Below are 229369 nucleotides of genomic sequence, written 5' to 3' on the forward strand. Positions count from 1 at the left end.
GCCCCTGGCAGCAGCAGTACGCGGCGGCGGTCGCGTGGCAGGCCGGTGATCCGACGCACCGCTGGCTGTTCGTGCAGGAGCCGGCGATGGGCCATTGCGTGCGCCGCGACCGCGCGATCGACCTGGGCCTGGCCAACCGCCGCGAGTGGTGGATGTTCAAGGCTGATGCCGTGATCGCCGGATGCCTGCCCGATCCGTCCGCCGAAGCGGCCGATGCGAGCGTGCCCGAATGAGCGCGCGCAGCCAGGACCTGCCAGTGTTGCAACGCGAGCCCGGCCACCCGGCCTCGCATGCATGGCTGACCTGGGCGCTGTCGGCGCTGCTGGCCGTGATGCCGTTGTCATTCTCGATCGAACCGGGGATCAAGGCCATGCCGGTGGCGCTCCTGTTCATCGGCGGCGTGGCCTCGCTGTGGCGCGCGCCGCTTCGCCGCAGCTATCGGGCGGCGGCGCCTGTGACAGCCGGCGCACTGGTGCTGGCCGCGCTCGATGTCGGCAACGTGCTATGGCACCGGCTGGGCGTGCGTCCGCTGGACCATGCAGCGCACGTGCTGTTGTACGTGGTGGTGGCGGCGGTGTTCGCCCGGCCGTTGCGCATGACGCTGGTGTGGGCGGGCTTCAGCTTCACCGCGATCGGCCTGGGGTCGGTCTGTCTGGTGCAGCACTATGGCCTGGGCATCGCGCGCGCCTATGGCCTCAACGGCGGTGATTCCAGTGCGATCGAGTGCGCCACTGTGTTGCTCGGGCTGGCGCTGCTGGCGCTGGTGCAGGTGCTGCACGCGCGCGCCGGCAGCAAACGCTGGTGGCTGCACGTCGCGGCGATGGTGTTCGGCATATACGGCGCGTTGCTCACGCAGAGCCGCGGGCCGCTGTTGGCGTTCGTGCCGGCGTTCCTGCTCGTATTGCTGGTGCACGCTCGGCGCAGCGGCCGCTGGCGGGGAGTCCTGGCCGTGGGCGCTGCGGTCTGCATGGGCGGCGCGCTCGCCGTCATGACGCTGCATGGCGCCATGCTCGGGCGGTTCGACAGCATCCACCAGGAGGTCGCCGGCTTCGATCGAGGTGATCCGGACGGCTCGGTCGGCCAGCGACTGGAGATGTGGCGCACGGCGCTGCGTGCGTTTGCCGAGCACCCGCTGGCCGGGATCGGCATCGGCCGGTTCGACAAGTACGTGCAGCAAGAGATCGCGGCCGGGCGCGCCGATCCGTCCATCGCCCGCTACAACCAGCCGCATAACGAGTACCTGCGCGCGCTGGCGACCGGAGGCGTGCCGCAGCTGCTCGCATTGCTGGCCGTGTTCGGGCTGCCGCTGGCCTGGTTCGGCAGGCGCCTGCGCGATCCGGACGCGACGGTGGCGGCCACTGCCAGCGCGGGGCTGGCGATCGTGGTGCTATACCTGCTGTGCGCCCTCGGCGAGAGCGTGTTCTACCGCGTGATGTCGCAATCGTTCTTCTTCTTCCTGGTGCTCGGCCTGGCCGTGCGCGTCGGCCAGCGCACGAGCTGTCGGCTGCGCGGCACGCAGCCGGCACCCTAGAATGCCCGCATGGCTACCTTGCCCCTGACCCTCGTCGTCATTACCCACAACGAGGCCGAAAACATCGCGCGCTGCCTGGACAGCGTGTCCTTCGCGGCGGAAAAGCTCGTCGTCGATTCAGGCAGCGACGACGCCACGGTGGCGGTCGCGCAGGCGCATGGCGCGCGGGTGGTCCACCAGGACTGGCTCGGCTTCGGGCCGCAACGCAACTTCGCCACCACCCAATGCGCGCACGACTGGATCCTGGCGCTGGACGCGGACGAATTCCTCTCGCCCGAACTTGCTGCCGAAATGGAACGCCGCCTGCCTGCGCTGATGGCGGGCGACGCGTCGGCCGCCTGGCTGCGCCGGCGCACCGTCTACATGGGCCGGCCGATGCGCTGGTACCGCCCGGCGGTGGGCGAGAAGATGGCCCGTCTGTACCACCGCGCCCGTGCGCGCTGGACCGATGCGCGCGTGCACGAATCGCTGCGCTTCGAGGGCAGCGCGCCCACCCTCGACGCGCCGTTCGACCACGTCAACAATCCCACCCTGGTGCACAAGCAGCTCAAGGTGCTGCGCTACGCCGAGCTCAAGTGCCGCGACTGGCTCGACAAGGGCAAGCCGGCGCGCATGTGGCAGGCGCCGTTCGTGTACGTGCTCGCCTTCGTGAAGGATTACCTGTTCCGGCTCGCCTTCCTCGACGGCTGGCGCGGCTTCATGATCGCGCAGACGGCGGCGAGCTACGCGCTGTACAAGCGCATGCGCTACTACGAGATGGTGCACAACCGCGCTTCGGTCGAGCGCGCCGGCGCGGCGCTCGCGCGGCACGGGCTGGGCCGCTGACCGCGCCGCAAGGCCCTCACCCGAGACTGCGATACCTCCATGCAAACGTCCTCCACGCGGCACTACCTGCTCTACGGTTCCGAACGCTACGCGCTGGCCATCCTGCGCCCGCTGCAGGCGGCGATCCGCGCGCGCGGCGACGAGGCGGCGTGGTTCTTCGACGGACCGGGCGCGGAGGACCTGGCCGCCGACGAGCGCCTGCTGAGCGTGCAGGAGGTGCGCCGCTGGAAGCCGGTGGCGGTGCTCACGCCCGGCAATCACCTGCCGCACTTCTTCCCCGGCGTGAAGGTGGAGGTCTTCCACGGCTTCGACGCGGGCAAGCCGCGGCACATCTACATCCGCGGCTTCTTCGACCTGTATTGCACCACCGGTCCGCGCGACACCGCGCAGTTCCAGGCGCTGGCCGACCGGCTGGGCCACTTCAGCGTGGCCGAGACCGGTTGGCCCAAGCTCGATCCGTTCCTCAAGCAGATCGCAGGTCCCGTGCCGCCGGTGCGCACGCCGCCGGTGATCCTCTACCACTCCACCTTCTCGCCTTCCTGGAGCGCGGCGGAGACTTTGTACGACGAGGTCAAGCGGCTTTCGCGCGACGGACGCTGGCGCTGGATCGTCACCTTCCACCCGAAGATGAATCCGGAGACCGTGGCCAAGTACAGGGCGCTCGAGAACGAGTACCTGAGCTTCGCGGAGAACGACAACATCCTCGAGCTGTTCCCGCAGGTGGACATGATGTGCTCGGACACCTCCTCGGCGCTCAATGAATTCCTGCTCACCGGCAAGCCGGTGGTCACGTTCAAGAACCGCCGCCCGGGGGCGCAACTGATCGACATCGACGACCCGGCGCAATTCGAACCGGCGATCGAGCGTGCGCTGGCGCGGCCGCCCGAGCTGATGGCGGCGATCCGCAACTATGCCGACGCGATCCATCCTTATCGCGACGGCCATGCGAGCGAGCGCGTACTCGCCGCCATCGACGCCTTCGTCGCCGCAGGCGGGCGCAACCGCCGCGCCAAGCCGCTCAACCTCTGGCGCAAGCTCAAGCTGCGCCGGCGCATCGGCTACTGGGGCCCGGCGTGGCTGCCGCGCTAGCGCCGGCTCCGTCGCACCGCTCGGGCTAGAATCGGGGTCTTCCCAGCCACGAGCCTCTCCGTGCAGCCCAACGCCTACCGTCGTTCCGAACACTTGCGCGCCCTGTGGCCGTGGCTGCCGCTGTGGGCGGCGGCGGCGTTGCTGGCGATCTTCTCGCACGGCCCGATGCCGCTGTATTCGACGCGCACGCTGGCGGTGGCCTGGGAGATGTGGGCGCACGGCCACTGGCTGGTGCCCTACAACAACGGTGTGCCGTACAGCGAGAAGGCGCCGCTGTTGTTCTGGATGATCCAGGCCGGCTGGTTCGCCTTCGGCGTGAACGACGTCTGGCCGCGCGTGCTGGAGGTGGTCTTCGGCGGCAGCCAGCTGGTGCTGCTGGCGGCGCTGGCGCGGCGGTTGTTCCCCGATCGGCCGTGGGTGGCCAGGGCGTCGCCGTGGATGCTGCTGGCGCTGTCCTACGCCTTCCTGTTCGGCCTGCAGGTGATGTACGACGTACTGCTGGCGGTGTGGGTGCTGGCGGCGCTGCTGTGCCTGACGCGCACGCCCTCGCGGGAGGAGCCGCGCTGGTGGCTGTTCGGCATCTGCCTGGGGCTGGGCCTGCTGACCAAGGGTCCGGTGATGGCCCTGCACGTGGTGTTCCCGTGGCTGCTCGGTCCGTTGTGGAACGATTGGGCGAACCGGAACCGCGCGCGCTGGTATGGCGGCGGCCTGCTCGCCTTCCTGCTCGGCTTCGCGATGTTGCTGGCCTGGGCGCTGCCGGCCGGCTTCAGTGGCGGCGAGGCCTACCGCCAGCGGCTGTTCTTCACCCAGACCGCCGGCCGCGTGGTGAACGCCTTCGACCATGCCCGCCCGGTGTGGTGGTACCTGGTGGCGCTGCCGCTGCTGCTGTTCCCCTTCAGCGGCTGGCCGCGAGCCTGGGTGGCGCTGGCGCTGCTGCGGCGGCCACTCGATGCGGGCGTGCGTTTCGCGCTGTGCTGGGTAATGCCGGTGTTCCTCACCTTCTCGTTGATCAGCGGCAAGCAGCTGTACTACCCGCTGCCGGAGTTCGCCGGCGCGGTGCTGCTGGTGGCCGGGGCGGTCGCATTGCTGCGCGAGCGGCGTCCGCCGCTGGCCTACAACGGCTGGCTGGGCACCTGGCCGCTGGCGCTGGGCGGCATCGCCTTCGCGGTGTTCCTGTTCGTGCTGCCCTGGCTGGTGCGCGCCGGGCGCCTGCACGGCGACTGGTTCGAGACCACCGCTCCCTACAGCCGCTTCTTCAGCGTGGTATTCCTGCTGCTGGGTGGCTTGCTGCTGCTGCGTGGCCGCGGCGAGATGCGCCGGCTGGCGTTCGCCGGACTGCTCGGCACGCTGGCGGTCAACACGCTGTTCACCCTGACGCTGTGGCCGCGCTACGACCTCACGCCGGCCACCCGCCTGCTGCACGCGGCCGACGCGCAGAACCGCGCGATCGGCTTCACGGGCGTGTACGAGGGCCAGTTCCACTTCGCCGGCCGGCTGGAGAATCCGATCACCGAGCTGCAGGGTGACGCGGCGGTCGAGGCCTTCGCCCGCACCCATCCGGACGGCCTGATCGTGACGCATCCGGGCAAGCTCGATGCCGACGCGCTGCGTTATCCGCTGCTGGTGCAGCCGTTCCGCTCCTCCTGGCTGGTGGTCTGGCCGGCTGCCACGCTGGCCGATCTGCGCATGGGCCAGCGCCCGCCGGAACCGGCCCAGCCCACGCGCATCTATCCCGGCACCGACGGCCGTTACCGGCCGCTGCCGTGAACGTCGCGCTGATCGCCGGCCTGCGCGCGCAATGCGGTGGGCCGCGCGACGGGGCGTTGCTCAGGTTCTCGCTCGGCAACGCCCTGCTCGGTGAAGGCCAGCCGGCCGAGGCCGCGGCCGAACTGCGCCGTGCGCTCGACTTCGACGCCGGCTACTCGGCGGCGTGGAAGCTGCTCGGCAAGGCCTGCCTGGCGATGGACGACCACGAGGCCGCGGCCGCGGCCTGGCGCCAGGGCATCGCGGTGGCCAGCCAGCGCGGGGACAAGCAGGCGGAGAAGGAGATGTCCGTGTTCCTGCGGCGGCTGGAGCGGGAATAGGGCGGGACGAACGGCCTCGGCTTTTCCCTCGGGATCCTTCCCCGCGGACGCCGGGGAAGGATCATCCGCGTCCGTCGTACGGATTGGGCAGGCCGTGGGCCGACCAGCGCCGGTAATGCCATTGGTATTGCGCGAACGCGACCTCGACGCAGGCCTCCACGCCACGGTTCAATGCCGCGCAGGCCTGCCGCGGATCGGCATCGTCCAGCCCCGCGGGCGCCGGCAGCAGGTGGATGCGGAAGCCCGCGCCGTGCGGCAACCGCTCGGCGAAGGCGAACAGCACGGCGGCTCCGGTGCGCGACGCCAGCCGCGGCAGCAGCACCATGGTCAGGGCGTCGCGGCCGAAGAACGGCGCGAACTCGCCTTCGCCGGCGCGCGGCTTCTGGTCGGGCAGAATGCCCACCGCGCCGCCGGCGGCGAGCCGCTTGTACAGCGCGCGCACGCCGGCGCCCTCGGCCCGCACCTGCTCCGGCGCCAGCGCGCCGCGCACCTTGCGCAGCAGCTGCTCCACCGCTGGGAACCGCGGCGGGCGGTAGAGGATCGCCATCGGCGTGCGGCTGCACAGCCAGTAGTTGAGCAGCTCCCAGCAGCCCAGGTGCGGCGCGGCGATGATCACGCCGCGGCCCTCGGCCAGCGCCGCATCCAGCAGGTCGCCGCCACGTACCTCGCGCACCAGCCCCAGCGCCCTTTCGGCGCCGGCGCCCCAGACCTTGACGATCTCCGCGCCCGACTTGCCGCCCTCGGCCATCACCTCGCGGAGCAGCGCCGCCCGGGCCGCAGGCGCAAGTCCCGGCCGCGCGATCGACAGGTTGACCGCGGTGACGTGCGCCGTGCGGCCCCGCCGCCATCGCAACAGACGGCCAAAAAGCGCACCCGCGCCCTGCAGCCACCGCAACGGCAGCAGGCCCAGCAGGCGTAGTGCGAGATAGAGCAAGTAGACGTCGGGGCGCATCGTCGGCGTGGGGTCCGGGCCGCTCTCTGCGGCGATCAAGGGAACGGCGGGCCTGCCGCTAAGGACGGACCATCCCGTATTCTTGCAGGGACGCCCTGCGGACGTTACCCCCGGCATGATCAGCCTCATCCAGCGCGTGCAGTCCGCCAGCGTGGTGGTCGAGGATCAGTGCGTGGGCGCGATCGGCCCGGGGCTGCTGGCGCTGGTGGCGGTGCAGCCCGCCGACGGCGAGGCGCAGGCCAGGCGGATGCTGGAACGCCTGCTCGGCTACCGTGTGTTCGCCGACGAAGCCGGGCGCATGAACCGCTCGCTGGCCGACACCGGCGGCGGCCTGCTGCTGGTCAGTCAGTTCACGCTGGCCGCCGATACCCGCTCGGGCATGCGGCCGAGCTTCACCTCCGCCGCCCCGCCAGAGCACGGACGGCGCTGGTTCGAGCGCCTGGTGGAACTGGCTCGGGCAACGCACGCCGGAGGGGTGGAAACCGGGCGCTTCGGCGCCCATATGGAAGTTCGGCTAGTCAACGACGGCCCCGTCACCTTCTGGCTCGACGTGCCATGAGCAGCACAAGCGCCCTCCACGAACAAGCTGGCCCACTGCGCAAACGCCCATCTGGCGCGATTTTTGCGTAGGCGGCCGATGAATTTTTTCACTCCCGAACTGGTCAAAAAAGCGCCACATCGCTATACTGATCGGTTCCTGCATCCCGGCGGTAGGTATGAACAACAAAGCTCCCGAGCAACAGTCTGAAATCAAGGCGCTCATCTCCAAGGGCCTGGAACAGGGTTACCTGACGTACGCCGAGATCAACGACCACTTGCCCGACGACATTGTCGATCCGGAGCAGATCGAAGACATCATGGCGGTGCTCAAGGGCGTCGGCATCGAGGTGCACGACGCCGCGCCGGACGCCGACCCGCTGGCCGACAACGCCCCCGGTTCGGGCACCGACGACGAGGCGGCCGCCGAGGAAGCGGTCGCGCTGCTCTCGGCCGTCGACGCCGAAGTGGGCCGCACCACCGATCCGGTGCGCATGTACATGCGCGAGATGGGTACGGTGGAGCTGCTCACCCGCGAAGGCGAGATCGCCATCGCCAAGCGCATCGAGGAGGGTCTGGCGCAGGTGCAGACCGCGCTGGCCAGCTTCCCGCTGACCATCGAGCTCTTGCTGGAGGAGTACGACCAGCACCTGGACGGCAAGCGCCGCCTGTCCGAGATCCTGGCCGGCTTCGCCGACCTGGAGCAGGCCGCCGACGCCGCCCTGGCCGAAGCCGAGGAAGCGGCGGCCAATGCGGTCGACAGCGAGGCCGACGAGGAAGAGGAAGAGGAAGTCGAGGCCGCCGAGGAAGAGGAGGCCGGCCCGACCGGTCCGGATCCGGAGGAGGTCAAGCGCCGCATGGAGCTCCTGCGCGACTACTACGCCAAGTTCCAGAAGGCCGCGCCCAAGGCCACCGGCATCACCGACAAGAAGATCGTCAAGCTGCGCGACCAGATGGCCGAGGAGTTCCTGAAGCTCAAGCTGCCGTCCGCGCTGATCGACAGCTTCGTACGCAAGCTGCGCGAAGTGGTGGGCGACATTCGCCACCACGAGCGTGTGCTGATGGACATCTTCGTCAAGCAGGTGAAGATGCCCAAGGCCGAGTTCCTGAAGACCTTCCCGAGCAACGAAGGCAATGCCGAGTGGGCCGCCGAGCTCTCGCGCAAGCGCCAGAAGTGGTCGCCCAACATCAAGACGCACCGCGAGTCGATCGACGCCGAGCAGGACAAGCTCGCCGCGATCGAGAAGAAGCTGTTCCTGCCGCTGACCGACATCAAGGAAATCAACCGCGCCATGTCGATCGGCGAGGCCAAGGCCCGCCGCGCCAAGAAGGAAATGGTCGAGGCGAACCTGCGCCTGGTGATCTCCATCGCCAAGAAGTACACCAACCGCGGGCTGCAGTTCCTGGACCTGATCCAGGAGGGCAACATTGGCCTGATGAAGGCGGTGGACAAGTTCGAATACCGCCGCGGCTACAAGTTCTCGACCTACGCCACCTGGTGGATCCGCCAGGCGATCACCCGCTCGATCGCCGACCAGGCGCGCACCATCCGCATCCCGGTGCACATGATCGAGACGATCAACAAGTTGAACCGCATCTCCCGCCAGATGCTCCAGCAGTTCGGCCGCGAGCCGACGCCGGAGGAGCTGGCCAAGGAGATGGAGATGCCCGAGGACAAGATCCGCAAGGTGCTCAAGATCGCCAAGGAGCCGATCTCCATGGAGACCCCGATCGGCGACGACGAGGACTCGCACCTGGGCGACTTCATCGAGGACACCAACGCCTCCTCGCCGATCGAGTCGGCGACCGAGACGGGCCTGATGGAGACCGTGCGGGACGTGCTGGCCGGCCTAACCCCGCGGGAAGCGAAGGTGCTGCGCATGCGCTTCGGCATCGACATGAACACCGACCACACCCTCGAGGAAGTAGGCAAGCAGTTCGACGTCACCCGCGAGCGCATCCGCCAGATCGAGGCCAAGGCGCTGCGCAAGCTGCGCCACCCGAGCCGCTCGGAGCAGCTGCGCTCGTTCCTCGACCTCGAGTAAGCGCGATCCTAAGCACCGCCACGACGCCCGCCCCGCGCGGGCGTCGTCGTTTGTTCCCTCGGAGAACGAAGGTTCCGGGCGAAGTTTTTCAGGCTTACCGCGAGCCGAACCGCCGTCCCCCGCCTACCCATCCCCACCCCACCCCAAGTACCATCGCCACCACGGGCCTATAGCTCAATGGTTAGAGCAGGGGACTCATCGAAAGGTGCCGCCGCGCCGTAATGCGCGGACGGGAACGGGATGAATTCAGGGAAACCTCAGCGGCATGGCCGGTGGCAACCCTGAGCCAAGCCGGCGGTACACCGCCGGAAGGTGCAGAGACTACCTGGGGGCTATGAAGTGCCCTTGATCACAGGCTAGAGCGTCCCGCGCCCCACCCGTCCATGCCACCGGCTGGACGGAGGGCGAAGAGATAGTCCGCGCCGGCGGGAAACCTCCGGGCCACGCGAATCCCTTGGTTCCAGGTTCGAGTCCTGGTGGGCCCACATTCCGAGAGCGTCCGATTCCGCGCATGCCGCGCACCGCTCTTGTCCGTTCCCGCCGGCCGCCTGGAGCGGCGCGGCTCCACGCCTGCGAGAGGTCCCGAAGTGTCCGATAGCCCGAAGATCATCTACACGCTGACCGACGAAGCGCCCTTCCTTGCGACCCAGTCGCTGCTGCCGATCGTGCAGGCGTTCGCGCATACGGCGGGCATCGAGGTTCAGACGCGCGACATCTCGCTGGCCGGGCGCATCCTGTCGCAGTTTCCCGAGTACCTGAGGGACGACCAGAAGATCGCCGACGACCTGGCCGAGCTCGGCCAGCTGGCCACCACGCCAGAGGCCAACATCATCAAGCTGCCCAACATCAGCGCTTCGGTGCCGCAGCTCAAGGCCGCGATCAAGGAGCTGCAGGCGCAGGGCTACGCGCTGCCGGACTACCCGGACGAGCCGCACGGCGACGTGGAGAAGTACAACGTCAAGGCGCGCTACGACAAGGTCAAGGGCAGCGCGGTCAACCCGGTGCTGCGCGAGGGCAATTCGGACCGCCGTGCGCCGGCCTCGGTGAAGAACTACGCGCGCAAGCACCCGCACAAGATGGGCCCGTGGAGCGCCGACTCGAAGACGCGCGTGGCGCACATGGACGGCGGCGACTTCTACGGCAGCGAGCAGTCCGCCACGATGGACAAGGCCGGCAGCCTGAAGATCGAGCTGCTCGCGAAGGACGGTACGGCCGCCGTGCTCAAGGAGAAGGTCGCCGTGCAGGCGGGCGAGATCGTCGACGCAGCGGTCATGAGCCGCGCCGCGCTGGCGCGTTTCATCGGCGCCGAGATCGCGCGCGCCAAGGCCGACGGCGTGCTGTTCTCGCTGCATCTGAAGGCCACCATGATGAAGGTCTCCGACCCGATCATGTTCGGCGTGGTGGTGGGCGAGTTCTACAAGGACGTGCTCGACAAGCACGCGGCCGAGCTCAAGCAGATCGGCTTCGACGCCAACAATGGCATCGGCGACCTCTACGCGCGCCTGGCCCAGCTGCCGGAAGACAAGCAGGCGGCGATCAAGGCCGACATCCAGGCCGAGTACGCAAAGCGCCCGGCCGTGGCGATGGTCAACTCGGACAAGGGCATCACCAACCTGCACGTCCCCTCCGACGTGATCGTCGACGCCTCGATGCCGGCGATGATCCGCGACTCGGGGAAAATGTGGAACGCGCAAGGCCAGCTGCAGGACACCGCGGCGCTGATCCCCGACCGCTGCTACGCCGGCATCTACCAGGCGGTGATCGAGGACTGCAAGGCGCACGGCGCGTTCGACCCGGCCACCATGGGCTCGGTGCCCAACGTGGGCCTGATGGCGCAGAAGGCCGAGGAGTACGGCTCGCACGACAAGACCTTCCAGGTCGCTGCCGCCGGCACGGTGCGCGTGACCGACCAGGACGGCCGCGCGCTGTTCGAGCACGCGGTCGAGGCCGGCGACATCTGGCGCATGTGCAATACCCGCGACGCGGCGATCCGCGACTGGGTCAAGCTCGCCGTCAGCCGCGCGCGCCTGAGCTCCACGCCCGCCGTGTTCTGGCTGGATCCCCAGCGCGCGCACGACGCGCAGCTGATCGCCAAGATCGAGCGCTACCTCAAGGAGCATGACACCGCGGGCCTGGACATCCGCATCCTGCCACCGGTCGAGGCGATGGCCTTTTCGCTTGAGCGCATCCGCAAGGGCCAGGACACCATCTCGGTGACCGGCAACGTGCTGCGCGACTACCTCACGGACCTGTTCCCGATCATGGAGCTGGGCACCAGCGCCAAGATGCTTTCGATCGTGCCGCTGATGGCCGGTGGCGGCCTGTTCGAGACCGGCGCCGGCGGCTCGGCGCCCAAGCACGTGCAGCAGTTCCTGGACGAGGACTACCTGCGCTGGGACTCGCTGGGCGAGTTCCTCGCACTGGCCGCCTCCTTCGAGCATCTGGCCGAGCGCTACGGCAACCGGCGCGCCGCCGTTCTGGCCAAGGCGCTGGACCAGGCCAACGGCAAGATCCTGGACAACAACAAGTCGCCCGCGCGCAAGGTCGGGGAGCTGGACAATCGCGGCAGCCATTTCTACCTGGCGCTGTACTGGGCGCAGGCGCTGGCCGCGCAGGACGAGGACACGCAGCTTGCGGCCACCTTCGCGCCGCTGGCGAAAGCGCTGGCCGACAACGAAGCAACCATCGTGGCCGAGTTGAACGGCGCGCAGGGCAAGCGCGTGGACATCGGCGGCTACTACCACCCGGACCTTGCGCGCACCGGCGCCGCGATGCGGCCCAGCGCGAGCTTCAACGCCGCGCTCGCCAAGCTGGACAAGTAGCGCATGCGGGGCCACTGGCTGGCGCTGGGGTTGATGCTGGCGCTGGCCGGCGGTGCGTCGTTGCACGCGCAGTCGGTGCCGGCCGCTGCGTCCACCGTGCATGCGGTGGACCTGCCGGCGGTCTCGGTCAGCGGCGTGCAGCCCGGGCCTGGCCTGTGGAAGGTCAGCCGTAACGGTCACGTGATGTGGGTGCTGGGCCTGGTGCCGGCGATGCCCGCCCAGGTGCAGTGGCGCTCGGACGAGGTAGCCGCGGCGATCGCCGGCTCGCAGGAGCTGCTCGAGCCGCCGCACGCCGATTTCGAGGTCAAGGCGGGTTTCTTCGCCAAGCTGTTCCTGCTGCCCTCCGCCTATGCGGCGCGCAAGAACGAGGATGGCCGGCGCCTGGAAGAGGTGCTGCCCGCGCCGCTGTACCAGCGCTGGCAGGCGCTCAAGGCGCGCTTCATCGGCCACGACAACGGCATCGAGCGCTGGCGGCCCATGTTCGCCGCGATGGAGCTGGAGAAGCGCGCCCGCAAGGCCTACGGCCTCACCGGCGATGCGGGCGTGCGCAACGCGGTCGATGCGCTGGCCGAACAACACGGCGTGCCGCGCATCCACGCCGACTACAAGGTGGTGATCGAGCATCCGCGCGACGCGCTCAAGGCCTTCCGCAAGGCCGGGCCGCAGGACGTGGAGTGCTTCGCGCGCACGCTCGACAGCGTCGAGCACGACCTGCCGACGATGAGCGCGCGCGCCGATGCCTGGGCCATCGGCGACATCGAGGCGCTGCGGGGCATGCCCGACAGCCAGGCGCGCGATGCCTGCGTGCAGGCGCTCTCGGCGGCCGGGTTCGCCCGCCAGCTGGGCGTGGCCGACGTGCCGGCGAAAGTCGTCGCCACCTGGGTCGCCGCCGCGCGTGAGGCGCTCGCTAACCACCAGCAGACCTTCGCCCTGCTGCCGATCGACGAGTTGCTGCGGCCGGGCCCCTACCTGCAGGCGCTGCGGGCGGACGGCGCCACGATCGAGGCGCCGGACGACGTAGGGCCGGATGCGGGCGAAGCGTCACCCGCCAAGCCCGCATCCGGCGGCTGAAGACTCAGGCTTCCGCGCTGGCCAGGTCCAGCTGCGCGATCTCATCCGGCGCCAGCGAGAGCCGCACCGCGCCCAGCAGCTCGTGCAACTGCGCCACGCTGGTGGCGCTGGCGATCGGCGCGGTGAGGCCGGGGCGGGCGATCAGCCAGGCCAGCGCCACCTGCGCGGGCGAGGCATGGTGCGCAGCGGCGACCCCGTCCAGCGCGGCGAGCCCGCGCAAGCCTTGCGGGTTGAGGAAGCGCTTGGCCGCGCCGCCGCGTGCGCTGCTCTTGGCCAGGTCCGCCTCGCTGCGGTACTTGCCGGAGAGGAAGCCGCTGGCCAGCGCGTAGTAGCTGATCACGCCGACCTGCTCGCGGCGCACCAACGGCTCCAGCTCGCGCTCGTAGCCGGCGCGCCGCAGCAGGTTGTACTCGGGCTGCAGCGACTCGTAGCGCGGCAGGCCGTGCTGGGCCGACATCCGCAGCGCCTCGGCGAAGCGGTCGGCGGTGTAGTTCGAGGCGCCGATCGCGCGCACCTTGCCCTGCTCGATCAGCCGCCCGAACGCGCCGAGTGTCTCGGCCAGTGGCACCGAGGCGTCGTCCTCGTGGGCCTGGTAGAGGTCGATGCAGTCGATCTGCAGGCGCCTGAGCGAGCCTTCCACCGCCTGCTGGATGTTGACCGGCGACAGGCCCGGCTGCTCGGCCCACTTGGCCACCTTGGTGGCGATCACCACCTTGTCGCGCTTGCCGCTGGCCTTGAGCCAACGGCCGATGATCGCCTCCGACTCGCCGCCCCGGTTGCCTGGCACCCAGGCCGGATAGACGTCCGCCGTATCGATGAGGTTGAAACCGGCATCGACGAAGGCGTCGAGCAGTTCGAAGGCGCGCGGTTGGTCCACGCTCCAGCCGAACACGTTGCCGCCGAAGGCGAGCGGGGCGATGGAGAGCGGCGAGCGGCCTAGCGGACGCAGTTGCATGGGGATTCCTGTCGCAGCGGGGATCCTTACGCAGATGGAGCGGCGCCGCAGGGAATCAAGCGTTGCCCTGGTGCGTGACTCACCAGGGCAACGTCCCGGACTGCGTGGGATTAGCCGATCAGCGCGGCGCGCACCACCGCGCGCCAGCGCAGCATCGGCGCTACCGGCTTGGCGGTGGGTGCACGGCGGCCGCGCGTTGCCGGCGCATCTTCGCGCCAGCGCAGTTCCGTGGCAGGGAGGGCGTGGCCGTGCAGGTACAGCAACTGCTTCCAGAGCGGTTTCATGGATGGACTCCGGTGGGGGTGTTGCCTTGGGGTGCGCTCAAGGTACGCCGTGGGCTAGCGGCCAAAAAGCGATATATTCGCAAGTCAGCCTTGACCGGAATTCAAGGGTAAGGGTGTTGAACCGAGCTGCCGCCGCGCTGTGGCAGGCCACCTACCTGGCGAGGAGGAGCACTGATGAAAGGCATCCGCTGGAGGGCGCCGCGCCGCGCCCCTTTCACCCCGAGCCGGTTTCTCTTGGGCCTGTTCACCCTCGGCCTGATGGCCACCGCCGCCGCCGCGGCATCGCCGGCCCCGACCGGCCCGTCCACCTCCCCCGACGCCGGTGCGCACGCCCTGCTCGGCCAGATGACGCAGGCGGAGAAATTCCAGCTCATCCGCAGCGCGTTCGGCGAGCCCGACCCGGCGCATGGCCTGGCCAAACCGGCCGGTGCCCTCGGCTCGGCCGGCTACGTCGCCGGCATCCCGCGGCTGGGTATCCCCGCGCAGCAGTTGAGCGATGCCGGCCTGGGCGTGGCCAACCCGATCAACGTGCGCCCGGGCGATGGCGCCACCTCGCTCCCCGCAGGATTGGCCACCGCGGCCAGCTGGGACCCGCAGGTGGCCTATGCCGGCGGCGCGATGATCGGCAACGAGGCCTGGCGCAAGGGCTTCAACGTGCTGCTGGCCGGCGGCATGGATCTGCAGCGCGATCCGCGCAACGGGCGCAACTTCGAGTACGCGGGCGAGGACCCGCTGCTGGCCGGCACGATGGTCGGCGCCGCGGTGCGAGGCATCCAGGACCAGCACGTGCTTGCCACCGTCAAGCACTTCGCGCTCAACGACCAGGAAACCGCGCGCAACACCATCGACGCGCGCATCGGCGAGCAGGCCATGCGCGAGTCGGACCTGCTCGCCTTCGAACTGGCCATCGAGCGGGGCAAGCCCGGCTCGGTGATGTGTTCCTACAACAAGGTCAACGGCGACTGGGCCTGCGAGAACCGCTTCCTGCTCGAACAGGTGCTCAAGCATGACTGGGCCTTTCCCGGCTACGTGATGTCCGACTGGGGCGCCGTGCACAGCGCGGCAAAGGCCGCCAATGCCGGGCTCGACCAGGAATCGGCCGCCGAGGCGTTCGACAAGGAGGTCTATTTCGGCAAGCCGCTCGAACAGGCAGTCGCGCGCGGCGAGGTGAGCCAGGCGCGGCTGGACGACATGGTCGAGCGCATCCTGCGCAGCATGTTCGCGGTAGGCCTGATGGACCATCCCCCGCAGCCGGGCCCGATCGACCGGCAGGCCCACCTGGCGGTGGCGCAGCACACGCTGGAGGCCGGCGCGGTGCTGCTGCGCAACCAGGATGCGTTGCTGCCGCTGGCAAGCGACCTGAAGTCCGTCGCCGTGATCGGCGGCCATGCCGACAAGGGCGTGATGGCCGGTGGCGGCTCCTCGATGGTGACGCCGTATGGCGGCAATGCGGTGCCGGGCCTGGAGCCGGCGACCTGGCCGGGGCCGGTGACGTTCGATCCGTCCGCACCGCTGGCCGCGATCCAGGCCCTCGCCGGCGGAGCGAAGGTGGACTTCGCCAGCGGCGACGACGTGGCCGCTGCAGCGGCACTGGCCGCGCACGCGCAGGTGGCGGTGGTGTTCGTCACGCAGTGGGCGGCCGAGTCCTTTGACGCGGCCGACCTCAGGCTGCCGGGGAACCAGGATGCGCTGGTGGATGCGGTCGCCCGGGCCAACCCGCATACGGTGGTGGTACTGGAGACCAACAGCCCGGTGGCGATGCCATGGCTCGATCGCGTGGGCGCCGTGCTGCAGGCCTGGTATCCGGGCAGCGCCGGCGGCGTGGCCATCGCGAACCTGCTGTTCGGCAAGGTCGACCCGTCCGGCCGGTTGCCGATCACCTGGCCGCGCGCACTGGACCAGTTGCCGCGGCCACAGTTGCCGGGCGCCACGGCAGGCACCTCCGCAGCGACCAGCGTCGACTACGGCATCGAAGGCGCCGACGTCGGTTACCGCTGGTTCCAGCGCACGCACCGCGAGCCGCTGTTCCCGTTCGGCTTCGGCCTTTCCTACACGCGCTTCGCCCATGGCGAGCCGGTGGTGGAGATGCATGACGGCCGGCCCCGCGCGCGCGTGACCGTGCGCAATACGGGCAAGCGCGACGGTGCGGACGTGGTGCAGATCTACGTGCAGGTGCCCGGCTCGCCGGTGCGGCGGCTGGCCGGCTTCGGCAAGGTGGTGCTGGCGCCGGGGCAGTCGCGTGAGGTAAGCGTCGAACTGGAGCCGCGTCTGCTGGCCGGGTTCGACACCGCGACGCAGCGCTGGGTGATCCACGCGGGCCGCTACGCGGTCTACGCCGGCCGCTCGGCAGCCGACCTTTCCGCGCCGCGTTACGTGCAGTTGCCGCAACGCCGCCTGTAGCGCCGGAGCGCCCGATGAGCCAGATCCCGCTGGGCCTGCTGCAGCAATTCGTGCGGGTCGCCCGCCTGGGCAACCTCTCTCGCGCGGCGGCGCAGGCCAACCTCACCGTCAGCGCGCTGAGCCACCAGATCCGCCAGTTGGAGGACCGCCTGGGCCGGCGCCTGTTCGAGCGCGGGCCTCGCGGCGTCACGCTGACGGTGGAAGGATGCAGCCTGCTCGAAGCGGTAGCCGGGCATTTCGACGGCATCGAGCATGCGCTTTCGCGCTACCGCGAGCGGCGGCACGACTCGCTCACGCTGAGCGCGAGCTCCGGGATCATGTCCAGTTGGCTGTTGCCGCGCCTGCCGCACCTGGTGGCGGCGCACCCGGAGCTCGAACTGAACCTGCAATCGAGTTCAACGCTGGTCGATTTCGATCGCGAGCCGGTGGACGTGGGCCTGCGCTACGGTCGCGGTCAGTGGGAGGGCCTGCGCTGCGAAAGGCTGTTCGGCGAATGGCTGGCGCCCGTGGCCACGCCCGAACTGGTCGCGCGCATGGCGGGCACCGACCCGAACGATCTGCTGGCCTGGCCGCTGCTGGGCGATCCCTCCAACCGCTGGCGCGACTGGTTTGCGTTCGTCGGTGGCGAGCTGCCCCGGCGCTATGTGGCGCAGTTCGACAGCACCGACGCGCTGCGCCATGCGGCACTGGAAGGGCTGGGCGTTGCGCTGGGCCGCATGGTCACCTCCAGCTCGCTGATCCACGCGGGGCGGCTGGTGGTGCTGGGCGAGCGTTTCATGCCGACCGAGGAAGCCTACTGGCTGGTCTATCCGCCGCGCTCGGAGGAGCACGGGGGACTGGCGGTGTTCCGCCAATGGGTGATGGCCGAAGCCGAACGCTACTGCAATGAAAACCTGGCCTGTGCGCAGCCGGGATGTCCGCCGGACCTTCCGTTGCGCGCACGCGAGGGCGCATCATCGCCGTTCCCCCGGCTGCCGGAATCCACATCATGAAGTCCCGCTCCGCCGTCGCCTGGGAGGCAGGCAAGCCGCTGTCGATCGAGGAAGTGGACGTGGCCGGTCCCAAGACCGGCGAAGTGCTGGTGCGCATCGTCGCCACCGGTGTCTGCCACACCGACGCATTCACCCTTTCCGGCGCCGATCCGGAAGGCCTGTTCCCGGCGATCCTGGGCCACGAGGGCGGCGGCATCGTCGAGGAGGTCGGCGAGGGCGTGACCACGCTGGCCGTGGGCGATCACGTCATTCCGCTGTACACGCCCGAGTGCGGCACCTGCGAATACTGCCGCTCGGGCAAGACCAATCTGTGCCAGCGCATCCGCGCCACCCAGGGCCAGGGCCTGATGCCCGACGGCACCTCGCGGTTTTCCAAGGACGGCCGGACGATCCGCCACTACATGGGCACCAGCACCTTCAGCGAGTACACCGTGCTGCCGGAGATCGCGCTGGCGAAGATCGACCGGGCCGCGCCGCTGGAGAAGGTCTGCCTGCTCGGCTGTGGCATCACTACCGGCATCGGCGCGGTGCTCAACACGGCGAAAGTCGAGCCGGGCGCCAGCGTGGCGGTGTTCGGGCTGGGCGGCATCGGCCTGTCGGTGGTGCAGGGCGCGGTGATGGCCAAGGCCGGGCGCATCGTGGTGGTGGACACCAATCCGTCCAAGTTCGAGATGGCGCGCATGCTCGGCGCGACCGACTTCGTCAACCCGAAGGACCATCCGGACACGCCCATCCAGCAGGTGATCGTCGAGCTCACCGGCGGCGGCGTGGACTATTCGTTCGAGTGCATCGGCAACGTGGAGGTGATGCGCTCGGCGCTGGAGTGCTGCCACAAGGGCTGGGGCGAGTCGATCATCATCGGCGTGGCCGGCGCGGGGCAGGAGATCCGCACGCGGCCGTTCCACCTGGTGACCGGGCGCGTGTGGCGCGGCTCGGCCTTCGGCGGCGTCAAGGGCCGCTCGCAGCTGCCCGGCTACGTGGATCGCTACCTGGCCGGCGAGATCCGCATCGACGAGATGGTCAGCCAGGAGCTGCCGCTGGAGCGCATCAACGAAGCGTTCGACGCGATGCATGCGGGCACGGTCATCCGCTCGGTGATCCGCTACTAGATCCTTCACCCGCGCTCGGAGGAAGGACCGGTACGCGGCGCTGCGGCCCTGATCCTTTCCCGCGTTCGCCGAAAGGATTCGGGCGCAAGCCGTCCGCTAGAATGCGCGCGCTTCGGCATCCTGAAGGAATTCCATGCAACGCACCGCCATCCTGGTCGACGGCGCCTTTTTCCTTGCCCGTTATCGCAAGGTATGGGGCGAGCGCGACGCCAGCGACGCGCGCACGGTGGCCAAGACCATGTTCGGCATGGCGCTGGAGCACCTGAAGGCGCTGGACCGCCCCCGCGAGGCGCTCTACCGCATCTTCTTCTACGACTGCCCGCCGCTGGAGAAGGTGCTGGTACGCCCGCTCAGCGGCGAGGCGGTCGACTTTTCGCGCACGGGCGCAGCGGCGTTCCGCCGCGAACTGCACGACCAGCTGCGCCGCCAGCGCAAGCTGGCCCTCAGGCTGGGCCGGCTGGCCGAGCGCGGCGAGTGGAAGCTCAGGTTCCATGCCTACCAGCAGCTGCGCGAGGGCACGCTGGCATGGGCCGACCTCGGCGACGAGCATTTCGAACCGGACATGCGCCAGACCCAGGTCGACATGAAGATCGGCATCGACATCGCCGCGCTCGCCTACAAGAGGCTGGTCGACCAGATCGTGCTGGTCGCCGGCGATGCCGATTTCATTCCCGCCGCCAAGCTCGCCCGCCACGAGGGAATCGACTTCATACTCGACCCGATGTGGCAGGGTATCGCCCCAGACCTGCACGAGCACATCGACGGCTTGCAGTCGGTCTGCCCGCGGCCTTTCTGAAATTCCAAGCGCTCCCACGCGCGGCCCACAAGGAGATCACCATGAAGACGCTGCTGCTTTCAGCCTTCTGCACCGCCGCGCTGCTGGCCGGCCCGGCACGCGCACAGGACCAGCCCGACGACGCCCTGGTGCCGCCGACCAGTGCCAGCGACTACACCGCGGCCCAGCTTGACCAGGTGATCGCCGGCGACTGGCGGCCGGCCGCCCACCGCGCGCGCGACGTTTACCGGCATCCGAAAGCCACGCTGGAATTCTTCGAGGTGCGCCCGGACCAGACGCTGATCGAGATCACTCCCGCCGGCGGCTGGTATGCGGAGATCCTCGCGCCGCTGCTGCGCGACAACGGCCGCTACATCGCGGCGGAAACCCGCCCGAGCGCCGATGCGGAGGCGCGCAACGACGACAACACGCTGCGCAAGCTCTTCGCCGCGCATTCCGCGCAGTTCGATCATGCCTCGATCGTCGCCTTCGATCCGAAGGCGCCGGTGCTCGGTCCGCCCGCCTCGGCCGACCGCGTGCTGACCTTCCGCAACGTGCACAACTGGGCGATGGCCGGCAACGCGCCGGCGATGTTCAATGCCTTCTTCACCGTGCTCAAGCCCGGCGGCGTGCTCGGCGTGGTCGACCATCGCGCCGATGAGGGCGCCACGCTGGAGCAGGTCAAGGGCAGCGGCTACCTGCCCGTGGATTACGTCGTCAAGCTGGCCACCGACGCGGGCTTCGTGCTGGACGGCAGCAGCGAGATCAATGCCAATCCCAAGGACGATCACGACCATCCCAAGGGCGTGTGGACACTGCCGCCCACGTTCGCGCTGGGGAGCCAGGACAAGGCCGACTACCAGGCGATCGGCGAGTCCGACCGCATGACCTTGCGCTTCGTCAAGCCGGCCGCGCCTGCGCACGCGGGATCGTCCCAGTAGGTCCGTGCTGATCGCGCTCAACAAGCCCTACGGGGTGCTCTGCCAGTTCTCCGGCGACGGCGGCCGTCCCACGCTGGCCGGCTACGTGCGCGAAAAGGACGTCTATCCGGCGGGACGGCTGGACCACGACAGCGAAGGTTTGTTGCTGCTCACCGACGAGGGCGCGCTGGCGCACCGGCTGACCGATCCGAAGCACAAGATGCCCAAGACCTATCTGGTGCAGGTGGACGGCGCGATCACCGACGAAGCGCTGGCCGCCCTGCGCCGAGGCGTCGTGCTCAGCGACGGGCCGACGCTGCCGGCGGGCGCCGAACATGCGGCCGAACCGGACTGGCTGTGGCCGCGCGATCCGCCGGTGCGGTTCCGCAAAGCGATTCCCACCAGTTGGGCCAGCGTCACCCTGCGCGAGGGACGCAACCGCCAGGTGCGGCGGATGACGGCGGCGGTCGGCTTTCCCACCCTGCGGCTGATCCGCGTGCGGGTGGGCGACTATGCCCTGGACGGCCTGCCGCCCGGCCAGACCCGTCGCCTGCTCTAGGTTGGGCAGGGGGTGTCCGGGCCTGCGCGATAATGCGTATCCCGCCCCCGACCCAATGCCCATGTCCATCTTCAAGGACCACTTTTCCGGCCACGCGGCGCTTTACCGCGATGCGCGCCCGCTGCCGCCCGACGACTGGTTCGCCTGGCTGGCCGGCCAGGCGCCGGATTGCGCGCTGGCCTGGGACGCCGGCTGCGGCAACGGCCAGGCCAGCCGGGGGCTGGCGGCGCATTTCGAGCGCGTGGTGGCGACCGACCCCAGCGCCACGCAGGTCGCGCAGGCGACGGCCCATCCGGCCATCGACTACCGCGTGGAGCCGGCCGAGCACAGCAGCCTGGCGACGGGCAGCGTGAGCCTGGTCAGCGTGTCGCAGGCGCTGCACTGGTTCGACCTGGACGCCTTCCACGCGGAGGTGCGCCGGGTCGCCCGGCCGGGTGCGCTGCTGGCGGTTTGCGGCTACGGCAACTGCAGCGTGGACCGTGCGGTGGATGCGGCGGAACGGGCGCTCTATGCCGATACGCTGGGCGGGGACTGGCCGCCCGAGCGCGCGCTGGTGGACAGCGGCTACCGCGAGCTGCCTTTTCCGTTCGAGCCGGTCGACACGCCCAGCTTCGGCATGCGCGCGGACTGGAACCTGGCCCAGTTCCTGGCCTATCTCGGTTCCTGGTCGGCCACGCAGCGCTACCTCGGGCGCACCGGCGTCGACCCGGTGGCCGCGGCGGCGCCGGCGCTGGCGCAAGCCTGGGGCGATCCAGACCGGCTGCGCACGGTGCGGTGGCCGTTCTTCACCCGCGTCGGCCGCATCGTCTGATCCTCCTTGAGCCGGCTCCCTCTCCCCTTCGGGGTTGGGATGAGGGGCCGGGGCCTTGCGGGGAGGTTGGCGAGCATTCTGCCGCTTTAGAGCTTCCGATCGCCTTCGGCGCTCGGGTCACTTTCTTTGCTGGCCCAAAGAAAGTAACCAAAGAAACGACCTGGCTCAGCCCGGGGAGGGATAAGAGCTTGGCGCCGTTTCGCCTTGTCGGGTGGGTCTCTTGCCCTTAGAGGAGCTGCAGCCGCTATACCGCGGTCGCTCGGGAGTTGAGGCTGGAGAGGCATGCGGTAGCTTGGAAGGCGTCGGCTTTAGCAACCTTTAGCAATCTCTTCGTTACGTGACGTAATTCGGCAACGCGGATGGAGAGAGGGCGTGCTAAAGCCCGAAGAACGTGGCGGCTGCCGCCGTGCTGTTCGCTGCGGTCACCTCTGGCGGTTCGCCGCGATCGCGCGCGACTTCTTCGCAGATGTGCTTCAGGTACATCGGCTCGTTGCGCCGGTGGCTCGGCTGCGGGCGCACGGTGCGCGGCAGCAGGTAGGGCGCGTCGGTTTCCAGCAGCAGGCGGTCGGCGGGGATCTCGCGCACGAACTGCTTGAGGTGGGTGCCGCGGCGCTCGTCGCAGATCCAGCCGGTGATGCCGATATGGCAATCCAGCGCGAGGTAGTCGTGCAGCGCCTCGCGGGTGTCGGTGAAGCAGTGCACCACCGCCGCCGGCACGCGGCCGCGGTAGCGCCTGAGCAGGGCGAGGAAATCCGCGTGCGCGTCGCGCTGGTGCAGGAACAGCGGCTTGCCCATCTGCGCGGCGATCGTGAGTTGCTGCTCGAATACGCGAAGCTGCACCTCGCGCGGGGAATAGTTGCGGTGGTAGTCCAGCCCGGTCTCGCCCACGGCGCGCACCTGCGGCAGCAGGGCCAGTTCGCGCAGGCGCGCGTCGGTGGCCTCGTCGTAGTCGATCGCGTGGTGCGGATGCACGCCCGCCGTGGCCCACAGCACGCCCGGGTGGCCCTGCGCCAGCGCCAACGCCTGCTCGCTGCCCTCGCGCGAGGCGCCGGTCACCACCATCCGCGTGACGCCCTGCTCCGCGGCACGCGCAAGGACTTGCGCGAAGTCGTGCCCGAAGGACTCGTGGGTGAGGTTGGCGCCGATGTCGATCAGCTGCATGGCCGGCCTGCAAAAGCAGGCATTGTTGCAAAGCGGTTTGGTTTGGCAAGCCACCGACTGCGTGGCGGACTCCGCCGCCATCAGCCGCCGGCACGACCACCGGTACGGTGGCGTTGGACCAGCATGCGACCGCCGCGGCCGGCGCTCCGCGGTGTACCCGCCGCTTCACATTTCGGTGAACTCGACGGCGGGATGGTAGTCCGACCTTCCGCGGCGTCCCGCCCCCGTGCTCGCGCCCGGGCCGCGGGATGTGCTACCAATGGGTTTTCTCGTCGACGCAGGGGGTGTTGACGGGTTGGCGTGACTGGCGGGAGACACTGCATGTCGGCAGTTCCAACGCCGGCGGCTACCTGGGCGCTCACCGTGGACGACCGCGAAGCGGCTGTCTGCGCACTCCTGGTGTCGCGCGGCAACCTCAAGGACAGCGACCTCCATCGCGCGCGCCGCCTCCACGAGGAGGCGCCGGAGGGCACCCTGACTGCGCTGATGGCGCGGCTGGGGCTGGTGTCCGAGCGCGACCTGGCCGAGGCCTGGTCCGAATTGCTGGGCGTGCCGCTGCTCGTCGCGCGCGATGCCCCGGAAATGCCGCCGGCCGAGCCGGAGCTGTCCCTGCGCTTCCTCAAGCAGCAGCACGTGGTGCCGGTGCGCGAGGGCGAGGACGACCTGGCGCTGGTGGTGGCCGATCCGGCCGATCCCTATCCTTTGCAGGCCGTCGAGCTGGCCGCCGGACGGCCGGTGGCGCTGCGCATCGGCCTGCGCTCGGAGATCGACGACCTGATCGAGCGCTACTACGGCACCGGCCGCTCGGCGATGGGCACGATCGTGGAGAACCTCGCCGGCGAGGCCAGCGAGGAGGACGACGTCGAGCACCTGCGCGACCTGGCCTCCGAGGCGCCGGTGATCCGCCTGGTCAACCTGATCCTGCAGCGCGCGGTGGAGCAGCGCGCCTCCGATGTGCACATCGAGCCGTTCGAGAACCGCCTCAAGGTGCGCTACCGCATCGACGGCGTGCTGCATGAGGTCGAGGCGCCGCCGTCCTCGTCCACGGCGGCGGTGATCAGCCGCGTCAAGATCATGGCCAAGCTCAACATCGCCGAGCGCCGGCTGCCGCAGGACGGACGCATCCAGCTGCGCGTGCAGGGCAAGGAGCTGGACCTGCGCGTGTCGACCGTGCCGACCGCCTACGGCGAGTCGGTGGTGATGCGCATCCTCGACCGCGAGTCGGTGGTGTTCGATTTCGCCTCGCTCGGCTTTACGCCCGAGTTCGAGAAACGCTTCGTCGAGGTGCTGGAGCGGCCCAACGGCATCCTGCTGGTGACCGGCCCGACCGGTTCGGGCAAGACCACCACGCTCTATACGGCGCTGTCGCGGATCAACACGCCGGACGTCAAGATCATCACCGTCGAAGACCCGGTCGAGTACCAGCTCGAAGGCATCAACCAGATCCAGGTCAAGCCGCAGATCGGGCTGGACTTCGCCAATGCGCTGCGCTCGATCATGCGCCAGGATCCGGACGTGATCATGATCGGCGAGATGCGCGACCTGGAGACCTGCCGCATCGCGATCCAGTCCGCGCTCACCGGCCACCTGGTGCTCTCCACCCTGCACACCAACTCGGCCGCTGGCGGCGTCACGCGCTTGCTGGACATGGGCGTGGAGGATTACCTGCTCGGCTCGACCGTCAACGCGATCCTGGCCCAGCGCCTGGTGCGCCGGCTGGACCCGGAAACGGCGATCCCCTACGAGCCCACGCCCGAGGTGATCGCCGAATTCGAGCTGGACAAGTACACCGACGAGCGCCCCATCCGCCTGTGGAAACCCGGCAGCAGCGCCGCCAACCCCACCGGTTACCGCGGCCGCCGCGCCATCGTCGAGTTCCTGGTGATGAGCGAGCCGCTGCGCCGGCTGGTGATGCGGCGCGCCGACGCCAGCGAGATCGAGCGGCAAGCCCGCGCCGAGGGCATGCGCACCATGTACGAGGATGGCATCGCCAAGGCCGTCGCCGGCGTCACCACCCTCGAGGAGGTGCTGCGTGTCACGCAGGAAGGCTGATGCCGCGCGAGCCGATGCCCTTGCGCCCTCCCCCCCGTGGAGGGATGGCTGGGATGAAGGGTGGGGGCTCGCCCGATCCCTTCACGGAGCCGCTCTTGCGCTGATGAACACAAGCATGGCCCGCTTCGCCTACGCCTTTCTGCAAGCCTTTGATCCTCACCCCAGCCCTCTGTCCGCAAGGGAGAGGGAGCAGCGCGCGCGGGGTCTTTGACATGGCGCAATTCCGCTACCGCGCCGTCAGTGCCGCCGGCGAGGCGCTCGAGGGGCAGATCGAGGCGCCGAGTTTGGAGGAGGCGATCGGTCGCCTGCAGGACCAGGGCCATACGCCGCTGGACGCGCGACCCGCCGACGCAATCGGCGAGGGCTCCGCACTTGCCGCGTTGCTCAAGCGCGGGCCCTTCACCGGGGACCAACTGGCGCAGTTCACCCATCAGTTGGCCACCCTGCTCGGTGCCGGCCAGCCGTTGGACCGCGCACTCGGCATCCTGATGGAGCTGCCCGAAGGCGAGCGTGCCAAGCGGCTGGTCGAACGCGTGCGCGACCGCGTGCGCGGTGGCACCACGCTGTCGCAGGCGCTGGACGAGGAGCACGGCGTCTTTCCCAAGTTGTACATATCGCTGGTGCGCGCGGGCGAGGCGGGCGGTTCGCTGGAGGACACGCTGCGACGCCTGGCCGAGTATCTGGAGCGCGCACAGCTGCTGCGCGGCTCGATCGTCAACGCGCTGATCTATCCGGCCTTCCTGCTGATCGGCGTGCTCGGCTCGCTGGTGCTGCTGCTGGCCTACGTGGTGCCCCAGTTCGTTCCGATCTTCGAAGACATGCAGGTGCCGATCCCGTGGATCACGCGGGCGGTGCTGTTCATCGGCAGTGTGCTGCAATCCTGGTGGTGGTTGATCCTGTTGGTACTGGTGGGCGGGACGCTGGTGTGGCGCGCTCGCCTGCGCGATCCGGCGCAGCGTATGGCCTGGCACGCGAGGCTGCTGACCCTGCGCGTGGTCGGTCCGCTGCTGCTGAAGGTCGAGACCGCGCGCATCGCGCGCACGCTGGGCACGCTGCTCAAGAACGGCGTGCCGCTGCTCGCCGCGCTGGGGATCGCCCGCCAGGTCACCGGCAACACCGCGCTGGACGATGCGCTGGCGCAGGCCGCCGAGCAGGTCAAGGGCGGCGGGGGCCTGAGCGCCGCGCTGGCGCGCTCGCAGCGCTTCCCACGGCTGGCCCTGCAGATGGTTCAGGTGGGCGAGGAGGCCGGGCAACTGGACGCCATGCTGCTTAAGGTCGCCGACACCTTCGACATCGAATCCAGGCGCGCGATCGACCGCCTGCTCGCCGCGCTGGTGCCGGCGCTGACCATCGTGATGACGGTGCTGGTGGCGATCATCATGGCGGCGATCCTGCTGCCGCTCCTGAGCCTGACCTCGAACATTCAGTAACACCTGGAGATGCGTATGACTTATCACAGTAGCGAACAGGCGATGGGCAACAGGAAACCGGCGGTATCGGCGCAAGCACGATTTCCCCGGTCCGCTTCCCGTTCCGCGCGCGCGCGGCGTGCCCGCGGTTTCACGCTGCTGGAAATGCTCGCCGTGATCGTGCTGATCGGCATCATCGGTGCGGTGGTGGTGACCCAGGTCGGCAAGAACGTGGACAAGGGCAAGTACGGTGCCGGCAAGGCGCAGCTGACCACACTCAGCCAGAAGATCGAGAACTACGCGCTGGACAATGGCTCGCCGCCCGCGCAGCTGAAGGACCTGGCGGTCAAGCCGGCCAACGCGCCGAACTGGCAGGGGCCGTATGCCAAGGCCTCCGACCTGGTCGACCCATGGGGTCATGCCTTCGGCTACAAGTATCCCGGTGAACACGGCAGCTTCGACCTGATCTTCTACGGCCAGGACGGCCAGCCCGGCGGCGACGGTTACAGCAAGGATGTCGGGAACTGGCAATGAAGCCGGGAATCGGCAATCGCGAATCGGGAATCGGCAGGGCGCGCGAGGGCCAACTGCGTGCTTCTGCGATGCGCGATGCGCGATTGCCGATCGACCGGCGCCCGCGGCGCACCCGCGGCTTCACCTTGCTGGAGATGCTGGCCGTGATCCTGTTGATCGGCATCGCCGCAGCGGCGGTGTCGGTTTCGGTGAGCCAGGGCCTGGCCAGCGCGCGTGTGCGTGCGGCCAGTATCGAGCTCGCCGCCGCGCTGCGCGCCACGCGCGCGCGGGCCATCGTCAAGGGCCAGGACCAGACCTTCGACGTGGACGCCAGGGCCGCCAGCTACCGCGCCGCCGGCGGCAAGCCGGTGGCGCTGCCCAAGGGCATGCGCCTGTCCATCACCAGCGCGCGCGAGGACCAGCCCGACGGCCACACCGGCCGCATCCGCTTCTTCCCCGACGGCAGTTCCACCGGCGGCCACATCCTCCTGCAGCGCGGCGCGCGCCGCTGGCAGGTCAACGTGGCGTGGCTCACCGGGGCGGTGAGCGTGGTGACGTCGTGAGGACTTCGCGCGCCCGCGGCTTCAGCCTGCTCGAAGTGGTCGCCGCGGTGCTTCTGCTGGCGATCACCTTCGCCTCGCTGATGCGCGTTGCCGGCAGCTCGCTCAACCTCACCGCGCGCTCGGCCGAACGCAGCCAGGCGGCGATGTGGGCGCACAGCCTGCTCGACAGCGCTTTCGTGCTGGAGCCGATTCGTGCCGGCCGCAGCAGCGGCCGCTTCGACCAGCGCTATCGCTGGCAACTCAACGTGCAGCCCTTCCAACCTGTAACGACAGCGCCCGTCGCCGGGCCGCGGCCGCAGTCGCCGGCCTCGCCGCTGAAGCTCTACCGGCTCGACCTGGACGTGCTGTGGACCAGCGCCGGCCACCACTACAGCGCGCGCTTCAGCACGCTGCGCGTGGGTGGCCCGCAGCCGGTGGCGGGGAGCGGGGCATGAGCGCATCGCGCATCCGCGGCTTCAGCCTGATGGAAGTGCTTGCCGCGCTGGTGCTGTTGGCGCTGCTGCTGGTCGGGGTGTATTCGGGCATCCGCACCGCCTCGCACAGCGTGCGCGCGGGCAGCGCGACGGTGGAACGGCTCGATGCGGTGCGCTCGGCGCAGGATTTCCTGCGCCGGGAGCTGGCCCAGGCGATGACCCAACAACTGGCCAAGAATCCCGACAACGACGAAGCGATCTTTTTCAAGGGCGACGCCCGCTCGATGAGCTTCGTGGCGCCGCTGCCGGGCTATCTCGGCAAGCTCGGTCCGCAGGCGCAGACACTCGAGCTGGTGGACAACGGCAAGGGCGGGCAGCGCCTGCAAATCCGTTTCGCGCTGCTGCCGCCGGGTGGGCAGCCGTTGCCGCCCGGCCCGCCGCAGGTGCTGCTGGAAGACGTGCGCGATGGCGGCTTCCAGTACCGAGGACTCGACGCGCAGGGACGCGTGGGTTCGTGGAGCGCCAGCTGGCCGCAGGGCGATCACCTGCCGCAGCTGGTACGCATCGACTTGCGCCTGGCCGGCACCGGCTACTGGCCGCAGCTGACCGTGCCGCTGCGCGTGGATGCCTCGGCCAACCAGCGTGCCTTCGCGATGCTCGGGCGCGACGGCCCGGTGTTCGCCTGGAGCCGGCCGTGAACGCGCGCAGCCTCCATACCCAGCGCGGCGTCGCCTTGCTGGTGGTTCTGTGGGCTTGCACGCTGCTGGCGATCATGCTCGGCGGCTACGCCATGCTGGCGCGCTCCGAAGGCCTGCAGGCGCGCTACCAGTTTGCCCAGACGCAGGCGCAGTACGACGCCGAGGCCGGCCTGGCGCGGGCCATCTACGGCCTGCAGGACACCCAGCTGCCGCAGCGCTGGCTGGCCGACGGGCGGCCGTACACCTTCCCGTTCGGTGGCGCCACGGTGCGGGTGAGCGTGGTCGACGAAGGCGGCAAGGTGGATTTGAACAGCGCCTCGCCGGCCGTGCTTCAAGGGCTGTTCCGCGCCGCCGGCATGAACCCGGACGCGGCGCAGAAGCTGGCCGCCGCGGTGGTCGACTGGCGCGGCGCCGATCTCGGGACGAAGGTGGGCCTGGACGTCTATACGGCCAACGGGTACAAGCCGCGCCATTCGCCCTTCCTCAGCATCGAGGAATTGCAGCAGGTGGCAGGCATGACCCCGGCGCTGTATCGCGCGGTGGCCGGCGCCATCACGATCTGGTCCGGTCGCGAGAGTCCCGATCCCAACACCGCCCAGTCGCTGGCGCTGGCGGCGATCCCCGGCATGACGCCCGCGCGCGTAGCGCAGGTGACCGCCGCGCGGCAGGCGACCCGCCCGGGCGTGGCGGGCCTGTTCGCCGGCAATGGGGTGACGCATAGTATCCGCTCGGAGGCCACGATGGCCGACGGCACGCGCGCCGTGCTGCATGCCACCGTTCGCCTGCAGGGCGTGCGTGCGGGTGCGCAGCCCTACGCGGTGCTGCACTGGCGGGAGGGTGACCGCGAATGACGACCGCAACGCAATCGCTGCGTCCGCAGCTGGACCGCCTGCGCCGTGGCTGGCGCGCCTCGCCGCTGCCGCGCTTCTTCGCTTGGTGGGGCGGCGAACTGGCGGCGCTGTTGCCGGCGTCCTGGCGCAGGCTGTTCGGCGGCGGCGCCCAGTGGTACTTGCTGCAGCGCACCGACGGCCGCTGGGAACTGCGCCGCGCAGGCGAGCCGGAGGTGCGCGCACAATGGCCGCGCGGCACCGAGGCGGCGATCGAACAGGCTGCGTTGTCGGCGGCCGTCCGCGAGGTCGATCGCGAGGACCTGCGGCTGGCGCTGCTGCTGCCGGCCGCCGCGGCGCTGCGCCGGCGCCTGCTGCTGCCGCGCGCGGCAGCGGACAACCTGCAGCAGGTGGGCGCCTTCGAGATGGACCGGCAGACGCCTTTCCGCGTCGAGCAGGTGTACTACGCGCTGATCGAGCTGGACACGCCGGCGCCCGCGGGCCGCTTCTTCGCCGAACTGGTGGCGGTGCCGCGCGACGCGCTCGACCCCCTGCTGGCCGAGCTGGAAGGTGCCGGCATCCGGGTCGACGCGGTGGACGTCGCGCAAGGCGCCGACCGGCTCGGCATCAACCTGTTGCCGCCGGCACGGGTGCCGCGCCGCGCCAACCCGCGCCAGCGGCTCAACCTGGCCCTCGGCGCAGCCGCCGTGTTGCTGCTGGTGCTGGTGCTGGCGCAGTGGCTGGGCAACCGCACCCAGGCGCTCGCCGCCATGCAGGCGCAGGTCGAGGACATGCAGGCCGAGGCGCAGCAGGTCGGTGCGCTGCGCCAGGAACTGCAGGACAACGCCGGCGCGGCCAGCTTCCTGGTTCGGCGCAAGCAGACCCGCGTCACCATGCTCGACCTGCTGCTCGACCTCACCCGCCGGCTGCCGCAGAACGCCTGGCTGGAGCGGCTAAGTGTCGACCCCAGCGGCCAGGTCGGCTTCCAGGGGCAGGCGCCGCAGGCGGCGGCGCTGATCGACGCGTTGAAGGATTCGACGACCATGCGCGACCCCAATTTCCAGGGCAGCATCCAGCCCGACCCGCAGACCGGCAAGGAGCGCTTCTACATGGTCGCGCAACTGCGCCAGGCCGGCACGACCGCCAAGGCCGCGCCGGCCCGGACCGCCTCGGAGGCGCAGCCATGAGGCAGCTCGTGCTCAAGCCGCGCGACAGCCGCATCGCCGCCGTGCTGCTGCTCCTGCTGGCGCTGGCGCTGGTGTACTTCCTGTTCATCCACTGGTGGTTCGTGGCGCCGCTGCGCCAGGTCGACGCGCAGATGGCGGAGTTGCGCGACACGCAAAGCCGCTATGCAGCGGCGATCGCCGAGAAGCCGCAATTGCAGCGGCGCATCGCCGAGCTCGGCGCCGGCCAGGCGGCCAGCGCCGCGTTCCTGCCGGAGGCCGACCCCAGCGCCGCATCGGCCGGCTTGATGCAGCGCGTGGTCGACGCGGTAGGCACGCATACCGCCGGCGGCGGCTGCGAGGTCACCCAGAAGATGCCGCTGCCCAATCCGCCGGAGGACGACAACAGCCCCTACCGCAAGGCGGCGGTGAGCATCAGCCTGCGCTGCGACATGGAACCGCTGGTGGCGGTGCTCAATGCGCTGGAGCAGGGCACGCCATACCTGTTCGTCGACGACTTGAGCCTCTACCGCAACCCGGTCGCCGCGCAGCAGGGCAACCAGCCGTCGCTGGAGGTGCAGTTCACGCTCTCCGGCTACGTGCGCCCGGCGCGCACCCCGGTGGCCGCACCGCCGGCGCCGGACAACGGCGCCGACAACGGGGAGGCGCCATGAACGCCGCCGCGCAACGCCGCCTCACCGCACCGCTGGCGGCGGCGGTGCTGCTGCTGGGCATGCTGTTCCTGGCCCTGCTCGCAGGCATCGGCCGCGGCGTGCACTGGGCGCCGCCGCGCGCGAGCGCGCCGCTGCCGGCACAGCACGCCGCCACGCTGCCCCCGCCGGTGCCGCTGGAGCACTATGCGCCGGTGTGGCAACAGCCGCTGTTCAATCCGGACCGCAAGCCGGTGGCGCACGCCGCCAGCGGCGGCGGCCAGCTGGGCGACATGCAGCTGACCGGCATCATCGTGACGCCCACACTGCGCATGGCCCTGTTGCACAACAAGCGAGAGGGCGACAACGGCCAGGAACTGCGGGTGCGCGAAGGCACCCGCCTGCCCGACGGCAGCTGGACCCTGGTCGAGGTACGTCCGCGTTCGGCGGTGTTCGACTCCGCCAGCGGCCGCGTCGAGTTGCAACTGCCGGTCGGCGCGCCAATCGAACAGCTGCACGGCGGCCAGGAACCGGCCGGGCGTCCGGCCGAGGCCTCATCGGTGCCTAACGAATTGCCCGAGGGCCCCGGCCAGCGACCTGCGCTCGAGCCCGAGCCGGCCAAGACCGAAGATCAGCCCGGCGCCATTCCGGCCGCCCCGCAAAGCAGCGGCGGGGACCAAGGCGGAGCGCCCTCCGGCGGCGCCACCCTCTCCGCCCTGCGCGGCGGTCCAGCCAACGTGGACGTGAGCAGCGACGAGCGCCAGGCCGCGCGCGTGCGCCAGCTCAAGGCCGCCATCGAAAAGCGCCGCGCCGAACAGGCCGCCGCGCGAGCAAATCAAGGAGAACGCTGAATCATGTCCACCCTAGCCCTGCACCGTCTGTTCCGGATCGGCGCGATCGCGCTGATGGTCTGGCTTGCCGGCTGCTCCAGCATGCCGCAGCCGCGCGATGACTATGCCCTGCAGCGGGAGGCCGTGGCCGGCACCGAGAAGCCCGCGCCGGCGCCGCTGCCGCTCAACAACGCCGCCAATCCCGCCGAGGAAGGCAACCCGGCGCCGCAGGTCAACAATGGCACCGGCCAGTTCATACGTCCGCAAGCACTGGCCCGGCCGCGCCCGCCGGCGCACGGCGAAAACGCGGTGACCTTCAACTTCGAGAACCAGCCGGTGCAGGCGGTGGTCAAGGCGATCCTGGGCGACTTCCTGAAGAAGAACTACACCATCGTGCCCGGCGTGCAGGGCAACATCTCCTTCTCCACCTCCGAGCCGATCGACGCCAGCCAGGCGCTGCCGGTGCTGGAGACGCTCTTGTCCTGGACCGGCAACGCGCTGGTGCGGCAGAACGGCAGCTACGTGGTGCTGCCGGCCAAGAACGCGGTGGCCGGGAGCCTGGTGCCGAGCCTGGGCGCGGTGGCGCCACAGGGCGGCATGCAGGCGCGGCTGTTTCCGCTGCACTACATCTCCGCCTCGCAGATGCAGAAGCTGATCAAGCCGTTCGCGCGGCCCGACGCGATCCTGCTGGTCGACCCGTCACGCAACCTGCTGGTGCTGGCGGGCACGCCCTCCGAGCTGGACAACTACGCACGCACCGTGCGCACCTTCGACGTGGACTGGTTGAAGGGCATGTCGGTGGGCGTGTTCAGCCTGCAGCGCGCCAACGTCACCGACCTGATGCCCAAGCTCGATGCGATGTTCGGCAAACAGGGCGACACCCCGCTTGCCGGCATGCTGCGCTTCATCCCGATCGAGCGCACCAACGCGCTGGTGGTGATCAGCGCGCAGCCGGACTACCTGCAGGAAGTGGGTGACTGGATCGCGCGGATCGACCGCGGCGGTGGCAACGAGCCGCAGCTCTATGTCTACGACGTGCGCAACATCAAGGCGTCGGACCTGGCCAAGTACCTGGCGCAGATCTACGCCAACGCGGCTGCCGGCGGCAGCGGCGGCGGGCAGGTCGGGCCCGGCCTTTCCTCCGGCACGCTGGGTAGCGCCGAGAACGCCAACGGCACCGGGATGGGCAGCACCGCCGGCAGCTTCGGCAGCAGCGGCGGGCTCGCCGGCGGCGAAGGCGCCTTAAAGGGCGGCATCGGCGGCCTTGGCGGCACGGGCGGCCTGACGGGCAACGGCGCCTACGGCAGCAACAGCGGCCCGGGCGGTATCGGCAGCGGCGGCTTCGGCAACAACAGCGGCCTGGCCAATGCGAGCAGCAGCGCCAACGATCAGCAGTACAGCTCCGCCGACGGCTCGATCAAGATCAGCTCGGTGGACGCGAACAACCAGTTGCTGGTGCGTGCGCGCCCATCGCAGTGGTCGGAGATCGAGGCGGCGATCAAGCGGCTGGATGCCGTGCCGCTGCAGGTGCAGATCGAGACGCGCATCCTGGAAGTGCAGCTCACCGGCGCGCTGCAGTTCGGCGTGCAGTGGTACCTGGAAGGCCTGATCGGCGGCACGCCCAACAGCAGCGGCGGCATCACGCCGGGCCAGCCCGGCAACCAGCAGCAGTGGGCGCTGGGCAAGGGCGGCATGATCTACAACCCCACCGGTGACTCGTTCTTCTACTCCTTCCTCAACCACGACCTGCAGGTCGCGCTGCACGCGCAGGAAACCAACGGCAACGTCAAGACCCTCTCCGCGCCCTCGCTGGTGGTGCTGAACAACCAGGTCGCGCACATCCAGGCCGGCGACCAGATCCCGGTCAACCAGACCTACTTCACCACCGGCCTGGGCACGGTCGACACCAGCGGCAACCCCACCACCATCGGCCAGGTGCAATACATCAGCACCGGCGTGATCCTGGACGTGCAACCTCGCATCAATCCCGGTGGCCTGGTCTACCTCAACATCAAGCAGCAGGTGAGCGTGCCCTCGACCAAGGACACCAACGGCAACTACACCATCCAGCAGCGCGAGATCGCCACCCAGGTCGGCGTGCAGAGTGGGCAGACCGTGCTGCTTGGCGGCCTGATCCGCCAGGACGAGGGCAACACCGACACCGGCATTCCGGGCCTCAACCGCGTGCCGATCGTGGGTCGGCTGTTCGGCTCCACCGACCGCCATCGCAACCGCTCGGAACTGATCGTGCTCATCACCCCGCGCGTGATCGGCTCCAGCGACGATGCCAGGCGTATCACCGACGAATACCAGGCCAAGTTCGAATCGCTCGCTCCATTGCGTGCCGAGCGCGCCAAGGAGCCGCCGCCGCCCGCCGCCTCGCCGGCCGACGTGCCACTGCCCACGCCGCCGGCCACGCCCGAGCAGCTGAACCAGCAGGCCGAGGACGCGCTCAGGCAGACCGACTACGGCGCCGCGCAGCGCCTGGCGCTGGAGTCCTGGCGCAACGGCCCGCAGCACGGCGAGCTGTGCGCGCGCAACTGGCAGGTCATTGCCAGCGTGCGCACGCACCTGGGGGACACCGCGGGCGTCGCGACCGCGCGCAAGTGGATGGCACAGTGCATGGCGGGGAAGTAGGGCGAAGGCGGTTGGCCTCTGCCGCATCCGCCAGGGAGGGCTGCTGCGGCTCTTGAGCCTCCGCTCGCATTCGCGGGGAAGGACTCCCGAGCGGATGCCGCGTTCTGATCCCCCGTGTTGAAGGGGAAGGTGCCCGCGGCGGATGGGGGAGCCTTTCCCCAGCCCTTATCATCCGCGCCAATGAAGCAAGCCGATTTCCCCATCACGCCGCTGCTACCCGAGCTGCGTGCTTCGCTCGACGCCCATCCGCGCCTGGTCCTCGAGGCCCCGCCCGGTGCCGGCAAGACCACCCAGGTGCCGCCGGCGCTGCTCGACGCTCCGTGGCTGGCCGGCCGCCGCATCGTGATGCTGGAGCCGCGCCGCATCGCCGCGCGCGCCGCGGCGCAGTTCATGGCCGCGCAGCGCGGCGAGGAGGTCGGCCAGACGGTCGGCTACCGCATCCGCTTCGAATCGAAAGTGAGCCAGGCCACCCGCATCGAGGTGGTCACCGAGGGCATCCTCACGCGGCTGATCCAGGACGACCCCGAGCTCGAAGGCATCGGCGCGATCCTGTTCGACGAGTTCCACGAACGCCACCTGGCCGGCGACCTGGGCCTCGCGCTCGCGCTCGAGGTGCAGGCCACCTTGCGTCCTGACCTGCGCCTGCTGGTGATGTCCGCCACGCTCGATGGCGAGCGCATCGCGCGCTGGCTCGACGCGCCGCGGCTGTCCAGCCCGGGCCGCAGCTTTCCCGTGCGCATCGAGCATCCGCCCTCGCGCGCGCAGGAAACCCCCGAGCACCAGCTCGCCCGCGTCGTGCGCCTGGCGCTGGAGGAGAACGAGGGCGACGTGCTGGTGTTCCTGCCCGGCCGCCGCGAGATCGGTCGCGCGCAGGCGTTGCTGGACAAGGCGCTTCCCGCATCCATCGGGAAGGGTGCGACCGGCGCGGCCGACCGCGCTGCGCCCACGGGTCACGAGAGAGGCGGATTCGAGCTCGAGATCGTCGCGCTGCACGGCGAGCTGTCGCTCGCCGAACAGCAAGCCGCGCTGGCGCCGGCCGAGCCCGGCACGCGCCGCGTGGTGCTGGCCACCAACGTGGCAGAGTCGAGCGTGACCCTGCCGGGCATCCGCGCGGTGGTCGATTCGGGCCTGGCGCGCGAGCCGCGCTTCGATCCCAACTCCGGCTTCTCCCGGCTGGACACGGTAGCCATCTCGCAGGCCTCGGCCGACCAGCGCGCCGGCCGCGCCGGCCGCGTGGCCGAAGGCACGGCCTATCGCCTGTGGCCGCAGAGCCGCCGGCTGGAGGCCGCGCGCACACCGGAGATCGCCCAGGCGGAACTCTCCGGCCTCGCGCTGGAGCTGGCCGCCTGGGGCGTCGCCGGCGACGAAGGCCTGCGCTGGCTCGACCCGCCGCCGCCCGGCGCACTGGCGCAGGCGCGCGAGCTGCTCGCCACGCTGGGCGCGCTCGATGCCCGCGGGCGCATCACGCCGCTGGGCCGGCGCATGCTCGAATTGGGCGCCACGCCGCGGCTGGCCGCCGCGGCGCTGCGCGCGCCGGCCGAATGGGGCCCCCTGGCGGCCGATCTGCTGGCGCTGGTGGAAGCTCGCTCGCCGCTGCGCGGCGAGCAGGCGCGAAGCGACGATTTCCGTGCGCGCGTGGACGCCCTGCACGCCTGGCGCGACCGCCGCGCTGCGGCGCCTTCGTCGGCGGCGCGGGCCGGCGTCGACCACGGCGCGCTGGCTGCCATCGAGCAGGCGGCCAAAGGCTGGCGACGACGGCTGGACACGCGCACCGCCGCCAGCGGCGTGCCCGACAGCCACGCCGTGGGCGACCTGCTGATGCACGCCTGGCCCGACCGCATCGCCCGCCAGGACGCCGCCAACCCACGCCGCTACACGCTGGCCAACGGCCGCGGCGCGGTATTGCACGAAACCACCGCGCTGCTCGGCGAGCCGTGGCTGGTGGTGCTCGACCTCAAGCGCGAGGCGCGCGACAGCCAGATCCTCGCCGCCGCGCCGTTCGACCCGCGCCGGCTGGAGCAGGAGTTCCCGCAGCGTTTCCAGCGCGAGCGCACGCTGGGCTGGAACGAATCGCGCGGCGCCGTGGAGGCGTTCGAGGAACAGCGCTTCGGTGCCATCGTGCTCGAGCGGCGCAGCGTACCGGTCCAGCCCGGGGACGCGCTGCCCGCCCTGCTCGCCGCGGTGCGCAGCCGCGGTCTGGATGCCTTGCCCTGGAGCGAGCCTGCGCGCCGCCTGCGCGCCCGCATGCAGGCGCTGGCCGGCTGGATGCCCGAGCTCGGGTTGCCGGACGTGTCCGACCCGGCGCTGCTCGCTACGTTGGAGGACTGGCTGGCGCCCTACCTCGCCGGCAAGCGCAAGCTCGATGCGCTGGGCGCCGACGAGCTCTCGCAGGCGCTCGCCGCACAACTGGACTACGAGCAACGCCGCCAGCTCGACGCGCACGCGCCCGATAGCCTGGCCGTGCCCAGCGGCCAGACGCGCAAGCTCGACTACGCGGACGGTCCGCCCGTGCTCGCGGTGAAGCTGCAGGAACTGTTCGGCCTGGCCGACACGCCTCGCATCGCCGGCGGACGCGTCCCGGTGACCCTGCACCTGCTCTCGCCGGCCGGGCGCCCGATCCAGGTGACGCAGGACCTCAAGGGTTTCTGGGAGCGCACCTACCCGGAAGTGAAGAAGGAACTGAAGGGTCGTTATCCCCGCCACCCCTGGCCGGACGATCCGTGGTCGGCCACGCCCACGCATCGGGCCAAGCCGCGGGGGACGTGACTTCGTCGCAAGGCCACCCCCCATCCGCCTGTCGGCACCCTCCGTAAACGGAGGAAGGCTCGCTTAGGAGGGGGTGACAACGTTCCTTCCACGCGAAGCCGGGAAGTGCCCGAACGGCGGATAGGGGCAACCTTGCCTAAAACCGGACGCTTCGCCAACCAGCGAACCGTCCCCGCCACCGCCGGCACTAGACTCCCGCCATGACCCAGGCCTCGCTCACCCCGCACCAGTTGGCCGAGTTCGGCAGCCTGCTCGCCGAGCCGGCGCGCGCGGCGATGCTGCTCGCGCTGGTCGACGGCACCGCGCGGCCGGCCGGCGAACTCGCGCAGGCCGCAGGCATCGGCGCGCCCACCGCCAGCGCGCACCTGAAGCGCCTGCTCGAGGGCGGCCTGCTCGCTGTGCAGGCCCAGGGGCGCCACCGCTACTACCGACTGGCGAGCGACGAGGTAGCCGGCTGGCTGGAGGCACTGGCGCTGCCGCGCCGAAACGTGGCGCTGCCGACCGGCGATGCAGCCTTGCGTCGCGCACGCAGCTGCTATCGCCATCTCGCCGGCCAGCTCGGCGTGGCCCTCTGCGCCGGGCTGCTCGAACGCGGCCACCTGACTACGACCAGCGATGGGCTGGTGCTGGCTCCCGCCGCTGCCGATGCGCTTGCGGCGGCCGGCCTGGACCCGGCCGCCACGCGCCGCCTGCCGGACCTGCGCGGCCGAGGTTGCCTGGACTGGACCGAACGCCGCCTGCACCTGGGCGGCCCGCTGGGCGTGGCGCTCACCGGCGCCCTGCTCGAGGCAGGCTGGCTGCGCCGTGCGTCGCACGGCCGCGCGTTGCTGCCGAGCGCAGAGGGACTGCGCCGCTTCAGCCTGCTTGGCGTGCGATTGCCCGGCTGAATCCGTCGGTGCCGCTCGCTCTTCTCCAGATGCGAGCGCGTACTGCGAGGGGGCGTCCGCTCCGGCACGTTTGAGCGATGCGCGCACGCACCATGCTCCTTCCCTTGCCTCAACTCCCGAGCGCCCGCGGCAAAGCGGCTGCAGCTCCTCTAAGAGCAAGAGACCCACCCGACAAGGCGAAACGGCGCCAAGCTCTTATCCCTCCCCGGGCTGAGCCAGGCCGTTTCTTTGGTTACTTTCTTTGGGCCAGCAAAGAAAGTGACCCGAGCGCCGACAGGCGATCGGAAGCCCGCCGCAGGCGAGCCAAATCGCGGGAGAGCCCTCACAAGCGCGACAGCAAAGCGATGCTCATGCAGGAGCACCCCCGCGAGTCCCGACCCCCTCACCCCAGCCCTCTCTCCGGAGGGGAGGGGAGCAAGGGCGGGCGCTACCGCCCCAGCACGAAGCCGGTCAGCACCTGCGCGGTGGCCTCGGGCTTCTCCATCATCGGCATGTGATTGCAGCCGCTGAGCAGGCTGGAGCTGATCGAGGCGGCCTGAGTGAGGCCGTCGCGCAGGCTGTCCAGCGCGGAGGGGTCGACGATGCGGTCCTCGCGGCACCACAGGCCCAGCACCGGCATGGTCAGCCGGCCGAGGTCGTTCTGCAGCGAGAGGTAGTTTGCGGGCTGGCGCAGCTCGGCCAGGGTACGATCGATGAACGCACGGTCCTGGCGGTTGCGCGCGACGAACACGTCCTCGATGCGGCCGGGCATCTCGGGCGGCTGCAGAAACGCCAGCTTCATCGAGGCCTCGAAGCCGGCGCGGTCGTCGTAGACGAACGGATCCTGGCCGGCCAGCACCTTGCGGTCGAAGTCGTTAAGGCGGGACTTCAGGCCGTAGGAATCCATCAGCGCGAGCGCGGCCACGCCTTGCGGATGGTCGGCTGCATACACGCCGGCGATCGCGCCGCCCATCGAGTGGCCGACCAGCACCACGCGCTGCAGGTTCAATGCCGCCAGGAAAGCCTGCAGGCGCCGCGCCTGCGCCTGCACGCCGTAGCTCGCGCCCGCGTTGCGCGAGGATTCGCCCCAGCCCGGCAGGTCGGGAATCACCACGTGGAAGTGCGCGGTGAGCTGCTCGGCCAGCGGCAGCCAGATCGTCTTGTCCGCCGCGAAGCCGTGCAGCAGCACCAGGGTGGGGCCGTTGCCGCCTTCGTAGTAGCTCCATGTGGTGTCGCCGGCCCGCAGCGCGTGCTTCTCCACGTGCGCGGCCATCGCCTCGCGCGTCTGCTGCGCGCGCAGCAGCCACTGCGGCGCGAAGAGGTAGCTGCCGCCGAGCACCACCACGACCAGTGCCGCCAGCACACCCAGGAACTTCAGGCGACGCACCAGCATGCGCTTCCACAGCGGCCGAGCGTCCGGGGTTCGATTCATCGGTGGCGTCCTGCTACTTCGACGATGCCTTGGCCAGGATCGACTCGATCGCGCCCTGGGTCATCGGGTGGTAGCCATCCTTCGCCCGCGCGTAGGCGGCCTTGGCAAAGGCCAGGCCCTCCGGCGTGGCGGCGAAGGCCTTGTACACCGGCAGGGTGAGGTACATGCGGCCGATCCGCGTCATGTGCTCCCGCGCGTCCTCCCACACCGCCTTGTCGCCGGCGGCGATGGCGTGGCTGTACCAGCGCATGCCGATCTCCGCGTTGGGCGTGCCGGTGAGGTGCCAGGCAGCATCGAGCTGCCTCAGCTTGGAAAGCGGCGGCGCGTCGGGCAGTCGGTCGAGGAAGTACATCCATTCCTGCGTGTTCCAGCCCTTGGCATCCAGTTCACTGGCATCCAGCGTGCCGGCGAGGAAGGCCGCGCGTTCCCGGTCGATGGCGTCGAAGCGCGCCGAGGTCGGCAGCGGGGCGTCGGCGGGGATGCCGCCCTGGTAGACCCAGGCCTTGGCCTGCTCCCAATCCATCTTGCCCGGATGGGCATCGAACAGGTTGGCCTTCATGTCGTCGAGCATCTGCTCGGTGGTGATGGAGGTGAAGGCGTGGCGATGGAAGTAGGCCTTCAGCCAGGTATCGAACGTCTCGCGGCCGAAGCGCAGCTCCAGCGTGCGAAGGAACCAGGAACCCTTGTCGTAGGCCACGTCCGAAAGCGAGTCGTCGGCACCCACGCCGCGCGGGTCGGGCGCGAGCTTCTGCGAGTTGGTGGGCATCTGCCCGATCGACTTCTGCAGCGCGCGTGCCGAAAGCAGCGCCTCCTCGTCGGCCAGCACCTTGCCGTAGACCGCCTCGGTGATGCGGCCCTGCACGTAAGTGGTGAAGCCCTCGTTGAGCCAGATGTCACGCCAGCTCGCGGCGGTCACCAGGTTGCCGGACCAGGAGTGCGCCAGTTCGTGCGAGACCAGCGAGACCAGGCTCTTGTCGCCGACCAGCACGGTCGGCGTGGCGAAGGTCATGTTCGGATTTTCCATGCCGCCGTAGGGGAACGAGGGCGGCAGCACCAGGATGTCGTAGCGGCCCCAGGCGTAGGGCCCGTAGAGCTTCTCGGTGGCCTCGATCAGCTTCTCGGTGTCCTCGAACTCGTGTGCCGCCTTGCCGGCCACCGAAGGTTCGGCGTAGACGGCCGAGCGCGGGCCGGTCTCCTTCACCGCGATGTCACCGGCGGCGATCGCCAGCAGGTAGGAGGGAATCGGGTGCGGCTGGTCGAAGCGGAAGTCGCCATCGAGCGGGTGCCTGGCGTCATTGAGCGCGCTCATCACCACGCGCACGTCCTTCGGCGCGGTCACGTGCGCGCTGTAGGTGAAGCGGATCGCCGGCGAATCCTGCAGCGGCACCCACGAGCGGGCGTGGATGGATTCGGACTGCGAGAACATGAAGGGCAGCTTCTTGTCCGCCGTCTGTGCCGGCGTGAGCCACTGCAGGCCGGAGGCGGTCGGCACGGTCGCGTAGGCGATGCGCACCTTCGCCGGGTGCCTGGGCGCTTCGATGGTGAGCTTGCTGCCCAGTTCCTTGTCGCGCGGCGCTAGCGCGAACTTCAGCGCAGTGGCGCGGCCGGCGGCGTCCAGGCCTTCGACCTTGGCGATCTTCAGGTCGCGCGTATCCAGCACCAGCGACGGCGCCTTGGGGTTCTTCCAGTCCAGCGTGAGCGTGGCTCGGCCCTCGAGCGCCTTGTGCGGGAAATCGACCGCCAGTTCCAGGTCCAGGTGGGTCACGCGTACCTGGCCCGGCTGCGCATAGGAGTGCGGGTCGGCGGCCAGGGCGGACAGCGGCAGCACGAGCGCGCCGAGGGCGAGGGCTGGAATCACACGCATGCGAGGTTCTCGGTTGGGGAAGCGTCGAGTATGCCATCGGGCCGTCCGCGGGCGCCCGTGACACAAGGCCTGCTTCGTGCGCGCTCCCCGGCCTGGCGCGGCAGGAGCGGCGCGCCTCCGGTTTCCTTGCATCCACGCCCGTCGATCCGTTAACGCCCGCTGCATGCCGGCATAGAGGACGAGCGGTTGCGGATTTTATTTCATAAATGTAATATAGCCAAAGCAGTAAACATCCCATGAGCAGCTTCCTACCCACCGAACAGCGTCTCGCCCTCACCCGTCGGCGCCATCCGGCTTTTCCGCGCGGCCCGGCCGTGCTGGTGCGCCTGGTCAAGCACCTGCACAAGCGCATCCACGACGATGCCAACACCGCGCTCAAGGCGTTCGGCCTGAACCATCCGCAGTACAACCTGCTGATGATGCTGTACGGCACCGCGGACCATGCGCTCCATCCCTCGCAGCTGGCCGAGGCCGCGGGCGAGAAGGCGGCCAACATCACGCGGCTTACCAATGAGCTGTGCGAGAAGGGCCTCATCGCGCGTGCCGCCAGCGAGGGCGACCGCCGCAAGCTGGTGCTGACCCTGACGCCCGCCGGGCTCGAACTGATCGGGCAACTGTTGCCCTCGATCTGCGACCTGCTGGAGGAGCAGACCCGGGGCATGAGCGCGCGCGAGCAGGCCGAGCTGGAGCGCCTGCTGAAGAAGTTCCTCGACGGCTTCGACCGCCGCGGCTGAAGGTTTTCCCGAGATGTCCGTCCCCACAACCGCGAACTTGCCGCGCTGGCCCTGGCTGGGCGCGTTCGTCGCCGAGGAAGCGGGCGCCTGGCTGTTCGTCGCCAAGTCGCTGCTGGCGATGTACACGGCTGCCTGGCTGGCGATGTGGCTGCAGCTGGAGCAGCCCTCGACCACGATGATCACGGTTTCCATCGTGATGCATCCGCACAGCGGCATGGTGCTGGCCAAGAGTTTCTACCGGGCGCTCGGTACGCTGGCCGGCAGCCTGTTCGGGCTGGCGCTGATGGCGCTGTTTCCCCAGCAGCGGGAGCTGTTCTTCCTCACCCTTTCGCTGTGGCTGGCGCTGTGCGCCGGCGGCGCGACGCTGTACCGCAACTTCATGGCCTACGGCTTCGTGCTGGCCGGCTACACCGCGGCCATCGTCACGTTGCCGGCATTGGGCAATCCCTTGAACAGCTTCGACTCGGCGGTGATGCGCGTGAGCGAGGTGCTGCTGGGCGTCCTGGTCGCCGCGCTGTTCAGCGACCTGCTGCTGCCTCAGCGGCTGCGCGTGGTGCTGCGCCAGAGCGCGCGCACACAGTTCGCGCACTTCGTCGACTTCGTGCGCGAGAGCACCGGCGGCGCACTGCCGCGCGCGAAGATGGAACAGGCGCACCTGGAATTCGTTCGCGCCGCCGTCCACCTGGAAGACCTGCGCGCCTCGGTGATCTTCGAGGACCCGGAGGTGCGCACGCGCAGCGCGCGCATGCGCCTGCTCAATCAGCGCTACATGGCCGCGGCGACCAGCTTCCAGTCGCTGCACCACCTGATCAACCGGCTCACGCGACGCGGTCGCGATACGGTGGCGCAAGCCTTGATCGCGTCGTACCGGCCGATCGGCGAGGCGCTGTCCACGCCGCCGGGCGAGCGCCATGACCCGGCCGTGCTGACCCGGCGCCTGCGTGCCTGCCTGGCGGCACTGCCGGCACGGGTCGCCGCATTGCGCTCGCCGTTGGAGGAACCGGCGGCGCGGCTGGAGTTCGATACCGGTGCGGCGCTGGTGCTGCGCTTCGCCGAAGAGCTGGCCGACTTCACCGCGGTGGAGGCCGCGCTGCGCGCGGGCAAGCTTCGCGGCAGCGTGGAACGCGTGCATTTCCGCCGCGGCAACGACCTGGCCGGCGCGGCGGTGGCGGTGCTGCGCACCTTCCTCACCATGCTGGTGCTCGCCGCCTTCTGGCTGGCCAGCGGCTGGGCCTTCGGCGGCAGCGCGATGCTGCTGGCGACGATCTTCGCAGGGCTCCTGGCCGCCTCGCCCAACCCGATCGCCTCGGCCGCGCACACGCTGTACGGCTACGCCGCCGGCATGGCGGCGGGTTTCGTCGCGGTGTTCGTGCTGCTGCCAGGCAGCGACGGCTTCGCCATGCTGGTCTGCGCCACCGCCGGGCTGCTGCTGATCGGTCCCTACCTGAGCACCCGCGACACGCTGCCGGGCGTCGGCGCCGGCTACACGCTCGGCTTCGTCTACATCCTGGCGCTGAAGAACCCGATGGTCTACGACCCCTCGCACTTCCTCAACGACGCCATCGCGCAGGTCGCCGGGCTGGGGCTCTCCGGCGTCGCCTTCATGGTGCTGCCCGGCGTCACCGGCACGCGGTGGCAGCGCCGTCGCCAGCTGCGGTTGTTGCGCGAGCAGGTCGCGCTGGCGGCCAACGCGCCGCTGGAAGGCCTGGCATGGCGCTTCGAAAGCGTCGTCCGCGATCTGCTGCAGCAGGTGGTGGCGCACACGCGGCCGGACAGCGAGGAATCGCGCCACCTGCTGGGCTGGTCCATCGCGGTGCAGGAGAGCGGCCGCGCCGTGATCGAACTGCGCCAGGACCTGTCCGGCAAGGAGCTGCCCGCTGTTGCCAGCGATGCCGCGCTGCGCGCGCTGGACGCGGTGGCGCGGCTCTACCGCGCGCCCGATGCCGCGCGCTGGCAGGCGGCCGATGCGGCGGTGCTGGAGGCCATCCATGCCGCGCCGCGCGGGGCGGCCGTGTGCCGCCACCTGTACCAACTGCGCAGCGCGCTGCGCGACGAGGAATCGCCGCTGGCCCCCTACCTGAGCGCGCCGGAGGTGGCCGATGCCGCCTGAAATCGAATTCTACGGCGTGCTGCTGCCGGGCCTGCTGCCGGTGTTCCTGCTGAGCCTCGTGCTGATGGTGCTGCTGGACCTGGCGATCGGCCGGCTCGGCCTGTACCGGCGGTTCTGGCATCCCTCGCTGCTGCGCTTCGCCCTGTTCGTCTGCCTGTTCGGCGCTGCCGGACTGCTTTTGATCCACTGACCTCCATGCCCATGAAAGCCGCTTCGTCGTTGAGATTCCTGATTACTGCCACCGTGGTGGTGCTGGCTGTGCTGCTCGGCCATGCGCTGTGGAAGCGCTACCTGTACGCGCCGTGGACGCGCGACGGCCGCGTGCGCGCCGAGGTGGTGCGGGTGGCGCCGGACGTGTCCGGGCTGGTCGACCGCGTGGCGGTGCTCGACAACCAGTTCGTGCACAAGGGCGATGTGCTGTTCGTGATCGACCAGGCGCGCTTCCGCAATGCGCAGGCACAGGCGCAGGCCAACCTGGCCGCCGCCGAGGCCAGCGCGCGCGCCGCCGGCGCCAGCATCAGCGCGGCGCTGGCCAGCGCCCAGGCCCGGCAGGCGGAGTACCAGATGTATGCCGAGCAGGCCGCGCGGCGCCAGCAGATCGGCAACGTGATCTCGCAGGAGGCGCGCAACGACGCCGCCGCCACCGCCAGCGCCGCGCGCGCCAGCTGGCAGCAGGCGCAGGCCGGCGGCCACCAGGCCAGCGCCGCGCGCGAGCAGGCCGCGGCGGCGGTGGCGCAGGCGCAGGTGGCGCTGGACCGCGCCAGTCTCGACCTGGCCCGTACCGAGGTACGCGCCCCGGTCGACGGCTATGTCACCAACCTGGACGTGCGCGTGGGCGACTACGCCGCCACGGGCGCGGCGCGGCTGGCGCTGATCGACGCGCACGGCTACTACCTCTACGGCTACTTCGAGGAAACCAAGCTGCCGCAGCTGCGCGTGGGCGACCCGGTCGACGTGCGGCTGATGGCCGGCGGCGTGCGGCTGAAGGGCACCATCACCGGCATCGCCCATGGCATCACCGACCGCGACAACCCGGCGGGCGCGGACCTGCTGGCCGACGTAAACCCCACCTTCAACTGGGTGCGGCTGGCGCAGCGCGTGCCGGTGCGTATCGCGATCGACCCGGCCTCGGTGCCGCAGGGGATGGTGCTGGCGGCGGGGATGACGGCGACCATCGAGGTGCACCCGCGCTAGCGCGGGTAACGTCCCGGAACGCCCACCGAGGTCGTTCAGCCGGCCAGCCGCGCCAGCCGCAGCTCCAGCCAGCGCGACACGTCCGGCCACTCCCGCTGGAGCACCGAATAGCACACCGTATCGCGCAGGCTGCCGTCGGGTCGGCGCTTGTGCGCGCGCAACACGCCTTCGCGCGTGGCGCCCAGCCGCTCGATGGCGCGCTGCGAATCGAGGTTGCGCCCGTCGGTGTGCAGCTCCACCGCCACGCAGCCGAGCCGCTCGAACGCATGCGCCAGCAGCAGCCGCTTGCAGGCGGTATTGACGTGGCTCTTCTGCCAGCGCCGGGCGTACCAGGTGTAGCCGATCGCCACGCGCGGCGGATCGCTGACAATGTCGTAGTAGCGCGTGCTGCCGACCAGCTCGCCGGTGCGCTTCTCGCGGATCGCGAACGGCAGCATGCGGCCCTCGCGCTGGCCGGCCAGCGCCTTCTCCACGTAGGTCGTCATCTGCCCCGGCGCGGGCACCGAGGTGAACCACAGCTTCCACAGCTCGCCGTCGGCCGCGGCCGCTTCCAGCGCGGGGACGTGTTCGGGGTGCAGCGGCTCGAGGGCGACATAGGCGTCCTCCAGCGTCGGTGGCATGGGCATCGGTTCAGGCGTCCAGGTCGGGGATCAGCTTGCTTTCGAGCCGGGCGATGGCGTCCTTGAGCAGCAGCTTGCGCTTCTTCAGCCGGGTCAGCTGCAGCTCGTCGCGCGCCGGGTGCGTAGCCATGTGGCCGATCGCTGCGTCCAGGTCGCGGTGTTCCTGGCGCAGTTCGGCCAGGCGGCGGGCGATCTGGATGGGGTCCTGTACCTGCATGGCGGACGAGGGCGGACGGAACGGGCGGCCAGTGTACGCCGCGGGGCTGCGCTAGTGGGCAAGGTACAATGTCGCAATGTCCTCCCCCGTTCGTCCCGAACCCCGCGTCGACCGCAAGCGGGCCCATGAGGCCGCGCGGCTGGCCAAGCGGTTGCGCCACCAGGTTGGCCAGGCGATCGCCGACTACCAGATGATCGAAGAGGGTGACCGCGTGATGGTCTGCCTCTCCGGCGGCAAGGATTCCTACACCCTGCTGGACATCCTGCTCTCGCTGCAGGCCAAGGCGCCGGTGCGCTTCGAGCTGATCGCGGTGAACCTGGACCAGAAGCAGCCGGGCTTCCCGGAACACGTGCTGCCCGATTACCTCGGCGCGCGCGGCGTGCCGTTCCACGTCATCGAGCAGGACACCTATTCCACCGTCGTGCGGGTGGTGCCCGAAGGCAGGACGATGTGCAGCCTGTGCTCGCGGCTGCGCCGTGGCGCGCTGTACCGCTGGGCGGCGGAAAACGGCATCACGCGCATCGCGCTGGGTCATCATCGTGACGACATCCTGGCGACGTTCTTCCTCAACCTGTTCCACGGCGCGAACCTCAAGGCGATGCCGCCCAAGCTGCTTTCTGACGACGGCCGCCACGTGGTGATACGGCCGCTGGCCTATTGCCGCGAGAGCGACATCGCCGCCTATGCGCAGGAACGGGCCTTCCCGATCATCCCGTGCAACCTCTGCGGTTCGCAGGAGAACCTGCAGCGCAAGGCGATCGGCCGTATGCTTGCCGACTGGGATGCGCAGCATCCGGGTCGTTGCGAGAGCATCTTCCGTGCACTGGGCAACGTGGCGCCCTCGCAGCTGGCCGACCGCAAGCTGTTCGACTTCGCCGCGCTGGGTGCGCGCACCGGTGCGGCGCGCGCCGACGCCCGCGGTTGGCTCGCCGGCGAGCCGGCAAGCGATGTCGGCCCCTAGACGTCCATCCTTCACTTTCATCTCCAGAGCGAGCCCAAGTCGTGTCCCACTTCGCTTCCGTTGAAATGGCCCCGGGTGATCCGATCCTCGGACTGACCGAGGCCTACCTGGCCGATCCGCGTCCGCACAAGGTGAACCTGGGCGTGGGCATCTATGTCGACGAGCAGGGCCGCATCCCGCTGCTCAAGGCGGTGCGCCAGGTCGAGCAGGCGCTGGCCGCCGAGGCCAAGCCGCGCGGCTACCTGCCCATCGACGGGCTGCCGGCGTACGACACGCTTTCGCAGCAGTTGCTGTTCGGCGTCGATTCCCCGCTGCTGGCCGCCGGCCGCGTGGCCACGGCGCAGACCATCGGCGGCAGCGGTGCGCTGCGCGTGGGCGCAGACCTGCTGAAGAAGGTGCTGCCTGCATCGCGCATCGCGATCAGCAGCCCGAGCTGGGAAAACCACCGCGTCGTGTTCGGCAATGCCGGCTTCGAGATCATCGACTATCGCTATTACGACCCGGCCACGCACGGCCTGGACTTCGCGGGCATGCTGGAAGACCTCGGCAGGCTCGAGCCCGGCACCGTGGTGCTGCTGCACGCCTGCTGCCACAACCCCACCGGCGTCGACCTGGACGCCCAGCAGTGGCAGCAGGTGGTGGACCTGGTGCGCGAGCGCAGGCTGCTGCCCTTCATCGACATCGCCTACCAGGGCTTCGACGAGGGCATCGACGCCGACGCGACGGCGATCCGGCTGTTCGGCGCCTCCGGCATCGAGGCTTTCGTGGTGGCGAGTTCGTACTCGAAGTCGTTCTCGCTATACGGCGAGCGCGTGGGCGCACTGTCGCTGGTCGGCGCCGACCGCGACGAGGCCGCGCGTTTGCGCTCGAAGGTCAAGCAGACCATCCGCGCCAACTATTCCAGCCCTGCCACGCATGGCGGCGCGCTGGTCGCCGGCGTGCTCGGCAGTGCCGAGTTGCGCGCGCTGTGGGAGGCCGAGCTGGCCGAGATGCGCGAGCGCATCCATGCGATGCGCGCCGGGCTGGTCGAGAAGCTGGCCGCGCACGGCGCGCCGGGGTTCGGCTTCGTGCAGCAGCAGGCCGGCATGTTTTCCTATTCCGGCCTGTCGCGTGCCCAGGTCGAGCGGCTGCGCCAGGAGTACGGCATCTACGCGCTTTCCACTGGCCGCATCTGCGTGGCCGCGCTCAACCGCGGGAACCTCGAAACCGTGGCCGCGGCCGTGGCTGCGGTGAGCCGTTAATTACCCACATCTCGCGAGCGCTTCGACTTCGCTGCGCTTCGGCCCCGCGCCAACGGCTATCGGATAACCTCGACCGCTCGAACCGAGCGCAGGCCCGCGGGGCCGACGTCGAAGGGTCGCTCGATCGAAGCGCAAGCCCCCAATCGGATCTTTCATGTTCTTCCGCAACCTCACGCTGTTCCGTTTCTCTCCCGCCGTCGCCGCCGACCTCGAACGCCTGGACGATGCCCTCGGCGAGCATCGCCTGCGCCCCTGCGGCCCGCTGGAGCTGTTCACCAAGGGCTTCGTGCCGCCGATCGGCCGCGGCGAGGACGCCGCGCTCACCCACGCGGTCAAGCACTGCACCTGGGTCTCCGTGGGCGGTGAGGACAAGCTGCTGCCGGCCGCCGTGGTCAATGACGAGCTGCACCGCCGCGTGCAGAAGATCGCCGAGGAAGAGGGCCGCAAGGTCGGCGGGCGCGAACGCAAGCGGATGAAAGAGGACCTGCTCAACGAACTGCTGCCGCGCGCTTTCGTGCGCAGTTCGCGCATGTCCGCCTACGTCGACCGCCAGCACGGCTGGCTGGTGCTGGACACCGCCAGCCGCAAGTCGGCCGAGAACGCGCTGACGCAGATCCGCGAGGCGCTGGGCAGTTTTCCCGCCGTGCCGCTGGCGCCGGAGGAAGGCCCGCGCGTGCTGATGACCGACTGGCTCGCCAACGGCACCCTGCCGGCCGGCCTCGCCCTCGGCGACGAGGTCGAGCTGCGCGACCCAGGCAGCAATACGGGCGCGATCGCCCGCTGCCGCCGGCAGGATTTGGAAAGCGAAGAGATCAAGGAACACCTGCGCAACGGCAAGCAGGTGTTCCAGCTGGGCCTCGTGTTCGACGACCGCCTGAGCTTCGTGTTGGGCGAGGACCTGGTGCTGCGCAAGCTCAAGCTGCTGGACGTGGTGCTGGACGAGCTTTCCGACAGCGCCCCCGACGCCGCCGCCGAGCTCGACGCCCGCTTCGCCCTGTTCACGCTGGAAGTCGAGCGACTGCTGGGCAAGCTGGAGGAATGGTTCGGCCTGCCGCGGCCCAAGGACGCCTGATCCGGCGGGATGCGAGTTCCCCTTGTTCGCGGAGCAAGGACCCGGCCAAAGGTGCGTCTCATGCGGCGTGAAACCAGCCGCGCCGGGGCCTGAGCCCGCCTCCAACCCTTTCCTCACACCCCCCGTTGCAAGGTTATGCTCTACCCACGGGCGCGGATCATGGCAGCACAACTCCAAGGCGACTGGCTGGAACTGGCAACGGCGAGCGGCAGCACCATTCGGGTGCTCAAGGCCGCCCACCCACGTGCACGGCGGCTGCGCCTGACGGTCACGCCCAAGGGCGCCCGGGTTTCCTATCCCGACGGCACCCATCCCTCGCAGGTCAGTGCCTTCCTGCGCAGCCACGCCGACTGGCTGGAAAAGAAGCTCGACGAGCTCAACCTCATCGTCAAGCCGCTGCCGCCGCTGCGAGTGGGGCATGCCACCGAGATCCCGCTGCGCGGCGATACCACGCTGCTGGACTGGGCCGAGGGTCCGTATCCGCGGGTGGAATCGTTCGACGGTGGGCTCACGCTGGTGATTCCGCGGCCGCACACGCGCGCCCTGCCGGTGGCGCGTGGTCTGCTGGCTTCGCATTTCGAGGCGCAGATGCGCCGCGACGTCTCGCGCTGGATGGCCGGGTACGTGCCGCAGCTGGGTCTGGCGCCGACTTCGTTGCGCATCCGCCCCATGAAGAGCCTGTGGGGCAGCCTGGATACGCGCGACCGCATCAACCTCGATCTCGCCCTGGCCCTGGCGCCGCCGGCCGCGCTGCGATACGTGCTGGCGCACGAGCTGTGCCACCTGAAGGTGCGCAGCCATGCCCCACGCTTCTGGGCGCTGGTCGCCACGCTGTTCCCCAACTGGCGCGAGCAGCGTGACTGGCTGCGCGTCAACGGCGCCTCGCTCAAGGCCGAGCTGGACCGCCTGGTGGCCGACGTCGCCGACTGAGAGGCGGCAGCGCCGTTCCGCTATCGGGCCGATCGGCCGATAATGCCGGCCTTGCGCCACTCCCCCGCACCGGCCAGCGTGCGGCGGGGCCCTGAGGAGACGGCATGATTCCGGTAATTCTTTCTGGCGGCTCGGGCACGCGCCTGTGGCCGCTCTCGCGCGAGGCCTATCCGAAGCAGTTCCTGCCGCTGGTGGGCAAGGACACGATGCTGCAGGCGACCTGGCAGCGCATCGCGCCGCTGGCCTCCTCCGCACCGATGGTGGTGGCCAACGAGGAGCATCGCTTCATGGTGGCCGAGCAACTGCGCCAGGTCGGCTGCGTGCCCTCGGCGATCCTGCTCGAGCCGGTCGGGCGCAACACCGCGCCGGCGATCGCGGTGGCCGCGCTGCAGTCGATGCGCGCGGGGGCCGATCCCTTGCTGCTGGTGCTGCCCTCGGATCACGTGATCACCGACGCGCCGGCGTTCCAGGCCGCGGTGCGGCAGGCCGAACCGGCGGCGAGCCGGGGCCGGCTGGTCACCTTCGGCATCGTCCCGTCCGGGCCGGAAACCGGCTACGGCTATATCCGCGCCGGGGCGGCGCTGGCCGATGGTGTGCGCGCGGTGGCAGAGTTCGTGGAAAAACCCGACGAGGCTACCGCCAAAGGCTACGTGGATTCGGGCGAATACTTCTGGAACAGCGGCATGTTCCTGTTCCGCGCCTCGGTGTTCCTGGCCGAGCTGGAACGCCAGCAGAGCGCGATGCTGGCCGCCTGCCGCGCCGCGCTCGAGGGTGCCTCGCGCGATGCCGACTTCGTTCGGCTGGACAAGGCGGCCTTCGCCGCCTGTCCGTCCGACTCGATCGACTATGCGGTGATGGAGCACACCGACGCAGCCGCCGTGCTGCCCATCGAGGTGGGCTGGAACGACCTCGGCAGCTGGTCCGCACTATGGGAAGTGGCAGAGCAGGACGGCAATGGCAACGCCCACCACGGCGACGTGCTGGCGCAGGACTGCCGCAACACGCTCGCCTGGGGCGACGGCCGGCTGCTCGCCTTGCTGGGGCTGGAAAACGTGGTGGTGGTCGATACCGCCGACGCCGTGCTGGTCGCGCACAAGGACCGCGTGCAGGACGTCAAGGGCATCGTCGGGCGGCTCAAGGCGGAGGGGCGCAGCGAGCCGACCAGCCATCGCAAGGTCTACCGGCCGTGGGGCAGCTACGATTCGATCGACGTCGGCGGGCGCTTCCAGGTCAAGCGCATCACGGTCAAGCCGGGGGCTTCGCTGAGCCTGCAGATGCACCATCACCGCGCCGAGCACTGGATCATCGTCTCGGGTACCGGGCGCATCACCCGCGGCGAGGAGGTATTCACCCTCGCCGAGAACCAGAGCACCTACATCCCGCTGGGCGTCAAGCACCGGCTGGAGAACCCCGGCCGGCTGCCGCTGGAGCTGATCGAGGTGCAGTCGGGCAGCTATCTGGGCGAAGACGACATCGTGCGCTTCGAGGACGTCTACGGGCGTGGTTGAAGTGCTTGCTTCCTTCCCGCGATGCGGGAGGAAGTGCCCGCAGGGCGGATGGGGCGCTCCTCGTGCAACCCGTCAGTGCGCCTCTGGCGAACGCTCGAAACTCCCCGCGTCGCCCGGAAACACCACCGGGCTTTCGTAGCCGTCTGCCGATACCGACGATACGCCGAAGAACCAGTCGTCGATCACCACGTCCTGCAGCACCGTGTGGTCTACGTCGCCGACCGCGCGCGCGTGCTGCCACTGCGGCGCTGTGGTGTCGCGCCAGTGCACGCGGTACCCGGCGGCGCCTGGCACCTTGTGCCACATCACCGTGGTGTCGGTAGCCAGCGCGCCCTTGACGTCCACACCGGTGGGCGGCGCGGGCGCGCGGCTCAAGCTCGCCAGGGTGATGGCGTTGAGCGCGGTGACCCGGGCGAGGTAGCGGAAATCGATGCCGTCGACGGTGTCGCCGTAGCCCGGGCGCAGGTCCTGGTGCTGGCGGGTGTAGTCCTCGTGGCCTTCGGTGACGCGCACCGCGGGAAAACCGGCCCTCAGGAAGGGCACCTGGTCGCCGCCGCGGCCGTAGCGGTCGGTGCGGTAGATCATCCGTACGCGAAAGTCGGGCAGGTAGCGGTCGGCCAGGTGCTCCATGAAACGGGCCAGGTTGCGCGAGGGCGAGTCCACCTCGCCGCCGTGGTAGCGGCGGTAGCTGGCCTGCTCGAGCGTCTCGTTGCTCTTGGTGCCTTCGGAGAACACGCGCACCACGGTGTTGTCACGCACGCCGTTCTGGCCACGGCTGTTGCCGACGATGTCGTTGTTGAGCTGGGCCTCCACGCGCCAGCCGTGCGCCACCGCGTAGTCGGCCAGCACCTTGCCGCCGTACAGGCCCTGCTCCTCGCCCGAGAGCGCGGCGAAGACCAGGGTGGCGCGGTTGTCCTGCTTCGAGAGCAGGCGCGCCGCCTCGATCAACGCGGCCACGCCGGAGGCGTCGTCGTTGGCGCCGGGCGCATCGTGGGTGGCGTCCTGGACGTCGCTGGCACGCGAATCCAGGTGTCCGGTGATCACGATCACCCGGTCCGGATCGCCGTTGCCGCGCTTGATCGCGACCACGTCCATGACCTCGACGGGCTTGGGAGCACGCTCGCCGGTGAACGTCTGCGAGGGTGTGACGATTTCCAGGCAGCCGCCGCAGTCGCGCCCGATCCGCTCGAAGCGTGACTTGACCCAGCGGCGCGCGGCACCGATTCCGCGTTTGTCCGAGCGGGTGTCCGAGAGCGTGTGGCGGGTGCCGAAGCCGACCAGCGCGGTGATCGTGCCGCGCAGTTCCTGTTCGCTGGGCGCACTGGCCAACGCGTGCAATTCGGGATGCTCGGCGGGCTGGACGGGCACTTCGGCGGCCAGGGCCGCACCGCTGGAGGCAAGCAGGACGAGCGCAGTCAGGAGGCGGCAGAACGGCATGGGCGGATGTCCGGTGGAGAAGCCTCTACCTTAGCGCGCCTGCCAGCCACGCAAGGCGCAACCACTCGAAAGGGCCTCCCCCCATTCACCCAGCGGACCCTTCCCCCATAAGCGGGGGAGCATCCACGCCCGAGCGCTCGGACCCGAGTCCTTCCTGCCGCGAACGCGGGCGATGGTAACGAAGGCGGATGGGCGCCTTCGATCGAGGCGTCAGACTGGCCATAGCAGGCTTTACACATACATCCATTGCGCGTAAACGGAAGCCTCCCAGACTGGCACGGGTCGCAGCCGCGACGCCCTCTGGAGACCCGCCATGAAGACATCCACCTGCCTGCTCGCCCTGGTCCTCGCCTGCGCCTTCACCGGCGTGGCGCCTGCCATGCAGATGCCATCCACTGCCCAGCTATCCTCGGCGGCCTCCGCCGTGCCGGCCGCACCCAAACTTGATTCCGCCCTGCGTTCGCTGTGGCATGGCCACGTCGTGCACACGCGCGACTACGCGCTGGCCGTGCACGCCCACGACGCGGCCCAGGCCAAGGCTGCGGCCGAGGCGGTGGTCACCAATGCCAAGCAGATCGCCGACGCGGTCGGCGGCTTCTACGGCAAGGCCGCCGGCGCACGCATGCTCGACCTGCTCGCCGGCCACTGGGGTGGCGTCAAGGCGCTGACGGACGCGCGCGCCGCGAACGACAAGGCGGCCGAAAACAAGGCAATGGCCACGCTGCAATCCAACGCCAGCGAGATCGCCAAGTTCCTCGCCGGCGCCAACCCGAATCTGCCCGAGGGCGCCCTGCAGGGCCTGCTGGCCACCCACGTGGCGCACCATGCCACGCAGATCCAGCAGATCATGGCGGGCGACATGAAGGGGGAGGCGGCCACCTGGCAGGCCATGCAGGCGCACATGGACACGATTTCCGACGCGCTGGCGGCCGGCATCGCAAAGCAGTTCCCGGCCAAGGCCAGCTGAGCATGGGAGCGCTCGCCCGGCTCGGTTCCACCCAGCAGCGCCTGCTGCGCCAGTTGCTGATGGCGCCGGAGGGCTGCTCGGTGGAGGAGCTGTGCGAGCGTTTGCGCATCAGCCACAACGCGGTGCGCCAGCACCTCAGCGCCTTGCTCGCGCGCGGCCACGTCGAGCGCGGGCAGGCGCGGCCAAGCGGCGGTCGGCCGCAGGCGCGCTTCCGCCTCACCGAAGGTGGGCGGGCGTTGTTCCCCCGCAACTACGGCCTGCTCAGCACCGCCCTGTTGTCCCAGCTGCGCGAGCGCTACGGCACCGCCGAGCTGGAGACGCTGCTGCAGGAGCTGGGGCGCACGCTGGGCAGCCACGAGGTGGCGCTGCCACCCGAGGCCAGCGCCGACGAGGTGGCGCAGCAGCTGGCCGGCCAGCTCGACGCGCTGGGCTACGAGGCGGTGGTGGCGCGGCATGGCCAGGAGCAGCACGTGGAGGCCTTCAACTGCGTCTTCCACGCGCTGGCACGCAGCGTGCCGCAGGTATGCAAGTTCGACCTGGCCTACATGGAAGCGGCCAGCGGACGGCGCATCCACCACATGGAATGCATCATCCGCGGCGGCCACGTGTGCCGCTTCCGCGTGGGCGAACCGCGGCACGAGGCGTCGGCCGCGGAAGCCAAGGACTGTTCGTCGGCCTAGCCGGGTGCTCAGCCCAGCGGACGTACGCGGAAGTTGCGCCCCTTGATGCGCCCGGCGCGCAGGCGCTCCAGCGCCTTGTTCGCCTGCGCGCGGCTGATCGCGACGTAGGCGCGCGTGGCGAACACGTCGATCTTGCCGATCTCGCTGGCGGCGAGCCCGGCCTCGCCGGTGAGCGCGCCGAGGATGTCGCCCGGGCGCAGCTTGTCCTGCCGGCCGGCGTCGATCACCAGGGTCTTCATCGGCGCCAGCTTCAGCGTCTTGCCGCGCGAAGGCGCGAGTTTGAGCGGCTGCCACGGCAGCGGCGTACCGCTGGCCTGCCCGATGTTCTCCGCCTTGGGCCGCTCGCGCGGCGTGCACAGCGTGATCGCCAGGCCGTTCTGGCCCGCGCGCCCGGTGCGGCCGATACGGTGCGTGTGCGTGTCCGGGTCGTGCGCGACGTCGTAGCTGACTACCAGCGGCAGCGCGGCGATGTCCAGCCCGCGCGCGGCCACGTCGGTGGCCACCAGCACGGTGCAGCTACGGTTGGCGAAGCGCACAAGCACCTCGTCGCGGTCGCGCTGCTCCATGTCGCCATGCAGCGCGAGGGCGGAGAAGCCGCGGCGGTCGAGCTCCTGCGCCACCGCGTCCACGTCCTTGCGCATGTTGCAGAACACCAGCGCGCCTTCGTGACTTTCGCCAACAGCCGGGCGACGCGCGTCGCCCAGCACCTGGGCCAGTGCGTCGAGCTTGTGGGCCGGTTCGACTTCGTGGAAGCGCTGCTCGATCGCTGCCGGCGCGTGGGCGGCGGCTTCCACCGTCACGTTGACGGGGTCGCGCTGCAGCCGTCCGCTGACCGCGCGGATCTCTTCCGGAAAAGTTGCCGACAGCAGCAGCGTCTGGTGATGCTTGGCGATGCGCTTGACGATGTCGTCGATCGCCTCGGCGAAGCCCATGTCGAGCATGCGGTCGGCCTCGTCCAGCACCAGCACCTTGATGCCGCCGCCGTGCAGGCTGCCGCGCTTCAGATGCTCCTGGACGCGTCCGGGCGTGCCGACCACGATGTGCGGATCATGCGTGAGCGAGGCCAGCTGCGGCCCCAGCGGCATGCCGCCGCACAGGGTCAGCAGCTTGACGTTGGGAATGGCCGCGGCCAGCTTGCGGAGCACCTTGCTGACCTGGTCGGCCAGTTCGCGCGTGGGACAGAGCACCAGCGCCTGCAGCCGGATCGTCTCCACCTCGATCGCCTGCAGCAGCGCCAGCCCGAACGCGGCGGTCTTGCCGCTGCCGGTCTGCGCCTGCACCGTCACGTCGCGCCCTTCGAGCATCGGCGGCAGGCTTTGCGCCTGCACCGGCGTCATCGTGGCGTAGCCGAGTGTGTCGACGCTGGCGAGCAGGGCGGGCTTGAGCGGGAGCGTATTGAACGAGGTCATGCGGCATGATCGCACGCGCACGGGCCCGCCCGGCGCCTGCTCGTGCGCGGATCACCACTGCGTGCGGCCGGGCAGCAGGCCCTTGAGTTCGGCGTCGGTGAGGTTGCGCCACTGGCCGGGCTTCAGATGCCCGAGCCTGACGTTGACGATGCGCACGCGGCGCAACTGGGTGACGCGGTAGCCGAAGGCGGCCGCCATCAGTCGGATCTGCCGGTTGAGTCCTTGCGTGAGCACGATGGCGAAGCCGAACCTGGCGATCCGGCGCACCTTGCAGGGCAGGGTCATCTGGCCGTGGATGCGCACGCCGCGCGCCATGCCGGCGAGGAACTCCTCGGTCACCGGCTTGTTCACCGCCACCAGGTATTCCTTCTCGTGGCGGTTCTCCGCGCGCAGGATCTCGTTGACGATGTCGCCGTTGCTGGTGAGCAGGATCAGCCCTTCGGAGTCCTTGTCCAGTCGGCCGATCGGAAAGATCCGCTGCGCGTGGTCGACGAAGTCGACGATGTTTCCCGCGACCCCTTGGTCGGTCGTACAGGTGACGCCGACCGGCTTGTTCAGCGCGATGTAGGTGGCTCGCTTGGCCGCCGGCGTGGCAGCCAGGATGCGCGCCTTGACGATCTCGCCGTCGACGCGCACTTCGTCGCCCTCCAGCGCCTTGGCGCCCGTGCCCACCACCTCGCCGTTGATGGTCACGCGCCCGGCCACCAGCAGCTCGTCCGCCTCGCGGCGCGAGCACAGACCGGCTTCGCTGATGTACTTGTTGACGCGCATCGGCTCGCCTCAGGAACGCAGGCCGATTCCGCGCTTGAGCAACTGCAGCGCCACGATGGAGAGCCCCGCGACGAACGCCAGCATCACCAGGAAGGCCACGCCCACGTTGACGTCGCTGATGCCCAGCACGCCGAAGCGGAAGGCGTTGACCATGTACAGGATCGGATTGGCGCGCGAGATCGCCTGCCACGGTTCGGCGAGCATGTTGACCGAGTAGAACACGCCGCCCAGGTAGGTCAGCGGCGTGAGCACGAAGGTCGGCACCAGCGCGATGTCGTCGAACTTTTTGGCGTAGACCGCGTTGACGAAGCCGGCCAGCGAGAAGATCGCCGAGCCCAGCAGCACCGAGCCCAGGGTCACCAGCGGGTGCGCCACGTGCAGCGAGGTGAAGAACAGCGCGATCAGCAGCACCAGCACACCCACCACCAGGCCGCGGGTCACCGCACCCGTGACATAGCCGAGCAGGATCACCCAGTTGGGCATGGGCGAGACCAGCATTTCCTCCACCGCGCGGCTGAACTTGGCGCCGAAGAAGGAGCTGGAGATGTTGCCGTAGCTGTTGGTGATGATGCTCATCATCACCAGTCCCGGCACGATGTACTGCATATAGGTGAAGCCGCCCTGGATCGTGCCGATGCGGCTGCCGATCAGCTTGCCGAAGATGACGAAGTAGAGCGTCATGGTGATCGCCGGCGGGATCAGCGTCTGCGTCCAGATGCGCATGATGCGCACGATCTCGCGGCGCACGATGGTGTGGAGGGCGACCAGGTTGGTGGTGGTGTTGCTCATGCTTTTTTTGCCCTTGTTTCTTCTTCCTGGCGATGCCGGGAGAGAGAATTTGTTTTGTCCTCTGCCCCAGGCGGCGCGGAGGGGAAAGGGAGCTTTCAGGCTGCGTGCGCGCGCCCGCCCTCGACCAGCCGCACGAACAGCTCCTCCAGCCGGTTGGTCTTGTTGCGCATCGACTTGACGGTGATGCCGTGCGTGGAGAGCGCGGCGAACAGCGAGTTGAGGTCGTGCTCGCGCGACATCTCCGCTTCCAGCGTGTAGTCGTCCACGCGGCGCAGGCCCACGCCCGGCATCGCAGGCAGCGTGCCAGGCACGCCGGCCACGTCGAACACGAAGGTCTCCACGTCCAGCGTCGCCAGCAGCCGCTTCATGGTGGTGTTCTCCACGATGGTGCCGTGGTCGATGATGGCGATGTTGCGGCACAGCTGCTCGGCTTCCTCCAGGTAATGCGTGGTGAGGATCACCGTGGTGCCGGCCGCGTTGATGGCGCTGACGAACTGCCACATCGAGCGACGGATCTCGATGTCCACGCCGGCGGTGGGCTCGTCCAGGATCAAGAGCTTGGGCTCGTTCATCATCGCGCGGGCGATCATCAGGCGGCGCTTCATGCCGCCGGAAAGCATGCGTGCCTGGTGCTGCGCCTTGTCCCACAGACGCAGCTCCTTCAGGTACTTCTCCGCACGCCGCGCCGCGATCTTGCGCGGTATGCCGTAGAAGCCCGCCTCGTTGACGCAGATGTCGAAAGGTTTCTCGAACTGGTTGAAGTTGATCTCCTGCGGCACCAGACCGATCAGCTTCATCGCCTCGTTGCGCTGATGGTTGACCGACACGCCGAAGATGCGCGCGTCGCCGCCGGTGGAATTGACCAGCGAGGAGAGGATGCCGATGAGCGTGGACTTTCCGGCACCGTTGGGACCGAGTAGCGCGAAGAAGTCGCCTTGCTGCACGGTCAGCGAGATGCCCTTCAGGGCTTCGACGCCGTTGCCGTAGGTCTTGCGCAGGTTGTCGACGACGAGGGCGGGAACAGGGGACATGGGCGGCCTTGGCAAGGGAGGGGCGGCACGAAGCCCGCTATGTGCGGGCGCGACGGCGGGGGATCAAGCGCCCAAGCGGTGCGACACCGCGGGCGGCCCGTCGTTGCTCAACGCTTCGGCCAGCCCATTATTATATGGGGCCGTTTCATGCCGCCCGCGCACACCGGGCGTGCGCCTCCCTCCGGAATCCTCATGGCCGACCACTTCACGCTCCGTCTCGTCGACAGCTTCATGCTCGCGCCCTCGGTGCGCCACCTGGTGTTCGAGCGCGTCGACGGCCAGCCTCTCGCGTTCCAGCCCGGCCAGTTCCTGCAGGTGCACTTCCACTACGACGACGGCACCGCGACCAAGCGCAGCTATTCGGTGGCCACCGTCGGCGACGGCAGTTCGCCGACCATGCGCATCGAGATCGCGGTGAGCTACGTCGAGGGCGGCGCCGCCACCAAGCTGCTGGGCAACCTGCAACCGGGCGAAACCATCGAGGCGAGCGGTCCGTACGGGCGCTTCTGCCTGAACCCGGGCGACACCCACCCGCGCTACCTGCTGCTCGCCACCGGCACGGGCGTCACCCCCTATCGCGCCATGCTGCCGCAGATCCGCCAGCTGCTCGCCCAGGGCGGGCGCGAAGTGGTCCTGCTCTATGGCGCACGCAGCGAGGCGGAACTGCTCTACGGCGAGGAGTTCGAAGCCTTCGCCCGCGAAAACCCCGGCTTCACTTTCCACGGCTGCCTGAGCCGCCAGCCCCGCGCCGAACCCCGCCCGCACGACCGCCAGGGGCACGTGCAAACCGTCCTGGCCGAGCTTGGCCCCCATCCCGACCGCGACATCGCCTACCTGTGCGGCAACCCCAACATGGTCGATGCCGCTTTTACCGCACTGAAGGACTACGGCCTGCCGGTGGCGCAGATCCGTCGGGAGAAGTACATCAGCTCGCGCTGATACCTTTCGCGGCCGAACAAAGGTCGCAAGCGCGCCTCCGAGGCCGCTGCGCGCCCATGACCGGTCCCGGCGGCCCGGCTTCAAGTTTGTTTCCACCACGTCGATAAGTACCCGGGCAGCGCACGCACGCTGCTCACCGACCATGCGCTAAACCGTCTCCGAAAGCGGAACCCGTCAAAAGTGTGACGGTGTTCGCGTTTTCGGACGGAAGTCCGTCGCACGCCATTAAGACCACGCGGACGCCGCCGAAAGCACCTTCAGGCAGGCGCGTTTTCGTGTGCCGAGAGGATTGGCTATGCATGGTGGGCAGCGTTGGTTGGCTTGCGCCCTTAGCATCCTGGCGATGCTCGGCGCCCAGGGGGCGCGCGCCGGCAGTGGCCGGATAACCTTCAGCGGCGCCATCGTGATGCCAACCTGCACCGCACCGGTCGATGTGGCGCAAGCCGATGGCGAAGCCATCGCCAACCGTCCGTATGCGTGTGGCGGCCGATCGCAAGCGACAGGCCATTCCGATGTCTCGATGTACCAGCTTTCGGTGGTGCGTCTTGACGAGGCTACGGCTGCCGGCAGCCCGCTGTTGCGATACTTCGTTGGCTATCGCGCCTCCATGTCCGCAGCCGATGCGCGCATGGTGACGCAGACGTACGAATAGCTACTGGTAGTTCAGTGTGTAGGTGGCGATGCCCTTCACCGTGCCGGCCGATACGGTCGCGCCCGTCTGGTAGTAGCGGGCGTACAGGTTGATGACGTAGCTGCCGGACGAGGTGGTGCCCGTGCCGAAGGGGGTGTCGAAGGTGACGGCCGTGGTTCCGTCGGCCTTGAGGATCTGCACACCGACGCCGCCCGCATAGCCCGACCCCGTTGTGGGCGCAATCACGCCGGTAGCGCTGGGCTGCGGATTGGCGGTGCTGAGCGTGACGAAGACGCCCAGGTTGGTGGGGCAGTTGGTCAATTGCAGGCTGAAGGGCGTGCTGCCTGCGGTCGTGCCCTGCCCGGAGAGCTGCACGGCGTTGATACTGGGCAGGGCGACTACCTTGTTCACCGAGCCCGGATCGACGTTGCAGGTGGGAACCTGGATGACAATGTTGGCGTTGATGTTGAAGGTTTCCACTGCCTGGGGCGACACGGAACCGTTACAGCCGAAATAGTAATACCCGAAAATAAGTGGACTGCTGCAGACGTCGATCTTCCACTGCGACAGCTGCCCGGTCAGGGTGGCGTTGCTGGGCGGCAGGTAAGGTCCGGTGTAGACCAGCTGCAGGTTGGACGACACGTTGAAGGTGCCGCTGCTGGTCGGGTAGTTGGGATACAGCGCCAGCAAGGTGCTGGCATCCGGATGCAGCAGGCGGTAGGAAATGCCTGGGATGCCGGTGGGAATCAGCGTGTTGTCCCCATTGACCGGGGTCGATGCGGCAATGGTGTTGACGATGCCACCATTGGTATTTCCATCGCACGCCAGCACCGGTGGATTGGCGGGAGCGGCCGTATTCGACGTCCATAGAACCGTGTTGAGCTGAGTGCTGGGCGTGAGCGTGATGGTGCCGGCGTTGAAGGTGACGGTAGTCGCGGCCCCGCTGGCAAACCCGCACGTTGCGTGCGCCATTCCCGGCACGATGGCCATGCCGAACAACAGGCATGCGAAGACCAAGTCGAACAGCCGACGCATGGTTGCCCATGACTCGCGCTGCGACGCAAATGGGACGGTCAGGTGCATGTCGTGAGCTCGCGAATCGTGGCGCAGTGGGGCGGTTGCCTGCACGCCGGCCGCCCGGCATGTGGTGCGAAGGAACCGGTCACGGCGCGCTCCCGCTGCGTTTTGAGATAGATGGCTCGTTGGTGTCGCAGGTGGCATTGATCACGGCCTGGCCATGTGCAGACCGGTTCGATGCGTTGACCGCGTAGGCGAACGAGCAGGCCTGCGCAGCGCCTTCAGCCTCCTGCCACTGTGCGACGAGCCGCCCGGATTTGCTGCCCACACGCAACAGGGTCAGCCCGCCCTGCCCCACCGTGCCGATGACTTGGCCCTTGGCGTCCCGAACCTCGGTGCCGAACGGCAGCGCCTTGCGGTCCGCCGTGTGGATGCGTGCGATCAGCGCGCGGCCGTAGCGGCTCTTGAAATCGACCCTCACCACGGCACCGGCATAAGGAGCGACGGTTGCGCTGGTAGCATCCAGCTGCACGTCCAGCGGCAAGCCCTGCGGGTCGATCTGAATGGTGTCTAGCTGATAGGGCGCGAGATAGGGCAGCAAGGCATAGCCGGAACGCCCCACGCGAAGTCCCGGGGTATTGACGACGTGCGCGCCGGCCGCGCCGGGCACATGCACGATGGCCACGGTATCGCCTGTCGGCTGGCCGAAGGTGATGCCGCCCTGATGCGCAACGACCGCGCCGCCGGCGCTGAAAGAAGCCTGCGAATAACCGCTGCCGTGGCCGACGCTGGCGTTGAGCGTGGCATATGGACCGTTGTAGCCGGCATTCACGCTGACGGCATTGCCAATGCCCTCGTCAGCGTGCGAGGCGGACGCGCCATAGGTGTACTGGTTCCACTGGCCCAGCGTGCCGTTGAGCGTGGCTTGCTCCTGCGAACCGGTGTTGTCGCCGTGGGTGAGGTTGAACGAGAGGCTCGGGGCGTGCGAGCCGTCGCCCAGCGGCAGGCTGGCGTTGAAGAACACCTGGTTGTCGTAGCCGCCGAACTGCGTGCGCCCACGGCTGACGGACACGCCCCAAGCCAGCCTGCGGTAGTGACTGTTGTAGCCCAACTGGAACTGGGTGTCGCGCCCTCTGTGGTTCCAGTAGTCGCTGGCCGCGGCGTTGGCGTACAGCGAGCTTCCGCTTCGTCCCAATTGCTGGCTGAGCGTCAGGGTGAAGCGGTTGCGCTGCTGCAGCAGGCCGCGCGAGGTGTAGAGTCTGTTGGCGCCGTTGGCTGCCCCGGTCAAGGTCGCGATCTGGGCCGGCGTGAGCAGGCTTTGCATGGGCACGCCATCGATCGTCGGCACGCCGGACGGCAGGTATTGCAGTGCATCGAGGCCGCGGCGTGCGTAGTCGCGCGCGTACGCCGCGTCGTTGAGGCTCAGGAAGCCGCTGGTCGAATAGCGGTAGGCCGCTACGCTGAGCGAGGTGTCCGTCTCGGGGACGATCTTGCTGTAGGTGATGCGATAGCTTCGGCCGTTGTAGCTGCCGTTGCCCGGAATGGACGCATGGGACTGGGTGACGTCCAGCGCCAACGCGCCCAGGCGAGTGTTGAGTGCGCCGCCGACCAGCGCCGCAGCATAGCCCGCCGAGCCCTGCACGCCGGCGTAGCCGGTGAAGCGGTTGCTGAAACCGTGCTGCAACGCGACCTGGACCACGCCTGGCTTGTCATGCATGGCGGTATCGCGCAGCTGGCCCGCGGCGACGTCGAAGCGGGTGATGCCGGGGCGCATGAGTTGCGACACCGAGGCATAGGGCACCTTGAAGCTGTGCGCGCGGCCGTCGGCTTCGGTCACCGTGACGACCAGGTCGCCGCCGTAGCCGGTGGGGTACAGGTCGTCGATGACGAACGAGCCCGGCGCCACGGTGGTCTGGTAGATCTGCATGCCGTTCTGGCTCACCGTGACCTTGGCGCTGGTGTCGGCCACGCCGCGCACCACCGGCGCGTAGCCGCGCAATGACTGCGGCAGCATGCGATCGTCCGTGCCCAGCCGGACGCCGCGCAGGCCGTAGCTGTCGAATACGGCTCCGTCGGTGAAGGTGTCGCCCAGGCTCAGCGCCGCGCGCCACCGGGGCAGCGCGCGTTGCGCATAGGTGTCGATGTTCTGCCAGCGGCGCTGGGTGCGCTGGCCGGCGCTTCCCGATTGCCAGGTGACGGTGCTGTCCTGCCGCAGTTGCCAAAGGCCGACATTCAGGCCCGCACGAAGTCCCAGATAAGTGCTGGTCAGGCCCTGGCCGTGGCTGGTGGAGCGGTAACTGTTGAGGTTGTAGTTGAGCAGGAACGCCGGCATGCCGGCGTTCCACGAGGCCGGGTTGACCCAGCCGCGCGGCATCTGGTTCATGTAGGCCTGCGGCACGCTGGCATCCAGGCGCAGGTTGGGCATGTCCACGATCAGCCGGGCGCCTGGAATCAGTTCGGCCAGGTCCACGCAGGCGCCAGCCGACTGCAGCCGCGCAGCGGCCGCGGCGGCGGACTTGACCGGCGCCAGCCCCATACGGTCGAGCAGTTCGGCACTGACGCAGGGCACGGCACTGGCATCGGGCGAGGGCGCCGCGAAGCGCACGTCCATCCGGCCTACCCAGTTGCCGTCGAGATAGACGTCCAGGTTGTAGGTGCCGGGAAATACCAGGTTGCCGCGCTCGAAGCGCGTGAGGTCCGTACTGCCGCCCGCGCCGGCCAGCAGGCTGCGGTCGAAGTCGGCCACGCCGCCCGCTGCGGTGGCTCCGTCGGGGGTCGCACTTGCGGCGGCGGCAAAGGCCGCGCCGGATGCGCCCAGGCCAGCGGCCAGCGCCACGCCACAGGCCACCGCGAGCGCGGTGAGGCGCGCCGGTGGGTAGCTCGAGCGGGCGCGCCGCGGACCCATTACGGCACCACGGCGCCCTTGTGGGTATCTGCCGCGCCGAAGTCGTTGATGGTGACGAACGCGACCGGCATACCGACGCCAGGCGATCGAGCCGAGCCTTTCAGGAGCAGTCGCAGGTCGCCGAAGGGCGCGACCATGCCATTGACGTCGGCGGCAGGCTTGCTGTCGACGCCGACGGACAGGCTGCTGATCGTGACGTAATAGGGCGTGGGGTTGTGCACTTCCAGTGCCGGCTCGTGGCCGGCAGCGGCCTTGAAGACCAGCTTGTCAGGCGCCTTCAGCGCATCACCCGGCAGATCGGCCGGGCGATAGAACAGCTTCAGCCGCGAGCGGATCGCGAACTGCAGATAGTTGCGATCGGCTTTCTGGGGGCCAGTGGGCTTGGGTGGAATTTCCAGCACGTTCAACCAGAAAACCGACTCGCGGTCTGCCGGCAATGGCTGGGCGCCCTGCGTGGCGAGGATGCGCAGGCTCTGGTCCTTGTGCGGTTCCATGCGGAACAGCGGGGGCGTGATCAGGAACGGGGTGCTGACGCTGTCCGGCGTGGAGTCCTGGTTGCCGGTGTCGATCCAGGCCTCGACCAACGCCGGCTGCTCGCCTTCGTTGGACAGGCGCACGGTGACCTCGCCCTGCTGGGCGGGGAACACCACGCGGGTGCCGCCGACGACGATGCCGGCGTGGGCCACCGGCATCCACAGGCACACAGCAACTATCGCCGCGCCAAGTGCACGGGTCAGGGTGTTCATGGGCGCCTCTTGCGGTGTGGCCGGTTGCAGCCGGCTGCCGCATCCTGGCGAATGCGGCAGCCGGATGTTCGCTTAGTTGTAGGTAAGCGTGTAGGTGACCGACGCGGTCACCGTGCCGGCGGTTACCGCCGTGGACGTCGGCTGGTAGTACTGGGCCTGGTAGGCCAACGTGGCCGTGCCGCCGGCCGAAATGGTGGCATTGACCGGGTTGGGGTTGGTGTTCAGGTTGAAAGGCGTGGTGCCGGCCGCGTTGGTCAGCTGCACCTCCACGTTGGAGTTGCCAGCGCCGGTCGCGTTCTTGATGGCGCCGGTCGTCGTATCGATGCTGGAACCAGAGAACGCGGCACCGACGACCACGCCCGACGGCGTGGTCGGGCAGCCGGTCAGGTTCAGCGAGAACGGCGTAATGCCCGCGACCGAGCCCAGCGCGGAAAAGCTGCTGACGGGTACGGCGGGGAGGGTGACCGCCACGTTGCCGCCGGAAGCGTTGCTCACGGTGCAGGTGGACGAAAGGATCTTGCCGTTGAAGGTAACGGTGCCGTCCGCAGCGAGAGCAGCCTGCGGAGCAAACGCGGCGAGGCCGAGAACGGCAGCCAGTGCGGTGGAAAGAAGACGCTTGGACATCGCAGATTTCCTCTGAAGTTTTTGTGGTGCGGCTGACTACAAGTGTTCCCTGATGCGGTGCAGGCACTGCAGAAGCTTTCGGGCTGCCGTCCGCGCATGGCTGGCAGACCCGAGTGGATTCAGGCCTTGCCTGTGATCCGGTTCGCAAATCCTGTGCCAATGGGTGCGCAGCTCCGCCAAAAGATTGGCAGGCAAGGGGTTGCGTCAAAAAACGCGCCTGGAGCAGGCGGCGTGGCTTCCTTTCCCCGTGGACACCCCTGTCACGGGCTGGCCCCTGTGCGTCACTTGTTTCACATTGTGATCACAATCACAGTTTGCGCACTTCAGACGATCAAGGCAAGGCCGATATTCGCCGGTTTGTAAAGGATGCTTGACAGGTGTGCAAGTCGCGCCTAATCTGGGTGTCAAGCACACTTGACACGGACGGGAGTAGATCATGCGCAACAAGCTCAACCGCTTCATCATCACGGCCTGCAGCCTGGCTCTGGTGGGCCTGGCGACGCAGCCGGCCCGGGCCGCCGAGGCGGGCACCCTGCAGGTCGGCACTCTTTCGGCGCAGAAGCACGGCAGCCATGGGCAGCCGGTGATCCTGATCCCCGGCCTGAGCAGCGGCGCGTGGGCCTGGGCGCAGACTGTCCCCGGCCTGGCGAAGAACCACGTGGTCTACACGGTCACCCTGGCCGGCTTCGACGGCACCCCGGCGCCCGGTGGCGGCGATTACCTTGCGCAGGCCGAACGCTCGCTCGTCCGCCTGATCGGCGAGCAGCACTTGGTCAAGCCCGTGCTGGTCGGCCACAGCCTCGGCGGCACGCTGGCGCTCAAGCTGGCGAGCGAGCAGCCGCAGCTGCTCGGTGCGGTGGTCGCGGTCGACGGCCTGCCGGTGCTGCCGATGACCGAGAACCTGCCCGCCGCCCAACGCGTCGCGATGGCGCAGGCGATGAAGGCGCAGCTCGCCGCGGCCACGCCCGCGGCGTTCCAGGCGCAGCAGCTGGGCTACATGCGTTCGATCGGCACCATCGATCCGGCGCGCGCCGCGCAATACGCCGCGCTCAGCAGCCGCAGTGACCCCAAGGCGGTGGCCGAGTACGCAGCCGAGGATCTCGCGCTCGACTTCCGCGCGCAGATGAAGAACGCCACCGTGCCGATCCTGGAGATCTCGCCTTACTACGCCGCCGACGGCAAGGCCGCTGCGCAGCCCTATACCGAGGCGCAGAAGACGGCCTACTGGAAAAGCCTGCTCGGCGCGGCGCCGCATGCCGCGGTGGCCTCGATCAGTCCCTCGCGCCACTTCGCCATGCTCGACCAGCCGGCACAATTCCAGCAGACGCTGGATGGCTTCCTCAACTCGCTCTGAGCCCCCAGTCATGGCCCGCCTCAATCCGCGGCAATACCAGCGCCGGGTCGCCGTCGCGATGGTGCTTTATGTCGGCTTGATGCTGCTGGCCTGGCCGACCGTGCGCACCGCCGTCGACATGCCGCTGAAGGTGCTGCTGGCGCTGGCACCGCTGGGTCCCATGTTCTACATGATCGGCCTGATGGCGCGGCGCATCTTCCAGAGCGACGAACTGGAGCAGCGCACGCACTTGGTCGCGCTGGGCGTGGCGACAGCCGTGGTGGGTGCCCTGAGCCTGGCGGGTGGGTTCCTCGCCGCGGCCAAGGTGCTCCAGACCGACGGCTCGATCCTGATCTGGGTGTTTCCCGTGATGACCATTTGCTACGGCATCACCCGGTGGTGGGTCGGACGGCGCTATGGCATGACCGTAACCTGCGAGGACAGCCGCGGCACGTCGCCACTGCGCTTCCTGCTGGGCGCCATGACGTCGGCGGCAGTGGCCTGGTTAGGCCGCGGCTCTCTGAGCGAGCTGCAACTGGGCGTGCTGTGCGGCATGAGTGGCGGCTTCCTGCTGGTTGGCCTCGGCTTCTTCGTCGCCCGCCGGCTCGACCGGCGCGCGCCGCCGCGGGAGGACTGAGCGATGCGGCCCGTGCACAAGCGCTACCTGCGCCGGTTCCTGCCGGCGATGGGCGGCTACGTCGCATTGATCGGGCTGTACGGCTGGCTGGTACCGCGCACCGAAAGCGTGGCCCTGCGCGCCCTGCTGGCGATGTTGCCGATGCTGCCCGTGTTGCTGGCGATTCGTGCGGTCGCGCTGGTGATCCGCGAGCAGGACGAGCTGGAACGCCAGACCGACCTGCAGGCGCTCGCTATGGCGGCGGTGCTGATCTCGTGTGGTTTCCTCAGCTTCGGGTTGCTGCTCAGTGCCGGCGTGGTGCGGGGAGTGCCGGCCGAATGGGTCGCGCTGCTGGTGCTGCCGTGCTTTTTCTGGGTGTTCGGGCTGACCAAGCTCGTGCTGGTCCTGCGGCTGCGCGTCCGATGAAGAACCAGGTGCGCGACTTGCGCGGCGAGCACGGCTGGTCGCAGGCCGACCTGGCCGAGCGGTTGGACGTATCGCGCCAGACGGTCAACGCGATCGAGACTGGCAAGTACGACCCCAGCCTGCCGCTGGCGTTCAAGATCGCGCGGCTGTTTGGGCGGTCGATCGAGGTGATCTTCGAGCCGGACTGACGCACGAACCAAGGAGTGAAGGTATGGCCAAGTTGCTCGACCGCTACGCCCGCCACAGGGCCGCCGACCACGGTGATGGCGATTTCCGCGCCGCTGGTCGCCCTGTCGCCAATACAGGGAAGGGTCGCGGTGGTGCCCATCGCGACGCCGCCGCGGGTATGGGTGGGTTGCTGCGTGGCGGCGCAGCCGTGGGCGTCGCTGGAATATCGCTGCTGGTCGCTTTGGGAGCTGGGCCATGGAGCCGTCGAACCGTGTTCATCGCTGCAGCGCTGCTTGTGCTGGTCGGTGCGCGGATGCCCGCCTGGCGCGATGCCGCCATCGCGGACGCAGCGACGATGCATGCACCGTCCCTAGGGGGAGGCGCGCAGGAATGGAGCGGCGCACGCGCCGCATGGCAATGGGCGCCGGCGCTGCGGCGACGGCTGGGACTGGTCCTCACTTGGGAAGGGAGTTGAAGACATGGCTTTGAAACCGCGCACCGTGTTGCGCATCATGCTGGTAGCGCTCGCGTTGGGGCTGCTGGCGTGGAACCAGTTCCGCCCGCCCGCGCCGGCCACGGCCGCTACTACGGAGGCCACCGCGCCGAGCACGCCCCAGGCTGCGGTCAAGCCGCGTAGCTGGAGGGTCGGCCAGCTCACCCTGACCGCCTGCGAACTGGGCCGACCGGACAGCGGCCTGACCACGGCCGCCTGGTGCGCACCGTTCGAGGTGCCGGAGAACCGCGCCGACCCGCATAGCCGAAAGATCACCCTGAAGCTGGCGGTGATCCGCTCCGAGGCGCAGGTGCCGGCCAAGGACATGCTGGTCTTCCTGGCCGGCGGCCCCGGCCAGGCGGCCACCGAAACCTGGCCGATGGTCGCGCCGGCGCTCGCGCCGCTGCTGGCGCATCGCGACGTGTTGCTGATCGACCAGCGCGGCACCGGCGGCTCCAACCCGCTGGATTGCAAGGCGACCGAGAAGGCCGCGGCGGACGCCGAGTCGGCGGGGTTCGACGCGCAACGGCTGCGCACGCAGACCGCCCAATGCCTCTCGGAGATCCAGGCCAAGGCCGATCCGCGCTTCTACACCACCACGGTCGCGGTGCAGGACCTTGAGGACGCGCGCCGAGCGCTCGGCTCGCCCAGCTTCGACCTGGTCGGTGTGTCCTACGGCACCCGCGTGGCGCAGCAGTACGCCATGCACCATGCGGACGCCGTGCGCAGCGTGCTGCTCGACGGCGTGGTGCCCAACGAGCTGGTGCTGGGCGAGGACTTCGCCCGCAACCTGGACGATGCGCTCAAGGCGCAGTTCGCGCGCTGCACCGCCGAGCCCGAATGCAAGGCGCGCTTCGGCAACCCGTACCAGACGCTCTACCAGCTGCGCGACGCGCTGCGCGCCAACCCGCACAAGGTGAGCTTCCGCGATCCGCAGAGCTTCCAGAGCGTCGAGCGCACGCTCAGCGATGACGCGCTGGTCAGCGTGGTGCGCCTGTTCGCCTATTCGCCGGTGACCGCCGCCTTGCTGCCGCTGTCCATCGACGAGGCCGCCCACGGCGACGTCGGCCCCCTGCTGGGTCAGGCCAAGCTGATCAGTGGCGACCTGGGCGACAGCATGAACGGCGGCATGCAGTCCTCGGTGATCTGCAGCGAGGACGCCGATCTGCTCGCGCCACGCCCGCAGGACGCCAACACGATGCTGGGCACGCGCATGATCGACTCGCTGCAGGCGGTTTGCGCGGTGTGGCCGCGCGGCACGCGTCCGGCCGATTTCCACCAGCCGTTTCGCAGCGCCATCCCCACGCTGCTGCTGTCGGGACAGTACGACCCGGTGACGCCGCCGCGCTACGGCGAGGAGGTGCTCGCGGGCCTGTCCAATGCGCGGCATCTCGTGCTCCCGGGGCAGGGCCACAACGTGATCGGCGCCGGCTGTGCGCCCAAGCTGGTGCAGCACTTCATCGAGAACCTCGACCCCAAGACGCTCGACGCCCGTTGCCTGGAGCGGCTGCAGCCGACCCCGCTGTTCATTGATTTCAATGGAGCCACGCCATGACACGGCAGCAGCAAATCCTCGTCCAAGCCACCCTGTGGGCCGCCGCGATCATCGCGGCAGCCGCCTTGGCCGCCCCGGCCTTCCTCTCGCTGATCCTGCTTCCGTCGCTGGCGGCCGCATCGCTGCCGACCCAGCCGGACGCCTGCCTCAACCGGAGCACCAACCCATGATCGAGGTAAGGGATCTGCACAAGGCGTTCGGCGCGGTCAAGGCCGTCGACGGCGTCAGCTTCGCCGCCCGCGACGGCCAGATCACCGGCCTGCTCGGCCCCAACGGCGCCGGCAAGACCACCACGCTGCGCATGCTCTACACGCTGATGACGCCCGATAGCGGGCAGGTGCTGGTCGACGGCATCGACGCGGCCACCGACGCGGTGGCCGTGCGCCGCCGGCTCGGCGTGCTGCCCGATGCGCGCGGGCTCTACAAGCGCCTGACCGCGCGCGAGAACATCGACTACTTCGCGCGCCTGCAGGGGCTGCCCGAGGAGGAGCTGCGCACGCGCCGCGAGGCGCTGATCGACGCGCTGGAGATGGGCGACATCGCCGAGCGCCGGACCGAAGGCTTCTCGCAGGGCCAGCGAGTGAAGACCGCGATCGCGCGCGCGCTCATCCACGACCCGCGCAATGTGATCCTGGACGAGCCCACCAACGGGCTGGACGTGATGGCCACCCGCGCGCTGCGCCAGTTCATGTTGAAGCTCAAGGCGGAGGGCCGCTGCGTGCTGTTCTCCAGCCACATCATGCAGGAGGTGGCTGCGCTGTGCGACCGCATCGTGGTGATCGCGCACGGGCGCGTGGTCGCCGACGAGACGCCCGATGCGCTGCGCGCGCAGACCGGCGAGGCGAACCTGGAGGAAGCCTTCGTGAAACTGATCGGCAGCGAAGAGGGACTGGCCGCATGAACAGGATGGACAATCAACCGCTGCGCCGCAGCCGAGCCTTCATCACCGTCTTCCTCAAGGAGGTGCGCGAGAACCTGCGCGACCGTCGCACGCTTACCAGTGCGTTCCTGACCGGACCGCTGATGACGCCCCTGCTGTTCATGATGCTGATCAGCTTCACCGTCAACCGCGAGCTGGACAAGGCCGAGCAACCGCTCAAGGTGCCGGTGATCGGCGCGCAGTACGCGCCCAACCTGGTCGGCGCGCTGAAGGCCGGCGGCGTGGTGCCGCAGCCTGCGCTCGCCAACCCCGAGCAGGCCGTGCGCGATCAGGAGGCCGACCTGGTCCTGCGCATCGCGCCGGGCTATGCCAAGGCATGGCGCAAGGGCGAACCGGTGCAGGTGGAGCTGATCTACGATTCCTCCCAGCGCGATGCCAACACGCCCGTGGAGCGGGTCACCAAGCTGGTGGAGGACTACGCGCGCCAGCAGGGCGCGATGCGCCTGGTCTCGCGCGGCCTGGCGCCGGGCGTTGCGGTGCCGGTGGTGGTGGCCAAGCGCGACCAGGCCACGGCGCAGTCGCGTGCGGTGCTGATGTTCAACATGCTGCCCTACCTGTTCGTGCTGACCATCTTCATCGGTGGCATGTACCTGGCGATCGACCTGACCGCCGGCGAGCGCGAGCGGCAGTCGCTGGAACCGCTGTTCGCCAACCCGGTGCCGCGCTGGAAGGTGTTCCTGGGCAAGCTGGCGGCGATCTGCGCCTTTTCCACCGCCAGCCTGGTGATCTGCCTGATCGCCTTCGCCGTGGTCGGCCGCTTCATTCCGACCGCGAAGCTGGGCATGGAGATCAACCTGGGACCGGCCTTCGCGCTGCACGTGCTGCTGCTGCAGTTGCCGCTGATCGTGCTGCTGGCCGGGCTGCAGTCGCTGGTGGCCGCCTTCGCCAAGAGCTACCGCGAGGCGCAGACCTACCTCTCGCTGCTGATGCTGTTGCCGATCCTGCCGAGCATCGCGCTGATGGTGATGCCGATCAAACCGCAGCACTGGATGTACGCCGTGCCGCTCTTGGGTCAGCACCTGGGCATCCTGGACCTGGTCCGCGGCGAGGGCATCGGTGCTGTGCCGCTGGCGCTGTGCCTGGGCGGCAGCGCGGCGGCGGCGCTGGTGGTGGCGCTGGTCACCATGCAGTTGTACCGCTCGGAGCGGTTGGCCATTTCAGGCTGAGGAGCGGGCCCGAGAGCGCCACTGTCCGTCCTCCGGGCCTTCCCCGCGTTCGCGGGGGAAGGCCCGACGAATGAAGCCTCACTCCGATCTTCACCCGCTTGCGGGGCAGGCCTCGCCAGGGCTCGCCCTCAGTGCGCCGCCGCACTCCCTGCCACCGCCGGCTGCACCGGCGTGCTGTCTTCCGGTCGCCGGACCAGCTTGCCTTCCTTGAACAGCTCCGCCGCCACCTGGTAGTACGCCGTGGCGTCGTCGGCATCGGCCGCGTTGCGCTCCCTCGCCGGCACGGCGTCGCCGCTGGCGAAGTCCGGGTGGAACTGCTCGACCTTCTTCTGCGGCTCCAGGATCGTCAGCAGATCTCCGCGGAGGTAGCCGAGCTTCTCGTAGGTGGCCGGGAAGGCGCGCTCGCGCCCGGACTGGAGCTGGAAAATGTCGTAGCCGAAGAAGCGACTGCGATAACTGAAGTTGAGCAGACCGAGCAAAGTGGGCGGAATATCGATCTGGCTCATGAAGCGGTCCACTCGCCGCGGCGCTATGTGCTTGGGTGCGTAGATCCACAGCGGGATATGGTAGCGGTTGATCGGGATGCGGGCCTTGCCGGCGCTGGACGCGTCGTGGTCGGCGGTGATCACGAACACGGTGTCGTCGAAGTAGGGCTTGCCGCGGGCGCGCTTGATGAAGTCCGCGATCGACCAGTCGGTATAGGCCACCGCGCCAGCTCGCGAGCCTTGCGGGAAATCGACGCGGCCGGCCGGGAAGGTGTAGGGCCGGTGGTTGGAGGTCGTCATGATGTGCAGGAAGAACGGCTTGCCCTCACCGTGGATCTTGTCCATCTGGCCCAGCGCCAGCGTGTAGAGATCCTCGTCCGCCACGCCCCAGACGTTCTCGTGGTGGATGGTCGCGTCCTTGGGGATGTCCTTGCGGTCCACCGCGACATAGCCGTTGTGGCCGAAGAAGTAATTCATGTTGTCGAAGTAGCCGTAGCCGCCGTAGACGAACTCCGACACGTAGCCGCGATCGTTGAAGATGTCCGCCAGAGAGAACAGGTTCTCGTTGTGCTTCATCTTGAGCACCGAGTCGCCGGGCGTGGGCGGGATCGACAGCGACAGCGCTTCCAGCCCACGCACGGTGCGCGTGCCGTTGGCGTAGAGCTTGTCGAAGAACAGGCTCTGGTCGGCCAGCGCATCCAGGTTCGGAGTGAGCTTCTGGGTGTTGCCGAAACGGCCCAGGTAGTCGGCCGACAGGCTCTCCACGCTGATCAGCACCACGTTGAGATGTTTCTCCGGCCCGGCGTGCACGATGGCGCGGGTGAGGTCGGTAGGATCGTCGCTCAGGTAGTGCGCCTCGGGCGTGGCCAGGTCCGCCCGCACGCGCGCGAAGGCATCCGCATCGGGCAGCGTGCGGTAGAAGCGCGCGTAGTCCAGGTGGTTGCTGCGGAACGCGGCAAAGAACTGGTAGACGCCGTTGCCAGCCAGCTCGTTGACGTAGGTGTTGCCGGTGCGGTCCTTCAGCGCACCGTTGACGCCGATCACCGAGGCCACGGTCAGCACCAGCCAGCCCAGCGCCACCGCGCTGCGGCCGCCGAAGCGGCTGCCGCTGTCGCGCGCGCGCAGGCCGCGTACGCTCAGCCACAGGATAGCCAGCGCCAGTGCGCCGATCAGCGCTATCCACAGGCCCACCGGATAAGACTCGCGGATATTGCCGATCACCTCGGTGGTGTAGACCAGGTAATCCACTGCGATGAAGTTGAAGCGCACGCCGAATTCGTTCCAGAACACCAGCTCCGAGGCGGCCACGAACAGCAGGCCGAAGATCGTCGCCAGGTACAGCACGTACAACGCGACGCGCCCGCTGGCGCGGTTGTAGGCGAGCGCGGGCAGCGGCAGCAGGTAGAGGAACAGGAGCGCCAGCGGCCGGATGTCCGAAGCGCTCACGCGCCACAGCGCATGCAGCCCCAGCCAGCACAGGCCATAGGCCGCCACCAGCATCAGCAGCCAGCCCAGCCAGCGCAGCGGCGTGCGGACCCAGGCCCGGTCGGTCGGCGCAATCCACAGGAACAGCAGCAGCGGCCAGGCGACGTAGAGCAGGGTCACCAGGTCGTAGCAGGCGCCGATGCCGAACGCATAAAGCCAGTACAGCGGGTTGAGCGGCACGCCGCTGCCGCTCATCGCCAGCAGCACGATGCGCGTGGCCACGCCGAGCAGCAGGTAGGTCGCGCCCAGCCACCACAGCGGTCGGAAGCGCTGGCGCAGCGGTCGGTCGGGCGTGGCGGACAAGAACATGGCAACCCTTTGGAAAGACAAGATGCAGCCTGCCTTTATACATGGCGGCGCTTGGCCGCGGCTTAGAAACCTGGCGCCCCGCGCGGCGGAGTTCAGCCCCGCGCCGGTCGTGGCAATGCGGCGATCGCCGCGGTGCGCGCTTTCTCCATCGCCGCTCCGATGGCCGGGCCGGTCAGGCCGCGTGCCAGGAACTCGGCGGCACCCACGCGTGCCGCGACGTCCCGCGCTGCGCGCAGGAAGGCGGCCTGCGGATACGCCGCTTCGGCGCATCCCAGGCGGCCGCGCTTGTCCGCCTCGCACACGGCCAGGAACGAATCCAGGCGCCGCGGACGGCGCAGCGCGTCCAGCGTCGTCAGCAGCCGCAGGACGGTGGCCGGCCGCAGCTCGAGCGCGCGGTGCGCATTGAGGTGTTCGCGGCAAGCCAGTTCGGCCAGCGCCGCATGCTCGGCCGGCACCTTCAGGCGCGTGGCGAGCGCACGCAGCGGCGCCACGCCGGCATGCTCGTGGCCGATATGGCCGGGCAGCACGTCGGTCGGGGTGAGCGCCTTGCCCAGGTCGTGGCAGAGCGCACCGAAGCCGACCAGGTCGTCGCCGGGGGCCAGCCGGGCGGCCATGTCCAGCACCAGCTCGAGGTGCGTGCCGGTATCGATCTCCGGATGGAATTCGGCGCGCTGCGGCACGCCGTAAAGTGCGTCGATCTCGGGGAACAGCACCGCCAACGCACCGGCCTCGCGCAGCACGCGCAGGAACGCCGAGGGCTGTGCCTCGCCCAGCGCGCGGCGGGTCTCGGCCCACACGCGCTCGGGCACAAGGTGGTCGACCTCGCCGTTGGCGACCATGGCGCGCATCAGCGCCATGGTTTCATCGGCCACGGCGAAACCCAGCGGCTCGAAGCGCGCGGCGAAGCGCGCCACCCGCAGCAGACGTACCGGGTCCTCGACGAAGGCGGGCGAGACGTGCCGCAGCGCGCGGCGCTCGATGTCGCGCTGGCCGTGGAACGGATCGACCAGCGCGCCGTGTTCGTCCTGCGCGATGGCGTTGATGGTGAGGTCGCGCCGGGCCAGGTCTTCTTCCAGCGTCACGCCCGGATCGGCGTGGAAGGCGAAGCCGTGGTAGCCGTGGCCGGTCTTGCGCTCGGTGCGCGCCAGCGCGTATTCCTCGCCGCTGTCTGGGTGCAGGAACACCGGGAAATCCTTGCCTACCGGCCGGAAGCCCCGCGCCAGCATTTCCTGCGGCGTGGCGCCCACCACCACGTGGTCGTGGTCCACCACTGGCCGGCCCAGCAACCGGTCGCGCACCGCGCCGCCCACCAGGTAGCTGCGCATGTTCAGCGCACCGTGCCCGTGCCGGCGACCGCGCTGGACGCTGCGGCGGGTGCCGGCGTGGCGGGGCAGGCCACGTCCTTGCGTGGCGTATGGATGTCCGGAAGGCTGTACGGCTGGCCGATCGGCGGCATCCGCGAGGCCAGCGGCAAGGCCTTGCCGGACAGACGCCAGTCGTAGATCACCGAGAAGGCCATCACGCGCGCCACGTAGTCGCGGGTCTCGCGGTAAGGGATGGTCGCCACGAACAGGTCCGGCGGCAGCGTGCCGCGCGCGTCCAGCCACTGGTCGACCTTGTTTGGCCCGGCGTTGTAGGCGGCGCTGGCAAGCCACGGCGCGCCGTTGAAGCGAGCGGCCATCTGCGCCAGGTAGCGGGTGCCGAGCATGATGTTGACCACCGGGTCATACAGCGAATCGCCGCCGCTCCAGCCGAGCCCGTACTGCTTGGCCACCCGTGCGGCGGTGGCCGGGACCAGCTGCATCAGGCCGCGCGCGTCGGCGCCCGAGCGCGCGTCGCTCACCCACGCGCTCTCGGCGCGGGCGATGGCGTAGGCCCAGGACGGGTCGATGCCGGCCTGCTGGGCTTGCGGCACCACGCCGTCGGGGCTGGCCAGCGGGAAGCGCTGGTCGTAGTAGCGCAGCGCGATGCCGCTGGAGAAGGTGAATACGGCGCGGTCGTACCAGCCTTGTGCATAGGCCAGTCTCGCGGCGGCGCGCAGGGTCGCCGCGTCCGCGCCGTCCAGCGCGCGCGACCACTCGCGGCGCGCCAGCCTGGGCAGGTCGACTGCGTACAGTTCGAACGCGCGCTGCAGGCCTGGATCGGCCTGCAGCACCTGCTCGCGCTGCGTATCGTCGGGCGGGCTGGCCGCGCAGATCGCATAGTCGCCCTGTGTGCGGTCGGCGGCGAGGAAACCGTAGTAGGTTGGTTCGCGCGCGAGCTCGGCATACAGCGCTTCCGCGGCGGCATCCTGGCCTGTCGCCGCCATTGCGCGGGCGCGGAAATAGCGCCACTCGTCCTGGCCCTGCTGGCTCGCGGGCATCGCGTCGATGGCGGCCAGCACGGCGCTCCAGTCCTGCCGGGCCAGCGCCACGCGGGCGCGCCATTCACGGCTGGCCTCGGTCTGCGCGGCGGCAGGCAGGGCGGCCAGGCGATCGAGTGCGTGCTCGTCGAAATCGGTGGCGTGATAGAGCGCCAGCGCGTACATCACCCCGTCGCGCTGCGACGGCATGAAGGCGAAACGCGCCTGCAACCGCTGCCATGCGGTATCGGCTGCGGAGGTATCACGGCGCGCAAGGCGCTGCAGCGCAAGCGCTGCAGCCTGGCGCTGGCGGGGCGTATCGGGCCAGTTCACCGCATCGGCCACCGCCGCGGCCGGATCGCGCAGCGCCTGCGCCAGGCGCGCGGCGGCCTTGCCTTCCTCCGCCGGCAGCCATGCGGCCAGCGCCGCGACGGTGCCGCCCTGGCCGGCATCGACCGCACGGTCGATGCGCGTCCACAGGCGCGCATCGGTGAGCAGGCCGGCCGCGTGCGCGGCGTCGATCACCGGGTCGCAGGCGTCGGGCAGGCTGGGCTTGGCCCACAGCGTGGCGAGGTCGCGCTGGAAGTCGAGCGTGCCGCCCTGCGCCAGCTTCGCCTGCAGCGCGTCGCAGGCGAGCGTGTCGCCCAGGCCGCTCTGGTAGAGCGCCAGGAAGTCGTCCCAGTGCTGCTGGCGCGCCTGTTCCAGCAGCCAGGCGCGGCGCAGGTCGGCGGCCGGCAGCAGGTCGGGGTAGCGCTTGAGGAAGGCGGCGACGGTTGCGCGGTCGAGCGTGGCCGCGTCGTGCTCGAGCGCGGCTTCTTCCAGATAGGGATACAGCGGATAGCCGGCCAGCTTGCCGGCCCATGCGCGCCAGCCGTCGCCACCCTGCTGGGCGACCGCCCAGGCCTGCTTGAAGGCGATGCGCTGTTCGGCCAGCGAGGGCGCGGCGCTCGCCGTCGCCGCGAGGCCGAGCCAGGCGGTGAGCAGGGCAAACAGGAGATACGGCAACGGACGCCGCGCGCGCGCGGCCTGAAAGGTGTTCGAGATCATTGCGGCAAGTGTAGTAAGCGCGACCCGGACGTGCGTTAACCGGCGCTGCTGCTAAGCTCGCCGGTTTCGCTGCCGCGCCAGGAAGGGCATGTCGATCACGCCGTCGCTCCGCTCCCGTCCGCATTGGCCCGTTTGGGCCGTGCTCGCGCTGGCGGCAATCGCCGGGCTGGCGGGCTGGTGGTGGATGGGCCGGCCGGTGGCCTTGCCGGATGCGCCCTCCTCGCGGATCGCCTGCGTGTCCTATGCACCGTACCGCCGGCCGGGCGAGACGCCCTACGACGCAGCCACCTTCATCAGCCCCGAGCGTATCGACGCCGATCTGGGCGCGCTGTCGCAGCGCTTCGATTGCGTGCGGACCTACGCGCAAGGACAGGGCTTGGCTGCCGTGCCGGCCATCGCACAGCGCCATGGCATGCAGGTGCTGATGGGCATCTGGCTCGGCCGCGACCTCGAGGCCAACGCGCGCGAGGTCGCGATGGGCATCGCCACGGCGAAGGCGCATCCGCAGGCGCTGCGCGGGGTGATCGTGGGCAACGAGGTGCTGCTGCGCGGAGAGCTTTCGCCGCAGGCACTGGCCAGCTACGTGCGGCAGGTGCGCGCGGCGGTCCCGGCGTCGGTGCCGGTGAGCTATGCGGACGTGTGGGAGTTCTGGCTGCGCTACCCGCAGATGGCCGAAGCGGTCGATTACCTGACCATCCACATCCTGCCCTACTGGGAGGACGAGCCGGTGCCGCCGGAGCACGCCGTGCGTCACGTGGCCGAGGTCTATGCGCGCATGCAGCAGGCGTTTCCCGGCAAGCGGGTGATGGTCGGCGAGACCGGCTGGCCCAGTGCCGGCCGCCCGCGCCGCGCGGCGCGGGCCACGCTGGTGAACGAGGCGCGCTACCTGCGCCAGTTCCTGGCCTACGCCGTAACCGTGCAGATGCCCTACAACGTGATCGAGGCCTTCGACCAGCCATGGAAGCGCATGCAGGAAGGCACCGTGGGGGGCTACTGGGGCATCTTTGACGTGGGCGCGCGGCCGAAATTTCCGATGACCGGCCCGGTGGTGGAGGAACCCCGCTGGTGGTGGGGCTGGCTGGCCGGAGCGCTGGGCGCGGTGGCGTTCGCCATGGCCGCGCGCGAGCGCGGACGCGGCCTGTATGCGTCGCTGCTGGCCGGCTTCGCCACGGGCGCGGCGCTGGCCTGGCAGGGACGGCAGATGGCCTACGCCTGCCGCGACCTGTTCGAATGGAGCGTTTCGGTTGCCGCCTGCCTGGCCGCGCTCGCCACCGCGGCGTGGCTGGCGCGCGGCATCGCGCGCCGCCTGGCCGGCATGGACGAGGGCGTCTCGCCGCCGGCGTGGTTGCGGTTGGGCTGGCTGTTCGGGCTGGCCTGGTACGGCCTGCTGATGGTGTTCGATGGGCGCTACCGCGACTTCCCGCTGGGCTTGTTCGCGCTGCCCTGCGTGGGCTACGCGCTGTCCGGCTGGTTGTCCGCGGCGCCGGCGATGCCGCCGGCGGAGCACCGCCTGCTGGCCTGCACCCTGCCCGTGCTCGGCACGCTGGTGGTGGTGCAGGAGGCGGGGCTGAACCTCACCGCCTGGTTATGGCTGGGGTTGAACCTCGCCCTCGCCCTGCCGGTGCTGCTCGCCTGGCGTGAAGTCGCCGGCCTGCGCACGCAGCAGGCGTAATGCGCCGACCAGCAGCGCGAACGCGCCGGCCTCGAAGCAGTACAGCACCAGCGCGGCGAAGCCCAGCGCGGCGGCCAGCCAGGCCGCCAGCGGATGGCGCGCGACCAGCGCGACGAAGGCTGCAGTGAGCGCCGCGTAGCCGTAGCCGTAGCTCAGGAAACCCAGCACCGCCCACTGCCGCCAGGCGCACCAGCCCGGGCCGCCGTCGGCGCCGCACAGGTGCGCCACCGATGCCGGCTCGATCACTCCGTAGCGCAGCGTGGCGGCCGCCAGCGCGACCAGCGCGATGGCGAACCAGGGCAGGGTCAGACGCAGCGTGCGGCTCATCGGCGCAACCGTTGGGCGCGTGGCGCCAGTGTGGCCGGCAGGCGGATCTCGGCCGCCAGCGGCAAGTGGTCGGAGAACGCCTGCGGCAGCGCCCACACGCGTTCGAGCTGCAGCGATTCGGAAAGCAGGATGTGGTCCAGCGCCCGGCGCGGCTTCCAGCTGGGAAAGGTCGGCGTGGGCTGCGTCGGCGGCTGCAGCGCGCAGCGCGCGAACAGGTGGCGCATCTCGGCGCTGCTCGCCTCGGTGTTGAGGTCGCCCATCAGCACCACGTTGGGGTATTCGTGCAGCACTTCGGCGATGAAGGCGAGCTGGCGCGCGCGCGCCTGCGCCGAGAGCGAGAGGTGGGCGATCATCACGGTCAGAGCCTCGGCTTCGGCGCCGTAGCGCACCAGCAGCGCGCCGCGGCCGGGAATGCGGCTGGGCAGCGGGTAGTCGTAGACGCTGTGCGGTTCCATCCGGCTGATAAGGCCGTTGGCCGAGTGCGCCAGGCGCGCCATCGGCCGGTTCGGCTGGTGGCTCCAGAACGGCAGGCCGGAGGCCTCAGCCAGATAGCGGGTCTGGTTGAGGAAGCCCGAGCGCAGGCTGCCGGCATCGGCTTCCTGCAGGCCGATCACGTCGAACTGGGGCAGTACCTCGGCCAGGCGGTCGAGGTTGTCCAGCTTGCTGCGTCCGGGCAGCACCGCGTTGATGCTGCGGGTGACGTATTCGCTGTAGCGCTGCACGCTGGCGCCGGCCAGGATGTTGCAGCTGAGCAGGCGCAGGCGGCGTTCGGAGGCGGCTGGGTCGGTGGCGGCTCGGGTCATCGAGGTGCGGCGGTCGGAACCTTGGGCGGCGATGCGCGGAGCATCGCCTGCCGTGCGTGAACGCGAGGCTGCGAGGCCGTGGCCTACTTGCCCGCCAGCTCGCGCTTGGCCAGCCACTGGGTGAGGTCCACCAGTTCCTGCAGGGACTTCACGTGCGAGGTCGTGCGGTACTTGCCGTCGACCACCAAGGTCGGGGTGCCGTCGATCTGCCATTTCTGCAGCAGCGCGAAATCCTTCTTCAGCTGCTCGGTGGCCTCGGGCGAGGTGGCGATGCGCATGAACTGGGCGCGGTCCACGCCGTGACTGGCGTAGAAGTCGGCCAACTCGTCCAGCGTGTTGATCGGGTAGTGCTGGTCGAACTTGGCCTGGAACAGCTGCAGGTGCGTACGCTCGACCACGCCCAGCTTGTCGGCGGCGTAGTAGGCGCGCGCGTACGGCAGCCATTCCTCGTTGAAGGGCGCCGGCATCAGCTTGAACACCACGCCCTTGGGCAGCGACTTGCGCAGCTGCTCGGCCAGCGGCGCGAAGTGCGCGCAGTGGATGCAGCCGTAGGAGAACACCTCGACCACCTCGACCTTGCCCTCGGGGCTGTAGCGCTCGTGCGGCGCGGGCAGGGTCACGTACTGGTCGCCCTCGGTGAACGGCGCCGGCGTCCCGGGCGCGGCGGTGCAGGCGCTGGCCAGCAGCAGGCCGCCGAGCACGGACAGCAGGCGCAGGCGGGCAAAGGGCTTGATCATGGGATTCTCCCTGAGGTGGATGTCGCCGGGCGGGGAGCGCGCCGCCCGTGTGCATGGCGTACCGGTGCCGCCATTGAACCACCAGCGGTCATGCGCCGTGATGCACGGGTCCCGGAAATCGCGCGTTGGACCACGCGAAGAAAGCCAAGTTTCCCAACGCCCGCCGCGTACTGCGAGCGGCTTGCCGGACTACTTGCCCGCCGCTTCCTTGGCCACCAGCCAGTTGGCCAGTTCGATCGCCTGCGGGTAGCCGCCGGCGCTGCTGACGTCGAAGCGGTACTTGCCGTCGACCACGATGGTCGGCGTGCCGGTGACGCCGTAGGCCTTGATCAGGTCGTCGGCGCGCTTCATCTGCGTGTTGATGCTGAAGGAGTTGGCGACCGCGACGAATTCCTTGGGGTCGGCGCCGTACTTGGCGTAGACCTTGGCGGCGTCCTCGATCGTGGGCAGCGCCTCGTGCGGCTTGAGGCCCGTGCCGGTGGGGTTCATCGCCGACAGTTCGCCGCTCTTCCACACCGCGTCGTACATCGCATCGTTGCCCTTGTCGGCCACGCCCAGGGCCTTGGCCGCGAAGTAGGCGCGCTGCAGCATCGGCCAGTTCTCCTGCGGGATGAACGAGGCCGGCAGGTAGGCCATCACCGCGTTGGCAGGGAGGCTCGCGGCGAGCTTCGCCACGATCGGGTGGAACTGGTTGCAGGCCGGGCAGCCGTAGGAGAACACCTCGGTCACCTCGATCTTGTCGGTGGAGGTGGCCTTGGGCTGGGCCGGCTCGATGCGGAAGTAGTTCTTGCCTTCCACCCACTTGCCGTCGTCGACGAATGGCTGTGCCGGCGGCGCGGCCGGTGCCGGCGACGCGGCAGCCGAGCTGCCGGCGCTGGCCGGCGCGCTGGCCGCGCCAGCCGGAGCCGCGCTGCCCGCGGCGCTGGCCGTGGGTGCCGGGGTGGTGGCGGGCGCCGTCGCGGCCGTGCTGCTGGCGGTCGGCGCCGTCGGCGCGCTGCCGTTGTCGCTGCCGTGGCTGCAGGCGGCTAGCGCGAGCAGGGCGGCACACAGGATCGGCAGGCGCTTGAACATGGCGGACCTCGGGCTGGGCAGTGGCTTCAAGACGGACACGCCGGCTTGTGGGCCGGCGTGTGGGGAGCGATCAGGGCGTGGCCGGCTTGGCGGCCGCGTCGTCGGCCGTGTGCAGGCCCTCGACGTAGCTGGCCAGCGCGGCGATGTCCTTGTCGTCCAGCTTCTTGGCGATCGACGGCATGATCTTGGCCTGCGCGTCGTCGCCCCAGGTGGTGCCGTCGTGCCAGGACTTGAGCGTCTTCTCGACGTACTGCGCGTGCTGGCTGGTCAGCTGCGGATAGGCCGCGCCCGGATTGCCGCGGCCGTCGATGCTGTGGCACGCCATGCAGGCGGGGATGCCGCGGTCGGTGTCACCCTGCCGGAACAGCTTCTCGCCCTGCTCGACCAGCGCGGCGTCGGCCACGCCCGGCAGCGACCGCTTGCTGGCGAAATAGGCGCCCAGGTCGTGCATGTCCTGCTCCGAGAGCGGCGCGGCCATGCCCATCATGATCGGGTTCTGCCGCTGGGCCGCCTTGAAGTGGGTCAGCTGGCGGACGATGTAGGCCTCGTTCTGGCCGGCCAGCTTGGGGTACTGCGCGTCGGAGGAGTTGCCGTCCATGCCGTGGCAGGCGCCGCAGGCGGCGGCCTTGCCCTGGCCGGCGGCGGCGTCACCGGCCTTCACCGCGGCGGTGGCTTCGGCCGGCGCGGCCGGCTGCGCGGCGGAGGCGGCCGCGGTCGGCGTGGCGGCGGCCTGCTGGCCGTTGTTGGCCGGCGCCGGTGCGGTGCTGCTGACGGCCGGCGTGCCGGCGGGGCTGCTCTGCTTGGCACCGGCCGCGGTGGCGGGCGCGCGCGTCGCAGGCTTGGCCTCCTGCGCCACGACCACGCTCACCGAAAGCGCGAACACGAGGGCGACCATGCCCTTCAAGGCAGCAGGCCGGAAACCGGCGGACCGAAAACTCATACACTTGTCTCCCGAAAGACCGCTCACATCCGCCGCGAACCGCTGCCAACATGGCCCGCGGCAGGCAGAAACCGCGGGATTATCCCCGCGCCCACGCATCCGGGTCAAACCGTTCCATGTCCAATCCCCTCAACGGCGCACAGTTCTTGCTGGCCGCCCATCGCATCAGCCAGCTGCCGGCCGACCGCGGCGCGGAGGTGGCCTTCGCCGGCCGCTCCAACGCCGGCAAGTCCAGCGCGCTCAATACGCTGACCGGGCACAAGGGGCTGGCGCGCACCTCCAAGACGCCGGGCCGCACCCAGCAGATGGTCGCCTTTTCGCTGCCGCCGCTGGCGCAGGGCGAGGACGAGGCGCCGCTGGAAGCACGGCTGATCGACCTGCCCGGCTACGGCTACGCCAAGGTGCCCGAGGAACTGCGCGAACACTGGAAACAGGAGATCGACGCCTACCTGCACCGCCGCCAGAGCCTGCGCGGCGTGGTGCTGATCGCCGACATCCGCCACGAGCTGAAGGAATTCGACCGCCTGATGCTCCGCTTCTGCTTCGAGACCGGATTGCCCTGCCATCTGTTGATGACCAAGGCGGACAAGCTCTCGCGCAGCCAGGCGATGCAGGCGCTCACCGCGGTGCGCAAAGGTTTCGCCGACGGCATGCAGGCGACCGCGCAGGTGTTTTCCTCGGCCGACGGCACCGGCGTGGAGCCGGCGCGCGAAGCGGTGCTCAGGCTGCTGCGCACACCGCGCGGCTGACCTTCCGCCCGCGGCAATGGCCGGGACGCGGGCGGTTCAACCCAGCGATGCCATGAACACCGCGCACAGGGCCGCCATGCCGGCACGATCGTCTTCGTCGAAGCGGCCCACGCGCGGGCTGTCCACGTCCCACACGCCCAGCAGCGAGCCGTCGGCCTTCACCAGCGGCACCACGATTTCCGACTGTGAATCCGCATCGCAGGCGATGTGGCCATCGAATGCGTTGACGTCGTACACCAACTGGATCTGGCGCGTCTGCGCCGCGGTGCCGCACACGCCGCGGCCCAGCGCGATGCGCACGCAGGCCGGCTTGCCCTGGAACGGTCCCACGACCAACTCGGTGCCATCGAACAGGTAGAAGCCGGCCCAGTTGAGATCGGGCAGGCTGTGGAACACCAGCGCGCTGAAGTTGGCCGCGTTGGCGATCAGGTCGCACTCGCCCGCGAGCAGGCCGCGCGCCTGGCTGGCGAGCTCCGCGTAGTGTTCGCGCTTGCTGGCGAAGGTGCTCGTAGGCAGATGGAACATGGCACGGCTTCCGGCGGCAAAGCCCTTATTATGCGCCGCAATAACAAGGGGGCGGAGAGGAAGCATGAGCCTGACCGAACAGCGCGAAGGGAGCGAAGCCGGCCGGCTGGACATGCTGGGGACGCGTGGGGCCTGCCGGGCATGCTCTACAGCCTTATGTTCCTGATCGGGCCGCTTACCGCGCGCTTTCGCCGGCGCCAGGCACGCGCATGAGCAGGGGACTGTTTGTCGCCGGCACCGATACCGGCATCGGCAAGACCCACGCGGCCTGCACGCTGATCCACGCACTGCGCGCGCACTATCCGCGCGTGTGCGGCATGAAGCCGGTGGCGAGCGGCTGCCTGCAGACGCCCGAGGGCCTGCGCAACGAGGACGCACTCGCGCTGCAGGCGGCCGGCAGCAGCGCGCTGCCGTACGCGGCGATCAACCCGGTGGCGCTGCGCGAGCCGCTCTCGCCGCACCTGGCGGCGCGACTGGAGGGTGTCACCATCGAACTGGCGCCGTTGCGCGCGGCGTTCGATGCGCTGCGCGCGAGCCACGACGCCGTGGTGGTCGAAGGCGTCGGCGGCTGGATGGTGCCGCTTTCACCGGGCCTGCTGGCCTCGGCCATTCCGCAGCAATGGGACCTGCCGGTGGTGCTGGTGGTGGGCCTGCGACTGGGCTGCCTAAACCACGCCCTGCTGAGCGCGCGGGCGATCCTGGCCGACGGCTGCCGCCTGGCCGGCTGGATCGGCAACCGCATCGATCCGGCGATGGCGGCGGTGCAGGACAACCTGGAAACCCTGCGCGAGTCGTTGCCGGCGCCCTGCCTGGGTGTGCTGCCGCATGGCGCGGATCCGGCGCAGGCGGCCGCGCGGCTCGATCTGACGCCGCTGTTCCAGCATTCTTCCGGCTGAGCGGCTCTGGCATGGCGAGGCCGTCCGCATGGCAGCGGCTTCACGCGCCGCATGCTTCGATCCACCATTGGGTCACTCCAGGACTACGCATGAGCAACCGCAACCACTACTACCTGTCCATCGACGACATCCGGCATGCGCGCGGTGCCGACCCGGCCCTCGCCTGGCAGGGTGCCAACCCTGCCGATCTGGCCGCTGCGCTGCAGGAGGCCCTGCGTGGCACCGGCCTGTTCGAGCGCTGGCGCGCGCAGCAGCCGGATCCGGACGCGGTCGACATGAGCCAGGCCGCCACCGATCCGCAGGCGCATGCCAGCGCCAAGGTGTCCGATCTGCACGTCGACCTGGACCTGGTCACCGACCTGCCTATGCGCGTGGTGCGCCAGCGGCTGGAATGGCTGATCGGCTCGGGCTGGAAGCTGCGCGACATGCGTGCGGCCTGAGCAGGCGTGGGTGTGGTTCGACTTCCAGCCCTTGGAAGTCCCGCCCCAGTGTGGTTAGAGTCGATCGCTTGACTCATCCGTTCCGCACCGCGGACCACTCTTGGGAAACCCGATGCCCCGTCTTCGCTTGCTCGTGATCGCCACTTCGATCGCCATGGCCGCCTGTTCGCATTCGTCCAACCAAGCCAACCCGTCCACGCCCGCCCCCGCCGCGAGTACGCCGGCCGCCGGCGCCAGCACCGCCGAGGCGAACACCGCCAACCCGTTCTTCGCCGTCAGCACGCTGCCGTTCCAGGCGCCGCCGTTTGACAAGATCAAGGAAGGCGACTACCAGCCGGCGATCGAGGAGGGCATGCGCCAGCACCTGGCCGAGATCGAGAAGATCGCCGACAACCCCGAGGCGCCGACCTTCGAGAACACCTTCGTTGCGATGGAGAAGGCCGGCGCGCTGCTCAAGCGCGCGATGCTCGCCTTCGATGCGGTGACCGGCGCCAACACCTCCGACGCACTGCAGAAGGTGCAGGAAGAGGAGGCGCCCAAGCTCGCCGCGCACCAGGACGCGATCTACCTCAATCCCAAGCTGTTCCAGCGCATCCAGGCGATCTACGACCAGCGCGACAAGCTGGGCCTGGATGCCGAATCGCTGCGCCTGGTCGAGGTCACCTACAAGGACTTCGTGCACAACGGCGCCAAGCTGTCCGATGCGGACAAGGCCAAGCTGAAGGACCTCAACAAGGAAGAGTCCACCCTCAGCACGCAGTTCACCAACAAGCTGCTGGCCGCGACCAAGAACGGCGCGCTGGTGGTCGATGACAAGGCCAAGCTCGCCGGCCTTTCCGATGGCGCACTCGCCGCCGCGGCCAAGGATGCCCAGGGCCGCCATCTCGACGGCAAGTGGCTCGTGCCGCTGCAGAACACCACCCAGCAGCCGGCGCTGCAGGACCTCAGCGATCGCGGCACCCGCGAGGCGCTGTTCAAGGCCTCGTGGGACCGCGCCGAAAAGGGCGACGCCAACGACACCCGCGCCACCATCGAGCGCCTCGCGCAGATCCGCGCGACCCAGGCCAAGCTGCTGGGCTACCCGACCTACGCGGCCTGGAAGCTCGAGGACCAGATGGCCAAGACGCCGGACACGGCGATCTCCTTCATGCAGGACCTGGTGCCCGCCGCCACCGGCCGCGCCCAGCGCGAGGCCAAGGACATCCAGGACGTGATCGACGCCCAGCACGGCGGCTTCAAGCTCGCCGCGTGGGACTGGCAGCACTACGCCGAGCAGGTGCGCAAGGCCAAGTACGACCTGGACGAAAACCAGATCAAGCCCTATTTCGAGCTGGACAACGTGCTGCAGAACGGCGTGTTCTATGCGGCCAACCGGCTCTACGGGCTGACCTTCAAGGAGCGCCACGACATCCCGGTCTACCAGCCGGACGTGCGCGTGTTCGAGGTGTTCGACAAGGACGGCACCTCGATGGCGCTGTTCTACTGCGACTACTTCAAGCGCGACAACAAGAACGGCGGCGCCTGGATGAGCAACCTGGTCGAGCAGTCCACGCTGCTGGGCACCAAGCCGGTGGTCTACAACGTGGCCAACTTCACCAAGCCGGCGCCGGGGCAGCCCGCGCTGCTGTCCTTCGACGACGTGACCACGATGTTCCACGAGTTCGGCCACGCGCTGCACGGCATGTTCGCGGACACCAAGTACCCCTCGCTGTCCGGCGCCAACACCGCGCGCGACTTCGTCGAGTTCCCCTCGCAGTTCAACGAGCACTGGGCGACCGATCCGAAGGTGTTCGCGCACTACGCGATCAACTACAAGACGCACGAGCCCATGCCGCAGGCGCTGGTCGACAAGATCAAGCAGGCGCGCAACTTCAACAAGGGCTACGACATGACCGAGCTGGTCGCCGCCGCGCTCCTGGACATGGGTTGGCACACCCTGCCGGCCGATGCCCCCAAGCAGGACGCCGACCAGTTCGAGAAGGACACGCTGACCAGGGACAAGATCAACCTGCCCTACGTGCCGCCGCGCTACCGCTCCAGCTACTTCCAGCACATCTGGGGCAACGGCTACGCCGCCGGCTACTACGCCTACCTGTGGACGCAGATGCTGGCCGACGACGGCTTCGAGTGGTTCAAGGAGCACGGTGGCCTGACCCGCGCCAACGGCGACCGCTTCCGCCAGATGGTGCTCTCGCGTGGCAACACCGAGGACCTGGCCAGGATGTACAAGGACTGGCGCGGCAAGGATCCGAGCGTCGAGCCGATGCTGATCGACCGCGGGCTCAAGGAAGCGCCCAAGGGCAACGAGAAGTGAGCGAAAGGGCCGGCGCAAGCCGGCCCTCTTGTTTTGGGCTCCCTCCGAGGAGGAGGGAGCAGAGCCTCAGTACGCGAACTCGCGGAACAGCGGATCCACGCTGCCGTTCCAGGGACCATGGAACAATTCCAGCTTGCGTTCGGCCGGAGTCTGGTTGGCTTCGACGATCTCGATCATCGGTTCGAGGAAGATGCCTTCGTCGGCACCGTTCTTGTTGAGCCGTGCGCGGCGCTTGAGCCCGTGGGAGGCGATCTTCAAGGTTTCGCGGGCCAGGTCGCGTACCGACCCGCGGCGGAACGGCAGCTTCAGCGCCTGCCTGGGCACGCCATCGCGCAATGCGTGGCGCTCCTGCATCGAGAAGTCCTTGACCAGGTCCCAGGCCGCATCCAGCGCCTCGTCGTCGTAGAGCAGACCGACCCACAGCGCGGGCAGGGCGCACAGGCGGTTCCACGGGCCGCCGTCGGCGCCGCGCATTTCCAGGTACTGCTTTAGGCGCACCTCGGGGAAGGCGGTGGTCAGGTGGTCGGCCCAATCCTTCATCGTGGCGCGGGTGCCGGGTACGGCTTCCAGCCGGCCGTCCAGGAAGCGCCGGAAATCCTGGCCGGACAGGTCGATGTAGCGCCCGCCCTGGTAGCTGAAGTACATCGGCACGCCGAGGATGTAGTCGACGTAGCGCTCGTAGCCGAAGCCCTCGTCGAACACGAAGTCGAGCATGCCGGTACGGTGCGGATCGGTGTCCGTCCACACCTGCGAGCGGTAGGAGAGGAAGCCGTTGGGCTGCCCTTCGGTGAACGGCGAATCGGCGAACAGCGCGGTGGCGATCGGCTGCAAGGCGAGGCTCGCGCGGAACTTCTTGACCATGTCGGCTTCACTGGAGAAATCCAGATTCACCTGCACGGTGCAGGTGCGCGTCATCATGTCCAGGCCCAGGTTGCCGACCTTGGGCATGTACTCGCGCATGATCTTGTAGCGGCCCTTGGGCATCCATGGCATCTCGTCGCGGCGCCATTTGGGCTGGAAGCCCATGCCGAGGAAGCCCAGGCCCAGGCCGTCGGCGATCGAGCGGACCTCCTCCAGATGCGCGTTCACCTCGCAACAGGTCTGGTGGATGGTCTCCAGCGGCGCGCCGGAAAGCTCCAGTTGCCCGGCCGGCTCCAGCGTGATGTTGGCCTTGCCGCGGGTCAGCGCCACCGGCGTCTCGCCCTCGCGGGCGATCTCCCAGCCGTAACGCGCCGCAATCCCTTCCAGCAGCGCGCGGATGCCGCGCTCGCCTTCGTATGTGGGCGGCCGAAGGTCATCCGTGCGGAAGCCGAATTTCTCGTGCTCGGTGCCGATGCGCCAGGCCTCGCGCGGCTTTTCGCCGGCGGCGAGATAGTCGACCAGTTGCTGGCGGCTTTCGATCGGCGTGCTCTTTACGGCACTGGGTATGGACACAGGTGGTGCCTTGCTGGGAGGGGAGCGGCCACTATGGGGTCGCACAGGGCCACGAAAAGGGGGCCGGCCGAAATAGTGTACGCCGGGGTTCTGGATGGCGTCCGTGAAATGTCGAGTCCGCTGTGGCGGACACGCTGCTGGACGGCCCCGCTACTCAGCGGGACAGCGCAAGCGCACCGCCAGCCGGTCAGGCAGCCCGGCGCGCTTGCCCAGCACGGCCAGCGATCGAGCCTGACCGTGGAGGTGGGCGCGCTGGTCGAAGTGGCACGAGGTCGCGCCGTGATCCAGTAGCAGCGCCACCATAGCGGCGTTGCCTTGAAGGGTGGCGTCGGTCAGCAGGTCGACCACGTTTGGCGCTGTCGGTTGCATGAGTGCGTCGGCGCCCTGCCTGAGGAGCATGCCGACCATGGCCTGATCGCCGCAGCTCACCGCGGCCACCAGCGCCGGGCCGGAGGTTTGCGCATGCTCGCCCGGGTCATGTTGCTGGTGGGCGAGGGCCTGCAACTGCGGCGACAGCGCATCCGTGAGGAAGGCGCTCCGGTAGGCGGGGAGCCAGGCGGTCTGATTGATGGCCGCACCATCGCGCAGCAGCGCTGAAGCTTCGGCTTGCCGACCGGCATACACTGCGGTAAGCATCGCCGCCTGTCGCCATCGCGGCTGGTCGGCCGCGGGCAGCCGGCGCAGGCTCGACCGTACCCTGGACAAGCGGCCATCGATGGCGTCGACCAGCAGTTGTGCGATCTGCGGCGATACATCCATTGCGCCGTGCAGATACGCCTGGCGTCCCGCCTGGGTTGCCTCGCGGCAAGGCTCGGGTGCCACGGGCAGGTCGGCTGCATGCAGCAGGGGAGCAGCCAGCAATCCCAGGACCAGCAAGACGGCGCGACCGGGCATCCGTGCGTCTCCGTTGAGAGAGGTCGATTCCAACGGAAGTTCGATCGAGCCGCAAGCGCCCATGAAAAAAGCCGGCACAGGGCCGGCCTTTTTCACGGGCGTCGCGCATTCAGCGCTTCATCGAGTTGAAGAACTCGTCGTTGGTCTTGGTGTTCTTCATCTTGTCGAGCATGAACTCCATCGCCGCCAGCTCGTCCATCGGGTGCAGCAGCTTGCGCAGGATCCAGATTTTCGCGAGGAGATCAGGATCGATCAGCAGGTCTTCGCGGCGGGTGCCGGAACGGTTGATGTCGATCGCCGGGTAGACGCGCTTCTCGGAGATGCGGCGGGACAGGTGCACTTCCATGTTGCCGGTGCCCTTGAACTCCTCGTAGATCACCTCGTCCATCTTGCTGCCGGTGTCGGTCAGCGCGGTGGCGATGATGGTCAGCGAGCCGCCTTCCTCGACGTTGCGCGCGGCGCCGAAGAAGCGCTTGGGCCGCTGCAGCGCGTTGGCGTCGACGCCGCCGGTCAGGACCTTGCCGGAGCTCGGCACCACCGTGTTGTAGGCGCGCGCCAGGCGGGTGATCGAGTCGAGCAGGATCACCACGTCGCGCTTGTGCTCGACCAGGCGCTTGGCCCGCTCGATCACCATCTCGGCGACTTGCACGTGGCGGACAGCGGGCTCGTCGAACGTGGAGCTGATGACCTCGGCGCGCACCGTGCGGGCGATCTCGGTCACCTCCTCCGGGCGCTCGTCGATCAGCAGCATGATCAGGTGCACGTCGGGGTGGTTGTACTGGATCGACTGGGCGATGTTCTGCAGCATCATCGTCTTGCCGGACTTGGGCTGCGAGACGATCAGGCCGCGCTGGCCGCGGCCGATCGGCGCGACCAGGTCCAGGATGCGGCCGGTGATGTCCTCGGTCGAACCGTTGCCGCGCTCGAGATGGAACGCCTTGCGCGGGAACAGCGGCGTCAGGTTCTCGAACAGCATCTTGTTCTTCGACGCCTCCGGCGGGTCGCCGTTGATGTCGTCGACCTTGAGCATCGCGAAGTAGCGCTCGCCTTCCTTCGGATGGCGCACGCGCCCGGTGATGTAGTCACCGGTGCGCAGGTTGAAGCGGCGGATCTGGCTGGGACTTACGTAGATGTCGTCCGGGCCGGCCAGGTAGGACTCGTCCGCCGAACGCAGGAAACCGAAACCGTCCTGCAGGATCTCCAGCACGCCCTCGGCCCAGATGCCGCCGCCTGAGCGGGCGTGGGCCTTGAGGATGTTGAAGACCACGTCCTGCTTGCGGGCGCGCGCCACGCCTTCCTGCACGCCCAGCGATTCGGCGAACTCCAGCAACTGGATCGCGTTCTTGCGCTTGAGCTCGGTGAGGTTGATCAGGCGGTCGCTGCTGCCGGCGTCGGCGTTCTCGTCGTCCTCGGGCAGGCCGCGCGGGTTGTTGCGGTTGGGCTGCCCCTGGTTGCCGCCGCCCTGGCCACCGCCTTGTCCCCCTTGGGGGCGCTGGCCACGCTCGTGGCGGCGCCGGCGGCCACGGCCGTCGCGCTCGTTGCGGTCATTGCGGCGCTCGTTGCCGGCATTGCCTTGCTGGCCGTTGCCGCCCTGGCCGCCCTCGCGCGATTCCTGCCCGGCCCGCTGGCCATGGTCGCCCGGTTCGATCGGCAGGTTGGCCTGCGCGGGTGCGGCGGACGGCGATGGAGCAGGGGCCGGAGCGGACGCCGCGGGCGGGGCCACTGGAGCGGGTGCGGGCGCAGGTGGTGCGGCAGCGACCGGCGCCGGGCTGGGTCCCGTGGCGGCGGCCTTGTCGGCGGCGGTTTTGCGCGGCGCGCGTGCGCGCGGCGCATCCGCGCTCTTGGGCTCGGCGCGCTTGGCGTCGGACGGGTCTTGGGTTTCGATATCGGACACGGGCAAACCTCGTTGGGGGCGCCGTTGAGGAAACAGGAGGGAGGACGAGCGTCGCGCGGTACGCGCGGGAGGGGCGAAGCGGACCGCCCCTTTCGGTCGTTCGGGGAATCTAGCACCCGCCGCGCGGCGCCGTAAAGCGCGCGCGGCAGGGGGAGGGAAGCTTCAGAGCGCCTTGTCGATCATCTGGGCGAGCTGGCCCTTGCTGACGGCGCCGATCTGGGTCGCCTCGACCTTGCCGTGCTTGAACACCATCAGCGTGGGAATGCCGCGCACGCCGTAGGTGCGGGGGGTCTTCTGGTTTTCGTCGATGTTCAGCTTGACGATGCGCAGCTTGCCCTCGTACTGCTTGGCCAGTTCGTCCAGCATGGGCGCGATGGCCTTGCACGGGCCGCACCACTCGGCCCAGAAATCGAGCAGGACAGGGGTGTCGGACTCGAGCACTTCCTTCTGGAAGGCATCGTCGTTGACGTGGGTGATCAGGTCGCTCACCAGGAACTCCGTGGGTTGCGTGGAAGGGGGCCGGGACCGTGCAACCGGCATCGGCTACGTGCATCGGCTACACTGAGGCGCCCATGTTGCGCGGGCTCCAACCGGAAGACTGCGGGGAATTGCCGTTGCGGCAGGCCTCCATTCCAGCGTAACTCGGGTCGCGATTCAAGCGATTCAAGGGCGGCGACGGAGGGTTCCGTTGTCATAGGCGAGCGGATCGGCCGCGCCGGCCCGTTCGCCTATGCCAGCGGGACCGTCGGTCGCGAGCCTTCACCGGCGGAGTTGAGCGACGGTGCGCGCGCCGGACCGGTCCCCATGAAGGATCGGCAGGGCGCACGCGCGGTCGGCCGCCCCGCAACCTTCAACCGTTCCGCGCCTGCCTGGCCGCGGAGCCGGGCCCGCTTCGTGGTCCGCACCCCACTTCGATGACTCCATGTCCCAAACCGTACTGACCGACACCTTCTTCACCAACTTCGACCTCCACCCGCTGCTGCAGCAAGGCCTCGCCGAGGCGGGCTTCACCCGCTGCACGCCGATCCAGGCGCTGACCCTGCCGGTGGCGCTGACCGGCCGCGACGTCGCCGGCCAGGCGCAGACCGGCACCGGCAAGACCTGCGCCTTCCTGGTCTCGCTGATGAACCGTCTGCTGACCCAGCCGGCGGTGGCCGAGCGCAAGGACTCCGACCCGCGCGCGCTGATCATCGCGCCCACCCGCGAGCTGGCCATCCAGATCGACAAGGACGCTCGCAACATCGGCCGCTACACGGGCCTGAAGACCGCCCTGATCTACGGCGGCGTCGACTACGACAAGCAGCGCCAGCAGCTCAAGGACGGCTGCGACATCATCATCGCCACGCCCGGCCGCCTGCTCGACTACTACAAGCAGCAGGTTTTCGGTTTCAACGGCGTCGAAGTGATGGTGGTCGACGAGGCCGACCGCATGTTCGACTTAGGCTTCATCAAGGACGTGCGCTTCATCTTCCGCCGCCTGCCGGCGCGCGAGCAGCGCCAGGTGCTGCTGTACTCGGCCACGCTCAGCCACCGCGTGCTGGAGCTCGCCTACGAGCACATGCACGAGGCCGAGAAGCTGGTGGTGGAAACCGACAACGTCACCGCCGACAAGGTGCGCCAGGTCGTCTACTTCCCGGCCAAGGAAGAGAAGATGCCGCTGCTGCTCAACCTGCTCGAGCGCGAAAAGCCCAGCCGAAGCATCGTCTTCGTCAACACCAAGGCCGCCGCCGAGCGCATCACCGAGCGGGTCAAGCGCCAGGGCTACCGCGTCGGCGCGCTGTCCGGCGACGTGCCGCAGCTCAAGCGCCAGAAGCTGCTGCAGCGTTTCCAGGACGGCCAGCTCGACATGCTGGTCTGCACCGACGTCGCCGCGCGCGGCCTGCACATCCCGGCGGTCAGCCACGTCTTCAACTACGACTTGCCGCAGGACGCCGAGGACTACGTCCACCGCATCGGCCGCACCGCGCGCCTGGGCGCCGAGGGCGACGCGGTGAGCTTCGCCTGCGACCTGTACGCGATGAGCCTGCCGGAGATCGAGGCCTACATCGGGCAGAAGATCCCGGTTGCGACGGTCGAGCCGGACATGCTGATCATGCCCAAGCCGCGCGAGGTCGACCCGCAATTCGCGGCGCAGGCGGCCGCCGACAGCGAGCAGTTCGGCGACAAGGTCGAGCCGCGCGGTGATGAGCGCAAGGGCCCACGCAGCGGTTCACGCCGGGGTGGGCGTGATGGCGAACGTGGTTCGCGCGAAGGCCGCGCGCCACGCCCGCCGCGTGCGGAGGGCGAAATCGCCGTGGCCGTGGCGATCGAGACGCAACCGGACGCGGTGGCCGCCGGTGCCGCCGCGCCGGCCGCTGGATCGGCGCGGGAAGGTGGCGAAGGCACGAACAAGCGTCGCCGTCGCCGTGGCGGCCGCGGTCGTCGCCGCGAGGGCGGCGAGAATGCAACGCCGCAGGTACAGGCCCCGACGGAAAACCGCACGCCGCACGGTGAGCGCAAGCCGCCGCGCGAACGCGCCGCGGTCGCACCGTCGCGGCCCTCGCGCCAGGTGGCGGTGCAGTCGGGCGTGAACGAACCGGCCAAGAAGCCGGGCTTTTTCCGCCGCCTCACGCGCCTGTTCACCGGCCGCTGAGCGCCTGGGTCCTGCTCCTTGGCCGGAGCGAAGGTGTCTCCGAAGGGCGCCTGAGGCAGTCGCGGTGAGCTCGATCCGAGCCACGCCTGGATGCGGCTTTGTCGCCAGAGCGGCCCTCATCCCACCCGATAGGGGTGAGGGCGCTTGCGCTATTCCGTGCAGGCGGAATCCGCTGTTCTTGGCCGCAAGCGCACAACCACCGCGGGCATCCCGTATCCTTACCGCTGGTGCGGGATAAGGGGCCAGATGCGGTGATCCGCTTCGACCAGGTGAGCAAACGCTACGAGGGCGGCCACGAGGCGCTCTCGCAATTGTCCTTCGAGGTGGCGGCCGGCGAGATGGCCTTCGTCACCGGCCACTCCGGCGCCGGCAAGAGCACCCTGCTCAAGCTGATTGCCCTGATCGAGCGGCCCTCGCATGGACAGATCGTGGTCGACGGGCAGGCCTTGGCCAAGGTCGGGCGCGGCGGCATCCCGAAGCTGCGCCGCCGCCTGGGCATGGTGTTCCAGGACCATCGCCTGCTTATGGACCGCACGGTATTCGCCAATGTCGAGCTGCCGCTGATGATCGGCGGGATCGCGCCGGCCGAGCGCAGCCGCCGCGTGCGCGCGGCGCTGGAGAAGGTCGATCTGTTGTCTTACGAGCGCCAGTTGCCCGGATCGCTCTCCACCGGCGAGCAGCAGCGCGTGGGCATCGCGCGCGCCATCGTGGCGCGCCCGGCGGTGCTGATCGCCGACGAACCGACCGGCAACCTCGATCCACAGCTGGCGGTCGAGATCATGGGGCTGTTCGCCGAGTTCCAGGAACTGGGTACCACCGTGCTGGTGGCCAGCCACGATCTGCCGCTGATCAAGCGCATGCACAAGCGCGTGGTGGTGCTCGACCACGGCCGGCTGGTCGCCGACATCGCGGCCGAGGAGGTGCTGTGAACGCGCCGGCCGTGACGGACAAGACCGCGCCGCGCAGCGAGCGCAGCCAGGCGCGCCGTTTCGGCGGCTGGCGCGAACACCACGGCTGGAGCGCGGTGGCGAGCCTGCGCCGGCTCGGTGCCCGCCCGCTCGGGACGCTGATGACCGTGGCCGTGCTGGGCCTTGCGCTGGCCTTGCCGCTGGCCTTCTACCTGCTGCTGGCCAATGTGCAGTCGATGGGCAACGCGCTGGGCCGCAATCCGGCGATCAGTGTATTCCTCAAGGCCGACCAGGCGGGCGCGCAGGCCAATCTGCTCGCCGGCGAGCTGCGCGGTCGCAGCGGTGTGGCCGCGGTGACCATCAAGACGCCGCAACAGGGTCTGGACGAGCTGGCCGCTCTGCAGGGCTTCTCCGGCGCGGTGCACGCGCTGGACGACGCCAATCCGTTGCCCTGGGTGCTGGTGGTGCAGCCCCAGGCCGGGCTGGATGCGGCGGCGGTCGACACGCTGGTCGAATCGCTGCGCAGCGAACATGCGGTCGACCAGGTGCAGGACAGCAGCCAGTGGCGGCAGCGGCTCGATGCGCTGCTGGGCGTGGGCCACCGCGTGGTGCTGGTGCTCGCCGGCCTGCTCGCGCTGGCGGCCTTGCTGGTGGTGGGCAACACCGTGCGTACCGACATCGCCAGCCGCAGCGAGGAGGTCGGAGTGCTGCTGCTGGTCGGCGCCAGCCGCGCCTTCGTGCGGCGACCCTATCTCTATGCCGGCATCTGGTACGGCCTGATCGGCGGCGTGCTGGCCTCGTTGCTGGCTTTGGCGATCGAACTGGTGCTGGCAGGCCCCGCCGCCGAGCTCGATCGTGCCTACGGCGGCGCGTTGAGGCTGGGCGCGCTGCCCTGGTGGCTGCTGCTGGCCGCGCCGCTGGCGGCGGCCGCGCTCGGCTGGCTCGGCGCCCGGCTGGTAAGTGCCTGGCAGCTACGCCAAGCGGCCTGATGGATCGTTGCGCGGGTGACCGCCTTCGCAACCGGCGCCGGCACGATGATGCAAGATAGCGCCGGCGTGCGCGCGGGGCGCACGATGGGGTATTCGATGTGGATGGGTGGGGCATGAATGCAGGCATCGGCGGCCGCAGCGCCGGCACCGCTCCGCGGGTGCTGGTGGTCGATGGCTCCAAGGTGGTGCGCCAGTTGATCGCCCGCGTGCTGCAGGCCGAATTGCCGGAAGCCGAACTGGTCGGTTGCGGCAGCGGCGCCGAGGCGCGCGAGCTGCTCGGCCAGGGCCCGTTCGACTTCATCACCATCGCTCTGCGCCTGCCCGACATGGACGGACTCGAGCTGGCCTGTCACGTGCGCGAGTCCGCGCAGGCCTACGTGCCCATCGTGGTCGTTTCCGGTGATGTCGATACCCGCCTGCACAAGCGTACCCTGGGCGAGCACGTCACCGACTATTTCGACAAGGCGCTGGGCTTCCAGGCCCTGGCCGACTTCATTCGCGGCTACGTGCAGCCGGAGGCCACCGCCGAGGGCACCGTGCTGTACGTGGAAGACAGCCGCGTGGTCGCGCTGGCCACGCGCCGCATGCTGGAGAAGATCGGTCTGACCGTGCGCCACGTGGTCAGCGTGGAGGACGCCCTGGCCATGCTGGAAACCGACCGCGCGCAGGGCCGGATCGGCGCCGACGTTGTGCTCACCGATGTCAGCCTGAAGGGCGAGCTCACCGGCGGCGACCTGCTTGAGCGCATCCGCACCCAGTTCGGCTACGGCAAGGGCCAGCTGCCGGTGCTGGTGATGACCGGTGACGAGAATCCGGCCAACCAGGCTGCGCTGCTGCGCGCCGGGGCGAACGACCTGGTCGAGAAGCCGGTGGAGGAGAAGCTGCTGGTGACCAAGCTGCTGTTCCAGCTGCGCGTGGCCAAGCACCTGCGCACGCGCAACCAGGACGCATCGTGAGCGAACTTGCCGAGGCCGAGAGGATCCGCCTTGAGCCCTCGTGGAAGGAGCGCCTGGGTGGATATCTGGAACGGCCCCAGATGCGCGCGCTGGCGGAATTCCTGCGCAACGAAAAACGTGCCGGCAAGGTGATCTATCCGCCCGGGCCCGAAATCTTCAACGCCTTCGAACACACGCCGTTCGACAAGGTTCGCGTGGTGATCCTGGGCCAGGATCCCTACCACGGCCCCGGCCAGGCGCACGGCCTGTGTTTCTCGGTGCGACCGGGCGTGCCGGTGCCGCCGTCGCTGCAGAACATCTTTGCCGAGATCGAGCGCGACCTGGGCCTTCCACGCCCCGACCACGGCTGCCTGACGTCCTGGGCCGACCAGGGCGTCCTGCTGCTCAACAGCGTCATGACGGTCGAGCAGGGCCGTGCCGGTGCACACCAGAACAAGGGCTGGGAGGGCTTTACCGACGCCGCCATCGAGGCGCTCAACCGCGAGCGCGAGGGGCTGGTCTTCATGCTCTGGGGCGCCTATGCGCAGCGCAAGGGCAAGCTGGTCGACCCGCACCGCCACCTCGTGCTGAGTTCGGTTCATCCATCGCCGTTGTCGGCGCACCGCGGCTTCATCGGCAATGGGCATTTTTCCGCCGCCAACCGCTACCTGGAAAGCCGCGGGCAGCCGCCGATCGACTGGTCCCTGCCGCCGCGCGCAACGTTGCAGGGCTGATGCGCCCCGGGCGCTAGATCTCCGTCCACATGCGCAGCAGGTTCGCATGGGACTTGCTGATGGCATCGAAGGTGGCGCTCTTGCCCTCGCGGCCGAAGACGTGCCGCTTGGCGTTGTCCAGGTCCCACAGCACTTCGCGCCGGGCGGGGTCGCGTACCTGGCTTTGCACCCAGATGATCGCGGCATGCCGCGTTCCCTGGGTGACCGGTGCCACGTGATGCAGGGTATTGGCCGGGTAGGCGATGGCGGCGCCCGCTTCGAGCTTGAACTCGCCGCCCATGCCCAAGGTGTGCACCACGAGCTCGCCGCCGGTGTACGAGCGCGGGTCGGAAAGGAAAACGGTGATCGCCACGTCGCTGCGTACGGCGTTTCCCATGCCGCCCATGACCGGGGCATCGACATGGGGACCGTATTGCATGCCCACGTCGTACCGGTTGAACAGCACCTGCGACATCGCCGCCGGCAACAGTGCCGTCTGCAGCATGCCGTTACGCAGGAAGGCATTGCGCACGATGTCCTGTATCGCGGGCAGCCTGTTGCTGTCGAGGTTGACCTGTAGGTTCTTCTTCACCTCGCGCGCCGACCAACCGGCCGTCGTGGCGCCATCGACGAACGCAGCGCCCTTGAGCTCGGCTTGCAGCGTCTGCAGCTCATCCGCGGCCAGGACGTTCGGAATACACAAAATCAAGGCGATGTCCCCTGGGGGTCGGAAGGTCGTGTGGCTGAAAAGCGGCCGTGCATTCCGCTGAGTATAGTGAGCGGCATGGGCCCATACGCATGATTGGCGTTGCCGCGGGGCCCAGCTGTCCGGGCGGCTGCAGGCGTCGCAAGCCTGCTCGACAGGTGTGGCCCGCCCGGTTCACGGTCGATAGATCGCCGATATGAACAATGGGCGCATGGCCGAACAGCGGGGCTGGCAATGCCGCCCATATTGCTGTACGATTCGGTACAATAAATCCCGCGGCTGAACTTCTCGCCCCTTTAGCACTCTCAACAGGGGAGTGCTAAGCTGCGATTTACTTACCGGAGGTTCCACATGTCCCAAGCCCTGGTGACCGCCAACCTGCCGATCCCGAGCGTCGTCGGCAGCCTGGATGCCTACATCTCCGCGGTGCACCGCATTCCGGTGCTGAGCCACGACGAGGAGCAGGCGCTGGCGCGCCGCTTCAACGAAGAAAACGATCTCAACTCGGCCAAGAAGCTGGTGATGTCGCACCTGCGTTTCGTGGTGCACGTGGCCCGCGGCTATTCGGGCTACGGCCTGCAACTGGGCGACCTCATCCAGGAAGGCAACATCGGCCTGATGAAGGCGGTCAAGCGCTTCGATCCCGACCAGGGCGTTCGCCTGGTCAGTTTCGCGGTGCACTGGATCCGCGCCGAGATGCACGAATTCATCTTGCGCAACTGGCGCATCGTGAAGGTCGCCACCACCAAGGCGCAGCGCAAGCTGTTCTTCAACCTGCGCAAGAGCAAGAAGCGCCTGGGCTGGATGAATGCCGAGGAAGTGCGCGTGGTGGCCAAGGACCTCGGCGTGCCGGAGGCGACCGTGCGCGAGATGGAATCGCGCCTGTCCGGCCGCGACATCGGCTTCGAGGCGCCTGCCGACGCCGATGACGACGCCAAGCCCGCACCCGAGGCGTTCCTGGTCGACGATGGCGCCGATCCGTACGAGAACGTGGCCGATGCCGACCAGGCCGACAACCAGATGGACACACTCTCCACGGCGCTGGCCAGGCTTGACGAACGCTCGCGCGACATCATCCAGCGGCGTTGGCTCAACGAGAACAAGGCTACGCTGCAGGACCTGGCCGACGAGTACGGCGTATCGGCCGAACGCATCCGCCAGGTCGAGGCCAACGCGATGAAAAAGATGCGCGCCCTGTTCTAGAGCGCACACGCGTCATGTAACGAACAGCGGCCCCCTCGTGGGGCCGCTTGCTTTCCACCTCCGCTCCCTTTCCCCTCGGAGCAACGCTCAGAGCCGCTCGGCCAGCAGCTTCTCCAGCTGCCGCTGGTCGGCGGCGAACTTGCGGATGCCCTCGGACAGCTTGTCGCTGGCCATCGCGTCCTCGTTCATGCCCCAGCGGAAACGCGCCTCGTCCATCGCCGGGGGGCGTTCGGTGCGGGTGCCGTCCGCCGCAAGGCGGCGTGGCAGGTCCTCGCTGGAGGCTTCCAGTTCCTTGAGCAGGTCGGGGCTGATGGTCAGCCGATCGCAACCGGCCAGGGCCTGGATCTGGCCCACGTTGCGGAAGCTCGCACCCATCACCACGGTCTTGTAGCCGTGGGTCTTGTAGTACTGGTAGATCCGGCGCACCGACTGCACGCCCGGGTCCTCGTCGGGCGCGTACTGCTTCACGCCGGTGTTGGCGACGTACCAATCCATGATGCGGCCGACGAAGGGAGAAATCAGGAACACGCCAGCCTCGGCGCTGGCGACCGCCTGCTCGAAGGCGAACAGCAGGGTCATGTTGCACTGGATGCCGCGCCGTTCCAGCTCGCGCGCGGCGCGCACGCCCTCCCACGTGGTGGCCAGCTTGATCAGCACGCGGTCGCGCTTGACGCCGGCATCCTCGTACAGGCCGATGAGCCGCTCGGCCTTGGCGATGCTGGCGTCGGTGTCGAACGACAGCCGCGCGTCCACCTCGGTGGAGACCCGCCCGGGGACCAATTCCAGGATCTTGCGCCCGACCGCTACCGCCAGATGGTCGCCGGCGTCCACCAGCTGCTGTTCGCGCGAACGGCTGCGCGAGCGCGCCCAGTCGAGCGTTTCCTCGAGCAGCGGCGCGTACGCGCTCTGCGTGACGACCTTGAGCAGCAGCGAGGGGTTGGTGGTGGCGTCGACCGGCTTGTAGCGGGCGATCGCCTCGATGTCGCCGGTATCGGCGACCACGGTGGTGTACTGACGCAGTTGTTCGAGTTGGGAAGGCACGATTGGTTCCGGCAGCTTGGGGAATGTCAGGGTGATCGTCCGTGGGCGGCGCCAACGGCATCGGTGCCGGTGACGATGCGGGCGTGGCGCTGGCAGGTCCAGTAGGCCAGGCCCAGTCCAGCAGCACTACCAGCCGGTTGCGGAAGCCGATCAGGAAGTAGATGTGGGCGACCAGCCATACCCACCACGCGGGCGGGCCGGACAGCCGTATCTGGCCGAATTGTGCCACCGCGGCCATGCGGCCGATGGTGGCGAGCGCGCCCTGGTCGCGGTAGTGGAACGGAGCGGGCGTCGAATCGGCGTCGATGCGTGCGCGGATACGCCCGGCGGCATGGCGTCCCATCTGCTTGGCGGCCGGCGCGACGCCCGGCACCAGCATGCTGTCGGCGCGCTCGACGCAGGCGAGGTCGTCGATCACGAACACTTCCGGGTGTGCCGGCAAGCTGAGGTCGGCGCGCCACGCGTACGCGCCCGGCCCGGTCCTGGGGAAGCGCCGGTCCAGCATCCATGGGCTGCCTCGTGTGGGAAGGAGCGCCACGCATTGGCCCACTAGTAGAGGTCGATCGGGTCGACGTCCAGCGACCAGCGCACCCGGCGTGCCGAGGGCAGATCGGCCAGCGCCTGCTGCCATGGACGGAGCGCCGCGTGCAGCGGACCGCGCGCGTCCGCCTCCAGCAGCAGCTGGCCGCGATGGCGGCCGGCGCGCAGCGGCATCGGCGCCGGCATCGGGCCGGCCACGCGCAGCGCGGGATCGGCCGGCAGCGCGGCATGCGCCTCGGCGAGGAAGGCATCCACCGCGGCGTGCTGGTGGGCTTCCACGCGCAGCAGCGCCTGGTGGCTGTAGGGCGGCAGCATGGCCTGGCGGCGCTCGGCCAGCAGGCCCCTCGCCGCGGCGGCATAGCCGTGCGCGAGCAGGCCGCGCAGCAAGGGATGGTCCGGGTGATGGGTCTGCAGCAGCACGCGGCCGGGCTTGCGCGCGCGGCCGGCGCGGCCGGCCACCTGCACGACCAGCTGCGCCAGCCGTTCGCCGGCGCGGAACTCCACGCTGAGCAGGCCCTCGTCCACGCCCACGATGGCCACCAGGGTGAGGTTGGGCAGGTCGTGCCCCTTGGCCAGCATCTGCGTGCCGACCAGGATCGCAGGCTGCCCATCGTCGAGGCCGCCGAGCAGCTGCTCGAAGGCGTCGCGGCGGCGCGTGGTTTCGCGATCGATGCGCAGCACCGGCACGTTCGGGACATGCGCGGCGAGGGCCTCTTCCAACCTTTCGGTGCCCTGGCCCTGCGGTTTGAGGTCGGCGGCGGCGCAGGCCGGGCACGCCGGAGGAACGGCGGCGTGCCGGTCGCAGTGGTGGCAGACCAGGACGCGGCGTCGCGCGTGCAGCGTGAGGGGACGCTCGCAGCGCGGGCATTCGGCATGCCAGCCGCAGGCGTGGCACAGCAGCACCGGCGCGTAGCCACGGCGATTCTTGAACACCAGCGCCTGCTCGCCGCGCCCGACCGTTTCGGCCACCGCCGCGAGCAGGGCCGGCGAGAGGCCGTGGTCGAGCCGCTGCGCGCGCATGTCGATGATCTGTACCTGTGGCGGATGGGCCGCGGCGGGCCGCGCCCGCAGGTGTAATGGCCGGTAGCGGCCGGCTTCGACGTTGGCCAGCGTCTCCAGCGACGGCGTCGCCGAGCCCAGCAGCACCGGCACGCCGAGGGTGCGGCCGCGCACCAGCGCCAGGTCGCGGGCGTGGTAGCGGAAACCTTCCTGCTGCTTGTAGGCGCCGTCGTGCTCCTCGTCGACGACGATCAGGCCGGCCTGGGGCAGCGGCGTGAACACCGCCGAGCGGGTGCCCAGTACCACGCGTGCCTCGCCGCTGCGTGCGCGCAGCCAGGCCCGCGCTCGCTCGCCTTCGGCGAGGTTGGAGTGGATCACCTCCACCGGCACGCCCAGGCGCTCGCGCAGGCGGCGGACGGTCTGCGGCGCCAGCCCGATCTCCGGCACCAGCAGCAGGCTCTGCCGACCCGCGGCGAGCGCCTGGGCAATCAGCGCCAGATAGACCTCGGTCTTGCCGCTGCCGGTGACGCCATTGAGCAGGAACGGCTGGAAGCGGCCGAAAGCGTCCGCCACGGCAGCGACCGCCGCGGCCTGTTCGCCGCCCAGCACCGGCGCGGGCAGCACCGGCGTTACGTCCGCGGCGGCCGCGCGGCGTTCGATCAGTGCCGCCTCCCGCAGCCGGCGCGCGGCGGCGCGCCAACCGGGCAGGACGAGGTCGAGCTGGCCGCCGTCCCGTGGCGCCACGGCTAGGACCTGGAGCAGCGCCCGGCTGGTGCCGCGCCGGCTGCCGGCGTCAAGCGCGCTCTGCCCGGCTGCGGTGAGCCCATAGAGGGGCTCGGTCGTCTCCGGCAGCGGCCGTGGCTCGCGCAATGCCAGTGGCAGGGCGTTGGCGTAGGCCTCGCCGGGTGCGGCCAGCCAGTAGTCGGCGGCCCAGGCCAGGGTGTGCATCAGCTCGCCGTCGAGCAGGGGGCCTTCGTCCAGCGCGCGCAGCACGCTGCGCAGGCGCGTGCCTGCCACGGTAGCTTCGACCCCGGCGGCCACCACCACCCCGACCATCTTCTTGCGTCCGAACGGCACCAGCACACGGCTGCCGACGCCCAAGCCGCCTGCGGGCGGCAGGTAATCGAACAGGCGGGGGAGCGGAACCGGCAGGGCGACGCGGACGACGGCGGGCATGGCGACCTCGGGGGCGGGTCAGTGTAGCGGGTCATGCACTGTGCCTCGTGGGATGGCGCGCGCCTGCTTCCCTGCCATCTAGGAATCGAGCCTAAGTGGCTCTGGCCCGGCGGAAATTTCCTTTATCCACAAATGCTGTGGATAAGTCTGTGGACGGGCCGGGGAGAGCACGGTCAAAGCCCCGTCATGATGGCCTCGGGCACGCGCTGGGCAAAAAATAGCCAGCAAATTTAGGATCTGGAAATCAAGGACTTGCATGACTGCGCGTGATGACGTTCACGTCACGGTCATGCGCCACTGGACGGCCTTGACAGGCTCATGACGCTGTGCACAACCGCCGCGACAGCCATGCCGGACCCCCATCGTTCAGTGGCCTGCACCCATGACCGCGGCCACGGTCAGTACGACGACCAGAAGCCAGAAGTAGCACCAGCCCACGCACCAGTACTTGAGCAGGGTCATCGCCCAACCCTGGCGGTAAACGCGCTTCTGCATCACCAGCAGATAGGCGGGCATCCACAACACTACGGCCGCCTGCAGGAAACCCAAGCCGTGGCCGGCCCAGGCCGCGTGCGGGCGCAGCCAGGTCGACAGCATGCCGAGCAGGGTGACCAGCAGGAGGGCGAGGAAAAGGAACGCATGGCTGTGCAGGGCGACGATCAGGTGCTCCATGTAGAGCCGGCGCTTGAACAGGTAGAACAGCTTCAGCAGCAATGCGAAGATCGGGATCATCACGACCATGGCTTGCGGCAGTACCGAAAAGACGCCGGTGACCAGGTGATCGCGTGCGGCTTGCCTTGCTGCCGGGTCAGGATTCTTGAGGCCGCGGACGTTCGCCAGCATGCGCTGGAGATAGGTGTTCACGCGCTCGTTCATGAATTGCGGCAGCCAGTCCGATTCGAACTTCTTGCCATCCAGCTTGCTGCTGCCATGACCTGGGCCCTCCGCCTCGGTGCCAATGCCCTGCGGGGTCGGGGCGCTCGCTCCGGTCGCCGGTATCGCGCCCGGCGCGAGCGGGGGCGCTCCCAATGCGGCCAGCCGCTTGTCCGCGAGAACGCGGAGCTGGCGCTCGCTCGCATCGAGTGCGGGGTGGGCCACGGCCGGAGTGGTGCCCCGGGCGATTGCCAACCCGCGCAACTGGTCGGCCAGCTCTTTGCGGACCTCCTGCGGCGTGTCGGCGTCGGCGAACGTGTCCTTGTCCACGTGCTGCCCCGTGGTCAGGTCGATGCCGCGGCCCTCCAACTGCACATCCACCGCGATGTGCATGGCGAAGAACGCCAGCAGGCAGAGCACGAACATCAGCCGGAACGGGGCGACATAGCGTTGCCGCCGCCCGGAGAAGTACTCCATGGTGAGGAACCCGGGCTTGGTCAGCAGCGGCGGGACCGAGTGGAAGATGCGCCCGTCCACGTGCAGGAACATGTCCATGCCGTCTTCCAGCATGTGGTGCACGGGCTTGAGCACGCTGTGCACGGACTGGCCGCAGTGGTGGCAGAACTCGCCTTCCAGCGACGTGGCGCAATTGGCGCAGTACAGTTTCTCGGCGTCGGTCAGCTCGTTCATCGGAAGGCCGCCCCCTGTGAAAGCGTGCGATCTTGGCACAGCAGGCCGCGCGGGGCAGCCCTGCCGACTCGGCTAGAATGGCGCGCCCTCCCGGATGCAAGAGCTCATGAAGACGATCGACCGCGCGCGTGTCGTGCACGAGGTCGGCGCCACCGTGCGCCTGGCCCTGCCGTTGGTGCTCGCGCAGCTGGCGGCGGTCGGCACCAACGTGGTCGACGCACTGCTGTCCGGCCACTTCAGCGCACACGTGCTCGGCGCGGTGGCGGTGGGCACCAGCGTATGGTCGCTGGCGATCGTCAGCGGCATCGGCGTGATGATGGCGGTGCCCCCTTCGGTGGCGCAGCTGGACGGCGCGGGGCGCCGGGCGGAGGTGGGCGCGGTGTTCCGCCAGGCGTTGTGGCTGGGGGCCGTGCTGGGCACGCTGCTGTGGTTCGGGGTGCGCCATGCCGAGCCGCTGGTCAACCTGATCGGCGTGACGCCGAGCCTGCGCCAGGACGTCAACGAATTCCTGCACGCGATCAGTTGGGGCGCCCCGGCGCTGGCGTGCTACTTCGCGCTGCGCGGGCTGTCCGAAGGGCTTTCGCTGACCCGGCCGTCGATGATCTTCAGTCTCGGCGGGCTGGCCGTGCTGGCGCCGCTGGGCTACGTCTTCATGTTCGGCAAGCTGGGCCTGCCGCCGCAGGGCGCGCGTGGTTGCGGCATCGCCACCGCCACGGTGCTGTGGCTGGAAATGACGGGCCTGCTGATCTACATCCTGAGCCACCGCAACTACCGCGGGCTGAACCTGTTCGAGCGCTTCGAGTGGCCGCACTGGAGGCGCATCGCCGCGCTGCTGCACATCGGCTTGCCGATGGCGGTGACGCTGCTGGCCGAAGCGGGGCTGTTCGTCGCCACGGCGCTCTTGATCGGCACCATGGGCGAGGACATCGTGGCCAGCCACCAGGTGGCGATCAACGTCGCTTCGCTGTTCTTCATGATTCCGCTGGGGCTGGCGATGGCGATCACCGTGCGGGTCGGCAACGCGGTCGGCCGCAATGACGCGCGGGGCGTGCGCTACGCGGGCTTCTGCGGCATCGGCCTGGCGCTACTCACCCAGCTGCTCTCAGCCGGGATGATGCTGGGCCTGCCGCGTGCGATCGCCTCGCTCTACACCCACAACGCCAGCGTGATCGCCCTGGCGGCCCAGCTGCTCGTGCTGGCCGGATTGTTCCAGTTCTCCGACGGCATCCAGGTCGCCTCCAACGGCGCGCTCCGGGGCCTGAAGGACACCCGCGTGCCGATGGCGATCACCCTGTTCGCCTACTGGGGCGTGGGCATGCCGGTGGGCTGGTGGCTGGCGTTCCATCGCGGCCTTGGCGCGCGCGGCATGTGGATGGGTTTGATTGCGGGCCTGAGCGTGGCCGCGGTGCTGCTGTTCACCCGGTTCTGGCGCAGCGCCTGGCGCCATCGCTGGGTGGCCGTACCCCCGGCGGACGACATGACGGTGCGTTCGCAAGCGGTTACGCTGAACGATCACCTGTGAGGAACGACCGATGAGCACCCCGCCGCCGCTGCGCCGCCCGAACGGGTTCTGGGCCTTCCTGCGCGTGCTCGGCCGCGGCTTCAACGTGGTGCGGCTGGTCATCCTCAACCTGGTCTTCTTCTTGCTGTTGTCCATCGTGCTGCTGCTGATCATCGGCGGCGTGGCCACCAACCGGGTGGCGCACACGGTCAAGGACGGCAGCGTGCTGGTGATCCAGCCCAAGGGTGAGCTGGTCGAGCAGTACAGCATCGAGCCGCTGCAGCGCGCGCTGCACAGCCTCTCGGGCGAACCGCCCAGGCAGGTGCAGCTGCGCGACCTGACCGGCGCCATCAATGCCGCCGCGCACGATGCGCGGATCAGCCGCATCCTGTTGCTTCCGGACCAGTTGCAAGGCGGCGGCTTTGCGGCCCTGCGCGAGGCCGGCGCCGCGCTGGACCGCTTCCGCGCTGCCGGCAAGCCGGTGATCGCGTGGGGCGTGAACTTCGACCAGGGCCAGTATTACCTGGCCGCACACGCCGACCGCATCCTGCTCGACCCGCAGGGCGGCGTGATGATCACCGGGCTGGCCAACTACCGGCTGTTCTACAAGGACCTGCTCGACAAGCTCGGCGTGGACGTGCACCTGTTCCGCGTCGGCCGCTACAAGAGCGCCGCCGAGCCCTACATCCTCGACCACGCCTCGGACGACTCCAAGGCGGCCGACAGCTACTGGATGGACGGGCTGTGGGGAGAGTACATCGACGAGGTCGCCGGGCTGCGCAGGCTCGATCCGGCCGCCGTACGCGCAGACATCGACCAGTTGCCGCAAGCCATCGACCGCACCGGCGGCGACCTGGCGAAGCTGGCCCAGGACGAGCGCCTGGTCGACGGCCTCGCCACGCGCGAGCAACTGGACGCGATGCTGCGCAAGGCCGGCGTGCCGGCCGGCGACAAGCCGCAGGAGGGTTTCCGCCAGATCGGCCTGGAGCGCTACGTCGCCAACCTCGACAGGGATGAGGCCTTCGGCCCGGGCGTTGCCGTGGTCGTGGCCGAAGGCGAAATCGTCGGCGGCAAGCAACCGCAGGGCAGCGTGGGCGGCGAGTCCACTGCCGCGCTGATCCGCGCAGCACGCCACGATCGCCGGACCAAGGCGCTGGTGCTGCGGATCGACTCGCCCGGCGGCGAGGTCTACGCCGCCGAGCAGATCCGCCGCGAGGTGGAGCTCACCCGCAAGGCCGGCATTCCGGTGGTCGTTTCGATGGGCAACGTGGCCGCCAGCGGCGGCTACTGGATCGCCATGAACGCCGACCGCATCTACGCCGACCCCAACACGATCACCGGCTCGATCGGCATCTTCGGCATGTATTACGCGGTGCCGGGCGCGCTGGACAGGATCGGCATCCACAGCGACGGTGTCGGTACCGGTCCGATGGCCGGCGCCTTCGACATCACCCGACCGCTCGACCCGAAGGCAGGGCAGGTGATCCAGGCGATCATCAACAAGGGCTACCGCGATTTCGTCGGAAAGGTGGCGCAGGCGCGCGGCAAGAGCTTCGAGGCGATCGACGCGATCGCGCAGGGGCGCGTGTGGACCGGACGGCAGGCGCTCGAGCGTGGCCTGGTCGACCAGCTGGGTGGCCTGGACGCCGCCCTCGACCAGGCCGCCGCGCTGGCCCGGCTCGGCAAGGGCTATCGGGTGCGCTACGTCGAGGAACCGCTCGGCGGCCTGCAACAGTTCCTGCTCGGCGTGAACCAGAGCGCGATGGTGCAGGCGGTGCAGGGCTATGGCCTGCGCCTGCCGGACTGGCTGGCGGAGCTGCCGCGCCTGGCGCCGGAACTCAAGCTGCTGCGCACCGCGCAGGCCGGCCGGCCCAACGTCTACGCCTACTGCTTCTGCGCACCGCGCTGAAGCACGTTCGATTCTCGGGCCACCTCCCCGCGTGCTCGGGGAGGTGGCCTAAAGGCAGATGGGAGGCCTTGCGAAGCCTGGAATACCTATGCCTGCCGGCGCTATTGCTCGGCCTGCTCCAGCGCCTTCTGCTGCTGCTTGGCCTGGTCGTCGACCAGCTTTTGCACGTCCTTGGCGCGCTGCTCGTCCTTCTTCATGTCGTCCCACGGCGTGGCGGTCCGCTGGGGCGTGGCAGCGGCCTGCGGCGCGGGCGCCTTGTGGGAGCAGCCGGCCAGTGCCAGCAGCAAGGCGATGGGCAAGATGGCTTTCATGTGGTTCCCCTCCGTCGGCATGGCCGCAGTCTCCCGCCGCGGCGCGGTTGCGGCAAGCCGCATCGGCTAAGCTTCCTGCCCCATGAGCCTACGCACCGACGCCTGGCAGCTCCACGGCCACACCGCGCTGATCACCGGCGCCAGCAAGGGCATCGGCCTGGCCTGCGCACGCGAACTCGGCGGGCTGGGCGCCGACCTGCTGCTGGTGGCGCGCGATGAGGTTCACCTGGAGCAGGTGCGCGCGGATCTGGCCGAGGAGCTGCCCGGGCGCGAAGTGCTCGCCTTCGGCGCGGATCTGGCCGAGCAGGAGGAGCGCCTGGCGGTCTTCGACTGGGTGGCCGACCTCGACGCGCCGGTGTCGCTGCTCATCAACAACGCCGGCGGCAACCGGCCGGCCCCCACGCTTGCCTATGACGGCGAAGGCTACCGGGCGATCTTCGAGCAGAACCTGTTCAGCGCCTTCGAGATGTGCCGGCTGGCGCATCCGCGCCTGGCCGAGCACGGCAATGCCGCGATCGTGAACGTCGGTTCGGTGTCCGGTTCCGTGCACGTGCGAACCGGCTCGCCCTACGGCATGACCAAGGCGGCGCTGCATCAGCTCACCCGCAACCTGGCGGTGGAATGGGCGGTCGACGGCATCCGCGTGAATGCGGTGGCGCCCTGGTACATCCGCACGCAACGCTCGGAGGCCGCGTTGGCCGATCCGGACTATCTGGAGGAGGTGCTCGAGCGTACGCCACTCAAGCGCATCGGCGAACCGGAGGAGGTCGCCGCCGCGGTGGCTTTCCTGTGCCTGCCGGCGGCCGGCTACATCACCGGCCAGGTGCTGGCGGTGGACGGCGGTTTCCTCGCCCTGGGTTTTTGACGCCGGCGTCAGTCGCCGCAACTGGCCAGTTGCGCGCGCAGCTCGGCGTCGCGCCGTACCAGCGGTGGACGCTGGCTCTGGAACGCATTGCGCAGCTTGTGCGCGTTGTCCGCGTAGGCGTGCTGCAGCGCCTGGCAGGTCTCGTCCGGATCGAGCCGGCGGCACTGGTCCTGCACCCACACGTAGTTGCCCGCCACCAGGCCGCGAGTGACCCGCCCGCGGTTGGATTCGGGCGCGGAGTTGCCGGCCGCGCCGCGGTCCGGCGCATACACGTCCGACAGCGGCTGCTGCTCGGCGCCGAGCATGCCGTAGGGCGCCTGGTACGGCGCGGGGTCGCCGTTGGCGCTCAGGTAGGTCTTGCCGTCGGTGGCGCGCACGCAGGCATACATCACCGGCAGCGGCGCGGCTGGCGCGGGCTGCGCCGCCGGTGGTGGGCTCTCCGCCGGGGCTGCGGGTGCGGGCACCGTGGCCGCCGAGGGCCGGATCGAAGGCACATCGTGCACCTGCAGCGACTGCTGTCGCTGGCCCGGGCGGCAGGGCGTGTCCTGGTACACCTTGCGACCGTCCGCACCCACGCATTCGTAGATCCGGGTGGCCGCGGCAGAGCGCCAGGCCAGCCCGGCGGCCAGCAACAGGCAGCTTGACAGTAACAGGAAGGAGGACCGGCGCATGCGCTCGATTTTAGGTGCGCACGGGTGAACGCGCGACGCTCAGAACTCGGCTTCGTGTTCCTCGGCGGCGAAGCCGAGCGTGACTGCGCCTTCGCCCACGTTGACCATGCCGGTGATGCTCATCGGCGCCTCGAGCAGGGTCACACCGGCCTCCTCGCAAGCCTGGCGCAAGCCTTCGTACCCGGGCAGCCGGGCCAGTTCGGCCAGGTCGCCGCCGTAGCTGACGCACACCACCGGCACCAGCAAGCCGGCGCGTACACGGCGGGTGGCATAGCCGAACAGGGTTTCGGCGCCGTGCTCGAACCCGCGCACCTTGCCCACCGGACCGGTTTCTCCGCGGAAGCAGCGCAGCAGCGGCTTGATGTCCAGCGCTGTGCCGACCACCGCGCTGAACAGGCTGACGCTGCGGTCGCCCTTCTTCTTGGTGCGGTTGCGCAGATGGTGCAGGTCGCGCGGCAGCATGTAGGCGTAGGTCTGGTTGGCCACCGCGCCCAGCCGTTCGCGGATGATGGGCGGCGCCTCGCCGGCCTGGATCAGCCTTGCCGCCTCGAATACCGCCGGTCCTTCGCCGGCGAACACGTTGCGCGTGTCGACCACCCGCATGAGGAACGGACCGACGATGCCGGCCCGTTCGCGCACGTCGCGATACTGCTTGAGGATGGCGAAGCTGGCCTTAACCACGTGGTCGTGGATCGGGCTGCGCGTGGCGGTGATGGTCAGGCAGAACACGCAATCGCGTTCCAGCACCAGCCGGTCCAGGAACAGCCGCTGCACGTCTTCCACCGAGCAGGGCTCGGTCTCCGCGGCGTGGGTGCCGGCCAGCTTCATGGCCAGGAAGCGCTCGATTTCCTGCGGGTCACGCTGGTCCTTGAAGACCGTGCCGTCCAGCTTCACGGCGATCGGCATTACCGCGATGCCGTGCTCCTCGAGGAACGCCTGCGGCAGATCGCAGGACGCGTCGATCGCCAACCCCATCCGCATGTTGTCATCCCCCTGGCCAATGACGTGTCGACCATATCACGCGCGTCGATGTCGTGAGCCACGTCTTGCCTGGAGCTTCCCGTGACGCTGTCCTGCGTGACGGCCGCGGGCCGGCGCACGTAGAATGACGTCGGCTCGAGAATGGTTCCTGCCGGCGTGGCGTCGCCGGCGCTGCGCGCCGCGACCGTGGCGCGTTCCCGAGATACCTCCATGAAAGACAAGCGAGAGATCGTCTCCAACTGGCTGCCGCGCTATACCGGCACGCCGCTGGAGCAGTTCGGCCAGCACGTGTTGCTGACCAATTTCGGCCTTTACGTAGACCTGTTCGCGCAATGGCACGGCGTGGAGGTCCGCGGCCGCGACCGGCCCATGCCCAACGCCACTGCCGACGGCATCACGCTGATCAATTTCGGCATGGGCAGCCCCAACGCCGCCACGGTGATGGACCTGCTGAGCGCGGTGCAGCCCAACGCGGCGCTGTTCCTGGGCAAGTGCGGAGGGCTCAAGAAGAAGAACCAGCTTGGCGACCTGGTGCTGCCGATCGCGGCTATCCGTGGCGAAGGTACTTCCAGTGACTACCTGTTGCCGGAGGTGCCGGCGCTGCCGGCATTCCAGCTGCAGCGCGCGGTATCCACCATGATCCGCGACCTCGGCCACGACTACTGGACCGGCACTGTCTACACCACCAACCGGCGCGTGTGGGAGCACGACGAGGCGTTCAAGGACTACCTGCGCCGCACCCGCTGCATGGCGGTGGACATGGAGACGGCGACGATCTTCGCCGCGGGTTTCGCCAACAAGATCCCGTGCGGCGCGCTGTTGCTGGTGTCCGACCAGCCGATGGTCCCCGAAGGCGTCAAGACCGAGGCAAGTGACCGCAGCGTGACCGAGCGCTATGTGGAGGCGCACATCCGCATCGGCATCGAGGCGCTCAAGCTGGTGCGTCGCAACGGGCGCAGCGTGAAGCACCTGCGCTTCGAGGACGAGTTGGAAGGCGAGTGAGCGTGCATGCCCTCCCCGCGATGAAGGGGCGTCGGGGTCGCAGAAACATGCGTCGGGCATTGCGTCCGCATCGCATCGCTTTCACCCGGGCATGACCGCGGGCACGGCAAGGTAACGGGGTCCGATCCCCAGCGCGTGTCGGCCCGGCGACCCCGCCGCATTGCCGATCCTTGCCAGATCCCGCAGCTCTGACAGGCACGCGCGTCCAGCGCGAGGCGAGCCCTTGCGCCCCGTCCGCGCCCGCCTGCCAGGAGCCAAGAACCCATGAGTGAAACCGTCGGCGATTTCATACTGCAGCGCCTCACCGACTGGGGCATCCGGCGCATCTTCGGTTTCCCGGGCGACGGCATCAACGGGATCATGGGCGCGATGGGCCGCGCCTCCGACCGCTTCGACTACGTACGCGTGCGCCATGAGGAAATGGCCGCCTTCATGGCCGGTGGGCATGCCAAGTTCACCGGCGAGATCGGCGTGTGCATGGCCACCTCCGGACCGGGTGCCATCCACCTGCTGAACGGCCTGTACGACGCGCAGATGGACCACATGCCGGTGCTGGCGATCGTCGGCCAGTCCGCGCGGAGCGCCATCGGCAGCGACTTCCAGCAGGAGGTCGACCTGCAGGTGCTGTTCCAGGACGTCTGCGGCTATGTCCAGACCATTCTCTCGCCGGTGCAGGTGCGCCAGGTGGTCGACCGCGCGATCCGCATCGCCGCGGCGCGCCGCACTGTCGCCTGCGTCATCGTGCCGAACGACATCCAGGAACTGCCGGCGGTGAGGCATCCGCCGCGCAAGCACAACGACGTCTACACCGGCGTCGGCTACGCCAATCCATGCCCGGCGCCCAGCGACGAGGACATCAAGCGCGCCGCCGACGTGCTCAACGACGGCCGCAAGGTGGCGATCCTGATCGGCGCCGGTGCCATGCAGGCCGGCGACCAGGTGGTGGCGGTCGCCGACAGGCTCGATGCGGGCATCGCCAAGGCGCTGCTCGGCAAGGCCGCGCTGCCGGACGACCTGCCGTTCGTCACCGGCTCGATCGGCCTGCTCGGCACCAAGCCGAGCTGGGACATGATGAATGACTGCGACACTCTGCTGATGGTCGGCACCACGTTCCCGTACTCGGAGTTCCTGCCCGAGGAAGGGCAGGCACGCGCGGTGCAGATCGACATCGATCCGCGCAACGTGTCGATGCGCTACGCGACCGAGGTCAACCTGATCGGCGACAGCGCGCAGGTGCTCGAGCGCCTGCTGCCGCACCTGCGCCCGAAGGACAACCCGGACTGGCGCGAGCGCATCGAATTGAACGTGCGCAAGTGGTGGCGCGAGCTGGAGGCCAAGGCCATGGAGCCGGCCAACCCGATCAATCCACAGCGCATTTTCTGGGAGCTTTCCCCGCGCCTGCCGGACAACACCATTATCTGCGGGGACTGCGGCTCCCACACCAATTGGTATGCGCGCGACGTAAAGATCCGCAAAGGCATGATGGCCTCGCTCTCGGGCAAGCTCGCCACCATGGGTAGCGGCATGCCTTACGCCATCGCAGCCAAGTTCGCCCATCCCGGGCGGCCGGTGCTGGCGATTGTTGGCGACGGCGCCATGCAGATGAACGGCAACGCCGAGCTGATCACGGTCAAGCAGTACTGGAAGCAATGGTCCAATCCCTGCTTCGTGGTGATGGTGCTGCACAACGACGACCTCAACCAGGTGACCTGGGAGCAGCGCGCGCTGGGCGGCGATCCGAAGTTCACCCAGGCTCAGTACGTCGAGGAGTTCTCCTACGCCAGGTACGCCGAGATGCTCGGCTTCAAGGCCATCCGCGTCGACCGCCCGGAGGACCTGGGCAGCGCCTGGGAGCAGGCCTTTGCCGCGGATCGCCCGGTGCTGCTGGACATCATCGCCGACCCCGACGTGCCGCCGTTGCCGCCGCACATCACCTGGAAACAGGCCAAGGACTACATGACCGCGCTGGCCAAGGGCGACCCGGACGAGGGCGGCATCATCAAGCAAAGCCTGCGCCAGGTGCTCGCCGGCATCCTGCCGCACAGCCAGCGATGAACACCGCGCGGCCCCCGCACGCCGCGACCGTTCCTGCAACGCGCCGCATAGCCCGCATCGAGGTGGAGGCCTACCGCATCCCCACCGACGCGCCGGAAGCCGATGGCACCATCGCCTGGGACGCCACCACCATGGTTCTGGCGCGGGTCTGTGCCGGAGGCCACAGCGGCCTGGGCTGGACATACGCCCATGCCGCCGCAGGTGCGGTGATCGCCGACCCGCTTCGCGACGTGCTGCTCGGCCATGACGTGGACGACATCCCCGGCGCCTGGCACGCGATGAACCGCAGCCTGCGCAACATCGGCCGGCCCGGTGTCGGGCTGATGGCCATCGGCGCGCTCGACGTCGCGTTGTGGGATCTGAAGGCACGCCTGCACGGCACCTCGGTGGTACGCCTGATGGGCCGCGCGCGCGAAGTGGTGCCGGTGTACGGCAGCGGCGGTTTCACTTCCTATCCGGTCGGGCGCCTGCAGCGGCAGCTGGCCGGCTGGGTGGAGCAGGGCATGGCGCGGGTGAAGATGAAGGTGGGTACGCACCCGCTCGAGGACCCGGCGCGCGTGCGTGCGGCGCGCGAGGCGATCGGCGCGGCGCCCGAGTTGATGGTCGACGCCAACGGCGCCTATACCGCCAAGCAGGCGCTGGCACTGGCCGGCTGCTACGCGCAGGAGGGCGTGGGCTGGTTCGAGGAGCCGGTGTCCTCCGACGACCTGGAAGGGCTGCGCCTGCTGCGCGACCGCGCGCCGGCGGGCATGGACATCGCCGCCGGCGAGTACGGCTGGGACAGCTGGTACTTCCGCCGCATGCTCGAGGCCGAAGCGGTCGACGTGCTGCAGATCGACGGCACCCGCTGCGGCGGCTTCAGCGGCTTCCTGCAGGCGGCCGCGCTCGCGCACGGCTTCGGCATCCCGGTCTCGGCGCACTGCGCGCCGCACCTGCACGCGCACGTGTGCAGTGCGGTGGGGCACCTCGAACACGTGGAGTACTTCCACGACCACGCGCGCATCGAATCGATGTTCTTCGACGGCCTGCCCGAGCTGCGCGACGGCGCGCTGATCGTCGACGCGGACGCGGCGGGACTGGGACTCACCCTCAAGGCATCCGACGCGGAGCGTTACCGCGTCGAGGAAGGTTGGCAGGCATGACCAAGCAGAGAGAGCACGGCTCCGTCCCCTCATTCCCCCGCACGCCTCGGTCCCAGGGTGCCGAGGCCGCGGCCTCCTCCACCGACGGCCGCGACCGCCAGGAACACTACCGCGACGCCGCGGTGCTGCCGCTGGCGCCGCCGCGCGTGCGCCATTCGCACAGCAACCGCTTCGCCTTCTCCAGCGCGGCCGCGACCGTACTGGCGCAGGACCTGGCCGCGGCGCTGGAGGGCGAGGTCTGCTTCGACGACGGCAGTCGCGCGCTGTACGCCACCGACGGCTCGATCTATCGCCAGGTGCCGATCGGCGTGGTCAAGCCGCGCCATGCGAAGGACGTCATCGAAATTCTGCGCATCTGCCGCGAACACGACGCCCCGGTGCTCTCGCGCGGCGGCGGCACCAGCCTGGCCGGGCAGTGCTGCAACACCGCGGTGGTGATGGACTTTTCCTATCACCTGAACCAGATCATCGGGATCGACGTGCAGAGCCGCCGCGCGCGCATCGAGCCTGGCTGCGTGTTGGACGATCTGCGCGATGCGGCGGAGAAGCACCACCTTACCTTCGGTCCCGACCCTTCCACCCACGCGCACAACACGCTGGGCGGCATGATCGGCAACAACTCCTGCGGCGTGCACTCGGTGATGGCAGGACGCACCGCCGACAACGTGCATGCGCTGGAGATCGTCACCTACGACGGCCTGCGCATGCGCGTAGGCCCCACCAGCGAGCAGGAGCTGGAAGCGATCATCCGCGAGGGCGGCCGCCGCGGGGAAATCTACGCTGGACTCAAGTCCATCCGCGACCGCTACGCCGATCTCATTCGCCGGCGTTATCCAAAAATTCCGCGCCGCGTATCCGGCTACAACCTGGACGAGCTGCTGCCCGAGAACGGCTTCAACGTGGCGCGTGCCCTGGTCGGAACCGAAGGCACCTGCGTGACCATCCTGGAAGCCGAGGTGCGCCTGGTACCCAGCCCGCCGGTGCGCTCGCTGCTGGTGCTGGGCTACCCCGACGTGTTCCAGGCGGGCGACCACGTGCCGCAGATCCTTTCGTTCGGCCCGGTCGGCCTGGAAGGCATCGACGATGCGCTCATCGCCGACATGAAGCGCAAGGACATGCATCCGAAGGACCGTGCCCTGCTGCCCCCGGGCGGCGGCTGGCTGATGGTCGAGTTCGGCGGCGACACCAAGGAGGACGCCGACGGCAAGGCGCGCAAGCTGATGGCCGCGCTCAAGCAGGGCGACAACCCGCCGAGCATGAAGCTGTTCGACGACAAGGCCGAGGAGGGCATGCTTTGGACCATCCGCGAGTCGGGTCTGGGCGCCACGGCGCGCGTGCCCGGCCAGCCGGACGGCCATCCTGGTTGGGAGGATGCCGCCGTGCCGCCGGACCAGGTCGGTCCGTACCTGCGCGACTTCCGCAAGCTGCTGGCCAAGTACGCCTACACCTGCGCGCTGTACGGCCACTTCGGCGACGGCTGCATTCACTGCCGCATCGACTTCGACCTGTCCACGCCCGAAGCGGTGGCGCAGTGGCGCGCCTTCATGGACGAGGCGTCCGACCTGGTGCTGTCCTACGGCGGCTCGCTGTCCGGCGAGCACGGCGACGGCCAGGTACGCGCTTCGTTCCTGCCCAAGATGTTCGGCGACGAACTGGTCCAGGCGTTCGGCGAGTTCAAGGCGCTATGGGACCCCCGCGGCCGGATGAACCCAGGCAAGGTCGTCGACCCCAACCCGATGGATGCCGACCTGCGCGACGGCCCAGGTTACCAGCCGCCGAAGCTCAAAACCGCGTTCGCCTATCCGGCTGACGGCATGAGCTTCGCCCAGGCCGCGCGCCGCTGCGTCGGCGTTGGCAACTGCCGCAACAAGCACAAGAACGTGATGTGCCCCAGCTACCGCGCCACCCACGAGGAGAAGTGGAGCACGCGCGGTCGCTCGCACCTGTTGTTCGAGATGCTCGAGGGCGACCCGCTCAAGGACGGCTGGCGTAGCGAGGCGGTGCGCGATGCGCTGGACATGTGCCTGGCCTGCAAGGGCTGCAAGAGCGATTGCCCGGTCAACGTGGACATGGCCACCTATAAGGCCGAGTTCATGTACCACCATTACAAGGGCCGCCTGCGCCCGCGCGCGGCGTATGCGATGGGGCGCATCTTCGACGTGGCGCGCGTGGCCTCGCACGTACCGTGGCTGGCCAACGCGATCCTGCAGCTGCCCGGCCTGTCGCGGCTCGCCAAGGCGATCGGCGGCATCGCGCAGCGGCGCGCCATGCCGCGCTTCGCCGGCGAGACCTTCCGCGACTGGTTTTCGGCGCGCGCGCGGTCGGACGCGCGCGGGCCGGAGGTGCTGCTGTGGCCCGATACCTTCAACAACTACCTGCATCCGCAGCCGCTCAAGGATGCCGTCGGGGTGCTGGAAGCGGCCGGCTACCGCGTGGTGGTGCCGCAGGCGGCGCTGTGCTGCGGACGCCCGCTGTACGCCGAGGGCATGCTGGACAAGGCGCGTGCCCAGCTGGGCGACATCCTGGACACGCTCGCGCCGCACATCGACCGCAATGTGCCGGTAGTAGGCCTGGAGCCGTCCTGCGTGGCCGCCTTCCGCGACGAGCTGCCCAATCTCTTTCCCGGGGACGAGCGTGCGCATTGGCTTTCGCGCAACACCTTCATGTTAAGCGAGTACCTGGACCGCGTCGGCTACGCGCCGCCGCAGTTGAGGCGCAAGGCGCTGGTGCACGCGCACTGCCACCACCACGCGGTGATCGGCACCGATGCGGAAAAGCGGCTGCTCGCCAAGGCCGGGCTGGACTTCCGGTTCCTCGACGCCGGCTGCTGCGGCATGGCCGGCTCGTTCGGCTTCGACGCCAAGAAGGTCGATGTGTCCGTGGCCATTGGCGAGCTGGAACTGCTGCCGGCGATCCGCGCGGCCGATCCGGACACGCTGATCATCACCAACGGCTTTTCCTGCCGCCAGCAGATCGAGCAGTGCACCGGGCGCACGGCGCTGGACGTCTCGCAGGTGCTGGCCATGGCGCTGGCGCAGGGCCCGTCCAACCTCGACGGAATCCCTTCGCGCGAGCGCAAAGCGTCGTTGCCGTCGGCACGGCCGGAACCCGGCCGTGGCGGCGAAGCCTGGGGCGGGACACGGCAATGAACGCGATCGCCGCCACCATTGCAATCATCCCTCCAAGTCTCTCTTCCCATGGGAGAGGGAAACCCGGCAGGAGCATCCCCCGCCCATGCACTACCAATTGATCGATCAGCGCGAGAACAGGACCTGGGCCGTCGTGCTCGACACCAGCGACGAGGCCAATGCGTGCTTGCTCGCCTTCGCTAAAGCCCAGCGGCTCTCGGCGGCGCATTTCACCGCCATCGGCGCCTTCGAACGCGCGGTACTGGGCTACTTCGACTGGAGCACCAAGGACTACAAGCGCAACGCCGTCGACGAGCAAGTCGAGGTCGTCTCGCTGATCGGCGACGTGGCGCTCGATGGCGAGGAGCCCAGGCTGCACATGCACGCGGTGCTCGGCCAGTCCGACGGCCGCGCACTGGGCGGCCACCTGCTCGAAGGCCATGTGCGGCCCACGCTGGAGGTGATCGTCACGCAATCGCCTGTGCGCCTGCGCCGTCGTAGCGATCCGGTGTCCGGGCTCGCGCTGATCCACCTCGACAAGGAGCTGCCATGAGTACGCCAGAACCGATCGGCGAGTGTCGCTGGGCCATCGCCGAGGGCTACATCCCGCCCGGCGGCACGCATGCCGACGACCCACGCTTCGAGAGCCACGAGACCGCCTGCCTGCTCAACACCAACCCGCAGGACGCGCACGTGACCCTCACCATCTACTTCAAGGACCGCGAGCCGGCGGGGCCCTACCGCATCACCGTGCCGGCCCGGCGCACGCTGCACCTTCGCTTCAACGACCTGGAAGATCCCGAATCGATTCCGCGCGACACCGACTATTCCAGCGTGTTCGAGTCGGACCTTCCCATCGTGGTCCAGCACACGCGCCTGGACTCGCGCCAGGCCGCGCTCGCGCTGCTCAGCACCATCGCCTACAGCGCCTGAGCCTAGGCCCCCTCTCCCGGGCTCCGTCGGGGGGTGGGGAAAGGGGGCCTGTCTTTTTTCTCTTGCCCCGAGGAGTCCGCCACATGAACAACAAGAAACCCGAAGTCGTCGTCATTACCGGCGCTTCCGCCGGCGTCGGTCGCGCCACCGCGCACCGCTTCGCCCGCGACGGTGCGCGCATCGCGCTGCTGGCGCGCGGCAGTGAGCAACTGGAGGCCGCGGCCGAGGAAGTGCGCAAGCTCGGCGGGGAGGCGCTGACCCTCTCCGTCGACGTCGCCGATGCCGACGCGGTGGAGGCGGCCGCCGAACGCGTGGAGCAGGAACTGGGGCCTATCGACATCTGGATCAACGACGCCATGGCGACGATCTTCGCACCCGTCCACGAAATCAGCCCGGAGGAGTTTCGCCGTTCCACCGAAGTGACCTACCTGGGCACCGTGTATGGCACGATGGCGGCGCTCAAGCGCATGCGTGAGCGCAACCGCGGCACCATCGTGCAGGTGGGCTCGGCGCTCGCCTACCGGGCGATCCCGCTGCAGGCGCCCTACTGCGGCGCGAAGTTCGCCATCCGCGGCTTCACCGATGCGTTGCGCGTGGAGCTGATGCACGACAGGAGCGACATCCACGTCACGATGGTGCAGCTGTCGGCCTTCAATACGCCGCAGTTCCAGTGGGGGCGCGCCAAGCTGCCGCGCCGGCCGCAGCCTGTGCCGCCGATCTTCCAGCCGGAGGTGGCCGCCAAGGGCATCCACTGGGCCGCGCACCATCGCCGGCGCGAGCTCAACGTGGGCTTCCCGGCGGTCAAGGCGATCATCGGCAACAAGCTGTTCCCGAAGCTCGCCGACCGCAAGCTGGTCAAGCTCGGCTACGCCGGCCAGATGGGCAAGCGTCCGCTGCCGGCGGATCGGCCGGACAATCTGTATGAGGCGGTGCCGGAGGACTACGGCACGCACGGGCGCTTCGATGCGCGTTCGAAGGGCTACAGCCTGCAGCTATGGGTGACCACGCATCGCGGCCTGGTGGCGGCGGGGGCGCTTGCGGCGGGTGCCTTGCTGTGGGCGGGCAGTCGCGGAATGCGCCGCTTCTAGGCTCCCTCTCCCCCGGGCTGCGCCCGGGGGAGAGGGAGCCTAGAAGCTCAGTAACGCGGCACCGTCGGATCGACCTCGCGCGCCCACGCGTCCATGCCGCCCTCGACGTTGAAGACGTTGGTGAAGCCGTGCCCCGCGAAGCGCTCGGCCATGGCGCGGCTGGAATTGCCGTGGTGGCAGATGAAGGCGATCGCGGTGTCCTTCGGCAGCGCCGCGAGCGTGTCGTAGCCTTCCTCCTCCAGCACGCGGGCCAGCGCCAGCGGCGCGGCCTGGGCGCGGCCGGCGGCCGGCCGCACGTCGACCAGCATGACGCTGCCGTCGGCCAGGCGGGCCTTCAGTTCCTGCACGCCGAGCGACTTGATTTCCTGCGCGCCGGGAAACTTCAGGCTCAGCCCTTCGCCCTGCACCGTGGAGACCCAGTCGATCACGATGCCGCGGGCACGCTGCGCGCTGCCCGGGTCGAAGTGCACCTCGATGCCGTTGGCGCTCACCACGATGTCGTGGTCGCCCGCCGGCGCGAGCTGGAAACCGGCGCTGTGGTCCGGACCGATCTCCAGGTGCAGCGCCAGGCCTTGCGCATTGGCGATGCCGTTGCGGATGGCTTCGGCGGCCTTGTCGGTAATCGTGATCTCCGGCGGCGTGCGGTCCGGCGGCGACGCGCCGAACAACGCGTGCAGCTCGCCGCTGGCGTACATCTGCCGGATGATGTCGGCGCCGCCGACCAGCTCGCCCTCGACGTACAGCTGCGGGATGGTCGGCCAGTCGCCGAACACCTTGATGCCCTCGCGGATCTCCGGGTCCTCCAGCACGTTGACCGTGTGGTACTCGGGCACCAGCTCGTTGAGCGTGTTGGTGGCCGCGGCGGAGAAGCCGCACATCGGCTGGCGGCGGTCGCCCTTCATGAACAGCACCACGCGGTGCTCCTTGAGCAGGGTTTCGATGCGTTCGCGGGTGGCAGGGTCGAGGGACATGGGAAAGCTCCGGCAAAGAGGATCGATGATACGCCTGGCAGGTTGGGGCGGCACGGGCGAACCCAAGCGGCGCGCTATTTCACCGCAGCGGCGGCCACCGGCAGGATCGCTTCGGTCCACAGCGCGTACTGCTGCGCGCTCGGGTGCAGCCCGTCCTCGGCGACCAGCTCTGGGTGTCGCCGCGAGATGGGCGTGATGTCCACCCAACGCGCGCCGGCGCGGCCGGCCTCGTCGCGTGCGATGGCGTTGTAGGCGTCCAGCGCCTCGGCGATCTGCGCGCCGTCGCGGGCCTGCTCGTGGGCGAAACGGGTGACGCCCCAGTCAGGGATCGAAACGACCACCACGCGCGATGCGTGGCCGGCCAGGCCGATCGCGCGCCGGAGCAGCCGGGCGAAGTCGTCGCGGTATTCGCCTGCATCGCGGCCGCGGTACTGGTTGTTCACGCCGATCAGCAGGGTGACCAGGCCGTAGGGCGGGTCGAAGCTCGCCGCGTCCATGGCCGACGACAGCTCGTCGGTGGTCCAGCCGGTGACGGCGACGATCTGCGGGTCGTCGACGGCCACGCCACCCTCGCGCAGCCGTGCGACCAGTTGCGCCGGCCAGCGACCGGCGGCAGGGACTGCTTCGCCGATAGTGTAGGAATCGCCGAGGGCGAGGTAGTGCAGGGACATGACCGACTCCGCGTGGATGAGATCCTGCGACTCCGGCGCTGCGCGCCTGCCCTCAGGACGAACGGACGTGTGGAATCCCTTCGCGCTGAGCGTGGCTGCACGTGAAGTCGAAGCGTTGCCTCAACTGCCATGCCCGAACCCCGTTGCTCGGGAAAAGGGTGCCGACAGGTGGTTGATGGCCTGGGCTGAGCCAGCGATCGCGCTGGCCGAACCCTCACCCCGGCGGGCGAGGGACTCTTCATCAGGCCACGGCCGATTGGCGCGCCTGCTCCTGCGCCATCCGCGAAAGCACGCGCTCGACCCGTGAGAAGACCTCTGCCAGCTGCGCCGGCGGCGGCAGCAGGGTCAGGCGCAGGTGGCGGCTGTGCGGCACGTTGAAGCTGGAGCCGGGCACCAGCAGCACCGCCTCCTCCTCGAGCAGGCGCAGCGCGAAGGCGTTGTCGTCGAAACGCGGCAGGCGCTCGGCGCGCACCTGCGGGAAGGCATACAGAGCGCCGGCGGGCGCGACCAGATCGAGATAATCGCTTGCCGCCACGCCTTCCAGCACCGCGCGGCGCGCCTCGTGCAGGCGACCGCCCGGTGCGGTGAGCGTGCCGATGGTCGGCCGCTCGACCAGCGCCGGAACCACCGCCCACTGCGCAGGCGCATTGGCGCACAGGCGCAACGCTGCGAGCAGCTGCAGCGCGTCGCGGTAGGCGGCGGTGCGCGCCGGATCGCCGGAGAGGCTCAGCCAGCCCACGCGGTAGCCGCAGGCCCGGTGCACCTTGGACAGCCCGCCGAAGCTGAGGCAGGGATGCATGTCGGCTACCTCGGCCAGCGGCTGGAACGGCGCCTGGTCGAAGAGGATCTCGTCGTAGATCTCGTCGGCCAGCAGCAACAAGCCGTGGCGGGCGGCGATCGCCACCAGCCGTTCGAGCAGGGCGCGCGGGTAGACCGCGCCGGTGGGGTTGTTCGGGTTGATCAGCACCAGCGCGCGCGTGCGCGGCGTGACCAGCGCCTCGACCTCGTCCGGATCGGGCAGGTGGCCATGCTGCGCCAGGCATCGGTAGTAGCGCGGCCGGCCGCCGTTCAAGATGGTGGCGGCGCTCCACAGCGGGTAGTCAGGGCTGGGCAGCAATACCTCGTCACCGGGCTGCAGCAGCGCACGCAGCGACAGGTCGATCAGCTCGCTGACCCCGTTGCCGATGAAGATGCGCTCGACCGCGACATCCGCCGCGCCCCGTGCGCGCTGCTGCGCAGCGATCGCCTCGCGGGCCTCTTCCAGCCCCTGCTCGTGGCCGTAGCCCTCGCTGTCGGCCAGGTGCTCGGCGATCGCCCGGCGAAGGTGCGCGGGTGTCTCGAAACCGTAGCGCGCCGGGTTGCCGATGTTGAGCTTGATGATCCGGTGCCCGGCCGCTTCCAGTTCGCGCGCGCGGCGTGTGAGCGCGCCGCGGATCTCGTAGCGCACGCCGGCCAGGTGCGCACTGGGCAAGATGGGAACCGGCACGGGCGTCCTCGGGGCAGGTGAAAGCGCCGATGCTAGCAGCGCTCGGCCCATGCAGTTCCGGCTGCCGTCGGGCGCGCGGGGGTGCGTGCGACGGGCGCGGTGCGGGAAACGGGCATAATCGTCGGCCATGAGCGACGAGGCCACCCTCCAACGCCTGCGCCACATCGGCTGGCGCGGCGAGCTGCCGTCCGGTGGCCGGCGCATCGCGCGCGTGGTCGCGCAGCACCGGGCCGGCTACGAGTTGCACGATGGTGAAGCCGTGTTCGGCGCGCAGCCGGCGGGGCATTTCCTCAAGCGCGCGCTGGATCCGTCCCAGCGGCCGGCGGTGGGCGACTTCGTCGAAGTGGAGCAGGGCCGTCCACCGCACATCCTGAACGTGCTGCCGCGCCGCAGCGTGCTCTCTCGCGCCGCCGCGGGCGAACGCTACGAGCGCCAGCTGATCGCCACGAACATCGATTACGTCCTGGTCCTCACCGGGCTGGACAACGATTTCAGCCCGGCACGCATCGAGCGCTATCTCTCGCTGATCGAGGACTCCGGCGCGCAGCCGGTCGTGCTGCTGAGCAAGCTCGACCTGCACGCGGACGGCGAAGCGCGCCTTGCCGCCCTGCGCGAACGCCTGCCGGCGCCCACGCCGGTCCACGCCGTCAACGGCAAAGACCCGGCCAGCGCGCAACTGCTGGCCCGCTACCTGCAGCCCGGCGACAGCGCGGTGCTGGTGGGCTCCTCCGGCGCCGGCAAGTCCACCCTCACCAACACCTTGCTGGGCGATGAGCGCATGGCCACCGGCGCGGTGCGCGCGCACGACAGCCGCGGGCGCCACACCACCACGCACCGCGCGCTGCTGATGCTGCCCTCGGGCGGCTGCCTGATCGACACCCCCGGCATGCGCGAACTCAAGCTCACCGGTGAGGAAAACCTCGATCTGTTCGCCGACATCGAGGGGCTGGCCGAAACCTGCCGCTTCGCCGACTGCGGTCACGGCAGCGAGCCTGGATGTGCGGTGCAATCGGCGCTGGATTCGGGCGAGCTGGCCGGCGAGCGCTGGCGCAACTACCTCAAGCTGCGCGACGAGCGCGAGGAACAGGCCGCCACGCTGGAGGCACGGCTGCGCCGGCAGCGCGGCGGTCGTCCGGCGGAGCGGCCGCACGGACACCGCGGGCGGCGCGAGCGGGAATGAACCATCTGAATTCGGGATAGCGGCATGCATCGAGCCCTTGCATTTGCGATTCACCGGCGCGGCGCGCCGCTTCGGCGGCCCGCGTGATGAGCGCGGTCCCGACCGATCAGCAGCACTACGCCGAGCTGGATCGGCGCATGCTCGCCGCCGCCCGGTCGATCAACATCCTGCCTACGGTGGCGTGGCCGGCGTCGCTGGAGCAGCGCATGATCGCGGCCTACGACCAGGGCCGCTACGCGCTGCCGGAAGTGCAGTACGTGCGGCCGGACCTCGGCCTGGTGCGCGCCGAGCTGGTGGCGGTCGAGCACGAGGCCCAGGCCTCGCTGGGCGGCGATCCGATCGGCGACTACCTCTGCCGCACCGCCGCCTCCTGGCGTATCGCCGCGGAGATGCTGGAGGCGGTCGGCAGCAGCGGCTTCACGGCGCCGTCCATCGCGCTCTACGGTCGGCCGGGCGATGCGATCCCTGGCAGCCAGAAAAGCAACTTGGACGCGGCGCGCTATTTCGTCGAGCTGTCCGACGAGCTGGGTGCCGACCTGCTCGCCGACGACGTGTGCATGGACATCTCCGCCGAAACGCTGCGCGTGGATCTGGGCCGGACGCTGGACGAATTCTTCGGGCCGGGCCGCATCGTGGTCGAGGTGGACCCGGAACTGACCGCCAAGGCCGCCGCCGGCGCCACCCGCATCCGTCTGCGCGGCGGCGCCAGCTTCAGCGAGTACGACCGCCACCAGTTGCTAGCGCACGAGGCCTTCGTGCACTCGCTGACCGCGCTCAACGGCCGCGAGCAGCCGCTGCTGGCCTCGTTGGCGCGCACCTCGCCGCGGGTCACGGCTACGCAGGAGGGCCTGGCCGTGTTCGCCGAGCTGATGTCCGGCGCCATCGACATCGCGCGCCTGAAGCGCATCAGTCTGCGCATCCTGGCCATCGACATGGCGCTCAACGGCGCCGACTTCGTCGAGGTCTACAAATACTTCCGTCACTGCGGGCAGGGCTCGGCGGACAGCTTCCACTCGGCACAGCGGGTGTTCCGCGGCGTGCCGCTGACCGGCGGCGCGGCCTTCGCCAAGGACAACGTCTACCTGTCCGGCCTGCTCACCGTGCACACGTTCTTCCGCTGGGCGTTCAAGCAGCAGCGCATGGACCTGCTGCGCCACCTGTTCGCCGGCAAGCTCGCGCTGCACGACGTGGTCACCCTGCAGCCGCACTTCGAGGCCGGCACGCTGAAGCCGCCGCGCTGGCTGCCGCCGTGGATGCAGCACGTGCACGGGTTGGCCGGCAAGCTGGCCTTCTCGTTGTTCGTCAACGGCATCCATATGGGGCAGGTGCAGGCGGACGAACTGAGCTTGCGGCTGTAGCTGCGCGGCGCGGGGTACACCCGGCCCCTGCGAGGGATCGCACTGCTACCATGTAAGGCCGCTTCCCCTCGCACAAGCCGCCACCCATGGCCCATTCCGACGACCTGCGCCACGCCGCGCTCGAGTACCACCGCCATCCTCGCCCCGGCAAGATCAAGGTCACCGCGACCAAGGCGATGGTGACCCAGCGCGAGCTGTCGCTGGCCTACTCGCCGGGCGTGGCCTACGCCTGCGAGGCGATCGTGGAGAACCCGCAGGCGGCCAGCGAGATGACCGCGCGCGGCAATCTGGTGGCGGTGATCACTAACGGCACTGCGGTGCTGGGCCTGGGCGATATCGGCCCGCTCGCCGGCAAGCCGGTGATGGAAGGCAAGGGTGTGCTGTTCCAGAAGTTCGCCGGCATCGACGTGTTCGACATCGAGTTGAACGAGCGCGACCCGGACAAGCTGGTGGACATCATCGCCGCGATGGAGCCCACCTTCGGCGGCATCAATCTGGAAGACATCAAGGCGCCGGAGTGCTTCATCGTCGAGCGCAAGCTGCGCGAGCGCATGAACATCCCGGTGTTCCACGACGACCAGCACGGCACCGCGATCATCGTCGGCGCTGCGGTGCTGAACGCGCTGGAAGTGGTCGGCAAGAAGATCGGGGACATCAGGCTCGCCACCACCGGCGCCGGTGCCGCCGGCATCGCCTGCCTGGACATGCTGGTGGCGCTCGGCGTCAGGCCCGAGAACATCCTGGCGTTCGACCGCGAGGGCGTGATCCACACCGGCCGCGAGGGGCTGGACCCCGACAAGGCGCGCTACGCCCGCGACACCGACAAGCGTTCGCTGGCCGACATCGTGGCCGGGGCCGACGTGTTCCTGGGCCTTTCCGCCGGCGGCATCCTCAAGCCCGAGATGGTCGCCACCATGGCCGACAGGCCGATCATCCTGGCGCTGGCCAATCCCAATCCCGAGATCCTGCCGGAGGACGCCAAGCGCGTGCGGCCGGATTGCATCGTCGCCACCGGCCGTTCGGACTACCCGAACCAGGTCAACAACGCGCTGTGCTTCCCGTACATTTTCCGCGGCGCGCTGGACGTTGGCGCGACGGGCATCAACGAGGCGATGAAGCTGGCCTGCGTGCGCGCCATCGCGGCGCTGGCCCGCATGGAGGCCTCGGACCTGGCCGGCGCCTACGGCGGCGAGGTGCCTTCGTTCGGCGCCGACTACCTGATCCCGCGGCCGTTTGACCCGCGCCTGCTGGTGATGCTGGCGCCGGCGGTGGCGCAGGCGGCGATGGATTCGGGCGTGGCCAGCCGGCCGATCGAGGACATGGACGCCTATCGCGAGAAGCTCGCCCAGTTCATCTACCGCACCAGCCTGCTGATGAAGCCGGTGTACGAGCGCGCCCGCGCCGACTTGAAGCGGGTGGTCTACGCCGAGGGCGAAGAGGAGAACGTGCTGCGCGCCGTGCAGACGGTGATCGACGAGAAGCTCGCCTTCCCGATCCTGATCGGCCGCCCGGACGTGATCGCCACGCGCATCGAGCGCCTGGGCCTGCGCATGCGCGAGGGCGTGGATTTCGAGCTGACAAACATCAACGACGATCCGCGCTTCAACGATTACTGGCAGCAGTACCACGCGTTGACCGAGCGCCGCGGCGTCACCCCGGCGGCGGCCAAGAATCTCATGCGCTCACGCCCGACGCTGATCGCCGCCATCATGGTCGAGCGCGGCGAGGCCGATGCGATGATCTGCGGCCTGGTCGGGCGCTACCACAAGAAGCTCGGCTACCTGCGATCGGTGTTCGGGCTGGACCCGGGCGTGCAGTGCACCTCGGCCATGACCGGCGTGATCAACGACCTGGGCGCCTGGTTCTTCGTCGACACCCACGTGCAGGTCGACCCCACTGCCGAGCAGATCGCCGAGGCCACGCTGCAGGCGAGCTACCGGCTCAAGCTCTTCGGCATCGAGCCCAAGGTGGCGCTGCTCTCGCACTCCAACTTCGGCAGCCACGACAATGCCAGCGCGGCCAAGATGCGCCGCGCCTACCAGCTGATCCGCGAGCGCGCGCCCAAGCTGGAAGTGGACGGCGAGATGCAGGCCGATACCGCCTGGGACGGCGTGCTGCGCCAGCGCATCTTCCCCAACACCACGCTGTCCGGCCGTGCCAACCTGTTCGTGCTGCCCAACCTGGACGCGGCCAACATCGTCTACAACATGGTGCGCGTGATGACCAGCGGCGTGGCGATCGGCCCGATCCTGATGGGCGTGGACAAGAGCGCGCACATCCTCACGCCGGCCTCGACCGTGCGGCGGGTCGTCAACATGACGGCGATCGCGGCGGTGGATGCGCAGATCCGGGTCGCCGCGCGGGAGGCCGGCGCCGGTGTGCTGCGCAGCATGCGTTGAGTGCGATACCGGCGTATGCTGGGTGTGAAAACCGGGGGGGTTCACCATGGCTGAGCCAAGGGATGCCCGCACAAGGATGAGCAGGCTTCCATCCTGTACCGTGCTGCTGATCGCGTACCGCATGCAGCACACCATCGCCGAATCCTTGCGCTCCGTGCTTGCGCAGGATGTGCCGTGCGAGATCATCGTCTCGGACGATTGTTCAGGCGACGAGTCGCTCTCCGTCGCGCGCGACGTCATGCAGGGCTACTCCGGACCGCACCGGGTCACCATCCGCAGTACGGCGCAGAACCTAGGTCTGTGCGCACACCTGAACGAACTGGCCGGGATCGCCACGGGCGAGATGCTGGTGTTCCAGGCCGGCGACGACGTGGCCCGTCCGGACCGGGTGGCGCGCCTGCTGGAAGAATTCGCGGCGCACCCGCAAGCGCAGGTGGTCGGTTCGGCCGTCGACGACATCGACGAGCGCGGCCGCCTGCTCGCCGAATCCGTGCGCGGGATGCCCCGGCGGCTGGATCAGCGCGCCTTCCTGCGCCGCGGCCGGATGCAGACGGTGCTGGGCGCCTCCATGGCGGTGCGCCGCGAACTGATCACCGAGCTGCCCCCGCTGCACGGCTTCGTGGAAGACAACATGCTCAGCCTGCGCGCGGCGCTGGTTGGCGAATGCCGTTGCCTGCCGCAGGCGCTGTTGGGTTACCGCCGCCACGGCGGCAACCTCAACGACTGGATGTTCGACCGCAGCGACCACGACTATTCGACCTACGAGCGGCGCAACCGTCGCGTGCTGACCATGTACCGGCAGATCGCCGCCGACCAGGAGCGATGCGCGGAGGCCCGTCCCGATCTGCCGGCCGAACGGCGCCGGCTGGCGCTGGCGCTGGCGGCGATGTATCGGCTGGAGGCGGACATGCGCGAGGCGCTGCTCGACCGCCCGCGCCACCAATGGGTGCGGTTGCTGTGGCGCGGGCTGCGCCATCCCGGCCTGCACCGCAAGAGTGCCGAGCGCGGTCTCAAGCTGCTGCTGCCGCGCCGCTGGTTCGGCCGCGGTGCGCAAATACGCGGCTACCTGGGTTCCTAGCCCGCAGCCTCGCGGCGCGCGCGCGCCAACTTGCGCAGCATTCGCATCTGCAGGCGCACCGCCGTCTGCCACGCCGGCCGGCCCGGTTCGGCCAATGCCATGCGCTCGCGCCAGATCGCCCGCAGCAGCGGTGCGTGGGAGCGCTTGTCGATGGCCAGTTCCAGCGCCTCGGACATGCGCCGCGCGCGGCCGGCTGCGTCGAAACGGCTGCCGGCCAGCGCCCGTAGCAGGGCGACCCGATCCGTTATCCAGCCGCGGTAGCGGTCCGGCTTGCGGGCAACGCCTTCGCGGCCCAGCGAGGAATAAGCCTGGGTGTGCCGGCGGAACTGCACCAGCGGCCGATGGACGTACACCACGCCGCCGCGCGCCGCCGCGAACATGGCCAGCACCCAGTCGTAGAACAACTCCGGTGGCAGCGGGCGTGCGCTTTCGAACAGGTCCCGCCGCACCAGCAGCGCATGGCCGGACACGGAATTGGCGAAAGCGAACCGCAACGGCTCGCATCCGGCCAGCATCTGCGTGTCGTCCGAGATCCGGCGCCCGCTGGGCTGCCCTTCGGGGTCGATATAGGCGGAGTCGCAGTAGGCGAGGTCCGCCTGGCCGATGGCGGCGAGCAGGGTGGCGAGCTTGTTCGGCGCCCACAGGTCGTCCTGGTCGCTGGGGGCGATGAACTCGCCCCGGCACAACGACATCGCCCGCTCGAAGCTGCGCGTGGGGCCGAGATTGGCCGGGTTCGGGTGCACGCGTACGCGCTCGTCGCGGCGAGCGTAGTCCTGCAGCAGGGCCACGCTGGCGTCGCGGGAGCCGTCGTCCACCGCGATGATTTCCAGCTGCACGTCGCGCTGCGCCAGGATCGAATCCAGTTGCGCCCTAAGGAAACGCTCGCCGTTGTACGCGCTAAGGGCGACCGAGATCAGCGGCGAAGGCGTGGTGGGCGTGGGCATGGTCGGGTCGGCAGAGGTGCTGGCGCATGGTAAGCGATGCCCACCGTGTGGCGGCACACCCCCCGCAAAGCTAGAATCGGGGGCTCCCCACACGTCAAATACAAGAGGCGCCAGGTGCGCCGCGGAGAATTTCCATGGATCAGCTCGATGACATCCTGGATCAGGATCTCGACCCCGCCGAAACCCGCGAGTGGGTCGAATCGCTCGATGCGGTCATCCAGCACGACGGCACCGAGCGCGCGCACTTCCTGCTCGAGCGCATGGTCGATTCCACCCGGCGCTCCGGCGGCTACCTGCCCTTCGACCCGACCACCGAGTACGTCAACACCATCGCGCCGGCGAACGAGGCCAAGAGCCCAGGCGACGCGGCGATGGAGTGGCGCATCCGCTCGATCATCCGCTGGAACGCCATGGCGATGGTGGTGCGCGCCAACCGCAAGCCGGGTGAGCTCGGCGGGCACATCGCCAGTTTCGCTTCCTCGGCGACGCTCTACGACGTCGGCTTCAACCATTTCTGGCGCGCGCCCAGCGCCGAGCATCCGGGCGACCTGGTGTTCCACCAGGGCCACTCCAGCCCCGGCGTTTACGCCCGCTCGTTCCTCGAGGGGCGCATCAGCGAGGAGCAGCTGGATCTGTTCCGCATGGAGGTGGTCGGCAAGGGCCGCGCGCTGTCCTCCTACCCGCACCCCTGGCTGATGCCCGACTACTGGCAGGTGCCGACCGTATCGATGGGCTTGGGTCCCATCCAGGCGATCTACCAGGCGCAGTTCTGGAAGTACCTCGAGCACCGCGGGCTGATCCCCAAGACCGACCGCAAGGTGTGGTGCTTCATGGGCGACGGCGAGTGCGACGAGCCCGAATCGCTGGGCGCGATCTCGCTGGCCGGCCGCGAAGGGCTGGACAACCTCGTCTTCGTGATCAACTGCAACCTGCAGCGGCTGGACGGCCCGGTGCGCGGCAACGGCAAGATCATCCAGGAGCTGGAGGGCGTCTTCCGCGGCGCTGGCTGGAACGCGATCAAGGTGATCTGGGGTTCCTACTGGGATCCGCTTCTGGCGCGCGACAAGGACGGCGTGCTGCGCAAGCTCATGATGGAAACGCTCGACGGCGAGTACCAGGCCTGCAAGGCCTTCGGGGGCGCCTACACGCGCGAGCATTTCTTCGGCAAATACCCGCAGACCCGCGAGATGGTCGCCAACCTCTCCGACGACGACATCTGGCGTCTGAACCGCGGCGGACATGACCCTCACAAGGTCTACGCCGCCTATCACGCGGCGGTTAACACCAAGGGCATGCCCACCGTGATCCTGGCCAAGACGGTCAAGGGCTACGGCATGGGCTTAGGATCGGGCGAATCGCAGAATCCGACCCACCAGCAGAAGAAGCTCGACACCGACTCGGTGCGCGCCTTCCGCGACCGCTTCAATATCCCGGTGGCGGACGACAAGCTGGCCGAGGTGCCGTACTACCACCCGGGCAAGGAATCGCCGGAAGTCGAATACATGCTCGAGCGCCGCCGCGCGCTCGGCGGCTTCCTGCCGCAGCGCCGGCGCAAGACCGACGTGCAGCTGAAGGCGCCGGACCTGTCCGCCTTCGCGCAGATCACCGCCGGCACCGGCGAGCGCGAGATCTCCACCACCATGGCGCTGGTGCGCGGCATGAACCTCTTGCTGCGCGACAAGGCGATCGGCCCGCGCGTGGTGCCGATCGTCGCCGACGAGGCGCGCACCTTCGGCATGGAGGGCATGTTCCGCCAGATTGGCATCTACGCCCCGTTCGGGCAGAAGTACCGCCCGCAGGACTCGGACCAGCTGCTCTACTACCGCGAGGACCAGAAGGGCCAGGTGCTGCAGCAGGGCATCAGCGAGGCCGGCGGCATGGCCTCGTGGATGGCGGCGGCCAGCAGCTACTCGATCAGCAACCAGCCGATGCTGCCGTTCTTCATCTACTACTCGATGTTCGGCTTCCAGCGCATCGGCGACCTGGCCTGGGCCGCCGGCGACATGCGCGCGCGCGGCTTCCTGGTCGGCGGCACCTCCGGCCGCACCACCTTGAACGGCGAGGGCCTGCAGCACGAGGACGGCCAGTCGCACCTGATGGCCGGCGTGATCCCTAACGTGAAGGCCTACGACCCGACCTTCTCCTACGAGGTCGGCGTGATCCTGCAGGACGGTACGCGCCGCATGCTGCAGGAACAGGAGGACGTGTACTACTACGTCACCGTGATGAACGAGAACTACGAGCACCCGGAACTGCCGAAGGGTTGCGAGGAGGGCGTCATCAAGGGGATGTACCTGTTCCGGGATTCGGGAGTCGGCCAGGGCAACGGCAAGGGCAAGTCCAAGGCCAAGGCGCCATGCGTGCAATTGCTGGGCTCGGGCACCATCCTGCGCGAGGTGATCGCCGCGGCCGAGCTGCTGGAAAAGGATTTCGGCGTCGCTGCCGACATCTGGTCCTGCCCCAGCTTCAGCGAGCTGCGCCGGGACGGTTTCGATGCCGAGCGCTGGAATCGCCTGCATCCGGAGGGCGAGCAGCGCGTGCCGTACGTCACCGGGCTGCTGCAGGGCCGATCCGGGCCTGCCATCGCCGCGACCGACTACGTGCGCGAGTATGCCGACCAGATCCGTGCCTTCATGCCCGAGGGCATGCGCTACACCGTGCTGGGCACCGACGGCTACGGCCGTTCGGACACCCGCGCGCACCTGCGCGATTTCTTCGAGGTCGACCGCTACTGGATCGCGCATGCCGCACTCGCGGCGCTGGCGAAGGACGGCCTGGTCAATGCCAAGGACGTGGCGCGCGCGATCAAGGAATACAAGCTCGACCCCGACAAGCCCAATCCGCTGACGGTCTGATCGCCCGTTGGCGCCCTCTCCCCTCCGGGGAGAGGGCTGGGGTGAAGGTCAGGGCTCGCGGGAACGGTTGTTGTGCTGGCGCTGCCTTTGTGTGTCGTTCTTGCGGGGTACTTCCGCGATTTGGCGGGTTTGCGATCGGAAGCTCTTACCGCACAAGCGCGGATAGGCGTGCAACCGCGGCAAAGCATCCCTACGCCGGTTCGCACTGCGTCAACGCTCGGTAGCGCGAACGAACAAACCACTCGCCACCGAACGCGGCTGTGGAGCGACGGATGTTGCCGTAATCCTATTCGGACAACGCCTGCTGGATCGCCTCCAGCCCGTGGCCGCGCGTCTCGATCCCGCGCCGCGCCAGCATCCATGCCGCCAGCCCCATCGGCAGCGCGATCAGCAATGCCGACAGCATGAAGTGCTCGAACAGTCCGAGTACGCCCAGCAGCGCACCCAGGATTCCGCCCAGCTTGGAACCGCCGGCGATCAGCCCGGAGCCCGTGCTGCGCAAGTGCACAGGATAGATCTCTGCCGCATACGGGATCAGCGTGGCGATCACGCCGCTGATGCTGAGCAGCAGCGCGACCGTCGCCGTGGTGGTCAGCGCTTCGGAACGCAATCCCATCCAGCCGATAGCGAGGAACAGCAGCAGCGATGCCGCCGTCGACGCGATGAACAGCACCAGCGTGCGGATGCTGCTCCAGCGCTGGTAGCACGCCACCACGACGGCGATGCCCGGCAACGCGAGCACCGCCGAACGTGCCAGTAGCGCGGCACTGGCGTGCGCGTCTATGCCGAGCTGGACCAGGTTGGCCGGCAGCCACAGCAGGAAGCCGAAATTCGCCAGACCCCAGGCCACTGCGCAGACCATCAGGCCCCAGGTGATCGCCGCATGGCGCCCGCGCAACAGCTCGCGCATGCCGATCTGGGCGTGCGTCAGCGCGGCGGGTGCCGCCTCGTACGCCGGCAGCGTGTTGCCGGAGAATTTCAGCAGCACCGCGCGTGCCTGTTCCTCCAGTCCGGCCAGCGCCAGGAAGCGCGGCGACTCGGGAATGTAGCGGTTGAGCAGTACGATCAGCGCGCCCGTGGGCAGGTTGAGCAGCCACAGCGAGCGCCAGCTGTAGGCCGGCTCGAACAGCGTGGCCGCACCCGAGGCCAGCAGGTATCCGGCCGAGGTACCGACGCCGCCCAGCGCCACCAGCAGCCAGCCGCGGTGCGCGGTGGGAATGGTCTCGGCCATCAGCGTGAAGGTGATCGGCAGCATGCCGCCGGCCGCCGCGCCCATCATGAAACACATCACCAGGTTCCAGCCGAACGAAGGCATCGCACCGCAGATCGAGGTGCCCATGAACATCAGCGCCGAGAGCAGAATGGTGGCGCGTCGCCCGAACAGGTCGCCCAGGCGCCCCCACACCACCGAGCCCACCGTCGTGCCGATCAACGCCGACAGCGCCAACAGGCCGCCGGTGGTCGCGCTGATGCCGTACTCGGCCGACAGGCCCGGCATCACGAAGCCGATCGTGGCCGGCTTCATCACATCCACCGCCAGCGCCAAGGTCAGTACTGCGACCAGCTTCCAGTGCTCGCGGTTGAGCGGCACGTGGTCGGCGGAATGGAACGGCAGCGGAGTACGCTCGGGATGCAGGGTGCGGCGCATCTGCGCCAGGCGCGGCATCAGCCCATAGGCGGACAGCAGCACGCCGGCCGGCACCAGGGCCATGCCGATGAGCATCAGCCGGTCCATCGGCATGCCGGCCAGGCGGTAGTGCATGGGTGCGGCCATCGCCAGCATGGGCAGGTGCGCCAGCACGCCCGCGACCACGCAGGCGCAGCCGAGCCAGAACGCGACGGGGTGATGGTAGGTGATGCTCTTGGCTGGCATGCGGAAGGCCGTCGAGGGACGGCCAAGCTTACCTTGCCCTTTGCCACCTCTCGCCTGCGGGAAGACGGGGCAGCGTTCCGCGGGTTCGTTGTCTCCCTCGAGGGGATCGTCCAGCGATCACGGCGGGTGCCTTGCGTGGTGTGAACGGCTCCTTCGCGCGCCGCGCACGGCGGGCTGCCGATACTTCGATGCATCGGCAGCCGATACGAGGATATCCATGAGTCCGACGATTCTGGGCATGCCCACTCCGGAACCCGGCGGTCACCCGGAGTTGTGGCGCTACGGCCCGCCCGGCGAGCCGGAACATCCCCAGCAGGATCCGCCGCCGCCGCCGCCGCGCGATCCTATCGATCCGGGCCGCCCGCAGCAGCCGGAGCTGCCGCCCATCGATCCGCATACGCCGACGGTGCCGGAGCCGCGCATCCGCGGATGAACGGATCTCCCCGCAAGCGTGGCCTCCGCCCCGGCCCTCTCACGCTAAGAGAGGGCCGAGGCGCACGCGAGTTCTAGTCCTCGTCGCTGCGCAGCAGCTTGCGCAGCAGCAGGAACGCGCCGACCGTGCCGGCGACGAGGGCGACCGCCGCCACCGGGTGCCGGCTGGCGTGGCGGCGCACGCGGCGGTACTGGTAGCTGGCCTCGTCCGCCAGGTCCTCGGCCATGTGCGAGAGCTGCTTGCCGTAGCCTGCGCTGCGGCGGCCGAGGCGGCCGCTCAGGCGGCGGCCGCGCTCGATCAGGTCGGTGGCGGTGTCGGCCGTGCCGTTGGCGTACTGGCGCATGCGATCACGCACGCGTTCGCTGGCGCCGTCGAAGCGATCTTCGATATCGCGGTGTCTCATCACGGGAGCCTCCTTTGCGACGAAGCCCCAGCCTGACCGCGGCATCGTGAGCGAAGCGTCGAAACAGGTCACGTGGTTCAGGCTGGCCTCACCAGCGCCGCCTGGCGCGCGGCAGCCATCCGCCCGGCCACCAGCGTCGGCGGCGAGGTCGGGTCGTAATGGACCGTCACCGGCTTGCCGTAGAGGTTGCCGGGCGAACGCTTGGAATCCTGGCCTTCCCGCTGACCCCTCTGCAGCCAACGGCGTGCCGTCGGCGCGAATGAACTCGGCATGGACGCTAAAAGGGTTGCGTCCGGTAGCCGCCTGGGAGCGGCATGCTCAGCCAGCTAAACCGTGCCGGCGGATGCGCCCTCGGCCGACTCGATCGCTTCCGGCTCCACGTGCAGCCGCTGGCGCCGGCGCAGGGTCGGGAACATCGCCATCCACAGCCCCACCACAACCAGCGTGCCGATGCCGCCCAGCACCGTGGCGCCGACCGCGCCAAACCAGGCTGCGGCCAGGCCCGACTCGAACTCGCCCAGCTGGTTGGATGTGTTGATGAAGATCGAGTTGACCGCGTTGACCCGCCCGCGCATGGCGTCGGGGGTGTCCAGCTGCACCATGGAGCCGCGGATCACCATGCTCACCATGTCGAACGCGCCGGCGGCGAACAGCGCCGCCAGCGAAAGCCACATCCACGGCGATAGCGCGAACACCAGCGTGGCCAGGCCGAACCCGGCCACCGACCCGAACATGAGCATGCCCACGCGGCGGGTGAGGTCATGTCGTGCCAGCCAGAACGACATCAGCAGCGCGCCCACCGCCGGCGCCGCGCGCAGCAGGCCCAGACCCCACGGCCCGGTGTGCAGGATGTCCCTGGCGAACATCGGCAGCAGCGCGGTGGCGCCGCCGAACAGCACCGCGAACAGGTCCAGCGAGATCACGCCCAGCACGTCCTTGCGCTCGCGGATGAAATGCACGCCGGCGAACAGCGATTTCAGCGTGGCGGGCTCGCGCCTCGGCGGCGCCTGCTCGTAGCGCAGCAGCGCCATCAGGGTGGCCGCAACGAGATACAGCCCGGCAGCCACGGCATACACCACGCCAGGGCCTGCCACGTAGAGGAGGCCGCCGACGGCCGGCCCCAGCACCATCGCCATCTGGAAGGCCGAGCCGCTCACCGCTACCGCACGCGGCAGGATCGTCGGCGGCACCAACGCCGGCAGCAGCGAGGACATCGAGGGCGACTCGAATGCCTTGGCCGTGCTGATCACGAACACCAGCGCGAGGATGCCCAGTTCGTGCACGCGGTGGGTGAAGCTCAGGCCCGCCAGCAGCACGATCGCGCACCATTCCACCACCTGTCCGATCAGCACCACGCGGCGGCGCTCGAACTGGTCGGCCACGTGCCCGGCCGGCAGGGCAAGCATCACCGAAGGAAAGAACTGCACCAGCCCGATCAGGCCCAGGTCCAGCGCGCGGCCGGTGATCGCGTAGATCTGCCAGGCCACCGCCACCGAGAGCATCTGGAAACCGAAGCCCGAAGCGATGCGGGCGAACCAGAACTGCACGAAGGCGCGGTGCTTGAGCAGCGAATCGGCGGGCATGGGGATTCCGGGGGGAAGGGGGCCGGATTATCGCCGCAGGCGTCCCGCGCCGGAAACTTCACGACCACTTGCCCGCCACAGCCCTAGCCTCGCCCCATTGCCGAAGCAGGAGACCGGCCATGGGCCGCCAGGCCGAACACGTCTACACCGACCAGCCCACCATCGCCCGCTTCAACGGCCTGGTCGAGCACCTGCAGAACGGCGCCCGCGTGCGCCTGTACCTGGCCGACGGGAGCACCTGCGAGGGCGTGGTGGCCGCGCGCCCGACCGTGCAGGAGTATTACGATGGGGAGGGCAACGAGGGCAGCAACGGCGTGGCGCACCTGGAGCGCCCGGGCATCTCCGAGTGGAAACGCTACGTGTGGTTCGACCAGATCGTGCGCATCGAGCACCTCGATGCGGATGCGCCCTCGTGGTCATAGGCCGCGGTCCGGCGGACTAACGGCTTGCGATGCGGGTGAAGCCGTCTTCGCTCCAGCCTTCGCTGCCCACGCCGTGGTGCACGAAGAACAGGCCATCGGGGTCGTACATGCGCTTGGCCTTGGCCAGCCTCGGGTAGTTTTCGCCCCAGAAACCCTGCTGCCAGTCGCGCAGGAAGTAGTCGCTTTCCGAAACATAAGAGCCGGCTCCCGGTGCCACGGCGCGCAGCGCATCCATCGTCCGCTCGATGGCGGCCGCCGTGTGCCGCGCCATGGCTGGGTCGGGCTTCGCGCCCGGCATGCCCGGGTAAGCGGGGTCGCCGCCCGCGGCGCTGATGGCGAGGGCGAAGGCGTCCAGCACCTGCGGATGCGTGGCGGTGTCGCGGACGCGGGCGAGCGCATCGGCCGGCGCGCCGGCCAGCCCCTTGTTGAAATGCAGCGAGACGCCCCGGTGTTGCGCGGCGTTGAACAGTGCATCGACCAGACGTGCCTGTTGCCCCGGTTGCAGCAGCGTGGCCGGCAGCCAGGCCGACTGGTAGCCGTGGATGAACCAGCCGGCCTGATCATGATCGCCGGCCCAAAGGAAGTGGTGGCGGGGCGCACCCGGCCGGGCGTCCGACACGATGGCGCTCGGCAGGTATTTGCGGAGGAATTCGGCGTCCCAGAGGTGTCGGGCCGGCGCCGCCAGCGCCTGGAATGGCCTGGTGATGCGGCAGTCCTTGCGGGCCTGCACCCAACCGAGGAAGGGGGCCCAGGTCTGTTCGGCCTGCTGCCGGGTGAGGCCCTGGAACATCATGGAAACTTCGAAGGTATCGCCACCGTAGAACTTCATCTGTTCCCCCCAGTGCGGGTTGAACAGCGCGCGCTGGTAGAAATCCACTGCCTCGGCGATCAGGGCGCGATAGGCTGCGTCCGAGTCGGCCTTGATGGTGAGGTTCACCCCGCCGAAGAACTCGGGCAGCTCGAAGGTACGCAGGGTCAGCCGCGTGACCACGCCGAGGCTGCCGCCACCGCCGCCCTTGAGGCCCCAGAACAGCTCCGGATTCGTGCGGGCGTTGGCGATGCGCACGCGGCCGTCGGCGGTGACGACCTCCGCCTCCAGCAGGTTGGACGCCGCCGTGCCCCAGCGCTTGGAGAGGCTACCGAAGCCGCCGCTCTGCACCAGCCCGGCCACACCCACCGTGGTACAGCCGCCGCCCTGCACGTAACGGCCGCCTTGAGTGGTTACGGCGTTGTAGGCGTCGATCCACATGGCGCCTGCTTGCACGCTTACCGCCGCCTGCGGCGCCAGATGACCGGCGCAGCCTTGCGGCACGAAGGCATCGTGCAGGTCCACTCGGTTCATGTGGCGGGTCCACACCAGCAGCGAATCCGGCGCGTCCGAGGTGCCCTGGTAGCTGTGGCCGCCGCCTTTCACCACCAGCCGCAGGTGGTGCTTGCGCGCGAAGTTGATGGCTGCGACCACGTCGGCGGTGCATTTCGCCGCGACTGCGTAGGCGCTGGGTTGCGAGGTCCAGGCACCGGCCCAGCCGCTGGTCTGCGTCAACGCCGGGTCGTCGCCGACCGCAAAGGGGTTTGACAGCTGCTTGAGCGCCCGGCCGCGGGCGTCGGCACTCGCCTCGTGCGCGAATGGCGACACCGGTCGCAGCAGGCGTCCGCCGACCGCGAGGCGCAGCGCATCCCACTCGGCCGGCGCCGGCCAGCCCGGCTGCCCGGGCCGCAGCCGCGAACGCACTGCGCCGGACGCGGCGTTGGGCAGCGCCTGCGCAGCGCGCCCAGCCAGCGGTAGCAGGGGGAGGGTGAGGGCGGCTTTCAGCAGATCGCGTCGTTTCATGACAGTTGCCTCGAGAGGGGCGGCCACCGTAATCCGTGCGAGGCCCGCCGGGGCGTGCACGGTGACCGGCCGGGGCCGGGACGGGACGAACCGTGAGCTGGCCGGGACGAGTTGTTTGCGCCGCAACCGGCCATCGAACCAGAATGGCCGGATGTCTCCGTCCACCAGCCTCGAATATCGCGATTTCCATCGCTGGCGTCGGCCCGCCGAGATCGCCTTCTGGGTCCTGCTGGCCATCCTCAACACCGTGTTCAACAGCATGGTGGCGCAGATCGATAATGCGCGGACCGCCGCATGGGAGCCGTGGGTGTGGGAGTGGACCAGTTCGCTGGTGATGCTGGTGCTGGTGCCGGTGGTACTGGCGGTGGAGCGGCGCTGGCCGTTCGGCTTCGACACTTGGCGGCGCAGCCTGCCCTGGCACCTGCTGGCCACCGTGCCCTTCAGCCTGGTGCACGTGGGCGGCATGGTGGCGCTGCGCACGCTGGCCTACGACCTGGCCGGCAGGCGCTACGACTTCGGGCCGTGGTGGTCCGGCTTCGGCTATGAATACCTCAAGGACGCGCGCACCTACTTCCTGATCATCGCGCTGGTCTGCCTCTCGCGGCTGTGGTTGGTGCGCTGGCAGGGCGAGGCACGGCTGCTGCAGGCTCCCGACGAAGGACCGCCGGTGGAGCCGGTGGAGCGCCCCGAGCGCTTTCTGGTGCGCAAGCTGGGCAAGGAATTCCTGGTCAACGCGCGTGAGATCGAGTGGCTGCAGGCAGCGGGCAACTACGTCAATCTGCACGTGCGCGGGCGTGACTATCCGTTGCGCACGACCATGGCCGCGATCGAGGAGCGGCTGGACCCGGCGCGGTTCGTGCGCGTGCACCGCAGCTACTTCGTCAACCTGGACTGCCTGGCCGAGATCGAGCCGCTGGATACCGGCGACGCGCGGCTTAAGCTGCGCGACGGCGCGGCCGTTCCGTGCAGCCGGCGCTACCGCGCGCAGTTGCGCGAACGCTTCGGCGAGGCGGCGGTGTCCTGAGCCGGGGCACGCGGGCCGCAGGGCGCTTGCGCCCTCCGCCCGCCCGTTCCACGCTAAGGCCCTTTCCTCGCCAAGGAGCGTGCCGATGAAGCTGCCTTTCCGTCCTGCCGCGATCGTGCTGTGCGGCGCACTGGCCCTGGCCGGCTGCAGCTCGCAGGACCAGGGGGCGGCCAACGCCCCGGCCGCGGCGCAGACCGATGACTCGGCGCGCAAGCTCGACACCTACCGGCAGTTGCTGCGTATCCACAATGACGAAATGGCGGTGGCCATGGGCCATGACATCCTCGACCATTACCCCGGCAGCGCCGCGGCGAAAGAGGTCCAGCAGACCCTGCCCGACATCGAGAAGCGCTGGAAGGAAAACAGCGAGAAGAACCGCCTGGCCGCGCTGTGGCTGTATCAGGTGTCGCCCATGGAAGGCGGCACGCAGTCGACCGCGACGATCTACTCCAGCCAGCCTTCCGGCAACGATCGCGTGCGGCTGGTGCTGCGCCGGCACACCGCATGGGGCCAGAACGCGTTCCTGTTCGGCAGCGGCCATGGTTTCGTCTGCCGCGGCAATTGCACGATTGCCGCCTCGTTCGATGGCAAGGCGCATGGCATCAAGGCGTTTGCCCCCTCCACCGGCGAGCCGGCGCTGATGATCCGCGACGACAAGGATTTCATCTCCAGGTTGGAGAAGGCGAAGAAGATCACCATGGACGTTACCTTGGTCGACGGTGAGAAGAAGCAGACCTTGGTCTACGAGGTCGGGGGCTTCGACCCGGCCAAGTGGCAGGCGCTGCCGAAAAGGAAGAAGTAGGACGGTGCACCGGCGCGTCACCTGCGCGTTGATTGCATTGGCTGCCTGGCAGAGGAGGCATACCCATGTCGTTCAAGCGCGTGATGTTCGCCAGCACCGCCGCCGCGGTGCTGGCCGCCTGTTCCAGCGTCCCTTATGCGCAGCGTGAGGCCCAGCGCACGGCCGCCTACGAGGCTGCCGCCGGCGCGCCGGTCAGCAGCTTCCACTTCTTCACGCCGCTGTGGTCGTGGGAGCCGCTGGGCACCGATGAGGTGGCGATCTATACCCGGCCCAGGGAGGCGTGGCTGCTGGACGTGCCCGGGTGCAACCAGCTGCCCTTCGCCAGCGCGATCGGCCTGACCTCGAACATGAACCAGGTGTCCGTCAACTTCGACAAGGTGCTAACCGGGCACGGCCAGTTCCCCTGCACCATCACCCGGATCCGCCCGATCGACGTGGCCAGGCTCAAGGCCCTGCAGCAGGAGCAGCGGCAGATCCAGGCGCAGCCGCGGGAGCCGGCCAGGGACTAGTTGAGGAACAGCTTCTCGGCCAGCTTGGCCAGCGGCTTTTCCAGCGCGCCCTGCAGCCGCGGCGGGAAATCCAGCGGTTTGAGCAGCATCTTCACCGTCATCTCCGCCGGGATGTGCCGCCGCAGCAGGTCCTGCGCCTTGCCGGCGACCCGTCGGAACGCCTCGCGGTCGCCCTTGTGCTGCGGGTAGCACTGCTCGAAGACGTGGCGCAGCGCGATGTCGCTGTCCTCGCTGCGGATCTCGTTGACCCTTTTGAGCACCGCGCGGAACACCTTGTATCGGCCCAGCCCCTCGTTCTCGCGGTAGCGGCGGAAGTGCTGGTAGAAGTACTTGTAGTGGCGCACCTCGTCGCTCTTGATGTAGCCGGTGAGCTGCTTTAGGACCGGCTCGTCGGTGATGTCGTTGAGCGCGCGGTACAGGCTCGCGGTGCCGGTCTCGACCACGCAGCGCGCGGCCAGTTCCAGTCCGCGGCTGTCTTCCAGCTGCTCGGCGGTGCACACCGCGCCATACTCGGCCCAGAACGCGGCGAAGCCGGTGTCCCAGTCGAATTCCGGCCACACCGCGCGCACGTAGGCGGCCAGCGCGCGGCCGTGCTGCAGTTCCTCGTGTTCCCAGTGCTGGCTCAGCCACGTCTGCAGTTCCTGGTCGCCATCGAAGTGCGCGACCAGGTTGTGCGTGTACAGGTCCGAGCCGCTCTCCACGAAGGAAGAGCTGCAGAGGAGGAAGAACAGTTCCTCGTTGTGGCGCACCTGGGAGCGGTCGATCTGTGCGAGGTCGAGGCTTTGCAGCGTCCAGGGCAGCGAAGGGGTGTAGCTCACGCGGGCATCCTGTGGGGGCGCGGCGTCAAGCGCGCATGTGACGAGAGGATGACGGACAGCATAAGGCCTCGCGACCAAGGCGGATTAACCCCACCCGACCTACGAGCCTAACGCACCACGGTCACCGGCACGTGCGCGCGGGCCAGCACATCGCCGGAAACCGAGCCGAGCAGCCAGCGCGCCAGGTTTCCCCGCTCGGTATGGCCGATCACGATGTGGTCGATGCCGTGCTGCTGCACCTGGCTGAGCAGCACGTCGCCCGGGCTGCCGTGGGTGACTTCCACGTCGATCAGGTCCCCGGCCTCGGGCTCCATCTCGACCAGCTCGTCCAGCAGTTCCTGCGCGCGCTGCGCGCTGGAGTCGGCCATCATCAAGGCGCACGCGTCGGCGCCACCTTCGGTCACCTGCAGCACGGAAACCACCCGCACCCGCCCGCGGCAGGCGCGCGCCAGGGCGACGGCGAGCTGGAACGCCCGCTGCGAGGTGGGCGAGCCGTCGTAGCCGACCAGTGAGTAGCTGAACATGGCGCCTCTCCGTTGCGCGTGATGGCTGAAGGATCGGGCTGACCGATTATGCCTCGCCGCTCAGCGGTCGCACGGCCCGACCAGCTGTGCGTGCACGTTGGGCCGGATAGGCACGCCGCGCACCTCGGCCACGTTCTGCGTGAGTTCGGCGCCGAGCAGCAGGATCACCACCGAGTAGTACACCCACACCAGCAGTACCACTACGCTGCCGGCTGGGCCGTAGGCGCCGCCGACGTTGCTGTGGGAGAGGTACAGGCTGATGCCGAACTTGCCGATGGCGAAGAGCACCGCGGTGAATACGCCGCCGAGCAACGTGTCGCGCCAGTCGATGCGGGCGTCCGGCAGCACCTTGTAGATCGAGGCGAACACCAATCCGAACAGAACCAGCGAAACCAGCGCCTCGATCACCTGCCAGGCCAGGGTGTCGCTGTGAACGAATACCGCGATCGCCGCACTGGCCACCAGCGAGACGATCAGCAGGAAGGCCAGCGTCAGCAGCAAGCCAAGCGCATGCATGCGCGTGAGCAGCCAGCTGAAAACCGCGTTGCGCGGCGCCGCCTTCAGGTTCCACACGCGATTGATCGCCAGCTGCAACTGGGCGAACACGGTCGATGCGCCGATCAGCGTCACGGCCAGGCCGATGATGCCGGCCCAGTGGCCCAGCTGGGGCCGCTGCTTGGCGTTGCTGATCACCAGCTTCACCGCATCGGAGGCCCGCGTGCCGACCAGGTTGTTGATCGAGCCGACCAGCTCCTGCTGCCACGCCGGCTGCAGCGAGGCGACCAGCCACAAGAGAAGCACCAGCATCGGCGCGAACGAAAGGGCCGAATAGAACGCGACGGCGGCGGCGTGCGTCATCAGGTCGTCCTCGGCCGCGCCGCTGGCGGTGCGCTTGACGACTTCGACGCTGGATTGCCATATCGACCGCATGCACGCCCTCCGGAGCTTTGCGCTGAGCATGGAGCGCCCGCTGCGCGATGATCGTGAACGGCTGTGGCCCTGTTTGCTGGCGCTTTCTTCACCGGCTCCGGGCCAGACTCGACCGCGGGACACAAGCAACCGTTGGGAAGAGGAGAGCTGCCATGAACATGCGTACCGCCGCTTTGGCGAGCCTGGTCCTGGCCGGCGCTACGGCGCTGTCCGCGTTGCCGGTGGAGCGCGCCCGCGCCGCCGAGCCGATGGTCAAGTGCGAGCTGAGCTACAACCTGCATGGCTGGTCGATCATCTACAAGCAGGCTGAAGGTACCGGCATGGTCACCTGCAACAATGGCCAGAGCGCGCCGGTGAAGATCAGCGTGGTCGGCGGCGGCCTGACGGCCGGCAAGTACCGCATCGACAACGGCAAGGGCGAGATCTCCAGGGTGCATGGCATCGCCGAGGTGTTCGGCGACTACGTGCAGGCCGGCGCCGAGGCCGGCGTGGTCAAGAGCGCGCATGCGCAGGTGCTGACCAAGGGCACCACCTCGCTGGCCCTGTCCGGCACCGGCCAGGGCATCGACCTGGGCGTCTCGGTTGGCAAGTTCACCATCGCGCGCCGGTAGGCGGGGCCGAAGGCTGCCTTTCGCCATAGGCAGGGGCGATCCACGCGCGCATCCGTTGCGTCGTACACTCGCGCGTCTTTCGTCTCCGGAGCCGCCATGCGCCGCTTGCTGCCGTCGATCGCCATCGTCCCATCCGGTCTGCCGATGACGAGGGCGGTCTCGTGATGTCGCAGGTCGCCGTCGCCATGCTGCCGCGTTTCGCCGCCTGGCGCGTGGCCACCTGGATGCTGCTGCTGCTCGCCGCTTTCGGTGGCGTGCAGTATCTGCGTTACGGCGACTGGCCCTACCTGGCCGGGACCCTGGTTGTCGTCGTGGCCTGCGCCGGCGGCATCCTGCGCCAGCCCTGGGCACGCCAGGCACTGCGCGTGGTGGCGTTGCTGCTGGTGTTGTGGGTGCTGGCCAGCGGCGGCCTGTTGTTCGCGCAATGGGACCAGTTCGCCCAGGCCCGCGCCCACGCACTGGCCCAGCCGCGGCCGGAGATCCTGCTGCTGGTGATCGAGCAGGCTCGCCGCAGCTATCTGCTCGGCTTGCTGCTCAAGGCCCTGCTGGTGCCGCTGTTGCTGTGGCTGGCCTGGCAGCTGGGGCGGCCGGAAGTGCGTGCGCAGTTCGTTGTACGCAGGTAGCCATCCGGCCGACCGCCTAGGGCGTACAACCTTCGATCCGAACTAGACTGCGCGCACTGCCACTTGGGGAGGTGGATCGATGAAACGGCTGCTGGCGGGGATCGTGGGGCTGATGCTGGCGGGCACTGTGCTGGCCGGCGGGCTGCGTGCCGTTCGGGAACGTGTCGAAGGCAGCATGGTGGTGACGGGCACCATTGACATCACGCCGGAAGGCACCGTGCTGGGCTTCGCGCTGGACCACCCCGAGAAACTGCCGCCGGTCGTGGTCGATGTCATCGGCAAGACCCTGCCGACGTGGACCTTCCAGCCGGTACTGCAGGATGGCAAGCCGGTGGCCGCCAAGGCCCGGATGAACCTGCGCATCTTGGCCAAGCCGATCGGCGGGGGCAATTTCCAGGTCGCCGTGCGCAGCGCCTACTTCGGTGACCATCGCGCCGGCATGAAGACGGTGGGCCCCCAGGAGAAGCCGCACTATCCGCGTGAGGCAATGCAAGACCGGGCGAGCGGAACGGCCTACGTGGTCTTGCGCGTGGACCGCTCGGGCCGTGTTGCGGACGCGTTCGCCAGGCAGGTCGACTTGCGCGTGCTCGCCGACGACCGCGAGCTGGGCCGCCTGCGCGGATTGTTCGCGCAGGCGAGCGTGAAGGCGCTGCGGCAGTGGGCCTTCGAGCCGGCTGCGACATCCGACCGCGAGCCGTACCGCATCGCTCTGGTGCCGGTGAGCTACGCCATCGGCGAGCGCGGCCACCTCGTCGGGCATGACGCCTATGGTCAGTGGCAGGGCTATGTGCCGGGGCCGGTGGAGCCGGCACCCTGGTTCGACAAGGACAAGATGCTCAGCGGCGCAACCGACGCGCTTTCCGGTGACGGGGTCTTCGGGCCCCCGAGTCTCTCGCTCCTCACTCCGCTCGATCAGGGCTGAGCCGCCGGCGCCGGTTGGTTCAGCCCGGGTTGACGCAGGGGCAGGTATCGCTTGGGTCCCCGCCTCCACGGAAAGCTCGCGATGCGCCCGCGGCACCTGATCGCCTGTCTCCTGCTGTCCACCGCACAGCCGCTCCTGCATGCACAGGACCTGGCGGCCACCTGCCACGCCAGCAGCAGCTACGACCTCACGGTCAAGCCCGACAGTCTGGTATTCGACCGCCCGCAGCCGGCGCCCTTCCAGGTGCAGCTCGCCGCAGGCAGCCTGCGCACCGATGGCCACCCGGTGCAGCTGGATGCCGAGAGCCAGGACCGGCTGGCCCTGTTCGAGCGCGCGCTGCGTGCGCTGGTGCCGCGCGTGCGCGCGGTGGCCGATGCCGGCGTCGACCTGGCCGCGCGCGCCATGCACGACGAAGCGGCCGACATGCATCTGGCGCCCGCCACCATGGATGAACTAAACCGTCGCCTCGCCGCGCAGGCTGCCGAGCTCAGGCGGCGCATCGCGCAGAGCAACAGCACGCACGATTGGCAAGGCGACCTCGCCCAGCAGTACGCCAACCGCATCGCCGGCGAGCTGGTGCCGCTGGTCGCCGCCGACCTGGGCCAGCAGGCGCTCGCCGCCGCCATGAGCGGCGACCTGGATGCGGCAGCGCGCCTGCGCGACGAGGCGACGGACCTGGCCACGCAGATGCAGCCGCGGCTGCAGCGGCGCATGCAGGCGCTGCGGCCGCAGGTGCAGGCCCTGTGCCCCTCGATCCGCCGCCTGGCGGACCTGCAGCAAGGCGTGCGTGATGCCGACGGCCGACCGCTGGACCTGGTGCAGGTCGGGGGCTGAGGCCGGTCAGGTCCAAGGCGTATGCCACTCTTTGCCGAGCGCGTCAGCGCCGTGGTTGGCCATGTGAATGGCCGACCAACCCAAACGGTGCCTGAGGACGAGGGCGGGTCGCGCCCTGCGCGTCCCGCAAGTTAATCCGCGGCTAAGTGGCGGGGGCCGACCATGTCCGCTCCCCTACGACCCGCAGGAACGAGCCACGTGGCGCCGCGCCCGCAAACGATCTTCAACGCGCTGATCCGCCGCGGCATCGACCTGCGTGCGCTGTACCGCGACGCTTCCACGCAGGCCAGCGAGCCCGGGCTGCGCGTGGTGCTGGGGGAAAACGCCAGTGCGCTGGACCAGGTGATCGCCGACCTGCAGCTGCAGGTGAGGCAGCTCGGCGGCACTCCGGCGCGCCGCGGCCGCTTCGGCGGTGCCGCGCGGCGCCAGATGATCGAATGGCTGCTGCCCGACACGCCGCGCCGCGACGTCGCCTGGATCGCCCGCCTGGCGCATGGCGAAGCGGCCCTGGTGCACGCCTTCGAGCGGGGCATGCAGCACGCCCCGCCGGAAGCCGCGCTGGTGCTTCGCCGCCAGCTGCCGCGGCTGCAGGGCATCCACCTGGACATGCATAGCCTGGCGCGCGCCGGGCGCTGCTAAGCTGCGCCCGCCAAGGGGGTGGTATGAACACGAGCGCGCGCGAAGTGCTGGATTTCTGGTTCGCGGACGAGAACACCGTGCGCTGGTTCCTGCGCGACGTCGGCTTCGACCAGGCCATCCGTGAACGGTTCACCGGCACGCTCGAAGCGGCCGCCATCGGCGAGCTGGACAGCTGGGCGCTGACGCCGCATGGCTGGCTGGCTCTGCTGATCGTGCTCGACCAGTTCAGCCGCAACATCCATCGCGGCGACGCGCGCGCCTTCGCCCTGGACGGCAAGGCGCAGGCGCTGGCCCTGGCCGGTCTCGAGCGCCGTGACGACGAGGCGCTGGAACCGCTGGAGCGCGTGTTCGCCTACCTGCCGCTGGAGCATGCCGAGGACCTCGCGCTGCAGTGGCGTTCGGTGACGCTGTTTCGCGCGCTGGCCCTACAGGCGTCGCCCACCTCGCGCGGGCAATATGAGAACTTTCTGGACTACGCCCGCCGTCATTGCGAGGTGATCACGCGTTACGGCCGGTTCCCTCATCGCAATGCGGCGCTGGACCGGGCCAGCACGCCGGACGAGCTGGCCTATCTGGCCGAGGGCGGCGGGTTCTAGGGCCATTCCCGCGTGGTAGGGTCGGCCACGGAAGAAGCACGAGAGCGCGGGCTCGTCGTCGGACGGTCATGGCGACAGCGCGCCGGCAAGATCGGCGATAGCCCGAGCCCGCCGAGAAACGGGCATCCACCGCCCAGGCACCGGTCGGGGCACGAACCAGGGAAGGAGTACGACATGCGCATCATTCTTGTCGGCAGCCTCTGGCTGCTGTCCACCGTTGCGGCCGCGGACACGCTGCGCGTGGGCAGTCATTTGCTGGTGTCGGGCGACAGCGCCGCGCAGGTCCGCGAAGCGCTCGGCCGTCCCTCGCGCGTGACGCACCATCGCGATCGCGATCGCGCTGGTTCAGCGCGCCACCGCCGCGGCGCGGCCGCCGCCAAACCCGCCAGCGAAAGCTGGATCTACCGCCGCGACGGCCGCGAAATCACGGTGACGCTCGTCGACGGTGCGGTCACGACCATCCAGCAGCGGCCCTGACCGCGGACACCGCCGCGGGCGTGACCGATGGCACGGCATGACGCCTGGCCCATGACCGTGCGGGCGGCGCGATGGAAGCTCGTTCCGTACCGCCGACAGGAGCGCCGCGATGCGTCCGCTGATCACCACCCTCGCGCTCGCCGCCAGCCTGGCGCTCGGCCTGCCCGCCCAGGCCGACGGCGTGCACCTGCACGACCACAAATGCAGCTTCGGTACCGACTACGACGTGCAGGTGCAACCCGGCGGCATCACCTTCGATCGCGATGACGGCACGCCCGGGCGCGTGTTCATGCACGACGGCACGCTGCGCGTGGATGGCCGCGCGGTGGCGGTTTCGGCCGGCGACGCCGCGCGTCTGCGCGAGTATGAAGGTCAGGTGCGCCGTCTGCTGCCGGAAGTGGCGGCGATCGCCCGCGAAGGCGTGGGCATCGGCTTCGACGCGCTCACCACGGTGGTCGCCACGTTCGCCGACGAGCCGGCCGAGCGCAGCCGACTGACCGCGGAGCTCAACGCGCAGCATCGTCAGGCACTGGCCAGCGTCGACAACGGCCTGGGCCAGGGCGTGTGGCGCAAGCACAGCGTCGAGGACCTGATGGATCACCAGGTCGGTGACGCCATTTCCACCCTGGTGGGCACGGTCACCGCCAAGGCGGTCAAGGCGGCGCTGAGCGGCGACCAGAGCCAGGTGGCCGCGCTCGAGGCGCGCGCGGATTCGCTGGACAAGGCCATCGACAAGGAAGTCGATGCCCGGGCCGACAAGCTCGGCGAGCGCGCCGACGCCCTGTGCCCGCAGCTGGCGCGGCTGGACCAGCTGCAGCAGCAGTTCGAATTCCGGCTCAAGGACGGCTCGCGCCTGGCGCTGGTCGACCGCCAGGAACACGACAACGAGGCTTCCGCCAAGACGAAGCCCGGGACCCGCTAGCCGACTACCCCACGGCTGGGCGGGCCGGCCGCTCTCCTGCATCGACCATTCAGGCGGCCATCGGCCGCGCCGGGTTCCCCCAGCCGGCGCGGCTTTTTTTTGCGCCAGGCACAGGTCTGCGTGCCAGGCCCTCACGCGCGCCCTGCTAGGCTCGGGCACTTCGCCCGCGGAGTGGACCGATGCTCGACCTGCTCGCCCGAATCCATTTCTCCGAGGAAGCCGTTCGAATCGGCATCAAGCTGCTCATCGCGCTGCTGATCCTGCTGGTGGGCATGTGGCTGGCCGCGCGCGTGGCCAACCTGGTCCAGCGCGCCATGCACCGGGCGGAGGTCGACGCCACGCTGGTGGGCTTCCTGCGCAACCTGATCTATGGCGTGCTGATCGCGGTGCTGGTGGTCAGCGCGCTGATCACCGCCGGCGTGCCCTCCGCGCCTTTGGTCGCGGCGCTCGGTGCCAGTGGCCTGGCGCTGGGTCTGGCCCTGCAGGGCTCGCTCAGCAACCTGGCCTGGGGCGTGCTGCTGATCATATTCCGGCCCTTCCACGCCGGCGATTTCATCCATGCCGGCGGTGTCGACGGCACCGTGGAAACAGTCAATCTGATGTACACGCTGCTGGTGCTGCCGGACAACCGCGAAGCGATCGTGCCCAACGCCAAGATCGGCGCCGACGCGATCATCAACGCCAATCGACGCGGCACGCGCCGCTTCGAGCTGAACATTCCGATCGGCATGCAGGACGACATCGGCCATGCGATGGCGCTGATCGAAAAGCTGTTCGATGCCGACCCGCGCATCTTCAAGCAACCACCGCCTACGGTGGTTACCGGCAACGTGGGCGAGGGCACGGTGAACCTGATCGTGCGCGCCTGGACGCGCTGCGATGACCTGTGGGGCACGCAGACCGACCTGCTTCGCGCGATCAAGGAAACCTTTGCCAAGGAGAACATCCGCATCGCGGTGCCGCAACGGCAGATGACGATGGTGCAGGCCGAGGCAGCCAAGGCAGGCTGAGAGGGCGATCCTGCAGCGAGCGCCAAGCGAGGATGCTCCCCGACCACGCGGGGAAGGCTCGGCATCGGGACGGGCCGCGGAGCTACTGCACCGTCACTGCCCGCCGGTTGTCGCCCGATACGCGGTCGATCAACTCGTTGTACGGATCGATGCCCGCCTCGGCCGGTACGCCCGCGACGGTAAGCGTGATGGTGCTGTCGCCCGCCGGCAGCAGGCGCTTTTCCAGGTACAGCGGCTTGCCGTCAAGGCCCTTGCCCGTGGGTGCGGCGAACACGCCGATGTCCACCGGCACGTCCGGCTCGGCCGGGGTTTCCTTGCCCCTGCCGTCGACGTACACCTTGCCCGCATGCACCTTGAGCGTCACCCGGTAGCGCCCGTCCGGCAGCTTCACCGCGCTGGCCTCGCTGATGCGGTTGTCGAACAGCGTGATCTTCCAGAACAGATCGTCCAGCAGACCCTTCCACTTCGAGTCCAGGCTGCGGGCGAGCACGTCCATGAAGTCCTGCGAGTCGGGATAGGGCGGGCCGCGGAACTGCCAATCGAGCAGAAAACGCCTGAGCACCGCATCGAATGCGTCTTCGCCGACGTAGTCCTGCAGCGCATAGAAGACCAGCGAGCCCTTGTTGTAGTGGATGTACTGCTGGTTCTCCACCCTGGCCAGCGGCTCTTCGGCAACGGTTTCGGTGGCGCGGCTCATCAGGTACTTGTCCAGCTCGTACTTGAGGAACTTGCGCATCTGGTCGGGGCCGTACCTGTGCTTCATCACCATCAGCGCCGAGTACTGCGCGAGCGACTCGCTCAGCATGGTCGAGCCCTGCATGTCCGCGCCGATCACCTGGTGAGCCCACCACTGGTGCGCCACCTCGTGCGCGGTCACGTAGTAGACGTAGTCGATCTTGGCCGGGTCGTGCAGGTCGGCGATGAAGCCCAGCGATTCGGAGTAGGGAATCGTGTTGGCGAAGGACTGCGCGAACTGCCGGTAGTTGGGGAACTCCAGGATGCGCAGCTGGCGGTACTGGTAGGGCGTGAAGTGCGCCTGGTAGTAGGCCAGCGCGTCCTTGGCCGCCTGGATCATGCGGTCGACGTTCCAGGCATGGTCCGGGTCGTAGTAGACCTCGATGGCGATGCCTTCGTAGCTGTCCTTCTTCACCGCGTAGCGCGCCGACAGCCACGAGTAGAAGTCGAGCATCGGCCGGTCCATCACGTAGGTGAAGTAGCGCCGGCCGTTCGCCGTCCACGTCCGGGTGAGGTAGCCCGGCGCCAGCGCGATCTGGTCGGGGGCGGTGGAGACGGTGGTCTGGAAGTCGATCCAGTCGGCGTCGTTGCTCACGTAGCTGTCGTTGCGCGCCTTCGCGTCCCCCAGCCTGGGCATGCGCGGCACGTCCGGCGGCAGGCCGTACTTGCGCCGGTCGCCGCGGTCGGTCAGCTGCATCGCGGTCTGGTAGCCGAAGTGGGGCAGCACCCGGCTGTCGAAGAACGAACCGTTGGCCACCAGGAATTGCCCGGAAGGCTCGTTGGTGAAGCCGCGCGGCGCGTACTCGATGTCGAAGTCAAAGGCCATCGAGGCGCCGGGTGCGAGCGGTGCCTTCAGTCGGTAGATGGCATAGCCCAGCCGCGCGTCGTCGCTCACCGTTTCGTGCGGCGCGAAATCGAGCGACTTGAGGGTGAAGTCGGTATCGAAGTTGACGTGCAGCGTGTCGATCGGTCGGTCGTGCCGGTTGACCAGCACGTAGTGGCCGCGGATCCCGAGCCGTCGGCCGTAGGGGTCGATGTCCACCTGCGTGCGCACCACGCTGATGCGCGGCTGCGGCAGGCCCTTGTACTTGCCGTAGGCCTTCTCGTAGTCGGCGCGCTTGCGCGTGGCCTCGGCGCTGCTCTCGTAATGGTTGAGCACGTTGGTGTTGTAGAAGATCCAGGCGCCGGTCAGCGCGAAGCCGGCCAGCGCCAGGCCCAGCGCGACCACCGCCGGCCGGCGCAGCCGGGCGCGCGCCTCGCGCACGCGTTCGCGCCAGGTCTGGCCGGTGCCGCGCACGTGGAACAGCGCCGCCGCCACCAGCAGCGCGGCCGCCGCGAAGCCCCAGTACAGGTCGAACCACAGCGCGCCGGCCAGGAAATGCCCGAAGCCGTTCATGTCCGAATACGGCACCGACGAAGCGTGGCCGTAGATCGCCAGGTTGTGGTCGAAGTGCAGCAGCGGGAAGCCGATCAGGGAGGCCACCAGCCACACGATGGCCAGCAGGTAGCCAAGGAACTTGCTGCCCGCGAGCGTCTGGAAGAACAGCATCAGCGCGGCCAGCAGCACGAATGGCGTGGCATCGAGCGCCAGCGTGGCCAGGTACAGGCCGATCTGAAGGCGCGTGTAGCCGTGGCCGAGTTGCCAGGCGATGCCCACCAGGTCGCCGATGGCCAGGTAGGCCAGTACCACCGTCACCAGCGCCAGCAGCCGCGCCATGAGTGCCAGCCCATCCGGCAGTGGGAAGGCGTCGACCACCTCGGCGGTGTGGCGGTCGCGCTCGCGCCAGGTCAGTTCGCCGGCATAGAACGCCAGGATGATCGGCAGCAGCCACTGGAAGCTGCCCTGCACGGTCTCCAGCACCGCATGCGTGACTGGATAGGTCGGGGTGCCGTAGATCTCCCCGGACAAGGCCAGCGCGAAGACGAGGTTCACCAGGCCGAATACCAGCATTACCAGGAACGGCACGCCGCGCAGCACCTGGCCCAGGTCGAAGGCCAGCAGCGTGCGCAGCTGCACCAGGCGCGCGCGATGGTCGTGGGCCAGCCGCGCGGCGGGCAGGGTGATGCGCGAGGCGCTCGTGGCGGGGGCCAGCAGCGGCGGCTCGGCGCGTGCCCGGCGATGCGGCAGCCGCAAACCTTCGCGGTCGGTACGGAAGAGCGCGAACGCCATGGCAGCCAGGACCACCGACACGCCCAGCCACAGTACCCGGTTCCACAGCAGCAGGCCTTCCACTGCCGGCAGCCGATGGTTGAGCTCGTCGGCCGCCCAGTAGCGCGTGACGATGCCCAACGTGCGGCCGCCGAACGGGTCGAGCATGGCCGCGACCAAGTGATGATTGATGTCGCGGGTGAGCAGGCCCGAGAGCGACAGCAGCACCACGAAGGCGATGATCCCGATGTACGTGGCAAGCAGCGAGCGCGTCACGGTGGCGAGCAGGAACAAAAGCGCCGCCACGAACAGCATGTCCGGAAGCACGATCACGCCATAGGCCCAGGCATAGCCGCGCCAGTCGACCGGGCCGATGCGCGCCGGGTCGATCCACGGCATCGCGCCGCCCAGCGCCACGCCCAGCGCGACCGCCAGCATGATCGCCACCGCCGCCGCGTAGCCGGCCGCCAGCCGCCCGCCCAGGTAGGCGCCGCGGCGCACCGGCGTGGAGAACATCAGCTCGGCAGTGTCGTGGTCGAAGTCGCGCAGCGCCGCACCGGCGACGAACACCCCGCACGCCAGCATGCCGAGCACGGTGAAGGCGCTGACCAGCCGCACGATCACCATCGGCGCATTGCGCAGCACGTTGCCGCTGGCGCCGCCGATCGCCACCGCGTCGGTACCGGCCACCGCGAAGGCCAGCGCGCCGAAGGCCAGCGCCATGATCCAGAACAGGGGTGCGCGCCATTGCTGGCGCCATTCGAAGCGGAAGATCTCCAGCAGCGTGCGCATGGTCACCTTCAGGCCGCGCGCGCCGTGGCCTGCGCGCGCAGGCGGCCGAAGTAGACGTCCTCCAGGTCCGGCACCACCGGCTCGAAGCCCGGCTCCGGCGCCGCGTCGGCCAGCACATGCAGCAGCGTGCGCCCGCCGGCCAGGCGGGTGGAGAGGATGGTCATGCGGGCGCGGTAGTGGTCCAGCTCCGCCTTGTCGATCGTGCGGCGCCACACGCGCCCTTCCAGGCTGCGGATCGCCTCGCGCGGTTCGCCGGTCAGGAGCACCTGGCCCTGGCCGATGATCGCCATGCGCTGGCACAGGTCGGTCACGTCGGCCACGATGTGGGTGGACAGGATCACCACCACCTTCTCGCCGATCTCCGCCAGCAGGTTCAGGAAGCGGTTGCGCTCCTCCGGATCCAGGCCGGCGGTCGGCTCGTCCACGATCACCAGCTTCGGGCTGCCGATCAGCGCCTGGGCGATGCCGAAACGCTGGCGCATGCCGCCCGAATAGGTGCCCAGCTTGCGCTTGCGCACGTCCCACAGGTTGACCTGGCGCAGCAGCGCCTCGGTGAGCTCGCGCCGTTCGCCGCGGGCGGTGACGCCCTTGAGCACGGCGAAGTGGTCCAGCGTGGCATCGGCCGATTCCTTCGGGTAGACGCCAAACTCCTGCGGCAGGTAGCCCAGCAGCCGGCGGGTGGCGTTCTTGTCGGCCAGCAGGTCCACGCCATCCAGTTCGATCGAGCCCTGGTCGGGATCCTGCAGCGTCGCGATCGTGCGCATCAGCGAGGACTTGCCCGCCCCGTTGGGCCCGAGCAGGCCGAACATGCCCTGCGGGATGTCCAGGTCGATGCCGCGCAGCGCGTGCACGCCGTTGGCGTAGGTCTTGGACAGGTGGCGGATGGTCAGCACGCGTGTTCCTCACTGCGCCGCCCCGCGCAGCGCGCATGGGAGCAGCATAGGCCCCGCCCCGGGGCGGGCACATCGGCACAAGGTCATGCATGCCCGATGGGATGGCCATGCCCGGAAAATGCGCCGAAGGGGACGACGAAGCGGACGGCCGTTCGCTATCATGGGTAGCCTTGCGGCCGCCATCCCCGGGCGGTGCGCCCCCCAATCCGCAGGAGATCCCATGGCCGACCTCAAAGAAGCACGCGTCCCCGACATCGGCGGCCACGACAACGTGCCGGTGATCGAAGTGCTGGTGAAGCCCGGTGACCGCGTGGAGAAGGAACAGAGCCTGATCACGCTCGAATCGGACAAGGCCACCATGGAGGTGCCTTCACCCTTCGCCGGCGTGGTCAAGGAGGTCAGGCTCAAGGTCGGCGACGAGGTGTCCGAGGGCGCGGTGATCGCTAGCATCGAGGCCGCAGGCGCCCCGGCGGCGCCGGCCAGGCAGGCTGCGCCGGTTCCGCAGGCCGTCCCGCCGCCCGCGCCGTCGGGCCAGCGCGGGCGCGATGCCGCAGTCGAGGAGTCGGCCCCCGTGGTGGCGCCCGCCGCGGCGCCCTCCGCCGGCGGCGGCGTGCGCGAGGCGCGCGTGCCCGACATCGGCGGCCACGGCAACGTGCCGGTGATCGAGGTGCTGGTGAAGGTCGGCGACACGGTCGCCAAGGACCAGAGCCTGATCACCCTGGAATCGGACAAGGCCACGATGGAAGTACCCGCGCCGTTCGCCGGCGTGGTCAAGGAGCTCAAGCTCAAGGTCGGCGATGAGGTTTCCGAGGGCAGCCTGATCGCCCTGGTGGAAGCCGCCGGTGGCGCCGCCCCGGCGCCTGCCGCGCCCCGCCGGGACGCGGCGGCGTCCTCGCCCGATGCCCAGTCCGCCACCGGTCTGCCGATCAGCCAGGGTGGTCCCAAGGCGCCCGAGCCCGGCAGCCGCATCGTGCAGCCGGGCAACCCGCCCGAAGGAGACGTGCGCCCGCAGGCGCGCCCGCCGTTCGACGGCAAGCTGGTGATGCCGGGCGACGCGCCCTACGCCAGCCCGGCGGTCCGCGCCTTCGCGCGCGAGCTGGGCGTGGACATCCACCAGGTCAAGGGCTCCGGCCGCGGCGGGCGCATCCAGCGCGAGGACGTCAGCACCTACGTCAAGCACGCGCTCGCCTCGGGCGCGCGTCCGGTGCAGGGTGCGCCGGTAGCCGCCGGCGGCGGGCTCAACCTGCTGCCGTGGCCGAAGGTGGATTTCGCCAAGTTCGGCCCGGTCGAGGAGAAGCCGCTCTCGCGCATCCAGAAGATTTCCGGCGCCAACCTGGCGCGCAACTGGGCGATGATCCCGCACGTCACCCAGCACGAAGACGCGGACATCACCGAGCTGGAAGCCTTCCGCAAGAAGCTCGGCGAAGAGAACAAGGACCTCAAGGTCACCCCGCTGGTGTTCCAGATCAAGGCGGTGGTGGCGGCGCTCAAGCAGTTCCCGCAGTTCAACGCCTCGCTGGACGAGAGCGGCGAGAGGCTGATCCTCAAGAAGTACTTCCACATCGGCATCGCGGTGGACACGCCCGATGGCCTGGTCGTACCGGTGATCCGCGACTGCGACCAGAAGGGCCTGCTGGACCTGGCCCGCGAGCTGGGCGAGATCTCCAAGAAGGCGCGCGAGAAGAAGCTCGGCCCCAGCGAGATGTCCGGCGGCTGCTTCTCGATCTCTTCGCTGGGCGGCATCGGCGGCACGGCGTTCACGCCGATCGTCAACGCGCCGGAGGTGGCGATCCTGGGCGTCTCCAAGGCCTCCATCAAGCCGGTGTGGAACGGCAAGGAATTCGCGCCGCGGCTGATGCTGCCGCTGTCGCTCTCCTACGACCACCGCGTGATCGACGGCGCGCTCGCCGCGCGCTTCGCCGCCTTCCTCGCCAACCAGCTCGGCGACATCCGTCGCCTGCTGCTCTGACGGGGGCCAGGCCATGGCGAACACGATCGAAGTGAAGGTTCCCGACATCGGCGGCCACGACAACGTGCCGGTGATCGAGGTGCTGGTGAAGTCGGGCGACCGCGTGGAGAAGGAGCAGAGCCTGATCACGCTGGAATCGGACAAAGCCACGATGGAGGTGCCTTCCAGCGCCGCCGGCGTGGTCAAGGACGTGAAGGTGAAGGTGGGCGACGAGGTATCCGAGGGCGCGGTGATCCTGACCCTCGAAGCCGAGGGGGCGGCCTCTCCTGCCGCCGGAAAGCAGGGGCAGGACCAGGGCAAGGCACAGGCTCCCGCTCCGGCAGCAGCCGCTGCCGCCCCGGCACCGCAACCTCGCCCGGCAGCAGAGGTCAAGGCGCCACAGGCAGCCGGCGCGTCCGGCCGCCAGCCCGACCTCGAGTGCAAGCTGGTGGTCCTGGGCTCCGGCCCCGGCGGCTACACCGCGGCCTTCCGCGCTGCGGATCTGGGCGTGGATACCGTGCTGGTCGAGCGCTACGCGAGCCTTGGCGGCGTCTGCCTCAACGTCGGCTGCATTCCGTCCAAGGCGCTGTTGCACGCCGCCGCCGTGATCGACGAGGCCGAGGCCATGGCGGCGCACGGCGTCAGCTTCGGCAAGCCCACGATCGAGCTGGACAAGCTGCGCAAGTTCAAGGAGCAGGTGGTCGGCAAGCTCACCGGCGGCCTGGCCGGCATGGCCAAGCAACGCAAGGTACGCACGGTGCAGGGCGTCGGTACGTTCGTCTCGCCGCACGAGCTGGAAGTAAAAACGGCCGAAGGCACCAAGCTGATCCGCTTCGAGCAAGCGATCATCGCCGCCGGCTCGCAGGCCGTGCGCCTGCCGATGTTCCCCTGGGACGACGAGCGCGTGATGGACTCCACCGGCGCGCTGGAGCTGACGGACATCCCGAACAAGCTGCTGGTCGTCGGCGGCGGCATCATCGGCCTGGAGATGGCCACGGTGTACGCGGGCCTGGGCAGCGAAGTGACCGTGGTCGAGTTCATGGACCAGATCATCCCGGGCGCCGATGCCGACCTGGTCAAGCCGCTGGCCAAGCGCCTGGGCGGCAAGCTCAGGGGCGTGCACCTGAAGACCAAGGTCGTCGAGGCCAAAGCCACCAAGAAGGGCATCGAGGTCCGCTACGAGGGCGAGAGCATCCCCGAGACCACCGTGTTCGATCGCGTGCTGGTGGCGGTCGGCCGTTCGCCCAACGGCAGCAAGATCGGCGCCGACAAGGCCGGTGTCGCGGTGACCGAGCGCGGCTTCATCAACGTCGATACGCAGATGCGCACCAATGTGCCGCACATCTTCGCCATCGGCGATCTGGTCGGCCAGCCGATGCTGGCGCACAAGGCTACCCACGAGGCGCGCGTGGCGGCCGAGGTGGTGGCCGGCATGAAGAGCCACTTCGACGCGCGCGTGATCCCGTCGGTGGCCTACACCGATCCGGAGATCGCCTGGGTCGGCGTGACCGAGCGCGAGGCGAGGGAAAAGGGCCTGAAGGTGGGCGTCGGCAAGTTCCCTTGGGCCGCCTCCGGTCGCGCCATCGGCATCGACCGCACCGAGGGTTTCACCAAGCTGCTGTTCGACGAGGAAAGCCACCGCGTGGTCGGCGCCGGCATCGTCGGTCCGCATGCGGGCGACCTGATCTCCGAACTGGCGCTGGCCATCGAGATGGGCGCCGAAGCCGCCGACATCGCGTTGACCATCCACCCGCACCCGACCCTGAGCGAGTCGGTGGCGATGGCCGCCGAGGTCTACGAAGGCACCATCACCGACCTGTACCTTCCGAAGAAGAAGTGAGTTCCATGCGCAGTGGAAGAGGCTCGGATCGCCCGGGCCTTTTCTTTTGCGTGATCGATCAAGCGGGCGCCAGCGGCGGCGGGGAACCATCCTGCTGCAGGTAGGCCAGCTTGCGCCTGCGTGGCAGCCGCTTGATCGCCGCCTCGGCCCGCAGGGCGCTCGGCCGGTCGACACAGCCGCGCCAGCCGACCAGGCGCCGGGGCGGATTGGCCCGCGTGTAGCGCGCGCCGCGTCCACTTTCGTGGGCTTCGTAGCGGCGCCGCAGGTCGTTGGTGATGCCGGCGTACCAGGCGCCGTTCGCGCACTCGATCAGGTACAGGCACCACTGCCCGGGCCCTGGCCAGGCGGTGGCGCGCGGGTCGTCCATCGCGGACGAAAGCTGACGGGGCGCGTTCAGGCCGAACCGGCTCCGGCCGCGCCCGCGACATGCACCGCCGGTGCGATCCTGCGGGCCGTGCTCTGCAGATGGGAGATTTCCGATGCGAGCATCATTTCCATCTGCCGCAACGAAAGCAGGAAGCCGTAGGGATCGAGGGGATGGCCGGTTTGCAGGCTGGTCAGGGTATCGACCAGGTGCGGCGCATCGAGCACGAGCGTCGAGTCGTGCTGCAGCCAGGTGCCCAGTTCGCGCTCGGCCGTATAGGCCTCCGAATAGCGCTGCAGGGCGCCGGCATCGATCCAGCCGGCCGACTGGTCGGCGACCGCCACGTCCCAGGCGACGGTCGACAGCGTCGGCCAGTTGGCATTGAGCTGATAGTCGGTGCTGCGGGCGTGGATCCGCCGGTTGATTTCGGAGCCGTCGACGCCGGCGGCCAGCGCCGAGGTGACCATGGCGTCGAGCGAGCGAAGCGTGACCAGCTCGTTCTGGTTGATCGCGGTGGACCGGCCGATGGCGTCGATCACCTGAGCCAGCTCCTCGTCCATGCGCCGGCTGGCTTCGCCCGCCGCGTGGCTGTGGTGCGCATGCTCGATCCATGCCTCCAGGCCCAGTGCCGTCAGGATGCTGAGCACGATCATCAGATAATGCTTGGCGAAGTCCTTGAAGGACTCCAACCGTACCTTCGGCAGTTCCAGGTGCATGGGGTGTCCTTGTGCGGGTGGTCAGTCGCGCGGCGCGACAGTGTCGAACAAGTCGCGCTGGCCGACAAAGCCGTCGCGCTCGACGAAGCCGGCCAGTCCCACCCCGACCAACCGGTAGCGCGTGCCGGCCGGGCGGTCCACGCGCGCGCGCAGCGCGCAGGCCAGCTCGGCCAGTTCGTGCGCCGAGTCGGGCAGGGTGGACGGCGAGAAGCTGCGGGTTAGCGTGCGGAAGTCGGCGGTCTTGAGCTTGAGCACCACCGTGCGCGCGATGCGGCCTTCCTCGCGCTGGTGGCCGGCCCAGGTCTTCTCGGCGAGGCGGCGGATGTGCGGCTCCAGCTCATCCAGTGTGAGGTCGTGCTCGAAGGTGTCCTCGGAAGACACCTGCAGGGTGGGCCGGTCCGGCTGCACCGGATGCTCGTCGATGCCCCAGGACAGCTCGTGCAGACGCCGGCCCCAGCGGCCGAAGCGCCGCTCCATCTCGGCCAGGCCCAGCGCGCGCAGGTCGGCCGCGGTGGCCACGCCCATCGCCGTTAGCTTGCCCTCCATCACCTTGCCCACGCCGGGCAGGCGGCCGACCGGCAGCGGCGCGAGAAAGGCTTCGACCTGGTGCGGTCGGATCACGAACAGTCCGTCGGGCTTGCGCCAGTCCGAGGCGATCTTGGCCAGGAACTTGTTGGGCGCGACGCCGGCCGAGGCGGTCAGGCGGGTTTCCTCGCGGATCGCGGCGCGGATCGCCTCGGCCACGGCCGTGGCCGAGGACAGCCCGCTGCGGCGCTCCGTGACGTCGAGGTAGGCCTCGTCCAGCGACAGCGGCTCGATCAGCTCGGTATACCGCGCGAAGATCGCCCGCACCTGCCGCGATACCGCCTTGTAGCGCACGAAGTCCGGCGGCACGAACACCGCCTGCGGGCACAGCCGCTCCGCGCGCACCGCCGGCATTGCCGAGCGCACGCCGAACACGCGCGCCTCGTAGCTCGCCGCGCACACCACCGAGCGCGCCCCGCGCCAGGCCACCACCACCGGCCTGCCGCGCAGCGAGGGGTCGTCGCGCTGCTCGACCGACGCGTAGAACGCGTCCATGTCGATGTGCAGGATCTTGCGCGGGGTGGGGGGCACGAGGGGAAACCGGCGAGGCCTGCGGACGATTCTAGGCGACCGAGCGCCGCCGCGCGGCAGCAGACGCTACCGCTGCACGGATTGACGCGTGGTTGATAAGGCCAGGACTAGCCTCGGCAGGCGCCTCCAGAGGTGATCGCCATGGTCGATTTCGCCCAGCAACGCCAGCGCATGGTCGAGCGCCAGCTGGCCGGGCGCGGCATCACCGATGCGCGCGTGCTCGAGGCGATGGGGCGGATCCCGCGCGAGGCCTTCGTGGCCGGCAGCATGCACGAGTTCGCATACGAGGATTCGCCACTGCCGATCGAGGCCGGGCAGACCATCTCGCAGCCGTTCATCGTCGCGCGGATGCTGCAGGCGGCCGAGCTGCACGAGAACGACAGCGTGTTGGAGATCGGCGCAGGCTCGGGCTACGCCGCGGCGGTGATGGGAGCGCTCGCGGCCCATGTTCATGCGATCGAGCGCCACGCGGAACTGGCCGACCTCGCGCAGCAACGCTTCGACTCGCTGGGCTATCGCAACATCCGCCTGCGCGTGGGCGACGGCAGCGGCGGCTGGCCGGAGGCGGCGCCGTTCGACGCGATCATCGCCGCTGCCGGCGGACCGGCCGTGCCGGACGTGCTGCGACGGCAGCTGGCCATCGGTGGGCGGCTGGTGATGCCGGTGGGCGAGACCCTGTACCGCCAGCGGCTGGTCAAGGTCACCCGCGTGGCCGAGGACCGCTTCCGGGAGGAGCCATTGGACGAAGTACGCTTCGTGCCGCTGGTCGGCAGCTACGGCTGGAGCGAGCGGGAGGCTTCGCCACCGCCCCGGATCGAGCCGGTGGCGGCACGGGCGCCGGCCGACGGCCACGGTCTGCCCGACCTGATCCGCGCGGCTGCCGAGCCGCTGCCGGGCCCCGACGACCCGGCGTTCGGACGGCTGTTCGACCGCTACGGCGATGCGCGCGTGGTGCTGCTGGGCGAGGCCAGCCACGGCACCAGCGAGTTCTACCGCGCCCGGGCCGCGATCACCCGTCGGCTGATCGAGACGCACGGCTTCACCATAGTCGCGGTGGAGGCCGACTGGCCCGACGCCGCCGCCCTCAACCGCTACGTGCGCGGCCGCCCGGCCGCGCACGGGGAGCCGATCTTCCAGCGCTTTCCCACCTGGATGTGGCGCAATCGCGACGTCGCCCGCTTCATCGACTGGCTGCGCGACTACAACGCGGACAAGCCGCCGACCAGGCAGGCCGGCTTCTACGGGCTGGACCTGTACAGCCTGGACAGCTCGATCCGCGCGGTGATCGATTACCTGGACAAGGTCGACCCGGAGGCGGCCCAGGTCGCCCGGCGCCGCTACGGTTGCCTGATGCCCTGGAGCAAGGAGCCGGCGCAGTACGGCCGGATGGCGCTGAATGCCGGCTACGCGTTGTGCGAGAAGGCGGTGGTACAGATGCTGCGCGAGTTGCTCGCGCGTCGCATCGACTACGTGCGCGCCGACGGCGAGTATTTCCTGGATGCGGCGCAGAACGCGCGCCTGGTGAGCAACGCCGAGGCGTACTACCGCGCGATGTACTACGGCTCGGCCGAATCGTGGAACCTGCGTGACAGCCACATGTTCGAGACGCTGGAGCATCTCCTGGACGCGGCCGGCCCGCAGTCGAAGGCGGTGGTATGGGCGCACAACTCGCACATCGGCGACGCGCGCCACACCGAGATGGGCCAGGTGCGCGAGGAGCTCAACCTGGGCCAGTTGTGCCGCCAGCGGTTCGGCCGCCACGCGGCATTGATCGGCTTCGGCACGCACACCGGCACGGTCGCCGCCGCCGATGACTGGGACGAGCCGATGAAGGTGATGGACGTGGTGCCCTCGCGCAAGGACAGCTACGAGCGCCTGTTCCACGACGCCGGCCAGCCGCGTTGCCTGCTCGACCTGCGCGAGGGCGCCAATCGCGAGTTGTGCGGCCGGCTGGCCAGCGCCCGGCTGGAACGCTTCATCGGCGTGATCTACCGGCCCGACACCGAGCGCTGGAGCCACTACGTGGAATGCTCGATGCCGCGCCAGTTCGACGGCTACGCCTGGTTCGACCAGACACACGCGGTCGAGCCGCTCGGCGAGGAACCGCGCACCGGCGCCGCCGAGACTTGGCCGTTCGGTCTCTAGCGGCGTCCTTGCGCCAACATGCGCACGGCGAGTGCGGCGAGCACGGTGCCCATCAGCCAGCGCTGCAGTGCCCGCCACAGCAGGCGGCCGCCCAGGAACCTCGCGATGGTGCCGGCGGCGAGCACGATCATCGCGTTGACCGTCAGGCTGATCGCGATCTGGGTGAAGCCCAGCGCGAGCGACTGCCCGAGCACGCTGCCCCGGCCGGGCACGATGAACTGCGGCAGCAGCGACAGGTAGAGCATCGCCGCCTTGGGATTGAGCAGGTTGGTCAGCAGGCCCATCGCGAACAGCCGCTGCGGGCGGTCCGGCGCCAGCTTGCGCAGTTCGAACGGCGAGCGCCCGCCCGGCCTGAGTGCCTGCCAGGCGAGGTGCAGCAGATAGAGCGCACCGGCGATGCGCAGCGCGTCATAGGCGTACGGCACCGCTAACACCAGCGCGGTGATGCCGAAGGCCGCGCACAGCATGTAGGCGATGAAGCCAAGCCCCACGCCGGCCAGCGACACCAGGCCCGCCGCGCGGCCCTGGGTGATCGACCGCGAGACCAGGTAGACCATGTTCGGCCCGGGCGTCAGCGCCAGTCCCAGGGCGATCAGGGCGAAGGCTAACAGGTGGCTGGCGTCCGGCATGGGCGGCATCGCTGGGGGAAACGCCGAGCATACGGCCGTGCCGTGGCCGCGGCATGTGCCGTCATGACGGATGGGCCGCCTGTGCGGCGAGGACACGGCGCCGACGGGCCTCGAACAGGCCCAGGCCCAGCGCGGCAAGACCGAACGGCAAGAGGTTGTAGACCAGCCGGTAGCACAGCAGGCCGGCGAGTACGTCCGCGCGAGCTTGGGCTGGGAATGCGCCGAGCAGGATCGCCTCGAATACGCCCAGCCCGCCGGGCGCATGGCTGATGATGCCGGCCAGCAGCGCGGTCAGGTACACCGGCACGAAATCGGCGACGGGCGGTGCGATCGCCGGCGGCAGCAGCAGGTACATCGCGCCGATGGCGGCGCTCATCTCCATGCCGCCGATCAGCATCTGCAGCGCCGCGCCGCCGCTGCCGGGCAGGGCCACCGACCAGCGGTGCAGGCGCAGCGTGCGTGGCTCCGCCAGCCACAGCAACAGGCCGGCCAGCAAGGCGACGATGAACACCCCGGCGGGGCGGCCCCAGCCGGCGGCGACTGGCGGTTCCGCCAGCAAACCGGCGGCGCCCAGCACCGCGTAGCCCAGCCCCACGCCCAGGCTGGCCAGGCCGACCACGCGTGCGATGTCGCCGGCGCCCAGCCCTGCCGTGGCGTAGACGCGGTAGCGCACCGCGCCGCCGGTCATCGCGTGGAAACCCAGCGTGTTCGACAACGCGTGCGCCGCGAAGCCGGCGAAGGCCGCCAGTCCCGGCGCCGCGCGCGCCGGCGCCACGCTGCGCGCGGCCAGCACGTCGAAGGCCGCCAGCATGGCGAAGCTGGTGGCGGTCGCCGCCACCGCGCCGGCCACGTGCGCGCGCGGCAGGGCCCACAGCGCCGCCCACACGTCGCGCCAGCGCATGGCGCCCAGGTAGCGGTGCAGCAGCCAGGCGGCCAGCGCCAGCAGCAAGGCCGAGACGAGCCAGGACAGCCCGCGCAGGGCCCGGCGCAGGCGCGGGCTGTCGGCGTCGCCGGCGAACGGGGAGGGCGGGACGGGCATCCGCGTGACCTTACTTTGGAGAGGCGGGGGGACGCGAGTGCCGGGTCGCATCGCCCGTCCCCGTTTCGCGGGGAAGGACGCCTGAAGGGGAGGCCTCGCGAAACATCACTCCAGGATCCGCAGAGCGCCCCATCCACCTGTCCACACCTTCCTCCGCGTTCGCGGAGAAGGGCCGAGCAGATGGACCACGTCAGTGTTCCAGTTTCGCCGCGGCGAAAACGCTGTGCCCGGGCCCGACTCACGCTATCGTTGCCCTTCCGCCGCCGATGCCCGCCCGCAATGAGCCAAGCACCGACCACCTACCTGCGCCGCCTGGGCACCTGGGACGCGGCGATGATCGTCATCGGCGGCGTGATCGGCGCGGGCATCTTCCGCACCCCGGCCACGCTGGCCCAGCGCACTGGATCGGGCTGGGAGCTGCTCGCGCTGTGGGCCGTCGGCGGCCTGCTAACGCTGGCCGGCGTGCTTTGCTATGCGGAGCTCGGCGCGCGGCGGCCGCAGGCCGGCGGCAGCTACATCTACCTGCGCGAGGCCTTCGGCAAGCTGCCGGCGTTCCTGTTCGGCTGGACGATGGCGTTGATCAACTACCCCGGCAGCGTAGCGGCGGTGGCCACCGCGTTCGCCGACTACTTCTGTGCGGCTTTGGGCCTGTCGGCGCTGTACATCAAGCCGGTGGCCGCCGGCGCCATCGCCTTCATTGTCGGCGTGAACCTGTTCGGCATCCGCGCCGGCGCCTGGGTGCAGAACATCTTCACCGTGCTCAAGCTGGCCGCGATCGCGCTGCTGGTCGGCGTGGGCGTGGTGCTGTCCAACGGCCACCTGGGCGTGGCTCTGGCCGCCGACCCGGCGCACAAGGCGGCGCCCGGCGCGTTCTTCGGCGCGCTGCTGCCGGTGCTGTTCACCTACGGCGGCTTCCATTACCTCAACGACCTGGCCGGCGAGGTGCGCAACCCCCAGCGCACGTTGCCGCGCGCACTGGGGCTGGGCCTGGCCGGCGTGATGGTGGCCTACGTGCTGGCCAACTTCGCCTACCTTGCCGGCCTGGGCCATGCGGGCCTGGCGGCCAGCCACGCGCCGGCCGCGGACCTGATGCGCCGCCTGTTCGGCGAGCGCGGCGCCACGCTGATCGCGCTGGGCATCGCCTGCTCCACCTTCGGCTATTGCAACATCGCCATCGCCGGCGGTGCGCGCGTGCTGCAGACGATGGGCGCCGACGGGATGTTCTTCTCCGCGGTGGGCAAGATCGACCCGCAGAGCCGTGCGCCGCAGGTCGCGCTGGCCACGCTGGGCGCGTGGGCGATCGTGCTGGCGGTGTCGGGCAGCTTCAACCAGCTGCTGGACTACACCACGGTGGGCGAGTGGCTGGCGCACGCGTGCAGCATCGCCACGCTGTTCTGGTATCGCCGCTACCTCAGTGAGCCTTCGCCTTATCGCGTGCCGTTCTATCCGTGGCTGCCGATGATCTTCGTCGTCACGGTGCTGGGCGTGATCGGCGCAACCGCGATCCACAATCCCGGCGATGCGGGCATGAGCCTGGTCATCATCGCCTGCGGCATCCCGGCGTACTACGGCTGGCGTTGGCTGGAACGCAACGCGGCCTGAGCGATCATGCGCCGCGCCTGAGTGATGGCGCGTGCGCGAGGTGAGGCCATGAAGCGTGCCGTTTACCCGATCCTGCTGCTGGTCCTGGGCGGCAGTGCCGCGGCGATGCCGGCGATCGGCCTGTCGGCGGATACGCCCGCCGTCCGCCTCGATCACGTGCAGCCTGGAGCCGCGCAACGCCTGCCCGATGGCGAAACGCTGCGTCGCTACACCTTCGAGCCGGCCGCACGGCCGCAGGTGACCCTGACACCTTCGGCCGGCGCGCTCGGCCCCGCGGGCGAACTGCGCCTGCGCGTGCAGAACGCGATGCCGTGGGCGGTGACGCTGGAGGTAGATGTCGAGGGCAGCGGTGGCGCGCACCTGCATGCGACCGTGGGTCTGCCGGCCGGGCCGCCGCAGACACTGGTGCTGCCGCTGCACGCGACCTCGCCGCGCGCCTTCGGCATGCAGGCCGGTCCGCCGATGCCCTTCGAAGCCCATGGCGAACGCGTACTCGTGGCGACCACGGTGGAGGGCGCGTCCGCGCTGCACGCGGTGCGCACGCTGCGGCTGTCCGTTCCCGCACCGCAGGCGGCGCAGACGGTGTTGCTCGGCAAGCTGTCTGCCGCGGCCGATACCACGCTGCATGCGGCTTACGCGGACATCGTGGATCGCTACGGCCAGTACACGCGCGCCGCCTGGCCGGAGAAGATCGCCAACGACGCGGCATTGCGCGCGGCGCAGGCGGGTGCATCGGCGCCGCCCGCTCGCAAGGGCCTGGACCACTACGGCGGACGTATCGACGTCCGCGGCCAGGCCACCGGCTGGTTCCACGCGCAGAAGCTGGACGGGCGCTGGCAACTGGTCACGCCCCAGGGGCATGCGTTCTTCTCGCTCGGCGTCAACGCGGTGGCGGTCGATGGCGGCCGCAGCGTCATCGGGGGGCGCGGCTGGATGTTCGACGGCCTGCCGCCCGCGCAGGGCCCCTGGGCCGCATTCCACGGCCATGGCGGGGAGGGTGGGCAGATCGGCGCGGCTGCCGGCCTGGCCTACCACCAGGGCGAGTGGTTCGATTTCTACGCAGCCAACCTCTACCGCATCGATGGCAAGGACTGGCGCGCGGCCTGGCGCCGGCGTGCGCGCGAGCGGCTGCGCGCCTGGGGCTTCAACACGCTGGGCAACTGGAGCGATGACGCGGTGGTGCGCGGCCAGGGGCTGGCCTACACGCGCTCGATCGACATCGTCGGGGACTACGGCAACGTCGCCACCGGCTACGACTACTGGGGCCGCATGCCGGACCCGTTCGACCCGCGCTTTGCTCAAGCGGCCGAGCGCGCGGTGATGCGGGCCACCGCCGGCGTGCGCGACGATCCCTGGCTGCTCGGCTATTTCGCCGACAACGAACTGGCCTGGGCCGCGCCCGGTCCGCAGGGTCGCTGGGCGCTGGCCATCGGCACGCTGAGCGGCGAGCCCGGCAGCCCGGCCAAGCAGGCCTTCCTCGCCATGCTCCGGCACAAGTACGGCGACGCGCTCAAGCTCGGCGTCGCCTGGGGCATCGGCGTGACACGCTGGGACGCGCTGGAGCAGACCGGTTTCCAGGCGCCCGCGCCCGACGAAGCGCACCCGGCCGTCGCGGAGGACTACGCCGCGTGGCTGCGCGCGTATGCCGACCAGTACTTCCGCACCGTGGCGCAGGCGCTGCGCCGGCACGATCCGCACCATCTGTTCCTGGGCGGGCGTTTCGCCGTGCGCACGCCCGAGGCGATGGCCGCCTGTGCCAGGTGGTGCGACGTGCTGAGTATCAACGTCTACGCCGACCTGCCGCAGCACGGCATGGACTCGGACCGGCTGCGCACGCTCGACCGGCCGGTGCTCGTCAGCGAGTTCTCCTTCGGCTCGACCGACCGCGGCCCGTTCGGCACCGGCCCGGTGGCGGTGTGGAACGAAGCGCAGCGCGGCGAGGCCTACGCGCGCTTCCTCGCGGCCGCGGCGGCCGATCCGGTCATCGTCGGCGCGCACTGGTTCGACTACGCCGACCAGCCCGCCACCGGCCGCGTGCTCGACGGCGAGAACGCGCACTTCGGTCTGGTCGGCATCACCGACGTTCCGTTCGGCAGCTTCGTGGACGCCGTGAAGGCCGGCAACGCGGCGGCGCAGCGCGCCCGGTAGGGCGCGCCGGCCGATCGTCAGCGCCCGATCTCGCGCAGCCGCTTGCCGGCCATCAGGTTGCGCTCGATCTGCTCCAGCGTCACGCCCTTGGTCTCCGGCACCAGCCACAGGGTCAGCCCCAGGAACACCAGGTTGAGCGCGGCGTAGAGCCAGAACGTGGCCGCATTGCCGATGCCGTTGAGCAGGCTGAGGAAAGTGAAGCCCACGATCATGTTGCCGACCCAGTTGGTGACGGTGGAGCAGCCGATGCCGAAGTCGCGGCCCTTGAGCGGCTGGATCTCCGAGCACAGCGTCCACACCAGCGGCCCGGCGGACATGGCGAAGCCGACGATGAACACCAGCAGCATCACCACGGTGAAGATCTGCGCCGCGTGGCTGGCGATGCCGCCGTGCATCATCGTGCCGACCACGCCCAGGCCGATCGCCATCACGGCGAAGCCCGCGTAGAGGATCGGCTTGCGGCCCAGGCGGTCGATCAGGGCGATGGCGATGAAGGTGGCCAGCACGTTGGTCAGCCCGACCAGCGCGGTGAACCACATCTGCGCGGCGGTGTCGTAGCCCATCGTCTGGAAGATGCGCGGCGCGTAGTACATCACCACGTTCATGCCGGTGAACTGCTGCATCAGCTGCAACAGCACGCCCAGACCCACCGAGCGGCGGAAGTTGCGGTTCTCCAGGAACATGTGCCAACCCCGCTGCGGGCTCTTCAGCTGTTCCTCGATGTCGGCGGCCTCGCGCGCCACCACGTTCGCGTCGGCGCGCAGGCGGTGCAGCACGTCCAGCGCTTCCTCGCGGCGGCCGCGCATCATCAGCCAGCGCGGGCTGTCCGGCAGCATCAGCACGCCGAGCAGGAACAGCGCGCCGGGTATCGCGATCACACCCAGCATCCAGCGCCACGAGCCGGTGTAGCTCAAGGCGGTGTCGGAGAGGAACGCGACCAGGATGCCGATGGTGATCATCAGCTGGTAGGTCGAGATCATCGCGCCGCGGATGCGCTCCGGTGCCACCTCGGCCAGGTACAACGGTGCGGCGAACGTGGCCAGGCCGATCGCCAGGCCCAGCACCACGCGTGCGGCGATCAGCGTAGCCGGCGACCAGGCCAGCCCCGACAGCAGCGAGCCGACCACGAACAGCACGGCGCCCAGGATCAGCGAGCGCTTGCGCCCCAGGTGCAGCGACATCCAGCCGGCGCCCAGCGCGCCGACCGCGGCGCCGAGCATCATCGCGCTGACGATCCATTCGAGCGTGCGGTCGCTGATCGCGAACTCGTGCTGGATGAATTGCTGCGCGCCGGAGATCACGCCGATGTCCAGCCCGAACATCAGCCCCGCCAGCGCGGCGAGCATGCAGGTGAAGACGACCGTGGCCTTGGCGTGCGCGACGGGTGGTGCGATGGCATTGCTGTTCATGCGGTGTGCTTCCCCGGGAGCGAGTGGTCGGGCGCCGGTCGTGGCGGCGCTGTAGCGGTGATTCGTGGCGGCGTGCCGGCAAAGCGCGGCTCCGGCAGGCCGGTGGTACCCGCCGGTGCGGCGAACAGCGCGCCGGCGAAGGGTTGCCCGGCGAGCGCGGCGGCATCCAGGCCGTCGCGCGCGCTGGTGACGTAGAGCATCGACAGGTCCGGACCACCGAACGCCGGCCGGGTGGGTTGCGAGGCGGGCACTTCGATGCAGTGGTCCAGGCGGCCGGACGGCGTGTAGCACGCGACGCGGCCCAGGCCCCACTGCGCATTCCACAGGTTGCCCGCGCAGTCCACCGCCGAGCCGTCCGGCTCGCCGCGCGGATCATCCAGGCGGGCGAAGGTGCTCGGCGTGCCGCAGCGCGTGCCGTAGTCGCAGCACTGGATCGTGCGTGCCAGCGAATCGCAGTAGTAGAGCGTGCGACCGTCCGGGCTGAAGGCGAGGCTGTTGCTGATGGCGACGCCGGGCAGGTCCAGGCGCTCGAGCGAGAGATCCGCGTTCAGTCGGTAGAAGCTGCCGATCGCCTGGCGCACGCCGCCGGTGGGCGGCTCGTGCAGGGTGCCGAACACGAAACGACCCTGGCGGTCGCAGGCGCCATCGTTGAGGCGCGTGGGCAGGCCGGTTTCCACCTCGGCGATCGGCACCAGGGCGGCGCTGGCCGGATGGAAGAACGCCAGCCGCGACGCGAGTCCCAGCAGCAGCCAGCCATCGGCCTCGCACAGCGCGATGCAGGCCAGCCGCTCGGGCATCGCCCAGCGGTCGGCCCGGGCATCGCGCGGGCGGAAGCGCCACAGCGTGGCGGCATGGATGTCGGTCCAGTACAGCGCCTGCTCGCGGTCGCACCAGACGATGCCCTCGCCCAGCGTGTTTCCGGCCTGGAAGGCGACCGCGGCGGGCGTGTTCATACCCAGCCGCCGTCCACGATGAAGTCCTGACCGGTGCACATGCGGCTGTCGTCGGCGGCCAGGAACAGCGCGGCGCGGGCGAGGTCGTCGGCCATCAGGTAACCGGGCAGGCACTGCACGCGGGCGATTTCGGCTTCGCCCTCGGCATCGAGCCAGAGCCGGCGCTGCTTCTCGGTGATCACCCAGCCGGGCACCAGTGCGTTGATGCGGATGCGGTCGTGGCCGAGCTCGCGCGCCAGGCCGTTGACCAGCCCGCGCACGGCGGCCTTGGCCATCGCGTACATGGGATAGCCGGCGTTCTTCTTCATCCAGCCGGTCGAGCCCAGGCAGATCACCGAACCGCCGCCCAGGTGCCGCATGTCCTCGCGCACCGCCTGCGTGGCGAAGTACTGGTGGCGCAGGTTCACCGCCATGTTGCGGTCGAAGTCGGTGGCGGTGGTGTCCTCGAACGCATGGCGCACGTCGTTGGCGGCGTTGTTCACCAGCACGCCGATCGGGCCGTTCGCCGCGCGAGCCTGCGCGATCGCCGCGGCGAGCGCATCCAGGTCGGTGACGTCGCAAGGCAGGAACAGCGGCCGGTGGCGGGCGTCGGCCAGCTCCGCGCACAGCGACTCGCCGTGCGCACGGTCGAGGTCGATGAAGGCCACGCGGCTGCCCTGGCGCGCGAAGTGCTCGACGAACGCCGCGCCGATGCCGGTGGCGCCGCCGCTGACGAACACCGTGCGGTCGACCAGGCTGGGGTAGGTGGCGAAGGCCATGCTCACCATTCCGCCACGCTGCCGTCGGCATGCCGCCAGACCGGGTTGCGCCAGCGATGCCCGGCCGAGGCGCGCTCGGCCACGTAGTCCTCGTTCACGCCGATGCCGAGGCCCGGGCCGCCAGGGATGGCGACGAAGCCGTCCTGGTAGGCGAACACGCTGCGGTCGCTGACGTAGTCGAGCAGGTCGTTGGAGGCGTTGTAGTGGATGCCCAGGCTCTGCTCCTGGATGAAGGCGTTGTGGCAAACCGCATCCAACTGCAGGTTGGCGGCCAACGCGATGGGGCCAAGCGGACAGTGCAGCGCGATCGCCACGTCGTAGGCCTCGGCCATCGAGGCGATCTTGCGCGTCTCGGTGATGCCGCCTGCGTGCGAGGGGTCGGGCTGCAGGATGTCCACGCCACCGATCGATAGTACGCGCTTGAAGTCATAGCGCGAGTACAGGCGCTCGCCCAGCGCGATCGGCGCCGGCGAGATCGAGGCCAGCTCGGGCAAGGCCTCGAGATGCTCGGACAGCACCGGTTCCTCGATGAACATCAGCTTGTACGGGGCGAGCTCGCGCATCAGCACCTTGGCCATCGGCTTGTGCACGCGGCCGTGGAAATCCAGACCCAGGCCGACGTGCGGGCCCACCGCATCGCGCACCGCCTGCACGTTGGCGAGCACCTGCTCGACCTTTTCGTAGGTATCGACGTACTGCATCTCCTCGGTGGCGTTCATCTTGACCGCGGTGAAGCCGCGCGCGACCGCCTCCTTGGCCGCACGCGCGGTGTCGGCCGGCCGGTCGCCGCCGATCCACGAGTAGACGCGGATGCGCTCGCGCACCCGGCCGCCGAGCAGGTCATGCACCGGACGGCCCAGGTCCTTGCCCTTGATGTCCCACAGCGCCTGGTCGATGCCGGCGATCGCGCTCATCAGCACCGGGCCGCCGCGGTAGAAGCCGCCGCGGTACATCACGCTCCACAGGTCTTCGATGCGGCGCGGGTCCTTGCCGACGAGGTAGTCGGACAGCTCGTCCACCGCCGCGGCGATGGTGTGCGCACGGCCTTCGACGATCGGCTCCCCCCAGCCGCAGATCCCCGCATCGGTATCGATGCGCAGGAACAGCCAGCGTGGCGGCACGACGAAGGTGGTGAGGCGGGTGATCTTCATGCGCGAATTCCTAGAGCGTTGGACGCTTGCGAATCGAGATGGCGCCGCCAGGCCTGGGCGAAGGCCCGCGCGCGCGTGCCGACGTCGTCGGCCGCACGACCGGGCGCATAGAGCGAGGAGCCGATGCCGAAGCCGGCGGCACCGGCGGCGAGCCATGGGCCCATGGTGTCGGGCGCGACGCCGCCGACAGGCAGCACCGCGGTGGCCGCCGGCAGCACCGCGCGCCAGGCCTTGAGCACGGCCGGCGAGGCCTGCTCGGCGGGAAAGAGTTTCAACGCGTCGGCGCCCGCGGCGAGCGCGGCGAAGGCCTCGGTTGGCGTGGCCACGCCAGGCACGCAGTAGAGCCCGGCCTGCTTGGCGGCGCGGATCACCGCCACGTCGGCGTGCGGCATCACCACGATGCGCCCGCCCGCGTCGGCGATGCCGCGCACCGCTGCCGGATCGAGCACGGTGCCCGCGCCGACCAGCCGCTCGGCGCCGTAGCGCTCGGCCATGCGACGGATGCTCTGCAGCGGTTGCGGCGAGTTGAGCGGCACCTCCAGGATGCGGAAGCCGGCCTCGACCAGCGCATCGCCCACCGTCGGTACCTCGTCGGGGCGAAGGCCGCGCAGGATGGCGACCAGAGGAAGCGGTTCGAGCCAGGTCTTGAATTCGTTCATGCGTGCGAATGTCCGTGGAGCAGGCCCGCGGAGGCGGCGACCTGCCAGAGGCCCGACGCGGCGGGCGCGCCGGAGGTGCGTTGCAGCGTCAGGCCGAAGGCCGGCGCGGCCAGCAGGTAACGGGCGCAGAGCGCGTCTTCTCCGACGACCTGCACCGGTACCCCGGGCCTGGCCCAATCGGCGGCCAGCGCCATGCGCAGTTCGTCGCCGATCAGCAGGCCGGAAAGGAAGTCAGCCACCGAGGCCGGTGCCAGCACGCCTTCGAGCATCAATGCCCGCGTGGAGAACAGGCGCGACAGGCCGCCGGCCGCGCCCGAGGCCTGCGCCGCGGCCACGCCGCGCGCGAAAGCGGCGTGGTCGTCGCTGCCATCGGGCAGGCCTGCGCCGAGTACGGAGTGCCCGCGCACCAGCGCGAACAGCTCGCCGGTCATCACCGTGGTGAAACCCGCGACCGCGCCGTCGCGCACGCGCACCCACTTGCTGTGCGTGCCGGGCATCAGCAGCCGCACCTCGCCAGCGAGGGTTGGAGCCTGCGCGAGCACCCCGGCGACCTGGGTTTCCTCGCCGCGCATCACGTCGGGGCCGGCCGGATCGCGCAGCCCGGGCACGATGTGCACGGTGCGTCCGTCCGGCGCATCGACCACGGCCAGAGCGCCAGCCAGCGCGTCCAGCCGGCACGGTGCATCGAGATAGGGCGCCTCGCGCCAGCCGCCGCGACTGCCGACCATGCCGCAGGCCAACACCGGCGCGCGCGGCCAGCCCTCGACCGCTTGCGCGAACGCCTCGGGAAAGCCGCCTGCCGGCAGTTGCCGGCTGCCCCAGGGCAGCGCGCGCATGTCCATGACGCCGCCGGCCTCATCGAAGCGGTACGCGCGCAGCCGCGTGCTGCCCCAGTCCAGGCCAAGCAGCGACGTGTTCACGCCGTGGCCTTCCTGCGGCCGCGGCCGCGGCTGTGCTGCAGGTTCGCCTGCGAGTCGACGATCATCGAATGCATTGCCTTGCGCGCCACTTCCGGCTGCTTGCGGCGGATCGCCTCGAGCACCTTCTGGTGGTGCGGCAGCGAATACTTGAAGTTGCTGGCGGTGCGCGCGGACAGGGTGAAGAAGGTGCCCAGCGCGGTTTCGATCACCGAGAACAGCGACTGCAGCAGTTCGTTGCCGGTGGCGTGCAGCACCGCGTCGTGGAATTGCAGGTCGGCGGCGGTCCACTCGTCCAGCGTCTGCGCTTCGTCCATTGCGCGAAAGGCGACGTCGATCGCCGCGAGCTGCTCGGCAGTGCGCCGGCGTGCGGCGCTGGCGGCGGCGGCCGGCTCGATCACCTCGCGCATCTCCACCAGCTTGTCGACGAAATCGTCGGTCGGCATCGAGGCGCAGCGCCAGGCCAGCACGTCGGCGTCGAGCTGGTTCCAGTGGCGCTTGTCCAGCACGCGCGCACCCACGCCGGTGCGCGACTCGATCAGGCCCTTGGCCGACAGCACCTTGAGCGCTTCGCGCAGCGCGGTGCGGCTGACCTGCAGGCTTTCGGCGAGCGTCTCCTCGCGCGGCAGCACGTCGCCGGGCTTGACCTTGCCGCCCACGATGCGCTGACCGAGCTCGTGCATCACATGCCCGTAGAGGCTGCGAACTGCGCTCGTTTTCCTCATGAAGTGCGGCTCCCGGGTGACGTAGGTCGATCCGTGCGGAAGGCGCAGCCAGCGCCCGGTGGTTTGTCATACAAATCGACTATAAGCATTCGACGCGCGTCCTGCCAAGGTGCGGTGGCGCATTTTTTTCGACCTGTCGATCCGGGCCACGAAAGCGTCGATGACGCAGCGCAGAAAATTTGCGCCTCCGTGGTCCGGCTTGGGCGGATCGATGCCGATCGTGCGTGCGGCGATGTCATGCGGAATCGGCGGGTCCGGACCGGTCGTGCACGTGCAATGGCGCGTCGCACCAAGAAAATTTTCCTGCGCCGGAACGCTTGCACGATAATCATACAATGTGCTTGCATGCCCTCACTTCGACAGCCGCGCTAGGGGCACTGGTGACATGCGACGTGCAGGGTGGATGGGTTCGATGCTCGGCCTGGCGGCACTGTCGATGACGGTGCACGCGGCCACGATGGCCAAGCGCGAGGCGTTCGGGGCGATGCCAGACGGCAAGCCCGTGGAGGCGGTCGTGCTGAGCAACTCGCATGGCCTCTCGGCGCGGGTGATCGCGTACGGCGCGAGTCTGCAGTCGCTCAGCGTGCCGGACCGCCAGGGCCGTTTCGCCGACATCGTGCTCGGCTATGCCTCGCTCGCGGATTACCTGGACAAGCCGCAGTACTTCGGCGCCACGGTCGGCCGCTATGCCAACCGCATCGCCAAGGGCCGCTTCGTGCTCGACGGCCACAGCTACCAGGTACCGGTCAACAACGGTCCCAACTCGTTGCACGGCGGCACGCGCGGCTTCGACAAGGTGCTGTGGACCATCGGCCCGGTGAGCCACGACGCGGACAAGGCCAGCGTCACCTTGACCTACGTAAGTCCCGACGGCGACATGGGCTATCCGGGCAAGCTGTCGGTGACGGCGGTCTACACGCTGGACGATCAGGACCAGCTCTCGATCGAGTACCGCGCGACCACCGACAAGCCCACCATCGTCAACCTCAGCAATCACGCCTACTGGAATCTTTCCGGCGAGGGCTCCGGCAGCGTGATGGAGCAGCGCCTGACCATCGCGGGCGATACGTATCTGCCGGTCGATGCCGGCTCCATTCCCACCGGCGAGGTCCGCCAGGTCGCCGGCACGCCGTTCGACTTCCGCGAGCCCAAGGCGATCGGCCGCGACATCCGCATCGCCGATCCGCAGTTGCTCAACGGCCACGGCTACGACCACAACTGGGTGATCAGCCGCAAACCAGCGGTGGCGCCACGCATGGTCGCGCGCGTGGAAGACCCGCACTCCGGCCGCGTGTTGACGCTGAGTTCGGCGCAGCCGGGGCTGCAGTTCTACTCGGGCAATTTCCTGGACGGCGCCACGGTCGGCACGGGCGGGCACGTTTACCGCCAGGGCGACGCCTTCGTGCTGGAGCCGCAGCTGTATCCGGATACGCCCAACCAGCCGGCCTTCGGCTCGGCCCGGCTGGCGCCGGGGCAGGTCTACCGCAATTTGATCGTCTACCGCTTCACCACCGAGCCGGCGCACGGCGAGCGCTGACCGGACAGACCGAACCGCAAGGGCGTTCCTGGCGGGACGCCCAGGGGAGCGTTTGCCGCGCGCAAGCGCAGCGCATCACGAGGGAGATGGCATGAAACACGCACTGTTGGCCCTGGCATTCGCAACGGCGGCGCTGTTCGCCCCGCGTGCGCCGGCCGCCGATGCGCCGGCACGCTGGACCAGCGCGCAGGCGCACGCCTGGTACGAGCATCAGTCCTGGCCGCTGGGCAGCAACTATGTGCCCGCCGACGCGATCAACGAGCTGGAGATGTGGCAGGCGGCCACCTTCGACCCGGCGCGCATCGACAAGGAACTGGGCTGGGCTCAGCAGCTGGGCATGAACACCATGCGCGTGTTCCTGCACGACCTGCTGTGGAAGCAGGACCCGGACGGCTTCAAGCGGCGCATCGACCAGTTCCTCGCCATCGCGCACAGGCACGGCATCAAGCCGATCTTCGTGCTGTTCGACTCGTGCTGGGATCCGGAACCCAAGCTCGGGCCCCAGCATCCACCGATCCCCGGCGTGCACAACTCCGGCTGGGTGCAGAGCCCCGGCGTGGCGATGGCCGATCCCAGCCAGTATCCGCGGCTGGAGCAGTATGTGAAGGACGTCGTCGGGCGCTTCGCCAAGGACGACCGCGTGCTCGCCTGGGACGTGTGGAACGAACCTGACAACCCCGGCGGCGGCAATTACGACGCCCGCGAGCCGAAGGACAAGGTCGCCCTGGTGGCGAAGTTGCTGCCGCAAGTGTTCGCCTGGGCGCGCAGCGCTGCGCCGACGCAGCCGCTCACCAGCGGCGTGTGGCACGACGCGGACTGGTCGGACCTGGACAAGCTCAATGCGGTCGAGCGCACCCAGCTCGAGCAGTCCGACGTGATCAGCTTCCACAACTACGGCTGGCCGGAGGAGTTCGCCGCGCGCGTGAAGCAGCTGGCGCGCTACGGCCGTCCGCTGATCTGCACCGAATACATGGCGCGCGGCGCCGGCTCGACCATCGACGGCGTGCTCCCGCTGGCCAAGAAGCTGGACGTGGGCATGGTCAACTGGGGCTTCGTCGAAGGGCGCACGCAGACCACGCTGCCGTGGGACTCGTGGCAGCGCCCGTACACCCTGCAGCCGCCGACGATCTGGTTCCACGACCTGCTGCATGGCGACGGGACGCCGTACCGCGAGCGCGAGGCCGAGATCCTGCGCGCGCTTTCCCACACGCCGCGCGGTGTGGTGCCGGAGGCGGCGGCGAGCTACCCCGCGCCGGCGGCCAAGACGAAGTAGCAGCCGAAGGTTCCACTTTTTTTCGCTGCGCGGCGGCAACCGCGCAGCGCCCAGACCAAGCATGTCGCCGGACGCTCCGGCGGCCACGATTTCCTGACGGGAGGTTTCCACTCATGTACCGCAACCGTATTCCGGTGACGATCCTCGCGGCGGCCATCGCCGCAGCCTTCGGCTCGGCGCATGCGCAAGACGCGCAGGCGCAGGCCGGCAACGACACCCAGTCCGCCGCCAGCACCACCACGCAGGACGCGCAGGCCAAGCCGCACAAGAGCGCTACGGCCAAGCGCGATGACAAGCAGAGCGCGGTCAACCTCTCGCAGGTGACCGTCACGCCGCTGCGTCAGAGCCTTTCGAGCGCGCAGACGCTCAAGCAGGACGCGCGCATGGTGGTCGATTCGATCGTCGCCGAGGACATCGGCAAGCTGCCGGACAACAGCGTGGCCGACGCCATGCAGCGCATCACCGGCGTGCAGATCGCGCAAGGCTTCCAGGGCGAGACCGGCTCGGTCGTGGTGCGCGGCCTGCCCAACGTGATCACCACGCTCAACGGCCGCGAGATCTTCAGCGGCGTGGGCCGCGGCTTCGCCTTCCAGAACCTGCCGGCCACTGCGGTCAAGACGGTGCAGGTCTACAAGAGCAGCGAGGCGAGCCTGCCCGACGGCGGCATCGCCGGCGTGGTCGACATGCAGCTCTACCGCCCGTTCGACTTCGACGGCGCCAAGGTCGCGGCGACCTACACCGCCACGCACAGCAAGTACGGCGGTCGCACCGACCCCAACTTCAGCGTGCTGATGAGCGACCGCTGGCAGACCGGCATCGGCGAGATCGGCGCGCTGGCCAACGCCAGCTTCATGGCGCAGCACTACCAGTACGACGCGGTGTGGGGCGACTTTCCCAAGGTGCTGCGGGACGGCACCGGCACACCGATGCGCACCGCTTCGGGCAACCTGATCGCCGCGCCCAACGGTTTCGGCGCGGACTACAACATCGGCTACCGCCAGCGCCCCGAGCTGAACTACGCGCTGCAGTGGAAACCCAACGACAGCACCGAGGTCTACGCCGAGGGCCTGTACGACTGGGATTCGGACCAATACAACCAGCCGTTCTATTTCTCCTTCCCGGTCGGCGCGGTGACGCCGAGCAACCTGACCGTCGGCAACAACTGCTACGCCGACCAGCTCACCGGCTCGCCGTTCGCCGGCCAGACCATCTGCGACGCCTCCAGCGGCAGCTGGACCGGCAACACCTATGCGGCGACCAGCACCCAGGCGCACCTGCAGCACGGCCGCGACATGCAGCACGCGGTCGGCGTGAAGTGGCATGGTGACCGTCTGCGCCTGAGTTCGGACCTGTCCTATGGCTCGACCTCGTTCGACACCAACACCTTCATCGTCGACACCTTCCTCAAGGGGCCGGTGACCACGGTGTGGAACGGCACCGCCGGCAACCAGCAGAACTGGTCGCTGGGCAACAACGCACAGCTCGACCCGAACAACTATTATCTGAACGGCCTGTTCCAGACCTGGAACACCCAGCGCGGCAAGCAGTGGGCCTGGCGCGGCGACGGCAACCTCGACCTCAACGGCAGCTTCTTCAGCTACCTCGACTTCGGCCTGCGCTACGCCGACCACAAGGCCCAGTACACCGGCAGCGTGGAGATCTCCACGCCGCCGCCGGGCGGCGCCGGCACCGGCAACATCGTCGCCACGCCGAACCCGGCCAACCAGGTCACCGCGCGCTTCCCGAGCAGCTACTTCTGCTCGATGCCGACCACCTCGGCCATCCCGGTCTCGTGGCTGACCGGCTGCTTCAACTACCTCACCGGCAACGCCGACGCGATCCGTGGCCTGTACGGCCTGCCCGGCGGCCGTCCGCCGGTGAACCCCGGCCGCTACTACAACATCGACGAGAAGACCCTCGCCGGCTACCTGCAGGCGGCCTACGACACCACGCTGTTCGGCCTGCCGGCGGACGGCCTGCTGGGCATGCGCGTCGAGCGCGTCAGGCGCAACCTCGATGCGTTCTCCTTCAACGCGGCCACCAGCATCTATTCGCCGCTGTCGGTGAACACCAGCGAGCCGGTGTACCTGCCCAACCTCAGCTTCAACCTGCACTTCACCGACGCCCTGCAGCTGCGCCTGGTGGCCGCCAAGACGGTGACCTACCCCGACTTCGGCCAGCTCAACCCGTCGATCTCGCTCAACCCCGGCACGATCAACCGCGCGGGCGCCGCGGCCAGCGGCAACCCGGACCTCAAGCCGATCAAGTCGAACAACTACGACGCCTCGCTGGAGTGGTATTTCGCGCCGGCCGGCTACGTCAGCGGCGGCGTGTTCTACCGCGACATCAACGGCTACATCCAGAACTACGTGACTGACGTGACGATCGGCGGCCAGGCCTACCAGCTGTCCTCGCCGCAGAGCGCCGGCAGCGGCCATCTGGACGGCGCCGAGGTGGCCTACCAGCAGTTCTTCGACTTCCTGCCCGGCGCGTTGAGCGGGCTGGGCGTGCAGTTGAACTACACCTACATCGACGGCTCCACCCGCTCGCCGCAGTTCATCGGCGGCCCGGTCGTGGCCTCGCCGCTGCAGAACGTGTCCAAGCGCAACGGCAACGCCGTGCTGATGTACGAGAAGTACGGCTTCTCCGCACGCCTTGCCTACAACTACCGCAGCCGCTTCATCGACTTCTTCACGCAGCCGACGGTGGCCGGCAACCACGACGAGATCGAGCCGGCCAACCAGCTCGACCTGTCGATCGGCTACGACGTCAACCCGCACACCACCGTGGTGTTCTCGGCCACCAACCTGACCGGCCAGGACCTGCACCAGTACTGGGGCGACGGCACCTCGCGGCCGCGCGACATCCGCTACCAGGACCGCACCGTGGGTGTGGGCGTGCGCTTCAAGCTGTGAGCGGGACGGCGATGGCGGTACTCCTCCCCGGCCGCCATCGCCGCCTCCGCTTCCTTGCAAGGGAGGCGTGCGCATGACTGCTGCGGGTAGCCGGACAAGCCGGGTCGGCCTGCTGCTGGCCTTGGCCGGCGTGCTTGGCGCGCCGGCCCACGCCGGGCCATCCCTCGCCGGGGCTCCTCATTGGGTGGCGGCGTGGGCCGCTGCCCCGTTGCGCGCGCCGATGATCGCCAATCCGGTGCTGCGCGTGCCGCCGCGCAACCCGGAGGTGGATGGGCGCACGCTGCGGATGGTGGTGCGCCTGGACGCTTCGGGCGCACGCCTGCGGCTGCATCTGGACAACCGCTACGGTGACCGGCCGCTGCATTTGGGCGCGGTCACGGTGGCCCGGCCTGCGGCAGGAGCGCCTTTGGCCGTGGTCAGCAGTTCCTTGGCTTCCGTCGCCTTCGCGGGCGCGCGCGAGGTGACGATCCCCGCCGGGGGAGCGATCGACAGCGACCCGCTGGCCATGCGCGTACGTGCCGGTGAAGCGATCGCGGTCAGCCTGTTCGTGCCCGCCGCCGCGGTCGCCTCCACTTGGCATCCGGATGCGCGCTATGGCCAGGCGTTATCGGCCGTCGGGGATTTCTCGCAGGTCGCCCGGATCCCGCATCCGACGATCGCTCCCGGCTCCGACTGGCTGACGCGCGTCGATGTCCAGGCCCCGGGAGCCACTGGGGCGATCGTCACGCTGGGCGATTCCATCACCAACGGCTTCCGCGCCAGCCCGGGCGGCAGCTATCCTGAACGCCTGGCCGGGCGCCTGCGGGCGGCACGTTGCGGGCAGGCGGTCGTCAACGCCGGCATCGACGGCAACCAGGTGGCTGCGGCACGGGGCGATTTCAGTCAGGGCGCGAGCATGGTGTCGCGGCTGGCGTCCGACGTGCTCGACGTGCCTGGCGCGCGCTACCTGATGCTGTTGGGCGGCATCAACGACATCGGCGAGCCGACCATGGCCGCGCGGGCCACCGGGCAGCCGCTGCCCGAGGCGCGGGCGCTCGCGGCACCGGTCGTGGCGGGCCTCGAGCGCATCGCGCGCTCCGCACATCAGTGCGGGCTGCGCGTCTATGGCGCCACGCTGCCGCCTTTCGGCGGCACCGACCGGGCCTATTCGGAGCAGGGCGAGGCGGCGCGCAAGACAGTCAATGCCTGGATCCGCACGCGGGCGCCGTTCGACGCGGTGATCGATTTCGACGCGGTGCTGCGCGATCCGGCGCAGCCCTCGCGACTGCGCCCGTCGCTGGAGAGCGGCGACCACATCCATCCCAACGACGCCGGCTACCGTGCGATGGCGCAGTCGGTGCCGCTGGCGCTGTTCGGCTGTTCCGCCGGCACGCCGGCGGCCGCCGTGCGCCGGCCGTTTTCTTCTTCCGGAGTGCGCCCATGAAGCGAGTCCTTTCCCTGGCCCTGGGCTGCGTGCTCGCGGGCGCCGGCGTTGCGTCCCTCGCGGCGTCCGCACCGCCTTCCACGCGCGGCCAGGTGCTGGCCGACGGTACCGGCTACGTCTCGGCGGTGCGCCTGGCGCACCAGCCGCAGGCGGCGTCCAACGGCCGCATGCTGATGGTGTTCGAGCGCGACGGCATGGGCGGCATCCCGTTGTACGAGAGCGTCGACGATGGCGTGCACTGGCGCTTCCTTTCCAATGTCACCGACCAGGCCCACGGCGACGCCACCCGCTGGCAATTGCGCTGGCAGCCGCACCTGTCCGAGCTGGCGCGTCCCAGCGCCGACCTGCCGGCAGGCACGCTGCTGCTGGCCGCCAATGCCACCGGCAACGACGCCGAGGGGCGGCTGGTGGCCGAGGACCTGCAGCTCTACGCCTCCACCGACGGCGGCCGCAGCTGGCGTTACCGCGGCTCGATCGTGAAGGGCGGCGGCAATCCGAGCGACAAGGACAACCACGGCGTGTGGGAGCCCAACGTCCACCGCCTGGACGACGGGCGGCTGGTCGCCTACTACTCCAGCGAGGCGCACAAGGAGGCCGGCTTCAACCAGCTGCTCGCGCACAAGCTTTCCACCGACGGTGGACGTACGTGGGGCGAGGAGAAGGTGGACGTGGCCATCCCCGGCGGCGTCGAGCGCCCGGGCATGGCGGTGGTCGACCGCCTGCCGGACGGCCGCTACGTGATGACCTACGAAGACATCGACGGCCCGCGCAACGGGCAGGTCTATCTCAAGACCAGCGCCGACGGCCTGGACTGGGGCGATCCGTCCGACCGCGGCACGCAGGTGCGCACGGCCGCCGGTGCCTGGCCGGCCGCTTCGCCGATCGTGCGCTGGCTGCCATGGCACAAGGGTCCCGGCGTGATCGCGGTGCTGGCAGAACGCGCGGGCGGTGACGGCGATCCCGCCGGGCACAGCATCTACTGGAACAACGACGGCGGCCGCGGTCCCTGGTGGGAAGCCGAGGCGCCGGTGCAGAAGCTCACCGGCAACATCCACGCCGGCTGGACGCAGGCGCTCTTGTCCATGCCCGGCGGAAAGCTGTGGCACGCGACCACCTCGTCCACCGCCGGCGATCCGGCGGACGCGCGCAGGAACATCGTCATGTATGCCGACGCGCCCGCGCGCTTCGATCGCTATGAAGCCGAGGACGCGATACGGCGCTGGTCGGTGCGCATCGGCGATGCGACGGCCTCCAACGGCGCCAAGGCGCGCATCGCCTCCTCGCCCGGCGGGCAGCTCACCTTCCCGGTACACGTGCCGGTAGGCGGCATCTACCGCGCCACGATCCGCTGGCAGGACCTCGGCTTCGAGCCAGCGCTACCCGTGCTGCGCGTCAATGGCGCGGTCTGGAAGACGAGCGACCGCGCCGAGCGTGACGGTTGGCACCTGGCCACCGCCAGCGGCCCTCTGCGCGAGGGCGACAACACCGTAGTGCTCGAGGGCGCGGGGCGCCCGGCCGACGTCGACTACGTGCAACTGGACCCGGCCACTGCCGGCGACTGACGCGGCTGGCGAATCGACAGGGGAGCGCACGCCGGCGCTACCGGCGCTATCGGGAACGTCGGGGTGCTTTTTCGTAACGTCATTCCCGCTCCAATGGGAATGACGCCGCAGAAAGGCTTCGCCGTTCCTTTCGCGGCCGCGGACGCGGCCTGGGAGGAGACATGCGGACGATCTTCGGCAAGCCCTGGGTGCAGTGGACCATGCTGTTGTTTGCGATGGTCCTCGCGCCCGGCGCGCGGGCGGCCAGCGGCACGGTGCTGCAGGGGAGCACGCTGTACCCGCGCGTGGTACGCCTCGCGCACGCGCCGGCCTATGCCAATGGGCGGCTCATCGCCAGCACCAACGGCATCATCTTCCAGAGCACCGACGATGGCGCCAGCTGGAGCACGCTCGGTCCCGTGCCTGTGATCGGCGGCAGCAGCGAGCGTTGCTGCGCGACGCTGTACGAACTGCCGCGCGCGGTCGGCAGCCTGCCCGCTGGCACGCTGTTGTCCGCAGCCTCGTATTTCTCCGGCGGCGTGCCGGCGATCGAGGTCTACACCAGCACCGACCAGGGCGCGCACTGGAGCTATCACAGCACCCCGGTGCGGGCGGGCGACGCGAACCATGGGCTATGGGAACCGGAGTTCGAGGTGGCCAACGACGGCGCGCTGGTGATGTTCTGGTCCGACGAGACCGACCCCTGCTGCAGCCAGAAGCTGGCGCAGATCCGCAGCTACGACGGCGTCAACTGGCAGGACCGCACCGATACCGTGCGCAGCACGCTCGCGAACGACCGGCCCGGCATGATCACGGTCAGCCCGCTGCCCAACGGCCACTTCTTCATGAGCTACGAACTGTGCGGCCCGGCGGCATGCACGGTGTTCTCGCGCCTGTCGGTGGATGGCTGGTACTTCGGCGATCCCACCAACATGGGAACGAAGGTGCAGACGGCCACCGGCCAGTATCTGGAGCACGCGCCGCTCAACCACTGGTCGCCCTCGGTGCTGTCCGCCGCCAACGGCGCGATCCTGCTGGTGGGGCAGGTGATGTACGAGTCCAACGGCAGCGTCTCGCCGTCCAACGGCAAGGTGCTGTTTGCCAACACGCACGCCGATGGCACGGGCAACTGGTTCACCATCGATGCGCCGGTGCAGGTGCCAGGGGCGTACGACAACTACTGTCCCAACTATTCCTCGGCCTTGCTGCCGGAGGCGGACGGCTCGGGCATCCTCGAACTGGCCTCCGACTACCTCAATGGCGGCTGCATCACCTACTTCGGTCACATGCCCTGGAACCGGCTGCCGGCCGACGGCTCGACCTGGGCCCTGCAGAACGTGTACGCCCCCGGCCTGTGCCTGGACAACACCGGCTGGTCGACCGCGAACAACACCGCGGCCGAGCTGTGGACCTGCAATGGCCTGAGCGTGCAGCGCTGGACCTTCCACGCGCAGGGCGACGGCTACTTCAGCCTGCAGAACCAGGCCACCGGCCTGTGCCTGGACAACACCGGGGGGAGCACGACCCGCGGCAACCCGGTCACGCTGTGGGGTTGCGTGGGCAACGCCAACCAGAGCTGGCAGGTGGTCGACGTCGGCCACGGCAGCTACAAGCTGATCACCCGCGCCTCGGGCGATCTTGCGCTGGACGATCCGGCCGGCTCGACCACGGCCGGCACGCAATTGCAGACCTATACCGACAACGGCCTGGGCACCCAGCAGTGGGTGCTGCAGTAATCGACAGCGGAGCGGCGGGCAGGCACCGCCGCTCCCCACCGGCCGTGCAGTACGGCCTTCGGCCTGGAGACTTCCGCCCGTGATGCGCTACCGCTCGATCCTCGCAAGCCTGGCCCTGCTGTTCGCCGGCGTCCAGGCGCACGCAGCCGGCGTGCACGACTACGCCGCGCCGCTGCTGCCCTCGGGTCCCGATCCGTGGGTGATCCAGCGCGGCGGCGTCTACTACTACACCAGCACCTCGCGCGACCACATCGAGCTGCGCCGCACCACCGATCTGTGGCGGCTGGCCGACGCCCCGCCGGTGGTCGTATGGCGTGCGCCGGCCCGCGGCGCGGCGTCGACTTCGGTGTGGGCGCCGGAGCTGCACTACATCCGGGGCAAGTGGTACCTGTACTTCACCGCAGCGGACAAGCAGCACGACGACGATGCGCACCGCCATGTATTCGTGCTGGAGAATGCCTCGCCCGATCCCACCCGCGGCCGCTGGATCGAGCGGGGCATGCTCAAGACGGCGCATACCGGCATCGACGGCACCGTGTTCGAGCATGCCGGCCGCTGGTACTTCGTCTATTCGGCCTACGTCGGCGACCACAGCGACCTGGTGATCGCGCCGATGGCCGACCCCTGGACGCTCGCCTCGCCGCAGGTGGACATCGCCGCGCCCACCTACACGTGGGAGATGCAGGGCGGACGCAAGATCCTGGAGGCGCCGGAGTTCCTGCAGGGGCCGGACGGCAAGCTGTTCCTGAGCTACTCGGCCAGCGCCTGCTGGTCGGACGATTACGCGCTGGGGCTGCTGCAGGCGGACGGCAGTGCCGATCTGCTCGATCCGAAGTCGTGGAAGAAATCGCCGCGACCGGTGTTCGCCAGCTCGGTGCGCAATGGCGTCTATGCGCCCGGCCACAACGGTTTCTTCAAGGATACGGACGGCCGCGACTGGATCATCTACCACGCCAACGGCGGCCCCGGCTGGAAGTGCACGCCGCGCCGCGCCCCGCGCATCCAGCCGATCGGCTGGACGCCAGGGGGCATGCCCGATTTCGGCGAACCTGGTACGCCGCCGCGCGAACCTTAGAGTGATCTTCGGCCCACCGAACGCGTGGAAGCGGTGGGCTCGACGATGCCTATGCCAGGCTGGTGGCGATGCCGAAGGCCACCGCGATCACCGCGGCCACCGCCATGCAGGCGCTGGTCGGGCGGATCCGCCGCGCATCCACGCGCGGGATCAGCCGCCAGAGCAGCAGCGCGCCGACGGCCATGTCGACCACCAGCGCGAGGCGCAGCGGCAACGAGGCGAGCAGCGGCCCGTAAGGGGGCTTGAGGTGGCCCTCATGCGCGGCCACCAGCACCACCAGCAGCAGCCCGAACAGGCACCACAGCAGGCAGGCCAGGTACACGCGGTTGAACACCACCTCGGTACGCTCGCTCCAGCGCAGGACCGGCCAGGCGATCAGGCTGGCGGCCAGCGCCGCGATCGAGCCGTAGAGCACCCACCAGAGCAGGGTGCTGAGCAGGGTGAGCAGGGTCTGCATCAGGACTGCGCCTTGAAGCCGAGCTTGCGCAGCAGCTTTTCCATAAGCCAGGCGGGGCCGACCAGCAGGTAGGAAAGGTCGGTGAGGAAGCTGGGCCGGTGGCCTTCGTAATGGTGGCCGATGAACTGGCCGATCCATGCGACGACGAACACCACGATCGCCGTCCAGCGCAGGCGTACCGGACCGAGCACATCGAACAGCCAGGCGGTGAACAGGGCCAACAGCACGAAGGCCACCAGCAGCGCGCCGCCCAGGCGGTGCGAATGCTTCCAGTACCAGGCGAACGCCGCGACCATGGCGAACACCGCCCAGGCACCGGGCTTGAGCCAGGCAGCCGGCACCGGCACGGTCCACAGCAGCGCGACCACGGTCCACACGATCGGCGGCACGCAGATCCAGTGCAAGGCCTGATTGATCGGGTTGCGGTGGTCGGCGCTGTAGCCGTCGAGCCAGTTCTGCATGCTGCGCATGGTTGCCCCTTTCGTCGGCGGATCAGTCGAGCCGGATGCCGGCCAGCCGCTCAAGCGCCTCGGCGTACTTGGCGCGGGTGCGTTCGATCACCTCGCCGGGGATGTGCGGGCCCGGCGCCTTCTTGTTCCAGTCCAGCGTCTCCAGGTAATCACGCACGAACTGCTTGTCGTAGCTGGGCGGGCTGATGCCGGTGCGGTATTCGTCGGCCGGCCAGAAGCGCGAGGAGTCAGGCGTGAGCATCTCGTCCATCACGTAGAGCTTGCCGTCGGCGTCGGTGCCGAACTCGAACTTGGTGTCGGCGATGATGATGCCGCGCTCGGCGGCATAGTCGGCAGCCCAGCGGTAGATCGCCAGCGTGGCCTCGCGCACCTTTTGCGCCAGTTCGCGGCCTACGGCATCGACGACCGCATCGAAGCTCACGTTCTGGTCGTGGTCGCCCACCGCGGCCTTGGTCGAGGGCGTGAAGATCGGTTCGGGCAGCTGTTGCGCCTGCTTCAGGCCCGCCGGCAGCGTGATGCCGCAGAGCTTGCCGCTGGCCTGGTAGTCCTTCCAACCCGAGCCGATCAGGTAGCCGCGCGCGATCGCCTCCACAGGCACCGGCTTGAGCCTCCGCGTCACCACCGCGCGGCCGGCATAGAGCGACAGGTCGGTGCCCTTGGGCAGCACCTCGCCCAGCGGTACCTCGAGCAGGTGGTTGGGGATGATGTGTGCGGTCTTGTCGAACCAGAAGTTGGAGATCTGCGTGAGCATCTCGCCCTTGCCGGGGATCGGGTCGGGCAGAACCACGTCGAAGGCGGACAGGCGGTCGGTGGCCACGATCAGCAGCCGGTCGCCGGAAAGCGCGTAGACGTCGCGCACCTTGCCGCGGTGGATCAGGTCCAGGCCGGGCAGGTTCGATTGCAGCAGGGTGGTGGGCACGGGCTTGGGTCCGCAGGCTCAGGGGAATGCCTATTCTAGCGGCGCCGCGCGCGGGCAGGCGCCGGGGCGCTGCTAGAATCGCGCGTTCCGGGAATCCATCTCGCTCCAAGCCTTGCCGATGCGACTCGTTCTGCTCGCGGCGCTGCTGGCCGCCGCCCTGCCCGCCTTTGCCGCCGCGCCCGCCCGTCCGGCCCGTCTGGGCCTGTGCGCCGCCTGCCACGGCGAGACCGGCATCGCGCAGATGCCCGGTGCGCCGAACCTGGCCGGGCAGCGCCTGGACTACCTGCGCAATGCGCTGGCGCAGTACCGCGACGGCCGCCGCGACGTGGCCGTGATGCGCGCGGCGATCGGGCCGGTGAGCGACGCCGAGCTGGACGCCCTGGCGCGCTGGTACAGCGCGCAGGAGCCTGCTGCGCAGGCGCATCCATGAGTCTGTCCACCACGCTGGTCCTGGCCTTCGTAGGGCTGATCCTCGGCCACGGCATTCCCGGCGCCCTGGTCGGTGCGGCGATCGGCTTCGTCATCGACAGCCTGCGCCAGAGCCAGCGCTACCGCGCCACGCCGCAGGCGGGCGGCTTCGTCACGCCGCTGTTCGCGCTGCTGGGCGCGGTGGCAAAGTCCGACGGGCGCGTGTCCGAGGCGGAGATCGCCATCGCCGAACGGCTGATGACGCGCATGGGCCTCTCCGGTGAACAGCGCAAGGAAGCCATCGCCGCCTTCAACCAGGGCAAGCAGCCGGAGTTCGACGTGCGCCCGCCGATCGAGGGCCTGCGCCAGTGGGTCGGCCTGCGCCGTGACCACGCATTTCCCGTGCTGGACGTGGTGATCGAGACGGTGCTGGCCGAAGGCAACCCGCCGCCGGAAAAGATGGCGATCCTGCGCCAGCTCGCTTTCGCGCTGCGCATCAGCGACATGGAGCTGATGGCGCTGATGGCGATGAAGGGCTACGCCTGGAACGCGGCCGCCGGCGATCGCCGGCGCGGCTACGGTGGCTACGTGCCGCCGCACCGCGCCGCCCATGGCCCGGACCCGTATGCCGTGCTCGGCATCGAGCGCGGCGCCGACGAGCGCGCCATCAAGCGCGCCTACCGCAAGCTGATCTCCGAACACCATCCCGACCGCCTGGGCGACTTGCCCGAGGCGATGCGCAAGCAGGCCGAGGCCCGCGCCAGCGAGATCAACGCGGCCTACGAGCGGATCAAGGCGGAAAAGGGCTTCAAGTAACGCAAACCGCTACCGATCCTTCGGCTCCGCCGCGGCTACGCTCGGGGCGAACGGCTGGAAACCCACCCACGCAGGCCCCGACATGAGCAAGCAGACCCCCGTCATCGCTCCCTCCATCCTCTCCGCCGACTTTGCCCGGCTGGGCGAGGACACCGCCAAGGTGCTGGCCGCGGGCGGCGACTGGGTGCACTTCGACGTGATGGACAACCACTACGTACCCAACCTCACCATGGGCCCGATGGTGCTCAAGGCCCTGCGCGACTACGGCATCGGCGCTCCGATCGACGTGCACCTGATGGTCAAGCCGGTCGACCGCATCGCGCCGGATTTCGCCAAGGCCGGGGCGAGTCTGGTCAGCTTCCATCCGGAAGCCAGCGAGCACGTGGACCGCACCATCGGCGTGATCAAGGATGCCGGCTGCCAGGTGGGCCTGGTGTTCAATCCGGCCACGCCGCTCAACTGGCTGGACCACGTGCTGGACAAGCTCGACCTGGTGCTGATCATGTCGGTCAATCCCGGCTTCGGCGGGCAGAAGTTCATCCCCGAGGCGCTCAACAAAGTGCGCGAAGTGCGCCGGCGCATCGACGAAAGCGGCCTCGCGATCCGGCTGGAGATCGACGGCGGCGTAAGCGCGGCGAACATCGGCGAAATCGCTGCGGCAGGCGCCGATACCTTCGTCGCCGGTTCGGCGATCTTCGGTGCGCCCGACTACGCGCAAGTCATCGACGCGATGCGCCGTGCCATCGGCTGAAGCGGCAAAGAAAAATCCCGGTGCAGGGACTGCACCGGGATAAAGCGTCGTCGGATTGGGACGCATGAGGAGTCCACCAGAGCGGGCGTCTTGGCGCCGCCGCCAAGCGGCAGCGGTGATCCACGGCAATGGATGACGCCCGCCGGGAGGTCTGACAGGGCTCCTGCGGTTTGGTTCCCGGCGCCAACGGTTCAGTCCGCCAGGAAAAAAAAGTCCCCTCGCGAGGAGGGGAGAAGGAACGGCTTGGCTGTACGGAGTTGCGATGAAGCGTGCTTCAGAGCGGCTGCCAGTCGGGATCGGGCTCCTCGCCCGCACCCGCCGCGCCTCCATGCACGGCGGGTGCCTGAACGCCTTCCACGGCAAACGGGTCGAACGTATCGGCAGACATGGCTTTCACCTCTAGTGGATGCCCATCACCAGGCCCAGCAACAAGGCGCCCAGCGCCAGCACCACACGCAAGGGCTCGAAATGGCGCAGCTCGGCGTTGGGATCTTGGGTCGGGGCGCTGGGCATGGTGTCGTCTCCTGAACTGCGCTCCATGGAACCGTCCCCGCGGGCGTACATGGCGTCGGCGCAGGGGCAAAGCGAAGGCCGGATCGGGCAAAACGCGGGCTTGCGCACGATGCGGCTTGCACCAATGCGATGCGCATAGCACGCTGCGCGCCACCACAGGGAGACCAGCATGGGCCGCAGCATTGCCATCGTCGAGGACGAACCGCTCATCCGTGCCAACTACGTCGAGGCGCTCAACCGCTTCGGCTACGACACGCGCGGCTATGGCTCGCGGCAGGACGCCTCCGCCGCCTTCGCGATGAAGCTGCCGGAGCTGGTGATCATCGACATCGGCCTGGGCGACGAGCCCGAAGGCGGCTTTGACCTATGCCGCGAGCTGCGCGCCAAGTCGGCGACGCTGCCGATCATCTTTCTGACTGCGCGCGACTCCGACTTCGATGTGATCTCCGGCTTGCGCCTGGGCGCGGACGACTATCTTTCCAAGGACACCAGCCTGCATCAGCTTGCCGCCCGCATCGCGGCGCTGTTCCGGCGCATCGAGTCGCTCAAGGTGCCGGCGTCCAACGAGACGGTGATCGCGCACGGCCCGCTCAAGCTCGAGTCCGAGCGCATGCGCGTGACCTGGAACGACGCCGAGATCCCGCTCACCGTCACCGAGTTCTGGATGGTGCACACGCTGGTGCGCTTCCCCGGCCACGTCAAGAACCGCGACCAGCTGATGCGCGAGGCGGAATTGGTGGTGGACGACGCCACCATCACCTCGCACATCAAGCGCATCCGCAAGAAATTCGTCGCGGTGGCGCCCGATTTCGACGCGATCGAAACCGTGCACGGCGTGGGCTACCGGTGGAAGCCGTGAGGCGCGGGCTTGCTGCGCTGGTGTGGCTGCTGTCGGCGTCCGTCATCCACGCGGCTGGGCGCCCGGCCGATGAGGTCACCGCGCAGGGCAAGCCCGACGGCAAGGTACCCGGCTGGACCATCCACGCCAGGGCGCCGGCCGGCTGGACGGCCGACTGCTGTACCTATGCCCGCGGGATCGGCGTGGACCTGGTCATCTACCAGGGCGAATGGACGGGCGAGCCGGTCGGCGTGATGGTGCTCAACGTGTGGCCGCGCAAGCTGCCCAGCCTGGAAGCCGAGCTGGATGCCGACCGCAAGCACTACCTTCAGCTGGACCCGCTGGCCAAGGCGAGCCGGTTCCCGGTGCGTCATCGCAGCATGGCCTGCGAGGCGCTGGTGTTCCTGGGCAGCGACCGCGTCGATGACGCGGTGGTGTTCTGTGATCCGGGCCAGGCTTCGGGCATCCGCCTGAGCTGGTCGCTGAGCTTCCCCGACAACGACCCGAGGCGCGCCGAACTGCTGGACGAATTCATGCGCGTGGTGGTCGGCAGCACCTACCAGCGCGGGGCCGCCGCGCGCCGCTAGCCGGCGGCGCGGCCTTGCGCCAAGCTCACGCGATGAATCTGCGCCGCAAGCTGCTGCTGGTTGCTCTGTGCACGTTGGCGCTGCCGGTCGCCGGCTGGCTGTACGTGCGCCAGATGGAAACCCTGCTTCGCGAGGGCCAGGCGCAGGCGCTCGTCGCCTCGGCGCGGGCGGTCGCGCGCAGCCTGGTGGCGACCGGCGCCGCATTGCCGCAATCGAGCCGCGGCTGGTACGTGCAGCAGGCCGCCAACCCGATCACTGTCGACGGCTACGGTGACGATTGGGCCCCGCTCACGCCCTGGAGCCAACCGCTGGGCCCGCGCGGCAGCGTGCTGCTGGCCGAGGACGCGGGCGGGCTCTACCTGTACGTGCAGCAGCGCGGCACCCAGCGCAGCCGGGCCGATGCCGGGGATGCCGGCGCGTTGCGCGCCGACCATGTGGTGCTCGAACTGGACCGGGGCGACATCCGCCTGCGCTACCTGCTCGCCAGCGCCGCGCCGGGACCCTTCGACGCGCGCCTGCTCGACCCGCCGGTGCCCGGCTGGCCCGATCGGCTCTCCGGCCAGTGGCAGGAAGATGGCGGTGGCTGGCGGGTGGAGCTGCGGCTGCCCAACGCGCTCGCCGTCGACCGCCTCGCACTTGGGATCTACGACGCGGCAGCGGGCGGAGATCCGCTGGCGGTGGACGCGCGCCCGCTGTGGCGCTACTCCTCCGTGCTGTCCCAGGAGCTGGCGCGGCTGGCGCCCGAGGACACCCGCGTGCGCGTGCTCGCGGCGCCCGGCTGGGTGCTGGCGCAGAGCGGCCGCCTGCAATCGGGCGGTCCGCAGCCGGGCTGGTTTGCCGCGCTGGTCTACCGCGCGCTGCTCGCCAATCGCGTGGAGGACGCCGCGCCCTGGACCCAGGACGCCCCACGCCTGGACCTGCCCGAGGTCGCCCGGGCGCGCGAGGGCAGGCCGGCCACGGTGTGGCGCGAAGGCGAAACCCGCGCCAGCGTGGTGCTCGCTGCGGCGGTGCCGATCGGCGCGCCCGGCCGCGTGCGCGGTGTGTTGTTGCTCGAACAGGCCAGCACCACCGTGCCGTTGCTGGCCAACCGCGCGCTGCTGATGCTGCTGCTGACCAGTTTCGGCGTGCTGCTGGTGGCCGGCGGCATCCTGTTGTGGTTCGCCACGCGGCTGAGCCTGCGCCTGGGCCGCCTGCGCGATGCGGCCGAGCGTGCGCAACTGGCCGACGGCCGCATGGACGACCTGTTCGCCAGGGGCCGCTTCCCGATGACGGCCGCCGAGGACGAGATCGGCGACCTGGCGCGCAGCTTCGAGCGCCTGTTCGTGGCCATCGGCGGCTATACCGACTACCTGCGCACGCTCGCCTCCAAACTCTCGCACGAACTCAATACGCCGCTGGCGATCGTCAAGAGCTCGCTGGACAACCTGGAGCACGCGCTGCAGGCCAACGACGCGTTGCCGCCCGAGGCCCAGCCCTACCTTGCCCGCGCCCGCGACGGCGTGGCACGGCTGGGCATGCTGGTGCGCGCCATGAGCGAGGCCAGCCGCATGGAGCGCGCGATCGCCGCCGCGGAGGCCGAGGACGTCGATCTGCGCGAAGTGGTGCGCGGCTGCGCCGAGGCCTATCGCCCGCTGGTCGGCACCCGCACGCTCGCCTGCGAGCTGCCGGACGCGCCGCTGCCCATGCATTGCGCGCCCGAACTGATCGCCCAGGCGCTGGACAAGCTGCTCGACAACGCGCTCTCGTTCACCCCGGCCGACGGCTGGCTGCGCCTTGGCCTTGCCGCCCGCGAGGACGGCGCCGAGATCACCCTCGCCAACCAGGGGCCGCCGCTGCCCGCCGCCATGCAGGGCCGCCTGTTCGACTCGCTGGTCAGCCTGCGCGACAAGGCCACGCCGGGCGACGCGCCGCACCTGGGCCTGGGCCTCTACGTGGTGCGCCTGGTCGCCGAGCGCCACGGCGGCAGCGCCAGCGCGCGCAACCTGGAGGACGGCGGCGGCGTGGCGTTCGCGCTGCGCCTGCGCAACATGCCGCGCCAGCGGCTCTGAGGTCCTACCCATAGCCGAAGGGGGCGCCTTGGCAGCGCACCGGTGCCGCCTGCTATCGTGCGCGTTCCGTTTGGACGTCCGGATCCCCTGCAGTGATCTCCCGAGACCAATTCGACGCGCTGGCCTCCCAAGGCTATACGCGCATCCCGCTGGTGCGCGAGGTGTTTTCCGACCTCGACACGCCGCTGTCGGTGTACCTGAAGCTCGCCGACGGGCCGTACACCTTCCTGTTCGAGTCGGTCGAGGGCGGCGCCACCTGGGGACGCTATTCGATCATCGGCCTGCCAGCGAAGCGCGTGTACCGCCTGCGTGGGCACGAGCTGGAGGTGGAGGACGCCGGCGAAGTCGTCGAGCGCCGCCACCTCGACGATCCGCTCGGCGAGGTGGAGAAGCTGCGCGCGCAGTACACCGTGCCGCGCCTGCCCGAGCTGCCCGCCTTCAGCGGCGGCCTGGTCGGCTACTTCGGCTTCGAGACGATCGGCTACATCGAGCCGCGGCTGGCGCAGTGGGACCGCCACGACGAACTGGGCACGCCGGACGTGCTGCTGATGCTGGCCGAGGAAGTGGCGGTCTTCGACAACCTCAAGGGCCGCCTGTACCTGATCGTGCACGCCGACCCGTCGCAGCCGCAGTCCTACGCGCAGGCGCAGCGCCGGCTCGATGCGCTGGTCTACCGCTTGCGCCAGGGCGGGGCGTCGTACCCGCAGCTCAACCAGTCGGTGGCGCTGGACGAAGGCGACTTCAAGTCCTCCTTCACCAAGCCCGAGTTCGAGGCGATGGTGGAGAAGGCCAAGGAGTACATCCGCGCCGGCGACATCTTCCAGGTGGTGCCTTCGCAGCGCCTGAGCGTGGGCTTCAACGCGCGGCCGGTGGACGTGTACCGCGCGCTGCGTGCGCTCAATCCCTCGCCGTACATGTACTTCGTCGATCTGGGCGGCACGCAGATCGTCGGTTCCTCGCCGGAGATCCTGGCGCGCCTGAAGGACGGCAAGGTAGTGGTGCGCCCGCTCGCCGGTACGCGCAAGCGCGGTGCGACGGAGGAGGAAGACCGCGCGCTGGAGGCCGAACTGCTGGCCGATCCGAAGGAGCGCGCCGAGCACGTCATGCTGATCGACCTGGGCCGCAACGACATCGGCCGCATCAGCGAGACCGGGACGGTCCAGGTGAGCGAATCGTTCGTTATCGAACGCTATTCGCACGTCATGCACATCGTCTCGCAGGTGCAGGGCATGGCGCGGCCTGGGCTGTCCTACATGGACGTGCTCAAGGCCACGTTCCCCGCAGGCACGCTCTCCGGCGCGCCGAAGATCCGCGCACTGGAGATCATCCAGGAGCTCGAGCCCTACAAGCGCAACATCTATGCCGGCGCGATCGGCTGGATCGGCTGGTGGGGCGACGCCGACACCGCCATCGCGATCCGCACCGCGGTGATCCAGGACGGCCGCCTGCACGTGCAGGCCGGCGCCGGCATCGTCTACGACTCCGACCCGGCGGCCGAGTGGGAGGAGACGATGAACAAAGGCCGTGCGCTGTTCCGCGCAGTGGCCCAGGCAGCCAAGGGACTTTAAGAGGTCTCCTTCCACAGGAGCCGGCCACGGCACCAGCCGGGCGCTACAGCAAACAGGCGGCTTCCGCAAGAACTTTCGCCCGGATCCATGACTTTCGGCAGGGCTGGAACGGATTGCAACATTATATCGTTCCGGCCCTTCTCCTCCGCGGAACCACGCACGGCATGAACAAGGGTTGGGCTGTCGTACTTGCCTTGTTGCTGCTGTGCGGCTGTGCGGTGGGGCCGGATTTCAAGCGCCCCGCGGCGCCGTCGGTCGGCAGTTACACGGCCGAGCCGGTGACCACGACGGTCGCTGCCGCCGGCGGCGCGGGGGGGCAAGCGCAGCGCTTCGTCCGGGGCGCCGACATCCCGGCGCAGTGGTGGCGGCTGTTCCATTCCGCGCCGCTCGATGCGCTGGTCACGCAGGCGCTGGCTCACAACCCGGACCTGAAGGCGTCGCAGGCGGCGCTGGCGGCGGCACGGGAGACCGCACTGGCCGGCCGTGGCGCCTACTACCCGAGCATTTCGGCGGGCCTCTCCGCCAACCGCCAGCAGGATCCCTCCGGCGCACTCGCGCCGGTACCCAGCTCCAACGCCTCGCTGTACAACCTGATGAGCGCGCAGGTCAGCGTGTCCTACGTGCCCGACGTGTTCGGCCTGAACCGGCGTACCGTCGAGTCGCTCCAGGCGCAGGCGCAGGCCGTGCGCTACGAGATGATCGCCAGCGACATCGCGCTGAGCGCCAACGTGGCGGTGACGGCGATCCAGATCGCCTCGCTGCGCGAACAGGTGCAGGCCACGCAGGAGCTCGCCGGCGTCGATGCGCACATGCTCTCGATCATGAGCTACCAGCTGGCCAGGGGTTACGTCGGCCGGCTGCAGGTGGCCGCGCAGGAGACCCAGCTCGCACAGGTGAATGCCTCGCTGGCGCCGCTGCGCACGCAGCTTGCGCAGCAGCGCCATCGGCTGGCCGTGCTGGCAGGGCAATTCCCCAGCCAGGCGCCGGCCGATGATTTCACGCTCGCCAGCCTGCAACTGCCACAGGACCTGCCGCTCAGCCTCCCCTCGGCGCTGGTCGCGCAACGGCCCGACGTGCTGCAGGCGCAGGCCAATCTGCATGCGGCCAGTGCGCAGGTCGGCGTAGCCATCGCCAACCGCCTGCCCAACATCACGCTGAGCGCGGACGCGGGCAGCACGGCCCTGGCGCTCAACCAGCTGTTCAAATCGGGCTCCGGCTTCTGGGGCGTGGGCGCCGCATTGACGGCGCCGGTGTTCCAGGGCGGTGCGCTGATGCACCAGGAGCGCGCCGCCAAGGCGGCCTATACGCAGGCGGCCGAGCAGTACCGCAGCACCGTGCTGACGGCCTTCGAGAACGTCGCCGACACGCTGGTCGCCTTGCAGCAGGATGCGCAGGCCCTCAAGGCCTCCACCACCGCAAACGACGCGGCCCAAGTCACGCTCGATCTTTCGCAGCGCCAATGGAAGGACGGCTACGCCGGCTACCTCGCCGTGCTGAGCGCCGAACAGGCCGCGTTGCAGGCACGCATCAGCCTGGCGCAGGCGCAGGCCAGCCGCTATGCCGATTCGGTCGCGCTGTTCCAGGCGCTGGGCGGCGGCTGGTGGCACCGCAGCGACCTGGCCACCGGCGAAGACTCACCTGTAACGACCACCCCGACGCCCAGCCAGGGCGCCGGCGAGCAGGAACACTGATGAACACTGAGAGCGCACGCCGCGCGACGCATCCGGCCCGTCTACTGCTCGTCGCCGCGGCACTGACGCTGGCCGGGCTGGCCGCCTGCTCGAGGCGGGCCGACGACCATGCGGCAACGCCCGATACCGGCGTCCCGCACAACGCGACGCTGACCGCCGCGCAGCGCCAGCACATCCGGCTCTACACGGTCGCGCCGGCGCGCTTCGAGGAATCGGTCCAGACCACGGGCGTGGTCGACTTCGACAACGACCAGGCCACGAGCGTGCTGGCGCCGTTCTCCGGCCCGGTCGCGCGGCTGCTGGTGGAGGCCGGCCAGCACGTGGCCAAGGGCCAGCCGCTGGCGTTGGTGGACTCGCCCGACTTCGCCGCCGCGGTCGGCGCCTACAGCAAGGCGCTGGTCGCGGCCCGCAACGCGCGCCGGCTGGCCGATGCGGACCTCGACCTCAGCCAGCACGAAGGCCTGCCGCGGCGCGAACTGGAGCAGGCGCAGACCGACGCGGCCAGCGCCGAGGCGGACCGCGACGCCGCGCTGCAGTCGCTGCTCGCGCTCGACATCGACCCGCAGACGCTCAAGGCGATCCAGGCCGGCCACGCGCCGGCGCGCATCCAGGGCGTGATCCGCGCGCCGGTGGCCGGCACCGTCGCGCAGAAGCTGATCACGCCCGGCCAGTTGCTGCAGGCCGGAACCACCGCATGTTTCACGGTGGCCGATCTGTCGCGCATGTGGGTGATCGCGCAGGTGGCGCCCGCCGAGTTGGGCATGGTGCGCACGGGCGATCCGGCCCTGGTCGAGGCGGCCGGCATAGGCGTCTTGCGCGGCACGGTCGACAACCTGGGTGCGCTGGTTGACCCCGACACGCGCGCGGTGCCGGTGCGCGTAGTGGTGGACAACGCCTCGGGCGTGCTGAAGAAGCAGATGTACGTGCGGGTACGCATCCAGTCGCGCCAGCCGCAGAGCGGGCTGCTGCTTCCGGTGTCGGCGGTGCTGCACGACGACGAGAACCTGCCGTTCGTCTACGTGGCGCAGCGCGACGGCAGCTTCGCGCGTCGCCACGTCACCCTGGGCGAGCGCACCGGCGACCGCTACCCGATTGCGCAAGGGCTCACGACCGGCGACCAGGTGGTGGTCGACGGCGGCCTGTTCATGCAATTCATGCAGAGCCAATGAGCGCGCACCTGCCCCCGATGCCGCCGCGTTCGGCGTCGCTGATGAACCGGCTGGTCGGCGCCTCGCTGGGCCAGCGCCTGCTCGTGCTGTTGCTGATGCTGGCGTTGATCGGCGCGGGCGTGCGCGCCTGGCACCGCCTGCCGGTGGATGCCTATCCGGACCTCTCGCCGCCGGTCGTCGATATCGTCACCCAGTGGCCCGGGCACACCGCCGAAGAGGTGGAGCGGCTGATCACCGTGCCCGTCGAGCGCGGCATGACCGGGATACCCAAGACCGCCAACGCGCGCTCGGTCTCGCTGTACGGGCTCTCTAAGGTCACGCTTACGTTCGAGGGCGGCAGTGACCTCCTGCGTGACCGCCAAGAGGTGTTCAACCGGCTGGGCGAACTCGGCCTGCCCAGTGGCGTCACGCCGTCGGTCTCGCCGATGTCCTCGCCGTCGGGGCTGATCTACCGCTACGTGCTGCAAAGCTCCGACCGCTCGCCGACCGAGCTCAAGACATTCGAGGACTGGGTCGTCGAGCCGCAGTACCGCGCCGTGCCCGGCGTGGCGGACGACTCCGGCTTCGGCGGCGGCACCATGCAGTACCAGGTACTGCTCGACCCGGTGAAGCTGGCCGGCGCAGGCCTCAGCGCGACGCAGGTGCAGGCGGCGCTCGCCGCCAACAACGCCAACGCCGGTGGCGGCTTCTACTCGCAGGGCGGCCAGTTCTACTACGTGCGCGGCGTCGGCCGCCTGGTCTCGCTCGAGGACATCGGCAACGTGGTGCTGGCCGTGCACGACGGCAAGCCGGTGCTGGTCAAGGACGTCGGCCGCGTGGCCACCGGCATTGCGCCGCGGCTGGGCGAGTTCGGTTACGAGAAGCAGGACGACGCGGTCGAGGGCGTGATATCGCTGCGCACCGGCGAGAAGACCCAGGAGGTGCTGAAGCGCGTCGAAGCCAAGACGCGCGAGCTCAACGAGCACGTCCTGCCCGGCGACATCAAGATCCATCCGTTCTACGACCGCAGCGACCTGGTCGCGCTGACCACCGACGTGGTGCGGCAGAACCTGCTGCGCGGCATGCTGCTGGTGGTCGTGGTGCTGATCTTCTTCCTGTACGACCTGCGGGCCGGCCTGATCGTCGCCGCTACCATCCCGCTGGCGCTGCTGTTCGCCTTCACCTGCCTGGACCTGCAGGGTGCCTCGGCCAACCTGCTGTCGATCGGCGCGATCGACTTCGGCATCCTGGTCGACGCGGCGGTGGTGATGGTGGAGAACATCTACCGGCAGATCGCCGATCGGCAAGGCGACGCGGACGGCGGCAGGCTCGACGTGCTCGAGATCATCCGTGACGCGGCGGCGGAAGTGGACCGGCCGCTGTTCTACGCGGTAGCGGTGATCGTGGTCAGCTTCCTGCCGATCTACGTGCTGTCCGGGCCCTCCGGCACGCTGTTCAAACCGATGGCCGACACCATGGTGTTCGCGCTGGTCGGCTCGCTCGTCGTAACGCTGACGCTGCTGCCGGTACTGTGCTCGTGGTTCATGCGCAAGGGCGTGCGCGAGCGCCACAACGCGGTCTTCGAGTTGATCAAGTCCGCCTACGCCAGGGGCCTGGATTTCTGCCTGGCCCACGCGCGCGGCACCATCGTGGCCTCGGCCCTGCTGCTGGCCGCCTCGCTGCTGCTGATCCCGGGCATCGGCGCGGAGTTCATGCCGCACCTGGACGAGGGCGCGCTGTGGATGCGCGCGACGATGCCCTACACCATCTCGTTCGACGAGTCGGCGAAGATCACGCCGCAGATCCGCGACATCCTGCGCTCGTTCCCCGAGGTCACCACGGTGGCCTCGGAACTCGGCCGGCCCGACGACGGCACCGACGCCACCGGCTTCTTCAACGTCGAGTTCTACGTGGCGCTCAAGCCTTACGCGCAGTGGCACGGCGACTACCGCACCAAGCCCGAACTGATCGCCGCGATCAACAAGAAGCTGCAGGCCTTCCCCGGCATCATCTTCAACTACACGCAGCCGGCGGAGGACGCGGTAGACGAGGCCGAGACGGGTCTCAAGAGCGCGCTGGCGGTCAAGGTGTTCGGCCCCGACCTGGACACGCTCGAGAAGAAGGGCAAGGCGATCAAGCACGTGCTCGAACACGTGCGTGGCATCCACGACGTGACGCTGGTACAGGAACTGGGTCAGCCTAGCCTGAGCATCGTGATCGACCGCGCGGCGATCGCCCGCCTCGGACTCAACGTGGACGACATCAACGGGCTGATCACCACGGCGATCGGCGGCGACGTCGCCACGCAGGTGATCCAGGGCGAGAAGCAGTTCGACCTGGTGGTGCGCCTGGACAAGCCCTATCGTGCCGACCCGCGGGCCATCGGCAACATTCTGGTCGCCACGCCCGGCGGCCAACAGGTGCCGCTCAGGACGCTGGCGCATATCCACGTGACCAACGGCGCCTCCTTCATCTATCGCGAGAACGCCTCGCGCTATATCGGCGTGCAGTTCTCGGTGGAAGGGCGCGACCTGGCCGGCGCGGTGGAGGACGCGATGGCGCAGGTGAAGAGGCAGGTCGCTCTGCCGCAGGGCTACAGCACCGACTGGGGCGGCGAGTATTCCGAATACACCGCCTCGCGCGCGCAATTGAACGTGATCGTGCCGCTGACCCTGGCGCTGATCTTCCTGCTGCTGTTCACCCTCTACAGCAACTTCAAGTTCCCGTTCATCACCGTGGCCGGCGTGCTGCTGTCCGCGCCGGTCGGCGGGCTGGTGGCGTTGTGGCTCACCGGCACGCCGTTCTCGGTGTCCTCGGGGATCGGCTTCCTGGCGCTGTTCGGCGTCTCGGTGCAGACCGCGGTGGTGTACATCTCCTACGTCAACGAACTGCGCCGCGGCGGCATGCCGCTGGACGAGGCGATTCGCGAGGGCGCGATCCTGCGCCTGCGCCCGATCATGATGACCGCGCTGGTCGCCGCGCTGGGCCTGCTGCCGGCGGCGCTGGCCACCGGCGTGGGCACCGATACGCAGCGGCCGTTCGCGCTGGTGATCGTCAGCGGCCTGTTCACGCGACTGCTGATCAGCGTGTTTTTGATGCCGGCGCTGTATGCGGTGGTCGCGCGGCCACAGGATCGGTTGGAGGTGTAGGCCTCGCTACACTTCCGGTCCGCCCACTCCACGGAAGACCCCATGCGGCACGATCGCGCGCCAAGGCCAAGCGCCACCCGGGCGCCGAACATGCAGCGCCTTCTTGCATCGGTGCTCGGCTTGCTGGCGCCGCTTACCGCCGCCGCCGGCAGCTGGCCGGACACGCCGCTGGCCCGCACCGAGGCGCTGGCGCTGCTGCAGACGCTCAACGCCGACCTGCTGAGCCACGACAGCGCCACGCTCACGCTGGAGCGCTGGTGTGGATCGCACCGGCTGGCGACGACGCCCGTGGTGGTCGCCCGGCGCGACCGCGAGGCGAGCAAGCCGCTGCCCGAGGACCTGCGCCGCGCACTCGGCATCGACGCCGGCACGCCGGTGCGCTACCGCCGCGTGCAGCTCGCCTGCGGCGACCATGTGCTTTCCGAAGCCGACAACTGGTACCTGCCCGGGCGCCTCACGGCGGCGATGAACCAGGCGCTGGACCGCGGCGACACACCCTTCGGCAAGGTGGTCGCGCCGCTGCACTTCCGCCGCCACACGCTCTCCGCGCGACTGCTGTGGTCTCCGTTGCCGGAAGGTTGGGAAATGCACCGACTGCCGGTCGCCGGCAGGCAGCCGCTCGTCCTGCCGCACCGGCTCCTGCAACACCGCGCCCTGTTGGAGGACGCCCAAGGTCGTCCTTTCAGTGCGTTGGTGGAGACCTATACCGAGCAGGTGCTGGCGTTCCCGCCACCCGCCGCCCGTCCGTAAGCCAGCGTCGCGGGTTCTGCGACCGCCCACGGCTATCATGCCCGGCATGGCTGCCTTCCCCTCCGACGACCTGACCCGCGGGCTGTCCGTGATCCGCGCCAGCCGTCTGGAGGCGCTGCTGGACCCGCTGGTGGCGCTGCTCGACGCGGCGCCGCCGGCCAACGTGCTGGCGCCGCAGACGGTGATCGCGGCGCATCCGGGCATGCGCCACTGGCTGGCCGGGGCGCTGGCGCGCAAGCGCGGCCGCGGCGGCATCGTCGCCAACCTGCGCATCACCCTGCCCAGCAGCTGGCTGGACGAACTGGCGCTCGCCGTGCTCGGCAGTTCCGCGGTGGCGCTGGCACCGTACCGGCGCGACGCTTTGCGCTGGCGCGTCCACGAACTGCTGCCCGACATCGACGATCCGCAGGTGCGCGCCTACCTGGCCAGCGGCGACGCCGCGCGGCGCCGCTACCAGTTGGCCGACCGGCTGGCGCGGCTGTACACCCAGTACCTGACCTATCGGCCGGACTGGCTGCAGGCGTGGGAGCGCGGCCGCGACGAGGTGCCCGAGCCCTCCTTCATGGCGCCGCTGTGGCGCCAGTTGCACGCGGAAATCCGCACGCCGCACCGCGGCGAGCGCGTCGAGGCGCTGGTGCGCGAACTGGCGCGCCATCCGCAGAAGCAGCCCACGCTCGAACCGCTGCACCTGTTCGGCGTGAGCCACCTGGCGCCCGCCGAGCTGGCCCTGCTGCGCGCGGTGGCGCGCGTGCGCCCGGTCGTGCTGTACGTGCCCGACCCCTGCCGCGAATACTGGGCCGGCCTGCGCGGCGAGCGCGCGCAGCTGCGCGCGCTGGCCCGGCGTACCGATTTCACCGAAGAGTCCGAGCAGTTCTTCCAGCAGCTCGGTCATCCGTTGCTCGCCAGCTGGGGCCGCATGGGCCAGCACTTCATGCTGAACCTGCAGGAGGGCGACGACGCCGTCCGCATGGACGTGCGCCACTGGCAGGACGAACGGTCCGACCCAGGCGGCGGCCTGCTGCAGCGCCTGCAGGAAAGCCTGCGCCAGCTCGACCCCGCGCGTGCCACGCCGCTTGCCGGCGGCTTTGACGCGGCCATGGCCGACCGCTCCCTGCGCGTGCACCTGTGCCACACGCGGCTGCGCGAGCTGGAGGTGCTGCGCGAGGTGCTGCTGCACGAACTGGCCGAACGGCCGGAGCTGAAACCCTCCGATATCGTGGTGATGGCGCCGGACATCCAGGCCTACTTGCCGCTGCTGCCGGCCGTGTTCGGCGAGCCGGGCCGCACGCACGGCCCGTTGCCCTACCACCTGGCCGACGTGGCGGTGGCGCGCACGCATCCGCTGCTGGAGGCCTTCAGCCGCCTGCTCGACCTGCCCGACGCCCGCCTGGGCGCGCCCGAATTGATCGACCTGCTGGAGGTGCCGGAGATCGCCCGTGCACTGGCATTGGCCGAGGACGAGCGCGAAACGCTGTCGCGCTGGCTGCGCCAGAGCCGCGTCGCCTGGGCGCTGGATGGCGAGCACCGCGCGCGCTTCGGCGTGCCGGCGATCGAGGAGACCACTTTCGCCTGGGGCGTGGACCGGCTGCTGGCCGGGTATGCGATGGGCGACGATGCGGCGGGGCAGGGCGAGGCCTGGGCGCTGCCCGATGGCGAGCTGTGGCCGGTCGAAGGCGTGCATGGCCCGCAGGCGCAGGTGCTCGGCGCGCTCGACCGCCTGCTGCTGGAGCTGGCTGCCCTGCAGCGCGATGCGCTGCAACCGCGCACCGCCTCGGTCTGGGCCGCGCGACTGGAGCAATTGCTCGATACGCTGTTTCGCATCGACCCGCGCGATGGCCCGGCGGTCGAGGCGCAATCGCTACTGCGCCGTTTCATCCAGGCCACCGCTGCGGAAGCCGCCGATTGCGGGCTCGATCCCACGCTCGATTTCGCCGTGGTGCGCGACGTGCTGCGCGAGCGCCTGGCCGCGGCGCCGGAGCGCCAGCGCTTCCTGCTCGGCGGCGTCACCTTCTGCGGCATGGTTCCGCAGCGCGCGATCCCGTTCGAAGTAGTCGCCGTGCTTGGCCTCAACGACGGCGAGTTCCCACGCAACGCCAGCGAGGCCGGCCTGGACCTGATGGCGCGCCACCGTCGCCTGGGCGACCGCGACGTGCGCAGCGACGACCGCTACCTGTTCCTGGAAACGGTGATGGCCGCGCGCGAGGTACTGCACCTGTCCTATCTCGCCGAGGGTGTGCGCGACGGCAAGCCACGCAACCCGGCCGCGCCACTGGCCGAGCTTATGCAGTTTCTCGACGAGCAGGCCGGCCTGCGCACGGTGGCGGCGGACGCCGACGAGCAGCCGCTGCCGCCGGGCGCGGTGCGCCGGTTCCAGCGGCCGTGGCGCGTGCGCCATCCGCTGCAGCCGTTCGATGCGCGCTACTTCGACGGCAGCGATCCGCGGCTGTGCTGCTACGACCCGGGGCTGGCCGCGATGCGCGCGGGCACCGACGTTCCGCGGCCCTTCCTCGACGGCGCGCCGCCGCAGGAAGCCGCCGCCGATCTGGCGCCGATCCCGCTGCGCGAAGTGCAGGCGTGGTTCCGCGATCCCTCACGGCAGGTGCTGGCCGGCCAGCTGCACGTGCGCCTGGATGCGCTGGAGGAGGATCGCCTGCAAGGACGTGAGGCTCTGAGCGACAACATTCCTGCGCTGGAGCGGGTGTCGCAGCAGCTTTTCTTCGAGGCGCAGAAAAACAACTTCGAACTGCCCGAGCAGGCGCCCGCGTGGTTGCGACTGAGCGGTGTGCTGCCGCCGGGGCGCCTCGGGATCGACGCATGGACGAAGGAACGCGCCAAGGTGCAGACCCTGCTCGCGCGTGCCGCCGACCACCCGCTGTTCGCCGGCGCGCTGCCGCAACGCACGCCGATGCCGGTGCTGGAGACCGTGGCAGGACTGCCGATCGAAGGCACGCTCGAACGCGTGTGGAGCACCGGCGAGGCGCGCTGGCAGTTCGAGGTCTACCCAGGCAAGGCCGAGGGCGAGCTCGGCTTCCGCGAGCGGGTGCCGTTCTTCATCGAATGGGCGCTGCTGCGTCTGCTTGCCGCGCCGTCCACGTCCGTGCGCGCCTGCCTGCTCACCGACGGCCCAGAGCACGCCTGGGAGGATACGTTCAATCGTTGGGACGATACCTATCGTGCGGCCGACGCCGACCAGGCACAGGCCATGCGCGAGGACCTGGTCGTGCGCGTGGGCGCGCTGCTGGATCTCTGGCGCCAGGCGCAGCGCTACCCGCTGCCGTATTTCCCCAGGACCAGCTGGGCCGCGCTGGACGAGCGCCTGGACAAGGCGCAGCAGACCTGGGCGGGCAGCTTCGGCCATCCCGGTGAGCGCGACTACGCGCCGGGCTACGCCTGGCTGCTTGCCGGCGAGACGGATTTCTCGCCCGAGCAGCCGGCGTTCGCCCAATTGCAGGCCTTCGCTGCGCGGTTGCTGCGCCTGATCAACCTCGGTGCGGAGCCGATGGCATGAACACCGTCGCCCGCGACTGGACCACGCTGGACCTGGCCCACCCTGGTCGCACGCTGATCGAGGCGAGCGCCGGCACCGGCAAGACCTGGACCATCTCGGTGTTGTACCTGCGCCTGCTGCTGGAGCAGGGCCTGTCGCCCGCGCAGATCGTGGTGACCACCTTCACCGACGCGACCGCACAGGAGCTGCGCGAGCGCCTGCGCGGGCGGTTGGCCTGGGCCGAAGACCAGGCGCTCGCGTGGCCGGCCGATGCGCCGGCCGACGCGTCGACCGACCTCGCCTGGCTGCACGCACGCTGGCGCGCCGATCCGTCGCAGGCGGGCCGCGACCGCCTGCGTCTGCGCCTGGCGCTGGCCGACCTAGACCGCGCACCGGTCACCACGCTGCACGGCCTGTGCAAGCGCATCCTCGACGACTACCCGTTCGAAAGCGGCGCCAGCCTGCAGGCCGGCGAGATGGTCCCGGCCGACGCCTTGCTGGACGAATGGGCCGAGGACCTCTGGCGCCAGTTGCAGCAGGGCGAGGCGCCGCCGCCTCCGGCCGCGCCGGCCTCGCTGGCTGAACTGCGCCGGCTGCTCAAGGCCTACCTGCAGCCGGGCGTGGCCTTGTGGACACCGGACGAGGACGAGCTGGCTCAGCTGACAACGGTATCAAAGGCAGCCGAGTTGGAAGCTTTCGCGGATCGGCCGGGCATTTGGGCGAAGACACCAAAGAAGGGAGATGACGTAACCAGCTTGAAGAATGCTTTGCGGGCGCTGGCAAGTTGGATGCGGGACCGCGACAAGCTGCCTTCCCAGACTCACCTGGAGTACGTGGCTAAGCCCGAGAAGTTTCTTGATCCCGCACAAGCAAGCGCGCTGTTGGCCGATCCTGCGCTGACCCTCGCCGCCCAGGCCTGCCGTGCGCTCGGTTGCTACGCCGCATCCGATCACGTGCATGCGTGGCAATGCTGGCTCGCCCAGGTCAATGCCTGGCGCGCCGAACGCCTGGCCGCCCGCGGCCAGCTCACCTTCGACGAACTGATTGCGCGCGTGGGCGCGGCGCTCGCGCGGCCGGACCGGCATCTGGCCGAGCGCCTGTTCGCGCAATGGCCGGTCGCGCTGGTGGACGAGTTCCAGGACACCGACGCGCAGCAGTACGCCATCCTCGATGCGATCTACCGCGGTCAAGACGGCGACCCACGCGGCCGTCTGGTGATGATCGGCGACCCCAAGCAGGCGATCTACCGCTTCCGCGGAGGCGACATCCGGGCCTATCTCGCCGCCGCTAAAGGGGCGGATGAAGTGCTGCGGCTTAGCGTGAACCAGCGTTCCGCCAGCGGCCTGGTCGAGGCGACCAACCAGTTCTATGCGCTGGTCGGCGAGGCGCTGGGGCATGCGCCCGATGCGCCGATCCGCTACGAAGCGGTGCGCGCCGCGGGCCGTCGCGACCATGCACCGCTGACCGTCGACGGCATGCCGCTGGCGCAGCCGCTGCAACTGCACTTCAACCCCGATGTACACGAGAGCGCACCGGCCCGTCGCCGTGCCGCGCTGGAAGCCTGCGCCGCGCAGATCGCCGGCATGCTGGGCGACGGCCGCCACCGCATCGGGGACACGCCGCTGGCGCCCGGCGACATCGCCGTGCTGCTGCCCGGCAACGCCGACGTCACCGCACTGCGCGCGTTGCTTCAGCGCTACCGCGTGCCCTGTGTCGGCGCCGGCCGCAGCAGCGTGTTCGACGTGCCGGTGGCGCGCGAGCTGCACGTGCTGCTGCATGCCGTCGAACACGCCAGCGACGAAGGCGCGGTGCGCGCCGCGCTCGCCACGCGGCTGTACGGCCTTGGCTACGCCGCGCTCAAGGCGTTGCGCGAGCAGCCCGACGCATGGCTGGCCTACGAGCAGCAGTTCGCGGCGTGGCGTACGCGCTGGCAGCGCGAGGGCGTGCTCGCCGTGGTGCGCGCGCTGATCGAGCGCGCCGCGCCCCGGCTGCTCGCCGGCGACGACGGCGAGCGCGCGCTCACCGACCTGCGCCATCTGGGCGAGCTCCTGCAGGCGCAGGCCGAGACCACGCCCGGCCCTTCGCAGCTGCTGGACTGGCTGGCCCGCCAGCGCGACGGCGAGGAGGCCGGCGGCGATGCGGCGGAGGAGCGCCAGCTGCGCATCGAATCCGACGCGCGCCGGGTGCGCCTGATGACCCTGCACGCCAGCAAGGGCCTGGAGTTCCCGGTGGTGTTCCTGCCGCTGATGTGGAACCACTGCCGCAACGACAAGGACACCGACGTGGTCATCCACGAGCCGCTGTGCGGACGGCGGGTGGTCGGTTTCGGCAAGGCGGCCAAGGCGCAGTACGACGCCGAGGGTCAGGACGAGCGCTTCCGCGTGCTGTACGTGGCGCTGACCCGCGCCATCCACGCCTGCCATGTCTACGCGTTGCCGCCCGACCGCCCGGCCGACGGCAAGCGGCACAAGGACGGCAGCCCCAGCGCGCCGCGCAAGGATCCCGAGCGCGCGCCGCTGGACGCCTCGATTGAACATCTGCTGCACCGGATGGCGGCAGGCGAGGAACTGGCTACGGTCGCGCCGCGGCTGGCGTGGTCGACCGTCGGTTGGTCCTGGCAGGCCACGCCGCTGGCGCTGGCGCAGGCGCAGGACGAGGCGCCGATCCGCCAGGCGCGCCCGCTGCCGACGGTCCGGCCGATGGCCCAGGTCTACAGCTTCTCCAATCTCACCCGCGGCGCGCACGCCGGCGCGCTGGAGGACCAGGCGGCCAGCGACGAGGCCGCGCCGGCGCTGGCCGCCGATCCGTTGGCCCCGCCTCTGGCACGTTCGGCGCCGCATCCGGAACTCCTCGCGCTGGCCGGCGTGCGCGGCGCGGACATCGGCAACGCCATGCACGCCATGTTCGAACTGCGCAGCATCGGCCAGCCGATGGAGGCGCAGCACGCGTTGATCGACCGCTGCCTGCGCGACTTCGGCGTACGGCTGGAGGACGCCCACCGCGGCGCCTTCATCGCGCGGCTGGCGCGCCGGCTGCAGGCCAACCTCGATACGCCGCTCCTGCCGGGCCTGCGCCTGGGCGCACTGCCGGCCGAGCGGCAGCTGGCCGAGATGGAGTTCCACTACGCACTGGACGAGACCTCGATGGCCGCCCTGCGCGAGGCCTGCACCGCGCTGGGCGAACCGGCGCTGGTGCCGTTCGCGAGCGCCGGGCACCTGCGCGGGCGGATGACCGGCAAGATCGACCTGATCCTCGAACACGAGGGCCGCTACCTGGTGCTCGACTACAAGAGCAACTACCTGGGCGACCACGTCGAGGACTACCGGCCCGCGGCGCTGGTGGTGGCGATGGATGCGCACCACTATCGCTTCCAGGCGCTGCTCTACACCGTGGCGCTCGACCGCATGCTGCGCCAGCGCTTGCCGGGCTACGTGCGCGAGCGGCATCTGGGCGAGGCGATCTACCTGTTCGTGCGTGCGGTGGGCCTGGGTCCCGATGCCGGCGTGTGGCGCCACCGCTTCGACGATGCCCTGATCGAAGCCGTCGACAACGTGCTGTCGGGGCGCGAACTGGAGCTCGTGGCATGAGTGCCTACCGGTTCCAGCGCTCGCCCGCGGAGCTCGCCGACACGCCCTGGCGACCGCTCGATCGCGCGCTGCTGCGCTGGGCGCTCGCGCACGGCGGCTCGCCGCTGGTCGCGCGACTGGCGGCCTGGGCCAGCTTTGCCGACGGCGAGGGCGACACGGCCTTGCCGCTCGTCGGCGAGCAGGCTGGCCGTCACGGTGCGCCGGTGCTCTCGCCCGACGAACGAGCCGCCGTGCGCGCCGATCCGCTGGTCAGCGACGGCAGCGCGCCAGCGCCCTTCGTGCTCGATGCGCATGGCCGCTTCTACCTGTGGCGCAACCACGCCGACGAATTCGCGGTGGCGCGGCAACTGCGTGCACGCCGCACGGCGGGCAGCAGCGCGGCCATGGACGAGGCGACGCTGGATGAATTGTTCGGCGGCATCCGCAGCGAAGCCGTCGCGCGCCAGCGCCAGGCGGTGGCGCAGGTCGGCGGCCGGCGGCTGTTCGTGCTCACCGGCGGCCCGGGGACCGGCAAGACCACCACCGTGCTGCGCATGTTGCTGAGGCTGCAGCAGCTGGACCCCGGCAAGGCGTTGACGATCCAGGTCGGCGCTCCCACCGGCAAGGCGGCGCAGCGGCTGGTGCAGTCGCTGCGGCAGGGCAAGCAGGCCCTGCAGGCCACGCTGCCCGAGGCGTGGCGGCCGCTGCTGGAGCGCATCCCTGCCAACGAGGCGCTCACGCTGCACCGCATGCTCGCCTACGACCCGCGCCGCAACCGCTTCACCCGCGACGCCGCGCATCCGATTGCGGCGGACATCGTGGTGGTGGACGAGGCCTCGATGATCGACCTGGCGCTGCTGCGGGCGCTGCTTGCGGCGGTGCGCCCGAACGCGACCCTGGTGCTGGTCGGCGATGCCGACCAGCTCACCTCGGTGGCGGCCGGTTCCGTGCTGATGGACATAGTGGCGGTGATGGAGGCCGAGCGCGCGCCGGATATCGTGCGGCTGGAACACAGCTTCCGCGCAGGCCAGCAGCTGGTGCCGATCAACCGCGCGGTGCGCATCGGCGATGCGGGCGCGTTCCGCGAGGCCGTGGCACATGCCGGCGGGCATGCACATTGGGCCGCGGTCGACGAGGCGGCGCGGCACCGCGAGCTCGGCCAGTGGACCGAGGAACTGGCGCGCCTGCCGATCCGCCCCGTCCTGCCCGGGCACCGTGCCGAGCTGGGAGAGGCCGGCCCCGAACGCGGCACGCTGGCGCTGCAGGCACTGCAAGCGCTGGCCCGGCGCCAGCTGCTGTGCGCGCTGCGCGAGGACGGTTTCGGCGCGCTCGCGCTCAACGACTGGATCGAGCAGCGCCTCAAGCAGGCGTGGGAGGTGCCGGAGGATCGCGTCTGGTATCCGGGCCGGGCCGTGCTGATCACGCGCAACGACTACGCCACGCGCCTGTACAACGGCGACGTCGGACTGTGTCTGGCCGACGCCAGCGGTGCCCTGCGGGTGTGGTTCGAGACCACCGATGCCGATGGCCAGCCGGCTGCGCGCAGCTTCGCGCCCGGTACGCTGCCAGCGCACGAGGGCGCCTTCGCCATCACTATCCACAAGAGCCAGGGTTCCGAATACGACACGGTCGCCGTACTGCTGCCGCCGGATTCCGAAAGCCGCATTCTCTCGCGCCAGTTGCTCTATACCGGCCTCTCGAGGGCGCGGCGGACGGCGCTGCTATGGTCTTCTGAAGCCGCGCTGGAAGCGGCATTGGCGCGGCCAGTCAGGCGCGCGGGCGGATTGTCCGATCGGCTGGCGGACGGCACGTCCGCCGGAGAGCCGCAGCAGTTGTCGCTGCTTTAGGCGTCGCCGCGAGCGCGCCTGCCGAGCGCGGCTATTTCTGAAGGAACGGCCGCGCGATCTCGAGCACCGCCTGGTACGGCTCGGGGTCGTTGCGGTTGCTGAGCAGGATCACGGTCAGGTGCTGGTCGGGCCAACGCACGATCACGTTGCGGAAGCCGATGCTCTCGCCCGAATGCCACAACGTGTCGCCGGTGATGCGCCAGCCGTAGCCGTAGCTCGCCTCGTAGGGCTCGCCGGTGACCTTGGCGTGCGGGCTGAAGGCGGCCTTGCGCGAGGCGTCGCTGAGCAGGCGGTCGTCGTAGAGCGCCGCGTCCCACTTGGCCAGGTCCTCGATGTTCGAATAGATGCCGCCGTCGCCGCGGGTGGCCGAGGTGAGGTCCTGGTCGGTGCGCAGCCAGCGGCCGCCGGTTTTGCTGTAGCCGTAGGCGCGGTTCGGCACGCTCTTGCTGTCGTGCACGTAGAGCAGGGTGTGGTCCATGTGCAGTGGCTTGAAGATGCGCTGCGCGAGGAAATCCTGCAGCGTCCGGCCCGAGGCTTTCTCCACCACCAGCCCGAGCAGCACGTAGCCGGAATTGCTGTAGCGGTAGGCGCTGCCCGGCGCGAAGTAGCTGCGCGGCGTGGCCGAGAGCATGCGCAGCACGTCCTGGTCGTCGAGCTGGGTGGTCCGGTTCGGCGGGATCAGGTCCTCGTAGTCGATCAGGCCGCCGGTATGGCTGAGCAGCTGGCGCAGGGTGACCTTGTCGGTGGTGGCGGGCAGGCTGGGCAGCCAGTGGCGGATGGAATCGTCGAGCGCGAGCTTGCCGTCCTGGGCCAATAGCAGGATGGCTGCGGCGGTGAACTGCTTGCTCACCGAGGCAAGGCGGAAGTCGGTGGCCGGCGTGACCTTGGCGTGCTGCTCCAGATCCGCCAGGCCGTAGCCCTTGCGCAGCAGCGGCTTGCCGTCCTTGAGCACGAGCACGGCGGCGCCGGGCTCGTCGCCCTGGTATCTCTGCATCAGGCGATCGGCGTTCTGTACGCCGTCGCTGGCGTGGACCGAGGCGGCGAAAAGGATCGAGGCGAAAAGCAGAGCAGCGCGCATGCGTTTCTCCGTGGGTTGAACTCGAGCACCGCTCCCATCGGGAGTGGGATTGGGGCGAGGGTTCGGTAGGCGCGGCGCTTGCTCCGCCCGAACCCTCACCCGCCTGTCGGCACCCTCTCCCGGAGGGAGAGGGCCCGGTCGCGTGGCATGAGGCCGGTCCTCATTCCACCGGCACGTCGTAGATGGTGTGCGGTGTGGGCTCGGAAGCCCAGGTGTAGTGCCACCACTCCAACGTGTAGTTCTTGAAGCCTTCGCGCTCCATCGCCTCGCGCAGCAGCAGCCGGTTGGCGTGCTGCGCGGGCGTCACGTCCGGCGCGTCGGTATGCGCGCGCACGTCGAAGTAGTCGAACGGCGTGCCCATGTCCAGCGGCTGGCAGTGGCGGCCCAAGCCGTCGCATCGCTGCAGCGTCAGGTCCATCGTGCCGCCGCGGCTGTGCCCGGAAACCGGGGCGATGTAGTCGCCCAGCAACACGCTCTTGTCCAGCCGCGGATAGTGCACCGCCTTGGTGCGCTGGTCGCCGAGGTCGTGTCCCCAGCGCACGAAGTGCGCCACCGCGCGGGCGGGCCGGTAGCAGTCCCATATTTTCAGGCGCATGTGCCGGGCGCGCAGCTCGTGTTCCACGCGCGCCAGCGCCTCGGCCACCGGGCGCTTGAGCAGGCATTTCGGGGCGAGGTAGCCGTCGATCTGCGTGCCCACGAAGTTGTCGCTGCCGGCGTACTTGATGTCCTCGGCCATGTCGGGGACAAGCGTGCGGATGTCGACCAGGTCGGCTGCGGCGGCGGTGCGGGCCGGCGAGAGCGTGACCGGCTGGTCGGCCTGTGCCGCCATGCACGTGGCCAACAGGCACGCCGCGGCGCAGAGCCACATCGCGAGCCTTCCCCCGCAAGCGAAGCCCGCGGCGCTCCCATCCGCCCTGCGGGCGGCTTCGCCCGCAGGCGATCGAATGATCGGCTCGTAGCTCATGGGCAGTCTCCGATGCGCTCGAAATGCAGGTCCTCGAAGTCCGAACTGAAATCGCCCTTCGGATCGAGCTTGGCCATGGTCAGGGTGGGCGGCGAGCCCGGATGCGGGTCGAGCCAGGCATCCATGTCCACGGAATCGTCGTCCCAGCGCACCAGGTAGCGCTTGTCCAACTGCCTGACCGTGCCGCCCATGCGCGGCGACTTGCGCGAGGCCCACTGCACGGCATCGCCGCGCGGGCACAGCGTGATCTCGCCGAACCACGGGTCGCGGTAGCGGCCCGCCCAGGCGAAGGCGGCCGGCGCCACTGAAACGGCGCCCGAGGCATCCGGCGGCCGCGCGGCGGCCGGGCGCTTGGCGGCCTCGCGCCCGATCGCATCGGCATACCAGGCGACGCCGCGGCCTTCATCGGGCGCGGTGAAGCGCTTGATCAGCACCTCGCCCAGCACGGTGCGCGCATCCTCGGCGTCGCCGTTGATCATGAACACGAAACCGCTCTTGCGATCCGGCAGCAGCGCCAGCATGGAGTACATGCCGCCCAGCGTGCCGGTGTGCCAGACTACCCACTGCCCATCCACGTCCGTCATGCGCCAGCCATAGCCGTAGGCCATCACGTGCGAGTGGTCCCAGGCGCGGCGCCGGGCGGAGACCGCAATAAGCATGTGCGGCGACTGCAGCACCTGCCGCTGCCGCGGCGAAAGCCACTTGAGCTGCGCCGCCGTGGGCACCAGCCAGTTCCTTCCCCAGGCCAGCATGTCCTCCAGGTCGCAGCGGATCCCGCCCGCGGCGGCGGAAGTGATCGCCGGGACCTCTCGCCCGTCCAGGGCCATCGGCACATTGCGGCCGTCCTTGCGATAGTGCGGCTGGGCCACGTCGCCGACCTGGTCGCGGTTCCACGCGCCGACCTGGCAGCGGGAAAGCCCGAGCGGCTCGAACACCTTGCGGTGCATCAGCGCCTCGTAGGGTGCGCCGCCCGCGGCCGCAGCCACTTCGCCGGCGACCACGTAGAGCAGGTTGTCGTACTGGTATTGCGAGCGGAAGCTGTAGCCCGGTTTGATGTGGCCCAGCCCGTGGATGATGTCGGTGCGGTCGAAGTCGTTGGGCTCGGGCCAGAGCATCAGGTCGCCGCCGCCCTCGGGCAGGCCGCTGGAGTGCGTGAGCAGGTCGGCCACGCGCATGTTCTTGGTGACCCAAGGGTCGACCATGCGGAAATCAGGCAGGTACTTGGTGACCGGGTCGTCCCAGGCCAGCTTGCCCTCGTCCACCAGCCGGCCGAGCAGCGCGGTGGTCATCGCCTTGCTATTGGAGGCGATCTTGAAGAGCGTGCGAGGAGTGACCCTCTTGCCGGAACCGGCGACGGTTTCGCCGCGGGTGGCGCTATAGACGACCTGGCCGTTCTCGATCACGCCCACCGCGATGCCGGGGAGGTGGTAGCGCGCGACCACGGCGTCGACGATCGGGTCGTAGGCCGAGTTGGACTGCGCGCAAGCGAGGGCGGAGAAGAGCGCGAGCGCGAGGCCGAAGCAAAGGCCTCCCCCTCTCCCCGGCCCTCTCCCCCGGAGGGGCCGGGGGAGAGGGGGCAGGCCCGGCTGCGGCGATGCGCTCCCACTCCCCCGAGCTTGCCCGAGGGAGAGGGATGGGGAGAGGGTTGGGGAGCGGGGGAGGCCCTTCGCCGCGTAACCCTCAATGCCGCGCATCGCGTTCCACCTCGCGCCACACGCGCAGCAGGTTGCCGCCCCAGATCTTGGCGATGTCCGCGTCGCTGAAGCCGGCGCGGCGCAGCGCGGCAGCGACGTGGCGGGTCTTGCCCGCATCCTCCCAGCCGGTGATGCCGCCGCCGCCGTCGAAGTCCGAGGCGATGCCGACGTGATCGATGCCGACCACGTCCACCATGTGGCGGATCTGCCTGACGTAGTCGTCCAGCGTGGGCAGCGGGAACCGTTGCTGGATCTTCGCCATGCCGGCAGCCATCGCCGGCAGGTAGTCGTGCTTGTCGCTGTCGTATTTCTGGTCGCCGGCCGCCCTGGCCACCTCGTCCTGCAGCTTCTTCTCCGCCGCCTCGCGGCCCGGGTCCTTCTTCAGGAACTCCTTGTAGGCGACCGCCTGGATCACGCCGCCCTTGGCGGCGATGGCGCGCAGCAGGTCGTCGGGCAGGTTGCGCGGGTGGTCGAGCACGGCGCGTGCGCCGGAATGCGAGGCGATGAGCGGTGCACGGGATACGGCCAGCGCATCGCGCACGCAGGCGTCGGAAGCGTGCGAGATGTCGACCATGATGCCGAGTGCGTTGGCGCGCGCGACCACCTGGCGGCCGAAATCGGTCATGCCGTGGTCGCCCTTGCTGTTCATCGCCGCCTCGCCGTGCTCGGTGTCCGGCAGCGAACTGGTGCATAGATCGTTGTTGCCCACGTGCACCAGGCCGACGTAGCGCGCGCCGCGGTCGTAGGCCGCGTCGAGGCGGTGCAGGTCGTGGCCCAGCGAATAGGCGTTCTCGATGCCGATCATCGCCGACAGCAGACCGGCCTTGCGGTTGGCCATGGCCTGATCCGGCGAGGTGGCCAGGCGGATGCGGTCCGGATAGGTCATCAGCATGCGGCCGATCGCCTCGTACTTGCCCTCGGCCTGCTCGATCGCCTTGGCGTAGCCGGCGGCGTCGAGCTTGTGCTGCGGCACCCAGATCACGAAGAACGCGGCGTTGAGTCTGCCGCGCTCCATTTTCCCCAGGTCCACCAGCAGCGGGGTGTCCTTGCCGGCGTCGAAGTGCGGCTCGCGCATGTAGGTGAAGGGGATATCGACGTGGGTGTCGATGGTGATCGGTGGATCGGGCGGCGCCGTCTGCGCCATTGCGGGCGCGGCGGCGAGCAGGGAGAGAACGGCGATGCGGTGTAGTGCGGTCATGCTTGCTCCTGCGGTCGCACGGCTTGCCAATCCCGCGCCGACTTCTCGCCGGCGACCATCTCCTCCAGCGTCTGCCGGCGACGGATGACCGCGTAGCGGCCCGCGTCCAGCATGACCTCTGCCGCGAGCGGGCGCGAGTTGTAGGTGGATGACATGGAAGCGCCATAGGCGCCGGCGCCCTGGATGGCGAGCAGATCGCCGGGGGCGCATTCGGGCAGCGCACGCTCACGGGCGAAGGTGTCGCCGGTCTCGCAGACCGGGCCGACCACGTCGTAGGTGGTGGTGGGGCGCAGGCCGGGCGCGACCGGCAGGATGTCGTGCCAGGCGTCGTAGAGGCTGGGTCGCTGCAGGTCGTTCATCGCCGCGTCCAGCACCAGGAAGCGCCGCTCGGTGCCCTCCTTGATGCGCAGCACGCGGGTCAGCAGCACGCCGGCCTCGGCCACCAGCCAGCGGCCGGGCTCGAGCAGCAGGCGGCCGTCGAAGTCCGCCAGCGCTTCGCGAATCGCCTGGGCGTAGTCCGCCGCTGCCACTGGCTGGTCGTGGCCGGTGCGGTAGCGCACGCCGAGGCCGCCGCCCACGTCGATGCTGACGATGGGATGGCCGGCTTTCACGAGCTCGCGCCAGAACGCCGCGATGCGATGCAGGGCCAGGCGGAAAGGCTCGACGTCCATGATCTGCGAACCGATGTGCACGTGCAGGCCGTCCAGCCGCACGTGGGCGAGCTGCCGCCGCTCGGCGAACCAGCGGCGTGCTTCGGCGATGCTCACGCCGAACTTGTTCTCGGCGCGACCGGTTGAGATCTTGGCGTGGGTCAGGGCATCCACGTCCGGATTGATGCGAACCGCGGCGCAGGCGATCGCCTGGCGTGCCTGCGCCACGCGCTCGATGGCGTGCAGCTCGTCCAGCGATTCGACGTTGAAACGGTCAATGCCTGCCTCCAGCGCCATGTCGATCTCGCTGTCGGTCTTGCCCACGCCGGAAAACACGATGCGTTCGGCAGGAATGCCCGCGGCCAGCGCGCGCTGGAGTTCGCCGGCGGAAACGATGTCCGCGCCCAGCCCGCCGGCCGCCATCAGCTCGAGGACCGCGCGGTTGCTGTTGGCCTTGACCGCATAGCAGATGGTCGTGTCGAGCCCGTGCAGGGCGGCCTGCAGCTCGCCGATGCGCCGGCGGATCGCGGTGGCCGAGTAGGCGTAGAGCGGGGTGCCCAGGCGGGCGGCGAGCGCGTCCAGGTCGACGCCGTCGAAGCTGGGCTGGGATGGGATCGTATCGTGCCGTGGAGAATTCGTCGGGGCCATGCGGCAGCCTGAAAAAGGACGGCCCGCGAGACCGCGGGCCGCCAGGCGGGAGGTATCAGAAGTTAACGCTTACCGTCAGCTGCGTGAACCGCGGCGACTGGAAGCCGGTCGGCAGCCGGAAGGTGGGATTCATCAGCGGCTGGTGGGTGACCGGGTCCTCGCCGATGCCGGTCTGCAGGTCCTGGTCCACCTGCACCGTGCGCTGCTGGTTGAGCAGGTTGTAGACCGCCAGCTTCACGCGCAGGTCGCCGCCGCCCTGGAACGGCAGGATGTAGCTCAGGCTCGCATCGAGGGTGTAGGTCCAGGGCATGCGGCCGTAGGCGCCGCGAGGGGAGCGCGCGTAGACGCGGTCTTCGGAGACGTTCGATCCGCAGTTCTGCACGCAGATGAAATAGCTGTGGTAGATGGTCGCGTCGTAGGGGTTGCCCACGCCGAAGCCGGTGATCGGGCCGCCGGAGTGGACGTCCGCATTGGCGCCGATCTGCCAGTGCGGGGCGAGCGCGTAGGTGCCGCGCAGCTTGAACTGGTGGCGTCGGTCGTTGGGCAGGTAGCCGTCGCCGCCGAAGTTCACCCACGGATCGTCGAAGTTCTCGGTGCGGCCGGTGTCGTCGAAATTCGTGTCGGAGTTGACCGGGCCCTCGGCATTGCCGCGGTTCCACGCGAGCACGTAGGAGGCGTTGAGCGACCACTTCTCGTCCCATGCGCGGTCGAGCTGGAACTCCAGCGCCGTGTAGGTGCGCTTGGGCTTCACCCAGCCCCGCTGGCCAAGGTAGTTGCCGTCGGCGTCGTACATCGCCCAGCCTTCCTTGGAAGTGTCCACCGTGAGGTAGCCGTCGGGCGTGCCGTCGCAGTTGGTGTCGCCCCAGACGGTGACCTTCTTGCCGGGGTTGGCCATCACGTAGCCGATGTAGCCGGCGCCGCCGCACTGCGCGGTGGCGCTGATCTCCATGTCGTCGATGGCGTTGTGCAGGCGCCGGTAGGTGCCGCTCACGCCCCAGGACCAGTTGTTGTCGATCATTTGCTGGAAGCCCAGGATCGCCTCGTCCTGGTAGACCGGCTCCATGTTCTTGTCCACTTCCGCGCGCAGGTCGCCGACCGTGCCGTTACCCTGCGAGGTGTCGGTATGGCTGCCGGGCAGCGGGTCGCCGACGATCGGCATGGCGTACTGCGTGCCGTTGATCTCGCGGGTCTCCCAGCCGAGGAAGCGGTGCGCCGAGCGCTCGTCGAGCAAGCCGCCGGCCTGCTTGATGTTGATCACGTTGGCCACCGGCAGGTAGTAGCGCCCCAGGTTGCCGAACAGCTTGGTGCTGCCGTCGCCCTTCATGTCCCAGGAGAAGCCCAGGCGCGGCGCGATCTGGCGGCTGATCTTGATGTAGCTGCGGCCCTGCGCGTCCTGGTTGTCGAAGCTGTCGTTGCGCAGGCCGGCGTTCAAGATCAGGTTGGGGGTGAGGTGCCAGTTGTCCTCGACGTAGAAGGCCGAATTCTTGGTGTCGAAGGTGCCGGCGATCTCGTAGCGGCGCACGCGCACCCAGGCCAGGTCGCCGGCCGGCACCTGGCCGCCGCCGTCGGTGGAGGCCGGGTTTCCGGTGTTCGCGTAGACGTTGTAGTAGTAGCCGCCGGGACCGGGATAGCGGCGCTTGTAGTTGGAGGTGTCGACCTCGTGGTCGTAGCCGAAGCGCAGCAGATGGTCGCCCAAGGTCCACTCGAAGTCGGCGCGGCCCTGCTTGCGGGTATCCACGCGGGAGGCCACGTTGGAGCTGGTGGTGCAACCGGCCACCAGGCCGCCGGGCGGCTGCGGCGCGGCCGTGCTCACGGCCACGCGGTTGCAGTCCTCGTCGCGCTGCGAGCTGACGTCGGCCTGGCGCTGGTTGCGGCCGTACATCAGCTTCATCGACAGGTCGTTGGTGAGGTAGCTGGTCCAGGCCAGCGCCCAGTTCTTGCCGCCGGTGTCGGTGTAGACCTCATTGGTCTTGTTGCCGCGGGTGCTGGTGCCGTAGTCGTAGTTGTAGACGTCGCCGACGTCGTGGTTCTTGTCGGAGAAGGCCATCAGCGACAAGGTGTTGTTGTCGGTGATGTTCCAGTCGATGGTGCCGCCCCAGAAGCCCTGGTTGGCACTGTGGTCGGTCATCGTGGTGCCGACGTCGTTGGTGTTGTGCGGGCTGGCGCCGCGCTGCTCGTACATCGCGAAGAAGAACAGCTTGTCTTTTACGATCGGACCGGACGCCCAGACGTTGGTCTTGATCAGCGAATCCTGGTCGCGGCTGGAGGTGTAGTAGCGGTCGCCGTCGAAATAGTAGTCGTGGCCACGCGAGTGCCAGTTGCCCGGCTCCATGGTGATCTCGGTGCCGCCCTTGAACTCGTTGGTGCCGGTGCGCGCCACCGCGTTGACCACGCCGCCGGTGGTGCGGCCGAACTCGACCGAGTAGCCGCCGGTCTTGACCTGGAACTGGTCGTAGAAGGCGAACGGCGCCTCGGAGAAGCCGTTGCGGTTGTAGAAGTCGGTGACGTTGAGGCCGTTGACGTAGAAGGCGTTCTCGGCGATCGAGGAGCCGCCGAAGGAAATGCCGCCGAAACCGGCGTTGCCCTTGACCACGCCCGGTGCGAGCAGCGCCACCGAGGTCACGTTCTGGTCCACCGGCAGACGCACCAGATCAGCGCGCGAGACGATCGTGGCCGACTCGGTGGAGCTGACGTCGATGACCGGCAACACCGAGCTGGAGACGTTCATAGCGGAAAGGTTGGTCGCGCTCACCGCGCCCAGGTCGAGCGTCGTGGTGGTGCCCAGCGCCACGGTGACGTTGCGCGTGGCGCCGATCGGCTGGCCGTCCTTGCTCGCGCTGATGGTATAGGTGCCCACCGGCAAAAACGGGAAGCGGTAGCTGCCGTCGTCGCTGGCGGTGATCGTGCGAGTCAGGCCGGTATCGGGGTTGGTCAACGTCAACACGGCGCCGGCCTGGGTGTGGCCGGCCACCGAACCGTCGTTGTTGGCCGCGTGCGCCTGTGGTGCGCCGAAGGCGGCGAGCGCGAATCCGAGTGCCGTGCCGAGCACGGTCCTGCGCATGTTCCAAACCTTGCTGCTCATTCCCTTTGCTCCCCATCGACTTCAGGTCGATATCAGATGAACTGCGGTTTATTTGCCTTTGCGTCCCTGCAGGAATTGCCAATCGAAGTGGTAGTCCCACTGGTCGAAATAGAGATTGCCGCCGCGCCACTCGACCTCGCCGCGCTGGGAGTCCACCGTTTCGGAGCGCGGGAATCGCTTGGCCGGCACGAACGGGCGGCTGTAGTCGTCGTTGAAGGCGATGCGGTAGGCGTCCAGGCCGCCCAGGTAGAACCATCGCAGGCGCGGGTCATCGCCCGGGCCGGGCTCAAGCTGGCCGAAGGTCACGTCCACCGGCACCCAGCCGTAGGGTGCGAGGTAGAGCAGGCCCCAGTCGTGGATGTTGTCGTAGGTGCCGGTGGAGAACATCCAGCCGGACTGCCAGCGCGCGGGAATGCCGTTCATGCGCAGCAGGGTCAGCAGCAGCAGGGTCTGCTCGCCGCAGTCGCCGTGGCCGGCATGCAGGGTGTAATCGCCGATGTTGGAGATCGTCGAGTATTCGCGCGCGCCGGCCCAGGGAATGCGGTCGACCGCGGCGAAGAGCTTCTGCGCGATGCGATAGGGATTCTTCTCCCCGCCCACCACCTTGCGCGAGAACGCGCGCAGGTCGTCGGTGAACACGATGTGCGGCGCGCGCTCCTGCACGAACGGCGCGAGTTCCGGCGTGATCGCCGCCGGCACCACCTTGGCCGCGTCGATCGGGTGGTACTGCGCGCGCAGGGTGAGCTCGTAGGTGAGCTTGAAGACGGTCGGCTGGCCGGCCCTGGCGGGCTCTTCGAAGTAGGCGGTGCGCTGCAGCGTGCCGGCCGGCGCGACGCGGGCACCGGCCGGCTGGCTGGCGACCAGTGCGATGTCGTCCTGCTGCCCGGGGATCGCGCGCGGGTAGGGGATCCACGCGCGCACCGTCTCGCCGGCCGGTACCGCGTCCGCTTTCACCGTCACCGTCTGGGTCACCCGCACGCGCATCGGCAGCACGCCGGTCTTGCCGCTGGCGAGCGCCTCGTGGAAGGCGGCGCGGTGGTGGTCGTTGAGCGTTTCGTTGGGACCGTCGGTGATCGGCGTCTGCACGGCGCGGCGCGCGCGTGCCTCGGCGCTGAGCCGGTAGAGGTTGGACGGGGCGCGGTTGAAATAGAGCGTGCGCCCGTCGATGACCATGTGCTCGAGCAGGCCGGCCTGATCCCAGCGCGTGAATTCCGCGTCGGTGAGGTTGGGGATCTGCTTGCGGATACGCGCCTTGGCGTCGTCGGCAGTGAGCGTGAAATCCAGCAGGATGCGGCGCATGCGCTCGCGCTGGAACTCGATCCCCTCGCGCGCCGCGGGCGTGAGGCCGGGCTGGGCCAGGGCCCGATCGATCGCGTGGCGGGCGGCATCGAAGTGCCCCGTGTCGATCTGCGCCACGATGGCCGGCGGTCCGGGCGGCGGCAGGCTGGCCAGCGCCGGCAGGGCGCAGCAGAGCAGGCCGGCCAGCAGGGCGCGCGCCAGCCGTGGCCCACGGCGCGGTTCGTATGCGTCTTGATTTGCTGGCACCCTCTTCATTGCACAACGCCCCCGCCAGTCGGCATGAAGGCCTTGTGTAACACGCTTGCAAAAGGTGGTCAATAATTTATGCTTCAAGTTGACATATGAAGAATGACCTATTCGCGATGATGGCTGTCGTGTCCTTCCCAGGGCGCCGACGGCCCGCCTGCCGATCGCCGCGAACAGCATTTCGTACGGACCGGGGTGCGACGAGGCAGGGCTCGCTTGGCCCGGCCTGACCGACAATCGAGGGGGGGCGCGTGATCCATACGGTATGGCCGTACCTGGCCGTGATGCTGCTGGTCGCAGGGCTGTTTCCGGCGATGGAGCGGCGCTTCGGCTGGCGCGTTTTCAACGTGCTGCCGCCGATCGTTCTCACTTATCTCCTGGTGACGGCGCTGGCCGTCGTCGGGCTGTGGCAGATCAACGACGAGATCCGCGCCACGCAGTCGATGCTGGTGTCGCACATGGTGCCGGCGCTCTTGTTCCTGCTGATGATCAATTGCGACCTGCGCGCGATCTTCGCGCTCGGTCCGCGCGTGCTGGGCGTGTTCGCCTGCACCTCGGTTAGCCTGTTCATCGCCTTTATCGCCACCTATCTGCTCTACAAGCGCTGGCTGCCGGGCGATGCATGGCATCCGCTCGCGGCGCTTTCGGGCAGTTGGGTGGGCGGCACCGCCAACATGATCGCGGTGAAGCAGGGCATCGGAATGTCCGACCAGCATCTGGCGATGAGCCTGCTCACCGATGCGCTGTGCTATTCGATGTGGGTGGTGGTGCTGTTCGCGGTGGCGCGGCTGGCGCCGGCGTTCAACCGCTTCACGCGGGCCGAGTCCAGCGGCGATCTGCAGGTGGCCGAGCGGGCGGCGACCGGACCGACAACGTCCGATGCCGTGCTGCTGTGGCTGGGCATGGCGCTGCTGGTCTCGGCGCTGGCCGCCTGGGTGTCCGGCTACCTGCCGACCTCGGCGATGGTCAGCGCGACCACCTGGACCATCCTGCTGGCCACCGGCGCCGGGCTGGTGGTGGCGCATACGCCGCTGGCGCGGTTCCCGGGCGCCGGCACGATCTCCGGTGCGCTGCTGATCAGCGTGGTGGCGGTGCTCGCCTCGCAGAGCAACTTCCACGGCATCGGCGCGGCGCCGCTCTACCTCCTATGCGGCGTGACCATCATCGCGCTGCACGCGATCCTGCTGGTGGGCTTTGCCAGGCTGTTCCGCTTCGACCTGTACCTGTGCGGGATCTCCTCGCTGGCGCACATCGGCGGCGTGGCCGCCACGCCGATCCTGGCGGCGAGCTATTCGCGCGCGCTGGTGCCGGTCGGCATCCTGCTCGCCCTGCTGGGCTACATACTGGGCACCGGCTTCGGCCTGCTGGTGGCCTCGGTGATGTCGGCCCTGGCCGGGTCCTGAGCGCCATGAGGAACAAGATCATGCGAACCACCGTTACCGCTGCGCTGCTGGCCCTGTTGCTGGCCGTGCCGTTGCTGCACGCGCGCGAGGCATCCACGCTGCCGGTGCCGCCTTCGGGCGTGCTCGGCGTCGGCGACGCGCAGCTGACGCCGGCGTTCTGGATCGGCCTGCAGCCGCAGCCGGACAAGGTCATCCTGGACCGCAGCCAGATCCGGGCACAGAACGACGCGCTGTTCGCCCGCGACGGATCGATGCACGATCTGCGCAAGCTGCCGGCTACGCTGTCGGCAGCTCAGGTACGCGGATGGATCGAAGGCCTGGCCCAGCCGCCGACGCGGCCGCTCTACGACGTCGAGGGCAAGCCGGTGCCGGCGGCCACGCTCGAGGCCATCGTCGATGCGCGCGCACTCGATGCGGTGCCGGCCAGCCAGAAGACGCGCTTCGGCATGGTGGTGCGCCGCGCGGCGCTGCGCAGCTTTCCGACCACGCTGCGCGTGTTCGGCGAGGCGGGCGATACCGACATCGACCGCTTCCAGGAAACTGCCGAATTCCCCGGCACGCCGGTGGTGATCGCCCACGCCAGCCGCGACGGCCGCTGGCTGTTCGTGGTGAGTCCTCGCTACGCCGCCTGGACGGAAGCGACCAACATCGCCGAGGGCAGCCGCGCCGACGTGCTGGCCTACGTCGACAAGACGCCCTACCGCGTCGTCACCGGCGCCAAGGTGTACACCGTGTTCACCCGCGAGGCGCCGGCCGTCTCGCAGGTGGAGCTGGACATGGGTACGCGCGTGCCGGTGCTCACCGACTTGGCCGCGGACCAGCCGGTCAACGGGCAGACGCCCTACGCCGCGCACGTGATCGAGCTGCCGGTGCGCAAGGCCGACGGCTCGCTCGCCTTCGGCCCCGCGCTGATCCAGAAGAACGCCGACACCGCCGCCGACTACCTGCCGCTGACGCCGCGCAACCTGATCACCCAGGCGTTCAAGTTCCTCGGCGAGCGCTACGGCTGGGGCCATGCCTACGACGGGCGCGACTGCTCCGGCTTCGTCTCGGACGTCTATCGCTCGATGGGCGTGCAGATGCCGCGCAACACCTCCAGCCAGGGCGTGAGCCCGGCCTTCGCGAAGCAGGCCTTCGCCAAAGGCAGCGCGCACGAAGGGCGTCTGCAGGCCGCGCAAGCGCTCGAGCTTGGCGATCTGATCTACATACCCGGCCACGTGATGCTGTCGCTGGGGCAGTGGCAGGGCCAGCCGTGGGTGATCCACGACGTGCTGGGCATGAGCTACCGCACCGCCGATGGCTCGACCAGGCACGTCAAGCTCAACGCCGTGTCGGTGACCCCCTTGCTGCCGATGCTCGCCGGCAAGGACTCCACCTTCATCGACCAGATGACCGGCATCGTGCGCATGCGGCCATGAAAACCCACGCTCGCCTCTGCGTCATTCCCGCGGAAGCGGGCTGCTTTGCCTTCCGGACCGGAAGCAAGATGGATCCCCGCTTTCGCGGAAATCACGTCCGGCCGGGTTGCCGGTGCGCGGACCACACCAGACAGGAACAAGCCGAAGCCAACCCATGAAGATCACAGACATCCAGTTCGGCATGCTGCGGGTGCCGCTGAAGACACCCTTCAAGACCGCCTTGCGCACCGTCAACGAGGTCGAGGACATCGTGGTGATGGTGCACACCGATACCGGCCAGGTCGGCTACGGCGAGGCGCCGGCCACCGCGGTGATCACCGGCGACACGCACGGCTCCATCGTCGACGCCATCCGCCACTACATCTCGCCGCGGCTGATCGGGCAGGAGATCGCCAACCTCAACCGCCTCACCCATCTGATCCAGGGCTCGATGGAGAAGAATTCCAGCGCCAAGGCGGCGGTGGAGATCGCCATCTACGACCTGTGGGGCCAGCTCTACGGCGCGCCGCTGTACAAGCTGCTGGGCGGCGGGGATCCGGTGATCACCACCGACATCACCATCAGCGTGGACTATATCGACAAGATGGTGGCCGACTCGGTCGCCGCGGTCGAGCGCGGCTTCGAGTCGCTGAAGATCAAGGTCGGCAAGGACATCGGCGTCGACATCGAGCGGGTCAAGGCGATCTACGCGGCGGTCGAAGGCCGCGCGCTGCTGCGCCTGGACGCCAACCAGGGCTGGAGCGCCAAGCAGGCGGTCTACGCGCTGCAGACGCTGGAGGATGCCGGCATCAAGCTGGAGCTGGTCGAGCAGCCGGTCAAGGCGCGTGACCTGGAAGGCATGCGCTATGTCACCGAGCGCGTGCACACGCCGGTGATGGCCGACGAGAGCGTGTTCGGTCCGATGGAAGTGATCGAGCTGATCCGCATGCGAGCGGCGGACATCATCAACATCAAGCTGATGAAGACCGGCGGCATCTCCAACGCCATCAAGATCGCCGACATCGCCGGCCTGCACGGCATCGACTGCATGATCGGCTGCATGCTGGAGTCCTCGATCAGCGTCGCCGCGGCGGTGCACGTGGCGGTGGCGCGGGCCGACGTGATCACCAAGATCGACCTGGACGGGCCTTCGCTGGCGCAGTTCAACCCGGTCGATGGTGGGGTAATCTTCAACGAATCGGAGATCTCCGTGACCGACGCCGCAGGGTTGGGCATTCGCGAGATCAGGGGCCTGGAGAGGATCGACGACTGATGTCGCCGCTGGTCAAAATCCGTTCGGAACGCGACCAGATGTCGGCGGTGGAGCGGCGCATCGCCGACTTCATCCTGGAAAACGCGCACCTGCTGCGCGACTACTCCTCCCAGCAGCTGGCCAACGCGCTGGGCATCAGCCAGTCCAGCGTGGTCAAGTTCACCCAGAAGCTGGGCTTCAAGGGCTACCCGGACCTCAAGTACTCGGTGGGCGAGGCGATCGCGCGCGCCGACAACGGCGATGCGCCGGCCATGGCGGCGGCGGGCGAGGGCGAGGAAGAGGGGCCTGGCGCGCTATGGCGGCACAAGTCCGAGGCGGA

Annotated in this window: 195 protein-coding genes and 1 pseudogene (2 of these 196 running past the window's edge); 122 read left to right on the forward strand and 74 right to left on the reverse strand. The window is 69.4% G+C overall.

Annotated elements, in window-relative coordinates:
- The 6 genes in view from VGU65_RS01910 to VGU65_RS01935 are tightly spaced (at most 60 nt apart) and all read left to right on the forward strand, a layout consistent with a single transcriptional unit that may run on beyond the window.
- Positions 1–233, forward strand: partial view of an ArnT family glycosyltransferase gene (locus tag VGU65_RS01910; protein WP_327472472.1) — the 3' portion only. 1489 nt of this gene lie to the left of the window's left edge; only the last 233 of its 1722 coding nucleotides appear in the window; its start codon lies off the left edge, out of view; its stop codon occupies positions 231–233.
- Entirely contained in the window at positions 230–1531 is a 1302-nt protein-coding gene (locus tag VGU65_RS01915; RefSeq protein WP_327472473.1) for an O-antigen ligase family protein, read from the forward strand. Before VGU65_RS01910 ends, VGU65_RS01915 begins: the two co-directional genes overlap by 4 nt.
- A gap of 9 nt (positions 1532–1540) precedes the next feature.
- Positions 1541–2356 (forward strand): glycosyltransferase family 2 protein, encoded by an 816-nt coding sequence (locus VGU65_RS01920; RefSeq protein WP_327472474.1) that lies wholly within the window; start codon positions 1541–1543, stop codon positions 2354–2356.
- 39 nt (positions 2357–2395) lie between these two features.
- The gene (locus VGU65_RS01925) at positions 2396–3445 is read left to right on the forward strand and encodes a CDP-glycerol glycerophosphotransferase family protein (RefSeq protein WP_327472475.1); all 1050 of its coding nucleotides are present in this window, start codon (positions 2396–2398) and stop codon (positions 3443–3445) included.
- Between the two features lie 60 nt (positions 3446–3505).
- Positions 3506–5212, forward strand: a complete 1707-nt coding sequence (locus VGU65_RS01930) for an ArnT family glycosyltransferase (protein WP_327472476.1) — start codon at positions 3506–3508, stop codon at positions 5210–5212.
- On the forward strand, positions 5209–5529 hold the full coding sequence (locus tag VGU65_RS01935; protein WP_327472477.1) for a tetratricopeptide repeat protein: 321 nt from the start codon (positions 5209–5211) through the stop codon (positions 5527–5529). Before VGU65_RS01930 ends, VGU65_RS01935 begins: the two co-directional genes overlap by 4 nt.
- Before the next feature lie 61 nt (positions 5530–5590).
- Here the strand turns inward: VGU65_RS01935 and VGU65_RS01940 are convergent, their stop codons facing one another.
- Positions 5591–6481, reverse strand: a complete 891-nt coding sequence (locus VGU65_RS01940) for an LpxL/LpxP family acyltransferase (protein WP_327472478.1) — start codon at positions 6479–6481, stop codon at positions 5591–5593.
- A 115-nt stretch (positions 6482–6596) separates the two neighbouring features.
- Here VGU65_RS01940 and dtd point away from each other — a divergent pair, with 115 nt between their 5' ends.
- The 4 genes from dtd (at position 6597) to VGU65_RS01960 (ending at position 12956) form a co-directional block, all read left to right on the forward strand.
- On the forward strand, positions 6597–7040 hold the full coding sequence (dtd, locus tag VGU65_RS01945; RefSeq protein WP_327472479.1) for a D-aminoacyl-tRNA deacylase: 444 nt from the start codon (positions 6597–6599) through the stop codon (positions 7038–7040).
- Between the two features lie 157 nt (positions 7041–7197).
- Entirely contained in the window at positions 7198–9063 is a 1866-nt protein-coding gene (gene rpoD, locus VGU65_RS01950; RefSeq protein ID WP_327472480.1) for an RNA polymerase sigma factor RpoD, read from the forward strand.
- A gap of 587 nt (positions 9064–9650) precedes the next feature.
- The gene (locus VGU65_RS01955) at positions 9651–11885 is read left to right on the forward strand and encodes an NADP-dependent isocitrate dehydrogenase (protein WP_327472481.1); all 2235 of its coding nucleotides are present in this window, start codon (positions 9651–9653) and stop codon (positions 11883–11885) included.
- A gap of 3 nt (positions 11886–11888) precedes the next feature.
- Complete coding sequence (locus VGU65_RS01960) at positions 11889–12956, forward strand: TraB/GumN family protein (protein WP_327472482.1); 1068 nt, start codon at positions 11889–11891, stop codon at positions 12954–12956.
- Between the two features lie 4 nt (positions 12957–12960).
- Here VGU65_RS01960 and VGU65_RS01965 read toward each other — a convergent pair whose 3' ends face one another.
- Together VGU65_RS01965 and VGU65_RS01970 are read right to left on the reverse strand one after the other, a co-directional pair.
- Positions 12961–13911, reverse strand: coding sequence for an aldo/keto reductase (locus tag VGU65_RS01965; protein WP_327472483.1), 951 nt, complete (start codon positions 13909–13911; stop codon positions 12961–12963).
- 110 nt (positions 13912–14021) lie between these two features.
- Positions 14022–14195 carry a hypothetical protein gene (locus tag VGU65_RS01970; RefSeq protein WP_327472484.1) on the reverse strand — a complete coding sequence of 58 codons (174 nt, stop codon included), beginning with the start codon at positions 14193–14195 and terminating at the stop codon, positions 14022–14024.
- Positions 14196–14369: 174 nt separating this feature from the next.
- Here VGU65_RS01970 and VGU65_RS01975 point away from each other — a divergent pair, with 174 nt between their 5' ends.
- The 7 genes from VGU65_RS01975 to VGU65_RS02005 all read left to right on the forward strand — a co-directional run bounded on the left by VGU65_RS01975 (position 14370) and on the right by VGU65_RS02005 (position 21761).
- Complete coding sequence (locus VGU65_RS01975; RefSeq protein ID WP_414655783.1) at positions 14370–16595, forward strand: beta-glucosidase family protein; 2226 nt, start codon at positions 14370–14372, stop codon at positions 16593–16595.
- A gap of 14 nt (positions 16596–16609) precedes the next feature.
- Complete coding sequence (locus VGU65_RS01980) at positions 16610–17587, forward strand: LysR substrate-binding domain-containing protein (RefSeq protein WP_327472485.1); 978 nt, start codon at positions 16610–16612, stop codon at positions 17585–17587.
- A complete protein-coding gene (locus tag VGU65_RS01985; protein WP_327472486.1) occupies positions 17584–18696 on the forward strand; it encodes an S-(hydroxymethyl)glutathione dehydrogenase/class III alcohol dehydrogenase in 1113 nt (370 codons plus the stop codon). The genes VGU65_RS01980 and VGU65_RS01985 overlap by 4 nt, the downstream gene beginning before the upstream one ends.
- 133 nt (positions 18697–18829) lie before the next feature.
- Positions 18830–19492, forward strand: a complete 663-nt coding sequence (locus VGU65_RS01990; protein WP_327472487.1) for an NYN domain-containing protein — start codon at positions 18830–18832, stop codon at positions 19490–19492.
- 41 nt (positions 19493–19533) lie between these two features.
- Positions 19534–20412 carry a class I SAM-dependent methyltransferase gene (locus tag VGU65_RS01995; RefSeq protein ID WP_327472488.1) on the forward strand — a complete coding sequence of 293 codons (879 nt, stop codon included), beginning with the start codon at positions 19534–19536 and terminating at the stop codon, positions 20410–20412.
- Positions 20413–20416: 4 nt separating this feature from the next.
- Entirely contained in the window at positions 20417–20950 is a 534-nt protein-coding gene (locus VGU65_RS02000; protein WP_327472489.1) for a pseudouridine synthase, read from the forward strand.
- A gap of 61 nt (positions 20951–21011) precedes the next feature.
- Positions 21012–21761 (forward strand): class I SAM-dependent methyltransferase, encoded by a 750-nt coding sequence (locus VGU65_RS02005; protein WP_327472490.1) that lies wholly within the window; start codon positions 21012–21014, stop codon positions 21759–21761.
- A 375-nt stretch (positions 21762–22136) separates the two neighbouring features.
- Here VGU65_RS02005 and VGU65_RS02010 read toward each other — a convergent pair whose 3' ends face one another.
- Positions 22137–22922, reverse strand: coding sequence for a TatD family hydrolase (locus tag VGU65_RS02010; RefSeq protein WP_327472491.1), 786 nt, complete (start codon positions 22920–22922; stop codon positions 22137–22139).
- Between the two features lie 321 nt (positions 22923–23243).
- Between VGU65_RS02010 and gspE the strand changes: the two genes are divergently transcribed.
- From gspE to VGU65_RS02075, 13 genes are all read left to right on the forward strand, one after another.
- On the forward strand, positions 23244–24974 hold the full coding sequence (gspE, locus tag VGU65_RS02015; protein ID WP_327472492.1) for a type II secretion system ATPase GspE: 1731 nt from the start codon (positions 23244–23246) through the stop codon (positions 24972–24974).
- A 212-nt stretch (positions 24975–25186) separates the two neighbouring features.
- Positions 25187–26404, forward strand: coding sequence for a type II secretion system inner membrane protein GspF (gene gspF, locus VGU65_RS02020; RefSeq protein ID WP_327472493.1), 1218 nt, complete (start codon positions 25187–25189; stop codon positions 26402–26404).
- Positions 26405–26446: 42 nt separating this feature from the next.
- Positions 26447–26917, forward strand: a complete 471-nt coding sequence (gene gspG / locus VGU65_RS02025) for a type II secretion system major pseudopilin GspG (protein ID WP_327472864.1) — start codon at positions 26447–26449, stop codon at positions 26915–26917.
- A gap of 68 nt (positions 26918–26985) precedes the next feature.
- Positions 26986–27459, forward strand: a complete 474-nt coding sequence (locus tag VGU65_RS02030; protein ID WP_327472866.1) for a GspH/FimT family pseudopilin — start codon at positions 26986–26988, stop codon at positions 27457–27459.
- Positions 27456–27893, forward strand: a complete 438-nt coding sequence (locus tag VGU65_RS02035) for a type IV pilus modification PilV family protein (protein ID WP_327472494.1) — start codon at positions 27456–27458, stop codon at positions 27891–27893. The genes VGU65_RS02030 and VGU65_RS02035 overlap by 4 nt, the downstream gene beginning before the upstream one ends.
- Positions 27890–28570, forward strand: coding sequence for a type II secretion system protein GspJ (locus VGU65_RS02040; RefSeq protein ID WP_327472495.1), 681 nt, complete (start codon positions 27890–27892; stop codon positions 28568–28570). Before VGU65_RS02035 ends, VGU65_RS02040 begins: the two co-directional genes overlap by 4 nt.
- Positions 28567–29421 (forward strand): type II secretion system minor pseudopilin, encoded by an 855-nt coding sequence (locus tag VGU65_RS02045; RefSeq protein WP_327472496.1) that lies wholly within the window; start codon positions 28567–28569, stop codon positions 29419–29421. The genes VGU65_RS02040 and VGU65_RS02045 overlap by 4 nt, the downstream gene beginning before the upstream one ends.
- Positions 29418–30584, forward strand: coding sequence for a PilN domain-containing protein (locus tag VGU65_RS02050; protein WP_327472497.1), 1167 nt, complete (start codon positions 29418–29420; stop codon positions 30582–30584). Before VGU65_RS02045 ends, VGU65_RS02050 begins: the two co-directional genes overlap by 4 nt.
- Complete coding sequence (gspM, locus tag VGU65_RS02055) at positions 30581–31234, forward strand: type II secretion system protein GspM (RefSeq protein WP_327472498.1); 654 nt, start codon at positions 30581–30583, stop codon at positions 31232–31234. The genes VGU65_RS02050 and gspM overlap by 4 nt, the downstream gene beginning before the upstream one ends.
- On the forward strand, positions 31231–32061 hold the full coding sequence (locus VGU65_RS02060) for a type II secretion system protein, XpsN-like (protein WP_327472499.1): 831 nt from the start codon (positions 31231–31233) through the stop codon (positions 32059–32061). The genes gspM and VGU65_RS02060 overlap by 4 nt, the downstream gene beginning before the upstream one ends.
- A 3-nt stretch (positions 32062–32064) precedes the next feature.
- Complete coding sequence (gene gspD / locus VGU65_RS02065) at positions 32065–34677, forward strand: type II secretion system secretin GspD (RefSeq protein WP_327472500.1); 2613 nt, start codon at positions 32065–32067, stop codon at positions 34675–34677.
- Positions 34678–34857: 180 nt separating this feature from the next.
- A complete protein-coding gene (gene hrpB, locus VGU65_RS02070; RefSeq protein ID WP_327472501.1) occupies positions 34858–37443 on the forward strand; it encodes an ATP-dependent helicase HrpB in 2586 nt (861 codons plus the stop codon).
- 200 nt (positions 37444–37643) lie between these two features.
- Positions 37644–38330, forward strand: a complete 687-nt coding sequence (locus VGU65_RS02075; protein ID WP_327472502.1) for an ArsR/SmtB family transcription factor — start codon at positions 37644–37646, stop codon at positions 38328–38330.
- A 427-nt stretch (positions 38331–38757) separates the two neighbouring features.
- Here VGU65_RS02075 and VGU65_RS02080 read toward each other — a convergent pair whose 3' ends face one another.
- Both VGU65_RS02080 and VGU65_RS02085 read right to left on the reverse strand, forming a co-directional pair.
- Positions 38758–39702, reverse strand: a complete 945-nt coding sequence (locus tag VGU65_RS02080) for an alpha/beta fold hydrolase (RefSeq protein ID WP_327472867.1) — start codon at positions 39700–39702, stop codon at positions 38758–38760.
- A 52-nt stretch (positions 39703–39754) separates the two neighbouring features.
- Entirely contained in the window at positions 39755–41605 is a 1851-nt protein-coding gene (locus VGU65_RS02085) for a M1 family metallopeptidase (protein ID WP_327472503.1), read from the reverse strand.
- Between the two features lie 236 nt (positions 41606–41841).
- Here VGU65_RS02085 and VGU65_RS02090 point away from each other — a divergent pair, with 236 nt between their 5' ends.
- Genes VGU65_RS02090 through VGU65_RS02105 form a run of 4 tightly spaced genes read left to right on the forward strand, consistent with a single transcriptional unit; the run spans position 41842 to position 45643 of the window.
- Entirely contained in the window at positions 41842–42339 is a 498-nt protein-coding gene (locus VGU65_RS02090; RefSeq protein ID WP_327472504.1) for a MarR family transcriptional regulator, read from the forward strand.
- Between the two features lie 13 nt (positions 42340–42352).
- The gene (locus VGU65_RS02095; RefSeq protein WP_327472505.1) at positions 42353–44449 is read left to right on the forward strand and encodes an FUSC family protein; all 2097 of its coding nucleotides are present in this window, start codon (positions 42353–42355) and stop codon (positions 44447–44449) included.
- Positions 44439–44639, forward strand: coding sequence for a DUF1656 domain-containing protein (locus VGU65_RS02100; protein WP_327472506.1), 201 nt, complete (start codon positions 44439–44441; stop codon positions 44637–44639). Before VGU65_RS02095 ends, VGU65_RS02100 begins: the two co-directional genes overlap by 11 nt.
- An 11-nt stretch (positions 44640–44650) precedes the next feature.
- Positions 44651–45643: an HlyD family secretion protein gene (locus tag VGU65_RS02105; RefSeq protein ID WP_327472507.1), complete on the forward strand. Its 993-nt coding sequence runs from the start codon at positions 44651–44653 to the stop codon at positions 45641–45643.
- Between the two features lie 35 nt (positions 45644–45678).
- On the opposite strand, the gene VGU65_RS02110 is transcribed toward VGU65_RS02105, so the two are convergent.
- Together VGU65_RS02110 and VGU65_RS02115 are read right to left on the reverse strand one after the other, a co-directional pair.
- The gene (locus VGU65_RS02110) at positions 45679–46269 is read right to left on the reverse strand and encodes a GNAT family N-acetyltransferase (protein WP_327472508.1); all 591 of its coding nucleotides are present in this window, start codon (positions 46267–46269) and stop codon (positions 45679–45681) included.
- A gap of 4 nt (positions 46270–46273) precedes the next feature.
- A complete protein-coding gene (locus VGU65_RS02115) occupies positions 46274–46480 on the reverse strand; it encodes a YdcH family protein (protein WP_327472509.1) in 207 nt (68 codons plus the stop codon).
- A gap of 76 nt (positions 46481–46556) precedes the next feature.
- Here VGU65_RS02115 and ttcA point away from each other — a divergent pair, with 76 nt between their 5' ends.
- The 5 genes from ttcA (at position 46557) to VGU65_RS02140 (ending at position 52192) form a co-directional block, all read left to right on the forward strand.
- Positions 46557–47441 carry a tRNA 2-thiocytidine(32) synthetase TtcA gene (ttcA, locus tag VGU65_RS02120; protein ID WP_327472510.1) on the forward strand — a complete coding sequence of 295 codons (885 nt, stop codon included), beginning with the start codon at positions 46557–46559 and terminating at the stop codon, positions 47439–47441.
- Positions 47442–47482: 41 nt separating this feature from the next.
- Complete coding sequence (locus tag VGU65_RS02125) at positions 47483–48682, forward strand: amino acid aminotransferase (protein WP_327472511.1); 1200 nt, start codon at positions 47483–47485, stop codon at positions 48680–48682.
- A 154-nt stretch (positions 48683–48836) separates the two neighbouring features.
- A complete protein-coding gene (locus tag VGU65_RS02130; protein ID WP_327472512.1) occupies positions 48837–49754 on the forward strand; it encodes a recombination-associated protein RdgC in 918 nt (305 codons plus the stop codon).
- 159 nt (positions 49755–49913) lie between these two features.
- On the forward strand, positions 49914–50684 hold the full coding sequence (locus VGU65_RS02135; RefSeq protein ID WP_327472513.1) for a M48 family metallopeptidase: 771 nt from the start codon (positions 49914–49916) through the stop codon (positions 50682–50684).
- A 104-nt stretch (positions 50685–50788) separates the two neighbouring features.
- Positions 50789–52192 carry a mannose-1-phosphate guanylyltransferase/mannose-6-phosphate isomerase gene (locus tag VGU65_RS02140; RefSeq protein WP_327472514.1) on the forward strand — a complete coding sequence of 468 codons (1404 nt, stop codon included), beginning with the start codon at positions 50789–50791 and terminating at the stop codon, positions 52190–52192.
- 72 nt (positions 52193–52264) lie between these two features.
- On the opposite strand, the gene VGU65_RS02145 is transcribed toward VGU65_RS02140, so the two are convergent.
- Complete coding sequence (locus VGU65_RS02145) at positions 52265–53629, reverse strand: M20/M25/M40 family metallo-hydrolase (RefSeq protein ID WP_327472515.1); 1365 nt, start codon at positions 53627–53629, stop codon at positions 52265–52267.
- Positions 53630–53942: 313 nt separating this feature from the next.
- Between VGU65_RS02145 and VGU65_RS02150 the strand changes: the two genes are divergently transcribed.
- Together VGU65_RS02150 and VGU65_RS02155 are read left to right on the forward strand one after the other, a co-directional pair.
- The gene (locus VGU65_RS02150) at positions 53943–54596 is read left to right on the forward strand and encodes a hypothetical protein (RefSeq protein ID WP_327472516.1); all 654 of its coding nucleotides are present in this window, start codon (positions 53943–53945) and stop codon (positions 54594–54596) included.
- 2 nt (positions 54597–54598) lie between these two features.
- On the forward strand, positions 54599–55276 hold the full coding sequence (locus tag VGU65_RS02155) for a helix-turn-helix transcriptional regulator (protein ID WP_327472517.1): 678 nt from the start codon (positions 54599–54601) through the stop codon (positions 55274–55276).
- A gap of 8 nt (positions 55277–55284) precedes the next feature.
- On the opposite strand, the gene dbpA is transcribed toward VGU65_RS02155, so the two are convergent.
- The 4 genes from dbpA to VGU65_RS02175 form a co-directional block, all read right to left on the reverse strand.
- Positions 55285–56685: an ATP-dependent RNA helicase DbpA gene (dbpA, locus tag VGU65_RS02160; protein ID WP_327472518.1), complete on the reverse strand. Its 1401-nt coding sequence runs from the start codon at positions 56683–56685 to the stop codon at positions 55285–55287.
- Positions 56686–56736: 51 nt separating this feature from the next.
- Positions 56737–57456: a pseudouridine synthase gene (locus VGU65_RS02165; protein ID WP_327472519.1), complete on the reverse strand. Its 720-nt coding sequence runs from the start codon at positions 57454–57456 to the stop codon at positions 56737–56739.
- A gap of 9 nt (positions 57457–57465) precedes the next feature.
- Positions 57466–58245 carry an ABC transporter permease gene (locus VGU65_RS02170; protein WP_327472520.1) on the reverse strand — a complete coding sequence of 260 codons (780 nt, stop codon included), beginning with the start codon at positions 58243–58245 and terminating at the stop codon, positions 57466–57468.
- 95 nt (positions 58246–58340) lie between these two features.
- Positions 58341–59276: an ABC transporter ATP-binding protein gene (locus tag VGU65_RS02175; RefSeq protein ID WP_327472521.1), complete on the reverse strand. Its 936-nt coding sequence runs from the start codon at positions 59274–59276 to the stop codon at positions 58341–58343.
- 192 nt (positions 59277–59468) lie between these two features.
- Between VGU65_RS02175 and VGU65_RS02180 the strand changes: the two genes are divergently transcribed.
- Together VGU65_RS02180 and VGU65_RS02185 are read left to right on the forward strand one after the other, a co-directional pair.
- Positions 59469–60215, forward strand: a complete 747-nt coding sequence (locus VGU65_RS02180) for a ferredoxin--NADP reductase (protein ID WP_327472522.1) — start codon at positions 59469–59471, stop codon at positions 60213–60215.
- 343 nt (positions 60216–60558) lie between these two features.
- Positions 60559–60867 (forward strand): hypothetical protein, encoded by a 309-nt coding sequence (locus VGU65_RS02185; RefSeq protein WP_327472523.1) that lies wholly within the window; start codon positions 60559–60561, stop codon positions 60865–60867.
- Here VGU65_RS02185 and VGU65_RS02190 read toward each other — a convergent pair whose 3' ends face one another.
- The 4 genes from VGU65_RS02190 to VGU65_RS02205 form a co-directional block, all read right to left on the reverse strand.
- On the reverse strand, positions 60868–61929 hold the full coding sequence (locus VGU65_RS02190; RefSeq protein WP_327472524.1) for a fimbrial protein: 1062 nt from the start codon (positions 61927–61929) through the stop codon (positions 60868–60870).
- A gap of 79 nt (positions 61930–62008) precedes the next feature.
- Entirely contained in the window at positions 62009–64768 is a 2760-nt protein-coding gene (locus tag VGU65_RS02195; protein ID WP_327472525.1) for a fimbria/pilus outer membrane usher protein, read from the reverse strand.
- Positions 64768–65514 (reverse strand): fimbrial biogenesis chaperone, encoded by a 747-nt coding sequence (locus VGU65_RS02200; protein ID WP_327472526.1) that lies wholly within the window; start codon positions 65512–65514, stop codon positions 64768–64770. Before VGU65_RS02200 ends, VGU65_RS02195 begins: the two co-directional genes overlap by 1 nt.
- Positions 65515–65586: 72 nt before the next feature.
- On the reverse strand, positions 65587–66138 hold the full coding sequence (locus tag VGU65_RS02205; protein WP_327472527.1) for a fimbrial protein: 552 nt from the start codon (positions 66136–66138) through the stop codon (positions 65587–65589).
- Between the two features lie 436 nt (positions 66139–66574).
- Here VGU65_RS02205 and VGU65_RS02210 point away from each other — a divergent pair, with 436 nt between their 5' ends.
- From VGU65_RS02210 to VGU65_RS02250, 9 genes are read left to right on the forward strand one after another with little or no spacing between them, the layout of a single operon-like run.
- Positions 66575–67492: an alpha/beta fold hydrolase gene (locus VGU65_RS02210; RefSeq protein ID WP_327472528.1), complete on the forward strand. Its 918-nt coding sequence runs from the start codon at positions 66575–66577 to the stop codon at positions 67490–67492.
- A 10-nt stretch (positions 67493–67502) separates the two neighbouring features.
- Positions 67503–68108 (forward strand): hypothetical protein, encoded by a 606-nt coding sequence (locus tag VGU65_RS02215; protein WP_327472529.1) that lies wholly within the window; start codon positions 67503–67505, stop codon positions 68106–68108.
- Between the two features lie 3 nt (positions 68109–68111).
- Complete coding sequence (locus VGU65_RS02220; protein ID WP_327472530.1) at positions 68112–68513, forward strand: hypothetical protein; 402 nt, start codon at positions 68112–68114, stop codon at positions 68511–68513.
- Positions 68510–68701, forward strand: coding sequence for a helix-turn-helix transcriptional regulator (locus tag VGU65_RS02225; protein WP_327472531.1), 192 nt, complete (start codon positions 68510–68512; stop codon positions 68699–68701). The genes VGU65_RS02220 and VGU65_RS02225 overlap by 4 nt, the downstream gene beginning before the upstream one ends.
- Before the next feature lie 23 nt (positions 68702–68724).
- Entirely contained in the window at positions 68725–69156 is a 432-nt protein-coding gene (locus VGU65_RS02230) for a hypothetical protein (RefSeq protein ID WP_327472532.1), read from the forward strand.
- Between the two features lie 4 nt (positions 69157–69160).
- Positions 69161–70729, forward strand: a complete 1569-nt coding sequence (locus VGU65_RS02235) for an alpha/beta hydrolase (RefSeq protein WP_327472533.1) — start codon at positions 69161–69163, stop codon at positions 70727–70729.
- Positions 70726–70899, forward strand: coding sequence for a hypothetical protein (locus VGU65_RS02240; RefSeq protein WP_327472534.1), 174 nt, complete (start codon positions 70726–70728; stop codon positions 70897–70899). Before VGU65_RS02235 ends, VGU65_RS02240 begins: the two co-directional genes overlap by 4 nt.
- Complete coding sequence (locus tag VGU65_RS02245; protein WP_327472535.1) at positions 70896–71630, forward strand: ABC transporter ATP-binding protein; 735 nt, start codon at positions 70896–70898, stop codon at positions 71628–71630. Before VGU65_RS02240 ends, VGU65_RS02245 begins: the two co-directional genes overlap by 4 nt.
- Complete coding sequence (locus tag VGU65_RS02250; protein ID WP_327472536.1) at positions 71627–72835, forward strand: ABC transporter permease; 1209 nt, start codon at positions 71627–71629, stop codon at positions 72833–72835. Before VGU65_RS02245 ends, VGU65_RS02250 begins: the two co-directional genes overlap by 4 nt.
- A gap of 128 nt (positions 72836–72963) precedes the next feature.
- Here the strand turns inward: VGU65_RS02250 and VGU65_RS02255 are convergent, their stop codons facing one another.
- From VGU65_RS02255 to VGU65_RS02265, 3 genes are all read right to left on the reverse strand, one after another.
- Positions 72964–75114 (reverse strand): LTA synthase family protein, encoded by a 2151-nt coding sequence (locus VGU65_RS02255; RefSeq protein ID WP_327472537.1) that lies wholly within the window; start codon positions 75112–75114, stop codon positions 72964–72966.
- Positions 75115–75206: 92 nt separating this feature from the next.
- Positions 75207–76439 (reverse strand): multifunctional CCA addition/repair protein, encoded by a 1233-nt coding sequence (locus VGU65_RS02260; RefSeq protein ID WP_327472538.1) that lies wholly within the window; start codon positions 76437–76439, stop codon positions 75207–75209.
- 2 nt (positions 76440–76441) lie between these two features.
- Positions 76442–78502 (reverse strand): transglycosylase SLT domain-containing protein, encoded by a 2061-nt coding sequence (locus VGU65_RS02265; protein WP_327472539.1) that lies wholly within the window; start codon positions 78500–78502, stop codon positions 76442–76444.
- Positions 78503–78590: 88 nt separating this feature from the next.
- Here VGU65_RS02265 and VGU65_RS02270 point away from each other — a divergent pair, with 88 nt between their 5' ends.
- The gene (locus tag VGU65_RS02270; RefSeq protein WP_327472540.1) at positions 78591–80174 is read left to right on the forward strand and encodes a glycoside hydrolase family 17 protein; all 1584 of its coding nucleotides are present in this window, start codon (positions 78591–78593) and stop codon (positions 80172–80174) included.
- Here VGU65_RS02270 and VGU65_RS02275 read toward each other — a convergent pair.
- The 5 genes from VGU65_RS02275 to VGU65_RS02295 form a co-directional block, all read right to left on the reverse strand.
- Positions 80088–80501 (reverse strand): hypothetical protein, encoded by a 414-nt coding sequence (locus tag VGU65_RS02275; RefSeq protein WP_327472541.1) that lies wholly within the window; start codon positions 80499–80501, stop codon positions 80088–80090. The two genes, VGU65_RS02270 and VGU65_RS02275, sit on opposite strands and share 87 nt — an antisense overlap.
- Positions 80498–81304, reverse strand: a complete 807-nt coding sequence (locus VGU65_RS02280; protein WP_327472542.1) for an endonuclease/exonuclease/phosphatase family protein — start codon at positions 81302–81304, stop codon at positions 80498–80500. Before VGU65_RS02280 ends, VGU65_RS02275 begins: the two co-directional genes overlap by 4 nt.
- An 83-nt stretch (positions 81305–81387) precedes the next feature.
- Positions 81388–82041 carry a thiol:disulfide interchange protein DsbA/DsbL gene (locus tag VGU65_RS02285; RefSeq protein WP_327472543.1) on the reverse strand — a complete coding sequence of 218 codons (654 nt, stop codon included), beginning with the start codon at positions 82039–82041 and terminating at the stop codon, positions 81388–81390.
- A 189-nt stretch (positions 82042–82230) separates the two neighbouring features.
- Positions 82231–83112, reverse strand: coding sequence for a thiol:disulfide interchange protein DsbA/DsbL (locus VGU65_RS02290; protein WP_327472544.1), 882 nt, complete (start codon positions 83110–83112; stop codon positions 82231–82233).
- 70 nt (positions 83113–83182) lie between these two features.
- On the reverse strand, positions 83183–84052 hold the full coding sequence (locus VGU65_RS02295) for a c-type cytochrome (protein ID WP_327472545.1): 870 nt from the start codon (positions 84050–84052) through the stop codon (positions 83183–83185).
- 116 nt (positions 84053–84168) lie between these two features.
- Here VGU65_RS02295 and yihA point away from each other — a divergent pair, with 116 nt between their 5' ends.
- Positions 84169–84801, forward strand: a complete 633-nt coding sequence (yihA, locus tag VGU65_RS02300; protein WP_327472546.1) for a ribosome biogenesis GTP-binding protein YihA/YsxC — start codon at positions 84169–84171, stop codon at positions 84799–84801.
- A gap of 36 nt (positions 84802–84837) precedes the next feature.
- Here yihA and msrC read toward each other — a convergent pair whose 3' ends face one another.
- Positions 84838–85326, reverse strand: a complete 489-nt coding sequence (gene msrC, locus VGU65_RS02305; RefSeq protein ID WP_327472547.1) for a free L-methionine (R)-S-oxide reductase MsrC — start codon at positions 85324–85326, stop codon at positions 84838–84840.
- 209 nt (positions 85327–85535) lie between these two features.
- Here msrC and bioD point away from each other — a divergent pair, with 209 nt between their 5' ends.
- The 3 genes from bioD to dcp all read left to right on the forward strand — a co-directional run bounded on the left by bioD (position 85536) and on the right by dcp (position 88976).
- Positions 85536–86222 (forward strand): dethiobiotin synthase, encoded by a 687-nt coding sequence (gene bioD / locus VGU65_RS02310; RefSeq protein WP_327472548.1) that lies wholly within the window; start codon positions 85536–85538, stop codon positions 86220–86222.
- Positions 86223–86311: 89 nt separating this feature from the next.
- Positions 86312–86662, forward strand: coding sequence for a hypothetical protein (locus VGU65_RS02315; protein WP_327472549.1), 351 nt, complete (start codon positions 86312–86314; stop codon positions 86660–86662).
- Positions 86663–86774: 112 nt separating this feature from the next.
- Positions 86775–88976 carry a peptidyl-dipeptidase Dcp gene (dcp, locus tag VGU65_RS02320; protein ID WP_327472550.1) on the forward strand — a complete coding sequence of 734 codons (2202 nt, stop codon included), beginning with the start codon at positions 86775–86777 and terminating at the stop codon, positions 88974–88976.
- Between the two features lie 66 nt (positions 88977–89042).
- Here dcp and VGU65_RS02325 read toward each other — a convergent pair whose 3' ends face one another.
- From VGU65_RS02325 to trxA, 4 genes are all read right to left on the reverse strand, one after another.
- On the reverse strand, positions 89043–90410 hold the full coding sequence (locus VGU65_RS02325) for a glutamate--cysteine ligase (RefSeq protein WP_327472551.1): 1368 nt from the start codon (positions 90408–90410) through the stop codon (positions 89043–89045).
- A 150-nt stretch (positions 90411–90560) separates the two neighbouring features.
- The gene (locus VGU65_RS02330) at positions 90561–91400 is read right to left on the reverse strand and encodes an ankyrin repeat domain-containing protein (protein WP_327472552.1); all 840 of its coding nucleotides are present in this window, start codon (positions 91398–91400) and stop codon (positions 90561–90563) included.
- A gap of 13 nt (positions 91401–91413) precedes the next feature.
- Positions 91414–93198: a transcription termination factor Rho gene (gene rho, locus VGU65_RS02335; protein WP_327472553.1), complete on the reverse strand. Its 1785-nt coding sequence runs from the start codon at positions 93196–93198 to the stop codon at positions 91414–91416.
- Positions 93199–93360: 162 nt separating this feature from the next.
- Complete coding sequence (gene trxA / locus VGU65_RS02340; protein ID WP_524537784.1) at positions 93361–93687, reverse strand: thioredoxin TrxA; 327 nt, start codon at positions 93685–93687, stop codon at positions 93361–93363.
- Between the two features lie 433 nt (positions 93688–94120).
- Here trxA and VGU65_RS02345 point away from each other — a divergent pair, with 433 nt between their 5' ends.
- From VGU65_RS02345 to ung, 5 genes are all read left to right on the forward strand, one after another.
- Complete coding sequence (locus tag VGU65_RS02345) at positions 94121–95830, forward strand: ATP-dependent RNA helicase RhlB (protein ID WP_327472554.1); 1710 nt, start codon at positions 94121–94123, stop codon at positions 95828–95830.
- A 251-nt stretch (positions 95831–96081) separates the two neighbouring features.
- Positions 96082–96759, forward strand: a complete 678-nt coding sequence (ftsE, locus tag VGU65_RS02350; protein ID WP_327472555.1) for a cell division ATP-binding protein FtsE — start codon at positions 96082–96084, stop codon at positions 96757–96759.
- Positions 96756–97727, forward strand: coding sequence for a permease-like cell division protein FtsX (gene ftsX, locus VGU65_RS02355; protein WP_327472556.1), 972 nt, complete (start codon positions 96756–96758; stop codon positions 97725–97727). The genes ftsE and ftsX overlap by 4 nt, the downstream gene beginning before the upstream one ends.
- Positions 97728–97840: 113 nt before the next feature.
- Positions 97841–98683 carry a response regulator gene (locus VGU65_RS02360; protein WP_327472557.1) on the forward strand — a complete coding sequence of 281 codons (843 nt, stop codon included), beginning with the start codon at positions 97841–97843 and terminating at the stop codon, positions 98681–98683.
- Entirely contained in the window at positions 98680–99396 is a 717-nt protein-coding gene (gene ung / locus VGU65_RS02365) for a uracil-DNA glycosylase (protein WP_414655784.1), read from the forward strand. Before VGU65_RS02360 ends, ung begins: the two co-directional genes overlap by 4 nt.
- A gap of 13 nt (positions 99397–99409) precedes the next feature.
- Here ung and VGU65_RS02370 read toward each other — a convergent pair whose 3' ends face one another.
- Positions 99410–100084 carry a Fe2+-dependent dioxygenase gene (locus tag VGU65_RS02370; protein ID WP_327472558.1) on the reverse strand — a complete coding sequence of 225 codons (675 nt, stop codon included), beginning with the start codon at positions 100082–100084 and terminating at the stop codon, positions 99410–99412.
- Positions 100085–100432: 348 nt separating this feature from the next.
- Between VGU65_RS02370 and rpoH the strand changes: the two genes are divergently transcribed.
- Entirely contained in the window at positions 100433–101284 is an 852-nt protein-coding gene (rpoH, locus tag VGU65_RS02375; RefSeq protein WP_327472559.1) for an RNA polymerase sigma factor RpoH, read from the forward strand.
- Positions 101285–101371: 87 nt separating this feature from the next.
- Here rpoH and tal read toward each other — a convergent pair whose 3' ends face one another.
- From tal to VGU65_RS02390, 4 genes and pseudogenes are all read right to left on the reverse strand, one after another.
- Positions 101372–102325 (reverse strand): transaldolase, encoded by a 954-nt coding sequence (gene tal, locus VGU65_RS02380; protein WP_327472560.1) that lies wholly within the window; start codon positions 102323–102325, stop codon positions 101372–101374.
- Between the two features lie 169 nt (positions 102326–102494).
- Positions 102495–102956 (reverse strand): annotated as a pseudogene (locus VGU65_RS15615) (NAD(P)/FAD-dependent oxidoreductase); the annotation flags it as partial.
- On the reverse strand, positions 102875–105040 hold the full coding sequence (locus tag VGU65_RS02385; protein ID WP_327472561.1) for a primosomal protein N': 2166 nt from the start codon (positions 105038–105040) through the stop codon (positions 102875–102877). The pseudogene VGU65_RS15615 and the gene VGU65_RS02385, both read right to left, overlap by 82 nt.
- 366 nt (positions 105041–105406) lie before the next feature.
- Entirely contained in the window at positions 105407–106603 is a 1197-nt protein-coding gene (locus VGU65_RS02390; RefSeq protein ID WP_327472562.1) for a DUF3667 domain-containing protein, read from the reverse strand.
- 106 nt (positions 106604–106709) lie between these two features.
- On the opposite strand from VGU65_RS02390, the gene VGU65_RS02395 reads away from it, so the two are divergent.
- Both VGU65_RS02395 and sppA read left to right on the forward strand, forming a co-directional pair.
- The gene (locus VGU65_RS02395) at positions 106710–108125 is read left to right on the forward strand and encodes an MATE family efflux transporter (RefSeq protein WP_327472563.1); all 1416 of its coding nucleotides are present in this window, start codon (positions 106710–106712) and stop codon (positions 108123–108125) included.
- A gap of 10 nt (positions 108126–108135) precedes the next feature.
- Positions 108136–110013 carry a signal peptide peptidase SppA gene (gene sppA, locus VGU65_RS02400; protein WP_327472564.1) on the forward strand — a complete coding sequence of 626 codons (1878 nt, stop codon included), beginning with the start codon at positions 108136–108138 and terminating at the stop codon, positions 110011–110013.
- A 101-nt stretch (positions 110014–110114) separates the two neighbouring features.
- Here the strand turns inward: sppA and VGU65_RS02405 are convergent, their stop codons facing one another.
- Positions 110115–110324, reverse strand: coding sequence for a hypothetical protein (locus tag VGU65_RS02405; RefSeq protein ID WP_327472565.1), 210 nt, complete (start codon positions 110322–110324; stop codon positions 110115–110117).
- An 82-nt stretch (positions 110325–110406) separates the two neighbouring features.
- On the opposite strand from VGU65_RS02405, the gene VGU65_RS02410 reads away from it, so the two are divergent.
- On the forward strand, positions 110407–111189 hold the full coding sequence (locus VGU65_RS02410; protein ID WP_327472566.1) for an SDR family oxidoreductase: 783 nt from the start codon (positions 110407–110409) through the stop codon (positions 111187–111189).
- 8 nt (positions 111190–111197) lie between these two features.
- On the opposite strand, the gene VGU65_RS02415 is transcribed toward VGU65_RS02410, so the two are convergent.
- Together VGU65_RS02415 and VGU65_RS02420 are read right to left on the reverse strand one after the other, a co-directional pair.
- Complete coding sequence (locus VGU65_RS02415) at positions 111198–111860, reverse strand: DUF4124 domain-containing protein (RefSeq protein ID WP_327472567.1); 663 nt, start codon at positions 111858–111860, stop codon at positions 111198–111200.
- A 39-nt stretch (positions 111861–111899) separates the two neighbouring features.
- Positions 111900–112841, reverse strand: a complete 942-nt coding sequence (locus VGU65_RS02420; protein ID WP_327472568.1) for a DegV family protein — start codon at positions 112839–112841, stop codon at positions 111900–111902.
- Between the two features lie 210 nt (positions 112842–113051).
- Here VGU65_RS02420 and VGU65_RS02425 point away from each other — a divergent pair, with 210 nt between their 5' ends.
- The 7 genes from VGU65_RS02425 (at position 113052) to VGU65_RS02455 (ending at position 122189) form a co-directional block, all read left to right on the forward strand.
- Positions 113052–113843 (forward strand): AMP nucleosidase, encoded by a 792-nt coding sequence (locus VGU65_RS02425; protein WP_327472569.1) that lies wholly within the window; start codon positions 113052–113054, stop codon positions 113841–113843.
- 264 nt (positions 113844–114107) lie between these two features.
- Positions 114108–115898, forward strand: a complete 1791-nt coding sequence (locus VGU65_RS02430) for a thiamine pyrophosphate-requiring protein (RefSeq protein WP_327472570.1) — start codon at positions 114108–114110, stop codon at positions 115896–115898.
- Complete coding sequence (locus VGU65_RS02435; RefSeq protein ID WP_327472571.1) at positions 115895–117040, forward strand: enolase C-terminal domain-like protein; 1146 nt, start codon at positions 115895–115897, stop codon at positions 117038–117040. Before VGU65_RS02430 ends, VGU65_RS02435 begins: the two co-directional genes overlap by 4 nt.
- A complete protein-coding gene (locus tag VGU65_RS02440; protein WP_327472572.1) occupies positions 117037–120189 on the forward strand; it encodes an FAD-binding and (Fe-S)-binding domain-containing protein in 3153 nt (1050 codons plus the stop codon). The genes VGU65_RS02435 and VGU65_RS02440 overlap by 4 nt, the downstream gene beginning before the upstream one ends.
- An 85-nt stretch (positions 120190–120274) precedes the next feature.
- The gene (locus VGU65_RS02445; RefSeq protein ID WP_327472573.1) at positions 120275–120721 is read left to right on the forward strand and encodes a PPC domain-containing DNA-binding protein; all 447 of its coding nucleotides are present in this window, start codon (positions 120275–120277) and stop codon (positions 120719–120721) included.
- On the forward strand, positions 120718–121101 hold the full coding sequence (locus VGU65_RS02450) for a sensory rhodopsin transducer (RefSeq protein WP_327472574.1): 384 nt from the start codon (positions 120718–120720) through the stop codon (positions 121099–121101). The genes VGU65_RS02445 and VGU65_RS02450 overlap by 4 nt, the downstream gene beginning before the upstream one ends.
- Before the next feature lie 83 nt (positions 121102–121184).
- Positions 121185–122189: an SDR family oxidoreductase gene (locus tag VGU65_RS02455; RefSeq protein ID WP_327472575.1), complete on the forward strand. Its 1005-nt coding sequence runs from the start codon at positions 121185–121187 to the stop codon at positions 122187–122189.
- Between the two features lie 47 nt (positions 122190–122236).
- On the opposite strand, the gene grxD is transcribed toward VGU65_RS02455, so the two are convergent.
- The 3 genes from grxD to VGU65_RS02470 all read right to left on the reverse strand — a co-directional run bounded on the left by grxD (position 122237) and on the right by VGU65_RS02470 (position 125368).
- Positions 122237–123160, reverse strand: coding sequence for a Grx4 family monothiol glutaredoxin (gene grxD, locus VGU65_RS02460; RefSeq protein ID WP_327472576.1), 924 nt, complete (start codon positions 123158–123160; stop codon positions 122237–122239).
- 74 nt (positions 123161–123234) lie between these two features.
- Positions 123235–123831: an SGNH/GDSL hydrolase family protein gene (locus VGU65_RS02465; protein ID WP_327472577.1), complete on the reverse strand. Its 597-nt coding sequence runs from the start codon at positions 123829–123831 to the stop codon at positions 123235–123237.
- Between the two features lie 241 nt (positions 123832–124072).
- Positions 124073–125368: an aminotransferase class I/II-fold pyridoxal phosphate-dependent enzyme gene (locus VGU65_RS02470; protein ID WP_327472578.1), complete on the reverse strand. Its 1296-nt coding sequence runs from the start codon at positions 125366–125368 to the stop codon at positions 124073–124075.
- Between the two features lie 76 nt (positions 125369–125444).
- Here VGU65_RS02470 and rsgA point away from each other — a divergent pair, with 76 nt between their 5' ends.
- From rsgA to VGU65_RS02490, 4 genes are all read left to right on the forward strand, one after another.
- A complete protein-coding gene (gene rsgA / locus VGU65_RS02475; protein ID WP_327472579.1) occupies positions 125445–126497 on the forward strand; it encodes a ribosome small subunit-dependent GTPase A in 1053 nt (350 codons plus the stop codon).
- Between the two features lie 86 nt (positions 126498–126583).
- Positions 126584–127855: a peptidase MATCAP family protein gene (locus tag VGU65_RS02480; RefSeq protein ID WP_327472580.1), complete on the forward strand. Its 1272-nt coding sequence runs from the start codon at positions 126584–126586 to the stop codon at positions 127853–127855.
- A gap of 86 nt (positions 127856–127941) precedes the next feature.
- Entirely contained in the window at positions 127942–130254 is a 2313-nt protein-coding gene (locus VGU65_RS02485) for an NADP-dependent malic enzyme (RefSeq protein ID WP_327472581.1), read from the forward strand.
- A gap of 76 nt (positions 130255–130330) precedes the next feature.
- Positions 130331–131332, forward strand: a complete 1002-nt coding sequence (locus VGU65_RS02490) for a glycosyltransferase (RefSeq protein WP_327472582.1) — start codon at positions 130331–130333, stop codon at positions 131330–131332.
- Here VGU65_RS02490 and VGU65_RS02495 read toward each other — a convergent pair.
- Complete coding sequence (locus VGU65_RS02495) at positions 131329–132276, reverse strand: glycosyltransferase (protein ID WP_327472583.1); 948 nt, start codon at positions 132274–132276, stop codon at positions 131329–131331. The two genes, VGU65_RS02490 and VGU65_RS02495, sit on opposite strands and share 4 nt — an antisense overlap.
- Before the next feature lie 134 nt (positions 132277–132410).
- Here VGU65_RS02495 and aceE point away from each other — a divergent pair, with 134 nt between their 5' ends.
- The gene (aceE, locus tag VGU65_RS02500; RefSeq protein ID WP_327472584.1) at positions 132411–135131 is read left to right on the forward strand and encodes a pyruvate dehydrogenase (acetyl-transferring), homodimeric type; all 2721 of its coding nucleotides are present in this window, start codon (positions 132411–132413) and stop codon (positions 135129–135131) included.
- A 286-nt stretch (positions 135132–135417) separates the two neighbouring features.
- On the opposite strand, the gene VGU65_RS02505 is transcribed toward aceE, so the two are convergent.
- The gene (locus VGU65_RS02505; protein ID WP_327472585.1) at positions 135418–137004 is read right to left on the reverse strand and encodes an MFS transporter; all 1587 of its coding nucleotides are present in this window, start codon (positions 137002–137004) and stop codon (positions 135418–135420) included.
- 217 nt (positions 137005–137221) lie between these two features.
- Between VGU65_RS02505 and VGU65_RS02510 the strand changes: the two genes are divergently transcribed.
- Positions 137222–137437, forward strand: coding sequence for a hypothetical protein (locus VGU65_RS02510; RefSeq protein ID WP_327472586.1), 216 nt, complete (start codon positions 137222–137224; stop codon positions 137435–137437).
- Between the two features lie 73 nt (positions 137438–137510).
- Here the strand turns inward: VGU65_RS02510 and VGU65_RS02515 are convergent, their stop codons facing one another.
- The 3 genes from VGU65_RS02515 to VGU65_RS02525 form a co-directional block, all read right to left on the reverse strand.
- Positions 137511–137840, reverse strand: a complete 330-nt coding sequence (locus VGU65_RS02515) for a hypothetical protein (protein ID WP_327472587.1) — start codon at positions 137838–137840, stop codon at positions 137511–137513.
- A gap of 77 nt (positions 137841–137917) precedes the next feature.
- Positions 137918–138112 carry a hypothetical protein gene (locus tag VGU65_RS02520; RefSeq protein WP_327472588.1) on the reverse strand — a complete coding sequence of 65 codons (195 nt, stop codon included), beginning with the start codon at positions 138110–138112 and terminating at the stop codon, positions 137918–137920.
- Positions 138113–138166: 54 nt separating this feature from the next.
- A complete protein-coding gene (locus VGU65_RS02525; protein WP_327472589.1) occupies positions 138167–139423 on the reverse strand; it encodes an MFS transporter in 1257 nt (418 codons plus the stop codon).
- 119 nt (positions 139424–139542) lie between these two features.
- Between VGU65_RS02525 and VGU65_RS02530 the strand changes: the two genes are divergently transcribed.
- The gene (locus VGU65_RS02530; RefSeq protein WP_327472590.1) at positions 139543–139845 is read left to right on the forward strand and encodes a DUF3247 family protein; all 303 of its coding nucleotides are present in this window, start codon (positions 139543–139545) and stop codon (positions 139843–139845) included.
- Between the two features lie 16 nt (positions 139846–139861).
- Here the strand turns inward: VGU65_RS02530 and VGU65_RS02535 are convergent, their stop codons facing one another.
- Positions 139862–141676 (reverse strand): FAD-binding oxidoreductase, encoded by a 1815-nt coding sequence (locus tag VGU65_RS02535; RefSeq protein WP_327472591.1) that lies wholly within the window; start codon positions 141674–141676, stop codon positions 139862–139864.
- 151 nt (positions 141677–141827) lie between these two features.
- On the opposite strand from VGU65_RS02535, the gene VGU65_RS02540 reads away from it, so the two are divergent.
- The 3 genes from VGU65_RS02540 (at position 141828) to VGU65_RS02550 (ending at position 144011) form a co-directional block, all read left to right on the forward strand.
- On the forward strand, positions 141828–142700 hold the full coding sequence (locus VGU65_RS02540; RefSeq protein ID WP_327472592.1) for a LytTR family DNA-binding domain-containing protein: 873 nt from the start codon (positions 141828–141830) through the stop codon (positions 142698–142700).
- A gap of 85 nt (positions 142701–142785) precedes the next feature.
- Positions 142786–143502 (forward strand): hypothetical protein, encoded by a 717-nt coding sequence (locus VGU65_RS02545; protein WP_327472593.1) that lies wholly within the window; start codon positions 142786–142788, stop codon positions 143500–143502.
- Between the two features lie 65 nt (positions 143503–143567).
- On the forward strand, positions 143568–144011 hold the full coding sequence (locus VGU65_RS02550; protein ID WP_327472594.1) for a DUF6491 family protein: 444 nt from the start codon (positions 143568–143570) through the stop codon (positions 144009–144011).
- On the opposite strand, the gene VGU65_RS02555 is transcribed toward VGU65_RS02550, so the two are convergent.
- From VGU65_RS02555 to VGU65_RS02565, 3 genes are all read right to left on the reverse strand, one after another.
- Entirely contained in the window at positions 144008–144829 is an 822-nt protein-coding gene (locus tag VGU65_RS02555; RefSeq protein ID WP_327472595.1) for a ferritin-like domain-containing protein, read from the reverse strand. The two genes, VGU65_RS02550 and VGU65_RS02555, sit on opposite strands and share 4 nt — an antisense overlap.
- Positions 144830–144936: 107 nt before the next feature.
- Entirely contained in the window at positions 144937–145353 is a 417-nt protein-coding gene (locus VGU65_RS02560) for a universal stress protein (RefSeq protein ID WP_327472596.1), read from the reverse strand.
- A gap of 60 nt (positions 145354–145413) precedes the next feature.
- A complete protein-coding gene (locus VGU65_RS02565) occupies positions 145414–146283 on the reverse strand; it encodes a YihY/virulence factor BrkB family protein (RefSeq protein WP_327472597.1) in 870 nt (289 codons plus the stop codon).
- Positions 146284–146435: 152 nt separating this feature from the next.
- On the opposite strand from VGU65_RS02565, the gene VGU65_RS02570 reads away from it, so the two are divergent.
- The 9 genes from VGU65_RS02570 to VGU65_RS02610 all read left to right on the forward strand — a co-directional run bounded on the left by VGU65_RS02570 (position 146436) and on the right by VGU65_RS02610 (position 152917).
- Positions 146436–146894, forward strand: a complete 459-nt coding sequence (locus VGU65_RS02570; protein WP_327472598.1) for a hypothetical protein — start codon at positions 146436–146438, stop codon at positions 146892–146894.
- Positions 146895–147058: 164 nt separating this feature from the next.
- On the forward strand, positions 147059–147517 hold the full coding sequence (locus tag VGU65_RS02575; protein ID WP_327472599.1) for a hypothetical protein: 459 nt from the start codon (positions 147059–147061) through the stop codon (positions 147515–147517).
- Between the two features lie 79 nt (positions 147518–147596).
- Positions 147597–148439, forward strand: a complete 843-nt coding sequence (locus tag VGU65_RS02580) for an energy transducer TonB (RefSeq protein ID WP_327472600.1) — start codon at positions 147597–147599, stop codon at positions 148437–148439.
- 81 nt (positions 148440–148520) lie between these two features.
- The gene (locus VGU65_RS02585; protein ID WP_327472601.1) at positions 148521–149273 is read left to right on the forward strand and encodes a DUF2884 family protein; all 753 of its coding nucleotides are present in this window, start codon (positions 148521–148523) and stop codon (positions 149271–149273) included.
- Positions 149274–149471: 198 nt separating this feature from the next.
- Positions 149472–149912, forward strand: coding sequence for a PA2169 family four-helix-bundle protein (locus VGU65_RS02590; protein ID WP_327472602.1), 441 nt, complete (start codon positions 149472–149474; stop codon positions 149910–149912).
- 23 nt (positions 149913–149935) lie between these two features.
- Positions 149936–150508 carry a DUF924 family protein gene (locus VGU65_RS02595; RefSeq protein WP_327472603.1) on the forward strand — a complete coding sequence of 191 codons (573 nt, stop codon included), beginning with the start codon at positions 149936–149938 and terminating at the stop codon, positions 150506–150508.
- Between the two features lie 174 nt (positions 150509–150682).
- Complete coding sequence (locus tag VGU65_RS02600; RefSeq protein ID WP_327472604.1) at positions 150683–150985, forward strand: hypothetical protein; 303 nt, start codon at positions 150683–150685, stop codon at positions 150983–150985.
- A 109-nt stretch (positions 150986–151094) separates the two neighbouring features.
- Complete coding sequence (locus VGU65_RS02605) at positions 151095–151907, forward strand: DUF2884 family protein (protein ID WP_327472605.1); 813 nt, start codon at positions 151095–151097, stop codon at positions 151905–151907.
- 179 nt (positions 151908–152086) lie between these two features.
- On the forward strand, positions 152087–152917 hold the full coding sequence (locus tag VGU65_RS02610; RefSeq protein WP_327472606.1) for a mechanosensitive ion channel family protein: 831 nt from the start codon (positions 152087–152089) through the stop codon (positions 152915–152917).
- Positions 152918–152999: 82 nt separating this feature from the next.
- On the opposite strand, the gene VGU65_RS02615 is transcribed toward VGU65_RS02610, so the two are convergent.
- Positions 153000–156593, reverse strand: coding sequence for an ABC transporter permease/M1 family aminopeptidase (locus VGU65_RS02615; RefSeq protein ID WP_327472607.1), 3594 nt, complete (start codon positions 156591–156593; stop codon positions 153000–153002).
- Positions 156594–156601: 8 nt separating this feature from the next.
- Positions 156602–157486 carry an ABC transporter ATP-binding protein gene (locus tag VGU65_RS02620; RefSeq protein ID WP_327472608.1) on the reverse strand — a complete coding sequence of 295 codons (885 nt, stop codon included), beginning with the start codon at positions 157484–157486 and terminating at the stop codon, positions 156602–156604.
- Between the two features lie 220 nt (positions 157487–157706).
- On the opposite strand from VGU65_RS02620, the gene aceF reads away from it, so the two are divergent.
- A complete protein-coding gene (gene aceF, locus VGU65_RS02625) occupies positions 157707–159455 on the forward strand; it encodes a dihydrolipoyllysine-residue acetyltransferase (protein ID WP_327472609.1) in 1749 nt (582 codons plus the stop codon).
- Between the two features lie 13 nt (positions 159456–159468).
- Complete coding sequence (gene lpdA, locus VGU65_RS02630) at positions 159469–161274, forward strand: dihydrolipoyl dehydrogenase (RefSeq protein WP_327472610.1); 1806 nt, start codon at positions 159469–159471, stop codon at positions 161272–161274.
- A 58-nt stretch (positions 161275–161332) separates the two neighbouring features.
- Here the strand turns inward: lpdA and VGU65_RS02635 are convergent, their stop codons facing one another.
- The 3 genes from VGU65_RS02635 to dinB are packed head-to-tail and all read right to left on the reverse strand — an operon-like array spanning position 161333 to position 163470.
- Positions 161333–161641 carry a GIY-YIG nuclease family protein gene (locus tag VGU65_RS02635; RefSeq protein ID WP_327472611.1) on the reverse strand — a complete coding sequence of 103 codons (309 nt, stop codon included), beginning with the start codon at positions 161639–161641 and terminating at the stop codon, positions 161333–161335.
- Positions 161642–161667: 26 nt separating this feature from the next.
- Positions 161668–162354 carry a hypothetical protein gene (locus VGU65_RS02640; protein WP_327472612.1) on the reverse strand — a complete coding sequence of 229 codons (687 nt, stop codon included), beginning with the start codon at positions 162352–162354 and terminating at the stop codon, positions 161668–161670.
- Positions 162355–162375: 21 nt separating this feature from the next.
- On the reverse strand, positions 162376–163470 hold the full coding sequence (gene dinB, locus VGU65_RS02645) for a DNA polymerase IV (protein WP_327472613.1): 1095 nt from the start codon (positions 163468–163470) through the stop codon (positions 162376–162378).
- Positions 163471–163611: 141 nt separating this feature from the next.
- Between dinB and VGU65_RS02650 the strand changes: the two genes are divergently transcribed.
- Positions 163612–165615: a protein-L-isoaspartate(D-aspartate) O-methyltransferase gene (locus tag VGU65_RS02650; protein WP_327472614.1), complete on the forward strand. Its 2004-nt coding sequence runs from the start codon at positions 163612–163614 to the stop codon at positions 165613–165615.
- On the opposite strand, the gene VGU65_RS02655 is transcribed toward VGU65_RS02650, so the two are convergent.
- Positions 165612–166244, reverse strand: a complete 633-nt coding sequence (locus VGU65_RS02655; protein WP_327472615.1) for a LysE family translocator — start codon at positions 166242–166244, stop codon at positions 165612–165614. The two genes, VGU65_RS02650 and VGU65_RS02655, sit on opposite strands and share 4 nt — an antisense overlap.
- Positions 166245–166305: 61 nt before the next feature.
- A complete protein-coding gene (locus tag VGU65_RS02660; protein WP_327472616.1) occupies positions 166306–167283 on the reverse strand; it encodes a putative bifunctional lysylphosphatidylglycerol flippase/synthetase in 978 nt (325 codons plus the stop codon).
- Between the two features lie 279 nt (positions 167284–167562).
- Here VGU65_RS02660 and VGU65_RS02665 point away from each other — a divergent pair, with 279 nt between their 5' ends.
- The gene (locus VGU65_RS02665; protein ID WP_327472617.1) at positions 167563–168885 is read left to right on the forward strand and encodes an APC family permease; all 1323 of its coding nucleotides are present in this window, start codon (positions 167563–167565) and stop codon (positions 168883–168885) included.
- A 48-nt stretch (positions 168886–168933) separates the two neighbouring features.
- The gene (locus VGU65_RS02670) at positions 168934–171033 is read left to right on the forward strand and encodes a beta-agarase (RefSeq protein ID WP_327472619.1); all 2100 of its coding nucleotides are present in this window, start codon (positions 168934–168936) and stop codon (positions 171031–171033) included.
- Positions 171034–171050: 17 nt separating this feature from the next.
- Here the strand turns inward: VGU65_RS02670 and VGU65_RS02675 are convergent, their stop codons facing one another.
- Genes VGU65_RS02675 through VGU65_RS02705 form a run of 7 tightly spaced genes read right to left on the reverse strand, consistent with a single transcriptional unit; the run spans position 171051 to position 177605 of the window.
- On the reverse strand, positions 171051–172442 hold the full coding sequence (locus VGU65_RS02675) for a sugar porter family MFS transporter (protein WP_327472621.1): 1392 nt from the start codon (positions 172440–172442) through the stop codon (positions 171051–171053).
- Positions 172439–173395: an SMP-30/gluconolactonase/LRE family protein gene (locus VGU65_RS02680; protein WP_327472623.1), complete on the reverse strand. Its 957-nt coding sequence runs from the start codon at positions 173393–173395 to the stop codon at positions 172439–172441. Before VGU65_RS02680 ends, VGU65_RS02675 begins: the two co-directional genes overlap by 4 nt.
- On the reverse strand, positions 173392–174153 hold the full coding sequence (locus VGU65_RS02685) for an SDR family NAD(P)-dependent oxidoreductase (RefSeq protein WP_327472625.1): 762 nt from the start codon (positions 174151–174153) through the stop codon (positions 173392–173394). Before VGU65_RS02685 ends, VGU65_RS02680 begins: the two co-directional genes overlap by 4 nt.
- Before the next feature lie 2 nt (positions 174154–174155).
- Complete coding sequence (gene dgoD, locus VGU65_RS02690) at positions 174156–175304, reverse strand: galactonate dehydratase (protein WP_327472627.1); 1149 nt, start codon at positions 175302–175304, stop codon at positions 174156–174158.
- Positions 175301–175963: a 2-dehydro-3-deoxy-6-phosphogalactonate aldolase gene (locus tag VGU65_RS02695; protein WP_327472629.1), complete on the reverse strand. Its 663-nt coding sequence runs from the start codon at positions 175961–175963 to the stop codon at positions 175301–175303. The genes dgoD and VGU65_RS02695 overlap by 4 nt, the downstream gene beginning before the upstream one ends.
- Positions 175960–176883, reverse strand: a complete 924-nt coding sequence (locus VGU65_RS02700) for a 2-dehydro-3-deoxygalactonokinase (protein WP_327472631.1) — start codon at positions 176881–176883, stop codon at positions 175960–175962. Before VGU65_RS02700 ends, VGU65_RS02695 begins: the two co-directional genes overlap by 4 nt.
- Positions 176880–177605 carry a FadR/GntR family transcriptional regulator gene (locus VGU65_RS02705; protein ID WP_327472632.1) on the reverse strand — a complete coding sequence of 242 codons (726 nt, stop codon included), beginning with the start codon at positions 177603–177605 and terminating at the stop codon, positions 176880–176882. The genes VGU65_RS02700 and VGU65_RS02705 overlap by 4 nt, the downstream gene beginning before the upstream one ends.
- A gap of 385 nt (positions 177606–177990) precedes the next feature.
- Here VGU65_RS02705 and VGU65_RS02710 point away from each other — a divergent pair, with 385 nt between their 5' ends.
- The 7 genes from VGU65_RS02710 (at position 177991) to VGU65_RS02740 (ending at position 189105) form a co-directional block, all read left to right on the forward strand.
- Positions 177991–179142: an aldose epimerase family protein gene (locus tag VGU65_RS02710; RefSeq protein WP_327472633.1), complete on the forward strand. Its 1152-nt coding sequence runs from the start codon at positions 177991–177993 to the stop codon at positions 179140–179142.
- A gap of 91 nt (positions 179143–179233) precedes the next feature.
- Positions 179234–180415, forward strand: coding sequence for a cellulase family glycosylhydrolase (locus VGU65_RS02715; protein WP_327472635.1), 1182 nt, complete (start codon positions 179234–179236; stop codon positions 180413–180415).
- 113 nt (positions 180416–180528) lie between these two features.
- Entirely contained in the window at positions 180529–183330 is a 2802-nt protein-coding gene (locus VGU65_RS02720; RefSeq protein WP_327472637.1) for a TonB-dependent receptor, read from the forward strand.
- A gap of 73 nt (positions 183331–183403) precedes the next feature.
- On the forward strand, positions 183404–184753 hold the full coding sequence (locus VGU65_RS02725; protein ID WP_327472639.1) for a GDSL-type esterase/lipase family protein: 1350 nt from the start codon (positions 183404–183406) through the stop codon (positions 184751–184753).
- A complete protein-coding gene (locus tag VGU65_RS02730; RefSeq protein ID WP_327472641.1) occupies positions 184750–186315 on the forward strand; it encodes an exo-alpha-sialidase in 1566 nt (521 codons plus the stop codon). The genes VGU65_RS02725 and VGU65_RS02730 overlap by 4 nt, the downstream gene beginning before the upstream one ends.
- 161 nt (positions 186316–186476) lie before the next feature.
- Positions 186477–188030 (forward strand): RICIN domain-containing protein, encoded by a 1554-nt coding sequence (locus tag VGU65_RS02735; protein WP_327472643.1) that lies wholly within the window; start codon positions 186477–186479, stop codon positions 188028–188030.
- Positions 188031–188112: 82 nt separating this feature from the next.
- A complete protein-coding gene (locus VGU65_RS02740) occupies positions 188113–189105 on the forward strand; it encodes a glycoside hydrolase family 43 protein (protein WP_327472872.1) in 993 nt (330 codons plus the stop codon).
- A gap of 49 nt (positions 189106–189154) precedes the next feature.
- On the opposite strand, the gene VGU65_RS02745 is transcribed toward VGU65_RS02740, so the two are convergent.
- From VGU65_RS02745 to VGU65_RS02755, 3 genes are read right to left on the reverse strand one after another with little or no spacing between them, the layout of a single operon-like run.
- Positions 189155–189562, reverse strand: coding sequence for a hypothetical protein (locus VGU65_RS02745; protein ID WP_327472645.1), 408 nt, complete (start codon positions 189560–189562; stop codon positions 189155–189157).
- Positions 189562–190032 carry an Mpo1 family 2-hydroxy fatty acid dioxygenase gene (locus VGU65_RS02750; RefSeq protein WP_327472647.1) on the reverse strand — a complete coding sequence of 157 codons (471 nt, stop codon included), beginning with the start codon at positions 190030–190032 and terminating at the stop codon, positions 189562–189564. Before VGU65_RS02750 ends, VGU65_RS02745 begins: the two co-directional genes overlap by 1 nt.
- A 22-nt stretch (positions 190033–190054) precedes the next feature.
- Positions 190055–190951: a phosphoribosylaminoimidazolesuccinocarboxamide synthase gene (locus tag VGU65_RS02755; protein WP_327472648.1), complete on the reverse strand. Its 897-nt coding sequence runs from the start codon at positions 190949–190951 to the stop codon at positions 190055–190057.
- A gap of 118 nt (positions 190952–191069) precedes the next feature.
- On the opposite strand from VGU65_RS02755, the gene VGU65_RS02760 reads away from it, so the two are divergent.
- From VGU65_RS02760 to recD, 14 genes are all read left to right on the forward strand, one after another.
- Positions 191070–191381 (forward strand): c-type cytochrome, encoded by a 312-nt coding sequence (locus VGU65_RS02760; protein WP_327472650.1) that lies wholly within the window; start codon positions 191070–191072, stop codon positions 191379–191381.
- On the forward strand, positions 191378–192175 hold the full coding sequence (gene djlA, locus VGU65_RS02765; RefSeq protein ID WP_327472652.1) for a co-chaperone DjlA: 798 nt from the start codon (positions 191378–191380) through the stop codon (positions 192173–192175). The genes VGU65_RS02760 and djlA overlap by 4 nt, the downstream gene beginning before the upstream one ends.
- Before the next feature lie 82 nt (positions 192176–192257).
- Positions 192258–192926 carry a ribulose-phosphate 3-epimerase gene (gene rpe, locus VGU65_RS02770; protein ID WP_327472654.1) on the forward strand — a complete coding sequence of 223 codons (669 nt, stop codon included), beginning with the start codon at positions 192258–192260 and terminating at the stop codon, positions 192924–192926.
- 682 nt (positions 192927–193608) lie between these two features.
- Positions 193609–194298 (forward strand): proteobacterial dedicated sortase system response regulator, encoded by a 690-nt coding sequence (gene pdsR / locus VGU65_RS02775; protein WP_327472656.1) that lies wholly within the window; start codon positions 193609–193611, stop codon positions 194296–194298.
- Positions 194295–194864, forward strand: coding sequence for a hypothetical protein (locus tag VGU65_RS02780; protein WP_327472657.1), 570 nt, complete (start codon positions 194295–194297; stop codon positions 194862–194864). The genes pdsR and VGU65_RS02780 overlap by 4 nt, the downstream gene beginning before the upstream one ends.
- Before the next feature lie 32 nt (positions 194865–194896).
- Complete coding sequence (locus VGU65_RS02785) at positions 194897–196912, forward strand: ATP-binding protein (RefSeq protein WP_327472659.1); 2016 nt, start codon at positions 194897–194899, stop codon at positions 196910–196912.
- Between the two features lie 92 nt (positions 196913–197004).
- On the forward strand, positions 197005–198480 hold the full coding sequence (gene trpE, locus VGU65_RS02790) for an anthranilate synthase component I (protein ID WP_327472661.1): 1476 nt from the start codon (positions 197005–197007) through the stop codon (positions 198478–198480).
- A 164-nt stretch (positions 198481–198644) separates the two neighbouring features.
- Positions 198645–200171 carry an efflux transporter outer membrane subunit gene (locus VGU65_RS02795; protein WP_327472663.1) on the forward strand — a complete coding sequence of 509 codons (1527 nt, stop codon included), beginning with the start codon at positions 198645–198647 and terminating at the stop codon, positions 200169–200171.
- Positions 200171–201340, forward strand: a complete 1170-nt coding sequence (locus VGU65_RS02800) for an efflux RND transporter periplasmic adaptor subunit (protein ID WP_327472665.1) — start codon at positions 200171–200173, stop codon at positions 201338–201340. The genes VGU65_RS02795 and VGU65_RS02800 overlap by 1 nt, the downstream gene beginning before the upstream one ends.
- Positions 201337–204468, forward strand: a complete 3132-nt coding sequence (locus VGU65_RS02805) for an efflux RND transporter permease subunit (protein WP_327472667.1) — start codon at positions 201337–201339, stop codon at positions 204466–204468. Before VGU65_RS02800 ends, VGU65_RS02805 begins: the two co-directional genes overlap by 4 nt.
- Before the next feature lie 90 nt (positions 204469–204558).
- Positions 204559–205218, forward strand: a complete 660-nt coding sequence (locus VGU65_RS02810) for a hypothetical protein (protein ID WP_327472669.1) — start codon at positions 204559–204561, stop codon at positions 205216–205218.
- Positions 205219–205264: 46 nt separating this feature from the next.
- Positions 205265–208726, forward strand: coding sequence for an exodeoxyribonuclease V subunit gamma (gene recC, locus VGU65_RS02815; protein WP_327472671.1), 3462 nt, complete (start codon positions 205265–205267; stop codon positions 208724–208726).
- Complete coding sequence (locus VGU65_RS02820; RefSeq protein WP_327472673.1) at positions 208723–212292, forward strand: UvrD-helicase domain-containing protein; 3570 nt, start codon at positions 208723–208725, stop codon at positions 212290–212292. Before recC ends, VGU65_RS02820 begins: the two co-directional genes overlap by 4 nt.
- Positions 212289–214118: an exodeoxyribonuclease V subunit alpha gene (gene recD / locus VGU65_RS02825; protein WP_327472675.1), complete on the forward strand. Its 1830-nt coding sequence runs from the start codon at positions 212289–212291 to the stop codon at positions 214116–214118. The genes VGU65_RS02820 and recD overlap by 4 nt, the downstream gene beginning before the upstream one ends.
- 31 nt (positions 214119–214149) lie before the next feature.
- Here recD and VGU65_RS02830 read toward each other — a convergent pair whose 3' ends face one another.
- The 7 genes from VGU65_RS02830 to VGU65_RS02860 all read right to left on the reverse strand — a co-directional run bounded on the left by VGU65_RS02830 (position 214150) and on the right by VGU65_RS02860 (position 224977).
- Positions 214150–215196 (reverse strand): serine hydrolase domain-containing protein, encoded by a 1047-nt coding sequence (locus VGU65_RS02830; protein ID WP_327472677.1) that lies wholly within the window; start codon positions 215194–215196, stop codon positions 214150–214152.
- Positions 215197–215356: 160 nt separating this feature from the next.
- Positions 215357–216025: a M15 family metallopeptidase gene (locus VGU65_RS02835; RefSeq protein WP_327472679.1), complete on the reverse strand. Its 669-nt coding sequence runs from the start codon at positions 216023–216025 to the stop codon at positions 215357–215359.
- A 131-nt stretch (positions 216026–216156) separates the two neighbouring features.
- The gene (locus VGU65_RS02840) at positions 216157–217740 is read right to left on the reverse strand and encodes a serine hydrolase domain-containing protein (RefSeq protein ID WP_524537785.1); all 1584 of its coding nucleotides are present in this window, start codon (positions 217738–217740) and stop codon (positions 216157–216159) included.
- A 100-nt stretch (positions 217741–217840) separates the two neighbouring features.
- Positions 217841–218998 (reverse strand): dipeptidase, encoded by a 1158-nt coding sequence (locus VGU65_RS02845; protein WP_414655786.1) that lies wholly within the window; start codon positions 218996–218998, stop codon positions 217841–217843.
- A gap of 50 nt (positions 218999–219048) precedes the next feature.
- The gene (gene lysA / locus VGU65_RS02850; protein ID WP_327472685.1) at positions 219049–220350 is read right to left on the reverse strand and encodes a diaminopimelate decarboxylase; all 1302 of its coding nucleotides are present in this window, start codon (positions 220348–220350) and stop codon (positions 219049–219051) included.
- 55 nt (positions 220351–220405) lie between these two features.
- Positions 220406–223432, reverse strand: coding sequence for a TonB-dependent receptor (locus VGU65_RS02855; RefSeq protein WP_327472687.1), 3027 nt, complete (start codon positions 223430–223432; stop codon positions 220406–220408).
- A 48-nt stretch (positions 223433–223480) separates the two neighbouring features.
- Positions 223481–224977 carry a transglutaminase-like domain-containing protein gene (locus VGU65_RS02860; protein WP_327472689.1) on the reverse strand — a complete coding sequence of 499 codons (1497 nt, stop codon included), beginning with the start codon at positions 224975–224977 and terminating at the stop codon, positions 223481–223483.
- 251 nt (positions 224978–225228) lie between these two features.
- On the opposite strand from VGU65_RS02860, the gene VGU65_RS02865 reads away from it, so the two are divergent.
- From VGU65_RS02865 to VGU65_RS02880, 4 genes are all read left to right on the forward strand, one after another.
- Entirely contained in the window at positions 225229–226380 is a 1152-nt protein-coding gene (locus VGU65_RS02865; protein WP_327472691.1) for a DUF819 family protein, read from the forward strand.
- Positions 226381–226400: 20 nt separating this feature from the next.
- Positions 226401–227798, forward strand: a complete 1398-nt coding sequence (locus VGU65_RS02870; RefSeq protein WP_327472692.1) for a C40 family peptidase — start codon at positions 226401–226403, stop codon at positions 227796–227798.
- Between the two features lie 154 nt (positions 227799–227952).
- On the forward strand, positions 227953–229050 hold the full coding sequence (locus tag VGU65_RS02875) for a dipeptide epimerase (protein WP_327472693.1): 1098 nt from the start codon (positions 227953–227955) through the stop codon (positions 229048–229050).
- Positions 229050–229369 carry the start of a MurR/RpiR family transcriptional regulator gene (locus VGU65_RS02880; protein ID WP_327472695.1) on the forward strand. The gene runs 532 nt beyond the window's last position, so the window shows 320 of its 852 coding nt (coding positions 1–320); its start codon is at positions 229050–229052; its stop codon lies off the right edge, out of view. Before VGU65_RS02875 ends, VGU65_RS02880 begins: the two co-directional genes overlap by 1 nt.

Source organism: Frateuria sp. (assembly GCF_035943815.1).
Taxonomy (GTDB): domain Bacteria; phylum Pseudomonadota; class Gammaproteobacteria; order Xanthomonadales; family Rhodanobacteraceae; genus Frateuria_A.

Excerpts from the sequence above, each read along its gene's own strand:
- VGU65_RS01915 (WP_327472473.1), top strand. The coding sequence starts at position 230 with ATGAGCGCGCGCAGCCAGGACCTGCCAGTGTTGCAACGCGAGCCCGGC.
- VGU65_RS01920 (WP_327472474.1), top strand. The coding sequence starts at position 1,541 with ATGGCTACCTTGCCCCTGACCCTCGTCGTCATTACCCACAACGAGGCC.
- VGU65_RS01925 (WP_327472475.1), top strand. The coding sequence starts at position 2,396 with ATGCAAACGTCCTCCACGCGGCACTACCTGCTCTACGGTTCCGAACGC.
- VGU65_RS01940 (WP_327472478.1), bottom strand. The coding sequence starts at position 6,481 with ATGCGCCCCGACGTCTACTTGCTCTATCTCGCACTACGCCTGCTGGGC.
- dtd (WP_327472479.1), top strand. The coding sequence starts at position 6,597 with ATGATCAGCCTCATCCAGCGCGTGCAGTCCGCCAGCGTGGTGGTCGAG.
- rpoD (WP_327472480.1), top strand. The coding sequence starts at position 7,198 with ATGAACAACAAAGCTCCCGAGCAACAGTCTGAAATCAAGGCGCTCATC.
- VGU65_RS01960 (WP_327472482.1), top strand. The coding sequence starts at position 11,889 with ATGCGGGGCCACTGGCTGGCGCTGGGGTTGATGCTGGCGCTGGCCGGC.
- VGU65_RS01965 (WP_327472483.1), bottom strand. The coding sequence starts at position 13,911 with ATGCAACTGCGTCCGCTAGGCCGCTCGCCGCTCTCCATCGCCCCGCTC.
- VGU65_RS01970 (WP_327472484.1), bottom strand. The coding sequence starts at position 14,195 with ATGAAACCGCTCTGGAAGCAGTTGCTGTACCTGCACGGCCACGCCCTC.
- VGU65_RS01975 (WP_414655783.1), top strand. The coding sequence starts at position 14,370 with ATGAAAGGCATCCGCTGGAGGGCGCCGCGCCGCGCCCCTTTCACCCCG.
- VGU65_RS01980 (WP_327472485.1), top strand. The coding sequence starts at position 16,610 with ATGAGCCAGATCCCGCTGGGCCTGCTGCAGCAATTCGTGCGGGTCGCC.
- VGU65_RS01985 (WP_327472486.1), top strand. The coding sequence starts at position 17,584 with ATGAAGTCCCGCTCCGCCGTCGCCTGGGAGGCAGGCAAGCCGCTGTCG.
- VGU65_RS01990 (WP_327472487.1), top strand. The coding sequence starts at position 18,830 with ATGCAACGCACCGCCATCCTGGTCGACGGCGCCTTTTTCCTTGCCCGT.
- VGU65_RS01995 (WP_327472488.1), top strand. The coding sequence starts at position 19,534 with ATGAAGACGCTGCTGCTTTCAGCCTTCTGCACCGCCGCGCTGCTGGCC.
- VGU65_RS02005 (WP_327472490.1), top strand. The coding sequence starts at position 21,012 with ATGTCCATCTTCAAGGACCACTTTTCCGGCCACGCGGCGCTTTACCGC.
- VGU65_RS02010 (WP_327472491.1), bottom strand. The coding sequence starts at position 22,922 with ATGCAGCTGATCGACATCGGCGCCAACCTCACCCACGAGTCCTTCGGG.
- gspE (WP_327472492.1), top strand. The coding sequence starts at position 23,244 with ATGTCGGCAGTTCCAACGCCGGCGGCTACCTGGGCGCTCACCGTGGAC.
- gspF (WP_327472493.1), top strand. The coding sequence starts at position 25,187 with ATGGCGCAATTCCGCTACCGCGCCGTCAGTGCCGCCGGCGAGGCGCTC.
- gspG (WP_327472864.1), top strand. The coding sequence starts at position 26,447 with ATGGGCAACAGGAAACCGGCGGTATCGGCGCAAGCACGATTTCCCCGG.
- VGU65_RS02030 (WP_327472866.1), top strand. The coding sequence starts at position 26,986 with ATGCGCGATGCGCGATTGCCGATCGACCGGCGCCCGCGGCGCACCCGC.
- VGU65_RS02040 (WP_327472495.1), top strand. The coding sequence starts at position 27,890 with ATGAGCGCATCGCGCATCCGCGGCTTCAGCCTGATGGAAGTGCTTGCC.
- VGU65_RS02050 (WP_327472497.1), top strand. The coding sequence starts at position 29,418 with ATGACGACCGCAACGCAATCGCTGCGTCCGCAGCTGGACCGCCTGCGC.
- gspM (WP_327472498.1), top strand. The coding sequence starts at position 30,581 with ATGAGGCAGCTCGTGCTCAAGCCGCGCGACAGCCGCATCGCCGCCGTG.
- VGU65_RS02060 (WP_327472499.1), top strand. The coding sequence starts at position 31,231 with ATGAACGCCGCCGCGCAACGCCGCCTCACCGCACCGCTGGCGGCGGCG.
- gspD (WP_327472500.1), top strand. The coding sequence starts at position 32,065 with ATGTCCACCCTAGCCCTGCACCGTCTGTTCCGGATCGGCGCGATCGCG.
- hrpB (WP_327472501.1), top strand. The coding sequence starts at position 34,858 with ATGAAGCAAGCCGATTTCCCCATCACGCCGCTGCTACCCGAGCTGCGT.
- VGU65_RS02075 (WP_327472502.1), top strand. The coding sequence starts at position 37,644 with ATGACCCAGGCCTCGCTCACCCCGCACCAGTTGGCCGAGTTCGGCAGC.
- VGU65_RS02080 (WP_327472867.1), bottom strand. The coding sequence starts at position 39,702 with ATGCTGGTGCGTCGCCTGAAGTTCCTGGGTGTGCTGGCGGCACTGGTC.
- VGU65_RS02085 (WP_327472503.1), bottom strand. The coding sequence starts at position 41,605 with ATGCGTGTGATTCCAGCCCTCGCCCTCGGCGCGCTCGTGCTGCCGCTG.
- VGU65_RS02090 (WP_327472504.1), top strand. The coding sequence starts at position 41,842 with ATGAGCAGCTTCCTACCCACCGAACAGCGTCTCGCCCTCACCCGTCGG.
- VGU65_RS02095 (WP_327472505.1), top strand. The coding sequence starts at position 42,353 with ATGTCCGTCCCCACAACCGCGAACTTGCCGCGCTGGCCCTGGCTGGGC.
- VGU65_RS02100 (WP_327472506.1), top strand. The coding sequence starts at position 44,439 with ATGCCGCCTGAAATCGAATTCTACGGCGTGCTGCTGCCGGGCCTGCTG.
- VGU65_RS02105 (WP_327472507.1), top strand. The coding sequence starts at position 44,651 with ATGAAAGCCGCTTCGTCGTTGAGATTCCTGATTACTGCCACCGTGGTG.
- VGU65_RS02110 (WP_327472508.1), bottom strand. The coding sequence starts at position 46,269 with ATGCCCATGCCACCGACGCTGGAGGACGCCTATGTCGCCCTCGAGCCG.
- VGU65_RS02115 (WP_327472509.1), bottom strand. The coding sequence starts at position 46,480 with ATGCAGGTACAGGACCCCATCCAGATCGCCCGCCGCCTGGCCGAACTG.
- ttcA (WP_327472510.1), top strand. The coding sequence starts at position 46,557 with ATGTCCTCCCCCGTTCGTCCCGAACCCCGCGTCGACCGCAAGCGGGCC.
- VGU65_RS02130 (WP_327472512.1), top strand. The coding sequence starts at position 48,837 with ATGTTCTTCCGCAACCTCACGCTGTTCCGTTTCTCTCCCGCCGTCGCC.
- VGU65_RS02135 (WP_327472513.1), top strand. The coding sequence starts at position 49,914 with ATGGCAGCACAACTCCAAGGCGACTGGCTGGAACTGGCAACGGCGAGC.
- VGU65_RS02140 (WP_327472514.1), top strand. The coding sequence starts at position 50,789 with ATGATTCCGGTAATTCTTTCTGGCGGCTCGGGCACGCGCCTGTGGCCG.
- VGU65_RS02145 (WP_327472515.1), bottom strand. The coding sequence starts at position 53,629 with ATGCCGTTCTGCCGCCTCCTGACTGCGCTCGTCCTGCTTGCCTCCAGC.
- VGU65_RS02150 (WP_327472516.1), top strand. The coding sequence starts at position 53,943 with ATGAAGACATCCACCTGCCTGCTCGCCCTGGTCCTCGCCTGCGCCTTC.
- VGU65_RS02155 (WP_327472517.1), top strand. The coding sequence starts at position 54,599 with ATGGGAGCGCTCGCCCGGCTCGGTTCCACCCAGCAGCGCCTGCTGCGC.
- dbpA (WP_327472518.1), bottom strand. The coding sequence starts at position 56,685 with ATGACCTCGTTCAATACGCTCCCGCTCAAGCCCGCCCTGCTCGCCAGC.
- VGU65_RS02165 (WP_327472519.1), bottom strand. The coding sequence starts at position 57,456 with ATGCGCGTCAACAAGTACATCAGCGAAGCCGGTCTGTGCTCGCGCCGC.
- VGU65_RS02170 (WP_327472520.1), bottom strand. The coding sequence starts at position 58,245 with ATGAGCAACACCACCACCAACCTGGTCGCCCTCCACACCATCGTGCGC.
- VGU65_RS02175 (WP_327472521.1), bottom strand. The coding sequence starts at position 59,276 with ATGTCCCCTGTTCCCGCCCTCGTCGTCGACAACCTGCGCAAGACCTAC.
- VGU65_RS02180 (WP_327472522.1), top strand. The coding sequence starts at position 59,469 with ATGGCCGACCACTTCACGCTCCGTCTCGTCGACAGCTTCATGCTCGCG.
- VGU65_RS02185 (WP_327472523.1), top strand. The coding sequence starts at position 60,559 with ATGCTCGGCGCCCAGGGGGCGCGCGCCGGCAGTGGCCGGATAACCTTC.
- VGU65_RS02190 (WP_327472524.1), bottom strand. The coding sequence starts at position 61,929 with ATGCACCTGACCGTCCCATTTGCGTCGCAGCGCGAGTCATGGGCAACC.
- VGU65_RS02195 (WP_327472525.1), bottom strand. The coding sequence starts at position 64,768 with ATGGGTCCGCGGCGCGCCCGCTCGAGCTACCCACCGGCGCGCCTCACC.
- VGU65_RS02200 (WP_327472526.1), bottom strand. The coding sequence starts at position 65,514 with ATGAACACCCTGACCCGTGCACTTGGCGCGGCGATAGTTGCTGTGTGC.
- VGU65_RS02205 (WP_327472527.1), bottom strand. The coding sequence starts at position 66,138 with ATGTCCAAGCGTCTTCTTTCCACCGCACTGGCTGCCGTTCTCGGCCTC.
- VGU65_RS02210 (WP_327472528.1), top strand. The coding sequence starts at position 66,575 with ATGCGCAACAAGCTCAACCGCTTCATCATCACGGCCTGCAGCCTGGCT.
- VGU65_RS02215 (WP_327472529.1), top strand. The coding sequence starts at position 67,503 with ATGGCCCGCCTCAATCCGCGGCAATACCAGCGCCGGGTCGCCGTCGCG.
- VGU65_RS02220 (WP_327472530.1), top strand. The coding sequence starts at position 68,112 with ATGCGGCCCGTGCACAAGCGCTACCTGCGCCGGTTCCTGCCGGCGATG.
- VGU65_RS02225 (WP_327472531.1), top strand. The coding sequence starts at position 68,510 with ATGAAGAACCAGGTGCGCGACTTGCGCGGCGAGCACGGCTGGTCGCAG.
- VGU65_RS02230 (WP_327472532.1), top strand. The coding sequence starts at position 68,725 with ATGGCCAAGTTGCTCGACCGCTACGCCCGCCACAGGGCCGCCGACCAC.
- VGU65_RS02235 (WP_327472533.1), top strand. The coding sequence starts at position 69,161 with ATGGCTTTGAAACCGCGCACCGTGTTGCGCATCATGCTGGTAGCGCTC.
- VGU65_RS02240 (WP_327472534.1), top strand. The coding sequence starts at position 70,726 with ATGACACGGCAGCAGCAAATCCTCGTCCAAGCCACCCTGTGGGCCGCC.
- VGU65_RS02245 (WP_327472535.1), top strand. The coding sequence starts at position 70,896 with ATGATCGAGGTAAGGGATCTGCACAAGGCGTTCGGCGCGGTCAAGGCC.
- VGU65_RS02250 (WP_327472536.1), top strand. The coding sequence starts at position 71,627 with ATGAACAGGATGGACAATCAACCGCTGCGCCGCAGCCGAGCCTTCATC.
- VGU65_RS02255 (WP_327472537.1), bottom strand. The coding sequence starts at position 75,114 with ATGTTCTTGTCCGCCACGCCCGACCGACCGCTGCGCCAGCGCTTCCGA.
- VGU65_RS02260 (WP_327472538.1), bottom strand. The coding sequence starts at position 76,439 with ATGCGCAGCTACCTGGTGGGCGGCGCGGTGCGCGACCGGTTGCTGGGC.
- VGU65_RS02265 (WP_327472539.1), bottom strand. The coding sequence starts at position 78,502 with ATGATCTCGAACACCTTTCAGGCCGCGCGCGCGCGGCGTCCGTTGCCG.
- VGU65_RS02270 (WP_327472540.1), top strand. The coding sequence starts at position 78,591 with ATGTCGATCACGCCGTCGCTCCGCTCCCGTCCGCATTGGCCCGTTTGG.
- VGU65_RS02275 (WP_327472541.1), bottom strand. The coding sequence starts at position 80,501 with ATGAGCCGCACGCTGCGTCTGACCCTGCCCTGGTTCGCCATCGCGCTG.
- VGU65_RS02280 (WP_327472542.1), bottom strand. The coding sequence starts at position 81,304 with ATGACCCGAGCCGCCACCGACCCAGCCGCCTCCGAACGCCGCCTGCGC.
- VGU65_RS02285 (WP_327472543.1), bottom strand. The coding sequence starts at position 82,041 with ATGATCAAGCCCTTTGCCCGCCTGCGCCTGCTGTCCGTGCTCGGCGGC.
- VGU65_RS02290 (WP_327472544.1), bottom strand. The coding sequence starts at position 83,112 with ATGTTCAAGCGCCTGCCGATCCTGTGTGCCGCCCTGCTCGCGCTAGCC.
- VGU65_RS02295 (WP_327472545.1), bottom strand. The coding sequence starts at position 84,052 with ATGAGTTTTCGGTCCGCCGGTTTCCGGCCTGCTGCCTTGAAGGGCATG.
- yihA (WP_327472546.1), top strand. The coding sequence starts at position 84,169 with ATGTCCAATCCCCTCAACGGCGCACAGTTCTTGCTGGCCGCCCATCGC.
- msrC (WP_327472547.1), bottom strand. The coding sequence starts at position 85,326 with ATGTTCCATCTGCCTACGAGCACCTTCGCCAGCAAGCGCGAACACTAC.
- bioD (WP_327472548.1), top strand. The coding sequence starts at position 85,536 with ATGAGCAGGGGACTGTTTGTCGCCGGCACCGATACCGGCATCGGCAAG.
- VGU65_RS02315 (WP_327472549.1), top strand. The coding sequence starts at position 86,312 with ATGAGCAACCGCAACCACTACTACCTGTCCATCGACGACATCCGGCAT.
- dcp (WP_327472550.1), top strand. The coding sequence starts at position 86,775 with ATGCCCCGTCTTCGCTTGCTCGTGATCGCCACTTCGATCGCCATGGCC.
- VGU65_RS02345 (WP_327472554.1), top strand. The coding sequence starts at position 94,121 with ATGTCCCAAACCGTACTGACCGACACCTTCTTCACCAACTTCGACCTC.
- VGU65_RS02360 (WP_327472557.1), top strand. The coding sequence starts at position 97,841 with ATGAATGCAGGCATCGGCGGCCGCAGCGCCGGCACCGCTCCGCGGGTG.
- rpoH (WP_327472559.1), top strand. The coding sequence starts at position 100,433 with ATGTCCCAAGCCCTGGTGACCGCCAACCTGCCGATCCCGAGCGTCGTC.
- VGU65_RS02385 (WP_327472561.1), bottom strand. The coding sequence starts at position 105,040 with ATGCCCGCCGTCGTCCGCGTCGCCCTGCCGGTTCCGCTCCCCCGCCTG.
- VGU65_RS02390 (WP_327472562.1), bottom strand. The coding sequence starts at position 106,603 with ATGAACGAGCTGACCGACGCCGAGAAACTGTACTGCGCCAATTGCGCC.
- VGU65_RS02395 (WP_327472563.1), top strand. The coding sequence starts at position 106,710 with ATGAAGACGATCGACCGCGCGCGTGTCGTGCACGAGGTCGGCGCCACC.
- sppA (WP_327472564.1), top strand. The coding sequence starts at position 108,136 with ATGAGCACCCCGCCGCCGCTGCGCCGCCCGAACGGGTTCTGGGCCTTC.
- VGU65_RS02405 (WP_327472565.1), bottom strand. The coding sequence starts at position 110,324 with ATGAAAGCCATCTTGCCCATCGCCTTGCTGCTGGCACTGGCCGGCTGC.
- VGU65_RS02410 (WP_327472566.1), top strand. The coding sequence starts at position 110,407 with ATGAGCCTACGCACCGACGCCTGGCAGCTCCACGGCCACACCGCGCTG.
- VGU65_RS02415 (WP_327472567.1), bottom strand. The coding sequence starts at position 111,860 with ATGCGCCGGTCCTCCTTCCTGTTACTGTCAAGCTGCCTGTTGCTGGCC.
- VGU65_RS02420 (WP_327472568.1), bottom strand. The coding sequence starts at position 112,841 with ATGCGGATGGGGTTGGCGATCGACGCGTCCTGCGATCTGCCGCAGGCG.
- VGU65_RS02425 (WP_327472569.1), top strand. The coding sequence starts at position 113,052 with ATGAAAGACAAGCGAGAGATCGTCTCCAACTGGCTGCCGCGCTATACC.
- VGU65_RS02430 (WP_327472570.1), top strand. The coding sequence starts at position 114,108 with ATGAGTGAAACCGTCGGCGATTTCATACTGCAGCGCCTCACCGACTGG.
- VGU65_RS02435 (WP_327472571.1), top strand. The coding sequence starts at position 115,895 with ATGAACACCGCGCGGCCCCCGCACGCCGCGACCGTTCCTGCAACGCGC.
- VGU65_RS02440 (WP_327472572.1), top strand. The coding sequence starts at position 117,037 with ATGACCAAGCAGAGAGAGCACGGCTCCGTCCCCTCATTCCCCCGCACG.
- VGU65_RS02445 (WP_327472573.1), top strand. The coding sequence starts at position 120,275 with ATGCACTACCAATTGATCGATCAGCGCGAGAACAGGACCTGGGCCGTC.
- VGU65_RS02450 (WP_327472574.1), top strand. The coding sequence starts at position 120,718 with ATGAGTACGCCAGAACCGATCGGCGAGTGTCGCTGGGCCATCGCCGAG.
- VGU65_RS02455 (WP_327472575.1), top strand. The coding sequence starts at position 121,185 with ATGAACAACAAGAAACCCGAAGTCGTCGTCATTACCGGCGCTTCCGCC.
- grxD (WP_327472576.1), bottom strand. The coding sequence starts at position 123,160 with ATGTCCCTCGACCCTGCCACCCGCGAACGCATCGAAACCCTGCTCAAG.
- VGU65_RS02465 (WP_327472577.1), bottom strand. The coding sequence starts at position 123,831 with ATGTCCCTGCACTACCTCGCCCTCGGCGATTCCTACACTATCGGCGAA.
- VGU65_RS02470 (WP_327472578.1), bottom strand. The coding sequence starts at position 125,368 with ATGGGCCGAGCGCTGCTAGCATCGGCGCTTTCACCTGCCCCGAGGACG.
- rsgA (WP_327472579.1), top strand. The coding sequence starts at position 125,445 with ATGAGCGACGAGGCCACCCTCCAACGCCTGCGCCACATCGGCTGGCGC.
- VGU65_RS02480 (WP_327472580.1), top strand. The coding sequence starts at position 126,584 with ATGAGCGCGGTCCCGACCGATCAGCAGCACTACGCCGAGCTGGATCGG.
- VGU65_RS02485 (WP_327472581.1), top strand. The coding sequence starts at position 127,942 with ATGGCCCATTCCGACGACCTGCGCCACGCCGCGCTCGAGTACCACCGC.
- VGU65_RS02490 (WP_327472582.1), top strand. The coding sequence starts at position 130,331 with ATGAGCAGGCTTCCATCCTGTACCGTGCTGCTGATCGCGTACCGCATG.
- VGU65_RS02495 (WP_327472583.1), bottom strand. The coding sequence starts at position 132,276 with ATGCCCACGCCCACCACGCCTTCGCCGCTGATCTCGGTCGCCCTTAGC.
- aceE (WP_327472584.1), top strand. The coding sequence starts at position 132,411 with ATGGATCAGCTCGATGACATCCTGGATCAGGATCTCGACCCCGCCGAA.
- VGU65_RS02505 (WP_327472585.1), bottom strand. The coding sequence starts at position 137,004 with ATGCCAGCCAAGAGCATCACCTACCATCACCCCGTCGCGTTCTGGCTC.
- VGU65_RS02510 (WP_327472586.1), top strand. The coding sequence starts at position 137,222 with ATGAGTCCGACGATTCTGGGCATGCCCACTCCGGAACCCGGCGGTCAC.
- VGU65_RS02515 (WP_327472587.1), bottom strand. The coding sequence starts at position 137,840 with ATGAGACACCGCGATATCGAAGATCGCTTCGACGGCGCCAGCGAACGC.
- VGU65_RS02520 (WP_327472588.1), bottom strand. The coding sequence starts at position 138,112 with ATGCCGAGTTCATTCGCGCCGACGGCACGCCGTTGGCTGCAGAGGGGT.
- VGU65_RS02525 (WP_327472589.1), bottom strand. The coding sequence starts at position 139,423 with ATGCCCGCCGATTCGCTGCTCAAGCACCGCGCCTTCGTGCAGTTCTGG.
- VGU65_RS02530 (WP_327472590.1), top strand. The coding sequence starts at position 139,543 with ATGGGCCGCCAGGCCGAACACGTCTACACCGACCAGCCCACCATCGCC.
- VGU65_RS02535 (WP_327472591.1), bottom strand. The coding sequence starts at position 141,676 with ATGAAACGACGCGATCTGCTGAAAGCCGCCCTCACCCTCCCCCTGCTA.
- VGU65_RS02540 (WP_327472592.1), top strand. The coding sequence starts at position 141,828 with ATGTCTCCGTCCACCAGCCTCGAATATCGCGATTTCCATCGCTGGCGT.
- VGU65_RS02545 (WP_327472593.1), top strand. The coding sequence starts at position 142,786 with ATGAAGCTGCCTTTCCGTCCTGCCGCGATCGTGCTGTGCGGCGCACTG.
- VGU65_RS02550 (WP_327472594.1), top strand. The coding sequence starts at position 143,568 with ATGTCGTTCAAGCGCGTGATGTTCGCCAGCACCGCCGCCGCGGTGCTG.
- VGU65_RS02560 (WP_327472596.1), bottom strand. The coding sequence starts at position 145,353 with ATGTTCAGCTACTCACTGGTCGGCTACGACGGCTCGCCCACCTCGCAG.
- VGU65_RS02565 (WP_327472597.1), bottom strand. The coding sequence starts at position 146,283 with ATGCGGTCGATATGGCAATCCAGCGTCGAAGTCGTCAAGCGCACCGCC.
- VGU65_RS02570 (WP_327472598.1), top strand. The coding sequence starts at position 146,436 with ATGAACATGCGTACCGCCGCTTTGGCGAGCCTGGTCCTGGCCGGCGCT.
- VGU65_RS02575 (WP_327472599.1), top strand. The coding sequence starts at position 147,059 with ATGTCGCAGGTCGCCGTCGCCATGCTGCCGCGTTTCGCCGCCTGGCGC.
- VGU65_RS02580 (WP_327472600.1), top strand. The coding sequence starts at position 147,597 with ATGAAACGGCTGCTGGCGGGGATCGTGGGGCTGATGCTGGCGGGCACT.
- VGU65_RS02585 (WP_327472601.1), top strand. The coding sequence starts at position 148,521 with ATGCGCCCGCGGCACCTGATCGCCTGTCTCCTGCTGTCCACCGCACAG.
- VGU65_RS02595 (WP_327472603.1), top strand. The coding sequence starts at position 149,936 with ATGAACACGAGCGCGCGCGAAGTGCTGGATTTCTGGTTCGCGGACGAG.
- VGU65_RS02600 (WP_327472604.1), top strand. The coding sequence starts at position 150,683 with ATGCGCATCATTCTTGTCGGCAGCCTCTGGCTGCTGTCCACCGTTGCG.
- VGU65_RS02605 (WP_327472605.1), top strand. The coding sequence starts at position 151,095 with ATGCGTCCGCTGATCACCACCCTCGCGCTCGCCGCCAGCCTGGCGCTC.
- VGU65_RS02610 (WP_327472606.1), top strand. The coding sequence starts at position 152,087 with ATGCTCGACCTGCTCGCCCGAATCCATTTCTCCGAGGAAGCCGTTCGA.
- VGU65_RS02615 (WP_327472607.1), bottom strand. The coding sequence starts at position 156,593 with ATGCGCACGCTGCTGGAGATCTTCCGCTTCGAATGGCGCCAGCAATGG.
- aceF (WP_327472609.1), top strand. The coding sequence starts at position 157,707 with ATGGCCGACCTCAAAGAAGCACGCGTCCCCGACATCGGCGGCCACGAC.
- lpdA (WP_327472610.1), top strand. The coding sequence starts at position 159,469 with ATGGCGAACACGATCGAAGTGAAGGTTCCCGACATCGGCGGCCACGAC.
- VGU65_RS02635 (WP_327472611.1), bottom strand. The coding sequence starts at position 161,641 with ATGGACGACCCGCGCGCCACCGCCTGGCCAGGGCCCGGGCAGTGGTGC.
- VGU65_RS02640 (WP_327472612.1), bottom strand. The coding sequence starts at position 162,354 with ATGCACCTGGAACTGCCGAAGGTACGGTTGGAGTCCTTCAAGGACTTC.
- VGU65_RS02650 (WP_327472614.1), top strand. The coding sequence starts at position 163,612 with ATGGTCGATTTCGCCCAGCAACGCCAGCGCATGGTCGAGCGCCAGCTG.
- VGU65_RS02655 (WP_327472615.1), bottom strand. The coding sequence starts at position 166,244 with ATGCCGGACGCCAGCCACCTGTTAGCCTTCGCCCTGATCGCCCTGGGA.
- VGU65_RS02660 (WP_327472616.1), bottom strand. The coding sequence starts at position 167,283 with ATGCCCGTCCCGCCCTCCCCGTTCGCCGGCGACGCCGACAGCCCGCGC.
- VGU65_RS02665 (WP_327472617.1), top strand. The coding sequence starts at position 167,563 with ATGAGCCAAGCACCGACCACCTACCTGCGCCGCCTGGGCACCTGGGAC.
- VGU65_RS02670 (WP_327472619.1), top strand. The coding sequence starts at position 168,934 with ATGAAGCGTGCCGTTTACCCGATCCTGCTGCTGGTCCTGGGCGGCAGT.
- VGU65_RS02675 (WP_327472621.1), bottom strand. The coding sequence starts at position 172,442 with ATGAACAGCAATGCCATCGCACCACCCGTCGCGCACGCCAAGGCCACG.
- VGU65_RS02680 (WP_327472623.1), bottom strand. The coding sequence starts at position 173,395 with ATGAACACGCCCGCCGCGGTCGCCTTCCAGGCCGGAAACACGCTGGGC.
- VGU65_RS02685 (WP_327472625.1), bottom strand. The coding sequence starts at position 174,153 with ATGGCCTTCGCCACCTACCCCAGCCTGGTCGACCGCACGGTGTTCGTC.
- dgoD (WP_327472627.1), bottom strand. The coding sequence starts at position 175,304 with ATGAAGATCACCCGCCTCACCACCTTCGTCGTGCCGCCACGCTGGCTG.
- VGU65_RS02695 (WP_327472629.1), bottom strand. The coding sequence starts at position 175,963 with ATGAACGAATTCAAGACCTGGCTCGAACCGCTTCCTCTGGTCGCCATC.
- VGU65_RS02705 (WP_327472632.1), bottom strand. The coding sequence starts at position 177,605 with ATGAGGAAAACGAGCGCAGTTCGCAGCCTCTACGGGCATGTGATGCAC.
- VGU65_RS02710 (WP_327472633.1), top strand. The coding sequence starts at position 177,991 with ATGCGACGTGCAGGGTGGATGGGTTCGATGCTCGGCCTGGCGGCACTG.
- VGU65_RS02715 (WP_327472635.1), top strand. The coding sequence starts at position 179,234 with ATGAAACACGCACTGTTGGCCCTGGCATTCGCAACGGCGGCGCTGTTC.
- VGU65_RS02720 (WP_327472637.1), top strand. The coding sequence starts at position 180,529 with ATGTACCGCAACCGTATTCCGGTGACGATCCTCGCGGCGGCCATCGCC.
- VGU65_RS02725 (WP_327472639.1), top strand. The coding sequence starts at position 183,404 with ATGACTGCTGCGGGTAGCCGGACAAGCCGGGTCGGCCTGCTGCTGGCC.
- VGU65_RS02730 (WP_327472641.1), top strand. The coding sequence starts at position 184,750 with ATGAAGCGAGTCCTTTCCCTGGCCCTGGGCTGCGTGCTCGCGGGCGCC.
- VGU65_RS02735 (WP_327472643.1), top strand. The coding sequence starts at position 186,477 with ATGCGGACGATCTTCGGCAAGCCCTGGGTGCAGTGGACCATGCTGTTG.
- VGU65_RS02740 (WP_327472872.1), top strand. The coding sequence starts at position 188,113 with ATGCGCTACCGCTCGATCCTCGCAAGCCTGGCCCTGCTGTTCGCCGGC.
- VGU65_RS02745 (WP_327472645.1), bottom strand. The coding sequence starts at position 189,562 with ATGCAGACCCTGCTCACCCTGCTCAGCACCCTGCTCTGGTGGGTGCTC.
- VGU65_RS02750 (WP_327472647.1), bottom strand. The coding sequence starts at position 190,032 with ATGCGCAGCATGCAGAACTGGCTCGACGGCTACAGCGCCGACCACCGC.
- VGU65_RS02760 (WP_327472650.1), top strand. The coding sequence starts at position 191,070 with ATGCGACTCGTTCTGCTCGCGGCGCTGCTGGCCGCCGCCCTGCCCGCC.
- djlA (WP_327472652.1), top strand. The coding sequence starts at position 191,378 with ATGAGTCTGTCCACCACGCTGGTCCTGGCCTTCGTAGGGCTGATCCTC.
- rpe (WP_327472654.1), top strand. The coding sequence starts at position 192,258 with ATGAGCAAGCAGACCCCCGTCATCGCTCCCTCCATCCTCTCCGCCGAC.
- pdsR (WP_327472656.1), top strand. The coding sequence starts at position 193,609 with ATGGGCCGCAGCATTGCCATCGTCGAGGACGAACCGCTCATCCGTGCC.
- VGU65_RS02785 (WP_327472659.1), top strand. The coding sequence starts at position 194,897 with ATGAATCTGCGCCGCAAGCTGCTGCTGGTTGCTCTGTGCACGTTGGCG.
- VGU65_RS02795 (WP_327472663.1), top strand. The coding sequence starts at position 198,645 with ATGAACAAGGGTTGGGCTGTCGTACTTGCCTTGTTGCTGCTGTGCGGC.
- VGU65_RS02800 (WP_327472665.1), top strand. The coding sequence starts at position 200,171 with ATGAACACTGAGAGCGCACGCCGCGCGACGCATCCGGCCCGTCTACTG.
- VGU65_RS02805 (WP_327472667.1), top strand. The coding sequence starts at position 201,337 with ATGAGCGCGCACCTGCCCCCGATGCCGCCGCGTTCGGCGTCGCTGATG.
- VGU65_RS02810 (WP_327472669.1), top strand. The coding sequence starts at position 204,559 with ATGCAGCGCCTTCTTGCATCGGTGCTCGGCTTGCTGGCGCCGCTTACC.
- recC (WP_327472671.1), top strand. The coding sequence starts at position 205,265 with ATGGCTGCCTTCCCCTCCGACGACCTGACCCGCGGGCTGTCCGTGATC.
- VGU65_RS02820 (WP_327472673.1), top strand. The coding sequence starts at position 208,723 with ATGAACACCGTCGCCCGCGACTGGACCACGCTGGACCTGGCCCACCCT.
- recD (WP_327472675.1), top strand. The coding sequence starts at position 212,289 with ATGAGTGCCTACCGGTTCCAGCGCTCGCCCGCGGAGCTCGCCGACACG.
- VGU65_RS02830 (WP_327472677.1), bottom strand. The coding sequence starts at position 215,196 with ATGCGCGCTGCTCTGCTTTTCGCCTCGATCCTTTTCGCCGCCTCGGTC.
- VGU65_RS02835 (WP_327472679.1), bottom strand. The coding sequence starts at position 216,025 with ATGGCGGCACAGGCCGACCAGCCGGTCACGCTCTCGCCGGCCCGCACC.
- VGU65_RS02845 (WP_414655786.1), bottom strand. The coding sequence starts at position 218,998 with ATGGCGCAGACGGCGCCGCCCGATCCACCGATCACCATCGACACCCAC.
- lysA (WP_327472685.1), bottom strand. The coding sequence starts at position 220,350 with ATGGCCCCGACGAATTCTCCACGGCACGATACGATCCCATCCCAGCCC.
- VGU65_RS02855 (WP_327472687.1), bottom strand. The coding sequence starts at position 223,432 with ATGAGCAGCAAGGTTTGGAACATGCGCAGGACCGTGCTCGGCACGGCA.
- VGU65_RS02870 (WP_327472692.1), top strand. The coding sequence starts at position 226,401 with ATGCGAACCACCGTTACCGCTGCGCTGCTGGCCCTGTTGCTGGCCGTG.
- VGU65_RS02875 (WP_327472693.1), top strand. The coding sequence starts at position 227,953 with ATGAAGATCACAGACATCCAGTTCGGCATGCTGCGGGTGCCGCTGAAG.